The organism is Vibrio sp. HA2012 (assembly GCF_002812955.1).
Taxonomy (GTDB): Bacteria; Pseudomonadota; Gammaproteobacteria; order Enterobacterales; family Vibrionaceae; genus Vibrio.
Genome location: NZ_PFXK01000005.1, coordinates 57672 through 288357, shown reverse-complemented (window position 1 = coordinate 288357; position 230686 = coordinate 57672). Strand labels below are relative to the sequence as shown.

Genomic DNA, 230686 nt, shown 5'->3' with positions numbered 1-230686 from the left:
AGTTGGCTAAGGCTCAAGTCGATGCTGGTGATCCGGATGCCGCTTTATCTCAACTGCAGTGGGCAAAAGAAAATAGTGGTGACGATACACTGAGCCCTCTTATTTCATTACGTATCGCACGCTTACTGGCAGAGAAAGGCGAGCCAGAGGAGGCTCTCTCCGAACTGGCTGCTGTTAAATCAGCAAGCTGGGCTGGTCGTGTTGCTGAACTTAAAGGAGACCTGCTGTTGCGTCAGGGGGATAAAGATGGGGCTTATTCCGCTTATACACAAGCACAGCAGGCGAATGATGCCAGTCAGGCATTACAGATGAAATTGGATGATCTTGCCAGATAAGGGCGTGGTATGAAGAAGTTACTAAGCCGGACACTGCTGGGCTCTATGCTGATTACCGGTTTGTTGGGTTGTTCCAGCGAAGAAGACACCATTGTTATGGCTTCGTTACCTGAGGTAAAAAGCCAGTTTTCTGTTGATAGAGACTGGTCTGCTTCTGTGGGTGACGGTGTCGGACATTATTTTTCCAGACTGGCTCCTGTAGCGGCTTATGGGAAGATATTTGTTGCCAGCAGAGATGGCAATATCAAGGCTCTGGAACCTGATAGTGGTAAGACGATTTGGTTGGCTGATTTGGAACAGGATGAGCCTGTCCGCTTATCTGGTGGTATGACTGCAGCGTATAAAAAGTTGTTTATCGGTTCGGAAAATGGTGAAGTAATAGCTCTGGACATTGAAACTGGAGCCGTTTTGTGGCGTTCTAAACTTGACGGTGAGGTACTGGCTCGTCCGGTTGCTGATAATAACTTTGCTATAGTTCACACGGCTCGGGGAATGCTTGTTGCTCTGAATGCCGATACCGGCGAACAGGTCTGGACTATTAGTACCGAAGTGCCTAATCTGACTTTGCGTGGAGACAGCACACCGCTGGCAGTTTCTGGTGGAATCTTCTGGGGGACGGCGAACGGGCGTCTCGCAGCGGCTGTAGTTGAGCACGGACAACTGATCTGGCAGCAGGTGGTCGGAAGTCCTAAAGGGGCGACAGAGATTGATCGTCTGGTGGATTCTGATGCCTCACCGATAGTGATTGGTAGAACGCTCTACACGGTAGGTATCAATGGGCAACTGGTCGCTATTGATCTGCGATCCGGTTCTCCATCCTGGAAACGCAGTTATTCGTCGGCTTCTGATATGGCAACGGATGGAAGTCGTTTATTTGTGCTGACAGATAAAGATCATCTGGCCGCAGTTGATGCCCGTTCCGGTACTGAGCTATGGACAAATAAGCAACTGGAACATCGTTTACTGACTTCTCCGGTGATTGTTGATGATTATCTGGTTGTCGGAGACAGTCTTGGTTATCTACACTGGCTGGATCGTGATACGGGTGCATTTGTTGCACAGCAATTTGTGAATGACAGTGGTTTTGCTGTTGGTCCGTTGAAACTGGATGATGGGTATATGATTACGACCCGTAATGGTCAGGTCATAAAGCTGCACATCGAATAATCCTTGTATAGCCAGTTAGAAATTGTGATAGAATTCACGGTCGGCTCCTGACTTAGCGGTCAGGAGCCGTTTTATTACAGCTGCAAAGTTGCGGCAGTATCTGCGTAGTTATAGGTAAATACGGAAAATTTACCTATAACTACATAATGTAACAAATAACTATTGTAGAGATTATAGAGGTTATTATGGTTCCTGTTGTTGCTCTGGTCGGGCGTCCAAATGTTGGTAAATCAACCTTGTTTAACCGCCTGACACGTACCCGGGACGCACTGGTTGCGGATTTTCCGGGTCTGACCCGGGATCGTAAATATGGACAGGCCAAAGTCGGTGAACGTGAGTTTATCGTCATTGACACCGGTGGTATTGACGGTTCTGAAGAAGGTGTGGAAACTAAAATGGCGGCACAATCGCTGGCTGCTATTGATGAATCTGACGTCGTTCTGTTTATGGTGGATGGCCGAGCCGGATTGACAGTGGCGGATGAAGCTATTGCCCAACATCTGAGAAAAATTGAAAAACCAGCTATGCTGGTGGTCAACAAAGTAGATGGCATTGATGCTGATGCCGCGAGTGCGGAATTCTGGCAATTGGGTATGGAAAACATGTACCAGATTGCTGCCGCTCACGGGCGTGGTGTAACCGCACTTCTTGAATGGGCTCTGAATCCGTTTATGGATGAATTGCTGGAGCAGGAAAAAGGCGAGCTTGTCGATTTGACTGAATATGAAGATTCAGAAGAAGAAAAGCTCGATTATACCGAGGAAGAAGCGGAAGAAGAATTCAAACGCCTGCAGGATCAGCCGATTAAGTTGGCCATTATTGGCCGGCCTAATGTGGGTAAATCAACTCTGACCAACCGTATTCTGGGTGAAGAAAGGGTTGTTGTGTATGATATGCCAGGTACAACCCGAGATTCTATTTACATCCCAATGGAGCGCGACGGAAGAGAATATGTGCTGATTGATACGGCTGGCGTACGTCGTCGTAAACGCATTAATGAAACCGTAGAGAAGTTTTCTGTGGTGAAGACCCTGAAAGCAATTGAAGATGCTAATGTTATCCTGTTAGTTGTTGATGCCCGCGAGAATATTTCTGATCAGGATCTGAGCCTGCTTGGTTTTGCATTGAATGCAGGACGCTCTATCGTTATTGCTGTAAATAAGTGGGATGGTCTGGATACGGATGTCAAAGAACGAGTGAAGAAAGAGCTGGATCGTCGTCTTGGTTTTGTTGATTTTGCTCGTATCCACTTTATTTCAGCACTGCATGGAACTGGGGTTGGTCATCTATTTGAATCAGTACAGGAAGCGTATAAATCGGCAACTACCCGCGTAGGAACCTCTGTACTGACCCGGATAATGAAAATGGCGACAGATGACCACCAGCCCCCACTGGTACGTGGTCGCAGGGTCAAACTTAAATATGCGCACGCTGGTGGCTATAATCCGCCGATTATTGTTATCCACGGCAATCAGGTCAATGAACTGCCGGATTCCTACAAGCGTTATCTGATGAATTACTACAGACGTTCTCTGGAGATTATGGGAACCCCAATTCGTATCCAGTTCCAGAACAGTGAAAATCCATATGAAAATAAAGCGACTAAGCTGACGCTTTCTCAGGATCGCAAGCGTAAGCGTTTGATGGGAATGATGAAAGGGCGGAAGAAGTAATGATGCTTTTTCCTGTATGCTAGACTTTAGTGTGCTTGTAAATAACAGAGGTCGGAATGATATATACCGGCCTCTTTCTTTTTGTGCGTAATGCTCTTTCTTCGTTCGGATGAATGGAGACAGAGCGAACTAGATCATGATCTTTTCTTATGCTGATAATTCTGTTGAAAGGTTTATATTTATGATTATTTAGTTTTTTGTATCGTTTAAAATTGAAATACAGAATATGTAACTTATGCTTTCGGGTTGTGGTGATATAAATATTCTTATTGAGGCTGATCGCTGATCAAAATTGATAAAGCAGATGATCCGATAAGGATCTTGGCTGGGATTTTAGGTGAAGAGGATCTGGTTTGTCGACGGTATGATAAAGATCAAAGTCTGAATTGCGGCAGAAGGTAACAATTATGCCATACTGACAGAGAAAAACAGAGACAGGTAAACATAATGACAACACAGAACGCATGTCCGGAATGTGGCGCAGAGATGGCGTGGGAACAAGGAGAGTATCATTGTGATGCATGCCAGCTTCACTATAAAAAAGTCATGTTCTGCCCTAAATGTAATGCTGAATTAGAAAAGCTGGTTGCCTGCGGGGCGGCTAACTATTTTTGTAATACCTGTAATGAGCTGGTGTCCAGAAGTCAGGCTACAATTGAGTTTCAGCGTCAGTAAATATTATTCAGTATCAGAGGATAATTGTGCAAAGTAGTGGCATATCTCTTCAACAGCATTGAGTGAACGGGGAGTCGGGCGATTTACCCAATCTGGATTAACCATTTTCACATGCCCTTTCTGAACGGCTGGAAGCAGAGTTTCCCACTGTTGCCACATAGTATCTATGCTGTCAGAACGGGCAGAAACAAAGATGGTTTCCGGCTGTCTGACAATCACCTGTTCCGTACTGACCTGAGGATAGGCAATTATACCGTCCGGAAAGATGTTTTTTCCACCGCAGACGCTGAAGACCTCAGATGGCCAGTGACCTTCTGTCACTGTATAAATCGGATGGCCGCCAAGTTGGTAGAAGTAAGATATTGTCTTATTATTCTTATATTGTTTCTGTAATTGTGCAAGACGCTGGCGGAATGCTGCAGCATTGCTTTTTCCGGTAGCCGGGTTTGCAGCAAAACGGCTGAGATCCTCAATACGTGATGCGATGTCATTCAGTGTGTTGGCATCGGCATAGTAGATATGAAAGCCAAGATCCTGAAGTTTCTGTATGGCCTTACCCTGTCCTCCGGATCGCCAGGCTACAAGTAAGTCCGGATCCAGAGCAATTATCCGCTCAATATTAATATTGCTGTAGCTACTGACCCGCTCCAGAGCTTTTGCTTCCGGAGGATAGTCGCTGTAGTCACTGGCAGCGATCAGTTTGTCGCCCAGTCCGGCAGCATAAAGCAGTTCGGTTGCACCTGGTGAAAGAGAAATAATTCGTTCTGCTGCCGGGACGGCGGCAGAAAGCAGGCAGAAAAGCAATACGCCCGGATAATGCATGTTACACTCCCTGATAGCTAAGCAGCATAATCAGGCTTTGCAGGCTGACCCAGATAAAAATACGCCAGACCAACAGTTTTTGCAGCTGAGCAAGGTGGAAAGCTGAAGGAACGATGCGTCCCCCCAATTTGGCCCGGATAGATTTCTGGCTACTGCTATGATGCTTATCCGGATAAATCGCAGGCCCTCCTACCGACAGATCCAGTTTTCCGGCCGCAGTTGCCAGCAACCAGCCAGGTCCCGGTGTTGGCCAGCTTTTGCTCTGGGCCAGCATTCGTGTACTGCATTTACCGGCTTGCTTCCCTGCCAGCAACAGTAAGCTGAACAGCCGCAGAGGAATATATTCGAGTACAGCCAGAAGCCGGACTGCTGGTATGCCAAATGGCAAGAAGTCAGCCCTGCTTGGTGACCAGGCTCTTGCCAGTTCTTGTGTCAGACGGTACATCAATGCACCGGTTCCGCCGCTTAAGCCGTACCAGAACAGTACACAGACAACATTGCGCCCATATCCCAAAATGATGGTTTCTGCTCCGGCCTTACCTAAACCGACAATAGAAAGTGTTTCTGTCTGGCGATTCAGTACTGGCTGCAACAATTTGCGGGCTTTGTGCTTATCTTCTTCAGACAGTGCCCGGGTAAAATGAGCCGTAAATTTTTCTGTATTGCGCCAGTCGATAGCCAGCAACAACAGTGCCAGTTCAAACAGTTCACTTTTCCAGACCAGTGGTTTGAGTGCCAGAAACAGAATAAGAGCTGGAATCGTCATTAGCAGCCAGGCAAGTGTGCCGGACAGAAGGCTTTGAGTATAGCTGGCGGGGGTATTTACTTTGTCTGCCAAAATTCGGGCAAAAGCACGCCAGAGCATTGCAGGGTGGGCTGCCTGTGGGATAGGCAGCAGCAAATGGAACAGCAGGGCACCCCACATAATCAGCAGGGCACCATTACTATAGATGTGTTCAAACAGGGCTGCCATAGTCTGGATTTATTTAAGGATATCCACCATTTTTATTACCATCTCAGAGGAGCTTTGTGCTGCCAGAGGCAGAAATTCGTCAAAACTCATCGGAGAGGCTTTATCGGCGACATCAGAGATAGCCCGGACAACCACGAAAGGTACTCCAAACTGGTGGCAGGTCTGTGCAATGGCGACAGCTTCCATATCTACTGCAATAACGGAAGGGAAGTTCTGCAGAATAAAAGACTTTCGTTCATCTGAGTTGATAAACTGATCACCTGTGCAGATAAGTCCGTGTACTGCATGTTTGTTGTTCATCTGTTGCAGGGCTTTTTCGGCCACAGTGATTAAATGTCGATCCGAAATAAAAGCGGCTGGCTGGCCTGCCATCTGACCGATTTCATAGCCAAATGCCGTTACATCGGCATCATGGTGGCGGACTTCAGTTGAAATAACCACATCACCCAGATTCAGGCTTTGATCGAATCCACCAGCAGAACCGGTATTGATAACCACATCTGGCTGATATATTTCCAGAAGCAGGGTGGTTCCAACCGCTGAGGAAACTTTGCCTATACCTGATTTCAGCAATACTACATCAACACCGTTGAGTTGTCCGGTGTAGAAGGTACAGCCACCTTTAAGTTCTTCTGAACAGTCGGTCATGGTTTTACGTAGCGTTGCCACTTCCAGTTCCATTGCGCCGATAATGCCGATCTTCATAACAATAGTTTCTCGCTTTACCTACAAAAATTAACGGCTCGCATTGTAGCATATCGCCCTGAAGCCGTTGACCTTTTTGTTAACAGACAAAAAAGGCCGGCATGGTATGCCGGCCAAGATTAGGAAGGAAAGGTGATCTTAATTAGAAAGCATCAGTGAATCGGCTTTCGCTTCCAGATTGGTATTTCCCATCAGGTAATTGTCGATGGCCCGGGCACATTCACGGCCTTCGTTAATGCAACGAACAACCAGTGACTGACCAGTACGCATATCACCGGCAGCAAATACACCATCTTGATTTGTCGCAAAATTTTCTGTTGCGACATTACCGCGTTCATCCAGTTTAATATCTAACTGAGCCAGTACACCAGTTGGTTCCGGGTGCAGGAAGCCCATAGCCAGAAAAGCCATGTCACAAGGGATCACTCGCTCACTGCCTTCAATTTCTTTGAAATTAGGACGCTCACCCGGTTTGGCTTCTTCCCAGACGATGTCGGCAATTCTCAGACCAGTCACTTCGCCGTCGTCGTTGCCGATAAATTCCTTGGTCAGGATATTCCAGTGGCGGTCGCAACCCTCTTCGTGTGAGGTCGAGGTACGCAGAATCATTGGATATTGAGGCCAGGGCATATTTGCCGGACGGTCTTTCGGTGGTATAGGCATGATTTCAACCTGAGTAATACTGGCCGCGCCGTGGCGGTTAGATGTACCCACACAGTCAGAACCGGTATCACCACCACCGATAACCACGACGTGCTTACCTTTGGCGTGAATTTCTTCACCTTTCAGATCCATATCATTAGCACGGCGGTTATTCTGTGCAAGGAACTGCATAGCGAAATACACACCTTTCAGCTCGCGTCCCGGAACAGGTAGATCCCGTGGTACGGTTGAACCGCCGGTCAGTAGAATGACATCGAAGTCCTGACGTAATTGCTGAGCATTGATATCGACACCCACATGTGAGTTAACCTCAAATTTGATGCCAGCTTCAGCCATCAGGTTTATCTTACGGTCAATAACATCCATGCTAAGTTTAAAGTCCGGGATACCAAAACGCAGCAGTCCACCGACTTTCTCATCACGTTCGAACACGGTTACACAATGACCTGCACTGTTCAGTTGTTCTGCTGCAGCCAGACCCGCAGGGCCAGAACCGATAATGGCAATCGTTCTGCCGGTACGGGAACGTGGTTTTTTCGGCTTAGCGTACCCTTCACGGTACGCTGTTTCTACAATCGTTTTCTCAATGTTACAGATGGTAATTGGATCCTGATTGATGCCCAGTACACAAGCTGTTTCACATGGAGCCGGGCAGACTCGTCCTGTAAATTCAGGGAAGTTGTTAGTACTGCTCAGGATGTTCCATGCTTCTTCCCAACTGTCACGATACACGGCATCGTTAAACTCAGGGATGATATTACCAATCGGGCAGCCGCTATGACAGAACGGCACACCACAGTCCATACAACGAGAAGCCTGAGTATTGATTTTGTCACCAAACTCATCGTTCAGTACGAACTCTTTGTTGTTTTGAATACGAATACTCGGGTCGATCTTCTTTGGTAGTTCACGACCATGCTCTAAAAATCCAGTAGGCTTACCCATTTACTGCCTCCAACTCTTCCGTGTTTTGTGCTTCCGCTTTCTGCTTCTGCATAACGGCTTTGTAATCGCGAGGCATGACTTTAACTATCTGTTTAAGGTTTGCCTCAAAGTCGTCCAGGAAGCCTTTTGCAACGGTACTTCCGGTATACTCTACGTGCTTGATCACCATATCGTGCAGAAGATCTTTATCTTCCTGATCTAATGGGTCCAGATCAACCAGCTCAGGATTCAGTTTCTTGGTTGCAAAGTCCCCCTCTTTGTCCCAGACATAAGCGACACCGCCACTCATACCTGCAGCAAAGTTACGACCTGTAGAGCCAAGGACGATAGCAACACCACCGGTCATATATTCACAACCATGATCACCAACGCCTTCAACGATAACTTTTGCACCAGAGTTCCGTACACAGAAACGTTCACCAGCCATACCTCGGATATAAGATTCACCAGACGTTGCACCATAGAAACATACGTTTCCTACAACGATGTTGCTTTCAGCCACTATGGTTGATTTTGCATCCGGGTACAGGATAAGCGTACCGCCTGACAAGCCTTTACCCCAGTAGTCGTTTGCATCACCTTCCACTTCGAATTTGACGCCTTTCGCAAGGAAAGCACCGAATGACTGACCGGCAGAACCGGTAAATTTCACGTACATTTCCTGAGGAAGTCCCTGATCTTTGTACACTTTTGAAATTTCATTCGACAACATGGTACCGGCACTGCGATCGGTATTGATGATTGGCAGTTCAGCAGTAACAGCTTCGCCTTTTTCCAGTGCCGGCTGTGCAATTTTGATCAGTTTGCGGTCAAGCACATCTTCCAGACCATGGTTCTGAGTTGTCTGGTTGTATATACCGTCAGCTTCACGTGGCTGTTCAATATGCAGAACCGGGGACAGATCCAGATTGCGGTATTTCCAGTGCTGGATATTATCGCGGACTTTTAGTTTATGTGACTGACCAACCATCTCTTCGATAGTACGGAAACCCAGCTCAGCCATGATTTCACGCAAACCTTCAGCCATATAGCGGAAGAAGGTAACGACATCTTCTACCCGGCCGTCAAAGCGTTCACGCAGAGTCATGTTCTGAGTAGCGATGCCCACCGGGCATGTATTGTTATGACACTTACGCATCATTACACAACCTTCAACAACCAATGCTGCTGTGGCAATTCCCCATTCCTCAGCACCCAGCAGAGTTGCAACAGCAAGGTCTCGAGGTGTCTTCATCTGGCCGTCAGCCTGAACGACGATACGGTTACGCAGGCCGTTAAGCAGCAGTGTCTGGTGTGTTTCAGCCAGACCCAGTTCCCAAGGCAGACCTGTGTGGCGGATTGATGAAATCGGAGAGGCACCTGTACCGCCGTCGAACCCGGCAATCAGTACAACGTCAGCTTTCGCTTTTGCCACACCTGAGGCGATAGTACCGACACCTGCTTCGGATACCAGTTTTACGTTGACACGACCATCGCGGTTAGCGTTTTTCAGGTCATAGATTAGCTGAGCCAAATCCTCGATAGAATAGATATCATGGTGTGGCGGAGGCGAAATCAGACCGACACCCGGAGTGGAATGACGAGTAGCACCAATGGTTTCATCCACTTTGTGACCCGGTAGCTGGCCGCCTTCACCAGGCTTAGCACCTTGTGCCATTTTGATCTGCAGTTCATCGGCATTAGTCAGATAATAAGAGGTTACGCCGAAACGACCTGAAGCCACCTGTTTGATCGCTGAACGTTCCCAGTCGCCGTTCTCTTTTCTTTCGAAACGAGCCGGGTTTTCACCGCCTTCACCTGAGTTGGATTTTGCACCGATACGGTTCATGGCAACGGCCAGCGTTGTGTGTGCCTCATGTGAGATAGAACCGTAACTCATTGCTCCGGTAGCAAAACGTTTCAGGATACTTTCAATCGGCTCTACTTCTGACAGAGGAACTGAACCGGCTGGATTTTTAATAAAATCAAGCTGGCTACGCAGTGTCGCAGCATGGTCACCTTGTGTATCCACAGCCTTGGTATAGGCTTTAAATTGCTCGTAGTCTTTGTTACGGGTAGATTTTTGCAGCAGAGAGATCGTTTCCGGGTTGAACAGGTGTTTTTCACCACGCTGTTTCCACTGATAAACACCCCCGACATCCAGCATTTGCAGCGGAATTTCACGCGTCGGGAAGCCGACTCTGTGGCGGATCAACGCTTCTTTTGCAATATCGTTGATGGTCAGACCCTGAATACGGGAAACTGTACCGGTAAAGTACTTGTCTACAACAGACTTACTGATACCCAGAGCTTCGAAGATCTGAGCTCCGTGATAGGATTGCAGTGTCGAAATACCCATCTTAGAGAAGATCTTTAACAGGCCGCCATTTACTGCCTTACGGTAATTGTTAAACAGGGTTTCAGAAGACGCTTCCGGATCCAGTTTTTTCTTCTTCTGCAGGTCAACGATAGTTTCCATAACAATATATGGGTTAACTGCGTTGGCACCATAGCCGATCAGGGTTGCAAAATGGTGGGTTTCACGTGCATCACCGGTTTCTACCACGATATCACACTTCGCCCGCAGACCTTTACGGATCAGATGGTGATGAACTGCACCTACGGCCAGCATTGCCGGGATAGCGGCATGATTAGAGTTTACGGCACGGTCTGTCAGAAGAATGATGGAGTAGCCATCGATCACTGCATCTTCCGCATACTGACAGATACGTTTAAGAGCGCGTTCCAGTTTGCCTTCTTCTTCGGTTGCCCGGAATACGATATCCAGTGTCTTTGCCTGCAGGTGCACATTATCGATGGCACGCAGTTTTTCCAGCTCAGAGTTAGACAGTACCGGGGATTCCAGTTCCACTTTCTGGCAGTGCTCTGGTGATTCGGACAGCAGATTCTGATCCTTACCCAGATAAGTATTCAGAGACATAACCATACGTTCGCGAATTGGATCGATCGGCGGGTTAGTGACCTGAGCAAACAACTGTTTGAAATAGTGAGACAGGTGTTGTGACTGGTGAGACAGTACTGCCAGCGGCCAGTCTGCTCCCATGGAACCGAGCGGTTCTTTACCGTCATTCGCCATAGGAACGATAATTTCATTCACTTCTTCTGCTGAGATACCGAAGGCTTGCTGGCTGTGCAGCAGACGCTCCGGAGTCGGTTGATAGTGTACGTTACCGGCTTCCGGTAGTTTATTCAGACACAGCAGGTTATCCTGAACCCATTGCTCGTATGGTTGTGCTGAAGCAATACCATCTTTCACTTCCTCGTCAGAAATGATACGTCCTTCTTCCAGATCGGCAACAAAGATACGTCCTGGCTGCAGGCGACCACGGAATTCAATATTCTCCGGTTCGATTTCAACGACACCCGATTCTGATGCCATTACCAGGAAGTTGTCTTTTGTCACGGTATAACGGGAAGGGCGCAGACCGTTACGGTCCAGTGTCGCCCCCACCTGAACACCATCAGTAAAGCAGACTGAGGCTGGGCCGTCCCATGGTTCCATTACGTTTGCGTGGTACTGATAGAACGCACGGCGTGTCGGATCCATGTTTTTGTTTTCCTGCCATGCTTCAGGGATCATCATCATCAGCGCATGTGGCAGGCTGCGACCGGAAAGAACCAGCAGTTCCAGTGCCATATCAAAGTTTGCTGAGTCAGACATGCCTTCCTGACAGATCGGCAGAAGCATATCAATTTCTGCCTGAGTAAACAGGTCAGATTCAAGAATGGCTTCACGGGCTTTCATCCAATTCAGGTTACCGCGCACAGTATTGATTTCACCGTTGTGTGCAATGTAACGGAAAGGTTGAGCCAGACGCCACCTAGGGAATGTGTTGGTAGAGAAACGCGAGTGGACCAGTGCCAACGCGGTTACCATAGTTGGATTTTGCAGATCCAGGAAGTATTGAGGTACCTGCTCAGTGGTTAGCTGACCTTTATACACCAGAGTCTTGTACGACATTGAGTTAATATAAAACTCATCGTTGATATTGGAAATACTTTCCAGACAGACACGTACAGTATAGTTACGCAGAACGTATAGTTTACGTTCCAATTCTGCCGGGGTTACGCCTGGACCACCAGAGATAAATACGTGCTCAAACTGAGGTTCCGTACTTAACGGATCGGCTCCCAGCATGGAGTTATCGACCGGGAGAACACGATAGCCAAGAATTTCCAGATCAAGACGTCTTGCGTTGCGTTCCAGAATATCGCGACACTGCTGGCGTTTATATTCATCTTTCGGGAACAATACGACACCAACGCCATACTTTTCAAAAGAAGGTAGCTTAATGCCAAGCTTTACCGTTTCTTCAAGTAAGAATTCATGGGGTTTTTGCAGCAGGATACCTGCGCCATCGCCACTACACGGATCACAACCCTGACCACCTCGGTGTTCCATGCGAGCCAGCATGTCGAGTGCCTGAGTTACGACTTCGTGAGATTTACGGTTTTTTAAGTGAGCAACAAAACCGATGCCACAAGCGTCATGCTCCAGCTCCGGAGTATACAGACCTTGTGTTTTCTGCTCTCTGTCTACCATAGATACATCCTTCCAATTAAACATTTGGCGTGATTTACCAAGGCGTAAGCTGCCAAAGCATTCACTGCCCTGTCCATTTGTAATTAGTGAATTCTAAGCGCATCTGATGTGATGAGCTTGAGTCCATTCCGCGCCTCACAGGAACTGTTTGTGAAGCAAGCTAATCCTTGGTGATATCCAGCATTTTTTTATCACTCTGTAGTGATTTATATAGGTGGGAGTGGATTATCACAGATTATTCCGCGTTTAATGCTACTAATTTTTTCCCTTAATTAGCAGAGCTGCGTTTTGGTATCCTACATTTTTGTGTCAGCTAATGCTATTGAAACTTGAGCATGATCTGAGTTTTTTAATAGAAAACTGAATAGATAGTTACTCAGATCCCGATTTAAGTACTTGAGAGTGAATATTTATTAGGTTTTTGTACACAGAATCATTTGATTTTCTTTTTACCGGCAAATTTGCCTGCGGAGATTGTTTTTTCTCTCTGAGCAAGAAAATCAGCCATGGTAACGGTCAATTTTATCGGCTTTAAGTGGTAGAATGGTGCGTTTTTCTTTGGCAATACACGGTGCAGTTTAACAATGCAGTTACATGAGTTAGTCAATACGCTGGGACAGGATTTACAAAGACGTTATGGAGAGAAAGTCCATAAACTGACATTACACGGTGGTTTTAGCTGCCCTAACCGGGATGGCACGCTGGGGCGGGGAGGATGTACTTTTTGTAATGTTGCTTCTTTTTCTGATGAGCAGACGCAGATCAAAAGTATTCAGGAGCAGTTGACTGATCGGGCTGGAGAAGTCAACCGAGCCAAAAAATATCTAGCTTATTTTCAGGCATACACCAGTACTTACGGTGAGGTTCAGGTGCTGAAATCCATGTATGAAGAGGCATTGAAAGCGGCAGATATTGTTGGCTTGTGTGTCGGAACCCGGCCAGATTGTGTCCCACAGGCTGTGTTGGATTTGTTATCCGGTTATGTGCAGCAGGGGTATGAGATTTGGCTGGAACTGGGTTTGCAAACGGCTAATGAAGAAACGTTGAAACGAATCAATCGCGGACACGGTTTTGCTATTTATGCAGAGATCACCCGTAAGGCCAGGGCTCTGGGTATCAAAGTATGTACCCATTTGATCCTCGGGCTACCGAAAGAAGGACGGACAGACTATATTGACACCGTTCAGCAGGTACTGAATGTCGGTACTGACGGTATTAAATTACATCCATTACATATTGTTGAAGGAAGTACCATGGCAAAAGCCTGGAAAGCGGGGCGTTTACAGGCCCCGGAACTGAATGAATATGTTGCTGCGGCCAGTGAACTTATCCGGATGACTCCCCCTGAAGTGGTTTTCCACCGGGTTTCTGCCGCAGCCAGGAAGCCAACGCTTTTGGCTCCTGACTGGTGTGAGAATCGCTGGCTGGCTATGACGGAGATCGGGCGGGCTCTGGATAGGGATGGCGCTCAGGGATCTCTTTGCGGGAAACCGTTTGAATATGTCTTACCGGTGAAAAAGGTATTTGATCTGCGCTAAATGTGAAACAGCGCCGGACACCGGGAGTTCAGTGATATAAGTTTCTGGACGGCTGGAGAACGCATAATTTATGATACCTGCTGGTATTGATTATTTCGATATAGAAACAAAATAAAATCAAGGAAGCAGAAGGTAATGGCGCAGATAACCGATGGGCTGATCTTTTTCGGAGAGGGGCTTTTAGTTATTTTTCTGGCAATAATTATTATTGCTTTCTGCTACCTGCGGATGCAGCGCCAGTTTCGGCGATATATCAGTGATTCACCTCTTCCCGCCTTAGTTGTTCATGCCTCCGGCTCTATACTTATCGCTAGTTCTTCTGCCCGGGCATTACTGGGTATTCAGCAGTTCGGAAATAAGTTGTTTTATCCGCATGAAAGCTGTGAAAAAAGTCTGCGGGACTGTATGCAGGAACTCTCCGTGCAGCCTATTAAAAATCAGATATTACGCTGGAAGAGTGATGAAGCAGATTGGCTTGAATTCGAAGTGTCCGGAAGAAAATGCCATCGGTTCTGTTCGGACGAATGGCTGATTTATGTTTCTCCCGGTTTCGGATCTCCTAGTGCATTTTCCCACGAGAGTGTCCGGCTAAAGATCTCCGATACTGTTTTTGATTCTATTTCTGAGCTTATCTATATTAAAGATCCTCAGGGAAAAGTAACCGGAACAAACCGGGCTTTCAGGCGTTTCTGGGAGGGTCGATCCGAAGAGGGAACCGTTGATATTGCCGGACCGATGAAAAGTAAGGGAACACAACGTCGCTGGACAACAGCACCGGATGGACGTAGTTGTCTGCTTGAAACAGAACAGACGTTGTTACTTTCTGATACCGGAGAAAAACTCGGGGTGCTGGGTATCAGTCATGATGTGACGGATTGGTATAAAATGCAGCAGGATCTGCGGGAAGAGATGGAAAAGAGGCGTGGAACAGAGGTAGCGTTGTCACAGCGGGATAGTATGTTGCAGTCGATTATGGCTTCTAGTCCAGATCCTATCGGGCTGTTTAATGAAAACTATATCTATGAAGCCTGTAACCAGCCATTTGTTGACTCTCTGGGCATTACAACGGTGAAAGAACTGATAGGAAAGAGGCTGGATGAGTTATTACCTCGTAATCTGACAGAAAAATTTGATGTCAGTGATAAGCAGGTACTGGAAGAAGGTAAGACACAGCGCTATATCAATAAGCACCAACTGACGAATGGAGAGTTTGCCTGGTTTGATGTTGTGAAATCCCGTTACCGTGACCCAGTATCTGGCTCTTACGGTGTTCTCATTATGGCCCGGGATGTTACAGAGCGTATCCGGGTTGAGAAGAAACTAGAGGAAGTCAATAAGGAACTGGAACGCCTTAGTTTTCAGGATAGTCTGACTCAGTTGGCCAATCGTCGTCGGTTTGATGAGCAACTGGAGACTTATTGGAAGTTGCATCTTCGGCAGAAGCAGTGTATCTCTATCATGTTGTGTGATATCGACTTTTTTAAAGATTTCAATGATAACTACGGTCATCAGCAGGGGGATGAAGCTCTGGTTCACGTCGCTCAGGCATTTATGCAGGTTCTGAACCGTTCGTCAGACTGTGTTGCCCGTTATGGTGGTGAAGAGTTTGCTTTTATCCTTCCGGATACTGACCTCTATGGAGCTAAGGTTCTGGCAGAAAAAGTTCATGCTGTTATTAAAGAATTGAATATTCCTCATCAGTATTCAAGTATCAGCGAATCTATCACCGTAAGTATTGGTTGTGTGTCCTTCATCCCGCAGCAGGGAGATCAGTATGGCTATGCTTTAAGCCTGGCTGATAAGGCTCTGTATGCAGCCAAAAAACAGGGAAGAAACCGAACCTGTTTCCATGAGAACTGATCCCCTGTATGGAGTCACCGATGAAACCCATTAAAAGTCTGGCACAATATTACGTTGTATTACTGGTCAAACTGGGGATAGTCCGGTTTTCGATTTTAATTGCTATGGCTCTGGTGGCTCTGGCGGTATTTGTACAGGTCGGCATTACTCTGGGGATTCGTGGAACGGTAGATAATATCGATATTGTCCGGTCGGTTTTCTTTGGTCTTATTATCAGTCCCTGGGCTGTTTATTTTCTTTCTGTCGTTGTTGATCAACTGGAAGAGTCCCGCCAGCGTCTGTCTAAACTGGTTTCTAAACTAAAAGACATGCGGGCTCGCGATCATGAGCTGAATAATCAGCTACAGAAAAACATCATTAAACTCAATCAGGAAATTGCTGAGCGTCAGCGGGCGGAAGAGGCTCGCCTGGCGATGATGCAGGATCTGGAAAATGAGGTTTACCAGCGGGAAATGGCACAGGTAGAGCTGGCAGAAAGAACGGCATTGTTACGTTCGTTTATCGATACTTCTCCGGATCTGATTTATTACCGGAATGCTCAGGGGCAATTTTCTGGCTGTAATACTGCGGTAGAGAAGCTGACAGGGAAAAAAGAGAGTGAGCTGGTTGGATTGACTCCTTGGGAGGTTTACAGCGAAGAGGTTGCCAGAACCGTAGTCGAAACCGATGATCGGGTGTTCAAGAATAATGATGCTGTGACTTACGAACAGTGGATGGAATACCCAGATGGTAAAAGAGTGTACTTTGAACTGCGTAAGGTACCATTTTATAGTAAAGAAGGACGACATCTTGGACTGGTCGGTTTTGGACGAGATATTACCGAGCGTAAGCGTTATCAGGATGCACTGGAAAAAGCCAGCCGGGATAAGACGACCTTTATCTCTACGGTAAGCCATGAGTTGAGAACGCCACTAAATGGTATTGTCGGGTTAAGCCGGATGCTGCTGGACACACAGTTAAATACCGAACAGCGTCAGCAACTGCAGACGATTAATGTCAGTGCCGTTACTCTGGGTAATATATTTAACGATATTATTGATATGGATAAATCGGATCGGAGCAAGCTGGAACTTTATCCGGAAGTCATTAATTTCGAAGATTTTATTTCTGAGATAGCGACTATTTCCGGGCTGATGATTGAGCAGAAAGAGCTGGATTTTACCTTAGAAAGGCTGACGGATTTTCCTGCTTACATCGAAGTTGATGCAACCCGTCTACGTCAGGTACTTTGGAACCTGATTGGTAATGCGCGTAAATTTACTAAAGAGGGTAGTGTTGTTCTGTGTGTCGGTGCCGAAGTCGAAAACGGGATGGCAGATATTACATTTGAGGTTGAAGATACGGGGATCGGTATTCCGGAACGGGAACTGAATAATATCTTCTCTATGTATTATCAGGTTAAGTCAGAGAAAGATAACCTGCATGCGGTTGGAACCGGAATCGGACTTTCTGTTTCTCAGCAGATCGTTCACCTGATGGGCGGAGAGATCACCGTGTCCAGTGAAGAAGGATTTGGCAGTATATTTACCGTAACAATTCAGGTACCGGTTGCCGAGCAGAAAGAAGAAGAAAGTAAAAATAGTGAGAATCAGCGTTCGCTGCGTATCTTTATGGTGGAAGATATCGAGCTGAATATTACTGTAGCTCAGTCTCTTCTGGAAAGTCTCGGTCATACTGTATCAGTTGCAATGACGGGTGAAGAAGCATTGCAAGAATTTGATCCGCAGCAGTATGATCTAGTGTTACTGGATATTCAGTTGCCGGATATGACCGGATTTGATATTGCCCGGCATTTCAGAAAAACTTATACATCGTTACCTCCTCTGGTTGCCCTGACTGCAAATGTAGTGAAAGATAAAAGGGACTATATAGAGAAAGGAATGGATGACGCATTAAGTAAGCCGTTGTCTGTGAAAGCCATAAAAGGGGTACTGGAAAAATGTAGCCTGATTTTCGAAGAGGTTCCCAATGGCTGTGAGGGAAAAGAGATGACACGACAGGGTGAGCTGAAAAATAATCTGAAGGTATTGGATCTGGATATGCTCAGTTCTTATATCGATATTGTCGGTACACAACCTGTGCAGGATAGTGTGGCTATGTTTGAACAAATGATGCCCGGTTATGTTGATATTCTGGAATCTTACCGGGTAGCTCGGGATCAGAAAGGGATTGTTTCTGAAGCTCATAAAATTAAGGGAGCAGCTGGTTCTGTCGGATTGAAGCATATTCAGATGGTTGCGCAACAAGCGCAGTCTCCCGAGTTACCGGCATGGTGGGAGCATATTGATGCTTGGGTTGAGGAAATTAAAACTGAATATCCTAATGATATTCGGGTACTCAGAGATTGGCTGAGGCAGCAATGAGTTTTTCTTCCTGACTGTAGAACAAAAACTCCCCCGAGAAACGGAGGAGTTTTTCAAAAGGTCATTCTGACGTTCTATTCTTCGATATCGCCGCAGAAGCGGTAGCCTTCACCATGGATTGTAGCGATAATTTCCGGTGTATCACCGACCGATTCAAAGTGCTTACGGATACGACGAATAGTGACATCAACAGTACGATCATGAGGTTTCAGTTCGCGACCTGTCATTTTCTTCAGCAGTTCTGCTCGGGTCTGAATCTTTCCCGGATTCTCACAGAAGTGCAGCAGTGCACGGAATTCAGAACGAGGCAGCTTATAGCTATCACCCATAGGGTTAATCAGAGAACGGCTGTTAATGTCCAGAGTCCAGTTATTGAAACTGTACTTTTCTACATTACGCTTTTCTTCTGGTTCCGCTGCTGTATTCATAGAACGGCTCAGCAGGTTGCGGGCCCGGATAGTCAGTTCCCGTGGGTTGAATGGTTTTGTGATGTAATCATCAGCACCGATTTCCAGCCCTAGAATTTTATCGACTTCGTTATCACGTCCAGTGAGGAACATCAGTGCAATATTGGCTTGTTCGCGAAGCTCCCGAGCCAGAAGCAACCCGTTTTTTCCGGGCAGATTGATGTCCATAATCACCAGATTAATAGTGTTTTCTGTTAAAGCAGTATGCATTTCTTCACCATCACTGGCTTCAAAAACGCGATAACCCTCTGCTTCAAAAATGCTTTTTAAAGTATTACGAGTAACTTGTTCATCTTCTACTATAAGAATCTGCGGCGTTTGCATTGGTAGCACCTAAGTTGTAACGATAATGTATTAATATAATAAATTTTCAGACAAAAATAACATACGAGTAAAACGTTTACGATATTTCACGTAACAAAAATGAAGTGGAATCGAGAAAAATAGACACGATTTCCTTTGCATTTGTCTGTTAACCCTATGAATGCTGTTCCAGCAACGGAAAATCCCTGTCCGCTACGTTACAATAATCGCGGAAGATTCTATTATTTCAGCAATACATGAACAACATACGAAGGCTAATTCTTTTTTGTTTATTGATTTATGTCAATAGAGAAAATTCATGATAACAGGGACAGGATAACGCTTACTTATGGTAATAGAACAGACGTTATGGGATGCCTACAAGGCAATCTTTTTTTTCGTCGATAAAAAGCTTTCATTTAGTCAATTTTGCGTTATCACTGCCTGGAACCCGAATAGTATCCGGTGCTCAGTTCATAAAAATAAAAGTGCTAATAAGGCATTGGAAAATGACTTATTGCAATATAGATATGAGAGCATTCTGGCTGGCAGTCGTGATAAAATGTGGACAGAAGAGAGTTATGCTGTCGTGTTGTCACGGCTTGACTCGACAAAATTAGCAAAAAAGTATCGACAAAATGCTATCTATTATGTTCAAAATGATCGGATATATCTGATTCCCTGTGTCGATTGTGGGCGGGCTGAGATTCAAATAGGACGCTTTTCTCAGCGAGTAATTGACCTGCGCTACGGGAAAAAATAAGCAAAAGGATAAAAGAATTATTCCGCAGATGAAGCTTAACCACTTGATTTTATGTGGTAGGGATTTGGCTGCTGTAAAAAAACTCAAGGAGGAAAAATGAACGATATACTTCCGGCAATTTGTGATAAATATGAAGATCAGGTGACATTACTGGATCTCCCTCTGCAAAGCTTTGGGCAAAGATTCTCATTCTTTGGAGAAGTCGTCACAGTACGCTGCTTTCATGATAACTCTAAGGTTTGGGAAGTACTGAAGCAGGATGGTAAAGGCAAAGTGTTGTTTGTGGATGGCAACGGATCCTGTAAAAAAGCGTTACTCGGCACTAAACTGGCGATCTTAGCGATAGAAAATGGTTGGGAAGGTGTGATTGTCTACGGTGCTGTCCGGGATGTTGCGAGCTTATCTGAGATGGATTTGGGAATAAAAGCACTGGCCGCTTGTCCGTTTAAAACGGAAAAGCATGATGCCGGTGACATTAACGTCAGCCTGACAATGAACCGTCAGACGGTTTTACCTGGTGATTATGTGTACGCTGACTGGAATGGTACGTTGATCAGCCATGAAGAATTACTGATGTGATCTTTTACCGGATTAGAATCTGAATCCTAATCCCAGTTCAATACCCTGCTGCCACTCTTCATAATCCAGAGTGGCATGCAGATGCAGATGATCGGAAAGCTCCACCCTGCTGGTTACTTCTGCTGAGATGATACTTTCTTTCTCCCCGTTTGCCTGTTTTTCCTGCATTGAGCGCAGCATGCTGTCTACTGAAATTTTGTCGTTAAAACGGTAACTGACACCGCTTAAAAAACCATTCTGACTGGCTGTTTCTGAATTATCCAGCCGGGCACCGATATATAGATCGACTGAATCAAACAGAGTGTAGGCGTAACCGCCATCCACCGTCCACAGATCAAACTCATTTCCGTATGATAAGGGTTGAGAAGAGATAAAAAGTTTATGTGGGGAGGACTTCATCGGCGTGAGTGACGGAAGTTCAGCAGCTGATAGCGATGAACAGAAAGTCAGACATGCAACTATGATAGTTTTCATCATCTGCCTCCCTGTCGTTCCACTGAAAAATACAAACTGTAGTCGTTATATAATTTGTTAGGTTGTGTTAACAAATCTTGTTATTTCATTTAAACACATTTTTCAGGATGAGGAGTGCGGGATCCGCAGGTTTACTTAGACTAATTTGTTATTGAATAGTGATGTTTAGGAAATGTTTTGTATAACTATTTGATTATTAGTTGTAAAACAATTGATTGCATTGTTTTTGATTCTTTTCATGTTCAATGATAGATCGGGCGAAGGAGACGGTTTTTTAAAAAAAAGTAAATTTTAATTGATTATGTGGATAAAATCCGGTAATTGTAAAAGGACGCAAATACACACGTTTAGAATGCTTTTATTACTATGACAACAGCTAGCCGCTTAATGATGATTACAACCATTATTATTACCGACATTACCATTGTTGGGGCAGGCTGGTAGACGAAAGATTTTCAGAAAAAGGCCTGTATCCGAAAAGATACAGGCCTTTTTTTATACAGGTTATATGACACATGGAGGAAGGGATGCGAGTTCTCAAGTTTGGTGGTTCATCATTGGCTGATGCCGACCGCTTTTTAAGGGCAGCGGATATCATTGCCAATAATGCTCAGCAGGAGGAAGTAGCAGTAGTGCTATCTGCACCAGGTAAAACAACTAATAAACTGGTGGCTGTAATTGAAGGTGCGCTGAGAAACGGGGAAGCTGAGTTACAGATCAGCGAACTGGAAAATGCGTTCAATGATCTTTTTGCGGCAATTCAGGCTGTACTGCCTAACCTGGAAAAAGCAGAATTTGATCAGCAGGTCTCCAGTTCGATGCATCAGTTACGGGAATATGTGCAGGGAATATCCTTGCTGGAAATGTGCCCGGACAATGTGAATGCGCGCATTATCAGTAAAGGTGAGCGAATCTCTATTCGTCTGATGAAAGCTGTGCTGGAAGCAAAAGGTCACCCTGCTAGTCTGATTGACCCAGTTCAGTATCTGCGGGCATCAGGTAACCATCTGGAAGCTATGGTCGATGTTGAAGCTTCAACTGATAATTTCCGGACTAACCCGCTGCCGGAAGGGCATGTGAATATTATGCCGGGCTTTACTGCCGGTAATGACCGCGGAGAACTGGTCACATTAGGACGTAATGGTTCTGATTATTCGGCAGCCGTACTGGCAGCATGTCTCCGGGCGGATTGTTGTGAGATTTGGACGGATGTCGATGGTGTCTATAACTGTGACCCGCGTCTGGTAAAAGATGCTCGTCTGCTGAAGTCGTTAAGCTATCAGGAAGCCATGGAGTTGTCCTATTTTGGTGCTTCGGTATTGCATCCTAAGACGATCGCCCCTATCGCTCAGTTCCATATTCCTTGCTTAATCAAAAACAGTTTTAATCCTCAGGGTGCTGGTACGTTGATCGGTCAGGATACGGGGGAAGATAAGCTGGCGATTAAAGGTATTACGACCTTAGATGATCTGACTATGGTGAACGTTTCCGGCCCGGGGATGAAAGGTATGGTTGGGATGGCAAGCCGTATCTTTGGTGCTATGTCTTTTGCCGGTGTTTCTATTGTATTGATCACTCAGTCTTCTTCTGAATACAGCATCAGTTTCTGTATCGAACGGGCTGATCGCCTTAAAGCAGAACGAGTTTTGGGGGATGCGTTCGAGCTGGAAATGAAGGACGGACTACTCGAGCCGATTGAATTTGTTGAAGATGTGTCGATTATTACTCTTGTTGGAGACGGCATGCGGACATCCAAAGGGGTAGCTTCCAAATTCTTTGCTTCTCTTGCAGAGGTTAATGTTAATGTTGTTGCTATAGCTCAAGGCTCTTCTGAACGGGCGATTTCTGCGGTTATTCCGGAAGACAAGGTTTCTGAAGCGATTAAAGCCTGCCATGAAACTTTGTTCAACTCTATTCATTATTTGGATCTGTTTGTTGTTGGCACCGGTGGCGTTGGTGGGGCTTTGGTTGATCAGGTTAAACGTCAACAGGAAAAACTCGCAGAAAAAGGCATTATTCTGCGGATTTGTGGTTTGGCGAACAGCAAAGGGGTACTGCTGGATGCGGATGGTCTGCCATTGGATAATTGGCGTGAACGGATGGAAAATGCATCTGAGGTATTTAACCTGCCAACTTTTCTGGCTCTGATCCAGCGTAATCATATTATCAATCCTGTATTGGTGGATTGTACTTCCAGTCAGGCAATTGCAGATCAGTATGCTGACTTCCTTGGTGCCGGTTTTCATGTGATCACACCGAATAAGAAAGCCAATACCGCCAGCATGGCGTACTACCACCAGTTACGTGAAGTGGCGCAAAGCTCGCGTCGTCGTCTGATGTACGAGACCACAGTTGGTGCCGGTTTGCCAGTAATTGAAAATCTGCAGAATCTGATCGCTGCCGGGGATGAGTTGGAGCGATTTAACGGTATTCTTTCCGGATCGTTGTCGTATATCTTTGGTAAATTGGATGAAGGGATGACTCTGAGTCAGGCGACCAACCTTGCTAAGGATAATGGCTTTACCGAACCGGATCCGCGTGATGACTTGTCTGGTATGGATGTTGCCCGTAAATTGTTGATCCTGGCTCGTGAATCCGGGATGGAACTGGAACTGGATGACGTTCAGGTTGAAAAAGCATTGCCACCGGGTTTTGATGATTCAGGTTCTGTCGATGACTTTATGGCACGTCTGCCTGAAGCTGATACCTATTTTTCAGAGCTTGCGGTTAAGGCTGCTAAAGAAGGTAAAGTGCTACGTTATGTCGGTGAAATCAATGATGGTAAATGTAAGGTTCGTATCATTACTGCCGATGAAAATGATCCTATGTTTAAGATTAAAGATGGTGAAAATGCACTGGCATTCTACAGTCGTTACTATCAGCCGATCCCTCTGGTTCTGCGTGGTTATGGTGCTGGTACCGAGGTGACGGCCGCTGGTGTTTTTGCCGATGTGATGCGTGTGTTAGGCTGGAAATTAGGGGTATAAAAGAGAATGGATTCTGTAACTGTATACGCTCCGGCTTCTATCGGTAACGTCAGTGTTGGATTTGATGTACTTGGCGCAGCCGTTTCTCCGGTAGACGGAACACGGCTTGGGGACCTGGTGACGGTTAAACCGGGAAGTGAGCCGTTTACATTGAAGACAGCTGGCAGCTTTGTCTCTAAGCTCCCGACCGACCCTAAAGAAAACATCGTTTACGATTGCTGGGTGGTGTTTGGGCGTGAACTGAAAAAGAAAGGTGTCGAGCTAAAGCCGGTTGACATGACACTGGAAAAGAACATGCCGATCGGTTCCGGTCTGGGTTCCAGTGCCTGCTCTATCGTTGCGGCTCTGGATGCGCTGAATCAGTTTCATGCTAACCCACTTGATGAAATGGAGCTTCTGGCTTTGATGGGCGAGATGGAAGGTAAAATTTCCGGTGGTGTGCATTATGATAATGTTGCGCCGTGCTATTTGGGTGGACTGCAACTGATGCTGGAAGAGCTGGGTATTATCAGCCAGGAAGTGCCTTGCTTTGATGACTGGTACTGGGTGATGGCTTATCCGGGTATAAAGGTCTCTACCGCTGAAGCCCGTGAAATATTGCCGTCTCAGTATCGCCGTCAGGACATCATTGCTCATGGTCGTCATCTTGGTGGTTTTATCCACGCCTGCCATTCCGGACAGCCGGAACTTGCAGCAAAAATGATCAAAGACGTGATCGCAGAACCATATCGTGAGAAACTACTGCCCGGGTTTGCTAATGCACGTCACTATGCTGCGTCAGCTGGGGCTCTGGCAACCGGTATTTCCGGCAGTGGCCCAACCTTGTTTAGCATTTGCAAAGAGAAAGATGTCGCTGAGCGTGTTGCTCGCTGGCTTGAACAAAATTACGTACAGAACGAAGAAGGATTCGTCCATGTTTGTCGCCTGAACAAACAGGGTTCGAAGGTAACAGGAAGTGAGCTATGAAGCTTTACAATATAAAAGAAAACGATGAACAAGTCTCCTTTGGCCAAGCCGTCCGCCAAGGGTTAGGCCGTAATCAGGGCCTGTTTTTCCCATCAGAACTGCCTAAGTTTGATGATGTGGATGCACTGCTGGAAGAGGATTTTGTTTCCCGCAGCAGTAAGATTTTATCTGCGCTGATTGGTGATGAACTGAGTGCTGAAAAAGTACGAGAGCTGGTGGGGAATGCATTCCAGTTCCCTGCACCAATCAAACAAGTAAAAGATGGCGTTTACGCTCTGGAGCTGTTCCACGGTCCGACACTGGCGTTTAAAGACTTCGGTGGCCGCTTTATGGCTCAGTCACTGGCTGCAGTGTCTGACGGTGGCAAGATCACCATTCTGACAGCAACGTCTGGTGATACCGGTGCCGCTGTTGCTCATGCTTTCTACGGTATGGAAAACATTAACGTTGTGATCCTGTACCCGAAAGGCAAGATCAGTCCGCTACAGGAAAAACTGTTCTGTACGCTGGGTAAAAACATCCACACAGTGGCTATCAACAGTGACTTCGACGCCTGTCAGACGTTGGTTAAGCAGTCATTCGATGATCAGGTGCTGCGTGATGAGGTTGGCCTGAACTCGGCTAACTCTATCAATATCGCTCGTCTGATGGCTCAGATTTGCTACTACTTTGAAGCCGCTGCTCAGATGAGTAAAAACGAGCGTGAAAACCTGGTGGTATCCGTACCAAGTGGTAACTTCGGTAATCTTACTGCCGGTCTGCTGGCAAAAGCCCTTGGTCTGCCAATCAAACGCTTTATTGCGGCAACGAATGTGAATGACACGGTGCCTCGTTATCTGGAGACCGGTAAGTGGGAACCCAAACCAACGATCGCAACGACGTCTAACGCAATGGATGTGAGTCAGCCAAACAACTGGCCGCGTATTGAAGAGCTGTGCACAATCAAGGGCTGGGGTCTGGATACGTTGGGTAAAGGCGCTGTCACTGATGAGCAGAGCGCTGAGTCTGTGCGTGAATTAAAAGCAGAGGGATACCTGTGCGAGCCACATGGTGCGATTGCTTACCGCGTACTGAATGATCAGCTTCAGGAAGGCGAAACCGGTTTGTTCCTGTGTACGGCTCATCCGGCTAAGTTTAAGGAAGTTGTGGATGATATCCTGAATGAGAATATCGACGTTCCTGCACCTCTGGCGAAACATGCAGCCATGGCGCTGTTATCTGAAGAGATGGATGCAGACTTTGATGCTTTGAAAGCGGTTCTGCGTAAAGTTCAGAAGTAAGCGGACATATTTCGGTCTTTGAAGAGCGTCTGCGGGCGCTCTTTTCTTTTCAATCCATGGATCCTACCGACAATAGGTTGGTGTCCGAAAATGCCCTCTTCCCTGAACTTGACGATTAGGGACAGGGGTACGTGTACGACTATGGGTGGAACCGGCAGGCTGTGGTTTCATAGGGGCATCCTTCTGGAACAAAAAACGGGTCTTGTTCTGCTTATGAAAGAAAGATGCCAACTTCGAAAGAAAGATGCCAACGCCGAAAGAAAAATATTACTCTGTATAAGTAGCTTCAGAGTGCCTGTTTAGTTAACTCTTTGTTGCTCAAAATGACGCAGAGCCTGAATTTCATCAGTCCAGATTGCAGGTTCTATCGTCTCTAAAATCAATGGAATAGCATTAAATCTCGTATCCTGAGCAATGTATCTGAAACAGTCCCAGCCAATTTCCCCTTGTCCCAGAGAATGATGGCGGTCAACCCGGCTGGAAAAGCGAACTTTTGAATCATTAAGATGCATTGCTCTCAGATAGTGCATACCGACAACATTGTTGAATTCCGTAAAGGTTTTGTCACATTCCTCACTACTACGCAAATCATACCCGGCAGTAAAAGTGTGGCAGGTATCGAGACAGACTCCAACCCGCTCTTTATTATCCACTTGTGCGATGATTTCGGCCAGATGTTCAAAGCGCCAGCCAAGGTTACTGCCTTGGCCGGATGTATTTTCAATTACGGCAATAACATCGGGAACGGCTTTGTGTGCCAGATTAATGGATTCTGCGATCAGAGACAGGCACTCCTGTTCGGAGATTTTTTTCAGGTGGCTCCCCGGATGAAAATTCAGTAGTCTGAGTCCTAGTTGCTGACAACGTTCCATCTCATCGATAAAGGCTGTACGGGATTTATTCAGTTTTTCTTGTTCCGGGGCACCCAGATTGATCAGATAAGAATCATGCGGAAGGATATGTTCTGCACTAAAACCCAGAGTAGCGCAGTTGGTTTTAAAAGCACGGATACTTTCTGTGGAAAGTGGCTTTGCTGTCCACTGGCGCTGATTTTTCGTAAACAGAGCAAAAGCATTTGCTCCGATTTCAGCGGCTCTGATGGGGGCGTATTCTACACCTCCGGCAGCAGATACGTGGGCACCGATAAATTTATTACTCATGAATGCTTGGGTCTCCTGTGGCATGTGAATGTGTTCTTCAAGGTTGTTGGATTAGCGTTTTTTTTGAAAAAATAAAAAAAAATTACAGAGGTAAAATACACCGAAGTCTATGAAATTTAAAGATTCTTGATTCTGGTCAATAAAATTACCTCAAAAAAGACAAGGTTTTTGGTTGTCTTTTGACTTACATCAATATTATTATACACACAACAAGTTAGCCAACAGCTCAACAATAGAATAAATAATTAACTCACAAAGTGAGAACAAGGAGAAAGTCATGATCCAAGGTATTCAAATTACTAAAGCAGCAAACGATGATCTACTGAACTCTATCTGGTTGCTGGATACTGAAAAAAATGAAGCACGTTGTGTAGCTGCTTCAGCTGGTTTTGATGCTGATCAGGTCGTTGCAGTATCTGAACTGGGTGCATATGAAAGTCGTGAAGTGGCGATTGAAACACCACCACGCATTGAAGGTGGTCAGCACCTGAACGTAAATGTTCTGCGTCGTGAAACATTGGAAGATGCGGTTAATCATCCGGAAAACTATCCGCAGTTGACCATCCGTGTTTCTGGTTATGCGGTGCGTTTCAACTCACTGACTCCAGAACAGCAGCGTGATGTTATAGCGCGTACTTTTACAGAAACATTGTAAGAATTTTAATCGGTTAATTTTTAAAGCCCGCAGAATGACTCTGCGGGCTTTGTTGTGTTTTATTCTCTTAAGTCTGTTTACTTTGCTCCTTTTTCTAACTCAGCTAGAATGTTGGCTGTTTTTACAAAGGAATAGCAGATATGAGAGAAGCACTTACCTGGCATGATGTGATCGGAACGGAAAAACAACAGGAATATTTTCAGCAAACGATGGCCTATGTTCAGTCCGAACGGGATGCTGGAAAAGTTATCTACCCGCCGGCAAAAGATGTGTTTAACGCTTTTCGCTATACGGAACTGAAAGATGTTAAAGTCGTGATTATCGGTCAGGATCCCTATCATGGTCCGAATCAGGCTCACGGTTTGTGCTTTTCTGTTCTTCCCGGTGTCAAAACACCACCCTCTCTGGTCAACATGTATAAAGAACTGGCACAGGATATTCCCGGTTTTGAAATCCCTGCTCATGGCTATCTTAAAAGTTGGGCGGAGCAGGGGGTACTACTGCTTAATACGGTACTGACTGTCGAACAGGGAAAGGCTCATTCTCATGCTAAAACCACAGGATGGGAAAGATTTACGGATCATGTGATTCAGGCGGTAAATGATCACTGTGATGGTGTCGTTTTCTTACTGTGGGGGTCGCATGCTCAGAAAAAAGGTCGGGTGATTGACCGGAACCGGCATCATGTATTAATGGCTCCGCATCCGTCTCCTCTGTCTGCTCATCGTGGTTTTTTGGGGTGTAAACATTTTTCTCAGACAAACCGGATACTAGAGCAAAAAGGTCTTACCCCGATTAACTGGCAGCCTGTTTTGGACTAAACTGCTGTTGATGAATGCCGGTTTCTGGTCTCAGGTTGCATCAAAGGTTTTTTAGAAGGGTATCAAGGTAATTTACCGGGTTCTTATCTATCCTTAACCTACCATCAAAAAGGAGAATGGATGCATGATCATTGAGCAGATCAGACGTGAGCACGGCTATATGTTGCGGTTGCTGGCTATTCTGAAGCAGAAACTGACGGCTTTACAGGATGAGAAATCAATTAATTACGGTTTAGTCAGAGAAATCGTTGATTATTTGTGTGTGCATTCAGAAAAAACACACCATCCAAAAGAGGATATCCTGTACAACTACTTTATCAGACATTATGGTGCTGAAAATCAGCGTCAGGGCAAAGGTATGCGAGATCTGGCCGCTGACCATACTGCGCTGGCACAGAAAAGCCATGAGTTTATGGATATTCTGGATATGATTCTGCAGGATGCTATCGTGCCTCAGGATGTATTTGTGGCTCAGTTGGAGAGTTTTATTAGGGTGCAGAAACAGCATCTGGATATCGAAGAAAAAGAAATTTTACCTGCCATCAGCGAACGATTTTCAGCCCGGGACTGGCAGATCGTTGAAGCAATGTGGGAACTACCGGATGATGATCCCGTATTTGGTGATACAATTGCTGACAAATACAGACAACTGGCCCAACGGGTCAGACGAACCGATTAATACATCAGAATAAAACAGAACAGACACCTGTGGGAGGTGTCTGTTATAAGATTGGTTATAAACTGATATCGTCTAAACTGTAATCACAGCAAATATCCATTTCCATTAATTCTCTTTGTAAACGCTGCCGATCTTTAATGGCTTCAATTTCGCGCCATTTGCGTTTTACTGGTTTAGCTCGGCTGGAGCGGGTTGGCTGAGTCTCCATTGCCAAAACGTCATCAAGCAGAAATCCGTCCATAGTTGACCTCTCATTTTGTAGTTATAGGCTCCGTACCAGAGTCTTTTTATTACCATACAAAAAGTGAGAATAGCTAGCCTTTATTTCTCATTTATTTCTCTTTAATGAAGCTTTTGTTAGGAAATTTACCTCGTTTCACATATTTCGATTTATTATTGATTAATAAATAATCAGTTTGGTGGTGGTTGATTTTTACCGGTCAGGACTGCATTATTTTCATTGATACAATTTTTGTTACATTTATATTCAGACTCCTTTGTGCTGTATGGTATCTGAGGTTGTCTGTGGTTCTGTCCAGAGAAGAGGTTGCAGTGACTGATATTATTAATCTGATGAATGATCTTCTCTGGGGATCGATTCTTGTTTATCTGTTGGTTGGCGTGGGGATTTATTTCACGATCAGTCTTGGCTTTATTCAGTTTCGGCATTTCAGACATATTTTCACTGTACTGAAAAATAGTCGTCAGGCAGACCGTTCTGGCGTTTCATCTTTTCAGGCACTCTGTACCAGTCTTGCTGCCCGGGTTGGAACCGGTAATATGGCGGGTGTTGCAGTAGCATTAACGGCCGGAGGGCCGGGAGCTATTTTCTGGATGTGGTTTATTGCCATGCTGGGAATGGCCACTTCTTTTGCAGAAAGTACTCTGGCTCAGTTGTATAAAACCCGTGATGATAGCGGTAATTATCGCGGTGGTCCGGCTTACTACATAGAGAAAGGGTTGGGTATGCGCTGGATGGGAGTATTATTTTCTGTCTCTCTGATCTGGTCATTTGGTCTGGTATTTAATGCAGTGCAGGCTAATGCGATTGCCAGTGCAGTGAATACGGCTTTTCATATTCAGCCAGTCTACACCGGAGTAGTTATTGTATTACTTTCCGGTGCGGTTATCTTTGGTGGGATGCGTTCTATTGCTCGTACTGCAGAGGTCGTAGTTCCCTTCATGGCGACGGCCTATCTTTTGCTGGCTTTCATTGTTGTGGCTCTTAATGTTGAAAAAGTACCGGATGTTATATCACTTATTTTTCGCAGTGCCTTTGGGGTACAGGAAATAACGGCCGGGGGTCTGGGTTATGCTATTGCACAGGCTGTTCTGAACGGGGTTAAGCGGGGTTTATTTTCAAATGAAGCAGGGATGGGGTCTGCTCCGAATGCTGCAGCTTCTGCCACACCTTATCCTCCTCATCCTGTCTCTCAGGGATATGTGCAGATGCTGGGTGTTTTTACCGATACCATCGTTATTTGCAGTGCGACGGTTGCTATTATTCTGATGTCTGGAGAATATGTACCTTACAGTGACGTCACAGGTATTGAACTGACCCAGAGAGCGTTGAGCACTCAAATCGGCTCATGGGGAGAGGTATTTGTCGCTGTGGCTATTTTCTTTTTTGCCTTTACCTCTATTATTGCCAATTATTTCTATTCCGAAACCAATATGATTTTTCTGGAGCATAACCATAAAACGGGAATCAATTTGTTCCGGCTGGCATTTTTGGCAATGGTCATGTTCGGCTCTATAGCGGCTTTACCTGTTGTCTGGTCACTGGCTGATGTGTCTATGGGGATTATGGTGATTTTGAATCTGATAGCAATTATTTTGCTCTCCGGGGTGGTGCTCAAACTGGCAAAAGATTATAACCGCCAGTTGGATGCCGGGAAGGTGCCAACATTTAATATCGATGATTTTCCAGAATTGAGTTCTCAGCTTGAAAATGGGATCTGGTTTAATAATAAACGTTCCTGATGAATGGAGAAGGCTGCTGCTATCAGATTAATAGGTAAAGCGAGGCTGACGTCTCATCATTTTTTTTATATGCTTAAAAAACTGAATCAGCCACGGAAGAAATTATGCTTATTGCCGTATCACCAGCTAAAACTCTTGATTATGAATCTCCTCTGGTTACAGAGCGTTTCTCTCAGCCGGAACTGATTGCTCATTCTGCTGAATTGATTAAAGAATGCCGTCAGCTATCTCCGGCAAATATTGCAGCTCTGATGAAAGTTAGCGATAAAATTGCGGGTTTGAATGTTGCCCGTTTTGAGCAGTGGAGCGAAACATTTACCCGGGAAAATTCCCGTCAGGCACTTCTGGCGTTTAAAGGTGATGTTTATACAGGGATGGCTGCTGAAACCATGACTGAAGATGACTTTACATTTGCTCAGGAACATATGCGTATTCTGTCGGGTTTGTATGGCGTGTTGAAGCCGTTGGATTTGATGCAGCCTTACCGGCTGGAAATGGGGACAAAACTGGCAAACGGACGCGGACACAATTTGTATCAGTTTTGGGGGAACATCATCACTGAAACCTTAAATCAGGCGTTGTCTTCTCAGGGGGATAATGTGCTGGTGAATCTGGCTTCGAATGAATATTTCAAAGCGGTGAACATAAGAGAACTGGATGCGAGAGTCGTCACTCCGGTCTTTAAGGATTGTAAAAACGGCCAGTATAAAGTGATCAGCTTTTATGCCAAAAAAGCTCGCGGTATGATGGCACGTTATATTATTGAGAATCGTATCAGCCGTATCGAGGAACTGACAGCATTTGATGCTGCCGGATACCGCTTTGCCGCAGAAGAATCAACGTCTTCTGAGCTGGTTTTTAAACGGGAGGAGCAGTAACGGTCTGAATGCAATCAGACAAAGTACCGTTCAAGCAGTTTGGCCGTAAAACCAGTACGCAGATAGAATCCTCTGGGCAGCGTTTTGATGGGTTTACCAGTTGAGCTGTAAGCTTCCGTTAATGCCCGGCTGTTGGCTGCTTTGGGGCGGAGTTGCAGGGCTTCACCATGCCGGGCCGAGATCTGTTCTACCTTTCCCAGTACAATAAACTCCATCAGTTCTTCCCAGTCGGCTTTAAGTATGGCTTCTTCCTCCACGGATGGTGTCCAGAGAAGCGGTGAGCCGACCCGGCGTTCAGCCAGAGGGATTTCCCTTTCTCCCTGAACCGGTATCCAGAGCACTTTAGACAGCTTTTGCCGGACATGACTCTGCTCCCAGTTCAGACCGTATACTCCGGTCAGAGGAGCAACACAAACAAACGTTGTCTCCAGAGGTTTACCCGCATAGCTGACCGGAATACTTTTTAGCTCGATACCCAGATCGATAAAATCCTGCTGCGGTTTACTGCCGGCTGAGGCACCCAGATGCCATTCCAATAGCTGTCCGACCCAGCCTTTATCCCGCTTCAGATCCGGGGGAACGGTCATATCAGCTTCGTCTGCCAGTTCCTGAAAATTAAGCCCGGCAATCTGCCAGGCTCGTTGCAACAGTTCTGTTTCTGTCTTTGGTGTTGGTTTCATGTGCGGGTTATTTGGGTTCTTCTGCAAGTACGGCAAAACAGCGATCTGCAGCCGCTAGAGTGGCCTCAATTTCTTTACTGCCATGAGCCAGAGAGGTAAAGCCAGCTTCAAAAGCTGATGGTGCCAGGTAGACACCCTGTTCCAGCATCAGATGGAAGAAGCGTTTAAAGCGTTCAGTATCACAGCGGGCGACTTCTTCATAACAGGTAACCTGTGGCTGATCTGTAAAGAAGAAGCCAAACATCCCCCCAGCCTGATTGACGACCAGAGGAATAGCATGCTTCTCTGCCAGAGATTTTAGCCCCTCAGTCAGTCTGCGGGTTTTTGAAGCCAGCCGTTCTTCATTACCCTGTTCAGACAATACCTTCAGACAAGCATATCCGGCAGCCATTGCAATAGGGTTACCGGAGAGAGTACCTGCCTGATAAACAGGGCCGGTTGGAGCGATATACTGCATAATGTCTCTGCGTCCACCAAATGCCCCCACAGGCATACCACCGCCGATCACTTTCCCCAGAGTGGTTAGATCGGGTTTTACATTATAGTAAGCTTGCGCTCCACCCAGAGCGACCCGGAAACCGGTCATGACTTCATCCAGAATCAGAAGGGAGCCTTCGTTATCACAGATGCTGCGCAATCCCTGCAAAAAACCGTCAACGGGAGGAATACAGTTCATATTTCCGGCTACCGGCTCAACAATGATACAGGCAATCTCGTCTTTGTTGGCTGCAAACAGCTCACGGACAGAGTCGAGATCATTATACGTGGCTGTCAGTGTATATTTGGCAAAATCTGCAGGAACTCCGGGAGAACTTGGTTGCCCGAGCGTCAAGGCTCCTGAACCGGCTTTTACCAGTAGGCTGTCAGCATGGCCGTGATAGCATCCTTCAAACTTGATGATTTTATCTCGGCCTGTATAACCTCGAGCCAGGCGAATCGCACTCATGGTCGCTTCGGTACCTGAATTCACCATACGCAGTTGTTCCATCGATGGAACCAGTTCAGAAACCAGTTCGGCCATTGTTATCTCCATTTCGGTTGGTGCACCGAAACTCAGCCCCCGACGTGCCGCTTCAATAACCGCATCGCGAATAACAGCATGGTTATGGCCGAGGATCATTGGCCCCCATGAACCAACGTAATCAATATAGGCTTTACCGTCTGCATCAAAAATCAGTGCGCCGTCAGCCCGCTCTACAAAAACAGGTGAGCCTCCAACACCATTAAAGGCCCGTACAGGAGAGTTGACTCCGCCAGGAATGGTTTGCTGTGCTTTTTGGTACAGTTCAGACGATTTACTCATCATATTGTCCTCGTTGGTTAAAATCCGGATACAGGAAAGTTGCTGGCATTGTAGCGGCAGAAAAAGGAAAAGCACAGCTGTAACCAGCTGTTTTCATTTATTCCTCACTGTACAATAAACATGTCACAAGCAGGGAATACTTGAATGAATTACTCAGGTATTAGATAATCAGCCTGTTATTACAATCATTACAGTCCGACGTTGCTCAGCCTCAATAATGACAGAAAATAGAGAGGAATTAACAAGCGACACAACAGACTGAAATTCGGAGATGAGTCATCGTGAGTGAAGTAAATGTACCTATTACCTTTTCAGACGCAGCAGCCAATAGGGTCAAGATCCTGATTGCTGAAGAGGAAAATCCAGATCTTAAGCTGCGTGTTTATATAACCGGCGGCGGTTGCAGCGGGTTTCAGTATGGATTTACCTTTGATGAGAAAGTAAACGACGGAGATATGGTCGTCGAGAATCAGGGGGTTACGCTTGTCGTTGATCCCATGAGTTTGCAGTATCTGATCGGTGGTGTTGTGGATTATACCGAGGGACTGGAAGGCTCGCGCTTTTTTGTTGATAACCCGAATGCCACAACCACATGTGGTTGTGGTGCTTCTTTCAGTGTTTGAACCTCGTCTCATTTTTTTTGTAACAAAAATATGAACCACCTCGTATTTGTGAGTCATATCAGTGAATAATTGATTCGAGCCTGTTTATAATTGCCGCAAATTGATTGCTGACAGAAGCTTTACTCTGACCGGAGTAAAGCTTTGTAGTTTCCGCTATCAGCAGCTAACAATAATAGACAGGGACTTTGCACATGATGATTCTCAAAGGCTACCTTTCCCGACGCCCTTGGTTAATCTCTCTTTTACTTTTCATCGCTATTGCTTTATGGCTGGGGCTGGACTGGGGTAAGGCTGATATTTCAGCATCTGCATCTGTGGATAACTCATCATCTCAGGCACCGCTGGCTAAAGTGGTTTATCAGACGTTTCATTCCCTGAATACAGCCAAAACCATTGAGCTGTATGGCAGAACGGCTCCTGATCGTCAGGCTCGTCTGGCGGCTGAAGTAGCCGGAAAAGTGATGGCTCTGGATGTAATCAAAGGCTCACGGGTCCAGAAAGGGCAGGCTATTGCACATATTGATCCGGCCGATCTTGAACTGCAACTGCAAAGAGCCAGAGCGGCTCTGGAAGTCAGAGAAAAAGAGTTCAAAGCGGCAAAATCTCTGAAAAGTAAAGGGCTGCAGGGAGAAGTGGCTTTCAGTAGTGCTCAGTCTAACCTGGTTGAAGCTCGGGCGGTGGTAAAAAAAGCCCGGCTGAATCTGGACAATACGACAATCCGGGCTCCTTTTGACGGTATTCTGGATGATCTCATTATCGAAGTGGGTGACTTTGTCGGAATTGGTGATCCGGTTGCAACCATACTGGATCTGGATAATGTGGTTGTTGAAGCGGATGTTAGTGAACGACATATTCAGGCGTTAAAAGTCGGGGAGACGGCCAGTATCCGTTTTATTGACGGGCCACGGGTTAAAGGCATTGTTCGCTATATTTCCCGCATTTCCTCTGCGACGACTAATACGTTTCCAATAGAAATTGAAATCTCAAATCCGGATTTGTCGATTCCCGCCGGTATCAGTGCAGAAGTGGCATTGGAACTGGATCTTCAACTGGCGACCAAAATATCGCCGGCTATGCTGGCACTGGATAAAGACGGTAATCTGGGTGTAAAAGCTCTGTACCCAACGGAACATTCTGCTGAGAGTGATGCTTCCCGTAAGGTCTATTTCGTGCCGGTACAATTGGTTAAAGCTGAGCAGGATGGCGTCTGGCTGGCTGGTCTGGGAGAAAGTGCCGATATCATTACCATAGGGCAGGGATTTGTCCGTAACGGTGACCGGGTACATGCGGTAAAATCAAGCTCGGTTATGGGGAGATCCGTATCGGAAACCCTGTCTGCTACCGAACAATAAGGGAAGTCGATTATGTTCACCATTATTGATGCGGCTCTGTCGCGCTCCCGCACCATGCTTACTTTGCTGTTGCTTATTCTTATCGCCGGAACCGGAACGTATCTGACCATTCCTAAAGAGTCCAGCCCGGATATCACGATTCCTATTATCTATGTTTCGGTCACACATCAGGGGATTTCACCTGAAGATGCCGAAAGACTGCTGGTTCGTCCGATAGAACAGGAACTGCGTTCCATTGAAGGCGTGAAAGAAATGACAGGGACGGCAGCGGAAGGTTATGGGTCCGTAATGCTGGAGTTTAATGTTGGCGTCAATCTGGATAAAGCGATGGCTGATGTCCGGGATGCCGTGGATCTGGCTAAGCCAACATTACCGGAAGATAGTGATGAGCCAACTGTGAATGAAGTGACGCTGGCTTCCGCACAGCCGGTATTATCTGCTGTGCTATATGGTACGGTTCCTGAGAGAACTATTGTGCAGATCAGCCGGGAATTAAGAGATAAGCTGGAAAGCTATAAGCAAATCCTTGAAGTGGATATTGCCGGTGACCGGGAAGATGTTGTCGAGATCATAGTTGATCCTTTACTAATGGAGAGCTACGGACTGGATCAAGGGGACATCTATAACCTGATCGCACTGAATAACCGGGTTGTAGCCGCCGGATTTGTCGACAACGGGAACGGGCGTTTTTCAGTCAAAGTGCCATCGGTATTTGATTCTCTGAAAGATGTACTGGAATTACCGGTGAAGGTGAATGGCAAAGAGGTTGTTACCTTTGGTGATATTGCTACCGTACGACGAGCCTTCCGTGATCCGGAAAGCTATGCCCGGCTGGATGGTGAATCTGCTGTGGTACTGGATGTGAAAAAACGTGCCGGAGAGAATATCATCGAAACAGTCGATCTGGTTAAGTCCGTATTTGATGCTGCCCGACAGAGGGAAGACTGGCCAGCGAATCTGATGGTTAAATACACCTGGGATGAATCTGACAGCGTAAAAATGATGCTGAATGATCTGCAGAATAATATTCTGTCAGCAATTATTCTGGTGGTGATTGTCATCATTGCCATACTTGGTGTGAGAACAGCACTGCTGGTTGGTATTTCTATTCCCGGTTCATTTCTGACAGGTTTGCTGGTGCTTTCTGTCTTTGGACTGACCATCAATATCATTGTACTTTTTTCTCTGATTATGGCTGTGGGAATGTTGGTTGATGGTGCCATTGTCGTGACAGAGTTTGCTGATCGGCGTATGCATGAAGGAATGCCCAGACGACAAGCGTATCAGGATGCGGCCAAACGTATGGCATGGCCGATCATCGCTTCGACTGCAACGACGCTGGCAGCGTTTGCTCCATTGTTGTTCTGGCCGGATATTACCGGTGAGTTTATGCGTTTTCTGCCTATTACGCTGATTGCGACCCTATCAGCATCGCTGGTAATGGCACTGCTGTTTGTACCTGTACTGGGCAGTATTATCGGCAGGCCACAGTATGTACGTCCGGAAATACGGCGAGAAATGGTTGCGCTACATGACGGGGACTTTGCAAAAGCAACCGGTATGACGGGGTTGTACTATCACACACTGGCAGTGGCTATTCGTCATCCATGGAAGATACTGCTCAGCGCGATTCTTTTGTCTGCCGGTGTCGGGGTCGGATATGGTAAAGCGGGACTGGGAACCGAGTTTTTCCCAGATGTGGATCCGGAGTTTTTTACGATTAAAGTCCGTTCTTATGGAGACCTCTCTATCCAGGAAAAAGATACTATTATGCATGACATAGAGAGTGTTGTTCTCGGTCATGATGAGTTTGAAAGTGTTTATACCCGTACCGGTGGAGATGATGTGATCGGCCAGATTCAGATTACTCCGGTTGACTGGCAGTACCGGCGTAAAGTGAAGGTAATTATTGATGAGCTGAAACAGAAAACATCACAGTTTTCCGGTGTTGAAATAGAGTATAAATTTGCAGAAGCCGGGCCACCAAGTGAGCATGATCTGGTGATTGAGCTTTCTGCCCGTGAAGCCGATAAGCTGGAGAAGGCTACGCTCATGGTGCGCCAGTGGGCGGATCAGTACCGTGCTTTTACAAACCTGAGTGATTCAGCCAGTAAACCGGGTATTGACTGGCAGATTGATATCCAGCGGGACGATGCCGGTCGTTTCGGTGCCGATGCTACTCTGGTCGGTAATACAGTACAATTTGTTACCAATGGCCTGAAAATTGGTGATTATTTGCCTGATGATGCGACAGAAGAAGTAGATATTCTGGTGCGCTATCCGGAAGAGAAACGGGATATTGGGCGATTTGATGAACTGAGAATTAAAACTCCGGCTGGTCTGATCCCGATGACCAATTTTGCTCAGATCCGACCTAACCATAAGCAACATACCATCAACCGTATTGACGGTCATCGGGTCCTGAGTGTTATGGCAGATTTAAAAGAGGGATATAACCTTGCTCTGGAGCTGCCGAAAGTAACACAGGCTATAGACGCTCTGGGGCTACCATCGGGTGTGGAGTTCAAGCTGAGAGGACAGAATGAAGATCAAGAACAGTCATCTGCGTTCCTTGAAGTCGCTTTTGTTGTGGCTCTGGCGGTTATGGCTTTGATTCTAATCACTCAGTTCAACAGTTTTTATCAGGCATTCCTTATCCTCAGTGCCGTTCTGTTTTCTACGGTTGGTGTGTTTGCCGGGCTGCTTATTTTCCAGCGGCCATTCGGGATAGTGATGTCCGGTATTGGTGTGATTGCATTGGCAGGAATTGTTGTGAATAACAATATTGTGCTTATCGATACCTATAATCAGCTTCGTCAGCGTGGTCTGGCAAAGGATCAGGCGATTTTGCGTACCGGGGTTCAGCGTCTGAGACCGGTTATGCTGACAACGGTAACCACTATACTGGGTCTGTTGCCCATGGTAATGGAAATGAATATTGATTTGATGAACAGAAAGATTGAATTTGGAGCGCCGAGTACCCAATGGTGGTCTCAACTGGCTACCGCTGTAGCTGGCGGGCTTGCTTTTGCAACCTTGCTGACTCTGGTGCTTACTCCTTGTCTGTTGATGTTAGGACGGGAACCTAAAGGAGCAACTCCGCCGGATCCAGACTATAAAGTTTAGTTTTTATGTGTAAAATAGCTCCAAAACGAAGTAACTGTATGAGCCAAGCATGAAAATATTACTCGCTAACCCTCGTGGATTCTGTGCCGGAGTTGACCGGGCTATCAGTATTGTAGAGCGGGCACTGGAAATGTATCAGCCGCCCATCTATGTCAGGCATGAAGTGGTGCATAACCGTTTTGTGGTCGAAGGGCTGAAACGTCGCGGGGCTGTATTTGTTGAGGAGTTGTCCGAAGTGCCGGATAACAATATTGTTATTTTTTCGGCGCATGGGGTTTCTCAGGCAGTCAGGAAGGAAGCTGAAGATAGAGCGTTGACGGTATTTGATGCAACTTGCCCGCTGGTGACAAAAGTACATATGGAAGTAGCCAGAGCCAGCCGTAAGAATATGGAAGTCGTACTGATAGGTCATGCTGGCCATCCTGAAGTTGAAGGAACTATGGGGCAATATGACAGTGAAACAGGAGGGATGTATCTGGTGGAAAAGCCGGATGATGTAAATCGTCTTCCGGTTCAGGATCCGTCCAACTTGCATTATGTTAGCCAGACAACACTTTCGGTTGATGAAACTGCCGGTGTGATAGATAAATTGCGTGATGTTTTTCCTGCAGTTCAGGGACCCCGTAAGGATGATATCTGTTATGCCACACAAAACCGTCAGGATGCGGTTCGTCAGATGGCTCAGGATGTGGATGTCATGATCGTTGTCGGCTCGCGGAATTCATCAAATTCTACCCGGCTGAAAGAGCTGGCGGAAAAACTGGGGACACCGTCTTATCTGATCGATTCGGCTGAGGATATCATTTCTGAATGGTTTGACGGCGTTGATCAGGTTGGTGTTACCGCCGGGGCTTCAGCACCTGAAGAACTGGTGAATCAGATTATTGACCGAATCAAACGGTTCGGTGCTACTGAGGTTGAAGAACTACAGGGCAGGGAAGAAAATATGTTTTTTGAGGTTCCCAAAGAATTGCAAATCACTTAGGCCATACCCAGTGTATAAACATATTAAAATCCCCGCCAATGTCTGCGGGGATTTTTGTTTTGTTGGTTTTATAGCGTATCAGGCTGTTTCTGTTGCTGTATCAGGATTGGTTTCATCAGCCAGTTCACTTTCTCCTTTGCCTTTGGATACCCTGATAACATAAAGCATTATTGCCAGAGCGGAGACGACGCCGATGACAGTGGAAAGCATCATAGGCAGACCAAAGCCCAGTGTCGTGTTACTCATGATAAAGGAGAGACATACCGTAGTCATAAATACAGCCGGTACAGTGGCGATCCAGTGTAGCTTGTTATGCCGTAGCAGATAAGCGGATGCTGTCCACAGCATGATAGTGGCTGTCGCCTGATTAGCAAAGCCGAAATAGCGCCAGATAATACCGAAGTCGACCTGAGTCAGAATTGCGCCGATAACAAACAGAGGTACAGCCATCAGCAGACGTTTGTTCAGTGATTTCTGTTCCATATTGAAATACTCGGCCAGGATCAGGCGGCTGGAGCGGAATGCGGTGTCACCGGATGTGATTGGCAAAATGACGACACCAAGGAATGCCAGAATACCACCAAAAGTGCCCAGAAGACCGAAGGATGCACTGTACACAACGTTGCCCGGCCCACCATTCTGTACAGCATCAGACAGTGCATCGACGGAGCCGAAGAAAGACAGTGCCAGCGAACACCAGATAATGGCAATAATTCCTTCGCCGATCATCGCACCGTAAAATATAAAGCGTCCATTCTTCTCATTATTCATGCAGCGAGCCATCAGCGGTGACTGGGTAGCATGGAAACCGGAGATTGCACCACAGGCTATGGTGATAAACAGAGCCGGCCACAGTGGCAGATTGTTCGGATTCATATTGCTGAACATGTCGCTGATAACAAATCCACCCATAATAGTATGTTCATCTGACAGACCGATAGCTGTTATCAGACCAACTGACATAAAAATCAGCAGCGCACCAAACAGAGGATAGAAGCGACCGATAATTTTATCTACCGGTACAATCGTGGCGATAATGTAGTAGGCAAAAATCAGAACGACCATAGTTGTTTTGGATATTTCCAGTCCGCCCTGTTCGTTAGCGAGGTTTGTCAGCATACCGGCAGGAGCGGATACAAATACGACTCCAACCAGTAACAGCAGAATAATGGCAAAAATGTTCATAAAGTGTTTTGCACCATTTCCCAGATAACGACCGGTAATTGCAGGGACAGAAGCCCCTCCGTTTCGAACAGATAGCATTCCGGAGAAATAATCGTGTACGGCACCGGCAAAAATACAACCGATTACTATCCACAGTAGTGCTGCCGGACCATACAGTGCTCCCATGATCGGACCAAATATCGGACCTACACCAGCAATATTAAGTAACTGAACCAGATAAACTTTGGGTGTCGACATAGGAACATAGTCCACACCATCATTTTTAGTGTGTGCCGGAGTGGCACGTTTTTCGTTAATACCAAATACTTTTTCAACAAAAGTACCATAGATGAAATATCCGCCGATAAGGGCGGCAATACTGATTAAAAACCAGGCCATAATAAAAGTCTCACGTTAATAAAAGGGATTTGTTGCAGGTTCAGAATAAATGAGCGGGTGAATGGCTTCATCTGCTTCTATAGTCAGTGGCAATATATGGATTTAAATGGTCTGATAGAAATATAAATGGTTTGTTTTTTTCTTGGTTATCCGGCGGCAGAAACGAGAGTTTGGTGTTAGACTCAATCTATAACTTAATGTAACTAAAGGCATTAATATGAAAAGGACAGAAGTGGCTCTGTTTACGGTCTTGTTACTCGGTGGGTGTAGTGTCACTGATATACAGACCGAAGATTCGGACTGGTTCGACATCGGTTACCGGGATGGCATTAAAGGCAGACATGCACGCTCTTACAGCCAGCTAAGAGAGTTTGGTCAGGCAAATCATGCAGAATATGATCAGGGCTATATACGGGGAATTCAGGAATACTGTAACCCGGATGTTGCCTATCAGATAGGTTTATCCGGGCAGTATTATGAAGGGGTTTGTGAAGGTACTGAATTTGCTCAGAAGTTTCGTATGGAATGGAAACGGGGCTGGAATGAATCCAGATAGCTCTGTGCAGTTATTTTTCTTCCACTGCTTTTCTAAGAAAGCCCTGCTGTTTTTCCAGCTGTAGCCGGGCTGTTGACAGATCCAATCCGCTGAGAAGCATTAAAATAGAAAGCTTAACGTCATTGCCGGTTTCTTTGAGTATCTGAGCTGCTTCTGATGCATCGCAGTCTGTAGCCTGCATCACGATACGTACCGCTCTGGCCAGCAGTTTTTTATTGGTGGCTTTTACATCAACCATCAGATTCTGATAACTTTTTCCCAGACGGATCATACTGGCTGTTGAAAGCATATTCAGCACCAGCTTCTGAGCGGTTCCTGATTTGAGACGGGTAGAGCCAGTCAGAGCCTCCGGGCCGACTACCGGACTGATGGCAATCGAAGCAATTTCTGCAATCGGTGACTCAGGATTGCAGGACAGGGCGATGGTAGTGGTTCCGATATCATTAGCGTATTCAAGTCCACCTATGACATAAGGCGTCCTGCCGCTGGCTGCAATACCGACCAGTACGTCATCTGGTGTCAGATGAATCTGTTGCAGATCGGCCTTACCCAGTTCGGGTGAATCTTCTGCTCCTTCCTGAGCCCGGAACATGGCCTCTTTGCCTCCGGCAATCAGTCCTATGACCATCTGTTCAGAGACTCCGAATGTTGGCGGGCATTCCGATGCATCCAGAACGCCTAACCGGCCACTGGTTCCGGCTCCCATATAGATCAGGCGGGCATTGTTACGCAAAGCATTCGTAATATGATCAACCGCTTCTGCTATCTGGGGTAATACATTTTCCACGGCAGCCGGAACCTGTCTGTCCTGCTGATTCAGCCTTCTGACGATCTCCAGAGAAGAGAGCAGATCAATATCCATCGTATCCGGGTTGCGTCCTTCTGAAATCAGACGGGAAAGTGCAGATAGCAATGCATCATTGGTCATATGTGGTTATTCCTTGTCATGCCGGGTAGATCACGCCCAATGAAACAGGTTTTACTGCGCCGGTTACTTCGGGCAGATTGCTGGGGAGTTGATGTACACGTCGCTGGGCAAGCCAGGCAAAGGCAATCGCTTCCATATAATCCCCATCAACTCCTTTTTCAGTGGTTTTTGCTACTGTCCATTGTGGAAGTTTTTCTATTAACTTATTCATTAATAATGGGTTATTTGCTCCACCTCCACAGACAAGCAATTCAGGGTGCAATCCAGAACAGAATTTGTCAATGTCAGAAACGATAGTTTGAGTGGTTAATTCAGCCAGTGTTGCCTGAATATCTTCTGCGGGTAAATGTTGAGGAAAATGCCTCAGATGAGTCTGTAACCAGTTAAGATTAAAGTGTTCCCGGCCGGAACTTTTAGGGGCTGGCTGAGAAAAAAACGGATCCTGGGTCAGTCTTGTTAACAGTTCAGGAATAACTTTACCTGACAGGGCGAAGCGGGCATCAGCATCATATTTTTTGCCCTGTATTTGTTGGATCCATGCATCGAGCAGTATATTTCCTGGCCCGGTATCATAGCCAATTACCGGCATATCCGGCTGCATCACTGAAATATTAGCAATCCCCCCGATATTCAGTACCACAACCGTCGAATCCTGAGCAGGGAAAATAGTCTGGTGAAAGGCAGGAACCAGCGGGGCTCCTTGTCCACCCAGTGCCATATCTTTTCTGCGAAAATCAGCGATTGTGGTGATCCCTGTTTTTACTGCCATGATATTGGCATCTCCTAGTTGCATCGTAAAAGGATACTGGCCTTGTGGCAGGTGGTAGACGGTTTGTCCGTGGCAACCTATCGCTTTTATGTCATTTGCCCGGTAGCCTGATTTTTCCAGTAGTTGTAGTACGGCATCAGCAAATAGGTGACCCAGCTGATGATCAATCTCTCCAACTTGTTGCAAGCTGGTTTGCTGGCTGAGGCAAAGATCCAGTACTGACTGACGGAGAGGATCCTGCATTGGGAAGAAATCATGCTGTATTAGCTTTGTGCTGTGCTCATCTATACTAACCAGTGCGGTATCCACACCGTCCATACTGGTGCCGGACATTACACCGATATAAAGTTCTGCTGCGCTCATACAGGTTCTCCTGAAAATTAGTCTCGCCATTGTAAAGCAAAAATAATCAGAATATCCTGCACTTATTCATAAGATACACCCGGAGAATGTAATGGGACCACTTTGGATTGATTTGGAAGGGTATGAGCTGACTGCCGAAGAGAAAGAAATATTGCAGCATCCTACGGTAGGAGGTGTGATTCATTTCTCGCGTAATTACTATGACAGTGAACAATTGATTGCTCTGAATCAGTCGATCCGCAAAGCAGCCAGAGGCCCGATGCTTATTGGTGTTGATCAGGAAGGTGGACGGGTACAGCGTTTCCGGGATGGATTTTCCCGTTTACCGGCTATGGATGTATTTGTTCGTAATAATCTGAGTGATGAGGTGGCAGAACAAATGGGCTGGCTGATGGCTGCGGAACTGATTGCGCATGATGTCGACCTCAGCTTTGCTCCTGTACTGGATAAAGGTTTTTCCTGTAAGGCGATAGGTAACCGGGCATTCGGTGAAAGTGTCTCTGATATTGTTCGTTACAGCTCTGCTTTTATGAGTGGTATGAAACATATGGGTATGGCAACGACGGGGAAACATTTTCCCGGGCATGGCGGAGTGATAGCCGATTCTCATCTTGAAACACCGTACGACGAACGCAGCGATATTCTGGCGACAGACATGGCGGTGTTTAAGGCTCAGATAGAGTCTGGCATGTTGGATGCCCTGATGCCTGCTCATGTAATTTATCCGTATTATGATGACCGTCCAGCAAGTGGCTCTCCATATTGGTTACAGAAAGTATTACGTCAGACGTTAGGTTTTAAAGGTATTGTTTTTTCCGATGATCTGAATATGGAAGGTGCAAGCATTATGGGGACACCTTCTGAGCGGGCACAACAGTCGCTGGATGCCGGATGTGATATGTTGCTGTTGTGTAATAACCGAACATCCAGCATCGAAGTTCTGGATAACCTGCCGGCTACCGAAGTGCCGCAGGCAGCCTGTCTGATAAAGCAGAAGAATGTTACTTTATCTGAACTAACAATATCTTTGCCGTGGAAGGATGCCAGAGAGGTTGCAGCTAGACTGGCAGAACTGTGAGTACGAATATTTTGTTGATATTTTTTAGAAAAATTACGGAATGATTAGCTATACTTATGTACTTTTCTGACTTTACTTGATCTTTAAATTTTTTCTTCAGTTCTTTTAAACGAAAGCTAATATAGTAAAGTAGCAGAATAATAAGTATTCAGTATTTGTATGACCGGTATCAATACAGAAGTTAATATTGATTGACACAATAATATTAATTGTACTTAAGGGTAACAAGAAAAAGGAAATTCATGCATTGTCTAAAATTACTATTACTTATTAGTGTCTTACGTTCCTTTTTGATGTTCAGGCATGATAACGCACATTCAAAGGTACTGATGTGATGAAAAAGGGTCTTATATTCTCCATTCTTATACTTATCTGTGGGGTGGGTGCAACTAATTCATTGCGTGCTGATATTCTTGAAGGAGAGGGTTACGGAGACACTGTAGAACAAGCCAGAGTGGCAGCAGTAGCCGCTTTAGCGAATAACATATATGTAAATGTAGAAAGTAAATCGTCTTCTTATCAGGACAGCAAGGGGACTGATGACTTTATTTTTCAGGCAAATACCACAACGAACATCCCGGTTCTTGGCGTAAAATACTTATGTAATAAAACTTCACAGAGTCATCTTTGCTCTGCATTGTTAGATACGGAAAAAGTACTTCCACTGTATGAAACTGAAATTAAGAATAAAGTAAAAAATATAGATGATAAGTATTTATCATTATCATTAATTGATCAAAATGCACAAATTGATATTTTATATTCTATACTTACTGAACTGGATCAATATGAAAAACTCAGTTTTGTTACTCGTTTTATTTCAGAGAAAAACACCAGTTCTATTAAACCATCTGTAACTATTCAACAAATAAACTCTCAAATAATTGAACTTGAAGACTCTGTTACCAGTTTATATGTGGCAGCAAAAGTTATTTCTCGAAAATTTAAACAAAATGGAATATATATAGAACCTGTTTCTCTTGCTAATTCTCGGGAAATTACACCATTTGCATCTGCATTGGCAGATGAACTTCGAACTCAGATTAAATCGATTAATAATAGAGACGTTGCCAGCTATATTCTTGAAGGTGGTTATATAGAAAACAAATCAGGGATAAGAGTTAACTACAATCTCTCTGATAAAAAAGGCAATACAATTCAGTCGGTGGTCATAAGTTTGTTACCAGAAAGCTACTCAAATTATAGAACTACACCTCTTGCTCCAGATTTTGATAAATTGCTTCACAATGGATACGCGGTCTCCAGTGAATTTAAAACAAGTATTGCCACTAATAAAGGGTTTCGTAATCTTGTATTTAAGAGTGGTGAGGAAGTCGAACTATTAATGAAAATGAATCGTCCAGGATATTTTTATATTGTAGGACATACTAAAAATTCAGAAATAGAGCAATCTTATCTTATCGAGTTAAACGATGCATTGGGCGATCGTCATTTTATAGGATTTATAAATGCAGATGATATCAATAAATGGGTTTCACTAGGTGAATTTGTTGTTGAGGAACCTTTTGGATTGGAAAGTATTCAGCTAATGGCATCAACTAATGATTTTGTGGGTTTTTTACCATCTTATAGTTATATGTCAAATAGTGGTTATTATGTGATTTCTGATAAAATAGAGCAAGGTGTAAAAATGACTCGTGGACTTAAAAAGGTCAAACAGGTTGAATCAGATAATTCAGAATCAGTGTTATTGTTTACAACAGAAAATAATTAATAAGTTTTTAACTAAGAAATAAATAAGGTGGATAAAATGAAAGTAAGCAAGTCTCTTTTCGCTCTTATTTGTGCTGGAGCCATAAGTGCATGTAGCAGTACTTCAGATGAGGTACAGGGAAAAGCAACAACGAACCAATCTGTAGATAAGAGTTGGTGTACATTTGACGATGGTAAAACAGAAGCTCCGGAATTCTTTTGTACTGGTGCTATTGATAATTTTGTTGTTACAGGCCGCGGGTCTGCGCCTAAATCAGATGCTGGTATGAATTACATGATGCAACAGGCGACACTTGCTGCCCGCGTAGAGCTTGCACAAAATATCAGAACCCAGATTAGTAACATGGTCAAGAATTACCTTGGTACAAGCGGTGTGGCAAGCAGGGAAACAATTGATGCTGCTGCATCCAGTACTTCTCAATCCATAACAGATGAATCTTTAATGGGTTCACGTGTTGTTCGCCGAATTATTGGCCCTGAAGGTGAAGTTTATGTATGGGTCGCTATTGATGAAGAACATCTTGTTGCGACAACACAAAATGCTATTCGTACCAGCATGGCTAATGATGAAGCCGCGTGGCAGAAATTCCAGGCAGAAAAATCGCATGAAGAGATGGCACAAAAGATCATAGAGCTAAGAGAACGCAATAAAAACTAGCTCGCTCTAACAGCACGACTGCTGGGTTATGCCATCGGTTGTGCTCTTTTATTTTAAAATCGTAAGCCGGATATACAGTATTACGAAGGAAGGGGGAGAGGTTAAGGGGAAAAATGAAGGTCATATTTTCAATGTTGGACAATCCCCAGTTTTTCCTTTAATTCTTTCAAATGTCGGCGGCTGACCGGAATGGTATTGTTATTTTGGCTGATAATTTCAGCCAGACCATTTTCCAATAGCTTTATCTCTTTGATGGCCTTCAGGTTTACCAGATACTGGCGGTGGCAGCGAATCAAGGCTGTTTTTTCTTCCAGAGTTTTCAGGGTTAACTGGCTGGTGGCTGTTTGTGTTGCAGTCCGAATGTGTACGCCGCTGATGTCACTGAATGCACATTCTACTTCCGGAGCCGGGATCAGCATAATGCGGTTATGTCCGGCACAGGGGATTTGTTCCAGATTATTTTGGGTCAGCACAGAGATATCCGGTATCGTAGAGATTTTATGCTGTTTTACCAGCCTGCAAATGGTTTTTGACAGGCGTTGTGGTTCGATAGGTTTCAGCAGATAATCAAAGGCGTTGTCTTCAAAAGCCTGAATGGCATACTGGTCGAAAGCCGTGATAAACACAACTTGTGGCATAGTATCCGGATCTAGCATAGCGAGCATATCAATGCCCGTTAGCTGGGGCATTTGGATATCAAGAAAGACCACATCAGGCTTTAAGGTGTGTATTTTTTTCAACCCATCAACGGCATTTCCTGCTTCACCGACGATGTTGAACTCTTTGGTTTCCTGTAATAATTCAATGAGTTCCTCCCGGGCGAGGCGTTCATCATCAATAATTAATGCTGTCAGCATAATAAGCCTTTAATGTTCTGTTTGTGTTGTATTCGGAGTGGGAATAATAAAACTCATTCGGGTAAACTGATCCTTTTTAAATTCTGTTTTCAGGATTGCATTTGTGCCGAAATAGTTAGCCAGACGTTTGCTCACAATTTGCATTCCCAGACCTGTGTGGTTTTCATCAGCTTCTTCGTATGTTCCTGCATTGTCTTCGACCACAATTTCAGTCCCCTGCGCTACAGCCCGGCTGTAAATTTTAATCACACCATCACTTAATAGCTGTGATATACCGTGTTTAATTGCATTTTCAACCAGAGGCTGAAGTGTGAAGCTGGGCAGGTTTCTGTCCATACTTTCTTCAGCAATATCTACTTCGACTTCCAGTCGATCGGCAAAACGGGCTTTTTCTATTGTGAGATAGGCGTTAACGTGTGCGAGTTCTTCTTTCAGTGTGACAGTATCGATATTTTGTTTCAGGTTGCTGCGGAAAAAATGCGACAAATGTTGGATGAGTTCTCTGGCCTTATCCGGATCTTTACGGATAACAGCACTGATGGTATTCAGGGCATTAAACAGAAAATGCGGGTTGATCTGGGCATGCAGCAGTTTGATTTCAGCCTGAGACAATAACATTTGTTGTTGCTGGTAATTACCGTACAGGATCTGACTGGACAACAACTGGGCAATACCTTCCGCCATAGACATATTAATGGTTGATAGCAGTTTTCTTTTGGGCTCATACAATTTTATGCTGCCGACTACCTGATCACCGGCTTTCAGTGGGATGATCAGAACTGATGCCAGACGGCAATGTGGAGAAATAGAGCACTGATAGGGATTTTCTTTTCCGTCCAGATAGATGATGCGGTTTTCATTAATAGAGTTCAGAGTACATTGTGATGAGATTGGTGTATCCGGTTTATGGTGATCATCACCGATACCGATAAAGGCAAGGATCTTTTCTCTGTCAGTAATAGCAACCGCTCCCACATTGGTTTCTTCATACACAATACGGGCTATTTTTTTTGCATTTGTAGAGTTAAAACCATCACTCAAAATGCCGACAGAACGTTCAGCAATGGTCAGTGCTCTACGGGAAAAGGTTGCTGAATATTTTTCAAAAATGGTTTTTCTGTCCTGCAAAATACTCATAAACAGTGTTGCGCCGACAGAGTTGGCGATAATCATGGGGGCGGCAATAACAGAAACCAGAGAATAAGCCTGAGTAAAGGGCTTAGCAACGGTCAGTATGATCAACATCTGAATGACTTCGGCAAACAGAGTGACAGAAAAGACAACGGCCGGATTAAACAGCTTTTCGGTTTTATTTTGTTTGAGCAGATAACTGTGCAGCAGTCCGCCGATGATACCTTCAGCCGTTGTTGATAAGGCACAGGCTACATCAGTGAATCCTCCCAGTGTGTAGCGGTGAATACCTCCGGTAAATCCGACGGCAAAACCGACAACCGGACCACCGAACAATCCACCCATTACGGCTCCTATCGCCCGGGTATTCGCAATGGCATCATTAATCCCCAGACCGAAATAGGTTCCCATGACACAGAAAAGAGAAAAAAGGATATAGCAGGCCAGTTTATGACTTAACCGGGAAGAAATACTGAGCAGAGGCAGAAATACTGGTGTTTTACTTAGCATATAAGCCAGTACCAGATAAACACTCATCTGTTGCAGAAGAGAAAGGATCAATTCCATGCTATGCCGTCCTGTCGGTTTATATGGTTTTATCTTATACGAACTTACCTGAAATACATAAAGAAAGCCCGGATGCGAACATCCGGGCTTTGACTTGGCTAACTAAATTACTTTACTAACTGATTGGCGTGCGTTTATCGCTTTATAATTTGTCCAACCACCGCCTGTTGAGCGCAGGCGAATTACTACTTGTGTCTTTATTTATTTGAGCTAGGTCATCCACATGTCTGCTTGTTTCTGGAGGTTTTAGTGCAGTTAAACCCAGAGAATTTGTAACCAGCATGTTTCCGTAAGCAAACTATAGTACAGATATCTGCAGGCAAAAAAGCGAATTAAATAGATTGATATAATCGAAAAAATCGATAAGGTTATGACGTTCTGTTAACTAACTTACCGGCAGATAAATTTGCTATGAATAAATGGCCCAGCCTGAAGCAATTGCATTACCTGATCACCCTGCATGAAACCCGCCATTTCAACGATGCAGCTGAACGTTGTTTTGTCAGTCAGTCTACTCTGAGTAAAGGTATCCAGAATCTGGAAGAACTTATCGGCTGTAGCCTGTATGAGAAGAAAGATAAAAGAAGTCCGCTGGTATTTACTCCTGTGGGTGAAAAAATTGTGTCTCATGGCCGTGAATTACTGACAAAAGGACAGGATCTGATTGAACTGGCCAGAGTCTGTCAGGGAGAGGTTATGGAAGGCGAGGTCAGGCTTGGCTGCATTCCGACGATAGCCCCCTTTTTGTTGTGTGATCTGGTTCAGGAAGTGAACAAGCGATTTCCTCGTTTGAATTTGCTGCTGAGAGAAGATACAACGGCTAATTTACTGCAAGCCCTGCGTCAGGGGGAGATGGATGTGTTGATTCTCGCATTGCCGATGGATATCGGGAACATGCACAGTCGGATTGTCGGACAGGATCCGTTCCGGATGATCATTAGCCGTGATCAGGCGGAACGTATTCAGGTGCCGATAAAGTATGATGATCTGCCTGACGAGTCCGTTTTTTTGCTGGAAAATGAGCATTGTCTTACCGAGCATGCGGTTTCTGCCTGTCAGTTGACCAGAAAAGAGAAAATTAATCCTTTTACAGCGACGAGCCTGCATACACTGGTACAGATGGTAGCAAACGGTTTGGGAACCACCTTTATTCCACAGATGGCGGTTGATCACGGCCTTTTGGATAATCAGAACCTGATGATTACCGATCCTCCGGGGCAAAAAGCCTATCGGGATATCGGTTTGGTATGGAGGCCAAGCTCATCCCGGACGGAAACCTTTGAACAGCTCTCTTCTGTTGTTGAAGAATTGTTATAACTGTATATACAAGGAGCAGAGCATCATAAGGCTATACTGAAGCTCTGCTGTATATGGAGGTCACTTTCGTTATGATGCATTAATAGTCGTTAAACTCCTGATCCAGATTGTCCGGGTCATTCTCCATTTCGTCCGGTTCCACATCTTCCTGTAGCTCCAGAAGATGGATCGCTATGGTGACAAAATCACTGTCGGTGATAATACCAACCAGCTTTTGGTGAGCCACAACAGGCAGGCAGCCGACTTTATGCTTCTGCATATAATAGGCACTTTCTTTTAATCCGGCCTGAGGAGCAACCGTCATTACGTTCTTGCGCATCGCATCGTTCAGAGAGGTACCCAGCGTATGGGAGTTTTCTTCGGAAATACCCAGCAAACTGGACTCCTGTGCAGATAATACGTCTCTTTGGGTAACGACCCCAAGTAGCGCACCATCAACATCCACGACGGGAATATGCCGGATATCGTGTTCCTCCATAAGATGTTTCGCATCTGCCAGAGAGTTTGACCTTAGCAGGGTGTGAGGGTTGCGGGTCATCATATCTTCAACCTTGATCATCCTGACCTCCTTCTTATTGGAATAACAGATGGTATGTTTAAACTATAGAGTCATTTAGGGTAAATAAGTGAGAGCTGAGCCATTATTTTCGGTTTGAAAATTCTGTGGCTTGCGCTCGCATCTTAAGGTGGCTTAGGTGTATACTCGCGCACTGCAAAATTTTTAGTCACAGAATAGAAAGAGCACCCGCATGCAAGTTTCCGATTTCCACTTTGAACTCCCGGATGAGTTGATCGCCCGTTATCCAAAAGCAGAGCGTTCAGCCAGCCGTATGCTTCAGCTTGATGGTCAGACAGGTGAAGTAACTGACCGTGTTTTTAAAGATGTTCTGGATCTGGTTCAGGAAGGTGACCTGCTGGTATTCAATAATACCCGTGTTATTCCTGCACGGATGTTCGGCCGAAAAGCAACCGGCGGAAAAATTGAAGTGCTGGTTGAGCGTGTTCTGGATGAAAAGTCAGTTCTTGCTCATGTCAGGGCATCAAAAGCGCCTAAACCTGGAGCGGCTTTGCTTTTGGGCGAAAATGATGAATATTCTGCTGAGATGGTGGCTCGTCAGGATGCATTGTTTGAAATTCGTTTTCAGGCAGACAAAACCGTACTGGAAATTCTGGAAGAAATCGGCCATATGCCGCTGCCTCCTTATATCGATCGTCCGGATGAAGATGCGGATAAAGAACGCTATCAAACGGTTTATAACGAAAAACCGGGGGCGGTTGCAGCTCCGACAGCTGGACTGCATTTTGATGATGAATTGCTGGAAAAAATCCAGGCTCAAGGGGTTGAATTTGCTTATGTCACACTGCATGTCGGTGCCGGTACATTTCAGCCGGTACGGGTAGACAATATTCACGATCATCACATGCATGCGGAGTATGTGGAAGTATCGCAGGATGTGGTGAACGCTGTTAAGGCGACAAAAGCTCGTGGTGGCCGGGTAATTGCAGTTGGAACAACATCGGTACGTTCTCTGGAAAGTGCAGCACAGAGTGCGCTGAAAAATGGTACAGAACTTGTGCCTTTCTTTGACGATACCGAGATTTTTATCTATCCGGGCTATGAATATCAGTTGGTGGATTGTCTGATCACGAATTTTCATCTGCCGGAATCAACTCTGATCATGCTGGTCAGTGCATTTGCCGGATATGACAATGTCATGGCTGCTTACGAGCACGCTGTAAACTATGAATATCGTTTCTTTAGTTATGGCGATTCGATGTTTGTTACAAAAAAAGACTGAGAGCAGCATCTTTTTTCCGCTGATTACTGCGTCAGAAATGCTCATTTACATGCGTAAACTGAGAGTTTCTTCTTTGTACTAAGTGGAAAGCTATTGATCTAAGCTTTTTAAGCATTATCTGATAGACAAAGCGGACGCAAGTGTCATAAAGAGTACAGGAATTCCGATTATTTTCTGTATTCTCAAGCGAAGCGCTCTGTAGTCTAAATTGTCATCTAAACATAAACGGTGGTGAGGTAAACTCGCTCGCCGGGAGATAAACCGCCAGACTGTTTCTCTGGCACACTGGAGGCTTCGTGAAATACGAATTATTTAAAAAACAAGGTAATGCCCGTCGTGGTCAACTGACTTTCGAACGTGGTACGGTTCAGACTCCTGCATTTATGCCGGTAGGTACTTACGGAACGGTTAAAGGCATGACTCCGGAAGAAGTAAAAGAAACCGGAGCCCAGATCTTGCTGGGCAATACCTTCCACCTGTGGCTGCGTCCTGGTCAGGAAATTATGAAACTGCATGGTGACCTGCACGATTTTATGAACTGGCAGGGACCGATTCTGACTGACTCCGGTGGTTTTCAGGTATTCAGTCTGGGTGATATCCGTAAGATCACTGAAGAAGGGGTACACTTTCGTAATCCTGTCAATGGTGACAAAATCTTTATGGATGCAGAAAAATCCATGGAGATCCAGTATGACCTCGGTTCCGACATTGTAATGATTTTTGACGAATGTACGCCTTATCCGGCAACGCATGACGAAGCAAAGAAATCGATGGAAATGTCACTACGCTGGGCACAACGCAGCCGTGATCATTTCAATAAGCTGGAAAATCCTAATGCGCTGTTTGGTATTGTTCAGGGGGGCGTATATGAAGACCTGCGTGATGTATCAGTAGAAGGCCTGACCAGTATTGGTTTTGATGGCTATGCTGTTGGCGGCCTGGCTGTGGGGGAACCCAAAGAAGATATGCACCGTATCTTGGAACATACTTGTCCACAGCTTCCGGAAGATAAGCCTCGCTACCTGATGGGGGTGGGTAAACCGGAAGATCTTGTTGAAGGTGTTCGTCGTGGTATCGATATGTTTGACTGTGTGATGCCGACCCGAAATGCCCGAAACGGACATCTGTTTGTAACCGGTGGTGTGATCAAGATCCGTAATGCGAAACATAAAACGGATACAGGCCCTCTGGATCCGCACTGTGACTGTTACACTTGCAGAAATTATTCGAAGTCGTATCTGCATCATCTGGATCGCTGTAATGAAATCTTAGGTGCCAGACTGAATACTATTCATAACCTGCGTTATTATCAGCGTTTAATGGAAAGCATTCGCCTGGCAATTGATGAAGATCGTTTTGACCTGTTTGTCGAAGAGTTTTATGCTCGTCGGGATCGCGAAGTACCGCCATTAGGAAAAAGCGAATAATAATTTGATTTATGTGATGGGTTGCGGGGACTTTCCCTTGAAAAGGGAAAAACGCAACCCAATTAGTAAGTAATAAATAACACCTAATCTAATATAGAGGACTTTTTGATGAGTTTTTTCATTTCTCAGGCTCACGCCGCTGATGGCGCACCACAGGGTGGTGGTTTCGAAATGCTAATTATGCTGGGCATGTTTGCGGTTATTTTCTATTTTATGATTTACCGTCCGCAAAACAAACGTGTAAAAGAGCATAAAGCGCTGATGGCTGCTATGGCGAAAGGAGATGAAGTTCTGACCGGTGGTGGTCTGATTGGCCGAATCACTAAAATTTCTGATGACAACGATTATGTTGCGATTGCTCTGAATGACAACAACGAAGTTGTTATCAAGAAAGATTATGTTACTGCTGTGCTGCCAAAAGGCACTCTGAAATCTCTGTAATACAGCTTAAGGATTCTTGCTGTGCTAAACCGTTATCCATTATGGAAGTATCTGATGGTCGTGCTTGTCATTGCTGTCAGTGCGCTGTATGCACTTCCTAATCTTTACGGTGAAGATCCTGCTATTCAAATTACTGGGGCACGCGGTGCCTCAGTTGATCTGTCAACAGTGGATACTGTCACCGAAGCTCTCGATAAGCAGAGCCTTTCCCGAAAATCCGTTATCTTAGAAAACGGTTCTATTCTGGTTCGATTTAACGATACCGACACCCAAATCAGTGCCCGCGACATTATCAGCGAAGCTCTGGGACAGGATGTTATCGTTGCACTGAACCTTGCGCCTTCTACCCCTGACTGGCTTGAATCTATCGGTGCGGCTCCGATGAAGCTGGGTCTTGACTTGCGTGGCGGTGTGCACTTTTTGATGGAAGTGGACATGGACGCAGCGATGGAAAAGCTTATCGGGCAGCAGGAAGAAGCGTTCCGCATTGAACTGCGGGAAGCAAAGATCCGTTACCGTGCGATTCGTCAGTATGAAAATCAGGGTGTGGAAGTGTTGTTGCGTAATGCAGAACAGCTTGCTGAGGCCAGAAAAGCCTTAGTGGTAAAACATCCGGATATGACGTTTGTCGAATCTGAAGCAGAAGGGCGTTTTGCTCTGTCAGCGACTTTTCTGGAAACGCGTCTGACTGAAATCCGCAACTATGCGGTAGAACAGAATATTACTATCCTGCGTAATCGGGTCAATGAGCTGGGGGTTGCTGAACCTTTAGTACAGCGTCAGGGAGCCAGCCGTATCGTGGTTGAGTTGCCGGGGGTGCAGGACACTGCCCGAGCAAAAGAAATTCTAGGTGCGACTGCAACGCTAGAATTCCGTGAGGTGGATGATAAAGCTGATCTGGCGGCTGCGGCAACTGGGCGTGTACCGGCAGGAAGTGAGCTGAAGCAGGATCGTGATGGTCGTCCGGTTGTACTGAAGAAGCGAGTTATTCTGGGTGGGCAAAGTATTACTGATGCCAGTTCTAGCACCGATGAATATGGTCGTCCTCAGGTGAACATTTCTCTGGACAGCGAAGGCGGCAGCAAGATGTCTGCGTTCTCGAAAAATAACGTCGGTAAGCTGATGGCGACGGTATTTGCTGAGTATAAAGATAGTGGCCGTAAGACTCCGGAAGGAAAAGTTATTCTATCTAAGCATGAGGAAGTCATTAATCAGGCAACGATTCAGACTGCTTTGGGACGTAACTTCCGTATTACCGGCATCGATTCGACAGCGGAAGCACATAACCTGGCTTTACTTCTGCGTGCTGGTGCGCTGATTGCTCCTATCTCTATCGTGGAAGAGCGCACTATCGGTCCGTCAATGGGACAGCAGAATATCGATATGGGGATTCAGGCTTGTGTCTGGGGTATGGTGGCGGTAATGCTGTTTACGTTGGTTTATTATCGTAAATTTGGTTTTATCGCCAATATGGCACTGTTTGCTAACCTGATCTTAATTATCGGTGTCATGTCGATGATTCCGGGAGCAACCATGACTTTGCCGGGTATTGCCGGTATTGTACTGACAGTCGGTATGGCAGTGGATGCCAACGTGCTGATTTTTGAACGTATTCGTGAAGAATTGCGCGATGGGCGTAACCCGCAGCAGGCTATTCATCAGGGGTATGCTAATGCGTTCAGTACTATTGCTGATGCAAACATTACTACCCTTATCACGGCGATTATCTTGTTTGCTGTCGGTACCGGTGCGATCAAAGGTTTTGCCGTGACTTTGTCAATCGGTATTCTGACCTCCATGTTTACTGCTATTGTAGGTACCCGTTGTGTGGTTAACTTGCTATACGGTGGTAAGCGCATTAACAAGTTGTCGATCTAAGGAAAAGTTATGTTTCAGATAATGAAAGCAGACAAAATGATCGACTTTATGCGTTGGTCTAAACTGGCATTTGTTTTTTCGCTGGTAATGATTGCTACCTCTATCTATACCCTTTCAACCCAATGGCTGAACTGGGGGCTGGATTTTACCGGGGGAACCCTGATCGAAGTCGGTTTTGAACAACCGGCAGATCTGAACGAAATTCGTACCTCGCTGGAAGCGAAAGGCTTTGGTGATGCTACGGTTCAGAACTTTGGTTCTGCGCGTGAAGTTATGGTTCGCCTGCGCCCGCGCGAAGAGGCATCCGGTGAGAAATTGGGTAACCAAATCCTGTCTGCTTTGCAGGAAGGTACCGGTAAAAATGTTGAGATGCGCCGTATCGAGTTTGTCGGTCCGAACGTGGGAGATGAGCTGACAGAAGCCGGGGGGCTGGCCATTCTGGCATCTCTGCTTTGTATCCTGCTGTATGTTTCTGTCCGGTTCCAGTGGCGTCTCGCGGCAGGTGCGGTACTGGCTCTGGCTCACGATGTGATCATTACTCTGGGGGTATTTTCAATCATGCAGATCGAAGTGGATCTGACGATTGTTGCTGCTCTGTTGACGGTGGTAGGTTACTCGCTGAACGATACCATTGTGGTCTTTGACCGCATCCGGGAAAATTTCCGTAAGATGCGTAAGGGTGAACCTCCAGAGGTTATGAACAGTTCAATCACTCAAACATTGAGCCGTACGCTGATCACCTCGGCAACAACCCTGTTTGTGGTTATTGCGTTGTTTGCTCAGGGCGGAGCCATGATCCACGGTTTTGCGACGGCCTTACTGCTGGGTATCACTGTCGGTACTTACTCTTCAATCTATGTAGCTTCGGCTCTGGCATTAAAACTGGGGATCACTCGTGAACACCTAATGCCGACACAGGTAGAGAAAGAAGGTGCTGAGTTTGAGGATTATCCATAGCTCGCATTTGACGAATGATTCACTTTTAAAAGGGAGAGATACCTATGTGTGTTTCTCCCTTTTTTGTGGTTTTAAAAGAAAGAGCAGACAGGAACCGATAAGCACTGCCTCCAGCCCTGATCAACCAAATTTGGGGGCTATGGCTATCTTGGGTCGGGTAACGCGCTATATCCACTGGTATGACGCTTAATTTTCTGTAGAGAGTGAACAAAAAATACCCACTTCCATTTTTATAAAACTCTGATATACTTCGCACCGCTTTCTGTTCTTTAACATCCGTTGGGAAAAATTGTATGCATCCTATGCTAAATATTGCTATTCGCGCAGCGCGAAAGGCAGGCAATCATATTGCTAAATCACTGGAAAACGCTGAGAAAATCGAAACTTCTCAGAAAGGCTTAAACGACTTTGTTACAAACGTAGACAAAGAAGCTGAGACATTGATTATTGATACCATCAAAAGCTCATACCCTGAGCACTGTATCATTGCTGAAGAAAACGGCGTTATCGAAGGTAAAGATAAAGCAGTTCAATGGATCATCGACCCTCTGGATGGCACTACTAACTTTGTAAAAGGTTTCCCCCATTTCTCTGTATCTATTGCAGTTCGGATGAACGGTAAGACAGAGGTTGCCTGTGTTTATGACCCAATGCTGAACGAACTGTTTACCGCTCAGCGTGGCAGCGGTGCACAGCTAAATAATGCCCGTATCCGTGTTAATCAGGTCAAAGATCTGAACGGTACCGTTCTGGCGACTGGTTTCCCGTTCAAGCAAAAGCAGCATTCAGAATCTTATTTGAAGATTGTTTCTGCACTGTTTGTTGACTGTGCAGACTTTCGTCGCACCGGTTCTGCTGCTCTGGATCTGTGTTATCTGGCAGCCGGTCGTGTTGACGGTTACTTTGAGCTAGGTCTGAAGCCATGGGACATGGCGGCTGGCGAGCTGATTGCCCGTGAAGCCGGTGCGATCCTGACTGATTTTGCCGGTGGAACCAGCTATATGGATTCTGGTAATATCGTTGGCTCTAGTGCTCGTGGTGTAAAAGCGATTCTTAAACACATTCGCGAACACGGAAATGCTGCAATTCTAAAATAATTTCCTGTATTGGGGGAAAAATCATTTCCCCCTTTTAAACTATTTGTTTCCCTTCTTTTGTTTCTCCCGTCTCTTCTGATTTAATGCTATTATTCCCTGATTTTTATCAAGGGATCCTTTCGTTATGCTTCACAATGTCAACGTCGTTTTAGTCGGAACTTCTCACTCCGGAAATATCGGTTCTGCAGCACGGGCAATGAAAGTTATGGGGCTGAGCCGTCTGGTCCTGGTTGATCCTCAGTGTGAGATTGACGAACAGACGATGGCACTGGCGGCTGGTGCAACGGATATTGTACAAAATGCACGGACTACCTCGTCTCTGGAAGAGGCTGTGGCAGATTGCGGGCTGGTTGTCGGATCCAGTGCCCGTTCCCGGACACTTGACTGGCCGATGCTGGAATCACGTGAATGTGGTGTCAGACTGGCAGAAGAAGGGGAAGAGTATCCGGTTGCATTAGTGTTCGGGCGTGAGCGAACCGGTCTGACTAATGATGAGCTGCAAAAGTGCCACTATCATGTCGCTATCCCTGCTAATCCTGAATACAGTTCCCTGAATCTGGCCATGGCAGTACAGACATTATCTTATGAAGTCAGAATGGCCTTTCTGGACAAACAGAAACAACACCATGTAATAAAAGAAGAAATCTATCCGTGTCACAAAGAACTGGAATTATTTTTTTCACACCTTGAAAAGGTGATACTCGATACCCAGTTTATTTCCAGAGATAAGCCGAATTCAGTGATGAATAAACTGCGGCGTCTGTTTAACAGGGCGAGACCGGAAGCGCAGGAGTTGAATATCTTGAGGGGTATTCTGACTTCTGTTGAAAAGCACCTTGTATCCCGGAAAATACCTGACTAATTTAGTCAAATAAATACTTGACTAAATTGATGGGGTATAGATACACTTCTTATAGGTTATTACTATAGAGAAGGGTGTGATATGAGACTGACATCGAAAGGAAGATACGCAGTAACAGCAATGCTGGATGTGGCTCTTCACTCGCAGGAAAATCCGGTACCGCTGGCTGATATTTCTGAACGTCAGGGAATTTCCCTTTCTTATCTGGAACAGCTTTTTTCCAAGCTGCGTAAATCAGGTCTGGTTGCCAGTGTGCGCGGCCCGGGAGGGGGGTACCTTCTTGGTGCTGAGGCAGATGCAATTTCAGTCGGTATGGTCATTGCTGCTGTTAATGAAACTGTTGACGCCACCCGGTGTGCCGGAAAAAGTGACTGCTGTAGTGGAACCCGTTGTCTGACACATACGTTATGGCGAGATCTCAGTAGCCGTATTCGCGATTTTCTGGAAGGGATTACCCTGGGACAATTAATGCGGGATAACGAAGTACTGGAAATATCTGAACGCAGAGAAATCGATCTGGCAATGAAGCAAGGGCTTTCCCAAAATAATAAAATAAGCACTGCAACTATCAGTACTAATGCGCGAATCTAATCGCGGTAAAGTCATACACTGGAGTAGAAGATGAAACTGCCAATTTATTTTGATTATTCAGCAACGTGCCCGGTTGACGAACGTGTTGCCGAGAAAATGGTTAAGTATCTGACCATAGATGGAATATTCGGTAACCCGGCATCACGTTCACATCGCTATGGCTGGCAGGCCGAAGAAGCGGTAGACATTGCCCGTGAACAGGTTGCTGAACTGCTGAATGCAGATCCGAGAGAAATTATTTTTACTTCAGGTGCAACAGAATCCGATAATCTGGCTATTAAAGGTGCTGCGCATTTCTACGGTAAACAAGGTAAACATGTGATTACCTGTAAAACAGAACATAAAGCTGTTCTGGATACCTGTCGCCAACTGGAGCGCGAAGGCTTTGATGTTACCTACATGGAGCCACAAAGCAATGGTCTTCTTGATCTGGAAAAACTGAAAGCGACCATGCGTGATGACACGGTTCTGGTTTCAATCATGCATGTGAATAATGAGATTGGTGTAATACAGGATATTAAAGCAATCGGTGAATTATGTCGTGAACGTAAGATCATCTTCCATGTGGATGCCGCTCAGTCTGCGGGTAAATTGCCTATCAATGTTCAGGAGACGAAGGTCGATCTGATTTCACTGTCAGCGCACAAAATCTACGGTCCCAAAGGTATTGGTGCACTTTATGTACGCCGTAAGCCGCGCATTCGTCTGGAAGCTCAGATGCATGGTGGCGGTCATGAACGTGGATTCCGTTCCGGTACGTTGCCGACACATCAGATTGTCGGCATGGGTGAAGCCTGTCGTATTGCCAAAGAAGAAATGCAAAAAGATTATGATCATGCGCTGATGCTGCGTGACCGTATGCTGGATGGGCTAAAAAATCTTGAAGCCGTAACAATTAACGGTGATCTGGAACAGCGTCTGCCACAGAATCTGAATGTTAGTTTTGCATTTGTTGAAGGTGAATCTCTTCTGATGTCACTGAAAGATCTGGCCGTTTCTTCCGGTTCTGCCTGTACTTCCGCAAGTCTTGAGCCGTCTTATGTACTGCGTGCTCTGGGGATGGATGACGAACTGGCACACAGCTCTATTCGTTTTTCTTTCGGTCGCTCAACAACGGAAGAAGAAGTGGATTATGCCGTAGAGCAAATTCATATCGCAGTAAAAAAACTGCGAGAAATGTCCCCGCTCTGGGATATGTATAAAGAAGGGATTGATTTGAACACTGTTGAGTGGGCTCATCATTAATCTTCACGGAAGTTTCAAGAGGTAAAGTTATGGCTTACAGTGATAAAGTAATCGATCATTATGAGAACCCGCGTAACGTAGGCTCATTTGATAAAGAAGATCCGAATGTCGGTAGCGGAATGGTTGGTGCACCTGCATGTGGTGACGTAATGAAACTGCAAATCAAGGTAACACCGGAAGGTATTATTGAAGATGCAAAGTTTAAAACCTATGGGTGTGGTTCGGCAATTGCGTCCAGCTCACTGGTAACCGAATGGGTTAAAGGTAAATCTATCGATGAGGCGGCTGCAATAAAAAATGCAGATATCGCAGAAGAGCTGGAATTGCCGCCGGTGAAAATTCACTGCTCGATTCTGGCAGAAGATGCAATTAAAGCTGCTGTTTCTGACTATAAGAGAAAACATCAGCAATAATTTCCGGCAAAGGGTATCAGGCAGAAAACAGGAACAGGTAAAGGTTGAAGTATGGCTATCACCATGACACAGGCGGCAGCAAGCCGGGTAAAAGCATTTCTGGATAACAGAGGTAAAGGTATTGGTTTACGCCTTGGTGTAAAAACCAACGGTTGTTCTGGGATGGCCTATGTTCTTGAGTTTGTCGATCAACTGAATCAGGAAGATCAGGTATTTGAAACTAATGATGTTAAGATCATTATTGATGCGAAGAGTCTGGTCTACCTCGATGGAACAGAGCTGGACTATACCCGTGAAGGCCTGAACGAAGGTTTTAAGTTTAACAACCCGAATGTCAAAGACGAATGTGGTTGTGGCGAAAGTTTTAATGTTTAACCCATGAATTATTTTGATATTTTTGGGCTGCCGGTTCAGTTTGAACTGGATGGTAGCCTGCTCGCCTCTCAGTACAGAGAATTACAACGCCGTTTCCATCCTGATAATTTTGCAACAGCATCAGAGCGTGACCGTTTGATGGCTGTGCATAAAGCGGCGCAGATTAATGACGCCTACCAGAATTTGAAATCACCACTTTCCAGAGCAGAATATATTCTTAGCCTGAATGGGCTTGAGATGCAGGGAGAGAAAAAGACCCTGCAGGATCCTGAGTTTTTGATGGAACAGATGGAATTGAGGGAAGAACTGGAAGAGATCACCAGTGAAGAAGCTCTGTTTGACTTTGATATTAAGGTCAGTCACTTACTTAAACAACAGATGAATGCGCTTGAATTGGAGCTAAAAGAATCTGAGTGGGAAATTGCGGCTGAGCGGGTGCGGAAACTGAAATTTATTGAAAAGCTGAAAACAGAAATAGAACAAGCAGAAGAGCGGCTACTGTAACTTATTGAGATAAGCCGCTTAAAAAGGAAGCCAATGTTACTTCAAATTGCAGAACCGGGACAAACTCCTGCACCACATCAGCAAAAACTGGCAGCAGGTATTGATTTAGGTACAACCAACTCACTGGTTGCAACTGTCCGCAGCGGGGACGCTGCTCCGTTGCCTGATCTGAATGGAAAATCAATTCTTCCCTCTGTCGTTCATTATCAGGGAGCCCTGAAAAAAACAGTCGGTGATGCAGCGCGTCAGCAGGCACGGTTTGATCCGGTGAATACCATTATATCAGTGAAAAGACTGATAGGACGGTCCTTAGCTGATATACAGCAACGCTATCCTTCACTCCCCTACCAGTTTTCTGCCAGTGATAACGGTCTTCCCCTGTTGAATACCAAATCAGGAGTGAAAAATCCGGTTCAAGTATCGGCTGACATTCTGGGGGCATTAAAAGAGAGAGCAGAAGAAACCCTGGGCGGAGAACTGGAGGGCGTGGTCATTACCGTTCCTGCCTATTTTGATGATGCTCAGCGAGCAGGAACCAAAGATGCGGCAACACTGGCCGGTCTGAAAGTGTTACGCCTTCTCAATGAGCCGACCGCGGCGGCTATTGCTTATGGGCTGGATTCCGGACAGGAAGGCATCATTGCTGTGTATGATTTGGGGGGAGGTACATTTGATATCTCTATCCTGCGCTTGTCCAAAGGTGTTTTCGAAGTGTTGTCTACCGGAGGAGACTCGGCTTTGGGCGGGGATGATTTTGATCACCTGATAGCTGATTACTTTATTACAGAAGCCGGACTGAGTAAGCCTCTGAGCGCTGAGCAGAATCGCGTTATGCTGGATGCGGCAACTGCAGCTAAAATAGCCTTAACCAATACTAGCTGCACGAATGTGTCTGTTTCCGGCTGGAATACGGTGTTTACCCGGGAACAGCTTAATGCACTTATCCGTCCTTTGATAAAGAAGACTCTGATGTCCTGTCGCCGGACTCTGAAAGATGCCGGAACTGATACGGAGTCAGTCATTGACGTTGTGATGGTCGGTGGTTCAACCCGTACTCCGCTGGTACGAGAGATGGTAGGTGAATTTTTCAACCGTACTCCATTAACCAGTATCAATCCAGATGAAGTTGTCGCGGTTGGTGCTGCGATACAGGCTGACATTCTGGTGGGTAATAAACCGGATGCGGATATGCTGCTTCTGGATGTTATTCCACTTTCGCTCGGTATTGAAACCATGGGTGGACTGGTTGAAAAAATCATCCCGCGCAATACAACCATTCCGGTTGCCAGAGCTCAGGAGTTTACGACCTTTAAAGACGGGCAGACCGGTATGCTGGTGCATGTATTGCAGGGAGAGAGAGAAATGGTTGATGATTGTCGCTCTCTGGCCCGCTTTTCTTTAAAAGGTATCCCACCGATGGCCGCAGGTTCCGCACATATTCGGGTGACCTATCAGGTAGATGCCGATGGTTTATTGTCGGTGACTGCAATGGAAAAAAGTACCGGCGTACAGGCGGATATTCAGGTGAAGCCGTCGTATGGACTGAGTGATGATGAAATAGCCTCCATGCTGAAAGATTCGATGACCTATGCCCGTGAGGATATGGAAGCACGGACTTTGGCTGAACAGAAAGTTGAGGCTGACCGGGTAATTGAAGGCTTGGTGGCTGCACTGCAGGCAGATGGAGATGTTTTGCTGACAGAGCAGGAACAGCAGGAATTGCTTGGGGTTGTTGAAAGTCTGATCGAACTACGTAATGGTAATGATGCCGATGCTATTGAACAAGGGATAAAAAAGACGGACAAAGCCAGTCAGGAATTTGCTTCCCGACGTATGGATGCTTCGATCCGGGCTGCTTTATCCGGGCATTCTGTCGATGAATTATAGATTCTCCCGGCCAGTCAGAACTGTCGGGAACGGAAGAGAGTAACACTTATGCCAAAAATTATCATATTACCTAATGAAGATCTGTGTCCGGATGGTGCAGTTCTGGAAGCCAAAGAAGGCGAAACCATTCTTGATGTCGCTTTGGAAAATGGCATCGCAATTGAACATGCCTGTGAAAAGTCCTGTGCATGCACCACCTGCCATGTCATTATTCGTGAGGGTTTTGATTCGCTGGAAGAAAGTGATGAGCTGGAAGACGATATGCTGGATAAAGCATGGGGGCTGGAGCCGGAATCACGATTAAGCTGTCAGGCGAAGGTTGCCGATGAAGACTTGGTGGTAGAGATCCCGAAATATACCGTAAACCATGCCGCTGAAGAGCATTAATACAAGCTGCATGTCTGCAGGGGAAGAATGATGGGACTGAAATGGACTGACTCACAGGATATTGCTATTGAATTATGTGAGCAATATCCTGATACGGATCCAAAAAACGTTCGCTTTACCGATCTGCATCAGTGGATTACTGAGCTGGACGCATTTGATGATGATCCGCAGCGGTCAAATGAGAAAATACTGGAAGCGATTATTCTGTGCTGGATGGATGAGGCTGATTAACCAGAGTTATTTGTTTTCCACTATCAGGTACAGTGAGTAAATTCGGTGTAGTTAACACTTTCTGTGAAAACATAAGGGGCTTTGGCCCCTTATGTTTTGTTTGTAACACTTTAGTTTTAATATCTTAGGTCTACAGAATTGTAAGATAAGAACAAAAAATTAAAATAAGGAGATATCATGTCTGAACAGATGTCCGTTACCATTTCCAATCAGCCAGCAGCGTCCGTGTGGGGCGAGAAGGCGATTATTTCATATGGCGAGAGCGGGGCTACAATCCATACTGAAGCGGGGCGTGAGCCCGGTACTATCCAGTGTGCCGCGCGTAAATTAGATGGTCAGGGTATTAAGCATGTCAACCTGTCTGGTGAAGGCTGGGGACTGGAGGAAATCTGGTCTTTCTATCAGGGATATCGCGCGCCCAAGAACCAGAATAGCGTTGAATGGGCGGATCTTGCTGAGGCTGAGCAGGCTGAATTGAAAGCCCGGATTAAAGTCTCTGACTGGGTACGGGATATTATCAACAAACCGGCAGAAGAAGTTGCTCCCCGTCAGCTTGCTACAATGGCTGGTGAATTTATTAAATCTCTGGCTCCGGAGCAGGTTAATTACCGTATTGTTAAGGACAAAGATCTGCTGACAGAAGGCTGGGAAGGCATTTATGCGGTGGGGCGTGGTTCTGAACGGACTTCTGCTATGTTGCAGCTGGACTATAACCCGACCGGTAATCCTGATGCACCTGTTTTCGCCTGCTTGGTGGGGAAAGGGATCACATTTGATTCCGGAGGTTATAGTTTGAAGCCGTCTAACTTTATGTCGGCAATGAAAGCGGATATGGGCGGTTCCGGCACTATTACCGGTGGTTTGGCACTGGCTATCATGCGTGGTCTGAACAAGCGCGTAAAACTGATCCTGTGCTGTGCTGAGAATATGGTATCTGGCCGGGCTCTTAAGCTGGGGGATATTATCAGCTACAAAAATGGTACAACGGTTGAAATCATGAATACCGATGCGGAAGGCCGTCTGGTTCTGGCGGATGGTCTGCTGTACGCCAGTGAGCAGGAGCCTCAGATGATCATTGATTGTGCGACTTTAACCGGGGCTGCAAAGAATGCTCTGGGTAATGATTATCACGCATTACTCAGCTTTGACGAAGCCTTATCTCAATCGGCATTAACCGCTGCGAATGAAGAGAATGAAGGATTATGGCCGCTTCCGTTGGCTGATTTTCACCGTAGTATGCTCTCTTCCAGTTTCGCTGATTTATCTAATATCAGCAGCGGTGATTATTCTCCGGGAGCAAGTACAGCGGCTGCTTTCCTGTCTTATTTTGTTAAAGATCACAAAAAAGGCTGGTTACACTTTGATTGTTCAGGGACTTATCGTAAGACTGCTAGTGATAAGTGGTCTGCCGGTGCGACAGGTATGGGGATCCGTACTCTGGCCCGTCTTCTGACCGAACAGGCCAAATAACTCATTCAGTCAGGCGGGGAGCCGTCTGACTGATCGTTTAAAAGGATACCTTATGGCAGTGGAAAGAACGTTTTCTATCGTTAAACCTGATGCAGTAAAACGTAATCTGATCGGTGAGATTTACCACCGGATTGAGAAGGCTGGTTTGAGGATTGTGGCTGCAAAAATGCTGCACCTGACTGATGCTCAGGCTGCCGGTTTTTATGCAGAGCATGCTGAGAAACCTTTTTTTCCTGAACTGAAAGCTTTTATGACTTCCGGTCCTGTGATGGTTCAGGTTCTGGAAGGCGAAAATGCAGTTGAACGTTATCGTGAATTGATGGGGAAGACCAACCCGGATGAAGCCGCTTGCGGTACTCTGCGAGCCGATTATGCACTGAGTATGCGTTATAACTCTGTTCATGGTGCGGATAGCCCTGCTTCGGCTGCACGGGAAATCGCTTATTTTTTCCCGGATTCAGAGATCTGTCCGAGACAGGAAGCGTAAGTCGTTACTCGTTTATTGACATTACTTTTCAGCGTTCCCGTTTTTGTTCGGGAACGCAATAAGCCTCAAATCAGGGTCTGTTATATCGGTATTCAGTGAATCAACTGTTTGTCGTTCAGAATGTCAGACGCCAGTCAGCACGTTGCCAGTATTCCTGCTCAGTCGCCAGATCCGCTGCCAGCAGTTTATTTTCTTCCAGCCAGTTATTCTGAACACATTCCAGCTTCCAGCAATCATCATCATCGACAACCAGAGATATATCCGGGAGTGGTTCTTCATTGCGCTGTCCGTTCAGTACAATCGCAAGTCTCAGGATCCGGATTAACGGGATGATCTGCTTTTTCTTAAATAGGCTAAATTCCGGCATTTCGGCCAGTTTTAGGGCCTTGCGCTGAAAGCGGGCCAGAGTAGAAATAACCAGTTGCTGCTCCTGATTAAAGCCCGGCATATTTGTGTGGCGCAAAATATAGGCAGAATGACGGTGAAACGCCTGATAGGTAATGCTTAACCCAACCTCATGTAACAGAGCACTCCAGCCCAGCAAATCGGTCAGCTCTCTGTTTTTTTCCAGATCGGATTTTGTCAGCAGTTGTTTCAGCAGACTGTTGGCCTGCTTGCGTACATTATCAGCGTGGTTCAGATCCACACTGTGTTTTTTAGCCAGTGTTTCTGTGGTGCGCATCCGGATATCTGAGCGCTCAAAGCGCTCTTCCATTTCATACAGCAGCCCTTCACGCAGAGCACCATCAGAAAAGTATAACTCTTCTATTTTCAGTGTGTTAACTATTGCATCCAGTATGGCTACACCGGCGGCAAAGACGGGTTTCCTGTCATCTGTCAGGCCAGGCAGATTAATCGCCTCAATTGAATCGAATTCACATAAGGTATCAATTAATTTTTCCAGACGTTTTGGGGTAATGACGCCATCTTCATCTCCCATTCCAATCAGGACTTCACGGATGGCTTTGATGGTACCGGATGAACCCAGAGCTGCATCCCAGCCCCGTTTTTTGTAAGCAGTTGCCAGAGATTCCAGCCGTTGCCCGGCGGCCAGTTCCGCTTTGACAAAATTCTTTTTTGACAGTTTTCCGTTGGCAAAAAAGCGTTCGGTGTAGCTGACGCATCCCATCTGCTTGCTGTTGACCAGTTCCGGCTCAAATTTCTGACCGATAATCATCTCTGTACTGCCGCCACCGATATCAATAACCAGTTTGGTTTTTGATTCCGGTTGGGTATGGGCAACACCAAGATAAATTAAACGGGCTTCTTCCACGCCGGAGATAATTTCTATCGGAAAAGGTAGTACATCATGGGCTCGGCGTATAAACTCCCAGGAGTTAACGGCTTGTCGGAGGGTATGTGTCGCAGCTATACGGACATCTTCTAAATCAAAGCCGTTCAGGCGTTCTGCAAACATACTCAGGCATTCCAGTCCACGCAGCATTGCATCTTCACCCAGCCTTTTTTTCTCATCAAGGCCAGAAGCCAGCCGGACGCGTTGCTTATGCCGGCTGACTATCTGCAGGTCTTCCCCGACAACTTTAGCGATCACCATGTGAAAACTGTTGGAGCCGAGGTCAATGGCTGCAATTTGTCGTTTTTGAAGACCTATCCGTTCGTTCATTGCTGTTTATTTTCCTTAGTCTGCTCATGGTGTTTTCTGGTCTGTCTCTCTACCTGTTTCAGGTAGTCGTAAATAGCCAGTTGAGAGCGTATTTTCTTTCGGTTGCCACGGGGGACATATTTATTCGACATTTCTTTGTCGATCATGCGGGCTTTTACGGTATCCGTAAAGTGGATATTAATAATATCCCTGATCCGGGTCTTAAGTCTTTGATCCCGAATCGGAGCGGCAACCTCAATTCTATGGTCAATATTGCGCGTCATCCAGTCTGCTGAAGAGATATAGACCTTTTCGTCCCCACCGTTCTCGGCAATGATTACCCGTGGGTGTTCAAGGAAGCGGTCGACAATACTGATGATTTCAATATTGTCACTGACCCCTTCAACTCCTGGTACCAGAGAGCACATACCCCGGATGATCATGCGAATTTTCACTCCGGCTGTACTGGCTCCGTATAGTTTACTGATCAGCCCTTTATCCACCAGATTGTTGATTTTGATGGTTAAGCCGGATTTATTGCCAGCTTTGGCGTGGGCAATTTCGTTGTCGATCAGCTTGTATAGCTGGATACGAGAGTTACGTGGAGAAACGATCAGGTGGTTGAATTTTACCGGACGATACGGATTTTCTATATAACCGAAAACGCCACGAACTTCTGTAGTCAGTTCCGGGTCTGCGGTAAGCAGGGAGAAATCGGTATAGATCCGTGCAGTTTTCTCGTGGAAATTACCTGTGCCTATATGGGCATAGCGTACGATTTCGTCGCCTTCCCAGCGGGAGATCAGCAGTAATTTGGAGTGAATCTTCAGACCGGGTGCTCCGAACATAACGTGCACACCGGCTTCTGTCAGAACTTTTGACCACTCGATATTGGCTTCTTCATCAAACCGGGCCTGCAGCTCGACGACAACAGTCACTTCTTTACCGGCATGAACGGCATCTATTAGTGAGTTCATTAGTCTGGAGTTTTTTGCCACCCGGTAGATATTGATCTTGATACTACGGACTTTCGGGTCAAAGGAAGCTTGACGAACCAGTTCGGTAATATGGTCGAAAGTATGGTACGGATAGTACAGCAGGATATCTTTTGCTCTGATGGCATCAAATGCGTTGTCGTAGTTATCAAAATCTGCACAGGTCATCGGCTGTAAGGATTTATTTTCTAGATAGTTACGTCCGACATTCGGAAAACCGATAAAGTCTTTGAAATTCTGATAACGTCCGCCCGGAAGCAGACTGTCGTAGTTAGAGATCTTCAGGGTGTTGCACATAAAATGCAGCATCTCTATCGGCATCTCTTGTTCATACACAAAGCGTACAGGCATAGCAGTCAGCCGCTGGCTTACACCTTCAGACATCTGTTCCAGAAGGCTGTGTTCGACTTCGAAACGCAGGTCATATTCTGCATCCCGGGTCATTTTCATGGAGTAGCAGGCCAGCTCATCGTATTCGAAGAAGCCGCGGAAGATATCATCCAGACAGTAGCGGATGATGTTATCCAGCAGGATTATTGTTTTGCGTTGTTTGCCTTTTTCTTCCGGTACCATAATAAAGCGTGGCAGAACGTCGGTAGGGATTTCCAGCAGAGCGTATTTCGGCTTTTCTTTATTCTTCATCTCTACGGTCAGGTAGGCATATTCATCTTTCAGAAACTGAAGTACGTCTACTTTTTCTGTCATCAGCAGTGGTGTGATGTGCGGAAGAACCTCTTTGCGGAAATATTTCCGTACCCAATTCTGTTGATGTTCGCTTAACTGGGTTTCATTAACCAGAAAGATCCGGCGTCGGGCCATTTCCAGAAGTATTTCGTTGTACAGATCATTAAAGCGCTGATCCAGACGAGCGGCTTCAGACTGCATTGCAGCTAAGAGTTTTTTCGCTTCTTCTCCTGCTCCCTGATCTTCTCTAATAAGAATGCGGCGTTTTACATCGGAAAACCGGACCTTATAGAATTCGTCCAGATTGTTTGAAAATATACCCAAAAAGCGCACTCGTTCTATCAGAGGAACATTTTTGTCTGCGGCTTCCTGCAGAACTCTTTCGTTGAAAGAAAGCCAGCTTAGTTCTTTATCAATATACAGTTTGTCTGTACTCATGTTACCTTCCGAAAATGTTAAGCGATGAAATAACAAGGGGGGAAACTACTCAAGCCACGGTCAGGTGTTAAAGGGCAAAACAGTCTTTATTGGTAGTTTAAGTATAAGCTATGAAAGGTAGGCTTTTTTTGTTACAAAAATATTTCACTTTAACCCCTGTCTGTTTATCTTAGTGTTATTTTCAGCAGGTTAGCAAGTTGGTGTAATATAAATGTCACTCAAAAGACATATTATCTGTCAGTTTAATCCGGAGAAGATCGAATTCCATGTCCCAGGCTGAGTTCTCACTAAAAGAACGCGATAAATTACGGTATATCAAAGACCGTATGGCTAGGTTTACCGTGACTGCCGGAGGTGTGGGGGTGCTGTTTGCACTTTTACTGATTTTTTTCTATCTGTTTTCTATTGCTTTGCCGGTTTTTTCTTCAGCTGAGATTCGCTCAGTCACACAACTGGTTTATCCGTCATCAGATACAGCTGTTGCTCTGGGGATTGATGATTATGGCGAAAATGGATATGTTCTGACTCGCTCCGGAGAACTCTTTTATCTTAGTTTTTCTGCAAATAATGTTGAACTGTTAACCCAAACTCGGATAACAGATACGCCGGATATTTTTGCCAAAGGAAATTCTGCACAGGGATGGTTTGCTTACGGTAACAGCCATGGAAGCGTGATTGCGGTTCATCCACACTATACGGTCTCTTTCTCTGATGTTGGTAGGGTGTCATCACCGGATATTGCTTTTTTCAATCAGGGTGAACCTGTATTGCTGGATAAGCAGCTTCAGCCTCTGAGTATGCTGACATTTGCGATTACTAAGGAAGATGAAGGGACATTTGCAGGGGTTACCCGTTCCTCAAAACTTGCTGCAGTGTCTGTGAAAGCCGGGCTGGTGACAGTATTATCCCTGCCGGATATCAGGGATCCCGTTCAGACGCTGCAATTGTCACCTGATGGCCGGCAGCTATTTATACTGACCGGTAGTACTCTAATCGTTTCTGTCAGGGAAGATAACGGCTTTGTTGTCCGGGAACTGATAGATGTCAGCAGAGGTAACGAGCAGAAAGTGCCTTTGTCTCTCACCTTACTGGCCGGAGCTCGTTCTGTGCTGATCACCCATAAAGATCATACGGTCTCTCAGTGGTTTGATGTGCTGGCGGAAGGTGAACGGCGGCTAACTTATATCCGGGAATTTGAACTGGACGATGGCCTGGCCTTCATTCAGCCGGACATGTACCGCAAAGGGTTTTACGCTTTTTATGCTGACGGAACACTGGAAAGCATTTATACCACGAATAAAAATCGGGTTCTTTCTGAATCGGTTTACTCCCGTCAGCCTGATATGGTGGCGATCTCAGCAAACGAATCTTTCCTGCTGACCAGTCACGGAGAGCGGCTGAGTATCCATAAAGTGACTAATCCTTATCCGGATATTTCATTTACTTCTCTCTGGAGTAAGGTGTGGTATGAAAATTATCCTGAGCCGGATTACATCTGGCAGTCTACTTCGGCGGATGACAGCTTTGAAACTAAATTCAGTCTGATCCCTCTGGCTTTCGGGACTCTGAAGGCGGCGGCCTTTGCTATGTTGATCTCCGTGCCATTGGCGATTTGCGGTGCGGTGTATACGGCCTATTTTATGTCGGCACCTATGCGTAGGGTCGTTAAGCCTGTTATTGAAATCATGGAGGCTTTGCCAACCGTGATTATCGGTTTTCTGGCCGGATTGTGGCTGGCACCGATAGTTGAAAGAACATTGCCCGGTATTATGGCGTTAGCCATAGTGATGCCGCTGGCTTTTCTGCTGGTGGCAGGAATGTGGTCAGCTTTGCCTCGCTCAGTTTTGAATCGTCTGCCTAATGGCTGGCACAGTATTATACTGATCCCTGTGGTTGTGGGGACAGGATTCGCTGCAGTGCAGATGAGCAGTGATATAGAACGCTGGCTGTTTGGCGGGGATATCCGGCTGTTTATGGCTGGTTACGGTATTCATTTTGATCAGCGTAATGCTCTGGTTGTCGGTATTGCTATGGGTTTTGCGGTGATTCCGACTATTTTTACCATAGCCGAAGATGCGATCTTTTCGGTTCCCAAACATCTGACAGACGGTTCTCTTGCGTTGGGTGCAACCCAGTGGCAGACCTTATTGCATGTTGTTCTGTTGACGGCAAGTCCCGGAATTTTTTCTGCCGTTATGATAGGACTGGGAAGGGCTGTTGGTGAAACCATGATTGTGCTGATGGCAACCGGGAATACCCCTATACTGGACTGGAATATCTTTGAAGGCATGCGCAGCCTTTCGGCGACCATTGCGGTGGAACTGCCAGAATCGGAAGTAGGGAACTCCCATTACCGGTTGTTGTTTTTATCAGCACTGATCCTGTTTGTATTCACTTTTGCGGTGAACTCTTTGGCAGAAGTTGTACGTCAGCGTCTTCGGGATAAATATCGCTCATTATAGTGCCGGATAATAGCTGAGAGTAATTAATGATGATGAGACGCGAATAAATGATGTTGTTTGCTCGGTGGATAAAATCAGGCCGGCCGTGGATTTGGCTGACAGGAGGTGCCGTCAGTATCTGTCTGGTCGCAGTTCTGGGTCTGCTTTTACTGATTGGCTGGAAAGGGTTGGCATATTTCTGGCCGACTCCTCTGTATCAATGGCAGACATTTGATGGCAAGCGTATTGTCGGTGTGATTTATCAAAAAGATTCTATTCCGGTAGAGCATATCTCGGATGCCTTTGCCTCTCTGCCCCAGCCGGTTTTGGAACGGGGCGAAGTTGAGCGTCTGAATATTAAAATTGCCAACCGGGAACTGTATCCGCTGGATTTTATTTCAGTCCTGGAGCCGCAACTCAGTGTTCCTGTTCTGCCCAAAGAATGGGCTGTCATTGAGCGTACCAGTGGAGGAGACTTCTTCGGTAAGCCTGTTGCCTATGAAACAGTAAGTGGTCACTATCGTTCGGATATCGCTTTGCACTTGCAGCATGGTATCGAGTTTGCGGATACGATCCGTGAGGAAATTGAACGAATATCAGAGGATGAGATCGGCCGGACAGGGTGGGAGCTGAGCGCACTACTGCAGGCAAAGAAAAAAGCTGAATATAACAATCGCCTGAATGAGGGATACCTGGAACAGTTTGAGCGTAAGAAAATGGCGCTGAATGAACTGATTGCTGAATCAGAAGCCAAGTTGGAGCAACTGCATTCCCGGTTAGAAGAAGATACAGTTATTGTGGAAGATATGACCGGTCGTTATATCCGTATTTCGATGGCATCAGTCGTGGATGCCTGGTATCCCAATAATATGACTGCAATGCAGAAGTTGGTTCACTGGGGGGGGAAAGTAAAACAGTTCCTTATGGATGACCCGCGGGAGGCTAACTCTGAAGGGGGAGTCTTTCCTGCTATTTTTGGCACGGTTTTCCTGGTGATGGTGATGTCAGTTATCGTGATGCCACTGGGTGTTATGGCGGCTATTTATCTGCACGAGTACGCAAAGAATAATCTGATTACACGTTTGATCCGCATTGCTGTTATTAATCTGGCTGGGGTGCCTTCTATCGTATATGGGGTCTTCGGACTGGGATTTTTTGTGTATACGCTGGGTGGAACAATTGATGAGTTGTTTTATTCCGACCGCCTGCCTGCACCGACATTCGGTACACCGGGATTGCTCTGGTCAGCACTGACACTGGCGCTGCTGACGCTTCCTGTTGTGATTGTTGCTGCTGAGGAAGGGCTGGGGCGTATTCCGAACTCAGTTCGGCATGGTTCGATGGCTCTGGGCGCTACCCAGTTTGAAACACTGTGGCGCATCGTACTGCCGATGGCCAGCCCGGCGATTATTACCGGAATGATTCTGGCTGTCGCCAGAGCTGCCGGGGAGGTTGCTCCTTTGATGCTAGTCGGCGTTGCTAAGTTGGCTCCGAATCTGCCTGTCGATGCTAATTACCCCTACATCCATCTGGAGCGTAAATTTATGCATCTGGGCTATCATATTTATGATATCGGTTTTCAGTCGCCGAATATTGAGGCGGCCAGACCTCTGGTGTATGCCACATCATTTTTGCTGGTGGCAGTCATCATCGGATTGAATTTAACCGCTATTCATATTCGTAATAATCTGCGGGAAAAATACCGTGTATTGGAACAGGAGTAGAGCCTGAATTATGTTTTCTGCCAGTTCGGCTCTGGGTTATGAGCCGCCACTTGATGTGAATAACCTTTCGGATAGTAAGACAGCTATTTCGATTGAAGGGTTGAATCTTTATTATCAGCACAGCCGTGCCCTGACGGATATTTCAATGCGTCTTCCTAAAGGACAGGTAACCGCATTTATCGGTCCCTCAGGGTGTGGTAAATCGACCCTGCTGCGTTGTATAAATCGTATGAATGATTTGGTTGATGGATGCCGGGTTGAGGGGGCGGTGCGTCTGCATGGTAAAGATATTTATCATCCATCGGTCGATGTTGCTACGCTTCGCCGCCGTGTTGGTATGGTATTCCAGAGGCCGAACCCGTTCCCTAAATCCATCTATGAAAATGTGGTGTATGGTTTACGTTTACAGGGGGTTAAATCGGTACGCACTCTGGACGATGCGGTTGAACGTTCGTTACGGGCAGCTGCACTATGGGATGAAGTTAAAGACCGTTTGCATCAGAATGCTTTCGGGCTTTCCGGAGGACAGCAGCAGAGGCTGGTCATTGCCCGGGCGATTGCCATCGAACCAGAAGTTCTGCTGCTGGATGAACCGACTTCGGCACTGGATCCGATCTCAACCCTGACCATTGAAGAATTAATTAATGAACTGAAAACCAAATATACGGTTGTGATTGTCACTCACAATATGCAGCAGGCTGCACGTGTCAGTGACCATACCGCCTTTATCCATCTGGGGCGGTTGATCGAATATAGTGATACAGATTCAATTTTTACTTCACCAATGAAAAAACAGACGGAAGATTACATAACAGGAAGGTATGGTTAATTGTCCGTTCACTAATTTTTGAGGAATAAAATGCATCTAGGCCGCCATATATCCGGGCAATTTAACGCTGAGCTCGAGGCTATCCGTACCCATGTTCTGACAATGGGAGGACTGGTTGAGCAGCAACTTTCGTTTGCGATGCAGGCTTTGCATAAGCAGGATGTGGCGCTGGCGAGAAAGGTTGTGCGTGATGACCACAAGGTCAATGGCATGGAAGTTTCTATTGATGAAGCCTGTACAAAGATTATTGCCAAGCGTCAGCCCACAGCAAAAGACCTGCGCCTGATTATGGCTATCATCAAAACCATTACTGATCTGGAGCGTATTGGTGATGTTGCAACGAAGATCGCCTATATTGCGATTGAGAATCCGGGATCGGCTGAGCAGAATTTTCAGGTATCTCTGGAGCCGTTATGCCGGAAAGCCATTGCGATGCTGCATCAGGTTTTGGATGCGTTTGCCCGCATGGATACCGATTCTGCTGCTGAAGTCTACAAGCTGGACAGTAAACTGGATGCTGAGTATAAGGCGGTTGTAAGCCAGTTAATCAAACACATGCAGGAAGCACCACAAAATATTCCTGGTATCCTGCAGGTCATGTGGTCTGCTCAGGCTATAGAGAGGGTTGGCGACCGCTGTCAGAATATCTGTGAATATATTATTTATTTTGTAAAAGGTAAGGATGTCCGGCATCTGGATGATGAAGGGGACATCGATAAATATATCTGATCAATATATCTCCGGTATATGTGACTGCTCATCGATAGGAGAACGGACGTAGCCCTCTTTATTCAGCTCCGGCAGCTCCACCGGGGGATATTCAATGTCTTTGTACTCAATCTGTGTAAGCAGGTGACTGATGCAGTTCAGGCGTGCTTTTTTCTTATCGTCGGAGCGAACCACCCACCACGGAGACTGTTTGGTATCTGTATAGGCGAACATACGATCTTTTGCTTCCGAGTATTCTGCCCAGCGGTTGCGGGATTCGAGATCGATAGGGCTGAATTTCCAGCGTTTGACCGGAGTATTAATACGTTCCAGAAAGCGTTTTTCCTGTTCCTCATCCGATACTGAAAACCAATATTTAATCAAAATAATGCCGGAGCGGATCAGCATCCGTTCAAATTCGGGACAGGAGCGCAGAAATTCTTCGTACTCTTCATCACTGCAGAAGCCCATCACTTTTTCGATTCCGGCGCGGTTATACCAACTGCGGTCAAACAGTACCATTTCACCAGCGGAAGGAAGGTGGCAGACATAACGCTGAAAATACCACTGGGTCTTTTCCTTTTCTGTCGGTGCCGGGAGAGCGACGACTCGACATACTCTGGGGTTCAGAGGCTCAGTAATTCGTTTGATCGTACCGCCTTTTCCGGCTGCATCTCTTCCTTCAAACAGGATTGCCACTTTCAGACCTTCCTGTTTTACCCATTCCTGAAGCTTCACCAATTCAGTCTGCAACCTTTCCAGTTCCTTTTCATAGACTTCTTTTTTTAGTTTGCCCATTATCTGCTCCTGTTTCGCTATTTTTTAAGTATAGGAAAGATGTTGGGATTCTGAGTGTAAAAATAAATTTACGCGAATGTTTTTAAAAATGTACACTTGCATCTTATTTATATGCTGGTATCTTGAGGTTATTCTGTTTTAGAGTGTTATTTTTAGTATTGATTGTAAATAATAGTGTACGGTGAGTAAGATGCATAAAAGTGAATTAAGTAATATCAACATTATTGATGAACAGGTTCTGATCACGCCTCAGGAATTAAAGAAAAAGCTGCCTCTGAGTGAAAAAGCCCGGGCGTTTATCCAGAAATCCCGTCAGGACATTGCCGATATTATTCAAAAGAAAGACCACCGTATGCTGATTGTTTGCGGCCCTTGTTCTATTCATGATATTGACGCTGCGAAAGAGTACGCGAAGCGATTAAAAGCACTCTCACAAGAGCTGAGTGATCAGCTATATATTGTTATGCGGGTTTACTTTGAAAAACCGCGTACCACTGTCGGATGGAAAGGATTGATCAATGATCCGCATCTGGACGGTACATTTGATATCGAACATGGCCTGCATGTTGGCCGCCAGCTATTGATTGAACTGGCAGAGATGGAGATCCCGCTGGCGACAGAAGCACTGGATCCTATCAGCCCTCAGTATCTTGCGGATACATTCAGTTGGGCTGCTATCGGTGCCCGTACGACTGAGTCTCAGACTCACCGTGAAATGGCCAGTGGCCTTTCTATGCCTATCGGGTTTAAAAACGGGACGGACGGTAGCCTGTCTACAGCGATCAATGCGATGCAGGCTGCTTCTGCCGGCCACCGTTTCATGGGGATCAGCCATGATGGTCAGGTCGCACTGCTGACCACAAAAGGCAATCAGAACGGCCATGTGATCCTGCGAGGCGGTAAGCAGACCAATTATGATTCAGTATCAGTTGCCGAATGTGAGCAGGAGATGGCAAAATCAGGTCTCGACGCAGCCCTGATGGTCGATTGCAGTCATGCAAACTCTTGTAAAGATTACAGTCGCCAGCCGCTGGTTGCTGAGGACGTACTGCATCAGATCCGCGAAGGAAACAAGTCAATAATCGGTCTGATGATTGAAAGTCACCTGAATGAAGGCAATCAGCCATCCGATATTCCGCTGAATGAAATGAAATACGGAGTGTCGATCACCGATGCCTGTATCAGTTGGGATACGACCGAGACCCTGCTGCGTCACGCACATAATGAGCTAATTCCGTTTTTGCAGGATCGAATTAAGTAAGGAACCTTAATGGCCGTTGAATTAAACGAGTTACGTGATCAGATAGACGAAGTCGATAAGCAGATGGTGGCCTTGCTGGCACGCCGTCTGGCTCTGGTAGAAAAAGTCGGAGAGGTCAAGAGTAAATACGGTCTGCCGATTTATGCCCCGGATCGTGAAGCAGCAATGCTGGCGTCACGTCGTGAAGAAGCTGAGAGGCAGGGGGTTCCGGCTCAGCTTATTGAAGATATTCTGCGTCGGACTATGCGTGAATCTTATGCCAGTGAAAAAGATTCCGGCTTTAAGTGTCTGAATCCGGAATTGCGTTCTGTGGTCATTGTCGGCGGTAAGGGACAACTGGGTGGTCTGTTTAAACGCATGTTTACCTTGTCCGGTTATCAGGTCAAGGTACTTGGCAGTAAAGACTGGGGACAGGCAGATGAGATCCTTAACGATGCCGGATTAGTGGTTGTCAGTGTTCCGATTCACCTGACTGAGGGAGTGATCAGAAAACTGTCTGATCTTCCTGAAGACTGTATTCTGTGTGACCTGACTTCGATCAAGTCTAAGCCGCTCCAGACGATGATGGAAACCCATTCGGGTCCGGTGGTTGGTTTGCACCCTATGTTTGGTCCGGATGTGCCGAGTCTGGCGAAACAGGTGATAGTGCATTGTGACGGACGTGGTAGTGAACATTATCAGTGGCTGTTGCAGCAGTTTGTTATCTGGGGTGCCAGTATCTGTACTATGGACGCCAAAGAGCATGACCGTGGTATGACGTTGATTCAGGCTCTGCGCCATTTTACTTCGTTTGCTTACGGTATGCATTTGAGTAAAGAAAACCCGGATCTGGATAAGTTACTGCAATTGAGTTCGCCGATCTATCGTTTGGAGCTGGCGATGGTCGGGCGTCTGTTTGCTCAGGATCCGAATTTGTATGGCGATATTATTCTCTCTTCAGAGGAAAATATCGAAATGATTAAGCGTTTTCATACCCGCTTTGGTGAAGCGATTCAGATTCTGGAGCAGCATGATAAAGCGGCTTTCGTTGAGAGTTTTAATAAAGTCAGCAACTGGTTTGGGGATTACTCTGCTCAGTTTATGCTGGAAAGCCAGAAATTGCTGAAACAGGCGAATGATTCTATTCATCGAGGTTAGAAGCAGAGTTTCTTTCCTTTCAAGCCTTTTACTGATTTCAAATCTCTTTCCCTTTTAGTAGACTGTCCGACTATTAAAGTTTTATGCCGAATTCGTGGGAGTAAACAGAATGGCGAGTATTGAAGCGGCACTGGCTGAAATTAAGCGCGGTGTAGAAGAGCTTATCCCTGAAGAAGAACTGATTGCAAAGCTGAAAGAGGGACGTCCTCTGCGTATTAAGCTGGGTGCGGATCCAACGGCTCCGGATATTCACCTGGGTCACACTGTTATTCTGAACAAGCTGCGTCAGTTTCAGGAACTGGGCCATGAGGTTACCTTCCTGATTGGTGACTTTACCGGTATGGTTGGTGATCCGACTGGTAAGAATACGACTCGTCCTCCTCTGACTCGTGAAGATGTACTGGCGAATGCGGAAACCTATAAACAGCAGGTTTTCAAGATCCTTGATCCGGAAAAGACCAAGATACAGTTTAACTCCGAGTGGCTGTCTGAACTGGGTGCTGAAGGGATGATCCGTCTGGCGGCAAATCAGACGGTTGCCCGTATGCTTGAACGTGATGATTTTAAAAAACGCTATGCCGGTGGTCAGCCGATTGCTATCCATGAATTTATGTACCCTCTTCTTCAGGGGTATGATTCAGTGGCAATGCATACAGACGTTGAACTGGGTGGTACGGATCAGAAGTTTAACCTGCTGATGGGACGTGAGCTGCAAAAATCCAACGGCCAGAAACCGCAGTGTGTGCTGATGATGCCTCTTTTGGTTGGTCTTGACGGCGAGAAGAAAATGTCTAAGTCAGCCAATAACTATATCGGTATCAATGAAGCTCCGGGTGAAATGTTTGGTAAGATCATGTCTATTTCTGATGATCTGATGTGGAGCTACTACGAGCTGCTGTCTTTCCGTCCTTTGGAAGAGGTTGCTCAGTTTAAAGCTGATGTTCAGTCAGGCACAAATCCTCGTGACATTAAGATCCTGCTGGCGAAAGAGATTATTGCTCGTTTCCATTCTGAAGCGGATGCCGATGCAGCAGAGCAGGAATTTATCAACCGTTTCCAGAAAGGTGCGATGCCTGACGTCATGCCGGAATTTGAATTTGGTGCAGGTATTGCTGTCACTAACCTGCTTAAAGATGCCGGACTGGTTAATTCAACTTCTGATGCCATGCGTATGATCCGTCAGGGTGCGGTGAAGATGGATGGCGAAAAGATCGAAGATACTAAACTGGTGCCGGAAACCGGAACATCGGTTTATCAGGTGGGTAAGCGTAAGTTTGCCCGGGTGACGATTGCGTAATAGAGCAGTATCACGTGTCGGCAGGATGTTATCCGTCAGTAGCGGATAACATCACTGTAGAAGGCCTGCTCAAACTGAAAAATAGGAGGGATGGTGTCGTTAGCATCATCCCTTTTTTGTTCCGGATAGTAATCGGTAACAAATTGAACAAATAATGCCCTGGGCTTTCCTGATGCATCAATACTGTAGCCGGCCATATTGTAGCTGCCGTAAAGTGATCCGCTTTTTGCCAGCAGGTGGCCTCTAACCGGTTCAGTGCGCATACTGCGGCGATACTTTAGTGTGCCGCTTTCGCCAGCGGTTGGCAGCATAGCCAGTAGGTTTAGCTGCTTATCGTGTTTCCAGATATAGTCCAGCACCTGAACCATATTCGTTGCCGTGATACGGTTATTGCGTGATAGTCCGGAACCATCGGCTAACTGGGCATGGGTAAGGTCAATACCGGCTTTAGCAAACAGGATCTGTTTGATTGCTTCTGTGCCGTTATTAAAGCTGCCGGGTTGCAGGTAAAATTTCGCACCCAGTGTCTTGGTCAGGTTATCAGCAATCAAATTGTCTGAATGTTTCAGCATTTCACCCAGCAGTTCGGGTAACGGAGCTGAGAGATGCCGGGCGATCACTTTTCCTTCCGGCTGCCGGGCCAGTTCTATCTCCCCACTAAAGCGGATACCATGATTGTTTAACAGAGAGCGGATAACTGCTGCGGCATAAGCATGGGTTTCCTGAACAGCAAATTTCAGTGGCAGAGGGCGTTCTCTCTGCACCAGACATCCTGAGAGCAGATATTCGTTGCTGTCAAACGTAATCAGCTCCAGATCGCACTGCCTTGATTCCTGCCCCTGCTCGGTTACGCTGATGGCTTCTGTTTCCACATGGATAGGCTGATGCTCAGGAACATATACCCGGGTTGTGCCGTTGTTCTGGGTATAAATGGAAGCTTGTACACAGTTTTTATCCAGAGTAATTGCACTGGCCGGGGCACTGTAGCAGACCCCGAGGATATCCCAGGGCCAGCCGACCCCCCGTTCATATCCGCTAAAGGCACTGTTGTCCAGCCAGATATCCCCTCTAATCTGGTTGATACCAGCGGTTTTTATCTGCCGGATTAACTCTGTCAGATGTTCTGATGTGAGAGTCGGGTCGCCGGAAAAGCGCAGTATCAAGTCATCTCCGGAGAGTTCTGCCTGAGTTTCAAAGCGGAAACGATCACCCAGTTCCAGTTTAGCAGCCAGTGCCGTCAGTAATTTTAGGGTACTGGCCGGGGGAAACATCTGATCGGCATTCAGGGAAAGTGGTGTTGCTCCATCCGGGGTGCGTACAGAAAGGCTTGCCCGGCTGCCTCTGGGGAGATAGTCCAGAGGAGAATAGTGAGTAGCGGTGGCTGCGTAGCCCGGCAGCGCACTGATACAGAAAAACAGAAGAGAGAAGATGATACGCATAACTGGCCCAATACCCTATTTTTGTCTGCACAAAGTATACCTGACTCTGACTGTCTGGCGAGTATCGGGATGGATAATCATAATCTTCTCTTTTTGTGAGTGACACAGATCACATTTGCATTCCAAAAAAAGCCAAACAGACATAAATAAAAAAGTGAATTTTTATCTTTTGGGAGTTTTATATTTTTAATATATCGTTTATTTATCAATGCATTGATGTTTTTTTTGTAGGTAAAAAATATTAGTTCCCGGTATTTATTTCTTTTTACTAGTCTGGGCTCCGGTGGAGGGGTTAAATCGTTCGGGTGCATATCCATAAAGGTTATGGCATTGAAATGTCTGACAAACCACGACGGTGGCTATACGGCGTTCATTGCAGTCTTTGTTTTGATATCACTCAGATAAGAAAAAACGACTACATAGGATTAGTAATAAGGATTAATCAGATGAACAAGAAATTTATCGCGCTGGCAGTGGCAGCTCTGGTTTCAGGTGCAGCTAATGCGGCTTCTATCTACGAAAACGACACAACAACCTTTAACCTAAAAGGTGAAATGGACACATACCTGAGCCAATATGATGTGGATCATGCTGCAGGTACTGCTGATGAATCATACGACGCAGATGTGGATGTATGGGTGAAAGTACAGATTGATGCTGAGCATCAGCTAAGCGAAACGGTTAAAGTTTTCGGTTCATTTGAAATTGAAAACGGCGTTGGTTTTGCGCCTGGCGACAACGATGATAAAGATGTTGTTACAGATGATGAGTACTTTGGTGCTATGTTCGGTGACAGCTTTGGTATTGCTGTGGGTGAAGTGGGTGACTTTGGTGACTCTCTGGATGCTATCACTATTGATAACACCAATGAAGGCTACGGCTACATGGATGATGAGGCCACTTCATTTGAAGGAAATGGTCATGCCATCAGCCTGAAGTATGACGCCAATGGTCTGAAGCTGATTGCTGATACGTATCTGCATCAGGATGAAGATCTGGATAACGCATACGGTATTTCTGCATCTTATACTGTAGCGGGCTTTAACATCGGTGCTTCTTATCAGGATCACGGCAACCGTAACGGTTATAGCACTGAAAGTGCAACATCTGATGATGATAACGATATCTACGGTTTTAAAGCAGGTTATACCGGTGACAACTTCTCTGTTGCCGCTCACTATGTAAATGAACAGATTGACAGCACTGACATTGAAGCTATTGGTGTAGCTGCAGATTATACCATTGATGCAACACGTGTTTATGTATCTGCTTATACTGCCGACGCAGATGTTGACGGTTCAGAAGATCTGAATGCCTATACACTGGGTGTGGATTACACATTCTCTGATAACCTGAAAGGCTTTGTTGAATACTCAGCGAAAGAAAACGTAGGTTATACAGAAGACGAAGATACAGCTCTTGCTCTGGCAGGTATGTACTTCTACTTCTAATCTGTTTAATACAGATTTAAGCGCCTGCAATAAATAATGCAGGCGTTTTTCTGAATATCTTCGTTCTGCCACTGTTCTTATGCTGTACAGCGGCGGGATGAAACCACCGGCTATGCTAACGGATAGCCAGCCTTTTCTTAAGCTTTGCGGGGCAAAAGTCAGTTTTGTGACAGTTAAACAGCTTTAGGGGTGACCTGAGCGGAATCTTTGTTTACACTAGTCTGAATGCACTTATTTTCCACCTCCCACTCAGCGTTGGTTGAGTGGGAGTTTTTTGTCCAAAGCAAACTTTGGAATACAGAGGTTTTTACACATGGAAAAGATTCCAATGACTGTACGCGGCGAGCTAAAACTGCGTACCGAGCTTGATGCACTGATTAAACGTCGTCCGCTGATTTCTCAGGCCATTGCTGAAGCGCGCGAACTGGGTGATCTGAAAGAGAATGCCGAGTATCATGCCGCCCGTGAGGAACAGGGGATCTGTGAAGCTCAGATCCGTGATATCGAATATAAACTGTCCGTTGCTCAGGTGATTGATGTGACCAAAATGGACAACAGCGGCAAGGTTATTTTTGGTGCTACGGTTACCCTGATTGATCTGGATACAGAGGCTGAATTCACCTATCAGATTGTGGGTGATCATGAAGCGGATATCAAAGCCGGACGTATTTCCGTCAGTTCACCGATTGCCCGTGGCCTTATTGGTAAGATGGAAGGTGATGAAGTGGCGATCAGTACACCGGGCGGGGATAAAGATTACGAAATCGATAAGGTTGAGTATATCTGATACCTGTCTGATACGGCACTGCATTGAAAAAGGAGAGGCATGACCTCTCCTTCTTTAATATGCCGGATACCTGTTTTTCGATCCCGACGCAGTATTATTTGCGAGGCAATTCGATTTTGCGTTCTTCGGACTGGCGGTACAATACCAGAACTTTACCGATGGTCTGTACTTTTTCTGCTTCCGTTTCACGAACAATCGCATCAACGATCAGTTGCCGGGTTTCTCTGTCTTCAGAAGCTACTTTGACTTTAATCAGCTCATGATGATTCAGGGCTATTTCGATTTCCGCTAATACAGCCTCAGTCAATCCGTTTGCGCCCATCAGAACAACAGGTTTCAGGTTGTGTGCCAGGCCTTTGAGGAACTGCTTTTGTTTTGTGCTTAGGTTCATTATGCGGTCAATTTTCTTAAGTAGTGGGGTTGAAAAGCGCTATTTTAACGCCATCTAATCACGAAGACTATACTTACTTTACATGATAAAGCAGCTTTCCAGATAGGAAGAGAATGAGCAAACAGAAACATTCAGCCAGTTCCGGGCGATGGCTAAAGGAACATTTTGACGATAAATATGTGAACGAAGCAAAGAAGAAAGGCTACCGTTCTCGTGCTATCTTCAAGATTGAGGAAATTCAGGGCAAAGATAAACTGCTGAAATCCGGGATGACAGTGGTTGACCTTGGCGCCGCTCCCGGAGGCTGGTCCCAATATGCGGCACAAATCGTAGGTGATGATGGTCAGGTTATTGCTTGTGACATCTTACCGATGGATTCCATTGCCGGCGTGAGTTTCCTGCAGGGGGACTTTCGTGAAGATGCGGTTCTGGAAGCATTACTTGAGCGAATTCAACCGGATATGGTCAATGTTGTTATGTCTGACATGGCGCCGAATATGGCAGGTAATCAGGCGGTGGACCAGCCAAGAGCGATGTATCTGGTTGAACTGGCGTTAGATATGTGTCGACAGGTTCTGGCTCCTGATGGTAGTTTTGTGGTTAAGGTCTTTCAGGGAGAAGGCTTTGATCAGTATGTCAAAGATGTTCGCGACCTGTTTAAGGTCGTGAAAATCAGAAAACCGGACTCATCGAGAGCTCGCTCCCGGGAGGTCTACATCGTAGCCACAGGCTACAAAGGCTAACGCTTATCGGGCCGGATATCTCATTCTGCGCGGAATAAGTTAGCAAAGAGAAATTTACACAGTGGCTACAGCTATGAAACTGTAGTACCCTACCTTTAATTACAATTAGTTATCGAGAGGCTGACACCTTGAGTGACATGGCAAAAAATTTAATTCTGTGGCTGGTAATCGCCGTAGTACTGATGTCGGTATTCCAGAGCTTCGGCCCTGGGGAAAATAACGGCAGAACCGTCGATTACACGAGATTTGTTCAAGACGTAGGCCAGGGCCAGATTGAGGATGCCCGGTTTAATGACCGAGAAATAGCCTTTACCCGTCGTGATGGTTCCCGTTATGTAACCTACATGCCGATTTATGATGAAAAACTGCTGGATGATCTGATCAACCAGAATGTTCGTGTTCAGGGCACACCACCGGAAGAGCAGAGCCTGCTGGGCACTATTTTTATCTCCTGGTTCCCAATGATCCTGTTGATTGGTGTCTGGATTTTCTTTATGCGCCAGATGCAGGGCGGCGGCGGCAAAGGCGCGATGTCTTTCGGTAAAAGTAAAGCCCGCATGATGAGCGAAGAGCAGATAAAAACCACGTTTGCTGATGTCGCCGGTTGTGATGAAGCAAAAGAAGATGTAAAAGAGCTGGTGGATTATCTGCGAGATCCGAGCCGTTTCCAGAAGCTGGGTGGTAAGATCCCGACGGGTGTGCTGATGGTCGGTCCTCCGGGTACGGGTAAGACACTGCTGGCAAAAGCGATTGCCGGTGAAGCAAAGGTTCCGTTTTTTACTATTTCCGGTTCTGATTTTGTTGAAATGTTTGTCGGTGTGGGTGCATCCCGTGTCCGTGATATGTTTGAGCAAGCCAAAAAAGCTGCGCCTTGTATTATCTTTATCGATGAGATTGATGCCGTAGGCCGTCAGCGTGGCGCTGGTGTGGGTGGTGGTCACGATGAACGTGAACAGACATTGAACCAGATGCTGGTTGAAATGGACGGTTTTGAAGGCAACGAAGGTATTATTGTTATCGCTGCAACCAACCGTCCGGATGTTCTGGATCCGGCCTTGTTACGTCCTGGTCGTTTTGACCGTCAGGTTGTGGTTGGTTTGCCGGATGTGCGTGGCCGTGAACAGATCCTGAAAGTACATATGCGTAAGGTGCCTTTGGCGGGAGACGTTGATCCGTCACTGATCGCACGGGGTACACCGGGCTTCTCTGGTGCGGATCTGGCTAACCTGGTAAACGAGGCAGCCCTGTTTGCTGCCCGCGGTAACAAACGCAATGTGTCTATGGTTGAGTTTGAGCTGGCTAAAGACAAAATTATGATGGGTGCGGAACGCCGTTCTATGGTTATGACGGACGATATAAAAGAATCGACCGCTTATCATGAAGCCGGACACGCTATTGTCGGCCGTCTGGTTCCGGAACATGACCCTGTCTATAAGGTTTCCATTATTCCTCGCGGACGGGCTCTGGGTGTCACAATGTACCTTCCTGAACAGGATCGCATCAGTATGTCCCGTCAGCATCTGGAATCGATGATCTCCAGCTTGTACGGTGGTCGTTTGGCAGAAGAGCTGATTTATGGCAGTCAGAAAGTGTCTACAGGTGCATCGAATGATATCGAACGTGCTACAGATATTGCGCGTAAGATGGTGACTCAGTGGGGCTTTTCTGAAAAGTTGGGGCCTCTGCTGTACGCTGAAGAAGAAGGTGAAGTTTTCCTCGGACGCAGTGTTACTCAAACCAAACACATGTCAGATGATACGGCGAAGCTGATTGATGATGAAGTTCGTTCGATTATTGACCGTAACTATGAACGGGCCAAGCAAATTCTGCAGGACAATATGGATATCATGCATTCGATGAAAGATGCATTGATGAAATATGAAACGATCGATGCCGGTCAGATTGATGACTTGATGGAGCGCAAGGAAGAGATTCGCGAGCCTCATGGCTGGACTGCAGATGATGCAGCCAGAGTAAAAGAAAAGGCAGAAGTAGCAAAATCTGCGTATGCAGAGAGCAAACCGGCAGATAAACCAGCTGCAGAAGAGTCTTCTGATAAAGCGGATACACAGGAGTCCGCCAAATCTGAAGATGATGCAGAGTAATCTGCAGGGAAAGGAATAAATAAAACCCCGGCTCTGCTCGGGGTTTTTTGTCATTGTATCCAGTGAAAAGGAGATGATCAGGTAAGATGAAACTACGGGCCAATAATAAAGAATTAATACTGGATCAAACTCATGTAATGGGCATTCTGAACGTAACGCCGGACTCTTTTTCCGACGGAGGCAGTTATACTACGGTAGAACAGGCTGTCGCACAGGCTAACAGGATGATTGAGGCCGGAGTCAGCATTATCGATATCGGGGGGGAGTCGACTCGTCCGGGAGCTGCAGAAGTCACTCTGGAGGAAGAACTGCAACGAGTTATTCCCGTTATTTCCGCAATCCGGGAATGTTCGGATATATGGATCTCTGTGGACACTAGTAAAGCGGAAGTGATGCGACAGGCCGTTAAAGCCGGAGCCGATATTATTAATGACATACGTTCATTGACTGAGCCCGGTGCACTGGAGGCGGCTGCAGAAGCAAAGGTTCCTGTTTGTCTGATGCATATGCAGGGACAGCCGAAGACGATGCAGGATAACCCGACGTACCGGGATTTTTTGCCGGAAGTAGTGAAATACCTGCGTGATCGGGTTGAAGAATGCGTTGCAGCCGGTATCTCCCGCGATAACATTATCATTGATCCCGGCTTTGGTTTTGGTAAAACGGTGGCTCATAATTACCACCTGCTGGCACATATGGACTGGTTTCAGAGCCTGGGATATCCGCTTCTGGCGGGTATGTCCCGCAAATCGATGATCTTTAAAGTGCTGGATAAAGAACCAGCAGACTGTGTTGCGGGAAGTGTGGCATGTGCTGTGGTTGCCGCATTAAAGGGTGCGCAGATTATTCGTGTACACGATTTTGCTGAAACGCTGGATGCGATGAAAATCAGCGCTATGCTGCAAAGATATAAATGAGTCGGTGCCACCGGCGCATAAGCACAACAGAAATTAAGATAAGTTTAGGAAATGACTATGTCGGAAAGACGTTATTTTGGTACCGATGGTGTACGTGGAAAAGTCGGGCAGTTCCCGATTACCCCTGATTTTGTATTGAAGCTTGGCTGGGCGGCAGGACGTGTTCTGGCTCAGCAGGGAACTAAGCAGGTGATTATAGGTAAGGATCCGCGGATATCCGGTTATATGCTGGAATCAGCGTTGGAAGCGGGGCTGGCTGCTGCTGGTCTGAAAGCGACACTGACAGGACCGATGCCGACACCGGCAATTGCTTATCTGACGCAAACCTTCAGAGCTGAAGCCGGTATCGTTATTTCTGCATCGCATAATCCGTTTTATGACAACGGTATTAAGTTTTTTTCTTCTGAGGGAACCAAACTGCCAGATGAGGTAGAGCTGGCGATTGAAGCGGAACTGGATAAAGAGCTGCAGTGTGTCGATTCAGCTGAATTAGGCAAAGCGATGCGCTTAAATGATGCTGCCGGCCGCTATATTGAATTTTGCAAAGGGACGTTTCCTAAGCAGCTGAACCTTTCCAAACTTAAGATAGTCGTTGACTGTGCTAATGGAGCAACCTATCACATTGCACCTGCGGTATTTGGTGAACTGGGTGCTGATATTATTGCAATGGGTGTTGAGCCGAACGGTATTAATATCAATGAAGAGGTCGGTGCTACGGATGTCCGTGCTCTGCAAAAGCGGGTTGTGGACGAAGGTGCTGATTTAGGTCTGGCTTTTGATGGTGACGGTGACCGGCTGATCATGGTTGACCACAAAGGACACAAAATTGATGGTGACCAGATTGCTTACATGATTGCCCGTGATGCTTTGCGTCGTGGTGAGCTGAAAGGTGGTGTTATCGGTACGCTTATGACCAATCTGGGTATGGAAAATGGCCTGAAGCAGTTGGGTATTCCGTTTGAACGTGCAGCGGTCGGTGACCGGTATGTGATGGAAAAGCTGCTGGAAAAGGGCTGGAGTATTGGTGCGGAAAACTCCGGACATGTGATTCTGCTAGATAAAGTAACCACCGGAGATGCCATTGTTGCAGCGCTACAGGTACTGGCGTCAGTCGTCGATTCCGGCTTGTCTCTGTATGAACTGTCACAGGGGATGACCCTTTATCCTCAGGTACTGGAAAATGTCCGTTTTTCCGGAGATTCGAACCCAATGGAATCCGAATCAGTCTTGACTGCGGTTGCAGATGCGGAAGAGCAACTGGCCGAAAAAGGTCGGGTGCTGTTGCGTAAATCCGGGACGGAACCGCTGATCCGGGTGATGGTTGAAGGTGAGGATGCTGTTCTGGTTAAACGTCTTGCTCTGAATATTGCTGAAGTTGTAAAGGGTTGTTGCTGAGCACTACCGTTTTAATCTCCCTGTCAAAGAGTGGGATGAGGGAGATTAAAGCATACTTTTGCCGTTTATTTGAGCGTTTAGAGCCGACGTGTCATTTTTTTGTATTTTTTACTTGTCAGCACAAGATGCTTTCGCTAGTATTTGCTCCGCCTCTGAAATCGGAGGCCGCTGGCTTTATCGTTGAATATTAAATGTGAATATCAACAGGTGGCGCTAGCTCGACACATTGAACATAGGTGGAAATATGACAACAGTTCTACTTGTGATTTACCTGTTGGCAGCTGCTGGTTTAATTGGCCTGGTGTTGATTCAGCAAGGTAAAGGCGCAGATATGGGAGCATCGTTTGGTGCTGGTGCTTCAAATACAGTATTTGGCGCAACAGGATCCGGAAACTTCCTGACTAAGATGACGACTTTTTTTGCCGTTATATTTTTTGTTGTTGCTTTGGTTTTTGGTAACTTAGCAACCCATCAGACTGAGTCTCAGTGGGTTGATCCGACGAAAGGAATGGTTACTCAGGAAGCAACAGACGTACAGAGTGAAGCTCCGGTCGTTGAAGAAAAAACCAGTGACGAAATTCCTCAGTAAACTAAGAGATTCGTTTTAAAGTTGAAAATGGCTTTAAAACAATACGATGCCGAGATGGTGAAATTGGTAGACACGCTAGCATGAGGTGCTAGTACCGTAAGGTGTGAGGGTTCAAGTCCCTCTCTCGGCACCATTACTTGTATTCACTTGTAAAACAATCTGTGGTGCGTATAATGCATTTTCAGTCGGACGCGGGGTGGAGCAGCTTGGTAGCTCGTCGGGCTCATAACCCGAAGGTCGTCGGTTCAAATCCGGCCCCCGCAACCAATGTTTTCGAGAGTGTGTTTTCGAGAGTCTGATTACAAGTAATCATAATTGACTTTATCAGTAAGAAATATTCTGCCTGGATTATGAGTTGATTGTGAGCTGAACTATTATCAGTAATAGCTGGTTTCAGTTCAGTGCTATCAGGGTCCGGCAAGACAAAACCCCGACTTACGGGGTTTTTTGTTATCTGTACCTTAGAAAGGCATATGTAAAGCATTGTTTTTCTTGGATTTCAGATTTCTTGCTTGGTGTTTGAATTGGGCTTTTAGCCCTTTTTTTGTTTCTGGAGTGGTTTAAATGACTGGTTTAGAAAGACAACTGACAGAATTGTTAACATCTCCGGTTGAAGCGGCTGGTTATGAATTTGTCGGATTGGAATTTGTCCGTGCCGGCGAGCACTCAACACTGCGCATTTATATCGATAGTGAAAATGGTATTAATGTCGATGATTGTGCAGAAGTTAGCCATCAGGTGAGTGCTGTGCTCGATGTGGAAGATCCGATTTCGGTTGCCTATAACCTGGAGGTTTCTTCACCAGGTCTTGAGCGGCCACTTTTTAAAACTGAACACTATCAACAATTTATCGGTCACGAGGTCAGCGTTGTTCTGAAAATGGCTGTGGGTAACCGCCGTAAATGGAAGGGAGTGATTCATTCCGTTGATGGCGAAACCATTATTGTCACAGTAGACGGACAAGAAGAAGAGTTTGCCCTGAGCAACATTTCCAAAGCTAACCTGATCCCTAAATTTTAGTTCTCCCAGAGAATAAGAGCTTAAGAGGCTATATAAATGAACAGAGAAATTTTAGCTGTTGTTGAAGCGGTTTCTAACGAGAAGGCTGTTCCTCGTGAGCGTATTTTTGAAGCGCTGGAAATTGCACTTGCGACTGCAACCAAGAAAAAACACGAAATGGAAATTGACGTTCGTGTGCAGATTGATCGTAAAACAGGTGATTTTGAAACGTTTCGTCGTTGGTTGGTGGTAGAAGAAGTTGAGCATCCGACCAAAGAAATTTCACTGGAAGCGGCACAGTTTGAAGATGAAAATCTTGGGCTGGGCGACTTCGTTGAGGACGACATCGAATCTGTGACTTTTGACCGTATTACTACTCAGACGGCAAAGCAGGTCATTGTTCAGAAAGTTCGTGAAGCGGAACGCGCTCAGATTGTTGAACAGTTTATCGATAATGAAGGTGAGCTGATCACTGGTGTTGTGAAGAAAGTTAACCGTGACACTGTAGTACTTGATCTTGGTAACAATGCTGAAGGTGTTATCCTACGGGAAGATCAGCTACCGCGTGAAAATTTCCGTCCGGGAGATCGCGTTCGTGGCTTGCTGTATGCCGTTCGTCCTGAAGCCCGTGGCTTTCAGCTGTTTATTACCCGTTCCAAGTCAGAGATGCTGAGTGAACTGTTCCGCATCGAAGTGCCGGAAATTGGTGAAGACCTGATAGAGCTGCGTGGCGCGGCTCGTGATCCAGGCTCACGTGCCAAGATCGCAGTAAAAACCAATGATAAGCGTATCGACCCTGTTGGTGCCTGCGTTGGTATGCGTGGTGCTCGTGTACAGGCTGTATCTGGTGAGCTTGGTGGTGAGCGTATCGATATCGTGCTATGGGACGATAATCCGGCTCAGTTCGTCATTAATGCAATGGCTCCGGCCGATGTGGCATCCATCATTGTTGATGAAGATGCACACGCAATGGATATTGCTGTAGAAGCCGATAATCTGGCTCAGGCAATTGGCCGTAATGGTCAGAATGTTCGTCTGGCTTCTCAGCTGACCGGCTGGGAACTGAACGTGATGACGGTGGAAGATCTGGAGAAAAAACACCAGGAAGAAAGTTCTGCTTCCATCGAGAACTTTATGAAGCACTTGGATATCGAACAGGATTTTGCTGAACTGTTGGTAGAAGAAGGCTTCTCTACACTTGAAGAAGTTGCTTATGTTCCGGTTAACGAACTACTGGACATCGATGGTCTGAATGAAGAGATCATTGAAGAGCTTCGCAGCAGAGCCAAAGAAGCACTGACTACTCTGGCTCTGGCTCAGGAAGAGTCGTTTGAAGGACTGGAACCGGCAGACGATCTGCTGGCACTTGAAGGCCTTGAAAGAGAAATGGCGTACAAATTCGCTGCTAAAGGTGTAGTGACATTAGAAGATTTGGCAGACCAGGGTATTGATGACTTAGAAGGTATTGATGGCCTTACAGAAGAGCGTGCGGGTGAGCTGATTATGGCTGCACGTAATATCTGTTGGTTTGGCGATGAAGAATAATTATTTCAGCAAGGAGGTAGCGGAATGACGCAACTTACGGTTAAAACATTAAGTGAAGAAATTGGTACTCCGGTTGATCGCTTATTAGAACAACTTGCTGATGCGGGTATGAAAAAATCAATGAGTGACAGTGTTTCGGAAGATGAGAAGCAGCAGCTTTTGACCCATCTGAAAAAAGAACATGGGGATATTTCCGGCGATGCATCACCAACGCGTTTAACTCTGCAACGTAAAACTCGCAGCACATTAAGTGTTGCAGCGAGCGGCGGGAAGAGTAAGAATGTGCAAGTTGAAGTGCGCAAAAAACGTACATACGTTAAACGTAGCGCAGTAGACGAAGAAGCAAAACGTCAGGAAGAAGAAGCCCGACGTGAGGCTGAAGAAGCAGCAATGCGTGAAGCGGAAGCAAAGGCCAAACGTGAAGCTGAAGAACAGGCTAAACGCGAAGCGGAAGAAACAGCGAAGCGTGAAGCGGAAGAGAAAGCAAAACGTGATGCCGAAGCAAAGGCGAAGCGTGAAGCAGGAGACAAAGCAAAACGCGAAAATACTGAGCGTTCTGCGGAAGATAAAGCTATGCAAGAAGCAGCTCAAAAAGAGGCGGAAGAACTGAAACGCCGTCAGGAAGAAGCAGCGAAGCGTAAAGCAGAAGAAGATGCTGCTAAGCTGGCGGAACAAGCCCGTAAACTGGCGGAAGAAAATGAAGCCCGCTGGTCAGCTGAAGAAAAGAAAGGTGGTGATGACGAAGCTGATTACCACACAACAACTAACAAATATGCACGTGAAGCGGAAGAAGAAGCAGATCGTCGTGCTGACAGTGCTCGCCGCAAGAAGAAGAAAAAACCTTCTTCAAAAGCTGAAGATGCCGAAAGCAACAGAAGCAGTCGTCCACCTCGCGTCAAAGGACAAGGCCGTAAAGGTAAACTGTCTAAACCGACATCGATGCAACACGGTTTTGATAAAACAGCAACCGTGGCCAAGCAGGATGTTGTGATTGGTGAAACGATCGTTGTTTCTGAGCTGGCGAACAAAATGTCAGTGAAAGCGACCGAAGTTATCAAAGTGATGATGAAAATGGGCGCAATGGCGACCATCAACCAGGTTATCGATCAGGAAACGGCTCAGCTTGTAGCTGAGGAAATGGGTCACAAAGTGGTTCTGCGTAAAGAAAATGAGCTGGAAGAAGCCGTTCTTTCTGACCGTGACAGCACTTCTGAAGCTGTACCGCGTGCACCGGTTGTCACCATCATGGGTCACGTTGACCATGGTAAAACATCGACACTGGACTATATCCGTAAAGCACACGTTGCTTCCGGTGAAGCCGGTGGTATTACTCAGCATATCGGTGCTTACCATGTAGAAACTGAGAATGGAATGATCACGTTTCTGGATACTCCGGGACACGCAGCATTTACTGCAATGCGTGCTCGTGGTGCTCAGGCAACGGATATCGTTGTTCTTGTCGTTGCTGCGGATGATGGTGTTATGCCTCAGACAATTGAAGCTATTCAGCATGCAAAAGCAGCTGGCGTGCCTCTGATTGTTGCCGTAAACAAGATCGATAAAGAAGAAGCTAATCCGGATAATGTGAAGAATGAGCTTGCTCAGTATGATGTTATCCCAGAGGAATGGGGCGGTGAAAATATGTTTGTACATATCTCTGCGAAGCAGGGTACAAACATTGACAGTCTGCTGGAAACCATTCTTCTCCAGGCGGAAGTTCTGGAACTGACAGCAGTTAAAGATGGTATGGCTTCTGGTGTGGTTGTTGAATCACGTCTGGATAAAGGCCGTGGTCCTGTCGCTACTGTTCTGGTTCAGTCTGGTACTCTGCGCAAAGGTGATATTGTTTTGTGTGGTCAGGAATACGGTCGTGTTCGTGCCATGCGCGATGAAACCGGTGAAGAAATCACTGAAGCTGGCCCGTCTATTCCGGTTGAGATTCTGGGCTTGTCTGGTGTACCAGCATCCGGTGATGAAGCAACCGTTGTTCGTGATGAGCGTAAAGCACGTGAAGTAGCCAACTATCGTCAGGGTAAATTCCGTGAGGTGAAACTGGCTCGTCAGCAAAAAGCGAAACTGGAAAACATGTTCTCTAACATGACTGCCGGCGAAGTGGCTGAACTGAATGTGGTTCTGAAAGCTGACGTTCAGGGTTCTGTTGAAGCGATTGCGGACTCTCTGCTGAAACTGTCTACCGATGAAGTAAAAGTCAGTGTTGTAGGCTCCGGTGTTGGTGGTATTACTGAGACTGACGCTGTGCTGGCTGCGGCTTCTAACGCTATCATCCTTGGTTTTAACGTTCGTGCAGATGCTTCTGCCCGTCGTACTATTGAAGCTGAGAATCTGGATCTGCGTTACTACTCAATCATCTATCAGCTGATTGATGAAGTTAAACAGGCTATGAGCGGTATGCTGGCACCTGAATTCAGACAAGAAATTATTGGTCTGGCTGAAGTGCGTGATGTGTTCAAATCGCCAAAACTGGGTGCGATTGCCGGCTGTATGGTGACTGAAGGTCTGATTAAGCGTAATAATCCAATCCGCGTACTGCGTGATAACGTGGTTATTTACGAAGGCGAGCTGGAATCACTGCGTCGCTTTAAAGATGACGTTCAGGAAGTTAAGAACGGCTACGAATGTGGTATCGGTGTTAAGAACTATAATGATGTTCGCGTCGGTGACCAGATTGAAGTATTCGAAACGGTTGAAATTCAGCGTACGTTGGATTAATACCCGGCTTCCCCGGTTAGGGGAGGAAACAAATCTTGACTAAGATTACGTTTAAGTAATCGGTCGTTAAATACGCCATGGGGGGCTGGTTTTGACCATCCCCCCATCTTTTCTAATAGAGAGAAAATAATGTCAAAAGAATTTAGCCGCACTCAACGTGTGTCTCAGCAGCTACAAAAAGAGCTTGCCGTTATCCTTCAGCGTGAAATACGTGACTCCCGAATCGGCATGGTCACTATTTCCGATGTCGAAGTTTCCCGTGATCTGGCTTACGCAAAAGTCTTTGTTACTTTCCTGTGCGTCGGTGATCAAACGCCTGAATCCAGTCTGCAGGCACTGAAAGAGCATGAAGTTCATGTCCGTATGATGCTGGGTAAGCGTATCCGTCTGCGTCTGACTCCGGAAGTCCGCTTCACTTACGATAATACCCTGGTCGAAGGTATGCGTATGTCCAACCTTGTTACTGAGGTGATCAATAGTGATAAAGTTCGTGCTCAGGAAGCCGGACGCAGTGATGAAGAGGATAACGCATAATGGCCCGCCGTCGTAAAGGCCGTCCGGTAAATGGTATTGTCTTACTGGATAAACCGACCGGTATTTCTTCGAATGATGCGTTACAGAAAGTAAAGCGTATCTATTTTGCTGAAAAAGCAGGACATACGGGGGCTCTGGATCCTTTGGCCACAGGTATGCTGCCGATTTGTCTGGGAGAGGCAACTAAGTTTTCACAGTTTTTGCTGGATTCCGATAAACGCTATCGTGTGGTGGCTAAACTGGGAGAGCGTACTAATACTTCTGACTCCGATGGTGAAGTGGTACAGGTTCGTGATGTGAAAGTTGATCGCGGGCAACTGGAACGCTGTATTGCCAAATTTCGTGGTGAGACGGATCAAATTCCATCGATGTTTTCTGCGCTTAAATATCAGGGAAAACCTCTGTATGAGTATGCGCGGGAAGGCATTGATGTTCCGCGTGAATCGCGCAAAATAACGGTGTACAGCATTGAATTGCTTCGTTTTGAAGGTGGTGAAGTTGAGATGGAGGTTCACTGTTCAAAAGGAACCTATATCCGTACCATCGTCGATGATCTGGGTGAAATGCTTGGCTGCGGTGCACATGTTATTTATCTGCGCCGGACCGGTGTGTCAAACTATCCATATGAAAAAATGGTGACATTAGAGCAACTGGACGCTTTACTGGAGCAGGCTCGTGAACAGGATATTCAACCCAAAGAGTTGCTGGATCCTCTGCTTTTGCCTATGGACAGTGCGGTTCAGGAGTTACCGGAAGTCAATTTGATCCCTGAACTGACCGATATGGTTCAGCACGGTCAGCCGGTACAGGTATTCGGAGCACCTCAGGAAGGTACAGTCCGTATGACTAGCGGTGCAGAAAAACTCTTTATCGGCGTCGGTGAAATCGATGATGACGGAAAGATTGCACCGAAGCGGTTGGTCGTATTCAGAGACTGAAAATAACAGTTGCTCCATATCTGCCGTTTACGTATAATTCGCGCTTCTCGTGTCGGCTGAATCAGAGATTGGCTGGCACAGTGTTTAACCTTAATGTATTAGGAAATGATTATGTCTCTGAATGCAGAAACTAAAGCAGCTATCGTTGCAGATTATGCACGTGGCGAAGGCGATACCGGTTCACCAGAAGTACAAGTAGCTCTGTTGACTGCTTCTATCAACCACCTTCAGGGTCACTTTGCTGACCACAAGCAAGACCACCACAGCCGTCGCGGTCTTCTACGTATGGTTTCACGCCGTCGTAAGCTTCTGGACTACCTGAAAGGTAAAGATCTGAATCGTTACCAGGATCTAATCAAACGTCTTGGCCTGCGTCGCTAAGATCAGTTTGTTCAGAAAAGGGGCTTTATGCCCCTTTTTTGTTATCTGAAACCGGTACTTGTTAGCAAAACTGCTACTAACTGGTTTATACTACTCCCTGACTGTGTATTCACAGTCTTTTTTGTGCGCCCTAACGTTTTACAGTCACCGCAGTCGACCATAAAGGTCGCGGCTAATGAAAGATATTCGTATGGATGTTTTCCATTAGTCGCGATTGGTAAAACTAGGAACGTACATCCCTTTAAACACAATAAATTGAGGATATTACGTGAATCCAATCACTAAAACCTTTCAGTACGGTAACCATACCGTCACTTTAGAAACCGGTGTTATGGCTCGTCAGGCAACGGCGGCTGTAATGGCTACAATGGATGATACTGCTGTATTTGTTTCTGTTGTCGGTAAAAAAGAAGCGGTTGAAGGTCAGGACTTTTTCCCTCTTACCGTAAACTATCAGGAACGTACTTACGCTGCTGGTAAAATTCCTGGTGGTTTCTTCAAACGTGAAGGCCGCCCTTCCGAAGGCGAAACACTGATTGCCCGTCTTATCGACCGGCCGATTCGTCCACTATTCCCTGATGCATTCACCAATGAAGTACAGGTTATTGCGACTGTTGTATCGGTTAACCCTGATGTTCAGCCAGATATCATTACAATGATTGGTACTTCTGCAGCACTGGCTATTTCCGGTATTCCGTTCAATGGTCCTATCGGTTCTGCCCGTGTAGGTCATATCAATGGTGAACTGGTGCTGAACCCAAGTCAAAAAGAGTTGGAATCTTCCCGTCTGGATCTGGTTGTTGCGGGTACTGAAAGTGCGGTTCTTATGGTGGAATCAGAAGCAGATAACCTGACAGAAGAAGAGATGCTTGCTGCTGTTGTATTTGGTCATGATCAGCAACAAACGGTCATTACTGCTATCAATGAATTCGCTGCTGAAGTAGCAACTCCAGCATGGAACTGGGAAGCGCCAGCGGAAAATACGGTACTTAAAGCTCTGGTTGCTGAGCAGGCAGAAGCCCGTCTGACTGAAGCGTATCAGATCACTGAAAAGATGGCTCGCTACGAAGAAGTTGGCACCATTAAAAGTGAAGTAGTAGAAGCAATTCTGGCTCAGGATGAAGAACAGGACGAAATGGAAATCCGTAAGGTTCTGGGTTCTCTTGAAAAGAAAGTGGTTCGCAGCCGTATCATTGCAGGTAATCCGCGTATTGATGGCCGTGAAAAAGATATGGTTCGTGCTCTGGATGTACGTACCGGTGTTCTGCCTCGTACCCATGGTAGTGCTCTGTTCACTCGTGGTGAAACTCAGGCGATGGTTACTGCAACACTTGGCACTCAACGTGATGCACAGATTATCGATGAGCTGACAGGTGAGCGTAAAGATCACTTCCTGCTGCACTACAACTTCCCTCCTTACTGTGTGGGTGAAACTGGCTTTGTTGGTTCTCCTAAGCGTCGTGAAATCGGCCACGGTAAACTGGCGAAGCGTGGTATTGCTGCGGTAATGCCTTCTGTGGATGAATTTCCGTACACAGTTCGTGTTGTATCTGAAATCACAGAATCTAACGGTTCTTCTTCTATGGCATCGGTATGTGGTACTTCGCTGGCACTGATGGATGCAGGTGTGCCAATCAAATCATCTGTTGCAGGTATTGCAATGGGGCTGGTTAAAGAAGGCGATGACTTTGTGGTTCTTTCTGACATTCTGGGCGATGAAGACCATCTGGGTGATATGGACTTTAAAGTCGCGGGTACCGGTACAGGTGTGACTGCCCTGCAAATGGATATCAAGATTGAAGGTATTACTAAAGAGATCATGCAGATCGCTCTGAATCAGGCAAAAGGTGCGCGTATGCACATCCTTTCTGTGATGGACGAAGCTATCTCTGGTGCCCGTGAAGATATTTCTGAATTTGCTCCACGTATCCACACTATGAAGATCAGTGCAGACAAGATCAAAGACGTTATTGGTAAAGGTGGTGCGGTTATCCGTCAATTGACTGAAGAAACCGGTACTACTATCGAAATTGAAGATGACGGTACTATCAAGATCGCGGCAACTGATGGTGAGCAGGCGAAGGATGCCATCCGTCGTATTGAACAGATTACGGCTGAGGTGGAAGTTGGTAAGATTTACACTGGTAAGGTTGCTCGTCTGGCTGATTTTGGTGCGTTTGTTACCGTACTTCCGGGTAAAGACGGACTGGTGCATATTTCTCAAATCGCAGAGAAGCGAGTAGAGAAAGTGTCGGATTATCTGACAGAAGGTCAGGAAGTTCAGGTTAAAGTTCTGGAAATCGACCGTCAGGGTCGTGTTCGCCTGAGTATGAAAGAAGCGGTTGAAAAGCCAGCGGAAGAAGAAGGTGAGACTTCAGCACCAGAAGCTGAATAACTTATTGCTTAACTGACAGGTTTTCTGGCTTGTCAGATAATAAGCATGTTATAAAGGGAAGCTACGGCTTCCCTTTTTTATTAGAGATAGTATTTGTGAATTGGTTTCGATTAGTAGGTTTAGGTGTACTGCTTATTCTTTCCGGCTGTGCTTCTGTTTCTCTGAATCAGCAAAGTGGTTGGGTATATCCGCCGATGGCAGTTCCTCTGCAGCCAGGCATTCAGCATGAGGTTCAGATTGCCCGTTTAAACCAGTTGCTGCACAGAGACGATCTGGCCGATGATATCCGGGCTAAAATGTATTATGAGCGTGGCAGTTATTATGACAGCCTTGGGCTGAGAGATCTCGCTCGTCTGGATTTTAATCAGTCCCTGAATCTGAACCCTGTCCAGCCGGATATTTTTAACCTATTGGGAGTGTACTTTACTCAGGTTGGTGAATTTGATGCTGCTTATGAAGCTTTCGATTCTACACTGGAATTAGATCCGGAAAATGAGTATGCAGAGAGAAACCGGGCGATTGCGCTTTACTATGGTGGCCGGGGCGATATTGCTCTGGAAGAGATGACAAAGCACTATATGGATGAACCAGCCGATCCATTCCGGGCTTTGTGGCTATATATTATTGAACGGGAAGTCAGTCCTGAGTCTGCTCTGCTGCACCTGCAGGAGCGTTATCAGCATAAGACCGAAAAGTGGGGCTGGGTACTGGTTGCTATCATGCTAAATGATGTGTCTGATGAGCTTGCATTTAAAGCTGTGCTGAATGGTACCCGGGACAATACGGTTCTGGCACAACGGCTGACAGAAACTTATTTCTATCTTGGAAAGCGTTATCAGTTTGCCGGTGATTACGCTAATGCTATTGCCTTATATAAACTGGCATTGTCTTTCAATGTGTATGATTACGTTGAGCATCGCTATTCATTTCTTGAGTTAGGGCGGATATTCAATGAAGTGAAAACCAGTCGTCAACATGAGAGCAAGGATTAGATAACAAACAACGCCACTTCTAAAGTGGCGTATTTTCTATCCGTAGTAAGACAGGGTCAGGTAGCGGACATATTCTGGCTATCCAGCGTAAAGTGCTTTCCCAGCAGGGCGTGATAAAAATCATTATGTGACAACAAGCCGATAAGTTGCCGGTCTTTAGCCAGTAAGATTGGTTGACCTGTCCGGTAACAGATTTCTAGCCCGTCCCGCATGGATATATCTGGATCGGTAACTACAAGGTTTCCTTCTTTTAGAGGATTAAAGCATTCGCCTTTTTTCCATTGCCGAAGGGGAATGGTACGATCCATTCTTTCGGCTAGCTCAATGTTTCCTTTTGAGTCCAGATTGAGATAGGTCCGATTGTGCGGGTTAATCACAATCTTATTTTCTTTTTTGTCCAGTTCGGTAACTTCCCTCATCAGAGAGCGGCCACGTAAGACGTTGAGCGGGTTGGTATGAGCAACGAAATCTTCTACATATTTTGAATTAGGGTTCAGAACAATTTCTTCTGGTTTACCTTGTTGGATCAGGCGTCCTGATTCCATTATGGCAATGGTACTGCCAAGCTTTAAGGCTTCATCCAGATCATGACTGACAAATACAATCGTTTTGTTTAATTGGCGTTGCAGCTCCAGAAGCTCATCCTGTAATTGGCAGCGGATCAGAGGGTCGAGTGCAGAAAATGGTTCATCCATCAACAGAATATCGCTGTCCATAGCAAATGCACGAGCCAGACCGACCCTTTGCTGCATTCCTCCAGAGAGCTCATGAGGGAAATTATCTTTCCATTCGGCAAGGCCTACCATTGTCAGTTTTTCTTCAGCCTGACGTCGTCGCTTTTCTCTCGGCACTCCCTGCATTTCCAGACCAAAGGCTGCATTATCCAGTACACTTAGCCATGGCATTAAGGCAAATTTCTGAAAAACCATGGAGATACGATTTGTCCTAAGATGCCTTAGAGTACTACTGCTGCAGTCTGCCAGATTGATGGATCCGCTTTCCGAGCTGATGTTCAGCTCCCCCCTAGAAATAGTGTTGAGTCCGTTGATCGTTCTGAGCAGGCTGGATTTTCCCGAACCGGATAACCCCATTAGTACGCAGATTTCACCATGTTTTATATCCAGACTGACATTATCGACGCCAACGACATCACCAGTAATGTCAATAATATCCTGACGGCTTTTATCTTTATCCAGCAGAGCTAACGATTTATCGACGTTATCTCCAAAAATAACATCCAGGTTTTTAATACTTATCGCATTCATGTTTACTTATTCCTTGCGTGTCTGGCAGGAGCCTTACATAGCCTGTCCAGAATAATGGCGACCAGTACGATCGCCAGTCCGGCTTCAAATCCCTGAGCGATATTAACGGTGTTCAGTGCCCGGACGACAGGTTTACCCAAACCATCAGCCCCTACCAGTGCGGCAATAACAACCATAGATAGTGATAACATGATGCATTGAGTGATCCCTGCCATAATATTTGGCATTGCAGAAGGCAATTCTACTTTAAACAGTAGTTTCATACGGGTTGCACCAAAAGCCTTACCGGCTTCGAGCAGTTCTTCCGGTACTTCGCTGACCCCCAGATAAGTAAGGCGGATAGGAGCGGCAATGGCAAAAATGACGGTGGATATTAATCCAGGAACAACACCCAGACCGAACAGAACCAGTGTCGGGATCAGATACACGAAGGTTGGAATGGTCTGCATCAGATCCAGTATCGGGCGCAGTATGGTATATAGCCAGCGATGATGCGCTGCCATAATACCAACAGGCACACCGACAAGAATCGAGATCACGGTCGCTGTCAGTACCAGAACAAATGTTTCCAGCATTTCTGGCCAGTATCCCAGATTTAAGATGAGCAGTAAGGCTGCGGCTATGAAAAGGGTTAAAGGTATACTACGGTGCAGCAGCCATGCACAACAGGCTGCAATTGCAATAAAACCGGTAGCAGGAAACCATTTCACCAGCTCCACTAACAGCATGATAGCGGACTCAAGTGCATAGGAAACAGAGTCAAAAAAGTTAGCCCCGTGGTAGGTCAGCCAGTCGACAAAATCAGCCATCCAGCTACCGAGAGGAATTTTATGCTCAGTAATAAAACTCACCATTACTCCTTGGGTGTTTTGTTTGAATTGTTTATAAAATTAAAGGCCTATATATTCTTTCACGGCTTTAATTCCATCTTTATCATGAATGGTTACGACGTCCTTCAGCCAGATATCCAGAATCTGAGGGTTTGTTTTCAGCCATGCTTTTGCTGCGGTTGACGGCTCTTCGTTTTTATTCAGAATCCTGTCCATCAGTTCATTTTCCATTTTCAGACTAAATTTAAGATTTTTCAGTAGGTTGCCAACATTTGGGCAGGCAGTTATGTAATCTTTACGGACATTGGTGTAGACGTTGGCACCACCATAGTTGGGACCAAAGTAATCGTCTCCGCCTGATAGATAAGTTATGTTGAAGTTGCTGTTCATCGGATGAGGTGCCCAGCCCAGAAATACGATCCATTGCTTACGTTTAATGGCGCGGGTTATCTGGGATATCATTCCGGCTTCACTGGACTCAACCAGTGAAAAGTCTTTTAGAGCAAATGCATTGGAATCTATCATCGACTGAATGAGACGATTACCATCGTTACCGGCTTCAATTCCGTAGATACGGCCACGAAATTTATCTTTAAATTCGGCAATATCAGCAAAGCTGTGTACTCCGGCTTCATAAACATACTGGGGTACGGCAAGCGTATATTTTGCACCTTCCAGATTCGCACCGATGACTTCCACTGCTCCTGATTGAACATACTGCTCAATATCTGCTTTCATTGTTGGCATCCAGTTGCCCAGAAAAACATCGATGTCATTATTAGCCATAGAAGAGTAGGTAACCGGAACGGAAAGCATATCAACAGAGGTTTTGTACCCCAGCCCTTTCAGAACTTCACTTGTTATAGCTGTTGTGGCTGTAATATCGCTCCAGCCGACATCAGAAAAACGAACGGTTTCACATGGATCGGTAGCAAAAGATGGGGATGTGAACAGGCCAAATATTATGCCGGTACAGGCCATTAAAGACAGTTTTTTAGCGGAGAATGTCTTCATGATTTTTCCTTACTTTTCCTTAAGTCATTTTATTTACGCATAGGGTGATTCGAGATCACCTAATGCAATCAGAACACTTTTATTTTGTGTGTAGCTGTTCAGGGTTTCCGGACCATTTTCTCTGCCGATACCTGAGTGTTTATAACCGCCGACCGGCATCTCTGCGGGTGAGTCCCCCCAGGTATTTATCCAGCATATTCCAGCCTGAAGTTGTGCAATAACCCGGTGAGCTCTGGACAGGTTTTGAGTAAAGATGCCTGCCGCCAGTCCGTAATCAGTACTGTTGGCCCGGCGGATCACTTCTTCTTCTTCAGAAAAGCGCAATACTGACATAACCGGACCGAATATTTCATTTTTCACCTGCGGCATATCATCATCGCAGTCTGTAAAGATGGTGGGTTGAACGAAACAGCCTTTATCCAGAGGTGGCTGAGTAGCGCGTTTACCACCTACAACCAGACGAGCACCGGATGCTTTTCCCTGTTTGATAAAGTCTAGCACCTTCCCCATGTGCTCACCGGAAATCAGCGCACCAACCTGAGTCTGCATATCCATAGGATCACCGATAATCAGTTTTCTGGTACGTGCTGTCAGCCGGGTGATAAATTCATCGTAGATAGTGTCGTGAACAAACACACGGGTACCATTGGTACAAACTTCACCCTGAGTATAGAAGTTGGCGAGCATGGCTCCAGTGACGGCATTATCCAGATTTGCATCATCAAATATAATCAGAGGTGACTTACCACCCAATTCCATAGTGACTGATTTGAGGGTTGCAGCGGCATCGGCCATCACTTTCTTACCTGTACCACATTCACCTGTAAAAGATATTTTAGCGATGGATGGGTGACGTGAGAGCATCTGTCCGACACGATAATCCCCCTGGACGACATTAAAAACCCCGTCAGGAACCCCGGCTTCAGTATATATTTCTGCTAGTTTTATAGCAGTAAGAGGTGTTTCTTCTGAAGGTTTGAATATCATAGCGTTACCTGCGGCCAGAGCCGGGGCAGACTTCCACATGGCAATCTGCATTGGATAGTTCCAGGCTCCGATACCTGCACATATGCCCAAAGGCTCTCTGCGGGTATAGAAAAACTGTTCGCTGCCAAGTTCTTGTTGCTGTCCCTGTAAACCAGCAGCCAAACCGGCGTAATATTCAATAACATCCGCTCCGGTTGTTATATCGACGGTAATTGCTTCCTGAAGTGGTTTACCTGTGTCTTTGACTTCCAGCATTGCCAGTTCATCATTACGTTCCCGCAGGATAGTAACGGCTCGCATCAGAATCCTGCCTCGTTCAGCACCGGAAAGGGCTGACCATTGCTGGAATCCTTTTTGTGCCGAGGCAACAGCGGTTTCAATATCCTGTTCTGAAGCCTGGCCAATTTCAGCAAGAGTCTCACCTGTCGCTGGATTACAGGTGGTGAATTTTTCGCCTGATGATGCTTCAGATGCGCTTCCGTGAATATAAAGTGATGCCATATTTTACGTGTGCTCATGTTGCGACAAAAAACTAACTTTACATATTCTCAGGTTTATATCAAATTCAATTAATTTGAGCTCCAATAAATTAAAAAGCGTAAATTGTTTGTCATCTATATGATAAATATGGTTTTTTTTATTAAAAGTAGATCTTAATGATTAGTGGTCTAATGGTTGGTGTTTTTCTGAATGTTTGATGAATATATTCTATATATATCAATTGGTTAGGTATTATTTGTTTTTATAGGTAGTACCAAAAAATATTTTTTTGCCTGTTTTTTCATCTGTTGCAAGATTAACTCAATGATTGTTAGTATATTGGTAGTACCAATGGTGTTTTTCAGAAAGAGGGTGCCAGTTTGATGGCAGATAAATCCATAAAAGACAGCCTATTCTCACCGGCACAGGTAGGGCGAGCTAGTGAAGATATCGCTTTACAGATTGAGTCGGCGATTTTAAATGAAACGCTACTTCCTGGTGACAGTCTTCCTAGTGAAAGGGAGTTGCAACTTCAATTCGGTACCGGCCGAGGGGTGATACGGGAAGCGATCCGGGCACTGAAACAGAAAGGATTAATTGAAATACGCAAAGGCCCTAAAGGCGGGGCGTTTATTAAGCAGGTGGATGTATCAAACATCAGTGAGTCTCTGGCTTTGTTTCTCAAACAAAAGCATATCGGGGCTTACGAGATAGCCGAGTTCAGGGAAAGTGTTGACCAGAGTATAGCTTTGCTGGCGATGTCTCGGGCCACGGATGAGCAGAAGTCTCAGTTGATGGCGGGGATTGAGTATATGGAGAATATTGTCGCGCAGGATCCTATGGATTTCTCTGAGCTGGCTGAAGCTGACCGGAAACTGAATCTGTTGCTGGCTGAGATGGCGAATAACTCTATTTTTGAGTGGGTAATGCATGCTATGCAGCAGGGGTTCGGTTCTTACGATAATAATCTTTATAACAACCCTGATTTTTTACGGCAAACGGTTGAGAACTGGCGTCATACAGCGATGCAGATAATTAACCGGGAGCCGATTAAGCTACAGGCGTCGATCAGCCGCCACTATTTATTGTTGCAGGAATGCCTTGAACAACGTTCAGGCTAAATATTTATATCATTTCGGGTGATCTGAAAGGTTATTCGGACAGACAGAACAAGTGCGGAGGAAATTTAATGGCAGAACAGACTTACGATTATATCATCGTGGGCGGTGGTTCAGCGGGTTGTGTATTGGCAAACAGACTGAGTGCAAATCCCAAGCATAAGGTATTGGTATTAGAAGCAGGTCGTCCGGATTACCGGTTAGATTTCCGTATTCACATGCCGGCAGCTCTGACCTATTTGCTGACTGATGGTACGTATAACTGGCTATATGAGTCAGAACCAGAGCCACATATGCATAACCGTAAGATTGCTCAGCCAAGGGGTAAAGTTCTCGGTGGAAGCAGTTGCATTAACGGAATGATTTATATCCGTGGTAACGCAATGGATTATGAAAAATGGGCTAAGGTTGAAGGTCTGGAAGAGTGGAGCTATAAGCATTGTCTGCCGTATTTCCGTAAGTGTGAAACTCGTCTTGAAGGGGCGGATAAATATCATGGATCTAATGGTCCTCTACAAGTGACTACGGCTGACTGTGATAACCCACTGTTCAAAGCCTTTTTTGCAGCTGGTGAGCAGGCCGGATATCCTCTGACTGATGATGTAAATGGTTATCAACAGGAAGGTTTCGGTATTTTTGACCAGAATATTTATCGTGGTCGTCGCAATAGTGCTTCCCGAGCTTATCTGCATCCGGTTATGAACCGGAAAAATCTGACGGTTATCACCGGAGCAATGGCTAACCGCATTCTGTTTGACGGTAAAACAGCGATTGGTGTTGAATACAGCAAACGCGGCGGTGAAAAGACCGTCTATGGTGGTGAGATCATCTCTTGCGGTGGCGCAATTAACTCACCTCAGCTTCTGCAACTGTCCGGTATCGGGAACGCAGAAGAGCTGAAAGCTTTGGGTATTACTCCGGTGCATAATCTACCGGGCGTTGGTGAAAACCTGCAGGATCATCTGGAATTGTATGTTCAATATGCTTGTAAGCGACCGGTAAGCATGTATCCGGCTCTGAAATGGTATAACCAGCCGAAAATCGGCTTTGATTGGCTGTTTCGCCGCAAAGGTGCGGCTGCAACGAACCACTTTGAAGCTGGTGGTTTCGTACGTGGTAATGATGAGGTGGAATACCCAAACTTGCAATTTCATTTCTTGCCATTAGCTATTCGTTATGATGGCAGCGCTCCACGTGCCGGACATGGTTTTCAGCTGCACGTTGGCCCGATGAATACTGACGTACGAGGCCACGTGAAGATCAAATCTAAGGATCCGAAGCAGAAGCCGGAAATCTTCTTTAACTACCTGTCTACCGAGCAGGAAAGAAGAGAGTGGGTTGAGGCAATTCGTGTTTCCCGTAATATCATTGCTCAGCCGGCATTTGATGATCTGCGAGGTGAAGAACTGGCTCCGGGTATTGATGCTCAGACGGATGAAGAGATTCTGGACTTTGTTGCCCGCGAAGGTGAAAGTGCTTACCACCCAAGCTGTACCTGTAAGATGGGCTACGACGATATGGCAGTCGTGGATGCTGAATTGCGTGTACACGGAGTGAAGAATCTGCGAGTTGTGGATACTTCTGTCTTTCCTGCCATCACTAACGGTAACCTGTACGCACCCACTATTATGGTGGCAGAAAAAGCGGCTGATATTATTCTGGGTAATTATATGGAACCGGTAATGGATGCTGATTTTTATATTAAGGGACAGGACAGCAAGCGGTCTGAAGCATAATCGAGTAGCAGTATATAAATAAAAACAGTATGTGAACAAAGATGAAAAACGGCATGTCTCTGAGACGTGCCGCTTTTAACTTCAGGCCTGAACCAGTCCCGGAAGCTGATGCCAGTAACCGTTACACTGGTGATTCTCCAGATGAATGGGGTGCTTGCCATGCTCATTGGCCTTAAATTGTGTCAGAACTGAAAAAGTATCGGCCCCCAGTGGACTGAGTCTGACCACATCGACCAACTCTTGCATACTGACCAGATCATTAATCAGGTTATAGCAGTAGCCTGATTGGGTCTGAATGCCATTCAGATTAAAGATGGATTGTCCTTCCTGACTATTTACCTGTAGGCCGGTAGGGTAATGAATACAACAGGTCCCACACTCATCTTTCGGCCTGTTTTCTGCCCGGGCAGTAAAACAGCGGGCTGAATAGGCAAGAGGAAGATAGCCGTGGGCAAATACCTCGGTTTCAAATTGTCCCCGGATACCCAGTTCTTCACATTGTACCAGAACGTTTTTAAGCCATTCACGGGAAAGTTCTACCGGCATACACCAGCGTGTCATTCCCTGTTGCAGGAATAACTTCAGGGTGTGGGCATTGTAAGCATTGATAGCAGGGCCAACGATAAAGGGCAGTTTTTTTTCAGAGGCTAACTGGATAGCAGACACATCGTTGGCTTCTATAGCAAACTCTCCGTTATCAATGTATTTCTTCATTACATTGATTTCACTCGGTGCTTCGAGCAGAGCCATGGTCGAAAGAACGACCTGTTTTCCGCATTTCGTTAACTCTCGACCCAGTTCAAGCCAGTCTCCCGGCTTCATCTCCCTGCGTTTGGAACAGACAGATTCACCGAGATAAATAATTTCTGCCGGACACTCTCTGGCCTGCTGATAAAATGTTTCAACAGCATCTTTAGTCCAGAAATAGAGCAGGGGGCCGAGAGCGTATTTCATATCAGTGGTCATTATATTTTTATTGCCATTTTCGGTGATAAGCACCGAGGGTTGTCTGTGTGCCTTCTGAAACATTGGCCAGATCCCGGTTCCATACTTCTTCAACCCGGTAAGTCTCCGGATTAGCTTTATAGTGGTCGATTGCCGCCCGCCAGGTCCGGGTTACCTGTTCAACATAAGCAGGGCTTCTCTGTCTTCCTTCAATTTTGACTGAAGCGACATTGGCAGCAAATAGTTCAGGCAGCAGAGAAAGCGTATTTAAGCTGGTGGGCTCTTCCAATGCATGGTAGCACTTTTTTTCACCGTTAATTTCTGCTTCAAAGCGCCCTTTACATAAGGTTGGATAGCCTGCATTTTCTCCTGCAGCATAACGGTCGATCAAAATATTATTCAGCCGGGACTCCAGTCCCTGTTCAGTCTCTTGCCAGCGGACGTATTTGGCCGGGGAACAGGCACCCACGGTATTGGGGGATTCTCCGGTCATATAAGATGAGAGGTAACAGCGCCCTTCCGACATAATACACAGGCTACCGAAAGCAAAGACTTCCAGCTCGACTCCTGCTGGTATATTCCGTGATAGTTGTTTGACCTGATGAATTGATAGTACCCGGGGAAGAACAACACGCCGGACATTAAAATTACGGCAGTAGTATTCGATAGCGGCGGTATTGGTCGCTGATGCCTGAACGGATAAGTGCAGTTCCATATCCGGATATTTTTCTGCGGTATACTGGAGCAAAGCAATGTCTGCAATAATCAGCGCATCCACATCGAGTGCTGCTGCGGTATCGACAGCACTGGTCCAGCGCTCAAATCCTTTCGGATGAGCAAAGGTATTGAGTGCAATATGCAGTTTTCGGTTGTGGTCTTTTATATAATCAACAGCCCGATCCAGCTTTTTCCCCGAGAAATTCAGACCGGCAAAATGACGCGCATTGGTATCATCCTTAAATCCGATATAGACAGCATCAGCACCACACTCAACGGCGGTTTTTAGTGCGGGGAAATTCCCGGCCGGACATAACAGCTCCATGGATATAACCTTTTAGTTCTTATGACGGCGATTCTGTGCCAGTAACTCTTCGATTTCCTGCCTTGGCTGAGGGCGATAAAAATGGAAACCCTGAATCGAGTTACAGTTAAGGTTAGAGAGAAGGGTTGCCTGTTGGCGGGTTTCAACCCCTTCTGCTACAACAGACAGATCCAGAGATTTACCTAAATTGATGATGTTTTCAATAACGGTAATCTGCTTTGGCAGAGTATCGATATCCCGGATAAATGCCCGGTCAATTTTCAGTTCATCCAGAGGGAAACGAGCCAGATAGGAAAGTGAAGAATATCCGGTACCAAAATCGTCGATAGACAGAGCAAAACCTAATTTCTTGATGGCTTTCAGCATCTGCAGGGTGTGCTCACTGTCACTCATTACTGCACTTTCTGTGAGCTCAAAGGTAATACAGCCGGGATCAAGCTCAGTCGTGCGCAGCAGTTTCTCCATATAATCAATCAGCATAGGGTTACCGAACTGCTGGGGAGAAAGGTTAATCGCAACTCGTCCGGGTAATATTCCCTGTTGTTTCCAGCGTTTCACTGTGGAAAATACATCGCGCATGACTACCCGGCCAAGGTGCTCAATCAGTCCGGCTTTTTCGGCAACAGGGATAAATGCAGCAGGGCTGATATAGCCTTCAATAGGGTGTTTCCAGCGCACCAGAGCTTCGGCACCGTTAATGCTGAAATCCCGGGCATTTACTTTAGGTTGATACCAGACTTCAAGACCGTTTTGCTGTAATGCTTTTTGCAGTTCTATTTCCAGCCACAGGCGCATACGGGCTTCTTTGTTCATCTGATCATGATACTTAATCAGACGATTACGGCCACGCTCTTTGGCTTCATACATGGCTGTATCGGCATTTTGCAGTAACAGGCGTGCATCATTACCGTCTCCCGGATAGGAAACACTACCGATAGAACAGGCCAGACGTTTACTGAAATGATGTAAATCAAAAGGCTGATTAATCAGTGAGATAATGCGTTCCGACAGTACGTCAATGGTTCTGTGATGCTCCGGTTCAGGGAGAATAATACCAAATTCATCTCCCCCCAGATGTCCGAGTATAGCTTGCGTAGGAAGGAGCCGCTGCAAGCGGGCGGATACTTCTTTGATCACTTTATCGCCGATATGATGTCCCAGCGAGTCATTGATATTTTTAAAGTTATCAATATCCAGATACAGCATAATCAGCGGAGTTTCATTACGGATAAAGTGCTCCAGTCTGCGGGTGAAACCATAGCGGTTATACAGATTGGTCAGCGAATCATAATGGGAGTCGTTACGAGTCTCTGCTGAATCTCCTTTGGTTTGTTCTGCATCCTGAACAATGACGATTTGAGACTCTGTACCATAGATCGTCGCTTTGTCTGCTGACAGGCGAACTTTTCGTTCGACACCGCAACGGGCACCGGTCAGACAGGTTACCGGAGATTCTGCCAGTAGCGTCGATAACCGGGTCTTAAAAACGGTTTTATTCTTTTCGTCGATAAACAGGCGACTGAGCTCTTCTCCCAGCAGCTCATCACTGCTGTTAAACCCCAGCAGACGGACAGCAACCGGGTTTGCTGAGATGACAGAATCATTTTCAACCAGAAGCAGACCATCGGGAAGCAGATCTGACAGCGTAGAAAATTTGCTTTCAGACTCTTCCAGTGAACGGGCAAGAACTTGCTTTTCAGAGGTATCTATTGCATGGAAGGATATACATTCGACGTTGTCTCCATCCATCGAAAGTGGTGTTACACTGAAATGCAGACTGGTATCGTGGTCAGGTTCATTCAGCGTTATTTCTGCTTCCAGACTTTCTCCGCCAAATGCTCTTTCATAGTAAGGCTTCAGGCTGAGGTAAAAACTTTCCCCCAGTACCAGAGTGTCATTCATTCCTTCCAGCTCATCTTTCGACAGACCGGCAATATCACAGTAGCGCTCGTTTACACTACAGTAGTTATGATTTTTGTCTAAGATGGCGAAAAAAAACGGACTGTCATCAGTCAGTTTTGAAAACCATTGTTGTAACTGTTTGGTTGGCATTAATAATCTACCGAATTCCTTTAGAGGATGCACATCAGCCCAGAATACCTCTTTATTATATATGTACTATAACCTTGATGCTTACTCTGTAAAAGCATCTTTATTCTTTAGCGACTTAGCGATGCTTTTTTAATACATAGCGGGAATTCTGCTGCGATATCCATTATCATGTCAGAATGAACAGACAACATAACGGATAATCAGAGTGCTAAACAAGATTCGAACCCGCCTGGTACAGAATGCGCCTTTAATTTTGAGACCTACAGCCCAATTTTTACCTAAAACAATACAGAATAAAATGCTGCTGGAAGGGTTAAGACGTGTATTTCATGAAGCTTTACAGGATGGAGACTTTGAATTTCTTGAACATAAATGGCTTAAAGTATCGGTTCTGGATTTGGGGGTTAGCTGGTTTATCAGTCATCAGGATGGTGCCTTAATTACGGCTGATTTTATTGAGCAGGAAGATGTCAGTTTCTCTGGTAACCTGAATGATCTGGTACTTATCGCCGGACGTAAGGAAGATCCGGATACTTTATTCTTTCAACGACGGCTGAGTATTGAAGGTGATACCGAGCTGGGACTGGAAGTTAAGAATCTGATGGACAGTATAGATCCGGACGAATTGCCGAAACCGATGCGTATTCTGTTAGAGCAGCTGGCCGATTTCGTGCAGAAAGGGCTGGATAACAAAGGGTTATCAGATGCAGGACAAAAAGGGATGAATAATGCTTATCAGAACTGAAGCCCCGGCAGATATACTGCCGATTGATCGTTTACTGAAGGCGGCTTTTACGACACAGGCTGAAGCCGAATTAGCCATGACGTTACGGGAAAACGGCCGGCTGACGTTGTCTCTGGTTGCCTGTAATGATGACGGTGAAGTGATAGGTTATGTACTGTTCACACCTGTGCTGATTGAAGGGCAAGACCTTGGCTGGCAGGGCCTTGCGCCGGTGGCTGTGAAAAAAGAATATCGGAACCAGGGGATTGCAGCCGCATTGATCCGGGAAGGTTTTGAATCACTGCGTGATTTTGGTTATCCGGTTTGTGTTGTTCTTGGTGATCCCGATTACTATGCCCGTCTGGGTTTTGAAGCGGCAGAGAAGCATGATTTCCACTGTATCTGGGATGTTCCTGAAGGGGTATTTCAGGTGATTGAGCTGGAATCCGGAGCCTTTTCCGGCAGAAAAGGGATGATAGAGTACAGTCCAGAGTTTTCTTTATAACAGTAAATGGAATGGTATGAATAAGGTATCAGCCGCTGACTATCTGAATGAAATGCAGATTGATAGCTGGGAACTGCTTCATCCGGAGCGTTTGTCCGGTTATGTTCGCTCTGACTTGCCGGTAACACTTCCTGGTGAATGCGAGTTGTTACTGGTCAGCCCGGTATTGCCTGTTCAGGAAGAAGCTGCATACCTGGACAAGGTGCTAGCCAGTATGCAACTTAATCTTGGACAAGTGAGACATATCTATCCACAGCAGTTTGCTATGGTTGATCTGACTGTTCACCGTCCTAAGTGGGTCTGGTTTGCCGGATGTGAGTCTTGTGACGTTTCGTCTGTTCAGATATTATCATCTCCGATGTTAACTGATATTCGCGGCAGTAACCCACATCGTCGTGCACTTTGGCAACAAATTTGTTCTTATGATAGACATTAATCTGTTACGTCCGGAACATGTTCCGGCAATCTGGTGTATCGAACAGGCTGCTCACAGTCACCCCTGGTCTCAGTCTATGATCGGTGATCTTTCCGGGCGAGGAGCTATGCATTATGGGCTATTTCGTGGTGAACAATTACTCGGCTATTTTTATGCACAAAATATTGTCGGTGAAGTCAGTTTACTGAATATTGCTGTTGATCCGCAGGAACAGGGAAAAGGACTGGGGCGGGAGCTGATGTGTCACCTGTTGCGAATTTGCAGGGAAGCTGACGCAGAAAGTATCTGGCTGGAAGTTCGTGAAAGTAACCTGCGAGCCTTTAACTTGTATGAAGATCTCGGATTCAATGAAGTGGATCGGCGGATGAATTATTATCCGGCTAAACACGGGCAGGAAGATGCCATTATTATGAGTTACTTGTTTTTCTGAGTTACCAAATTATAATCCTTTTATCATTCGATTATAATTAGTGGGCATGCACTTTACATGTGCTCACTGCAATGCAGATAAAAACTGACAGGCAGTAAAATGGAAACCAAAAGCGCACGCTTAACCGTATTGATTGATCCGAAAAAAAAACAGGCTCTTGAACAGCTTTGTGCATCTCAGGATATTACTCCGTCACAAGTTGTACGCCAGTTGATTCGTGATTACCTGAATAAACATGGGGTAGAGTACAGTCAGGGAACGCCGGTTAATAATCCTCAGGTAAAAAGCTGAATTAATCTATTCGCTTATACACGACTCTGCCTCGCCATTGCGGTGAGGCAGAGTGATTCAGTGTTTTCAGCATGCATTGACGGCTGAAGCAATATTGGTGAAATGGCCTTCTATGCCGACCATGTCAATAATGCCTGCTTTATACAGCTTTCTCGTTACTTTTCCGTTTGCTCCGGAGAGCAGAACCCGGACCTGATTCTGTTGCAACTCAGTGATGACTTCTTCTAAAGTTTGCAGAGCGGTGATGTCGATAAAAGGTACCCATTTCAGATCAATAATCAGAGATTTAGGGTAGGTGTGTGTTCCGGCCAAAACCCGTTCAAAATTCTCGACGGCAGCGAAGAAAAACGGTCCTTCAACAGTATATATCAGTACATCTGATGGTATTTCGTTTACTCCCTGATGTCTGAGTTCCTGATACAGCTCTTCACGGGAAGAACGTTTGACTTCAACACTGCTTGCCATCCTCCTCAGGAAGTGAAGTGTTGCCAGAATAACACCGATATTAACAGCAACCACCAGATCGGCGAATACGGTCAGGAAGAAAGTAATCAACAGGATAACAACGTCGGCTCGAGGCGCTTTCTTAACCATTTTTATAAAATGTTTCGCTTCACTCATATTCCAGGCAACCACAAACAGGATGGCAGACAGGGTTGCCAGAGGAATATGTACGGCCAGCGGAGCCAGTACCATAAGAATAAGAACCAGTGTGAGGGAGTGAATAATACCGGACAGAGGACTGGTGCCACCGTTACGGATATTGGTTGCTGTACGGGCAATGGCTCCGGTCGCAGCAAAGCCACCAAATAGCGGCGCAATAATATTGGCCAGCCCTTGACCAACCAGTTCCTGGTTAGAATTATGTTTTGTACCGGACATGCCGTCGGCAACCACGGCAGAAAGCAGGGATTCAATGGAACCCAGCATGGCAATGGTAAAAGCCGGTCCAATTAGCGTGATAATTTGGGTCCAGGTAAAGTCGGGGATCCGGAATTCGGGCAATCCCTGAGGAATGCCGCCAAATGCTGTACCAATGGTTTTGATACTTTCAAACTGAAACAGATACTGAACCAGAGTGACCAGAACCAGTGCGACCAATGGTCCCGGAATTTTTTTCAGCCCCGGGATCCGGCAACTGTAGATCACCAGTCCCAGAGAGATTAGGGCAAGCAGGGTGGTTACCCAGTTAAGCTGAGGAAACGCCTGTAACAGATGCCAGACTTTCTGATGGAAATGTTCCCCGCTGACTGCGGGTAAGCCGAAAAAGTCTTTCCATTGTCCGACCCAAATGGTGACGCCGATACCGGACGTAAAACCGATGATGACAGGATCGGGGATAAATTTAATCACTGCACCCATTTTAGCCAGCCCGAGACCAAGCAAGATAAGTCCGGCCATAATAGTGGCAACCTGTAATCCGGCAAATCCATACTGGGCAGTGATCCCGGACAAAACAACAATAAATGCTCCTGTTGGTCCGGCTATCTGAACCCGGCTACCACCGAACAGAGACACAAATACAGCGGCAATAATCGAGGTATAGATCCCCTGTTCCGGTTTCGCTCCGGATGCAATAGCAAACGCCATCGCCAGTGGTAGTGCGACAACGCCGACAATAATTCCTGAAATTAAATTACGAACCCAGTGCTGTGGATGCAATAGCCCTGCTTTTTTTGCTTCAATGACCGCAAACATGATGATCTCTGTGGTGGGGAGTAGATGGTAATCACATTCTAATCCTATGGTAATTCAAGATCTAGAAGAAATTAGCGGATAAACGTATATTGCTTTCCCATAGAAATCTGAGCAAAAATTGATATAATCTCGCCTCTCAAAATTCTTCCTGGCTGTAGTACGTTTACGGTCGTGTTCAAAAAAGTAGAAGATTTACGTTCATGTCAAATGCTCCTTTTTTAAGCGAAGTTTCTAAACGAAGAACTTTCGCCATCATCTCGCACCCCGATGCGGGTAAAACCACCATTACCGAAAAAGTATTATTGTTCGGGCGCGCGATTCAGACAGCCGGTACAGTGAAAGGTCGTGGTTCATCCCAGCACGCTAAATCAGACTGGATGGAGATGGAAAAAGAGCGTGGGATCTCGGTAACGACGTCTGTTATGCAGTTTCCGTATAACGACTGTCTGGTGAATCTGCTGGATACTCCGGGGCACGAAGACTTTTCGGAAGATACCTACCGTACGCTAACGGCCGTGGACTCCTGTCTGATGGTGATTGATGCTGCGAAAGGGGTTGAGGATCGAACCCGTAAACTGATGGAAGTCACCCGTCTGCGTGATACGCCTATTATCACCTTTATGAACAAACTGGACCGTGATATTCGAGACCCGATGGAACTTCTGGATGAAGTCGAAAGCGAACTGAATATTGCCTGTGCGCCGGTATCATGGCCAATTGGCTGTGGTAAAGAGTTTAAAGGGGTATACCATATTCACCGTGACGAGACGATTCTGTACGCAACCGGTCAGGGACATACCATTCAGGAAGTGCGCATCATTAAGGGGCTGGATAACTCAGAGCTGGATGCTGCGATAGGTGACGATCTTGCGGGACAGTTACGCGAAGAGCTGGAGTTGGTATTGGGAGCTTCGCATGAGTTTGACCGGGAGCTATTCCTCAGTGGTGAACTTACTCCGGTATTCTTTGGTACGGCTCTGGGTAACTTTGGTGTGGATCATATGCTGGATGGTCTGACTCAGTGGGCACCAGCACCATTGGCTCGTCAGGCCAATGAGCGTGATGTGGAAGCGACAGAAGACAAATTCAGTGGGTTTGTGTTTAAGATTCAGGCAAATATGGATCCGAAACACCGTGACCGTATTGCCTTTATGCGTATTGTTTCCGGTACCTATAAACAGGGTATGAAGATGAATCATGTGCGTATCGGTAAACAAGTGAATATCTCCGATGCAGTTACCTTTATGGCAGGAGACCGTTCCCGTGCCGAAGATGCTTACGCCGGAGATATTATCGGTTTACATAATCACGGTACGATCCAGATCGGCGATACGTTTACTCAGGGTGAAAGCCTGAAGTTTGCCGGTATCCCTAACTTTGCTCCTGAACTGTTCCGTCGTATACGCCTGAAAGATCCCCTGAAACAGAAACAGTTGCTGAAAGGTCTGGTTCAGTTGTCTGAAGAAGGAGCGGTACAGGTATTTCGTCCGCTGCAGAACAATGATCTGATCGTTGGTGCTGTGGGTGTGCTACAGTTCGATGTGGTCGTTGCCCGTCTGAAAGCTGAATATAATGTAGAAGCGATCTACGAGGGGGTGAATGTTGCTACCGCTCGCTGGGTTGAGTGTGGTGACGATAAGAAACTGGAAGAATTCAAGCGTAAGAATCAGATCAATCTGGCTCTGGATGGTGGTGATAATCTGGCTTATGTTGCACCGACAATGGTGAATCTGAATCTGGCTCAGGAACGTTTCCCGGATATTACTTTCCGCGCAACCCGCGAGCATTGATACAGATTTTATGACAGAAATAAAAAACGGAGCAATTTGCTCCGTTTTTTTGTTTTCAATAAAGGGTAACTTATTCCCGTTCTTTGGTATACGGAACGCCAACCGCTTTTGGACCAACCGCCTTTCCGATAAAACCGGCGAGCAGGAATACCGTCAGAATATATGGAATCGCTTCGATAGCCTGAACAGGAATAGTGAAGTCACCGATGGAAACCCCTTGCAGGCGAATGGCCAGCGCATCCAGAAAACCGAACAACAGACAGGCTCCCATAGCTGTAAACGGACGCCATTTACCAAAGATCAGGGCAGCCAAAGCCATGTATCCTTTACCTGCACTCATATTCGGAATGAATTGAGCTGTCTGGCCGACGGACAGATAAACACCGCCTATACCAACCAGAATACCGCAGACAATCACGCCACTGTAACGCATACCGGTAACAGAAATCCCGGCAGTATCGACAGCAGCCGGTGATTCACCTACAGCCCGTAGACGCAGTCCGAAACGGGTACGGAACATAATAAACCAGGCCAGAGGAACCAGAATAAAGGTAATATATTCCAGAATGGAGTGACCGCTTAGTAGCTCAGAGTACAGCAGACCAATAACCGGTGTGTCTGCCAGCGCATCCGCTCCCGGCAGGTGTATCGGTGCAAAACGGGCATCGCCGGACAGGGCCGGAGTCTGGCCACCCTGATGGAACCAGTAACGGCCAAGAGTTATTGTCAGGCCGGTAGCCAGAATATTAATCGCCATACCGCTGACGACCTGATCCCCTCTGTGCGTGATCGAAGCAAAACCGTGCAGCAGTGACAGCAGCACCGATACTGCAATACCAGCCAGAAGACCGCTCCAGGCTGAGCCGGTTACATGTGCAACGGCTGCTCCGGCAAATGCGGCTGCCAGTAGTTTACCTTCCAGAGCGATGTTAACCACACCGGAGCGTTCACTGTACATGCCTGCCATCGCCGCCAGGATCAAAGGTGTTGCCACCCGGATTGTGGCATCCAGCATCAGAATAATAGTTTCGAACATGATTAAGCGGCTCCGTTATCAGGTTTTGCAAATAGTTTTAGATAAGTGCGTTCCAGTGACGGACGGAACATATGCTCCAGAGCGCCGGAGAACAGGATAACCAGCCCTTGTAGAACCACAACGATATTTCTGTCTACACCATATTCGAAGCTCAGTTCAGCACCACCCTGATACAGGAAGCCGAACAGAAGACTGGCCAGCAGAACACCAACAGGATGATTACGCCCCATCAGAGCAACAGCGATACCGGTAAATCCGAAGCCTTCAACAAAATTAAGTTTAATTTGATGCAGCTCTCCCTGAAGTACGTTCAGACCAAAGAAACCACACAGCATGCCGGAAACCACCATAGTCAGAACGACGATTTTCAGGTAGTTGATACCGGCATAACCTGCTGCGGAAGCATTCGCACCGATAGAACGAATTTCGTACCCCCAACGGGAATGCCAGATAAACAGCCAGACAAATACGCAACAGAGCAGAGCAAAGAAAAAGCTCAGATTCAGCGGGCTTGCCGCCATCTCAATACCAACGACTTCCAGCATTTCATGCATCTTGGGTAGCCAGCTTTGAGCTGCAAAAACTCGGCTTTCTGTTGCCATGGTTCCATCGGGTTTGAGGATATCTACTAACAGATAGGCCATCAGAGAAGCGGCGATAAAATTGAACATAATCGTGGTAATAACGATATGTGATCCCCGTTTAGCCTGCAGATAAGCGGGAATGAATGCCCATGCAGCCCCAAACAGACCACCGGCAATAATCGCAACCGGGAATACTAGATACCAGGGAGCAATTTCACCCAGTGTCAGACAGACAAGTCCGACACCAAGGCCACCAATGTAGGCCTGACCTTCACCACCGATATTAAAGAGCCCTGCGTGGAAAGCAACAGCAACAGCAAGCCCGGTAAAGACAAAACCGGTCGCGTAATACAAAGTGTAACCAAAACCTTCAGCATAGCCGAACGCACCGGTCCACATGGTTTTTGCTGCATCAACAGGATTCACGTCAATATAGATAAACAGCAAAGCTGAAACCAGAAAAGCAACCAGCACATTGATGGCCGGAAGCAGGGCAACGGTTACCCAGGCAGGTACTTTTTGCTGACTCATGATACTTCTCCCTGAGTAGATTGCAGATGTTCCGGAACGATATTTGCCATCATCAGGCCGAGCGTTTTTTCATCTGCCTGTTCTGCATGAACTTCACCCACAATGGCTCCGTCAAAGACAACGATAATGCGGTCAGCAAGGCTGAGGATCTCATCCAGTTCAACAGAAATCAGCAGTACGGCTTTACCTTCGTCACGTGCATTAATAATCTGTTTATGGATATACTCGATGGCTCCGATATCGACTCCCCGGGTTGGCTGGCCGACCAGCAATACATCCGGGTTCTCTTCCATTTCCCGGGCAATAACCAGTTTCTGCTGGTTACCACCGGAGAAGTTGGCCGTTTTCAGGTTGACATCATTCGGACGGACATCCCACTTATCCATGCTGATCTGACACTGATTCTGAATAGCCAGTTTATCCTGTAGCAAACCTTTGTTGTATTTAGGTAGATTATGGTAACCGAGAATATAAGCTTCTTTGGCTTCAAACTTATTGATGAGTCCCTGCTTATGTCTGTCTTCCGGAATATGGCCGACCCCGATAGCCCGAATCTGCTGTGGGTCGAGAGGTTTGTCTGCCGACAAAGAATGCCCGTTCAGTTCGATGCTGCCGGAATAGGGTTTGAGGATTCCGGACAGCAGGCCGAGAATTTCGGACTGACCGTTACCGGAAACCCCAGCAATCCCAACGATTTCACCACCACGGACAGAAAAATTGATGCTTTTTACCCGCTGCACGCCGGCATCATCGTAGTAGCACAGATCTTTAACGTTGATCTGTTTTTTCCGGGGGGCTGCCTGCTGTTTTTCAACTTTAAGGCGAACCTTACGACCGACCATCAGTTCAGCCAGTTCTTCCTGATTAGTTTGTGCAGTAACCACATGGCCGACCATCGCACCCTGACGCATCACGGAAACATTATCGGTAATAGCCAGTACTTCGCGTAGCTTGTGGGTAATGATCATCACGGTTGTACCCTGAGCCCGCAGTTTATCCAGGATCTTAAACAGGTGGTCTGCTTCCTGAGGTGTCAGTACCCCAGTCGGTTCATCAAGGATAAGAATTTTTGCGTCGCGGTAGAGTGCTTTCAGAATTTCAACGCGTTGCTGCAAGCCGACAGGAAGGTCGCCGACAATAGCATCCAGCGGAACTTCCAGTCCGTAATCTTTTTCAATCTGTTGCAGTTTTTTCCGGGCAGTACTCAGGCTTTCGCTCAGTTTCCAGCCACCTTCGGCACCCAGTACAATATTTTCCAGAACAGTAAAGGTTTCGACCAGCATAAAGTGCTGATGCACCATGCCGATACCAGCAGCAATAGCTTCCTGAGAATTGGATGGCTGGTAAGGTTGGCTGTTGACCAGCATGGAACCTGAATCAGCATGGTAGAAGCCGTAAATGATACTCATCAGTGTGGATTTTCCGGCACCGTTTTCACCGATAATGCCATGAATTGTGCCGGCAGGAACTTGCAGGTCGATTGCACGGTTCGCATGCACTGCACCGAAACGTTTATCTATCTGTTTGAGTTCAATGGCAAAGTTGTCTTGAGCCACGTGCATTTTTCCTGATTTTTATGGATGGATTTATTGCTTTAAATAATAGCATTACGCCGCTGTATGGACAGCGGCGTGTGTTTAATAAGCGAATACAGGGACGCTTAGTAAGTACAGGTTTGATCTGACATATAATCATGAACCTGGATTTTACCAGAGATGATGTCTGCTTTCAGAGCTTCAGCATAAGATTTCATTTCAGGAGTGATCAGATCGGCGTTGTGCTCATCCAGCGCCCAATCTACACCACCTTCTTTAACTCCAAGAACTTTGATACCGGCTTTCCATGTACCTTGCATTTCTTCTTCCCAGCTTTTGTAAGCAGCAACACCTACACGTTTAACCATTGAGGTCAGCATAGTGCCCGGATGCAGGTGGTTCTGATTTGAGTCAACGCCGATAGCAAATTTACCAGCATCTTTTGCTGCCTGGTACACACCAAGGCCGGTACCGCCAGCAGCGGCATAGATAACATCGGCGTCTTTAGAGAACTGAGATTTTGCCAGTTCAGAGCCTTTCGCAGGGTCAGCAAATGCTGCAGGAGTAGAACCTGTCATATTTTGCAGAACAGTAGCCTGAGGATTTGCGTATTTGACACCCTGTTCGTAACCACATTCGAATTTACGGATCAGAGGGATATCCATACCGCCAACGAAACCCACTGTACCGGTTTTAGACGCTTTAGCTGCCAGAGCGCCAACAAGGAAAGAACCTTCGTGATCTTTGAATACGATAGATTGTACGTTTGGAAGATCGATACTTGCATCATCAATAATGCTGAAATGGATATCAGGGAATTCAGCGGCTACTTTTTTCACTGCTGATGCCATGTTAAAACCAACCGCAACGATAGGGCTGAAGCCACGGCTTGCCAGACGGCGCAGACCCTGTTCACGCTGGGCTTCGTTCTGCGGCTCAAATTCACGAACCTTAACGCCTTTTTCAGCTTCAAATACTTTTACACCATTCTGGAAAACGGCTTCGTTGAAAGATTTGTCAAATTTACCTGCGGTATCATAGATAACCGCTGGCTTTGGTGCTGCAAGTGCGGCAAATGAAGAAACAGCCATTGCCAGTGCAGTCAGTTTTAAAGTGGTTTTTTTCACGAGAGTGTCCCTATATTTATTAATATATATATACAGTTAGTTGAAACCTAACCCTGTGCCTTTGTGTAGTGATGCAAATATTATTCTATATGTAAATCATGTAATCTGATGATTTTATCGTTTGCTATTAAAAATGAAAAGCAGCAGCCTCACAAGCATTACGACATTATTTTGCTATTTTAATGTTTATTTCCTTTAAAATAACTGAAGTTCTTAACAAAATTTAACATATTCATATCTTATATATGCGGCTTAGCCGGAAATATTTAGCGGTAAGAGAGCAAGAAAAAGAATACAAAAAGAGGATAGCGAATAGTGTCAGATTCCCGTTTTCCCTTATTTGATACCCACTGTCATCTGGATTTTGAACCGTTTCAGCGGGATCTGGACGGAGAAATAAGCAGAGCCCGTCAGGCGGGTGTGGAACGGTTATTTATTCCTTCCATCGGAGCCGCAAACTGGGAGCGTGTTGCATGGATTGCGCAACAGTATACGTCAGCCTGTTACGGATTGGGTATGCATCCGTATTTTATGCATCAGCATCAGCCTGAGCATCTGCTGTTACTGGAACGGCAGCTGAAATATGCGCCTTCTTCCTGTGTGGCTATTGGTGAGTGCGGGCTGGATTTTGCACTGAAAGAGACCGATGAGCACAGGCAGATGGAGCTGTTTGAACAGCATATAGCTCTGGCCGGTAAATATCATTTGCCGCTGATCCTGCATTGCAGACAAGCGCATCAGACGATGCTCAGGATGCTGAAAATGGCTCAGATACCATCTGGCGGGGTACTGCATGGGTTTTCCGGCAGTTATCAGCAGGCTAAGTCTTTTGTGGATCTTGGTTTTTATATTGGCGTCGGAGGAACAATAACCTATCCAAGAGCGAACAAAACCCGCCAGACGATCTCTTCTCTTCCGCTTGATTGTCTGCTTCTTGAAACGGATGCTCCTGATATGCCTCTGTTTGGGTATCAGGGAATGGATAATCATCCCCGAATGCTTAAAAATGTCTTAAATGAGTTGATCGTGCTGCGAAAAGAAAAGGAGCAAACGGTTGCCTCTCAAATTTGGCTAAATAGCCTTGATTTGTTTTAATTTGGTTAATTATTTGCTTTATTTTTGGTTTGTGTTGCTCATTAATGTGATTGGTATCACGTATCAAAATGTATCTACAGTGTTGTTACTGTAAAATTGTGATGTTGGTGTTATTCAAAATTTAGGCTCATGTATATAATCCCCCCGCTTTTTAGCTTCAACTTCTAATACACCAATTTTAACTTATAAGGATCCATAAACTATGAGCCTGTTTATGAGCCTGATCGGTATGCTGGTGCTGCTGGGTATCGCAGTGCTACTTTCCGATAACCGCAAAGCTATCAATTATCGTACTGTGGGTGGTGCGTTTGCCATCCAGTTTATTCTCGGTGCATTTGTGCTGTATGTGCCGTGGGGAAAAGATCTGTTAGGTGGTTTCTCGAATGGTGTCGCCAGCGTTATTAACTTTGGTAACGATGGTGCCGCATTTGTGTTCGGAGGACTGGTTTCTGACAAAATGTTTGAAGTCTTCGGCGGCGGTGGTTTTATTTTCGCTTTCCGTGTACTTCCGACGCTGATCTTCTTTTCTGCTTTGATTTCTGTACTGTATTACCTCGGTGTTATGCAGTGGGTAATCAAAATTATCGGTGGTGCTCTGGAAAAAACACTGGGAACTTCCCGTGCAGAATCTATGTCTGCAGCGGCTAATATTTTTGTCGGTCAGACGGAAGCACCGCTGGTGGTTCGTCCGTTTATCTCGCGTATGACGCAATCAGAATTGTTTGCGGTTATGTGTGGAGGTCTGGCTTCTGTTGCTGGTGGTGTTCTGGCTGGTTACGCTTCAATGGGGGTTCCTCTGGAATATCTGGTCGCTGCTTCCTTTATGGCGGCTCCGGGGGGACTGCTGTTTGCCAAAATCATTATCCCGGAGAGTGATCGTTTCAAGGATATGATTTCTGATGACGAAATTGATCAGGCTGACGATAAACCTGCCAACGTGATTGATGCGGCAGCTGGCGGGGCTTCTTCCGGTTTACAACTGGCGCTGAACGTCGGTGCTATGCTGATTGCGTTTATTGGTCTGATCGCTTTACTGAACGGAATCCTTGGTGGTATCGGTGGCTGGTTCGGTATGGAAAATCTAAGTCTTGAGTTGATTCTGGGCTGGGTTTTTGCACCATTGGCATACCTTATTGGTGTGCCGTGGGAGGAAGCGACTCTGGCCGGATCTTTTATCGGTCAAAAGACGATAGTGAATGAATTTGTGGCATACCTGAACTTTGTACCGTATGTCGGTGATAGTGCACAGGTTGTCGCTGAGACCGGTCGGGTACTGTCCGAAAAAACAACGGCTATCATTTCATTTGCTCTGTGTGGCTTTGCCAATCTGTCTTCCATCGCCATTTTGCTAGGTGGTCTGGGTGGTATTGCACCAAAGCGTCGTCACGATATTGCCCGTATGGGGATTAAAGCAGTAGCAGCAGGTACATTATCGAATCTGATGGCGGCCACAATCGCTGGTTTCTGTATTTCGTTGGCAGCAATGTAAGCGGCAAACAGGCGTTTGGGCATCAGTAAAACAACACCGTAGCAATTGATTGTTACGGTGTTTCTTTTTCTGACACTTTTTTTGAGATACAAAACGTTTGCGCCTGTGTAGGCCATTGTTGCGTGGACGGGGAATACTTATAATGCTTTGGGTCTCAGGAATACGAGACACTCACCATAGGCCATAACTGGTACTGTGCGGTGACAGGGATAGCAATTGATACGTTTGCTTTGCAGAGAATCGGTATCAAGTCTTCAGGGAACCAAGTCCGTTCATTTCGCAACCGGAAAGCGGATTGCTTATCTATACTGCATAAGCACTGTTCGTATTTTCGGTGGGCAAATTGACTATATTGATCGGAGACAGAAATGAGCGATTTAAAAGTTGCAGCTCTACGTGCACTTAAACTTATGGATTTAACTACGCTGAATGATGACGACACTGATGAAAAAGTGGTCGCACTTTGTCATGACGCCAAAACGGTTGTGGGTAATACCGCAGCTATCTGCATATACCCACGTTTTATTCCTGTAGCCAGAAAAGCCTTGCGTCAGCAGGGGACACCGGAAGTGCGTATCGCAACGGTAACGAACTTCCCTCATGGTAATGATGATATTGAAATCGCAGTGGCAGAAACCCGCGCCGCTGTTGCTTATGGCGCTGATGAAGTTGATGTGGTGTTTCCTTACCGCACCCTGATTGCCGGTGATGAGAGCACGGGGTTCGAGCTGGTAAAACAGTGTAAGGCAGCATGTGGTGATATTCTGCTGAAAGTGATTATTGAAACCGGTGAACTGAAAGAAGATGTGCTGATCAAACGTGCGTCTGAGATTGCGATTGAAGCTGGTGCTGATTTTATCAAAACCTCAACCGGTAAAGTGCCTGTTAACGCTACCCCGGAAGCGGCAAAAATTATGCTGACAGTGATCCGGGATATGGGTGTTGCCGATAGAGTCGGTTTTAAACCAGCCGGTGGTGTTCGTACGGCAGAAGATGCCGCTGATTATCTGTCTATGGCTGACGATATTCTGGGGGCAGACTGGGCTGATAATATGCACTATCGTTTCGGGGCATCCAGTTTGCTGACAAACCTGCTGAATACATTAGAGGTAACCGACGAAACGGCCGATCCTGCCGCATATTGATTTTGCTTAAGGCAGGAGGGTTACATGTATTTACCTCAGGAAATTATTCGTAAAAAACGTGACGGAGAAATCCTCACAGCGGATGAGATTAATACCTTTATCCGGGGAGTGGCTGACGACAGTATCTCCGAAGGGCAAATCGCTGCGTTTGCTATGGCGATCTTTTTCAATGAGATGACGATGCCTGAGCGTATTGCTTTGACCTGCGCTATGCGCGATTCCGGTATGGTTCTCGACTGGAGCCATATGGCGTTTGATGGCCCTGTACTGGATAAGCATTCTACCGGTGGTGTCGGTGATGTGACGTCTCTGATGCTGGGACCTATGGTTGCAGCCTGCGGTGGCTATGTGCCTATGATCTCCGGACGTGGTCTCGGCCATACCGGCGGTACTCTGGATAAGCTGGAGTCTATTCCCGGTTATAACATTTCACCGGATAATCAAACATTCGGAAGTGTAGTGAAAGATGCGGGGGTTGCGATTATCGGACAGACCGGAAATCTGGCACCGGCAGATAAGCGTGTCTATGCGATCCGGGATATTACAGCGACCGTAGATAATATCTCATTGATCACGGCATCAATTCTCTCCAAGAAGCTGGCTGCCGGGCTGGATGCTCTGGTCATGGATGTCAAAGTCGGTTCCGGAGCATTTATGCCGACCTATACCGCATCCGAAGCACTGGCAAGATCCATTGTTGCTGTGGCAAATGGGGCCGGAACGAGAACAACGGCAATTCTGACGGATATGAATCAGGTTCTGGCATCTTCAGCCGGTAATGCGGTTGAGGTGCGGGAAGCCGTACGTTTTCTTACTGGCGAGTATCGTAATCCGCGTCTTCTGGAGGTGACCATGGCCTCTTGTGCTGAGATGCTGGTTCTGGGCAAGTTGGCCAAAAACAGCGCTGAAGCCAGAACTCGTCTGCAATCTGTTCTGGACAGTGGGGCGGCGGCTGAGCGGTTTGGACGGATGGTTGCCGGACTGGGAGGTCCGGTGGACTTTATCGAGAATTATAATCATTATTTATGTACGGCTGAAATCGTTAAACCTGTGTATGCACAAAAAGCGGGTATGGTTTCAGCGATGGATACAAGAGCAATCGGTATGGCGGTAGTTGCAATGGGCGGGGGGCGTCGTGTTGCGGCCGATGGTATTGATTATGCGGTTGGTATCGACCGGTTTATCCGGCTGGGAGACACGGTGGATGGAGAAACTCCTCTGGCTGTGATCCACGCACGTAATGAACAGCAATGGCAGCAGACAGCGATAGCACTGCAACAGGCTATTCAGATTGGCGAGCAGCCGTATACAGCAACTCCGGATGTGTATTGCAGCATTCGTAAAGATGATGTGTAACGTCCGCAGGAGAATAAAATGAAAAGAGCGATTATTTTAGTATTGGATTCATTTGGTATCGGTGCGGCGACTGATGCAGATAAGTTTGGTGATACAGGTTCCGATACATTGGGACATATTGCAGAACAATGTGCTCAGGGGCTGGCGGATAATGAAATGCGCAAGGGAAAGCTTACGCTTCCGAATCTGTCTACATTGGGGCTGGGTTTAGCAGCTGAAGAATCAACCGGGACTTTCCCGATTGGTCTGGATAAAGACGCAGAGATCATCGGGGCTTATGGACATGCGGCAGAGTTGTCATCAGGGAAAGATACCCCATCCGGACACTGGGAAATTGCTGGTGTCCCCGTGCTGTTCGACTGGGGATATTTCACGGATACCCAAAATAGTTTTCCGCAGGAACTGCTGGATCGTATTGTTGCCCGTTCAGGGATTCCTGGCTATCTGGGTAACTGTCATTCATCGGGGACGGTTGTGCTGGATGAGCTGGGTGAAGAGCATATGGCCACCGGCAAACCTATCTTCTATACCTCAGCAGATTCTGTGTTTCAGGTTGCCTGTCATGAAGAAACGTATGGTCTGGATCAACTGATGGAGTTGTGTCAGATCGTGCGCGAAGAGCTGGAAGGTTACAATATCGGCCGGGTGATTGCGCGTCCGTTTGTTGGCCCAAAGGCTGGAGAGTTTACCCGCACCGGTAATCGCCGTGATCTGTCGGTTGAACCACCAGCCCCTACTGTTCTGCAAAAGCTGGTGGATGAAAAAGCGGGGCAGGTGGTGTCTATCGGTAAAATTGCGGATATCTATGCACACTGCGGTATTACTAAAAAGGTGAAAAAAACCGGTATTCCGGATCTGTTTGATGCCACTCTGGAGCAGATAAGGGAAGAAGATGGTGATAACACCATTATCTTTACCAACTTTGTTGATTTTGACTCAGCCTATGGCCATCGCCGGGATGTGGCGGGTTATGCTTCTGCACTTGAGTATTTTGACCGTCGTTTACCGGAAATTCTGCAGCAGCTGAAAGAAGATGATCTGCTGATCATTACTGCCGACCATGGGTGTGATCCAACCTGGCATGGTTCAGACCATACCCGAGAACATATCCCGGTTCTGGTTTACGGCAGCAAGATAAAAGCGGGTTCTCTGGGACACCGTGATACATTTGCTGATATTGGCCAGAGTCTGGCTGAGTACTTCGGTACATCCGATATGCAATATGGCAACAGCTTTTTATAAAAGAAAAACTAACGAAAATGTTAAGGATTTAATCAATGGCGACTCCACATATTAATGCTGAAATGGGCGATTTTGCCGATGTTGTACTGATGCCGGGCGATCCGCTGCGTGCAAAATATATTGCAGAGACCTTCCTTGAGAATGTGGTTCAGGTTTGTGATGTGCGCAATATGTTTGGCTTTACCGGTACATATAAAGGCCGCAAAGTTTCTGTTATGGGACACGGTATGGGTATTCCGTCCTGCTCTATTTATGCAACAGAACTGATCAAAGACTACGGTGTGAAGAAGATTATTCGTGTTGGCAGCTGTGGCGCAGTAAATGAAGATATTAAGGTGCGTGATGTTGTGATTGGTATGGGAGCCTGTACTGATTCCAAGGTAAACCGTATTCGATTTAAAGATCATGATTTTGCGGCTATCGCTGACTATAAAATGGTAAAAGCGGCAGAAGAAGCCGCGAAGGCTCGCGGAATTGATGTCAAAGTCGGTAACCTGTTCTCCGCTGAGCTGTTCTATACACCGGATCCGGACATGTTCACTGTTATGGATAAATACGGCATTGTGGGTGTGGAAATGGAAGCGGCCGGTATCTATGGCGTAGCCGCAGAGTACGGTGCAAAGGCTCTGGCTATCTGTACCGTTTCTGATCACATTAAAACGGGTGAGCAGACCACATCGGAAGAGCGTCAGAATACCTTCAATGACATGATTGAGATCGCTCTGGATTCCGTGCTGTTGGGTGATAAAGAGTAAGGACTGAATTTTTACTCAGAATCTTCGTTCCCACGGAAAATTCAGACCGTGGGAACGAGAAGATAAGCCGATTAAGGCTTTGCCCGCCAACTGACTTTTTGTTGTTTCGCCAGTGCGCCGGAAAGAATACACAGAATACCGCCCAGTCCACTGTAGCGAATCGCTGTTTGTGCCTGTTGCTCGACCTTGGGTTTGGCGTGATAGGCGATCCCCAGACCCGCATGATTCATCATGACTAAGTCATTAGCACCATCACCGACAGCAATGGTATTTGCTGGATCAAGACCGAATTTTTGTGTCAGTTCCTGCAGGATCTGTGCTTTTTTCTCTGCCCCTACGATCTCTCCTAATACCTTTCCAGTCAGCTTACCGTCGATTATTTCCAGTGTGTTAGACTGAGCATGATCCAGTTCCAGTTCCTGCTTTAGTTTGTCGGAAAAATAAGTAAATCCGCCGGAAGCTATCGCAGTTTTCCAGCCAAATTGTTTCAGGGTATAAATCATAGCCTGCAGATCCGGCATCATCGGCAGATGTTCTCTTACCTGAGCGATGATGCTTTCATCGGCATTTTTCAGCGTGCCGACACGTTCACGCAGGCTTTCTTCAAAATTCAGTTCACCCTGCATTGCACGTTCAGTCACAGCAGAGACCTGTTCGCCTACTCCGGCGAGCTTTGCAATTTCATCGATACATTCAATCTGAATGGCGGTGGAGTCCATATCCATAACGATCAGACCCGGTCTGGACAGATCCGGGACATGCTCCAGCGAGGCATAATCCAGTTGCAGAGCCTGAAGAATGTTCTCATGCTCGGAGGTTAAGGTTTCGGACATCAGAGCCACTTCATAAGGTCCCACTTTCCAGATATCAATAACAGGGTTATAGCTGCCGGTAAAAAAGTCGATATCGTCAAAATGTTGGGGTGATAGATAAGGCGCAAAAATGATCCAGCTTGCCTTGTTTTTGTCCATTTGAGTGGAGAAGCGGGTCTCCGGCAATCGTTTTGTCAGAGTTGTACGTTTCTGAATATGGAATGTTTGAGTAGTCACTGCTTCCTTGCCTGTTACGTTAGTTAAATGTGCAATGCAGCAAAGTTACCCTATTGCAATTTAAAAAGGCAAGCATCAATATTATCACTCACTTTAAAAGATATACGGTTTTCATGAAAAAATCCCTGTTCTCACTGCGTCTTTTCCTGAAAGGAATGGCGATTATTCTTCTGGTACTGATGTTTATCTACATGGCTCAGAACAGTTATGTGATCAGCAAAGGTAACGAGAAAATTCAGTCTCATCAGCTTGAAACTTTAACAAAATTGCTGGCTTCTCAGGCAGCGCATTCTGCCAGTGACATGATTATCAGCGGGGATCAGGAGCGATTACTGAATCTGGCGGATCAACTGGCAGCGGAACGATTGGTATTCGATGCCACTATTTATGATTCGGAAGGGGTAAAACTGGCCTCCAGTCAGGATGCCAGTTCAGCCCGGGAAATTCTGGGGCTGGATACGCCGCTGGCAACAGCCAGTATTGGCCGGTTACAACTGGTAGAGCCGATTCTGAACGATACCTCATTGATCGGTTATGTACGCATCACCTTTGAAAAAGGCATGGTGACCGCTATTTCTGATCATCATTACCGTAAAAGCGACCGCTATATGTATATTATGATCTTCCTGAGTTTCGCCAGTGGGGTTCTGCTGACTTTGATTCTGAGAAAAAAACCGGGTGTGATCAGGTAAGTTCCAGACGGATCAGTACTTCATCGGTAATATCGATCAGTTCACCATAACCGTTAATAGAACTGAACTCTTTTTCCAGTGCTCTGGCTCTGTGAATCGTTGCAGCAGCCAGATTTTCCAGTTGTTCCCCCAGAATCTGAGTAATTCCGGTAGTGACAGGAACACCGGATACCCTCAATACATAAAGTTCGCCGAGCTGACGGGCTTTTTTGATAAACAGAATTCGCTCTTTCAGTGATTTAAAATCACCCAGAAGGCGGGTGTGTACCGCTTCGATATTATTGCCGTTTTTTATCACCGCCATGTACATTTCATGGTAGGTGGTTTTGACCTGAGTAACCGGGCGCATAGGAACCGAAAGCAGCGTATTGGTTCTGCCCTTAAAAATAGGTTCCAGAGAGAAGAGCTTTTCATGTCCCAGTGTATCCAGTACCTTCAGATAAGAACTCAGCGGAAAATTAACGCCGATAGCGATAGGGCGGATAAGTCGTGAGACTTTAGCGACGTAAAAAGGCGTACAGACCAGACGGGTCAGTATCGCATTATACATTGTGGTCAGTAATTCTACCGGTGGCAGTGTGTCCTGAGTGGTGGTCAGTTTGCCTTTATTATGAGTAATCAGTTTCTTCATAAAGGCGACGGTGCGTTTGGTTTTACTGCTGTCGGCTATTTCCAGCTGTATATCCAGTCCGTTGGGACTGATGCGGATAACGGTATAGGTCACATCGGTCAGAGGGGCTTCGGTATCATAGAGCTGAAGCTCTTTAAAGCTGACATGAACTGGCGCATAGGCTTTATAGGCCAGTGGCGTTTCCAGATGAACAAACAGTCCTCTGGAAGAGAAGTTGACGGTATGTCCCTGCAGTTTTTTCTCTCCGGCTTTTAGTTCTATTGGTGATTTGAACATATAGCGCGGTTCACTGCGGCGGGTTTTCGCATCATAGTAAATACTTCTTGGGGAGCCGATGATTTTCCGGGACTGGCGAAAACGGTTAAGAACACTGCTGTCCAGCCCTGGTTTTTCTGTCAGCAGGTAATCCCTGCGAGACTCGGTATCTGACACTTCCTGTAAAATACAGACATGGGTCAGAAGGTTCTGGTTCGGATCTCCGTCTGTCAGATCTTCCTGACTGGAAAAAGCCCGTAAAAAGTAAGAGATTTCCTCCGGAGAAAGTTCAAAGACAGAAACCCGGAACACCTTCCAGCTTTCTCTTCTTGCTCCAGCATGCCAGAACAACTGGCGTTCCTCCCGGCTGGCTTCGGGCATCATCATTGAATAATGCAGGCGATAACCATTATGTTCATGGGTAAAGGCATACAGAATATTACTGGCGTTTTTTACACCGGGCTGAGCCAGTTCCGTGATTCTTTCTTCCGTGAGGAGAGAGCCCAGCACTTGTTGATTGCGCTCATCATGCCAGTATTCCCAGGTAGGTAGGTTGTTTTCATTCAGCAGAGCAAATTTTAGTTCTGTACCGCTAAGAAACAGCGGTAAATTGGCAGAATGCTTTATCGATGTGTATTCAAACCCGTGGTTACGTGCCTGAAGGATCTGATCCTGATGATCGTGATAGGCTTTTTTTACATTAGAATCCAGCAGGATATCAATAGCCTGATCGATAATATCAGTCTGAGTAAGTCGTAAGATCCTCAGCCAGCGGATACTGCTGTTTTCATGGCAGTCATCCACACCGATAATCCGGTATTCAATCGGACGGGACAACTCTTGCAGCTCGGTCGTTTCGGCAAGCTGCACAAACTGAACCTGTATGGTTTCGCCAAGGTTATAGTTAAATGCTGTTGGTACTTTAAGTTTGGCACCGGAATTTGACAGATCGACACTGGTTGCATGAATGTCTTGTAGTGTCTTCAGCGTTTTCAGGGTGATTTTTACCTGAGTCGCCATTTTCAGGCGTTTTTCCTGCCGTTTGAGTGTATAACCGAGTTTTATAGCTTCTATTGAAAATGGGCTGTCAGGATCGGTCAGGGAAGTATTCTGCTTGGGTTTTTCCCGCTGTTGCATTACCCGGAAATTATTACGGGTATTCGAAAGTGCTTCCCAAACTCCTTCTGTATAACCACCGAACTGCTTGATTTTTTTGTGGTAGGTGTTGATAGCAACATCATCCAGCCAGTGGGTCCGCCCCTCCAGCTTATATTCCCGGCATTCTCCCTGAACTCGTCCTCTCAGATCAATGGATTTACTGCATGGTGCCATAATCCGGTTCAGTTCCATCTTAGCCAGTACTTTAGCGGAAGATGGGGCGTCAGCCGTCAACTGAGACAGAACAAGTTCAAAATCTTCAGATTCATAGACAGGAATAAGTCTTTCGACCAGCGAGAGAAGTTCAGATTGCTGCATAAATTTCTGTTACAGTGTGCCCTTGTTATACGTATCGACAGTAAGACGCAAAAGTTGAGCTTTTATTCTTACCCTTAATGATAAAAGATACAATAGACCAGAATGACGACATTGTGCATATTGTGCACATGCTGACGTAACGGCGGAAACTTAACCGGTAAAAAGTGATTGAGAGCACATGGCTAAAGTAAAACGAGCATACGTATGTAATGATTGCGGGGCAGACTTCCCTCGCTGGCAGGGACAGTGTAATGCATGCGGCGCATGGAATACGATTACAGAGGTACGATTGGCCGCTTCGCCTCAGGCAGCACGTAATGAACGTCTGAGCGGTTATGCCGGTGCTGCCGGTGAGTCCGTCGTGCAGACACTGGCAGAGATCAATCTGCAGGAAGTTCCCCGTTTTACCAGTGGCTTTAAAGAGTTGGATCGTGTATTGGGGGGGGGCGTGGTTCCCGGTGCTGCTATCCTGATAGGGGGGAACCCGGGGGCGGGTAAGTCTACCCTTTTATTACAAACCATGTGCTGGCTATCTTCTCAGATGCCGACCCTGTATGTGACGGGAGAAGAATCCTTACAACAGGTTGCGTTACGGGCTTCGCGTCTGGGGTTACCGAAAGAACATCTGAAAATGCTGTCAGAAACCAATGTCGATAAGATCTGTCAGGTGGCAGAGAAAGAACAGCCAAGGATCATGGTCATTGACTCCATTCAGGTGATGCACGTGGCGGATGTTCAGTCTTCTCCGGGTAGCGTGGCACAGGTGAGGGAATCGGCTACGGCGCTGACGCGTTACGCTAAACAAAATAACGTTGCCGTCTTTATTGTTGGGCATGTAACCAAAGACGGTACGCTGGCCGGGCCTAAGGTTCTGGAACATATTATCGACTGTTCCGTGCTGCTGGACGGCGGAAACGACAGCCGTTTCCGTACCTTGCGCAGTAATAAAAACCGTTTTGGTGCGGTGAATGAACTGGGGGTTTTTGCCATGACCGGGCAGGGATTACGGGAGGTCAGTAATCCCTCGGCGATTTTCCTTTCCCGTGGTGAAGAGGAAACTTCCGGCAGCTCGGTGATGGTTGTCTGGGAAGGCACCCGGCCATTGCTGGTAGAAATACAGGCGCTGGTGGACTACTCCCAATTGGCGAATCCCCGCAGGGTGACCGTGGGTCTGGAGCAGAACCGGCTTTCTCTGCTGCTGGCGGTATTGCATAAACACGGTGGTTTACAGATGTCTGATCAGGATGTGTTTGTTAATGTTGTCGGTGGGGTGAAAGTCACTGAAACCAGCGCTGATCTGGCTTTAATTATGGCGCTGTTATCCAGTTTTCGTGACAGGGCGTTACCGAAAGATGTGGTGATCTTTGGTGAAGTGGGGCTGGCTGGAGAAATTCGTCCGGTTCCTAGTGGTCAGGAACGTCTGATGGAGGCGTTTAAGCACGGTTTTAAAAAGGCGATTGTTCCGGCTGCGAATATGCCCAAAGGTGGTATTGACGGCATGCAGATCCATGGAGTGAAGAAGCTGTCCGAAGCGATAGAAGCTTTTGATGAACTGTAATTATGTTCTTTATTTCAGGATTTTTGTGCCCACGCATCACACTCGTCAGTGCCTTCGCAGGGATGACGATGTACTATATTTTTAAGGCTGGATGATAGACAGATCGCGGCGTAAATTTTTTTTTATTCATCTGCACGCAAGGGTATCAGTCTCAGTAGATTATGATATACTCTGCGCGCAATTTATACCTTATTAACAGAGTAAGACAATGACTGACTTATCAAAATACAGAAACATTGGTATTTTTGCTCACGTAGACGCGGGTAAAACTACTTCTACAGAGCGTATCCTTAAGCTAACTGGTAAGATCCACCGTACTGGTGAGGTACACGACGGCGCTGCAACTACTGACTTCATGGAGCAGGAAGCTGAACGTGGTATCACAATCCAGTCTGCGGCAACTACCTGTTTCTGGAAAGACCACCGCCTGAACATCATCGATACTCCGGGACACGTGGACTTCACTGTTGAAGTTTACCGTTCTCTGAAAGTTCTTGATGGTGGTGTTGGTGTATTCTGTGGTTCTGGTGGTGTTGAACCTCAGTCAGAAACTAACTGGCGTTATGCAAACGATTCAGAAGTTGCTCGTTTGATCTTCGTAAACAAACTGGACCGTATGGGTGCAGATTTCTACCGTGTAGTAGACCAGGTGAAGAACGTTCTGGGTGCAAACCCACTGGTTATGACTCTTCCTATCGGTATTGAAGACGATTTCAAAGGCGTTATCGACGTACTGAATCAAAAAGCACTGATCTGGGATGAATCAGGTCTGCCAGAAAATTACACCATCGAAGAAATCCCTGCTGAATACGCAGAGAAAGCGGCTGAATACCGTGAAATGATGATCGAAACTGCGGTTGAGCAGGACGATGAACTGATGATGGCTTACATGGATGGTGAAGAACCATCAATTGAAGACATCAAGCGTTGTATCCGTAAAGGTACTCGTGATCTGGCCTTCTTCCCGACTTTCTGTGGTTCTGCGTTCAAAAACAAAGGTATGCAGCCAATGCTTGACGGCGTGGTAGATTACCTGCCATCACCAACAGAAGTTGATCCTCAGGATCTGACTGACCCTGAAACAGGTGAAGCAACTGGCGAAGTAGCTACTGTATCTGCTGATGAGCCGCTACGTGCGCTTGCGTTCAAGATCATGGACGACCGTTTCGGTGCTCTGACTTTCATCCGTATCTACTCTGGTGTGATGAAGAAAGGCGACACAATCCTTAACTCTGCAACAGGCAAAACTGAACGTATCGGCCGTATGGTTGAAATGCACGCTAACGAGCGTAACGAAATCAACTCTGCACAAGCTGGTGATATCATCGCTGTTGTTGGTATGAAGAACGTTCAGACTGGTCATACTCTGTGTGATCCTAAGCATGAATGTACTCTTGAACCAATGATCTTCCCTACTCCGGTAATCGAAATCGCTGTTAAGCCTAAAGATAAAGGTTCAACAGAGAAAATGGGTATCGCGATTGGTAAGATGGTTGCAGAAGACCCATCATTCCAGGTTGAGACTGATGAAGATTCAGGCGAAACCATCCTGAAAGGTATGGGTGAACTTCACCTGGATATCAAAGTCGATATCCTGAAGCGTACTTATGGCGTTGAACTGGAAGTGGGTAAACCACAGGTTGCTTACCGTGAAACTATCACTCAGGCAATCGAAGACAGCTATACGCACAAGAAGCAGTCTGGTGGTTCTGGTCAGTTCGGTAAGATCGATTACCGTATCAAACCAGGCGAAGTAGGCAGCGGCTTTAAGTTCACTTCATCCGTTGTTGGTGGTAACGTACCGAAAGAATTCTGGCCTGCAGTTGAAAAAGGCTTTGCTGGAATGATGGATCAGGGCGTGCTGGCTGGCTTCCCTGTACTGGACGTTGAAGTAGAACTGTTTGACGGTGGCTTCCACGCAGTGGACTCCTCTGCAATTGCGTTTGAAATTGCAGCAAAAGGTGCATTCCGTCAGTCTATGCCTAAAGCAGGTGCACAACTTCTTGAGCCTATCATGAAGGTTGATGTATTTACTCCTGATGATCACGTTGGTGACGTAATCGGTGACCTTAACCGTCGCCGTGGTATGATCAAAGATCAGGAAGCTGGTGTTACTGGTGTTCGCATTAAAGCAGACGTTCCTCTGTCTGAAATGTTCGGTTATATCGGTCACCTGCGTACTATGACTTCTGGTCGTGGTCAGTTCTCTATGGAATTCAGCCACTACTCACCATGTCCACAAAACGTGGCAGAAACGGTTATCGCAGAAGTAAAAGCGGCAAGAGAAGCGAAATAATCTGTCATTACTGACGTTATTGTCGTCTTCGCTGCTGCGAAACGTATCCAAGCCCCGCCAGTCTGTTGCGGGGCTTTTTATATCACCAATCCCTTCTTTTTCTGCCTGAGGTTTGTATTAAAACACACCATTTTATCGCTTTATGGTCTTCTGAGCAGGATAACCCGACCTTTTCCCTGTTTGAACCGCAGCTGATGTAATCGATTTTACTTTAATATATTGATATAACAATAACTTATAATGTATCTTATCACTAAGAAAAAATGAGCTGAAAACGATATTTTTATCTATTATATCTTGATCTGTAACAGTGCACATATGTCTTATAAGTGAGAATTTTAATTCTATCTTATTGATAAATAAAAGCCTGTATTTATTTTTTTGAACATGGTTCTAATCATAAAAAGCTCTTATTGATAATAATATAAAAAAGAACTTTAATTAAATGGCTGTTTAGAAACAGTATATTCATACCTCTTAAATTTTATATTTGTATTTAATAATCATTATCATAACCAATTATTGATTAAATTATTAATACAAACATTAACTTATGTAAAAAGGTAGGAATAAAGTTTGATATCGAGCCAAAAAACGTTGCTGTTAATAATTTTATAAACTAGCCTTTTGGTAAGGGCGGGTTTATTTGAATTCATTCACTGCAAATAGGCTCATTTCCTTAATCAGATACACCGGAGCGTATTATGTTTACTTCTATCTATGTAAAAATGCAGCTTGCACTTCAGACATTCACCCAGGACCAACGGGGCGTTACCTCTATTGAATATGCAGTTATTGGCGTGGCTATTGCTGCCTTGGTTGCCGCTGTATTTGGTGGTGAAACAAATGTACTGAAAACAGCGCTAACTTCTGCAATAACAGCTATTTCAACTACAATTAGTGGGCTTAATTAAAGTCTGATGATAAATTAGAATTATTATTCTATGAGTAAAATATAATCTTTTTTATATGTTCATGGGATTTTATCTGGGTCGATGAATATGTTTTATTTCCATGTTCATCGACATGTTATCGTCAAAATATTTAAACTGCATAGTGATATTGTTTATATATGTAGTTGTCTGATTATTTAATCTTTCTGATAGTGAGGTGACACTATGAACCTCAGAATATTAGTGCCTGTTGCTCTTATTGCGGTCGGTGCCGGCCTGTATGGCCTGTCAGGACGCATATTAACATCGAACATCCCTTCAACTGACGAGCCTCAGAGTGAAGTGTCTTCCGGGGTGGAAATAAAAACCGTGCGGATCTGGACGGTTAATCAGGATCTTCTTCCCGGACAGCTTGTTACTGCTGAACTGCTTGACGCACAAATGGTGCCTTATGATGAAGCCCGCTTGCACGGCATGACTGAAAATGAAGAAGGGACTATTCCTGATATCACTCTTCCTGTCGTTGAGGGCATGGTTTCCGGTGAGACACTTACCGCCGGGCAATGGGTAACCAAGACCCATTTTGTAACGCCTAAGCAGGAGCGCTATATCGAGCTGACCATCTCAGAAGATATGGTGCCGTATGCTATTAAGGTGGATCCCGACACCATTGTCGGCGGGGTAATCACCCATGGTAGTTATGTCGATATTATCGCACTTTCTTCCCTTACTCAGAATCTGGCTACAGATACCAAGGTAAAAGATTTTCAGAATATTTCCATTTCTCCGGTATTGATGGCTGTTCGGGTACTTAAGGTGCAGAAAGAAGAGAAACCGGCGACCAAGGTCTCTCCTGCTACCGTGGAAGTCAGTCTGATCCTGGAGCTATCGCGCAGGCAGATCGCCAGACTGGTGATTGCGAAAAAAATAGCGCTGCTGGAAGTACATAAATCCATCGGCCAGAAGCAGGCTGAGCAGTTGCAGGCGAATTCCGGGGATGTTCTGCCTACCTATCGGGCGATAAAAGAATTCAGGGCGGGCAGTGCTTCAGTTAAATAGATTACCGCAGCTTTGGTAACCCCATTACAGTAATCAAATAAAGGTAAAGTGGTATGGATACTCATGTTTATATTCGTTCACTTGTTTCGCTACTCCGCGGGGGCATCCTTGCTCTGCTATTGTGTATTTTCCCCGTCTCCGCAGCGCGTATTGTGAATCTGTCAGAAGGTGATGCTCAGACGATTCAGGCTTCGGCAGAAATTGGCTCTGTATTTATTTCCAACCCGGAAGTGGCTGATTATCAGGTCATCGAAAAAGATAAGGTAGTATTTTTCGGTAAGAAAATCGGTAATGCTTCTCTGCTGATTTTTGATGAAGAAGGCAACACGCTGGTTTCCCGGAAACTGATCGTCAATAAAAGCTTTGTGCCGGTTCAGCAGCAGATCCAACTGCGTTTTCCTGATGCGGATATCGATATCTATAACCTGGGCGATCAGGCTGTTCTGACCGGTTCGGTTGCGACAGAGCAGGAGAAAGAGGATATCTATAATCTGGTTGGTGAATTACTGGGCAAAGAAGCAGAAGTCACAACGATTGAATGGGATCTGGGTGATGAAGACTATGAGATGGATTTCATGCGCCGCTATAAGTTTAAAGGGTTGGTAAACAATATCGAGGTCAGTACCACCAAACAGGTTAATGTGAAGCTTTCTATTGCTGAAGTGACCCACTCTTTTCTGGAAGAGTTTGGTATCCAGCTGGGATCCGCCAGTGCGTCCAGCGGTGTATTTGTCGACTATATCAATAATTTTAGTGCAGACGATATTATCTCTGTTATCACCGCTATTGGTGATGACAATGTGGGCCAGGTGCTTGCTGAACCCAATCTGTCGGTAATATCCGGTGAGACCGCGAGTTTCCTTGCCGGTGGGGAAATTCCGGTCGTCACCGTTATCGATGGTGGTACTAACATTTATTACCGCGAATACGGTGTGCGTCTGGAACTAATGGCTAAGGTGCTGCGTGATGACAAAATCAAGCTGTCACTGATGCCCGAGGTCAGTGCGCTGGATAACACCTACAGCAGCGAAAGTTATGATTTACCGGCGCTGAAAACCCGGCGGGCCAGAACAACGGTAGAGCTGGGTGACGGCCAGAGCTTTATTCTGGGCGGTTTGCTGAGTACCGAAGACAGAGAGTCGCTGCAACGCATTCCCTTTATCGGTGATATCCCTATCTTAGGCGCACTGTTCCGGCATACGGCAACAGAAAGAACCAAAACCGAGCTGATTATTGTAGCCACTGTGAATCTGGTTCAGCCTCTGCGTCCGTCTCAGGTACAACTGCCGACGATGGAAAAAACACCAACCCTGCGTCGTTTCTTCGCTCTGGATGGTACATACGACAAAGCCGAAGGTATGTGGGCTCATCAGATTCTGGCCAGCGGAGGGTTTAAACAATGAGACATTTATTCACAGTATCCGTGCTACTCGGAATATCTGCGTCCCTGACCGGGTGTGTTGATCATATTGCGGAAAGGCAAGGGGCTGAAATTCAACTGGTGCCGGTGACTTACTCTATCGGTATCAGTATTAAACAGGGTCAGGAAGAGAAGGCACGTCAGGAGCTGGATACCTATGTACAGAGCCACTGGAATAAGGTGACGACCCAGAATGTACGTATGCTCTGGTATACCGGTAAGGGCAAAACTCTGGCGGATAACTATTACCGGTATTTGCTGGGGCTGGGGATAGATAAAACGAAACTTCACCTGCAGGAAGCTCCGCAGGGGATGGAGCTGGTACCATTTGATATGCAGCTTCAGACAGTGGTACATCGTGCGGTTGTTGAAGTATGTGACTATGAAAAGATCGGGAATTACGGGATGTCTGCACAGGGCTGCTATACCGATAGTGCCCGCTGGCAGTCCATGGTTGCTCCTGAAAAGATGCTGAGTCCGGCAGAGAGAATAGCGGATCCGGTTTCTGTACCTCAGGAACAGCCGTAGCAGGGGAGGGTAAGGTATGTTTGATCTGGTAGATATCCTGAAAAAAAGTGACAGCCAGCATAGCGAAGCACAAAAAGAGATTACTTCTGTACTCTTTTATCAGACAGAAAAGTGTCAGTCTCTGGTGAAAGAAGCCTATCGTTTCGAAGGATTGGTTCCTCCGGCTTTGCTGATTAATTCCGATGAACAGATAAAAGAACATGTGCGTAATGAGCACATTGAGATTGTGATTATTGAGCTGAATGAAAGCAGAGATATCAGCCGGGATGCTGAACGTATCAGCCATTTATTACCGAACGATGCTTCTGTGATTGTCATCGGCTGCGAAGATGCAATTTCTACTATTCGTAACCTGAAACAGATGGGCTTTTACTATCTGTTTTGGCCCATTACCAAGCATGAGCTGATTGAGTTTGTGATCAGCGTGCATGATAACCGCCACAGCCATAAGGGATTAGGCAAAAAGCGTAAGGCGAAGCAGATCAGCGTGCTGGGCTGTAAAGGTGGGGTTGGCACAACCTTCCTGTGTAGTGAGATCGGTTATCTGCTGGCGGAGAAGAAAAATTCGTCATGCGTTGTTGTCGATAACGATTATCACGGCGGTAATCTGGATATCATGCTGGGGATGGAAAAGTTCGAAAAACGTCTGATAAGAGCCGGGTCGTTTTCCACAACTCTGGATCCTACCTCCGCGCAAAGTATGCTGAATAAACATACCAAGCTGCTTTCTGTTTTGTCTCTGACGCCGACAGCCGGAATGGGGAATGCGGATGTTAAAGAGTACACCAAAACAGTGGCTTCTCAGGTGGCGGAGAATGTGAACTTTATCGTCGAGGACTTATCAGCTATCGCTCAGCAGGGATTTGATCACAAAGAGCTGGTGGAACTGTCCGATTGCCTGATCCTGGTTTTTTCTCCAACGGTTTCGGCACTCAGGGAAGCGGCACGGATCAAACAGCGCATGATGGAAGATAAGGAAAATGTGCCCTGCCGTATGTACATGGTGATGAACTGTGTAGTTCCTGACTCTGCTGCAACGGTCAGTCTGGAAGAAGCTGAGAAGTACCTGCATCAGCCGGTTGACATTGTCATCCCGTATATCAAAAAACTTGATGCAATGATTCTGGATAATAAGCGGATCAGCCAGTCCGGAGGCAAGCCGGAAAAAGCGCTTTATCGACTTGTATCATTAATTGTGGGAGAGGAAACGAAGAAAGGTCTCCGTCTTCCGTTTATGCACAGGTAGGTCGTTATGAGTGAAACCAAGGAACTCTATAAGACGCTCAGAAGGCAAATTTTTGATGCGCTCGATCCTGAAGCGATCCAGAGACTGGATGATGAACAACTGGGGTTACAACTGTCCAAAGCGGTAGAGATGCTGGTGGACAGAGAATCACTGCCGGTTCCTCTTGTATTGCGCAATGAATTTGTTAAAAGTCTGGTGGATGAACTGCATGGTCTGGGGCCAATCCAGCCTTTGATGGAAGATGAGTCGGTTACCGATATTATGGTGAATGGCTGCAATAATGTGTATATCGAACGTAACGGGCTGGTGGAAAAATCCGAAGTTACTTTTGTTGATGAAGCTCAGGTGATGGATATTGCTAAGCGGATTGCTGGCCGGATCGGTCGCCGGGTAGATGATTCTCAGCCTCTGTGTGATGCCCGTCTGGCTGACGGTAGTCGGGTGAATATCGTGATCCCGCCTATCGCTATTGATGGTACTTCTATTTCTATCCGTAAGTTTAAAAAACAGGCGATTGATGTCCCTAAGCTGATCAGTTACGGCACCATGAGTGATGAAATGGCGCAACTGCTGATGATTGCTTCCCGCTGTCGGTTAAACATCCTGATTTCCGGAGGAACCGGTTCAGGGAAAACCACCATGCTGAATGCGCTTTCTCAGTATATTTCCGATAAGGAACGGATTGTCACTATTGAAGATGCAGCGGAACTCAGGTTGCTGCAACCACATGTGGTGCGTCTTGAAACCCGTACGGCCGGTATCGAGAATACGGGAGCTATTAAGCAGCGCGATCTGGTGATCAACGCTCTGCGGATGCGCCCGGACAGAATTATCGTCGGGGAGTGTCGTGGTCCGGAAGCATTCGAGATGTTGCAGGCAATGAATACAGGTCATGATGGATCTATGTCGACTTTGCACGCCAATACGCCGCGTGATGCGCTGGCTCGGGTTGAGTCTATGGTTATGATGGCCACCAATAACCTGCCGCTGGATGCGATCAGAAGAACGATTGTCAGTGCGATTGATCTGGTCATTCAGATCAGTCGTCTGCATGATGGCAGCCGTAAAATCATGAGCATTACTGAAGTGGTTGGTCTGGAAGGCTCCAGCGTGGTAATGGAAGAAATTTTCCGCTTTAAACCGGGTCAAGTGACACCGGATTCAGACCGGATAGAAGGCAACTTCATTACTGCCGGACTGATGAAACGGTCAGTGCTGGTGGAAAAAGCCCGGTTCTTCGGCCTGTCGGAGCAGCTTGATTCGCTGTTTCAGGCTAGGGGGTACATATGATTTATCTCGTATTGGTCGGTGCTGGTATTCTTCTGCTTCTGATTGGTCTCTTCAGCGGCAGGAAAAAACACAATTATCTGGAAGCCTACAACAAAACGGTTCGGGTCTATTCGCTGGCGAATGATGATCAGGCTGTTGACTTCAGTACTCTGACCGAGCGGACGTTCCGGCAGAGGATGGCGGATAAGCGGCATAATCTGAGCAAACAGCTGGGTAAATATGCCTTTCTTAAACTGGTTAGCTTTATTGCGCTACTGATCTTTGTCGGAGGTGAAATCAATTATCGTTTTATCCGGGGTAATGAATATCTGGTGGTGGCGATTATTGTCGCTATTGGTATTTATCTGGGGCATAACTGGCTGCAAAAACGGGAACAGCAACGGTTTGAGGAAGCCTTTCCCGATGCACTGAATATTCTGACCAGTGCGGTTTCTGCCGGTGAAAGTATTATGCATGCCATTATGTATGTGGGAAAAACTCTGGACGGAGATGTTGGTGCTGAATTTAAAGTAATGGGTGATAGGCTGCAAATGGGGGATACCCCGGATGAAGTGTTTAAAAAATCCTGTCAGCGTTTTCCTTATCCCTCATTTCACTTCTTTGTGATCACGCTGAGGGCCAATATGCATCGCGGCGGACAACTGAAAGAGGTCATGACCCGGCTTAACCGGCTGATGTTTAATGCCCGGGCGATAGACAAGAAAAAATATGCCCTGACCTCCGAAGCTCGGATGTCGGCCAAGATCGTAGCTTCCATTCCTTTTATTTTTCTGATCATGATGCAGTACATCAGTCCGGAGAACTATGAGTTTGTTATGACCAACGATGCAGGCAAGCCCATTCTGTATTATCTGTTAATCAGTGAGTTTATTGGTATCAGCATTGTCTGGGGACTGATGAAGGGGGTGAGGTAATGGATAAGCTCCTATTCTGGCTGGGTCAAAGCCATATCCAGTTGATACTGGCGATCTGGTTTGTGGTGGTTGGACTCTCCAGCTTTGTGTATGTCGGTTATGAGCAGTTCAGGCGGAGCCGTCGGCTGAGACGTTTCGGACTGAGTGAAAAGGCGACCAGTAAGGCGTCGGATGTGCAGACTGCCGAAGAGGTCACTAAGTATGTCACCAACCTGTTTGCTGCTTCGCATAAGGATGTGGCGGAGAAATTTATTGCTGCCGGATTTTATAATACCCGCTTTGCTCATCTCTACTTGTCAGGTAAGTACTTACTTCTTCTTATTGGTGGAGCCTTGATCGCGACAGCAGGAATCTACCTTGGTATGACGACAGTACAACTTGCCGTTGCTGTTGTCGGCTGGGCTATTGTGACCATTATCGTTCCGGATGCCTATCTGGATATGCGCACCAAATCGTTGCAGAAGAAACTGTCTAATCAGCTTCCTTATCTACTGGATCTGATGGGGGTCTGTGTTCAGACGGGGATGACGATTGAAGCAGCGATGAGCTATCTGTCGCAGGAAATGGCCGGGTTTGACCGGGATCTGGCGTATATGCTGAAACGCACCAATGATCGTGCCCATATTGTCGGGCTGGAACAGGCACTGGAAGAACTGTACAAACGGGTACCGACAACGGAGATCCGCAGCTTTGTGATGACACTGAATCAGAGCCTGCAGTACGGCTCCTCTATTTATACTGTTCTGACAACGCTGGCAGTGGATATCCGTGAAGTGCAGATGCTTAATCTGGAAGAGAAGATCGGTAAGCTGTCGGCAAAAATGTCGGTGCCACTGATCCTGTTTATTATGATCCCGATTGTTATTCTAATCACAGCACCGGGTGTCATGCGAATGATGGGGGGCTAGGCGTTATGGGCAGAATATTTGTTGTATTGCTGGTTCTTCTGTGGCTGTCCGGATGTGCTTCTGATGGTTCATCTGTACAGACGCAGGCGGAGCAGATGAGTGCTGAATCGAGAGAGCAGGTTCTGCGGAGTACCGACAGCAGGGAACAACTGATCACGTTTTATAAACAGCAGTTAAAAGAGCGGCCTTCAACACAGCTGCGCATTAAGCTGATTAAAGCCTATCTTGAATCCGGGGATACCGAATCAGCCGCTTTTCATCTTGCCGAAGTGGATATGGATGAGCAATACGCGGCAGAGATTGTCTTCCTGAAAGCTCAGGTGGCTTACTTGTCTGCAGACTATACTCTGGCTTATCAGTATGCGCAGACGGCACTATCACTCAGCTCGTCTTATCCGGAGGCTGAAAACCTGATGGGGCTGATTCAGGCGGAACGGGGGAAACTGAGTTCCGCAAGGGCACATTTCCTGGCCGCCCGCAGGGACTATTACGATGATGCGATTATTAAGAACAACTTAGCAGTACTGGATCTGATAGAAGAGAACTATGCTGCTGCAGTACAGAAGCTGCAACCTTTGTATGTTAAGTCGGAAGGTGACAGACAGGTGACGTCAAACCTGCTGATAGCATATTCCAAACTCGGGAAATATCAGGCTGTCAGAGAGATACTGAAAGAGCAGCATTATCCGGAAGAGCAGATCCAGAGCATTTTTCTGAAACTGAGAGGGATGAGCAGCACTGGCAGTCATGGTGCTTCTGAAGAGATAAGTGCAGATAGTGAAGAGACTTCAGCAGCACTCTTACAGGTGAAGGTAGAAAGAGGTCCTGAGTATGAAAGCCATTAAGCGGACATTCGGACGGGCATGGCAAAAAGGGGTCGCTTCCATCGAATTTGCACTGGGTTTCTTTGCTTTCTGGTTGCTTATCGCGGCGTGGGCGGAGATGAGCTACATCTCTTATGTGACGGCTATCGGCGATCTTGCCATTTCAGAAGCGTCCCGTTCCGCGAAGAAAGGGACGGATAAGTACCAGGAAGCGTTTGAGAATGTGTTGGTGGACAGTAATCATTTTTGGAGCAAGTTTGTGGATACGGACGGTTTTGTTGCCACGGTTCGCTATGTTAAAGACCTGTCAGCTCTGCAGTCGGTAACCGGGGTTTGTCAGAGTCCGTCGGGTGTCTGTGATGGTCCGGAAACTGATAAGGCTCTGGCTATCTACTACATCAGCTACGATTACAACAGTATTTTTGGTTATTTTGTACAGAATAGCTCTGTTTTTGCCCGTGAAATTATAGTGGTGCAGGAATATGAAAGAGACAAATTTGAGATCTAGGCAAAAGGGTGCATTTGCGATTGAATTTGCAGTTGTGGGCTTACTGCTGGGGGTACTGCTTGCCTTTGCTCAGGATGCGATTATTAAAATCTCGATGAAGGGCAAGCTGGATCGGCTCTCATACTCTGCGGTCAGTATTGTTAAAGAGCGAACCCAGTTATATAGCAATGAAGATCAGATGACGGATGGAGATGTAGATCTGGTCTATACCGCTGTGAGTGACTCTTTAAGCCGGACGACAGGGACATTTGAAGCTTCTCGTTTTGGTATGCATCTGGAAGAGCAGACTTATGATGATTCGATTGACGATACAACGGTTAATGCGAATACGCTGCAGATTTTTGACCGGGGACAAACATGCACGGTTAGCCCGACGCTTAGCCAAAAAGAGAATGCATTAAGAATTACCACTACGCTCGGGTATAACAGCCCTCTGTACCGGGTTACTCTCTGTTATGAGACAGATAATCTGGTGATGGGATTGCTGGATAACGGGTTTACCACAGTCAGTTCCACCTCGGTGGCACTGGGGAGGTAATGATGAACAGAATCTGCAGGGGGCAATTTTCTGGCTACCGGCACAGACAAACAGGCCATGCGGCAATTATTTTTGTCATTATGGCTCCGGTACTGTTCAGCCTGTTTAGTATGGCTATTGATGGAGCCAGAATTATGCAGAATGAAGCCCGTCTGGACGATGCGCTGGAGATAGCCAGTCTGGCGGTGGCGGCAGAAAACAATTCTAATGAGGCTGGTTCAGAAGGCTGGCAACGGAACCGGGATATAGCAACGGCTTATATTACTGATTATATGCAGGATATGACCCAAATAGCAGCATTAAGTATCTCCAAATCTGAGTGTGAAGACATTCAGGAATGTCTTGATGGGATAGATGCGGGGGATCCGCGTTTTTTCCAGTTTAAGGTGGATGCGACAACAGAACATAAAACCATTTTTAAAGATGATGATACCTTTGGTGACAGCTATAACGTCCAGTCGGATGGTCGTTCCAGAAAATATCAGAATCACCCGATTGATATTGTGTTTATCTCTGATTTCTCCGATACCATGAACGATTCCTGGTCGGGAGGAACGCAGGCTAAGTACTTGGATTTGGTTGATATTATTGAAGATGTTACGGATTATGTCGCTCAGTATAACGGTCTGAAAAATCTGGATGACAGTACGGTGGCTTATGTTGGTTTTAACTCGGTTACCCAGTCTTTGGAGAGCCTTGAAAATGTGAGCGGGTATGAAGCCGGCTGGTATACCCCATACTGGGTTGATGAAGTGGGAACGATTGCCCATATGTGTCAGTACAACCAGTATATCAATGACAGCGCTACAGATACGGTGAGTAATATCTTTGTGGAAAAAACGGACTGTGATGACAAAGATATCTGGCTGAATGAAGCGGATAAGCTGTTTTTTGATCCTAATGGCGCTTATTTCTATGATTTGGAACCGACCACTGATTTTGCTGTTTTTAATAGTGAAGTTGCATCATTTTACCCTGACTGGGGAACGTCGTCATATGAAGGACTGATCCGTGGGGCTCAGATGGCGGATAAAGGGGATAATCCGAGAAGGTTGCTGATAATTTTGTCTGACGGGCTGGATAATTATCCGGATATTACCACTTCACTGGTTAATGCCGGCATGTGCAGCACGATCACCGATACGCTGGATAGCCGAATAACCACTAAAGATTATGAAGTTACCTCAAAAATTGTATTGATAGGTTTTGATTATGATATTTCGACCAATCAGGCTCTGCTGAATTGTGTCGGAACCGATAATGCCTACCAGGCACAAAACAGCGATGAAATATTATCGATCATTCTGCAGTTAATTACAGAAGAAATCGGGCATTTAACAGAGGCGGGAATCTAATGAAAGCAAGAAACTTACTATACGGAATTATGGTATTAGTGGCATCGACAGCCGGGTTATCTGTTTCTGCCGCTGAGAGCAATGACGATATAAACCGGGCACTGCACTATTATTGCGCCAAGAAGGATGTCGCATTTGAAGAAAGCATCGTTATTGGCGGGGCTACTCAGGTCAATTTGAACAGCGGCCCATTTTATTTAATCTCTTCTCCGAGTGCTTATCAGGCCACGATTGAACTGGTGGTTCAGGAAATGATCCGTGCCGGTATCAGTAGTGAGTGTGCGGAATATCTGCTGTCTAAAGGGCAGATGCAGGGATATAAACAGGGTGATATTCTGGCCAGAGTTTTTTTTGATTTTGATCGCGCTCATTTGACGGCAGATGCCCGTTATATACTGCAATCGCTGACGGAAAAATTACAGCGGCAGGCAGTCAATCTTATTTTAGAAGGCCATACCGACAGTATTGGCACAGAAAACTATAATATGGCACTGGGATTAAGGCGTTCTGAATCGGTAAAAACATATTTAATTAATAAGGGTATTGACCCGCAGACATTAACTACAATGTCTAAAGGAGAAAGTCAGCCGGTTGCTGATAACAAAACAAAAGAAGGTCGCAGACAAAACCGGCGGGTAGAAATGATATCGTCAAAATAGTGCCAGCGATCACAAATAAGGGGGTAACACCCCTTATTTTTTTCGGTGTATTAAAAATATAAGTACCGTCTTAACAATAAGACATATTGTGGTATTAACGATGGGTTTGTGATCTGACTCGTAATTGATGATTCGATAACTGTCTGTTTTATTTGGATAATTGCAATCGGTTTCAAAAAAGTAGAGGGATTTTTATGTTAGCATTAACAACAAGATATATTGATTTGTTTGTTATTTGAATATGCGAAATTGTGCTGATTAGAGTAAAATATCCAATGTTTTTAAATTGTTAAATTATGTTTATAAATTGTTTTTTGTCATGGGATTTAAATAAAACCGACATCAAAGTTGTAATACCAATTCTTGGCAACAAAAAAATCTATGTTATGCTCCGCTCCGATTCTGACACAGCATATTTACTGCTTTGTCAGAAAAGGGAAAATTAAATATAACTTTTTATAGATGGAGTAAAAAATGCTTCTTTCAACTTACGTTAAGGCTAAAATTGCGCTGGAAAATTTCAAAAAGGATCAGCGTGGTGTCACTGCAATTGAATACGCTATTATCGGTGTAGCGATTGCCGGTATTGTGGGTGTTGCTTTCTCAAGTGATGGTGATTTGTATAAGAACCTTTCTCAAGCTTTCACTACAATTGCTGGCAAGCTACCAAGTGCATCTTAATAGTTAGCATTGTTATTGTTTGATTATCGAGGTTAGTTTGCTGTTATTTATTCTGATATCAATATTGCTTCTGGTGATTTCTTATCAGGACGTCAGATACCGGTTAATAGCCAATAAGCTGGTTATCGGTGTTCTGGGATGTGTTGCCACATTTTGTTATATAAACGATTCCCTCGGTAATTTTACTTATTGGATATGGTTATGCCCGTTAGCATTTGCTCTCTGGTATATCCATATGTGGGGAGCCGGGGATGCGAAGTTGTTAATTGCCCTGCTTCCTGCAGTGAGTTCTGATTATCTGGCAGAGATTTTTATACTAATTGGGTTATCCGGAGGCGTCACTGCATTAATGACGTATCTGATAGCAAAATATAAAAAAACAGAATTTATTACTGTGCCTTATGGGGTTCCAATTAGTGTCAGTTGTTGGTTAGGAATTTTAGCCTCTCTCTAATGAGGTGACTATGAATTTAAAAATTTTGCTCCCTATTGCGGTGATTGCAATGGGGGCTGGCTTATATGGATTATCCGGCAGTTTAGATACTCAGGAGAATTCGCCGGCAGTCACAGAAGCTGCGCCGAAACAGTTACGGATTTGGTTAACCAATACCGCTCTTCAGCCGGGTCAGGTTGTAACGTCCCGGGAACTGGAAACCAGGCTGGTACCTGAAGCCGAAGCGAATAAACATGGTCTGGTGAGTGATACCAGTATTCAGTTTGTTAAAGGTATGGTTGCCGGTCTGGCGCTGGAGTCCGGACAGTGGGTCACTAACAGTGATTTTGTGACGCCTGATAAACCGGAATATATTGAACTGACAACGGCAAAAGGCATGGTGCCTTATGCGATAAAAGTAGAACCAGAAACCATGATCGGAGGTGTTATTGGTCAGGGGAGTCTGGTTGATATCGTGGCGCTGTCTTCGACGGATCAGAATCTGGCCAATGAAAATACGGTAAGAGGCTATCAGTCGGTATCTGTCTCTCCGGTTTTAATGGCCGTAAAAGTGCTTCAGGTTCAGAAACATACCCCGACAGAGATTGAAAAAGCGACATCAAAAACAGTCAGTAACGATGTCACTATGGTTCTGGAACTGAGCCGGAAACAGTTGGCTAAGCTGGTCGTGGCAAGAAAAATTGCCCAGTTGGAAGTACATAAATCCGTTGGCTCCGCAGAAGCTGAACAGCTGCATGCAAATGCCGGGGATGTGCTGCCAAGCTATCAGGCAATTAAAGAATTTCGCGCTGGCGAAACCAGTATAAGATAACAATAAAAAGGAAAATGGTATGGATGCGCAACCTAAACTGGGTCGGATACCTTTATCTTTAAAAACAGTGGCTTTACACATTATCCTCTCTTTTTCTCTGCTTCTGGCTGCTCCTCTGGCTCTGGCAGCGAAAATTGTTAATTTGTCTGAAGGCGATGCACAGACGATCAGTGTTGAACCAGAGATTGGCTCTGTGTTTATCTCTAATCCGGATATCGCTGACTATCAGGTCGTAGAAAAACATAAGGTTGTATTTTTCGGTAAGAAAATCGGCAGTACATCTCTGCTGATCTTTGATGAAGACGGAAAAACACTGGTGTCCCGGAAGCTGGTCGTCAATAAAAGTCTGGTGCACATTCAGCAACAGATACAGATGCGTTTCCCGAATGTGGATGTAGAAATCTACAATCTGGGCGATCAGGCGGTACTGAGCGGTACGGTAGCGACCGATCAGGAGCGGGAAGATATCTATAATCTGGCCGGTGAACTACTGGGTAAAGAGGCGGAAATCAGCACCATAGAATGGGATCTGGGTGAAGAAAACTATGAGATGGACTTTATGCGCCGCTATAAGTTCAAAGGTCTGGTTAATAATATTGAAGTCGTTGCCACCAAGCAGGTGAACGTCAAGCTTTCTATTGCAGAAGTTACGCATTCGTTTCTGGAAGAATTCGGTATCAATCTGGGCAGCTCAGGCTATTCCAACGGCATCTTTGTCGATCAACTAACTAGCTTCAGTGCGGAAGATATTGTGTCTGTGATTACGGCGATCGGTAACGATAATGTCGGGCAGGTGCTGGCAGAACCCAACCTTTCTGTGATCTCCGGCGAAACAGCCAGTTTTCTGGCGGGTGGTGAAATTCCGGTTGTGACCATTATTGATGGCGGCACCAATGTGCTGTACCGCGAGTACGGGGTTCGTCTGGAACTGATGGCAAAGGTATTGCGGGATGACAAAATCAAGTTGTCTCTGATGCCGGAAGTCAGTGCACTGGATAATACCTACAGCAGTGACAGCTATGATCTGCCGGCGCTGAAAACCCGCCGGGCGCGGACTACTGTGGAGCTGGGTGATGGACAGAGTTTTATTCTCGGTGGTTTGCTCAGTACAGAAGATCGGGAGTCTTTGCAGCGTATCCCGTATATCGGTGATATTCCTATCCTCGGAGCGCTGTTCCGCCATACAGAAACGACCCGGACAAAAACTGAGCTGATTATTGTGGCAACCGTCAATCTGGTTCAGCCGGTTCATCCGTCTCAGGTGCAGTTACCTACGATGGAAAAAACACCCAACCTGCGTCGTTTCTTTGCACTTAAAGGTTCTTATCAGAAGGCAGAAGGAATATGGGCGAATAAGGTTCTGGCAACCGGAGGGTTTAAACAATGAGACAGATCATTACTGCTATCATCTTCGTGGCTCTGCTAAGTGGTTGTGCTGAACACATTGCAGAGCGTAAGGGGGCAGAAATTCAGATCGTCCCTGTCGCTTACACTCTGGGTATCAGTATCAAAAATGGTAAGCAGGATAAGGCTCGTGAGCAACTGGACAAGTATACGAAAAGCCATTGGGACAAAGTGACTACCCAAATGGTTAATCTGACCTGGTATACACCGGCAGGCAAAAAACTGGCGGATTCTTATTACCGCTACTTACTTGGACAAGGGCTGGACGAGAATAAACTGGCGGTGAAAGAAGCCGTTGCCGGAGCGGATGAGAAGCCGTTCGATATGAAATTCGAAACCATTGTTAATCGTGCTGTGGTCGAAGTGTGTGCTTATGAAAAAGTCGGTAATTTCGGCCGTAATCAGGAAGGCTGTTATTCCGATGGTGCCCGCTGGCAGTCTATGGTGAATCCGGAAAAAATGCTCAGGGATGGTAAGTAAGTGTTTGACTTAGTCGATATCCTTAAAAAAGGTTCCGGTGAAGCGGAACCTGAACAGCAGCAGGAAATCACATCGGTTCTTTTTTTCCAGACGGAAACGTGCCGTTCTCTGGTCAAAGAAGCCTATCGTTTTGAAGGACTGGTAACACCGGTTCTGCTGCAGAACAGCGATGAACAGATCAAAGACCATGTCCGGCATGAAAATATTGAGATCGTGATCATTGAGCTGAATGAAAGTCAGGACGTTACAACGGATGCCGAAAGAATCGGCCATCTGCTGCCGAATGATGCTTCGGTTATTGTTATTGGCAGTGAAGATGCGATCTCTACGATTCGTAACCTTAAACAGATGGGATTTTATTATCTGTTCTGGCCGATCACCAAACATGAACTGATTGAATTCGTTATCAGCGTACATGAAAACCGTCACCGTAACCGGGGACTGGGGCAGCGTCGTAAAGCCAAAAATATTAGCGTGTTAGGGTGTAAAGGTGGTGTGGGAACAACTATGCTCAGTACCGAAATTGCCCATCTGCTTTCTGAAAATAAACGTTCATCCTGTCTGCTGGTTGACCATGATTATCTGGGCGGCAATATCGACATTATGCTGGGTATGACTCAGTTTGAAAAACGGGATGTCCGGCCGGGATCATTTTCATCCGCTCTTGATAACAGTTCTGCCCAGAGTCTGATTACCAAACATACCAAAATGTTGTCTGTGCTGTCTCTTACCTCTCAGGGAATGGGATGCAGTGATATTAAAGAATATACCCGAGCTGTCGTTGAACAGGTGGCCGGGGATGTAAACTTTATTATTGATGATATGTCCTCCGTTGTCCGGCAGACCGTTAACCAGGAAGAAATTACCCTGGCCTCCGACTGCATTATTCTGATTTTTCCGCCGACAGTTTCCGGTTTGAGGGAAGCCGCCCGGATCCGGCAGCAGCTTGCAGGTATAAAAAACCCGGAGACACCGTTGCGTCTGTTTACTGTGATGAACTACACCATCCCTCAGAATGCGGCTACGGTAACCCTTCAGGAAGCAGAAAAATATTTGCATCAAAAAATTGATGTTGTGATTCCTTATGTGAAAAAACTAGATGCTATGATTCTGAACAACAACAGGATCAGTCAGCAAAAGGGTAAAGCCTCTAAGGCGTTACAGCGTCTGGCTTCTCTGATTGTTGGTGAAGATGAGGAAAAAGAAGCGAGTTTTCGCCTTTTTTCACGTAAGTAGTGACAATGACAGGTAGCCGTTATCATGAGTGATGCAAAACAGACATATATCAGTTTAAGACGTCAGATTTTTGATGCCCTTGATCCCGAGGTGATCAATCGCCTGACTTCAGACCAACTGGCTCAGCAGCTTTCCAAAGCCGTTGATATGCTGGTGGAGAAGGATTCTCTTCCGGTGCCAGCTCTGTTGCGTAATGAATATGTAAAAAGTCTGGTGGATGAACTGCAGGGCTTGGGGCCTTTACAGCCGCTGATGGAAGATGAATCGATTACGGACATCATGATTAACGGGCATGAAAATGTATTTGTTGAGCGTGGCGGTCTGGTTGAAAAAGTAAAGGTCAACTTTGTTGATGAGGCCCAAGTGCTGGAGATTGCCAAGCGTATTGCCAGCCGGGTGGGGCGTCGGGTGGACGATTCTCAGCCTCTTTGCGATGCGCGTCTTGCCGACGGCAGCCGGGTGAATATTGTTATTCCGCCGATTGCTATTGACGGAACCTCTATCTCGATCCGTAAGTTTAAGAAACAGTCGATTGATTTTACCAAGCTGGTTGAATTCGGCGCGATGAGCCCGGAGATGGCTCAGTTATTGATGATTGCTTCCCGCTGCCGCCTTAATATCCTGATTTCCGGTGGTACGGGTTCGGGCAAAACCACGATGCTGAATGCTTTGTCACAGTTTATCTCGGACAAAGAACGGATTGTAACGATTGAGGATGCAGCAGAACTGAAACTGCTTCAGCCTCACGTTGTGCGTCTGGAAACCCGGAATGCCGGGATCGAGAATACCGGAGCCATTCACCAGCGGGATCTGGTTATCAACTCCCTGCGTATGCGTCCGGATCGGATTATTGTCGGGGAGTGCCGTGGTGGTGAAGCTTTCGAAATGCTACAGGCGATGAACACGGGGCACGATGGTTCTATGTCTACCCTGCACGCCAATACGCCACGCGATGCACTGGCTCGTGTGGAAGCGATGGTAATGATGGCAACCAGTAATCTGCCTTTGGAAGCGATTCGCCGCACCATTGTCAGTGCCGTTGATCTGATTATTCAGATCAGCCGCTTGCATGACGGCAGCCGTAAAGTGATGAGTATTACAGAAGTGGTGGGTCTGGAAGGCTCTAGTGTGGTAATGGAAGAGATATTCCGCTTTAAGCCGGAGATGGTGCATCCGGGCGCAGAAAAAGTTGAAGGTAATTTTATTACGGCAGGTCTGATGAAACGTTCTGTGCTGGTGGAAAAAGCCCGCTTTTTTGGCCTCAGTGATCAACTGAATTCCCTGTTTCAGGCGAGGGGGAATATATGATTATGTATCTGGCTTTATTTGCCGGTGGAGTGTTGTTGTGTTTTACGGCATTGTCCGGCAAAAAGAAAAAGCATAATTATCTGGAAGAGTACAACAGAACAGTTCTTGTCTATTCACTGAGTAACGATGAACAGGCGGTGAATTTCAGTACACTGACAGAGCGTAGCCGATGGCAGAAGCTGCTGGACAGAAAAGACAACCTGGGAAAACAGTTAGGACGTTTTGCCGCTGTAAAAATGGTGGTCTTTATGGGGCTCCTTGTGTTTGCAGGGCTGGAGATTAATCAGCGATTTATCCGCGGTAATGTTTTTCTGGTGGTGGTTATCGTGTTCCTGATGGGGCTGTTTTTGGGCTATAACTGGCTGCAGAAAAGGGAAAGGAACCGGTTTGAAGATGCTTTTCCGGATGCACTGAATATTCTGGCCAGTGCGGTTTCTTCCGGTGAAAGTATCATGCATGCCATCATTTATGTTGGAAATACGCTGGATGGTGAAGTGGGAGCCGAATTTAAAAAGATGGGGCAGAAACTGCAAATGGGGGATACCCCGGATGAAGTATTTAAACGTTCCTGTAAGCGTTTTCCTTATCCGTCATTTTATTTCTTTGTGATCACTTTACGAGCCAATATGAACCGGGGTGGACAGCTTAAAGATGTCATGACCCGGCTTAACCGTCTGATGTTTGATGCCCGGGCCATAGATAAAAAGAAATATGCATTAACGGCAGAAGCCCGTATGTCGGCAAAGATCGTAGCGGCAATTCCCTGTATTTTTTTGGTTCTGATGCAGTACATTTCCCCGGAAAATTACGAGTTTGTTATGTTTGATCCGGCCGGACGCCCGATTCTTTACTATGTACTGGTCAGTGAATTTATCGGCATCAGTATTGTCTGGGGTCTGATGAAGGGAGTCGGATAATGGAAGCGATTCTGCGGCTTATTCAGCAAGGGAATATTCAGGCCATTGTTGCACTATGGCTATTGCTGATTGGCTTTAGCGTGGTGGTTTATATTGCTGTAGAACAGTATCGGCGGCAGAGTGTTCTGCGTCGCTTTGGGATTCGGGAGAGTGAAGACAGCCAGCAGGAGAAGGCGTGGATGCTCGCTCTCGGCAAATACGTCACCGGACTGTTCTCTACGTCTGAATCGGATATTGGCGATAAATTTATTGCTGCAGGCTTTTACGATACCCGTTATGCCCATCTTCTGATGCCGGTTAAGTACGGCGTTATGATTTTAGGGCTGGCTGCCATTGCCATGGCAGGTGTAAGCATGGGGTATCCATTACTAAAACTGCTCCCCATTATGGGTGGCTGGCTGGTCGTCAGTATTCTTCTTCCGGATATGTATCTGGCACAGAGAACCCGGCATCTCCGGCGGAAACTATCCGGGCAATTACCCTATCTGCTGGATTTGATGGGAGTCTGTGTGCAGACAGGGATGACTATTGAAGCGGCGATGAGTTATCTGACTCAGGAGATGATCAGTTTTGACCGGGATCTGGCTTATATGCTCAAACGAACCACGGAACGGGCGCAGATTGTCGGTATGGAGAAAGCTTTGGATGAACTGTATAAGCGGGTTCCTACAACGGAAATTCGTAGTTTTGTTATGACACTGAACCAGAGTCTGCAATACGGATCTTCCATATACAGCGTTCTGACCACCTTGGCGGTGGATATTCGTCAAGTACAGATGCTGGGGATGGAAGAAAAGATCGGTAAGTTATCGGCCAAGATGTCGGTACCGCTAATCCTGTTTATTATGATCCCGATAGTGATACTGATCGCGGCTCCCGGTGTGATGAGGTTGATGAACTGATGCAGAAAACCGTCTCTATTTTCTTGATACTGCTGGCACTGACCGGTTGTGCCACAACAACATCTTCAAGCCAGAAAGAGCGGGCAGAGAAGTCTTCGTTCGAATCGAAAGAAACCCTGCTGATCCAGGCTAAAAACCGCGAACAGCTTATTCAGTTGTATAAAAACCGGTTAAAAGAAAAAGATGATCAGGACGTCAGGGTCAGCCTGATAGAGGCGTATCTTGCTCAGAAAGATTATGACTCAGCGGATTTTCATCTGAGTCAATTTCCGTCAGCGGACCAGCAGACTGATCATAAGCAGAAGCCCGAATCGATTAAGAATACTGTGGATATGCAGGCAAAAATCCATTTTCTGCGGGCTAAGGTATTACTGGCTCAGGGAAAGCTGGGTGAAGCAGCGGAACAGGCGAATCAGGCACTAGCGACAAAAAGCAATTATCCGGAAGCAGAGAACCTGATGGGGCTGATCCAGGCGGAAGGTGGTCATTTTGTTGAGGCCAGAGCTTTCTTTAATCAGGCCCGTAGCCATTATTACGATGATGTTATCGTGAAAAATAATCTGGCGGTACTGGATCTGATTGAGGGAGATTATCAGGCGGTGGTTGAGAAGCTGCAACCATTGTATATGAAAGGTCAGGCAGATGAGAAGGTCGCTTCTAATCTGGTCGTTGCTTATACCAAACTGGGCAATTATCAGGCAGTGGAAGATATTTTGAAAAAACAGGACTATACAGCAGGTGACATTCAGAGGGTGTTTATTGGCCTGAAAGCCTCCGACAATATCGCGAAGAAGGTGGTACCACAGCCTGAAGTGATGACTCCTGAAGTGAAAACAGAAACTGCTGAACTTAAGGAAATATCTGAAACAGAACAACCCGGGGCGGAGAGTGTGTCACTTATTGGGGAAGAAAACCAACAACCGGTTTCTGAGGAAAAAAGAGGCTTGTCTGACAGTGAAGAAATGCTGGCACTGATGCTGGAAAATTATATTCAGCAGGCGGAAGAAGTCACTGAAAATAACGAACAAGTGACAGATGAAGCATCAGAATTGCAAGAGCTGACTGAACCGGAACCAGAGGAAATAATGGAGCAGCCAGAAGAGATGCAGGGAGCAGGCAGTGGCACGAAAAACTAGAACCTGCCAGAAAGGTGTCGTAGCCATTGAATTTGCACTGGGTTTCTTTGTCTTCTGGCTAATGATGGCCACCTGGGTTGAAATGAGTTATATGTCTTATATCTCTTCTGTGGGGGATTATGCTATTGCGAAAGCATCGCGGGAAGCAAAAAAGGACACGGAAAATTATATCAGCACATTTAAATCAATAATCGAGAGCAATGATTCATTGCTCAGTGATTTAGTCGATCCTGAAAGTTTTAAAGTCGGTGTCAGATATTTAGATACATTAAGTGAGTTAGAAAGAATTACGGATGTTTGTTCTACGGATTCTGATGGTGAATTTTCCTGTGGTAGTGAGTCTGAAACGAATAAAGCTATTGCTATTTATCATATTGAATACGATTACAATAGTATGTTTTCTTATTTTCTGGATGATACAACAGTGTTTTCCCGGGAAGTAATTGTGGTGCAGGAATATGAAAGGAACCAGTTCGATTTCAATGGGTAAACAAAGAGGAACTTTTTCAATAGAGTTTGCTATTGTCGGAGCATTTTTTGCTGTTCTTCTGATGTTTAGTGCCGATATCATTATCAAACTTTCTGTAAAGGGAAAATTAGACCGCCTTTCTTATTCTCTTGTCAGTTTGGCAAAAGAAAGAACCCAGTTGTACAACAAGGAAGATTATACGCTGGAATCGAGTGATATTACTCTTTTGTATACCGTTGGTAAAAATTCACTGAACAGAACAATCGGCGATTTTAATAGTAATAATTTTTCTATGCAGGTTGAAGAAATAACGAATGACAGCGGTTATAAGACGTATACCAAGAATAATGGCTGCACAGTATCCAGTACGTTGCAGCAACTGGAAAATAACTCAGACACAAAGTTAAGCGTTGTGACTTCATGGGGACGGAATAGTGCTATATACCGGGTTACCCTCTGTTATGAAACCGATAATCTGGTTGCTGGTCTGCTGGATAACGGATTTACCACAGTTCAGTCCAGTGCTATGGTCATAGGGCGTTAGTTATGTTGAGACAACAAGGGCATGCGGCTATTCTGTTTGTGCTTATGGTGCCGGTACTGTTTGGTATGTTTGTACTGGGGACGGATGGTGCTCGGGCCATGCAGGATCGTGCCCGGCTGGATGATGCGCTGGAAGCCGCCAGTCTGGCGATTGCTGCGCATAATGACAGCAATGAGGAATCAACTTCTGGTAACGGTTCATCCGGTGGTAGCAGTGATACTGAAGAAAGTATTGCCGGTTCCGGTAGTGATGTTAATAAGCAGATAGCCAAGGCCTATATTAGTCAGTATATGACGGATATGGACAGTATTACGGCCATTAATATTGAAAGGAAAGAGTGTAATTCATCGTCTGGCAGTACTTGTACATATAGCACTAGCAGTACGAATCCGCTGTTTTTCCAGTATACGGTTAATGCCCAGACTAAACATGATACCTGGTTTGGCGGTGATCTCTCTTTTGGTGATAATTTTAATGTGGCTTCTAAATCGGTAGCCAGAAAATATCAGAATGAAACTGTTGATGTGGTATTTGTTGCGGATTTTTCTGGATCGATGTCTGAAAACTGGAATAATACAGAAAAATACAAAGGATTATTAAAAGTTATCAAGGATATTTTAGATGTCCTTGATGAATACAATAGTCAACTATCAGAACTAAATCAGAATATAAATACAGCAGCATTAGTTCCTTTTAGTCTTGGTGTCAGTACCTATGAGCAAGCAATAGCTGAATGTGATAATGATGGCCATAGCTGCGATATGAATAATTACTTAATTTTCAATGAAGATAAAACAGCTGTAAATTATCAGGCAACTGTTAATGGATTGTTTACTAACTCAGGTTCAATAATAAAAACATGGAGGCCAGAGTATTATTATGTGGTAGTTCCAGATGCCATTACTTCTGTTAGTTCTTTATACAATACAGTTGAGTATTTTGACCCGGACGGTAATACGGCGTCTTTCCAAGGGGTGATCAGAGCGGCTCAGGTTCTTAAAAATAACAGAAATAATAATAAAAAATTAATGATAGTATTATCTGATGGTGGTGAATATGGTAACTACACTGGAAATAAAAATTGGAAGGGGAAAATAGATACCAGCGAGTCTAATTCTATTGCAGAAAATTTATATGGCACATATAAAATGTGTGAAAAAATAAGAGACACATTAGATGCGGATGATACGGATGATGATGGCATTAGTGACGTTGATTCTAAAATAGCTGTAATTGGATTTAATTATAACGTTTATTCTAATAAGGGTCTGAAATACTGTGCTGGTGAGGATAATGTTTATAAAGCAGAAAACTTCGATGAAATCCGGGATCAAATCCTCCAGTTAATCGTAGAAGAAATCGGCCACTTAAAATAAGTGTACGTATTAATAATTAAATAAATAGAAAACAGGAATTAAGCTTATGATTATTAACAAAAAGGCTGTTCCGCTACTTGCGTTAGTTGTTGTATCGTCACTGGCCGGTTCAGTTTATGCCGGTGAACAGGAAGACAGTCAGGTAGACAGGGCTTTACATTATTACTGTGCTCAGAAAGATGTCTCCACGGAAGAGAATGTGGTCATCGGCCAGAGTAAACAGGTCAACCTGCTTAGCGGGCCTTTTTATCTGCTGGAATCCAGCAGTGCTTATCGTGCCACTATAGAACTGGTTTCTCAGGAAGCTGTCAGTGCCGGTGTAGGCAGTGAATGTGCCGAGTACTTGCTGACAAAAGCCAAGGTTCAGGGCTATGCACAGGGTAAACTGCTTGCCCGAGTTTTCTTCGATTTCGACCGACATAATCTGAGTAAGGATTCCCGGTATATCCTGCAGTCGGTTGCCGACAGACTGAAACAGAATGCTTCGGAATTGATCCTTGAAGGGCATACCGACAGTATCGGCTCTGTCGGATATAACTTTTCTCTGGGTCTGAAGCGGTCTGCCGCTGTAAAGTTGTATCTGGAAGAGAAAGGGGTGAGTCCGGATGATTTGGTGGCTGTCAGCCGTGGTGAAGAGCAGCCGATAGCCAGCAATAAAACAGCAGAAGGACGAAGCCAGAACCGTCGTGTGGATATGATCAGCGAATAATAGAAAGCTCACTAACGGAGTTACATTAGTGAGCTCCCGGTTCTCTGAACGATTTTGCTGCTCAGTTTTCCTCAATGCCTAAGTTCGGATGATTAATGTATGTTGCTGCTCGGATCGTGTTCAGGGTACTGCCGAATGACTTCAAACAGATATTCCTGATGATTCCTTAGTGCTGAGACACAATTTTCATCCAGTTTTCCGCTGTAGACCATTTTCTCCAGTTCCAGCAGTGCGGCAGCAACCGAACAAGCCTGTTTATACGGTCTGTGGCTGGTTAATGCATCAAATACATTTGCCACCGTAATAATTCGTGCTGGAACAGGAATTTCTGAGTGAGAGAGGCCGTTGGGGTAACCGGATCCGTCAAGAAATTCCTGATGACAGGAAATAATGCTTTTAAGCAGATCGATACTTGGGTGCTTAGGCGCTCCCAGATTCTCAATAATTCTGTCTACAATCGCTAGTCCTTCCTGTACGTGACATTTCATTTTTTCTCTCTCATCCTGTCGCAGTGCTTCCGGTTTCAGCAGCAGCTCATTGGGCATCGATGCTTTACCGATGTCGTGCAGACGGGAGAATAGGTGAATGTTTTCGATAATTTCATCATCCAGGTCATAAAGATCTGCCACATCTTTTGCAATTAATTTCGCATAGCGGCTGATCCGCTCCACATGCTCCCTGGACTCTTTTCTGTAACCGGGGGACAGCTCTTTAGTGAGATCGGCAGATGCAACAATCGCATGCAGAAGAGAATACTCGGCATTAACCAGAAAACTGATCAAGTCACAGAATGGGATTAGCTCTTTCTGTACCAGCTCGGTAAAAAGATTTTTCTTATAGGAATTGAAGAATACAAATCCTATAAATTGTTGAAAGTTATAGATAGGCACAGTAAAAGATGAACGGAATCCGTTTTCGAGCAGCCATCTGGAGTGCTTATTGTCCGGAGTCAGTGTCGAAGGAATATTATCAATAACCCGGGTTGTACCAGTGTTAGCAATTTCAAGCAGGGTCGGGCTGGCTTTCAGCGGATATTCATGATGGCAGAACGAATCAGTACCGATATTACTTTCGGCATAGGTTTTTAAAAGTTCATCGCTGGTGTCATACTGAACAAAAGCAATTCTGTCCACATGAGGAATTTTGGTTCTTACACGGCGGTGCAGATCCACCAGCTCGTGATGCAGGGAATCCAGCTGGTTTGGGTGGGAGTGCATCGGTGTCGGATGACGGTTAAATGTACGCATGCTGACCTTCCGTATCAAACTGGCACATAAGTTTATAAGCATATTGCCAGTGCAGACGAATGCAAATATCGCAGGATATACAATCCTACATTTAAGTGTAGTACTGAAACTGGATTTTTTCCCAGTTTTTTAGATGAAAAATAAAGAGATTCAATAAGATACTAAGCATAAGAAATCATTCATAAAGTATGAGTTCCTGCCGTTTTTTATAATAAAACCAGTCTTTAAACACTTGGGTTATGCATAATCAGTATTAGTGGTGATTATTTTTTTGCCCTTGCTGTGTATTTATTTGTAAACGTTATCACAATCAGGGGGTATTTTATCTGATGGCTACTGGTGTGCATGTTGAGGTGATTATGTAGTTAATCAATATAAAATATTGTCTAATTGGCTGATTTATCTTGGTCGTCAATGTGTTTGCTCTGCATCTTTGGATGGTGTTTTCTATGAACATAAGAATTTGTGTAAACGTTACCACTATGTGGGATTGATCACAGTTCATCAGCCCATTACACTGATAAACTTCAGTCAACTTCTGCGGAGCCGGTAAGGCGGCACTGTGGACTTATTCTTATCTGCGCAGGAGAGCGCAAAGAGAGGCAAATCGTGAAAGTGTTAGTAACCGGTGGTATGGGCTATATAGGCAGCCATACCTGTGTACAGATGATTAAGGCCGATATCGTACCTGTTATTGTCGATAACCTGTGCAACAGTAAATTAACCGTGCTGGATCGTATTGAATCCCTTACCGGTGTTCGTCCTGATTTTTATCAGGGAGATGTCCGCGATGAAGCATTTTTGGATCAGGTTTTTCGTGAGAACGATATACAGGCCGTGATCCATTTCGCGGGTCTGAAAGCCGTCGGTGAATCGGTCAGCAAGCCTCTGGAATATTACGATAACAATGTCAATGGTTCGCTGGTTCTGGTGCGGGCAATGCGCAAAGCCGGGGTGAAGAGCATTGTGTTCAGTTCATCTGCCACAGTATATGGTGATCCTGAAGTTGTTCCGATTACTGAAGATTCCCCGGTGGGAGCAACGACCAATCCGTATGGTCGCAGCAAATATATGGTCGAAGAGTGTTTGGCGGATTTTTATAAATCTCAGCCGGAGTGGAGCATTACTCTGCTGCGGTATTTTAATCCGGTTGGTGCTCATCCGTCCGGCACTATGGGTGAAGATCCACAAGGGATCCCCAATAATCTGATGCCATTTATTGCCCAGGTTGCGGTAGGGCGTCGTGAAAAACTATCGGTGTTCGGCAATGATTACCCGACACCGGACGGAACTGGTGTGCGTGATTATATCCATGTAATGGATCTGGCTGACGGACATATTGCAGCACTGAATGCTCTGGGGGATAAAGAGGGATTGCATATTTATAATCTGGGCACCGGCAATGGTTCCAGTGTTCTGGAAATGGTTGAGGCTTTCGCTAAGGCCTGCGGTAAACCTGTGCCATATGAAATTTGTCCGCGTCGGCCGGGGGATATTGCTGAGTGCTGGGCCAGTACAGCTAAAGCTGAAAAAGATCTGGGCTGGAAAGCGACCCGAACCGTTGCTGAAATGACGGCCGATACCTGGCACTGGCAGTCCAAAAATCCGCAAGGGTATCAGTAGCAGCCCTCGTCCCGGCATCCATTACTAACTCTGTGTTTTTAACCGGTCAGATAGCGTATTGAAGCGCTATCTGAGGGTTTTTTGCACCTGTTTTTTGGCCGGAATTGTTTTTAGGTTGATACGTATCTGTGTGGGCAGATGTGTATCCGGGAGTTGAGAGAAGAGTATATGTCACACATTGAATTTAATCCGGTGGATCATCCACATCGTCGTTATAACCCGCTGACAGGTCAGTGGATTCTGGTTTCTCCGCACCGAGCTAAGCGCCCCTGGAGCGGACAGGATGAAAAACCATCGGTTGCTGAATTACCGACCTATGATGAGAAATGTTTTTTGTGTGCAGGTAATACCCGGATCTCTGGAGATAAAAACCCGGATTATCAGGGTACGTATGTATTTAACAATGATTTTGCTGCATTGATGACTGACTCTCCTGATGCCCCTGAATCAGAGAATCCTCTGTTCCGGACTCAGGGAGTAAGAGGTCTGAGCAGGGTCATCTGTTTCTCTCCTGATCACAGTAAGACTCTGCCTGAATTGCCGCTGGATAAGATTCGGAGTGTGATTGATACCTGGAACGAACAGATTGAAGAGTTGGGTAAAGAATATATCTGGGTTCAGGCTTTTGAGAATAAAGGTGAAACCATGGGGTGTTCGCAGCCTCATCCGCATGGTCAGATTTGGGCAAACAGTTTTTTGCCTAATGAGATCGAGCGTAAAGAAAAACACCTGAAAGATTACTATGAGCAATATGGTTCAAGTTTACTGGTGGACTATGTTGCAGCCGAGCTGAAAGCGGGTGAGCGTATTGTGGTAGAGACGGCACACTGGGTAGCGGTGGTTCCGTACTGGGCAGCATGGCCGTTTGAAACCATGCTGTTACCGAAAGCACATATCCGGCGTATGAACGAGCTGACAGATGAACAGCGGGATGATTTGGCATTGGCTATCAAGAAGCTGACCAGTCGTTATGATAACTTGTTCCAGTGTTCTTTCCCTTATTCTATGGGCTGGCATTATGCGCCGTTCTTTGAAGCAGGAACAGATACCAATCACTGGCAATTACACGCACTTTTCTATCCGCCATTGCTGCGCAGTGCCACGGTACGTAAGTTTATGGTGGGATATGAAATGCTGGCTGAATCTCAGCGGGATCTGACGGCAGAGCAGGCGGCTCAGAGGCTGCGTGATCTGAGCGATATTCACTATAAAGAGCTGAAATAATACAACCCGGCTTCCCGTTTCTGCTGGTATGAAGAGAGATGGGGATCGATGACAACTCACGATGACAATAACAGAGACAAGACTTATGACTCCATTAATTCAGAGCGTGAAAGACGCCTTTGCTGCTACCTTTGATTATGTTCCTACTCATATAATTCAGGCACCTGGTCGGGTTAATCTGATTGGTGAACACACGGATTATAATGATGGTTTTGTTCTGCCTTGTGCTATCAACTACCAGGCGGTAGTAGCAGCGGCAAAACGCCATGATGATATCGTACGGATCGTATCAATTGATTACGCTAATGAAATCAATCAGTTTGATCTGACAAAAGAGATTGAGTTTCAACCGGACTGTATGTGGGCTAACTATATTCGTGGTGTGGTTAAATGTCTTCAGGAACGAGGGTATTCGTTCCGCGGGATGGATATTGCCGTGTCGGGGAATGTTCCGCAGGGAGCCGGTCTGAGTTCTTCTGCTGCTTTGGAAGTGGTGATCGGCCAGACGTTTAAGGAATTATACAAACTGGATATCTCTCAGGCGGAGATTGCTTTGAACGGGCAGCAGGCTGAGAATGAGTTTGTTGGCTGTAATTGCGGCATCATGGATCAGCTGATTTCTGCTGAAGGTAAGGAGAACCATGCCTTACTGATCGATTGCCGTTCTCTGGAGACCAAAGCGGTGTCCATGCCGGAAGATGTTGTTGTGATGATCATTAACTCGAATAAACAGCGTGGGCTGGTGGATAGTGAATACAACACCCGCCGTCAGCAGTGTGAAGAAGCTGCCCGGATATTTGGGGTAAAAGCATTACGGGATGTGTCTGCCGGGCAGTTTAATGAACGGATGGCAGAGCTGGATGACGTTGTCGCTATGCGTGCCCGGCATGTGATCACCGAAAATGAGCGGACGGAAGCTGCTGCACTGGCGCTGGAGGCCGGAGATATTAAACGCATGGGTGAGCTGATGGCTGAGTCCCATCGTTCAATGCGTGATGATTTCGAGATCACAGTCAAAGAAATTGATGCCTTAGTTGATATGGTTAAAGAGGTGCTTGGTGATGAGGGCGGTGTTCGTATGACCGGCGGTGGCTTTGGCGGCTGTATTGTGGCTCTGGTTCCACCATCATTGGCCGATAAAGTGAAGCAAACCGTGGAAGCCCGTTATGAAGCAGAAACGGGTCTGAAAGCAACTATCTACGTCTGTCAGGCAACATCAGGAGCCGGATTAGTAGAAGCACGTTAAGGATATCATATGTCTGAGACTCTCAGGGAAACAATGACGGCTGAAGCCGCGTTTGACGGCAGTCCGGCAACGCTGGTGACATTACGTAATGTATCGGGAATGTCGGTAACCTTTATGGATATCGGAGCCACCTGGCTCAGTTGTATCCTGCCGCTGAAAGAAGAAAATCGAGAGGTGATGCTGGGCGTCTCGACAATGTCTGATTTCCGGGGATTAAGCAGTTATATCGGAACAACGGTTGGCCGTTATGCTAACCGTATAGGATCCGGACAATTTTCTATTAGTGGCCAGAGCTATCAGCTAAGTACCAACCAATCAGGCAATACTCTGCATGGCGGGATGAGCGGTTTCGACAAGCGGCGCTGGGATATTGAAGAGCAGGGGGAGGATTTTGTCCGTTTCGGGTTATTGTCAGCCGATGGTGACCAGGGATTTCCGGGACAAGTAAAGGCTTCGGTGACTTATCAGTTGACGGCGGATAACCGGGTGGTTATTCGTTACCATGCAACGACGGATAAACCGACGCCGGTGAATCTGACCAATCACGCCTATTTCAATCTGATCGCTCCCGAGTCGGGTATCTGCTGTAAAGGACATACATTACGGATCGATGCGGATCAGTATTTGCCGATCACTGAAGCCGGGATCCCTCTGGGTGAGTTGGAGTCTGTTTCCGGAACCGGTTTTGATTTCCGTCAGGCGAAGACCATTGGTCAGGATCTGCTGAAAGATGTACAGCAGCAGAAGGTTAAAGGTTATGATCACGCTTACCTGCTGAATCCGGAATGCAGACAGGGAGCATGTGCTGCAGAAGTGTGTTCTCCCGATAACGCAATTACTCTGAAAGTCTTTACAGATAAACCAGCATTGCAGTTGTATACTGGTAACTGGCTGGCCGGTGAACCGAACCGTAGCGGAGGTGAGTATATTGATTATGCGGGCTTCGCTCTGGAGACTCAGTTCCTACCTGACTCGCCAAACCATCCGGAGTGGGATCAGGTAAGCTGTATTTTGCAGCCTGATGATGAGTACAGCTTTGAAACAACGTATCTGTTTGAGTTTTAGCCATTTATGTATATGAGTTTCCTCGGTGCTCCGGGGAAGCTCTAAATTTTCTCGACTGACATCCGTCTGACGATGGTTGGTGCAAACCGGTTTGAACCTGAATCCGGCCTCTCCCCTTTTGCCAACTGTAGGGACAGATTTGCTGCTCTTTCCGCCATCAGTTGAATCGGGTAGCGAATGGTTGTCAATTTGGGATGAACATATTTTGCCAGTAATCCGTCATCGAAGCCGACGATGGATACCTGCTGTGGGACATGGATAGCATTTTCTTCGAATACCGATAGAGCTCCGACCGCCATATAATCGTTGTAGGCAACGACAGCCGTAAAATCAACCGCTTTCATCAGCAGGTTCTGGGTAGCCAGTTCTCCGCCTTCACTGTCCGGCTCTCCATATTCGATATAGCTTCTGGATGGCTCCAGATGGTTATCACGCATTGCGTCGAGATAGCCATCAATACGTGCATCCGTATCTTCAATAGCATGAGAAGACGCAATATGTGCAATCTTCGTATGTCCGTTGCGGATCAGAAATTCAGTAGCAAGGTAAGCGCCCCTGTGGTTATCTAGAGAGATACAACGGTCGGCCAGCTCAGAAATGTAGCGGTTAATTAATACCATACCTTTAACTTCAGCGGCATAGCGTATTAGTTCATCATCGGAAAGGGCTTTAGAATGAATGATCAAAGAGTCACAGCGGCTGTTAATCAGGAGTTCTATAGCTGCTTTTTCCTGATCAGCATGATGATAACCATTACAGACCAGAAGATGCTTGCCATGGGCATGAGCAATGTTATCCGCCGCTTTGACCAGAGTACCGAAAAATGGATCTGAGACATCTGCCACCAGAACGCCGACGGTCTGGGTACTCTGGCTGACCAGAGCCCGGGCATTGGCGTTTGGGCGATAACCGAGTTTTGTCATGGCCTGCTTTACTGAATTTATGGAGGCTGCGCTTGCTTTAGGAGAATTGTTGATAACCCGGGATACTGTTGCGACAGATACGCCGGCTTCCTTTGCTACATCTTTTATCGTCGCCATGCTGGAACTCTCTGAATAGGAAGTCTTTATTATCGCTGATGTAGTGTAAACGATGCAACTATATTGCATGGGTGTATACGTGAATATATTATCAATTCATTGTTTTTTATGGAAAGTTTTTTATGTAAACGTTGGTCAGTTAGATGGAGCGGGAGAAAAGCGTTTTCTCCCGTATGAATAATAAGAGGTTGCTGTTAATCAGTTGTTGCTGTGCAGTTCACTATTCAGCTCTACAGCAGATTTATTGGTCAGACATTCAATTTGACCAGTCATCGAGTTACGGCGGAACAGCAGGTCTGGTTTACCAGCCAGATCACGGGCTTTTGCATATTCGACTTCTTTACCTTCAGAGTCCAGCATCCGTACCTTGGAGCCTGCAGTGACATATAAGCCTGATTCGATAGTGCAACGATCACCCAGCGGGAAGCCCAAGCCGGCATTAGCACCCAGCAGGCTGTTTTCACCAATAGATACAACGACTTTACCGCCACCGGACAGAGTGCCCATAATGGATGCACCGCCGCCGATATCGGAGCCGTTACCCACCATAACACCTGCAGAAATACGACCTTCGACCATACTGACGCCGGTAGTACCCGCATTGAAGTTAATAAAACCTTCGTGCATTACGGTTGTGCCTTCACCCACATGGGCACCCAGACGAACACGTGATGTATCTGCGATACGAACACCGGTCGGAACCACGTAATCGACCATTTTAGGGAACTTGTCTACACAGTCGACGCTCAGAGCACGGCCTGCCAGACGGGCTTCAATCTGACGTTGTGCCAGTTCCGGTAGATCGATGGGACCTTCATTCGTCCATGCAATGTTGTGCAGCAGGCCAAAAATACCGTCAAGTACGATACCGTGTGGCTGAACCAGACGGTGAGAAATCAGTTGCAGTTTTAGGAAACCTTCAGCAACAGACTGAGGTTGCTCATCGGTTTCCAGAATCACCAGTACTAATGGTTGTCCGGCATTGGCTGCTTGCTCCGCAAAAGAGGCATTGGCACTCTCGGCATGAGCGGCAAAAGCGGTTGCTAGCTCCGCACTCTGAGCTGGAGTGATTTCAATAGACTGGTTACCACCGGTATAACCACTGATCTGACTCAGGGCATTGACCAGAGCGTCAGCCGGATTCAGTAGCGGATTCGGAAAGAATGCTTCGATGATTTTTCCATCACGGTTTTTGGTTGCACTGCCGAATGCAAGAGAGAAATATGCCATTGTCTTTGTATCTCCATAGTAGTGGGCCGTTAGAACGTCTGGTGTAACGCCGGTTGAGCAGACGGACACGCTTCTGACGGATCGTTGTTCTTAAAAACTGTTAACTGAATCATAAAGAGCCTGTGGACAAGATGAAAGGGTTGAATCTGATAAAGTCTGCAAAATGATATGTCTTGTCTTTTGGGCGATATATTTCTTTAATAAGAAATTCTGATGAGCAGAAAATAACCATAATAATCATAGAATTCAGACTTGCCATCATGTTGGTCTGTGATATAGGATGTTTTGATGTGATATTAGTCACATAGTTAAAGGAATTAACGAAACAATAATCAGGACATTTTAAATGTGCAGTCTTTGTTCTGCGTTCAGTCTTTTTGTGTTGCCTATAATACCCGGCGGCGGCAGAATCTGAATGCATCTATATCGCTGCATGGTTTTTTCGGTGCATTCATGGAGGAATATCCGTAATGAAAAGAATAACTGGCGTAGTTTCAATATTAGCGGCTGTATTATCGGCAGGAGTTAGTGCTGAAGACGTCACGGTTGCCGTGGCAAATAATTTTTATGGACCGATGCAGGTTATTGCTAAGGATTTTAAACAGGTGACCGGTGACGATGTCACCCTGAGTACCGGTTCTACCGGACAGCTTTATGCACAAATTGTTAATGGTGCTCCGTTTGATGTTTTTCTGGCAGCAGATACCAAGCGTCCGGAAAAACTGGAAGCTGATAATCTGGCAACGGATCGGTTTACTTATGCTCAGGGGAAACTGGTTCTCTGGTCACCGGATAAGGCTCTGGTTAATGGCAGCGAACGGGTACTTCTTGAAGAAAAAGTGAAGCATATTGCTCTTGCAAACCCTAAGCTGGCACCGTATGGTCTGGCTGCTCAGCAGGCGATGGAAAAGTTAGGAATTTATTCTGTGCTGGAGCCTAAATTTGTTATGGGAAAAGGCTTAAACCCCACCTATCAGTTTGTTGTTACCGGTAATGCTGATGTCGGTTTCCTGGCCATGTCCCAGGTGTATAAAGATGGCCAGTTTGCTGACGGTTCTCACTGGGAGATTCCGGCTGATCTGTATGCTCCTATTAAGCAGGATGCAGTTTTACTATCGAAAGGACAGAATAATTCTGCGGCAAAACATCTGATGGATTATCTGCAAAGTACCAGAGCAAAAGCTCTGATCGCTTCATTCGGTTACAAGTAACCCACTGAAGATTGTCCATATGGAATTGGATCTTAACGTTATAGTCACCACCTTGAAGTTAGCCACGGTGGTGACCGTCTGGTTATTACTGATTGCAGTACCGCTTGCATGGTGGTTGTCCAGTACTAAAAGTCGTTATAAAGGGGTAGTGGTTGCCATTTTTACTTTACCTATGGTGCTCCCCCCTACAGTATTAGGTTTTTACTTGTTGTTGCTCATGGGGCCACATGGTGCAGTTGGGCAATGGGTTCACTGGTTGGGACTGGAACAGTTACCTTTCTCTTTTGCTGGTATAGCCATTGCCTGCATTGTTCATTCTCTCCCTTTTGTTATTCAGCCATTACAGAACGCATTTGATGCCATAGGTAAAAGACCCCTAGAAGTGGCTGCTACACTCAGAGCATCTCCTTGGGATACCTTTTTTTCTGTTACTTTGCCTTTAGCCTGGCCGGGGGTATTTTCTGCTGGTGTGATGGGCTTTTGTCATACACTGGGTGAGTTTGGTGTTGTGCTGATGATTGGCGGTAATGTTCCCGGAAAAACCCGGGTCATCTCAGTAGAGATTTATAACTATGCTGAAGCATTGGAATATGATAAGGCGCATATCCTTGCCGGAGGAATGGTTCTGTTTTCCTTTATTGCCCTGTTAGGCATGTACTGGCTTAACAATAAACACCGTTCCCGGTTCAGTTAAGTTGGGGTGACCGCAGAGGAAAGATGTTATGAATAAAAACTGCATTGTCGCCAAATTTGAGATCCGTTATGAGGGTTTTTCCCTCAGTCTGGATCTGACCTTGCCTGCTAAAGGTGTTACTGTGTTGTTCGGTCATTCTGGTTCAGGTAAAACGACCTGCCTCCGGGCGATGGCCGGGCTGGAAAAACTGAGTGAAGGCTATTTCTCTGCTGCGGGTGAAGTGTGGCAGGATTCCGGGAATGGTCTTTTTATTCCTACCTATAAACGCAATATTGGTTATGTCTTTCAGGAAGCTGGTTTGTTTCCCCACCTCACTGTGCAGCAGAATCTGGAATATGGGTTAAAACGAATTGCTTCGTCAAAACGCAGAGTTGAGAAAGAGAGTGTATGTTCTTTGCTGGGTATTGAGCATCTTCTGGATCGTTCTACAGCTCGTTTGTCCGGAGGAGAGAGACAGAGGGTGTCTATAGCCAGAGCATTGCTGACATCTCCGGATCTATTATTAATGGATGAGCCTCTTTCTGCTCTGGATAACGGACGTAAGGCAGAGATCCTGCCATACCTTGAGAGATTACATAAAGAGTTGTCTATCCCTGTAATATATGTCACGCATGCTATGGAAGAGTTAGCAAGACTTGCCGATCATATCGTGTTATTCGATCAGGGCAGAATAGTGGCTTCAGACTCTGCGCTTAATATTATGTCAGATCCACAACATCAGGCATTGTTCGGTACGGGACTCGGCAGTATTGTCGAGACGAAAATTGTGGAGCATTGTGCCGACCATATGACCCGGCTGGATATTGGTGAACAGACGAATCTCTGGATCCTGGGGCATTACGGGACTATCGGTGAACAGTATCGGTGCCGTATTCTTGCATCTGATGTCGGTATTTGCCTGAGTATGCCGGAAGATTCATCCATTTCTAATGAAATCCCGGTAACGATAAAGCAAATAGAGTCGACAGCGAAACCCGGAGAAGTAGCATTATTGCTTGAAACCCGGCATGGAACCCGGTTATTGTCTCTGATCACTCAGCATTCACTGAAAAAATTATCGCTTACAACAGGTATGGATGTCTGGGCTCAGGTTAAGTCTGTTGCAGTTTGTTGACGGATACAGCGGGAAAAGGGATGGTTTATAGCATTCCCACGGGAGCCGTGGGAATGAGGACTGCATAACGAATTAAGCGGCATCTTCCTGTTTTTCGGTATCAACAACTTTTGGCTGTTTAGGTTTTTTCGCTGCAGGCTTACGTTTGGCTCCCAGTGCTTCAAGCACATCTTCTTTATGCTGAGCAAGATACAGAGACAGTTCTTCCTGCTTTTCTTCATCTTCAATCAGTTTGCTTTCGCTCAGCAGAGTAAATAGTTCATCTGCCATATCCAGCATTTTGTCATAAGCGTCAGCTTCAGCTTTAGAGGTAAAAGTCATCTTTTCTTCTCCGTTGCGCTCCACCACGTACTTGACGATTACAGCCATGGTTATCCCTCAAACGTTATTAAGTGTACTGTGTGTTTATACAGTTTATCCGGCTTAAAGTCCAGTCGGGTCAGATGAATTGAGAAACTCGGTGCAGTGTTTTTGTCTGATGATGCTTTATTCAGTGCGTATATGTTTTATTAGCAGGGTCTCAACCTCATCCTCAAGAAGTGGCATATAGAAATAGTATCCCTGAAAATACTGACATCCGTTTTTCAGCAGGAATGACAACTGTTCGGATGTTTCGACCCCTTCAGCAATGGTCGTCAGTTCCAGATTCTGAGCCAGACTGATAATCGTAGAACAGATCTTGCCATCTTCTCTGAGAATATGACACTCATCGACAAAGGATTTGTCAATTTTCAGCACATCAATCGGCAGACGTTTCAGATAGTTCAGTGAAGAATAGCCGGTACCGAAATCATCAATCGAGATAGCAATACCCAACTCTTTTACTTGTGACATTACCTCGGCACAGCGTTCTATATCTGAAACAAGAACACTTTCGGTAATTTCTATTTCCAGCCACTGGCCACTGATACCCGTGTGTTCCAACTGAGCACGAAGTGACGGAAGAAATTCTTCGCACAACAAATGCTTACCGGATATATTCACGGAAATAGGTACCAGTTCTGCTCCTTGCTGCTGTAGCTTTTGCAGAAATTGGAGGGTGAGCTGGATGACCCGTTTGCCCAGAGACACAATCAACTGAGATTCTTCCGCTATGGCAATAAAGGTATCCGGAGGAATAAAGCCGTCACGTTCATGTGACCAGCGACTGAGTGCTTCAAAACCGATAATTTTACCTTTTTCCGTCACCTTTGGCTGATAGACAAGAAAAAACCGTTCAGTATGCAAATCTTCCCGCAGTGCCTGTTCATAATGAAAATTCTGGCTGGCCTGCTGTGCCATCTGATCAGCAAAAAACTGATAGTTATCTCTGCCTTGAAGTTTCGCCTGATACATGGCTATATCTGCCTGCTGAATGAGTTTGTCGGGATCAATGTCCGGGGTACGCGTCATGGTTACCCCGATACTGGTAGGGATATTCAGTCCTTGTCCTTCCAGAACAACCGGCTGGCGCATTACAGTCAGGATTTCTTCTGCTTTTTGCTGTGCCAGAATCTGTGTTATCTGTCCCCGCATCAGGATAATAAATTCATCGCCGCCCCAGCGGGTAATGACATCCGATTCACGGGTAACACTGCTGAGTCTACGGGCAACTTCACATAACAGTTCATCGCCTGCCTTATGCCCCATGGTGTCATTAATTCGTTTAAATTTATCCAGATCCAGAAAAAAAACGACCAGAGTATCATCGGTTGATTTTAAGGCTGTAAGGTATTTATTCAGGCTCTCAACCAGATAGGTTCGGTTGTACAGGCCAGTGAGTGGATCACTGTAAGCGAGCTGACGCAACTTAGCCTGCAATTTTCTTTGCCGGGTAACGTCCCTGATATTCAGGACATACTCACCTCTGGCATGGTTGGTTTGTCTGGAGTAAGTCACTGATATTTCTGCAGGAAATTCATTCCCTCCGTTACGCTGAAGTATGAGGCTGTTACGTCGGTTGAGCAGTAATCCGTCAGGAAGAACGAATCCGTGTTCCAGACTATTATGGACATAGCTGCGTGAGGATGCAGGGACAAAAATGTTGATGAAATTATTACCCTTGGCCCGGATCCTTGGTGTGTCAAAGGTTCGTTCTGCAGAAGAGTTAAATTCCAGAATATTCCCCAGCAAATCAAGCGTAACAATACTGTCCATTGAGGAATCCAGAATAGCACTTTTGCGTTGTTCGCTGGTCTGGAAGTTATCGATGGCTTCATCTCTGGCCGATATTTCTGTCTGAACCCGTTTGATCACTTTGTTGTACTGTGTGGCCACCAGCCCGACTTCCGTAAAAGGATGCTCTGGAACCGGGCTGGAAAAATCACCCAGATCCTGTTGATGTTTCATCGAGGTCAGCAGATCAGACAGCTCAGTTGCGGCATGGTGTTCTGCTACGTTCATGCCCTGTTCTTCGGCTTCCTGTGAAACCCGGAGAGGGCTGTACCGGTTAATCAGTTTAGCCAGAGTATAGCTGACCAGAATACTCCAGGTGCTGATACAGATAATTCCAAACAGTTGTACTGTTATCTGTTCAGTCCGGCTTAGTCCGGTGCCTATCTTATCTAGGTCCCCCAGAAGACCGACAGACAGTACCCCCCAGATTCCGGTAAATAAATGAGCAGGGACAACACCCAGAGCATCATCAATCTTCAGGTGGTTAATCCATTTTTCACCCCAGAAAACAATACAGCCGGAGAGAATGCCGACCAGCATGGCTGATGGCGTATTCATAACATGGCAACCTGCGGTAATGCCGACCAGCCCACCGATAACCCCATTCAGGATCTGTGCAACATCGAAATGACGATGATAGAAATAATGTACAGCAGAAGCGGTTAGTCCGCCCCAGGCTGCGGCAAGACAGGTATTAAGAATAACCATGGGAACCTGTGCGTTAAAAAATAGCGTACTGCCACCGTTAAAACCGAACCAGCCGAACCAGAGCAGCAGGGTGCCGAGTGCTGATAATGGCAGATTACTGCCCTGAGGAAGGGTTACACCTTTATCGAAGCGTCCGATACGAGGGCCGATGATACAGATGATAACCAGAGAGACACAACCACCAACGCCATGTACGACCATAGAACCGGCGAAATCAACAAAGCCTAATGTTTGCAGCCAGCCGGGATTCTCCGGATTAAAAGCACCGGCCCATGCCCAGTGCCCGGTAACCGGATAAATGAATGCACTGAGGATCATGGCGATAAGCAGGTAACCTTTGAAAGACATCCGCTCCGCAACGGCTCCGGACATGATGGTTGTCGCTGTGCCGCAGAACATGAGCTGAAACAGAAAAAAGCTGACATTCCACGGGTGGTTGACATCGTCGAACAATGTTGGCAGTGGATTGAGCAGGCCGTGGAAACTATCGCCAAACATGATGGAAAAGCCAAACAGCCAAAAGATAATGATAGAGATAACAAAGTCAGCAATATTTTTTGCAGCCACGTTAATGCTATTTTTACTGCGGATCCTGCCGCTTTCGAGGCAGAGAAATCCGGCCTGCATAACGAATACGAGCAGAGCTGCCGTCAGTAGCCAAAAATAATTATCCATAATCACTGCTTCCATCTTGTTGTTCTGTTCGTTCCGTGAACAGGTACAGTGTGTGCTGAAACTTTTGGGGAGTAGGTCACATTTTATTCAATAACATATAAAACAATGTACAAATTAGCAATGAAAATATTATCAAAGTGACATTGCATGATAATGACCGACAGTATGAGTCAATATCTTTCACTTATGCTAATCTGGGCATTGTTACTGAACGTATTGGCAGGTGCATTTTGTTTACGGTTTACCATTCTAATCAGATAGATATCCTGAAAACATTGCTGGTGGAACTTATCCGGGTTAATCCACTGGATAATCCGTTCCGGAAAGAGCAGATTTTAGTACAGAGTCCGGGTATGTCCCAGTGGCTAAAGATGGAACTGGCGCAAGAGCTGGGAATTGCTGCCAACATTGAATTTCCTCTTCCTGCGACATTTATCTGGAACATGTTTGTACAGGTTTTGGATGATGTTCCTGAACACAGTGCTTTTAATAAAGAAGCGATGACATGGAAACTGATGCAGATTCTCCCGATGCAACTGGATCGGGAAGAATTTGCTCCCCTGAAGCAGTATTTAACGGATGATGCTGACAGCAGTAAACGCTATCAGTTGGCAGAGAAGATCGCTGATATTTTTGACGGTTATCTGGTGTACCGCCCTGAATGGATTGCTGACTGGGAAGCCGGAAATCAGGTTCAGGAACTGGGTGATGAACAGCCATGGCAACCGCTGCTGTGGCAGGCACTCTATGAACATACTCTGGCACTGGGTCAGTCGCCTTACCATCGTGCCAATCTGTATGAGCATTTTATCGATTCTCTTGAACATTATACAGGGCATTTCCCCGGTCTCCCTGAACGTCTGTTTGTCTTTGGTATCTCTTCTCTGCCTCCGCGTTATATGGCTGCTTTGAAAGCTCTGGGGCAGCATACGGATGTGCATCTGATGTTTACCAACCCCTGTCGTTACTACTGGGGTGAGGTTCGGGATCGCAAGTATCTTGCCGGGCTAGCTTCCCGCTATCGTCAACATATGCAATGGCAGAGGGATCATTATGCTGTACATGGTGAAACAGAACAGCTGAAAGGCAGTGTTGAGGACAATCTTGCCGATGTGCTGCATACCGGTGTTATTGGTAATAGCCTTCTAGCCTCGATGGGTAAACTAGGGCGAGATAATATGTATCTGCTTTCTCAGTTGGAAGCCAACGAGATTGAAGCATTTGCAGACGTTGAACGCGATACCCTGCTGCATCATATTCAGGCTGATATTCTGAATCTGGAAGAACGGCAGGACGATAAACAGCTGGAGAGCAGTTGCCATAAAAAAAGAGTACCGGAAAACGATGCATCACTCAGTTTCCATGCCTGTCATAGCCCTATGCGAGAGGTTGAAGTACTGTATGACCAGCTACTACGCATGTTTGATGCCGATCCCCAACTGCAGCCTCGGGATATTATCGTTATGGTGGCTGATATTAACGCTTATAGTCCCGCTATTCAGGCGGTATTCGGTAACGCTCCGGGAGACAGGTTTGTTCCTTATTCGATTTCAGACCGGACTGCAGCTCAGGAGAGTCCTGTTCTGAATGCGTTTATCCGTTTGGTTAACCTGCCGGAAAGTCGCTGTACGGCATCAGAACTGCTGGAGTTGCTGGAGACACCAGAGATCATGGCCCGGTTTGGTCTGGATGAGGAAGCGTTTGAACGAGCCCGGTTCTGGATTGAAGAAACAGGGATCCGCTGGGGCATTGATGCTGATACGGCGGATGAGTTTGCATTGCCTGCCGGAGAGCAGAATACCTGGTTATCCGGTATTCAGCGGATGCTGCTGGGTTATGCTATGGCAGAGCAGGTTTATGACGGTAGTCTCAGCCTGTTCAGTGGTCTCAGCCGCGACATAGTACCTTATGCTGAAGTGCAGGGTATGGATGCTGAACTGGCGGGTAAGCTGGCACATTTTATCGGGCAGATTGATTATTATCGACGGACGCTTTCTCATTCACGGACGATGGGTGAATGGAGACACCATTTGTTTGCTTTGCTGGAGGCGTGTTTTTGTGTCGGTCTGGAAGGGGAAATTGTACTGAAATCTATTCGTGATGTATTGACTCAGTTACAGGAACAACTGGAAAGTGCCTTATTTACTGAACTGATTTCACCGGCGGTGATGCTGCAATATCTGCAGAATCGTTTGTCCGGATCCCGGGTCAGTCAGCGTTTTCTGGCCGGGCAGGTTAATTTCTGTACCCTGATGCCGATGCGATCCATTCCGTTTAAAACCGTGTGCCTTCTGGGGATGAACGACGGAGCTTATCCGCGAGCTATGCCACCGGAAGGTTTTGATTTGATGAACGGCAGAAGCCGGCCGGGAGACCGTTCCCGGCGTGATGATGATCGTTACCTGTTTCTGGAGGCACTGCTTTCTGCTCAGCAGACACTTTATATAAGTTATATTGGTCGTTCGATTCAGGATAACAGTGAACGGGTTCCGTCTATTCTGGCTACGGAGCTGCTGGATTACTGCGGCCAGAATTTCTGCCTACCGGGGGATGAAGCATTGCCGAATGACACCTCTGCGGGGCACTTGATCCGGGCTCTGACTCATTATCATCCTATGGTGCCTTTTAGTCCGGCTGCCTTTACCGGAGAACAGCCAAGTTATGCTCAGGAATGGCTTCCTGTCGTCAACCGGCAGGGAGAAAAACGGGCTGCGTTTATTCAGCCTCTTGACGACAGTCTGCTGGATGCTGTCTATCCGCTGGAATTACCACTGGCAGAACTGCAACGATTCTGGCGTCTGCCGGTGCAATATTTCTTCAACCGGCGCTTAAAGGTTTTCTTTGGTGATGTGCACGCTGCTGTCAATGATGATGAGCCGTTTGCTCTGGATGGTTTGCAGGGGTATCAGTTACGGGAGCGAATTTTGTCGGTGATGCTTCAGGCGCATTTGGCAGGGAAGGATGACGAGCAGGCTGCACAAGCGTTTATCCGCTATCAGAGAGCAAAAGGTCTGCTGCCTGTCGGGGCTTTTGGGGAGTTGATCTTTGAAGAGAGCCGAGTTCAGGCGAAAGCCATGCTGGAAGTGCTGGTTTTCCTCTGTCAGTCGCCGCTGGATGATGCGGAGCTGAATATCCGGCTGACTCCCTGTGGTGAGGATAAACCGATACAATTGACGGGCTGGTTGACGTACCGCTATCAGTCCGGACTGGTTCGTTACCGCTGTGGTTCCGTCAGAGCTCAGGATCGGCTGGCGGGCTGGATCGACCACCTTTGTCTGGCAGTATGTGCCGATAGTCAGAATACCCACCTGATCGGACTGGATAAGAGGGAGGGGGTACAGCATCTGGTCTTTTCTCCGCTGGACAGAGAATATGCAGAACAGCAACTGATGCTGTTGCTGGAAATCTACTATGCAGGTCTGAATCAGCCGTTTGCTTATTTCCCAGGCACAGTGATGGCCGGGGTAGAGGCCGGTATTAAAGGTAAAGAGCTGGAGGCCATTTATGCGGCAATGCAGAAACGCTTTGAAGACGGTTATCAGTTTACCGGCGAAGGCTCAGACTGCTATATCTCACGGGTATGGTCGCAATGGTCGGATACACTGGCACAGCAGTTATGGCGTAACGCAGATGTACTGATGAACGTTATGGCATACTGCCGGGATATCAATGATGCAGAAGCAGACTGAATAAGAAGTGTAAAACAAACAGCGGTTGAAGCGAAATAGAAAGTAAAAAGAGTAGGGTGGCCGTCCGCAAATCATTGTTATTTGTAGGGTGTTCGCTGGTACGGCCTTTAGGGTCAGAGGGACCATAAATTCTGTGGCTGCGATACTAGCCAGACATCCCTGGATGATCCGTGACTGGGATCCCGAAAAGGTTTCTTTCATCGGCAATGATTCTATTGGCTTGCTAAATATTTGGTTTGGATCACATAGGTGTGGTTTTTCTACTCAGTAGTGAAAATAAGCAAGTTGATGCTTTATTATTCAATGGATTATAAACAGGCAAAAAAAGACTTATGGTAAACAGACTAGATACAATGACATTCCCTTTGCATGGGGCCAGATTGATTGAAGCCTCTGCGGGTACGGGAAAAACTTTTACCATTGCCGGTCTTTATCTGCGTCTTTTGCTGGGACACGGCGATGAACAGAGCCGCCCTTACCAGCCTCTGACGGTTGACCAGATCCTGGTGGTGACCTTTACTGAAGCAGCAACGGCAGAGCTGCGGGACAGAATACGAGCCAGAATTCATGCCGCACGGGTTGCTTTTATGCGCGGCAGTAGCCGGGATCCTGTGATTGAGTCCTTACTGGAACAGATTGCGGATCATGAATGGGCGGCTCAGACCCTGTTATATGCTGAACGGCAGATGGATGAAGCCGCCGTTTATACCATTCATGGTTTTTGTCAGCGAATGTTGACACAGAATGCGTTTGAATCCGGCAGTCGTTTTACCCATGAGTTTGTTACCGATGAGAGTAAACTGAAAGCACAGGTGGTCGTGGATTACTGGCGGCAGAATTTTTATTCACTTTCTGTTGAACTAGCCAGTATGGTGCGTAGTCTGTGGTCCTCTCCACAGGCATTGCTGCATAAAATTTCCGGTTATCTGAGTGGTGAACCGGTTGAGCTGACAACCGAAGCCATGTGCGGAACGTTGGAGGATCAGCATCAGCAGAATCTGGATGCTATCAATGCATTTAAACAGCTCTGGATACGGCATAAGGATGACATCAGTGCTGCGATTAGTTCGTCGGATGTCAGTAAACGAACATTTACGAAAAAGAACCTGCCTAATTGGCTGGAAGAGATAAGCCGGTGGGCTGACAGTGATACCCGGGACTATCTTCTTCCGGCCAATCTGTATCGCTTTTCCAGTGAATTTCTGGCAGAGAAGACCAAGCTGGGTGACTCTGTTCCTGAACATGAGATCTTCCCGGTCATCAGTCAGTTCCTTTCCGTCCCCCCCGATCTGGAACATCCGCTTCTGGCTCATGCGATTCATGTATGCCGGGATATGTTGGCCGAGGCCAAACAGAAAAAACACTGGCTCTCTTTTGATGACTTGCTGATCCAGCTTGCTGCCGCACTGGAGAGTGATCCGCAGCAGACGCTCAGCCATAGGATCCGGTCACTGTATCCGGTTGCAATGATCGATGAATTTCAGGATACGGATCCGCTGCAATACAGTATTTTCAGTCGTATTTATCTCGGACAGCCGGAAAGCGGACTGTTTATGATAGGCGACCCTAAGCAGGCTATTTACGCCTTTCGTGGTGCAGATATCTTCACTTATATTCGAGCCCGGAATGAAGTTACAGATCATTACACTCTGGGAACCAACTGGCGCTCCAGTGCTGATATGGTCAGTGGGGTGAATAATCTGTTTTCTTCCGCTAAGTGTCCGTTTATGTATGACGAGGATATTCCTTTTTTACCGGTTTCCCCGAGTCCGGGGGCAGAGAAACGTTACTGGATACTTAATGGGCAGAAACAGAATGCGATGACGTTCTGGCTGCAGGAGGCGGATAAACCTATACCCAAAGGAGAATATCAGCATGCTATGGCACTGGCGACAGCTAGTCAGATAGAGCATATTCTGCATCTTGCCGGAACGGGTAAGGCCATGTTGGTAAACGCAGAATGCAGTCGTCCTGTTGAGGCTGGCGATATTGCCGTATTAGTCAGAACTGGTGCGGAAGGAAAACTGATCCGTGAAGCATTGGCAGATAAGGGGATTTCCAGTGTGTATCTGTCCAATCGTGACAGCGTCTTTGTCAGTACGGTGGCGATGGATATTCAGCGGTTGTTACAGGCCGTATTGACTCCTGAAAATGAACGGGTAATGAGGGCAGCTCTGGCTACTGAACTGCTGGCATTAACCAGTCAGCAGCTTGATGAACTTGGACGGGATGAAAACCGATGGGAAACGGTTGTCAATGAGTTCCGTGATTATCGTCGTTTGTGGCAATTACGGGGTGTGATGCCAATGCTGAGAGCCATTATAAGCAAACGTCATATCGCTGAACGCTTACTGGAAGAAGTTTCCGGAGAACGGCAACTGACGGATCTGCTGCATTTGAGTGAGTTGTTGCAGCAGATGAGTCTGGAAACAGACAGTGATCATGGCCTGTTACGCTGGTTCACTGAAACCCTTCTGGAGGTTCAAAGTGGTGGGGGAGGAACGGATGAGCAGATCCAGCGTCTGGAGTCGGAGCTGAATCTGGTACAGATTGTTACGATCCATAAATCCAAAGGACTGGAATATGATCTGGTTTTTTTGCCTTTTGCCTGTAACTATCGGGAGGCACAGGATGGTCGTTATTACGATGAGCAAAAAGCTAAAACCGTATGGGATATTACCAGGCAGGAGGCTTCTCTGGTTCAGGCGGACAAAGAACGTCTGGCAGAAGATTTACGCCTGTTATACGTTGCACTGACACGGGCTGTGTATGCTTGTTTCATCGGGCTGGCTCCGCTTCGAAAAGGGCGCTCGGTGAATGATCCTACAGGGTTGCACCTGAGTGCTGTCGGCTATCTGCTCAATGCAGGTGAACCGCTGAATACCGGTATGCTTGCAGCCCGTATCAGGGCGGTTATTTCTGCTCAGGATGCAGGATGCGGTCTCACGGTTCCACCGGATTCTTTGCTCGCCGGTATGCAGATGGGGCTTTTCGGTGAGAGTCTTTTAGATCATGATGAGAAAAAAGATCACCATGATCTAAAAGCAGGTCAATTACATACTGTCATAGACCGAAGCTGGCGTATCAGCAGCTATTCAGGTCTGGTCAGGCAAGGGCATGGCAGCAGTGCTGTGATGGAAGCTCAGGGGTTCGATGTTGATTCGGCAGAAGACAGTGTTGCCGAAGCACTGACGGAGATGACACTGGATGAACCTGAGCGTTCTGTGTTTACTTTTCCACGCGGTGCGCGTCCGGGAACGTTTCTGCATACGTTGTTTGAGAAACTTGATTTTACCCGGCCAGTCACGGAAGGTGAAAATAAGAACGCTATCATTAAGCTGATGGAGCAAGAACAGTTCGACCCGGAATGGCTGCCTGTACTTCAGCAACTGGCCGATAGCGTGTTGTCAACGCCTCTGGATGGAAAGGATCTGCGGCTGAAGCAGAAGGGGGATGATCAACGGCTGGTGGAGATGGAGTTTCTTCTTCCTGTACAGGTGCTTGCGGCTCCGTTGCTGAACGATATTGTGCAGCGTCATGATCCTTTATCGGCCAGAGCGGGTGAGCTGGGTTTCCAGACCGTCAGAGGTATGCTGAAAGGGTTTATTGATCTGGTTTTTGAGCATAACGGAAAGTATTACGTACTGGACTGGAAATCGAATTATCTGGGGGACAGTACCGCGGATTACAATAATGATGCGCTGGAGAAGGCAATGCTTGAGCACCGCTATGACCTCCAGTACCAAATTTATGCTCTGGCACTGCATCGCTTTTTACGCAGTCGAATTTCAGGGTACGACTATCATATCCATTTTGGTGGTGTGTATTATCTCTTTTTAAGAGGCATGGATAAAAGCACGAATGGTAGCGGAGTGTTCTATGCGAAGCCTGATCTTGCCATGCTGGATGCACTGGACAGGATTATCGACGGAGAACAGGCAGAAGACGATTATGCTTAAAACACTGGAACATCTGTGCCAGAGAGGCACCATACGCCAGCTTGACTATCAGTTTGCCTGTTTTATTGCGTCACAGGAGTCTGAACAGTCTGAAGCGGTTGGTTTCGTTGCTGGTATTCTTAGTTGTGAACTGGCAAAAGGCCATATCTGCATCGAACCGGATCCGGCTTATATGCTTTCGGTGCTGGGTCTGACCGGAGAGTCAGCCCAGCATCTGTACAAACAGTTAAGTGGAATAGACTGGAAGCTGTTGCTTTACCGTGCCCGTTGCGTCGGGGATGCCCGGAGCATTACGCCGCTGATCTATGATGGAGAAAAACTCTATCTGCACAGACACTGGCATTATGAAAGTGGGCTGGCCACAAAATTACTTGCTCTGGCGGAGCCCGTCCCTTTGTCTGCAGAAGAGATCCGGGGGCTGACCACTCTGCTTGATCATTTGTTTGCCCGCGATTATCAAGACTTGTTCCGGGCACTACAACAGAGGCCGGACAGTCATAAGGTGCTGCGACAGCAGATGGTGTGTGACTATCTGGATATTGTGGATCCGAATGGACTGGATTGGGATGTGATCGATACGGTAGTTGCTCAGGCTGCTCAGTCTGGAGCTCTGTCGGCTTTGGATGAATTCGTTCCAAAAGAGGTCTGCCTGAACTGGCAGAAAGTTGCAGCGGCTGTCGCTCTGACCCGTAAGTTTGCTGTGGTGTCCGGGGGCCCGGGAACGGGTAAAACCACGACGGTTACGCGGCTGTTGGCGGCATTGATCGAACAGGGAAAACAGAAACAGAAGGAACTGACGATTAAGCTGGTTGCTCCTACTGGTAAGGCTGCTGCACGGTTGACCGAGTCTATCGGCAGTGCTATCGATAAGCTCCCCGTTGCACCGGAAGTCCGGCGGGTGATACCAACGGAAGCTGGCACTATCCACCGTTTACTGGGGGCAGTTCCAAAGCGTTCAGCATTTCGTCACCATGCTGAAAATCCACTGCATCTGGATATTCTGGTAGTGGATGAAGCGTCCATGGTGGATCTGGCCCTGATGTATAAGCTGATTTCAGCTCTGCCTCCTCATGCAAGATTGATTCTGCTGGGGGACAAGGATCAGCTTGCATCGGTAGAAGCGGGCGCTGTTCTTGGTGATATCTGTTCATTTTCCGGTGAGGGGTACAGCCAGCAACAGCGGCAGCTTTTGCAGCAACTGACCGGGTTTTGTGATTTTCCTGCATCAGGCCATCAGCATCTGCTGGCCGATTGTTTGTGCACCCTGCAGAAAAGTTACCGTTTTCATGCCGGTTCCGGTATCGGGCAATTGGCAAAAGCAATTAATACCGGGGATACGCATCGTTTTCAGGGGATATTCGAGCAGGGGTTTCATGATATAGAACACCATCCGCTGACACCGGATAGCTACAGCCTTATGATTAACCGGCTGGTGAATGAATACAGTGCCTATATTCAAGTGGTTCATCAACCGGATACTGCTCTGATTTGTGAAAAAAGTGAAAAGACCCGGGTTGATGAACAGGCCCGGAATGCTTTGCAGAAGTTCAGCCGCTGCAGACTGTTGTGTGCTGTCAGGGAAGGGGATTTTGGTGTTCGGGGAGTCAACGAAAAAGTTGAAAGGGCATTATCCGCGAAGCGCTTGATCCGGCCGGGAACGGAGCAATGGTATGCAGGGCGTCCGGTAATGATTACTCATAATGATCATGCGCTTGGTCTGTATAACGGAGATATTGGCATATGCATGCCGGATAAGAGCGAAGAGATACCCAGATTAAAAGTGTTCTTTGAACTACCTGACGGTTCTGTAAAAGCGGTATTGCCGGGACGGGTTCCTGAGCACGAAACTGCTTATGCTATGACGGTGCACAAATCTCAGGGAAGTGAATTTGATCTGACGCTGATGCTGCTACCGAATAAATATAATCCGGTACTGAGCCGGGAGTTGATTTATACCGGCGTTACCCGGGCAAAGAAGCAACTGGTACTATTTGCAGATAAGCCGGTTTTGCTGCAAAGCATAAGGCAGAGAACATTGAGGGCTAGCGGGCTGAGAAAAAAGCTGGTGCGATAAATATGTGCGTAGTTATTAATCTGTAGATAGTTATTAATTTCAGACCCGGAACTGGTACAGCGGGTTCAGGCCGGGTCTGAGATTATTATAGCGATGGCACCACATCCATAGTGGTTTCGGCAAACGAGACATGACCGATATGGTGTCGTTTCTGACAATGCATAATCATTCTCTTTACCGTTTCAGTTGCATGAAATACACAGTGCACATTCATGCCTTTCAGAAAGTCATTTTCCGCCATATCCAGAAAGCTCTGGGCTGAGTTACATATGATGGTTTTCATTATAAATAATCACTTATCAAAATAATGATGGATTTTTCTGTTTAACTCTATGGTGAATAATCGTGTTTCTGCCTGACCGTATTGGCTACTAATCAAGCGGCCGCTATCCTACCAAAGAGAACCACAATAGGAAAGAAAAATGTGATGCCGATCACTTATTTTTTTAGGGCTTCCTTAATTATCAAGCTCAATCCATATTCAGAGCCAGGATCTTGGATTTTCTCTGGTAGTTGTACAGCCCTTGTTTTTCCATTGGTAGTTGTGCAACTGAAATTTCCTCAAATCCCTGTTCCCGAAACCAGTGCAGGCTGTGTGTCGTCAGAACGAAGATCTGTTCTATCCCCAATTTTTTTGAACGTATTTTGATATGGTTAAGCAGATCCAGACCCCGATTATCGTCCCGGTAATCAGGATGAATGGCGACACAGGCCATTTCGGCCATTTTATCCTCAATATAGGGGTACAGAGCCGCACAACCTATGATCAGACCGTCTTTCTCAATGATGGTAAAGTGAGAAATTTCCTGCTCCAGCTGTTCTCTGGAGCGGCGCACAAGGATGCCTTGTTCCTCCAGTGGGCGGATTAGATCCAAAATACCGCCGATATCATTAATCTGTGCGGTACGGATCTGTTCGGCACTCGCCATTACAACCTGAGTTCCGATACCATCAAAGGAGAACAGTTCCTGAATCAGGGCTCCGTCGATGTTGTAGCTGATCAGATGGCTTCTTGGTACTCCGGCACGGCAGGCCGAGACAGAACCTCGCAGAAAACGTAATGTGCCCGTACTTTCATTTTTGTCCGGGTTGAAGTCTTGTTCCAGCTTATGCAGCAGGGCTTCAGCATCTGAAGGCAGCAGTTCTGCAACCACATTGCCTTTATTGTCCAGAATGCCCTGCTCTGAGCAAAAACCGATGAGTTTTTCCGCTTTGAGACGAATAGCGACCTGAGTAGCGACTTCCTCAGAGAGCAGGTTAAAACATTCCCCGGTAACGGAGCTGGCAACCGGTCCCAGCAGAACAATTGAGCCCTGCTCCAGTGTACGGTTGATGCCGTCAACATCGATCCTGCGTACTCGACCGCTATGACAGTAGTCAATGCCGTCATCCACTCCCAGTGGCTGGGCAATAATAAAATTACCACTGACAACGTTAAGCTGGTTTCCCGCCATAGGGGTATTATTCAGGCTCATTGATAGCCGTGCGGTAATGCTTAGCTGAAGTTGTCCTGCTGCCTGCATAACCAGACCAAGTGCTTTTGAATCCGTTACCCGGATACCTTTATGATAAGGGGTAGTATAATTATTCGAATCCAGTATTCGATTGATCTGTGGTCTGGCACCATGTACCAGAACAATTTTTACCCCAAGACTGTGCAGCAGGGCAATATCGCTGATGATATTGGTAAAGTTCGGAGCATCAAAGGCTTCTCCTCCCAGAGTGATTACCATTATCTTTCCGCGGTGGGCATTGACGTAGGGTGTTGATTGTCTGAACCCTTTAACAAGTGCGGTACTTCTGATCTTCATTTACATGGCTCTCAATGAATGGTTATACATGTATATTGAATTAAAATTCATGCATATTCAAATGATTTTTGGCCTGTGGCGCAAGTTCTGTAATTACAGGTTTACCCTATACTTATTCTATGTAATTAGTATGACTCTTATTTCATTGGTGACCGTTTATTTATGGCAATAAGTTCAAAGAGTAAGCAGCGAAAAGAAACGGAAAAAACATTACGTGTACGCAGGGCTGTACTGGCTGTTTCCGTTATGATTACCGCAATGATTTTTACTGCGGTCAGTGTCTGGTATGCCCGTTATGAAGAGGATAAGACCAATCCTGCGCATATCTACGGGAAGTGGGTTGAACAGAATGTGCCTGAGTATGTCAGGGACAGCTTTGTTGTGAGTGAAGAAGGGGTCTATATCGAAGAACGGCTCATCGACACGGATTATATTTTTGACGGTAAAAGCCTGACATACACCTATCAGGGAAAAGAGTATAAATATTTGATAAAAGATTCAAAAGCAACTGTTATGCAGCGAGTCTCTCCTTTACACTATCAGTCGGTTTTTCATTTGGCAGGAAAATACCAGCCGAAAAAAACAACGCCTTAACCCTCAGCAAACGGATAGCCTTCAGTGTTAAAACGAATTTCTCCTTTTCTCCTGGTTCTTATCATTGCCGGTTGTGCCCGGCCTACAGATCGTGCTCAACAGTATTTGGATCCAGAATTTACGACCCCTCTGACTTCTGTCAGTGATATTCATTCCAACGCACCCCGTAATTTTTCTGCATTTAACCGGCAGGCGGAGATGGTGACAGAAAATTCACCTTCTATGGCCGAGAAGTATCAGCCATTGTATACGGCATTGTCTGAATGGATTATGCAGAGCGGAGAGCTGTCTGAATTACCGGGGTACGGGATACAGTTTGCTCAGCTAGGTGGAGGTGATGATCGGGGGAATGTACTGTTTACCGGGTATTTTTCGCCGGTCATGGAACTAAGGCATCAGCCGGATGACCGGTTTAAATATCCGGTTTATTCAGTGCCAGAAACGTGTGCAGAGCAGTGTCCGACCCGGGCTGAGATATACAGTGGTGCTCTGGATGGTCAAGAGCTGGAGCTGGGTTATGCCGAGAATATGATTGATCCTTTTATTATGGAAGTTCAGGGCAGTGGCTTTGTGCATTATGGAGATGATGACACGCTGGAATATTTTGCTTATGCCGGAAAAAATAACCATCCGTACGTCAGTATCGGCAGGGTTCTTATTGACAGAGATGAAGTGCCGCGCGAGAAGATGTCACTAAAAGCGATCAAAGAGTGGGTACTTGCTAACGATGAAGCGACGGTCAGAGAGGTTTTGGAACAGAATACTTCTTATGTGTTTTTTAAACCTATGGCAGCCGCTCCGGTAAAAGGAACGGCGGGTATTCCGCTGATGGCCATGGCTTCCGTTGCCGGAGACAGAAGTCTTTTCCCGATGGGAACGCCAATCCTAGCAGAAGTACCATTGCTGAATGCCGACGGCAGCTGGAGTGGAACTCATGTGCTGAAGCTGTTACTGGTGCTGGATACAGGGGGGGCGGTAACCGAAAGTCATCTGGATCTGTACCATGGTGTGGGGCCGAGAGCGGGTACGGAAGCCGGGCACTATAAGCATTTTGGCCGGGTGTGGAAGCTGGGACTGGCAAATTCTGCGACCCAGGATCCATGGCTGACTGAGCAGGATAAAGCGTCTTTATTGCCGGAACCAGAACTTGAGGCAGGTACTGCTGTAGAGCCCAGAGACTAGAATGAATACAAAATTACCGTCATTCTTGTGAGGGCAGGAATGACGAAGGGCTTATAGCTAAAACTTCTTACATAGAACCCGCATTCCTTGATTTCATTTTGGGAAGTTATTAAGCTCTGCGCTTCTTAATTCAGGTACATATTGTATAGGTTAAAAACATGCGTGAGATAACCGAGCCAGCTTCTGAAGAACATCAGCAGCGTTTTCATAAAACCCGGCTTTTATTTGGTAACAGTGATGTTGAAATCCTGAGACGAGCGCATGTTTGTGTCGCTGGTATTGGTGGTGTAGGATCATGGGCTGTTGAAGCCCTTGCCCGTACCGGTGTGGGTGAACTTACCCTGATAGATATGGACTCGATCTGTATTACGAACTCCAACCGTCAGATCCATGCTAATGCAGAAACACTGGGGCGGCGTAAAGCGGAAGTGATGGCCGAGCGGATTAAAATGATCAATCCCGAAATTAAAGTAAATGTTATCGATGATTTTCTGACTCCGGAAAATATCAGGGATTACATCAGCAAAGATTTTGATTTTGTACTGGATGCCATAGATCGAATTCAATCGAAAGCGGCGCTAATTGCCTTCTGTAAGAGCAATAAGATTAAGATTATTACTTCTGGCGGTGCAGGCGGTCAGTTGGATCCTACACAGGTAACTGTAGCAGATCTGTCACGTACTATTCATGATCCACTGGCGAAAAAGGTGCGAGATATCCTGCGTCGTCAGTATAACTTCAGTAAAAACCCGGAGCGTAAATTTGGTGTGGATTGCGTGTTTTCTACCGAGCAGGTGAAATATGCCCCATTTGATAAAGAAACCGGAGAACCGGTGGGTTTTGGTACTGCTCTGGCCACGACGGGAACCTTTGGCTTTATTGCTGCATCTAAGATCATCCAGAAGATACTGAATAAGCACAGAAAGTAACCGTATTGTCATTGTCACTCCCGCGCATCTGCGCAGGAGTGTTGCTTAGCGTTAATCTTTATTCATCCTCAATATCCTGATAATGCAGTGTGGGCAGGGTTATCATCGGTTCTGCTACTTTCCACGCATGCTGCTTTCCGGACAGACGTGTAATGACTTCCATCGCAAATTCCAGTGCGGATCCCGGCCCCTGACTGGTTATTAGCTTGTGGTTAATATCTGTGGTTACCCGTTTTACCCGCCACTTATCTTCCGGAATATGTGACTGGAAACTTGGATAACAGGTCATCAGGGCGTCCGGATACAGGTTATGGGTCTGGAGAACCAGAGCCGGGGCGGCACAAATAGCGGCGACCCAGCGACCATCATATTTCTGCTGTCGGATCATCTCGACCAGTAAGGTGCTGTCTCTGAATGTTTCACTGCCGCCCAGTCCCCCGGGCAGGACAATAGCATCAAATTCATTGTCCGCAATATCGATCAGTTTACAGTCTGCAGTCAGTATGGTTCCGTGTGCTCCGGTGATAGTCAGGTTACCATCGAAGTCAGCACTGGCAACGGTTACCTGATAGCCGGCTCTGCGCAGAATATCAATGCAGGTGACGGCTTCCATTTCTTCTGTTCCGGGGGCTACAGGGACTAAAATTTGTAGTGTCATGGTGTTCTCCAGCCTTGTTCAATCCGTTTTATCTTAGCGTAAAGTGCCTGATTAGCAGGAATTGATATATGGTGCAATTCGGCTTTAGCACACAGATAGCCGGTAATATAATCAATTTCACTCTGCCTGTGGTGGCAAATATCCTGCTGCATTGATGAATAGTTTTCTGCAGTCGCGGTAATAACAGTCCGGACGTCGTTTTTCAGTTCAGAAGTACTGATTGTAATGCCTTCTTTCTGCATCACCTCTGAAACTTCCTGGATAATGGTATCCAGCTGTTCAGCATAGCGGTTTTCTGCCAGTCTGCCATTCTGGCACTGCTCCAGAGCCGTCAGCGGATTGATGGCGCAATTAATCGCAAGCTTCTGCCAGAGGGCCCGGTAAATATCCGCAGTCCAGATAACCTCCGGCAGTGCGTGATGCAGTACCGCAGCCAGAAATGAGCATGAGTTTCCTCTCTCATTGAAAGGGCCAAGTCGGGTGAGACCTGAACCGGTATGTTTTACTGTGTCTGATGTTGGTTTTATCGCTGCCTGAGTTGTCGTTGCCAGTACGACAGGAAACGGACAGAGCTCATGACTTATCTGTTCTACAGCACCCATGCCATTGTGCATAAACATCAATATCGTATCCGGATGCAGTTTGGACAGTAGTGGCAGAATGGCATTTTTAACCTGCCATGCTTTAACGGTTATCAGAATCAGGTCACTCCGTTCAAGATCTTCGTCGTTATTGGCCGGGAATGTGACGGCAGGATTATCATCCATCTGTATGGTGTGTGTCGTGGCTTCTGCAGCTCTTAGCCACAGAGTGACAGTATGACCTGCACTGGCCAGATTGCAGGCCCAGAGAGAGCCGACAGCTCCGGCTCCCAGAATCGTAATATTCACTTAATCTTCCCTTTGATGGGCTTTTTCCAGTAGTGTAGTGAAATAGCTCCGTAAAGAGTACAGCATCAGCAGGCTTGGGATAACCATGCAGGCGGTAAGTACAAAAAACAGTGACCAGTCGTTAAGATAATCTGCCAGTTCACCACTGAAGGAGGCCAGAGTTGTTCTGCCGAAATTACCTAGTGAAGCCAGCAGGGCATACTGAGTTGCGGAAAATGCCTGGCCGGTCAGTATCGTCAGAAACGATACAAAGGCTACGGTGGAGAAGGCGGTGGTAAAGTTGTCAACGATAATGGTTGCCAGAAACAGTTGTTCATTAGGCCCGGCATGAGCTATCCAGGAGAACATCAGGTTGCTGGATGCCATGGCAATTCCCCCAATCATAAGACCACGGACGATACCAAATTTTACGTTAACCATACTGCCGACAAAAGTGAAGAACATGGTTACACCCCAGCCGATTAACTTGGAGTAGTGGCCTATTTGCTCATTGCTGAACCCCACTTCTTTATAGAAAGCGATCGACATCCGTCCCAGAAAAGCTTCACCTATCTTGAACAGGAAGACAAACAGCAGAATAGTCAGTGCAACCTGAACGCCATTTCTGCGAAAGAAATCCAGAAACGGCTCAATAACGGTAACGGTGACCCATGCTGCCACCTTTGAGCCCAGCAGGTGAGAATGGCGGTCTTCAGCCTGATGTTGCAGGATTTCCCGCTGAGTCTGTGGTTCTCCGACCAGCAGGGTGAACAGCATCAGCAGACCGACAATCACAGCCATACCATAAAAAACACCATTCCAGCCGATACTGTCGGCATTAACAAAAGCCAGATAGCCGGGAAGCGAATAGCCTGTCCACCAGCCGATAACCGCCATTGCCGATGCCTGCGGTAATTTTTCCGACTGGGATTTGGGAAAAGTATCGATCCGGAAAGCATCGACGGCAATATCCTGTGTGGCTGATGCGGTAGCAATCGTGAGAGCCAGTATCGAGGTAAGCATCAGATTATCAGCCGGATTGACTCCGGCAATCAGCAGAGTACCGAGAAGAATGACTGTCTGACAGAGAAATATCCAGCTTCTGCGCTGGCCAAGCAGCTGATGCAATAATGGAAGTTTTACCCTGTCAACCAGAGGTGCCCAGAGGAAGTTGACTGCATAAACGGCAAAGACGGAACCAAAATAGCCAATCGCAGCCCGGGTCAGGCCGGCATCTTTCAGCCAGCCGGACATATTAGAGCCGATAAGCACCCAGGGAAAACCGCTTGAGCAGCCAAGCATAAACACCCAGAGCAGACGTCTGTCCAGATAACTGCGGAAGGTTTCCAGCCATGACATCTTATGCTCCGTCATTGATTACTCCGTATATTAGGCAATGGTCAGCCTGTTATTTCTGCAGATACACTTTTTGGATCACAATTGGAACAACGGGGACGTCACGATAATGCCCCTGAGAATGTGTCGGTTTAGTTGCCATTTCCTGTACAACATTAAATCCCCGGATGACCTTACCAAAGACAGCATAGCCAGCATTACTGCGGGTATAGTTCAGAAAATCATTATCTGCGTAGTTGATAAAAAATTGCCGGGTGGCGGAATCCGGAACATTGGTTCTGGCCATGGCAATAGTGGCCGTATTATTCGGCAGACCATTAGCGGCTTCATTGACGATCGGTGCATAAGAGGGGCGCTGCTCCATGTCAGTATTAAATCCACCCCCTTGAGCCATAAATTTGGGAATTACCCGATGGAAAATCGTACCTTCATAGCTACCGTCATTGACATATTTTAAAAAGTTAGCGGTTGTTACCGGTGCTTTTTCTGAATCCAAATCAACGGCAAACTGACCCAGAGTTGTATCAAAGATAACGACCGGGGCTGCTGATACATAGGTACTCAGACAGGCAAGAGTGAGCAGAAATGTCTTTATTCCTGACATCAGAAACGCTCCTTCATATAACCCAGCAGTTCCTGATCGTAAGCAATTTCTTTCAGGATCAGATCGGTGACGTCATTCAGTACTTCTTCAATTGATTCATCCGATGCACTGAATGTTCCAGTCCGGTGAGCTTTACCTCGGTACGTTTTAACCATTTTTCCGGCCGGAGTTTCTGCCGTAACCTGAATAACCGCTCGGGCAGTCATTTCATTGGCCATAATGCTGTGTTCAACATTAATCAGCAGTTCCTGTACCTCTACAGAAAGAGAGTTTTCGCTGTTGACTGAAATCTGAAATCCCTGAGACGTCAGTTGGTCAAACAGAGCGGACTCCAATGAAATCCGGACATTCTGTCGGGTATGAACCGGCTGGATATTATTATGACCACTATCGATAAGGGCAACGTACTGAGCGGAGCGGACATCTTTACTTTCCAGAGCCAGATAGAGACCGTCAACCAGTTTTTGTCGGCTGAGTGTCGGGTGCGGAATAAAATTGATCTGAGGTTCTTCCTGTTGTGGAGATGAACATGCTGCAAGTAATACAAGTGAGGCAGCAATAAACAGTTTTCTCATGGTGTTATTTCCTTTTCTGGGAGTAATCCGGCTTATCCTTACACTGATCGGTGCGGATTACTATAACTTAATCTGTCAGAACGATAATAGTGAACTATTTAGTCGCTTGTAAAATAATAAATTTATTGTTCTGTGCCACAGTTTTTACCTGTCCTTTACCGAACAGGCGGGATAGTTTTACATCGTAGCCGAGATGACGGTTACCAATAACCAATAAATGCCCCCCGCGGCTTAAAACATGTCTGGCATCACAGAACATCTGCCAAGCAATATGATCCGTAATAGCTTGTTGCTGGTGGAACGGAGGATTACAGAGTACCAGAAAGCTGCTCTCTTGTTTAAATCCATCCAGACAGTTATTGGCGATGCACTGGATATTTCGTTCACTACCCAGATTCTTTTCCAGATTCTGTCGTGCAGAATCAATAGCCATAAAACTTTCATCCACACAGGTTATTCTTGCCTGAGGGTTGAGCTGTCCGGCTTTTATTGCCAATACACCATTACCACACCCAAGGTCAATAATATGTTTCAGCTCCGGATCCTGAGGAATATGGCTGAGCATGAAGCGTGCGCCGAGATCCAGACTTTCTCCTGAATAGACATTGGGATAGTTGTCCAGAGTAATATCGTCATCGTCAAGAACCCAACGGGTGATCGGATCAATTTCCGGTATTGGGCTGATATCCGGACGGGAGAATATCAGGCGGTGTTTTTTCCATGCCAGTGAAGTGGTCGTGGTTCCAAGATATTTTTCAAACAGGTTTAACGTTGAAGTATGAATCTCCTTAGCCTTATTCACGCCAATCACCGGGCAGTTTTCCGGTAACTGAGTTCTGAGCTGATGTAGTTGCCAGGTAAGCATCCGGTTATTTTTAGGCAGCTGCATCAGAACAAGATCAATATGTTCCGGTAGTGGCTCCATCGCATTTAAACACTGAATTTTATTGCATCGGTTACGTTGCAGGTTTTTTAGCGTAGCACGATGGGCAATAAAAGAGTCGCTCATCATAGTTACTTTGTGCTTCTGTGAGAACCAGCAGGAGAGTGCGCCGAAATGGTCGTTCAGAATCAGGATATGTTGCTGCTCAGGCAAATTCAGTGCTTCTGTATGCTGGATAAGGTACTCATCTCCAGCATCCCATGCCTGAAATAACTCATTTGAGCGCTTGGGAAAGCGAAGAAGAGTAAATGTGTGCTCATTGATGGTTAACTGTGTTTTCACGTCACTCATGATTTGCGCCCTGTTATTTTTGCTGCTCAGCCTGGATTCTGATCGCAGAATAGATGTTGCGCGCATTGTCGCAAAACAGAACCAAACAGGAAACAGAAATTAATCCACTTCAAGCGACCCCCAAGATGTAGTTCTATGAGGTCGGATGACATAGATTATGTTGTGTCTGAAACGGGAAATCAGGATCCGGAACACGCAATAGGATATATACTCATTATTGGGTATTAACAGAATGGGAAAGGTTCGGGTAGTTTAGGCTCCGAATAACAAACGGGGTATCTGTTTGTTATTCGGGCATGTCGGGAACCGGTTCCCAAAGCGACAGAGGGATGAAAAATGCTGCAGGAAGTTATAGAGACAAAGCTACATGAGGCATTCAACCCAGCGTATTTATGGGTTGAGAATGAAAGCTATATGCACAATGTTCCGGCGGGCTCGGAAAGTCATTTCAAAGTTATTGTCGTGAGTGATGTGTTTGAGGGTTTGCGTCTTATTCAAAGACACAGAAAAGTGAATCAGATACTAAGTGAAGAGCTGGCCGGAAAAATCCACGCGCTTTCTATACATACATTAACAGAAGAGGAATGGGCTCTGGAGCAGGGAGTGTTCCGCAAAACACCGAGTTGTTTGGGAGGAGATAAAAGCCGGGCCTGACGGACAGACTCTCAGTTGTTAACAAATGTGCGACGGTTCAAAGTTATTGCTGTTTTTGTACAGCCCGACTATTTTTCCGAGAAATAAACGATGAATCAAGGCATTGGTCGTGGTCATGGGCTTGAAAATAGTGCTAAACTCATTAACTAAAATTGCTGGTCACCATCTGGTGATGTGAAAGGCAAATTAATGGAATGTTGCGGCTTTGGCAGATGCTCATTGTCAGAGTCGGACACTGATGTCGTGTTTATATGCAAGGGCGTGTTTATCATTCACCGCCGTCCCTGCCGGAGGCGATGCAAGGATAAACACGCCTTGTGCAAAACAGAATCTTTTTCCCGATAAATAAGTGCAAGTGCGTATGATTACAATAAAGAAGGGCTTAGATCTTCCTATCTCGGGAGCTCCTGCCCAGGTGATAAATGATGGCTGTGCCATCAAAAAAGTCGCCTTGCTTGGCGAAGAGTACGTTGGTATGCGTCCTACGATGTATGCCCGCGTTGGTGATGAAGTGAAAAAAGGTCAGGTTCTTTTTGAAGATAAAAAGAATCCTGGTGTGGTATTCACTTCTCCCGCGTCCGGTAAAGTCGTCGAAGTGAATCGTGGTGCAAAACGGGTATTTCAGTCTATGGTGATTGAAGTTTCCGGTAGTGAACAAGTCACCTTTGATCGCTTTGAAAAAAGTCAGCTGATTTCTCTTGAACCTCAGGTGATCAGGAAACAACTGATTGATTCCGGTATGTGGACAGCACTACGTACTCGTCCGTTCAGCAAGGTTCCCGCCATTGATGCTACTACACAGGCGATTTTTGTGACGGCAATGGACACCAATCCTTTGGCTGCCGATCCCGCCGTAGTTATCAACCAACAACCTGAGGCATTTATTGCCGGTCTGGATGTACTTTCCCGTCTGACGGATGGAAAAGTTTTTGTCTGTAAAAGAGGACAGAGCCTGCCGCGCAGTGAACAACCAAATATTGAAGAACATGTATTTTGCGGTCCTCATCCTGCCGGTCTGGCTGGGACGCATATGCATTACCTTTATCCGGTCAATATGGAACATGTGGCCTGGAGCATAAACTATCAGGATGTGATTGCATTCGGTCAGTTGTTCCTGACAGGGGAGCTTTATACGGATCGGGTTATTGCCCTGGGGGGGCCGGCTGTCAATAACCCTCGTCTGATTCGCACCCGGCTTGGTGCCAGTATTGATGAACTGACTGACGGTGAAATTATTCCGGGTGAAATTCGTGCTATTTCCGGCTCGGTTCTTTCCGGAAGCAAAGCTTCTGGCCCGCATGCTTACCTTGGTCGTTATCACCAGCAGGTGTCTGTGCTGAGAGAAGGACGGGAAAAAGAGCTGTTTGGTTGGGTAATGCCGGGTAAAAATAAATTCTCGGTGACAAAGTCCTTCCTTAGTCATCTGTTTAAAGGTCAGCTATTTAACATGACCACTGCCGTGAATGGTGGTGAACGTGCCATGGTGCCTATTGGTAGCTACGAGAAAGTCGTGCCGCTGGATATGGAACCGACGCTTCTGCTGCGCGATTTGTGTGCCGGTGATACCGATAGTGCACAGCGTCTGGGCGTGCTGGAACTGGATGAAGAAGATCTGGCTCTTTGTACTTACGTATGTCCGGGTAAGTATGAGTTCGGTGCATTGCTTCGCCGCTGTCTGGATACGATTGAGAAGGAAGGGTAATCCATGCTTAAAAAGTTACTTGAGGATGCCGAGCATCATTTTGAGCCAGGTGGTAAGTATGAAAAGTGGTACCCGCTCTATGAAGCAACGGCTACGATTTTCTATACTCCGGGCACAGTAACCAAACAGAGTTCACATGTGCGTGATAGTGTTGATTTAAAACGCATCATGATCCTTGTCTGGTTTGCCATTTTTCCGGCGATGTTCTGGGGCATGTATAATGCCGGGCATCAGGCTATTATCGCACTTAATCACCTGTATAGTGGTGATCAGCTCACCAGTGTTATTTCCGGTAATTGGCATTACTGGATGACCGAAATGCTGGGGGGTGGTTTAACGCCTGATGCCGGGTGGGGCAGTATGATGCTCCTCGGAGCCAGTTACTTCTTGCCGATCTATGCTGTGGTGTTTGCTGTTGGTGGTTTCTGGGAGGTATTGTTCTGCATTGTGCGCAGGCACGAAGTGAATGAAGGCTTCTTTGTTACTTCCATTTTGTTCGCCCTTATTGTACCGCCGACGTTGCCACTCTGGCAGGCAGCGATGGGCATCACTTTTGGTGTGGTTGTCGCGAAAGAACTGTTTGGTGGTACAGGACGGAACTTCCTGAACCCGGCACTGGCTGGACGGGCATTTTTGTTTTTTGCTTATCCGGCGCAGATTTCCGGTGATGTAGTCTGGACTGCGGCTGACGGCTTCTCCGGAGCAACGGCTCTCAGTCAGTGGGCTCATGGTGGTGCGGGAGCTCTTATCCATAATGTTACTGGTGAGTCAATCAGCTGGTGGGATGCTTTCTTCGGTAATATTCCTGGCTCTATCGGTGAAGTTTCAACGTTTGCTCTGATGATAGGTGCTCTGGTGATTGTATATGCCGGTGTTGCTTCATGGCGCATTATTGCCGGCGTGATGATCGGTATGATTGCGACTTCTTTCCTGTTCAACATTATTGGCTCTGATACCAATCCTATGTTTAATATGCCGTGGCACTGGCACCTTGTTCTGGGGGGCTTCGCTTTTGGTATGTTCTTTATGGCGACAGATCCTGTATCGGCTTCTTTTACTAACCAGGGTAAGTGGGCTTATGGCATTTTGATCGGCCTGATGTGTGTTCTGGTTCGGGTGGTGAATCCGGCGTATCCGGAAGGAATGATGCTGGCAATTCTGTTCTCGAATCTGTTTGCACCGCTGTTTGATCATGTGGTCATTGAGAAAAACATTAAACGGAGGCTGGCACGCTATGGCAAGCAATAACGATAGCATTTCAAAAACGCTGTTTGTTGTTATCGCATTGAGCTTAGTGTGCTCAATTATCGTATCAACAGCGGCTATCGGTCTGCGTGATAAGCAGATTGAAAACGCAAAATTGGATAAGCAGAGTAAAATTCTGGAAGTGTCCGGTGTACAGGCTGAAGGTGATGTTAAAACGCTTTTTGCTCAATATATTGAACCACGTCTAGTTGATTTTAATTCGGGTAATTTTGTTGATGGTAATGCTGACCTGTATGATCAGCGTATTGCCGCAAAAGATCCGGTACTGTCTGTGAAGCTGAATGCTGACCAGGATGTTGCAAAGATCATCCGCCGGGCAAATAAAGGAACTGTCTATCTGGTTAAAGACGGAGATAACGTGAAACGGGTTATTTTACCCATTCATGGTAATGGTCTCTGGTCTATGATGTATGCCTTTATTGCAGTAGAAATGGATGGCAACACGGTTTCTGGTATTACTTACTATGAGCAGGGGGAAACTCCGGGGCTGGGTGGTGAAGTGGAGAACCCTCGCTGGCGGGCTCAGTTTACGGGTAAGAAACTGTTTGATGACGAGCATCATCCTGCGATTAAGATCGTAAAAGGTGGAGCACCACAGGGAAGCGAGCACGGTGTTGATGGTTTATCCGGTGCAACGCTGACCAGTAACGGTGTCCAGAATACTTTCGACTTCTGGCTGGGTGAGATGGGATTCGGTCCTTTCCTGGCTAAAGTCCGCGATGGAGGATTGAACTGATGGCATCTGTAAAAGAGATGAAAAAACATCTGCTTGAGCCGGTGATGGACAATAACCCTATCGCACTTCAGGTTCTGGGGGTCTGTTCAGCTCTGGCGGTAACGACCAAGCTGGAAACTGCTTTTGTTATGACACTGGCGGTGATGTTTGTAACAGCATTTTCCAACTTTTTCGTTTCCGTTATTCGTCACCATATCCCAAACAGTGTACGTATTATTGTGCAGATGGCGATTATCGCATCACTGGTTATCGTGGTAGACCAAATTCTAAAAGCTTATCTGTATGAAATTTCTAAGCAGCTTTCAGTTTTTGTCGGCCTGATTATTACTAACTGTATCGTTATGGGACGGGCAGAAGCATATGCTATGAAGTCGGATCCGCTACCATCACTTATTGATGGTATTGGTAACGGTCTGGGTTATGGTTTCGTTCTGATCACTGTTGGTTTTTTCCGTGAATTGCTGGGATCCGGCAAGCTATTCGGTATGGAAATCCTGCCGCTGGTTTCTGATGGTGGATGGTATCAGCCTAACGGTATGATGCTGCTGGCTCCATCGGCGTTTTTCCTGATCGGTTTTATGATATGGGGTATCCGTATATTGAAACCGGAACAAGTCGAAGCGAAGGAGTAAGAGAACATGGAACATTATATTAGCTTGCTTGTTCGTTCGATCTTTATCGAGAACTTAGCTTTGTCGTTCTTTTTGGGTATGTGTACATTTCTGGCGGTATCCAAGAAGGTAAAGACGTCGTTTGGTCTGGGAGTTGCGGTTACAGTGGTACTGACTATTTCGGTACCGGTCAATAACCTGCTGTATAATCTGGTGCTGAGAGATAACGCGTTGGTTGAAGGGGTTGATTTAAGCTTCCTTAATTTTATTACCTTTATCGGTGTTATTGCTGCATTGGTGCAGATCCTGGAAATGGTGCTGGATCGCTTCTTTCCGCCCCTATATAACGCTCTGGGGATTTTCCTGCCGCTTATTACCGTAAACTGTGCGATTTTTGGTGGTGTATCTTTTATGGTACAGCGCGATTATAACTTCACAGAATCAGTTGTATACGGATTTGGTTCGGGTCTGGGTTGGTTGCTGGCTATTGTTGCATTGGCAGGGATTCGGGAGAAGATGAAGTATTCGGATGTGCCCCCGGGGCTGCGTGGTCTGGGGATTACCTTTATCACGGTAGGATTAATGGCGTTAGGCTTTATGTCTTTCTCTGGTGTTCAGTTGTAAGTCGTCGGTAAACGACACAAGAGATAAGGAATAGTTATGCAAAGTATTATTCTTGGTGTAGTGATGTTTACCGTGATTGTACTGGCATTGGTTTTGATCATTCTATTGGCCAAATCCAAACTGGTACCATCAGGTGATGTGACTATTACTGTGAACGGTGACCCGGAGAAGAGTTTTACGACTTCTCCGGGAAGTAAACTTCTAGGAGCGATGGCCGGAAACGGCATCTTTGTTTCATCTGCCTGTGGTGGTGGTGGTTCCTGTGGTCAGTGTCGGGTTAAAGTGAAATCTGGCGGTGGTGATATTTTACCGACTGAGTTGGATCATATCACTAAGGGGGAAGCTCGGGAGGGTGAGCGTCTTTCCTGTCAGGTTGCGGTAAAAGCGGATATGGAAATCGAGCTACCGGAAGAGATCTTCGGTGTCAAAAAATGGGAGTGTGAAGTTGTTTCAAATGACAACCAGGCGACCTTTATTAAAGAATTAGTACTTAAAATCCCTGAAGGGGAAGAAGTACCATTTCGTGCCGGAGGGTATATCCAGATTGAAGCTGAGCCTCACCACATTAAATATGCCGATTATGATATTCCTGAGGAGTATCGTGAAGACTGGGATAAGTTCAATCTGTTTCGTTACGAGTCGGTAGTGAAAGAACATGCTATCCGGGCGTATTCTATGGCCTCTTACCCAGAAGAAAAAGGTCTGATTAAGCTGAATGTTCGTATTGCAACACCACCACCAAGTATGCCTGATGTGCCTCCTGGAGTGATGTCTTCTTATATATGGTCGCTGAAACCAGGTGATAAGTGCACGATCTCCGGGCCATTTGGTGAATTTTTTGCCAAGGACACAGATAATGAGATGGTGTTTATCGGTGGTGGTGCCGGTATGGCTCCTATGCGCTCACATATTTTTGACCAGTTACTGCGTTTGAATTCAAAACGTAAGATGTCATTCTGGTATGGTGCACGTTCAAAGCGTGAAATGTTTTATGTAGAAGATTTCGACAAGCTGGCTGAAGATAATGATAATTTTGAGTGGCATGTTGCTCTGTCTGACCCGTTACCGGAAGATAACTGGGATGGTTACACAGGTTTTATTCATAATGTTATTTATGAAAACTATCTGAAGGATCATGAAGCTCCGGAAGATTGTGAATATTACATGTGTGGTCCACCGATGATGAACGCTGCAGTTATCGGTATGCTGAAAGACCTTGGTGTAGAAGATGAAAATATTCTGCTGGACGATTTCGGCGGTTAACAAACTCTGATCTATAACCGGTAATATTAGTACATGGCTGATTTCCTCTGTTTTTACAAAACAGACGGAGTCAGCCATTTGTTTTTTCGGGGGAAAAAGGACTAAAATATTTCTCTGTATCTGACGATTCCCTTATTCAGGAGAACCCTGTGAAATTTATAAAATTCTGGCTGATCAGCATGATTGCTGTTTTCTTTATCAGCGCTTGTAGTAAAGCTCCGGAGCAAATTCATTTTACCGGATCAACAATGGGTACTACCTACAATATAAAATACATCTCAACAGAAGGTATCCCTGATGCCAATGCGTTACATAAAGAGATTGATGTACGACTGGAGCAGGTGAATGATCTGATGTCTACTTACCGGAAAACTTCAGAGTTAAGCCGTTTTAACCAGTATCGTGGTTCAGAACCATATCCTGTATCACCTGAAATGATAACAGTAGTCAGGGAAGCGGTTCGTTTGAGTCAGCTGACTTCCGGAGCTCTGGATGTCACTGTCGGACCTTTGGTTAATCTGTGGGGATTTGGTCCGGAGGCGCGCCCTGAAGTTGTTCCGACGGATGAAGAACTGGCCCGGCGCAGAGCTATTGTCGGGATTGGTTATTTAAGTGTGACGGATACCAGTCTGAGTAAAGCGATTCCTGAACTGTATGTTGACTTGTCTACAATTGCAAAGGGCTGGGGGGTTGATGTTATTGCAGAATACATGCAATCGCAGGGGATCCATAATTTTATGGTTGAGATCGGCGGTGAAATTCGTATGAAAGGCAAGAATCGTGAAAATACCGGCTGGCGCATTGCCATTGAAAAACCAGATGTGAATGAGCGGGCTATACAGGAAATCATTGAGCCGGGTGATATGTCTATCGCAACGTCCGGCGACTACCGCAATTATTTTGAACGGGATGGTATCCGTTATTCACATATTATTAACCCTCAAACCGGAAAACCGATCAGCCATAAGGTTGTTTCGGTAACAGCGTTGCATCCGTCCTGTATGACGGCTGACGGGCTGGCAACCGGGCTGATGGTTTTGGGGGCTGAAAAAGGTATTGATTTGGCAAATCAGCAGGGACTGGCGGTCTTTATGGTCGTCAAAACTGATGATGGGTTTAAAGAAATCTCTTCTGAGGCATTTAAGCCATATATGAAGTAGCTTCCTCCTGCTGGAACTTCGGTGAGGATATGTCATCCTCACCAATCCCCAGGACAGAGATACCGGAGAGGTATCCGGTATTATTTTACCTCTACCCCTTGAGCCTGAAGATCTGCATGATAAGAAGAGCGCACAAACGGGCCACAGGCAGCATGGGTAAAGCCCAGCTCAAGGGCAATCTCTTTCAGTTCTTCAAATTCTGCAGGCGGAATATAACGCTCTACCGGCAGGTGGTGGCGGCTTGGTGCCAGGTACTGGCCCAGAGTCAGCATAGTAACACCATGGTCACGCAGGTCTTTCAGGACGTCAACAATCTCTTCTTTGGTTTCTCCGAGACCCATCATCAGACCAGATTTAGTCGGAATATCCGGATGAGCTTCCTTAAAGCGTTTTAATAGCTCCAGAGAGCGCTTATAGCTGGCACCCGGACGGACTTTACGGTAAAGACGGGGTGCCGTTTCCAGATTATGGTTGAACACATCCGGCGGGTTGTCTTTAAGAATATCCAGGGCACTGTCGACCCGGCCGCGAAAGTCCGGAACCAGAGTTTCGATTCTAATATCCGGGCTCTGTCTTCTGATCTCACGATTACAGTCAGCAAAATGCTGAGCACCCCCATCGCGTAAGTCATCACGGTCAACGGACGTAATAACAACATATTTTAATTTCATGTCTTTGATGGTCTGAGCCAAATGAGCCGGTTCTTCAGCATCCGGTGTAAGAGGTCGTCCGTGAGCGACATCGCAGAATGGACAGCGACGGGTACAGATGGCTCCCAGGATCATAAAAGTGGCCGTACCGTGGTTAAAACATTCGGCCAGATTAGGGCAGGAAGCTTCTTCACAAACCGAATGAAGATTATTCTTACGCATCGCAGATTTGATATCCTGAATACGCTGGCTATCTGCCGGGAGTTTAATCTTCATCCACTCTGGTTTGCGGAGGATTTCTTTTGGCTCATCCTGCATAAATTTCACCGGAATTGAGCCCATTTTATCGGCATCGCGGTATTTGACACCGACTTCCATTTGACTTGGTTTGCTCATATACAATTACTTTCTTCTGTGATTTTAATTAACTTCGGTACATCCGGAGCTGAGTGACTTTAGAGTAAAGTCATCTGAGAGTACTGAAGCTGCGCGACAAGCTTAGTTATAAGAATTCTTTTTACATCATGTAGTGTGACATCGGGTTTAAGATCCCGTATCTGTGTCATTTCCAGTCCCTGATACCCGCAAGGATTAATTCTCAGAAAAGGGGACAGGTCCATATCGATATTCAGAGCCAGCCCGTGGAACGTACACCCTTTACGTACTCTTAGCCCAAGAGAGCATATTTTCTTGTTATCAACGTATACCCCCGGCGCTTCGGGACGGGATTTTGACTCTATATTCAACTCATTGAGTGTTTCAATAACCAGCGTTTCGATATGAGTTACCAGTTCTCTTACACCGAACTCTTTTCTGCGCAAGTTTAACAGAAAATAGGCAACAAGCTGTCCCTGACCATGGTAGGTGACTTGCCCTCCGCGGTCACTCTGAATAACAGGAATATCACCAGGGTCTATAAGGTGTTCAGCGCTACCGGCCTGGCCCTGAGTAAAAACGGGAGGATGCTCGACCAGCCAGATTTCATCAGGAGTTGTATCAGTGCGGGTATCGGTAAAATCCTGCATATTTTGCCAGACAGGAAGGTATTCTCTGTATCCCAGATCTCTGACAATAAGCTGATTTTGGATTTCGCTCAAACCTTACCCCAGTCTACATTAGTTTATAAAGTAAAAAGATTATAAACTTCTTTGGAGTATGTCACTACTGATAATTACAGAAGTATAAAAAATGTTAATGATTTTTTTGTTTTTATAGACAAAGACAGCGACCTGGGCCGCTGTCTTTGTAAAGAAATGGGTAAGTTATAGCACCATACGGACAATATCAATTTCGCCCAGTTCTTTATACAGTGTCTCTACCTGTTCGATAGAGGTGGCTGTAATAGTGACGGAAACGGAGTGATAGGTTCCTTTTCCGCTTGGCTTAACTGCCGGGCTATAGTCACCAGGGGCATGTTTCTGGATTACCTCCAGAACAAGCTCCGGCAGCTCAGGTTTGGCGTAGCCCATGACTTTATAGGTGAACTGGCAGGGAAATTCCAGCAGATCTTTTAGCTTTGGTTGCTCTTGCATTATTCGCTCCGAACCGGCTTTTACGGATGCAGAATGGTACTGGGATTATGACCTGAACTCAAGTGATTTGACTTTGCTCAGTAGGAGTTTAGCTCTTCAACTACAAGTAAAGAAAAAGGGTAGTCGAATGACTACCCTGATGTCTTAGTTGTAATTCGGTTCAGAACCAGCTTTTAAACATTAGAATGACATAGTCGATTAACCGGCTGAACAGGCTGCCTTTTTCTACGTCTTCCAGAGCCAGTAGCGGATATTCCGCAATATCTTCACCGTTAAGTTGATAGTAAAGCTTACCGACAACATCACCCTGAGCAATCGGAGCTTTCAGTTCCTTGTCCAGAATAAAGCTGGCTTTCAGATCTTTTGCCTGACCGCGGGGCAAAGTAACATAAGTATCCTTACTTACGCCCAGAGGAACCGTATCTTTGTTGCCCATCCAGATACGCTCACTGACAAAAGTTTCACCGGCTTTGTGTGGTGCAACAGTTTCAAAGAAACGGAAACCGTAGTTGAGCAGTTTTTTACTCTCTGCTTTTCGGGCATTCTCGTTTTTCGTTCCCATAACAGCAGCAACCAGCCGCATTTTCCCTTCGGTTGCAGAGCTGACAAGGCTATACCCGGCGTTGCTGGTGTGGCCAGTTTTAATACCGTCAACATTCATGCTTTTGTCCCAGAGCAGGCCGTTACGGTTGTACTGGGTAATACCGTTATAGGTAAATTTCTTTTCTGAGTAGATTTGATATTCATTAGGCACGTCGCGGATCAGTGCCCGACCCAGCAGAGCCATATCATATGGGGTGGAATACAGGTTTGGATTATCCAGCCCGTGAACATTGGCAAAATGAGTATTCGTCATGCCGATAGACTGTGCCCATGCGTTCATCAGATCCACAAATGCGTCTTCTGAACCGGCAACATGCTCTGCCATAGCAACACAGGCATCGTTACCGGATTGAATAATGATTCCCCGGTTAAGATCTTCCACTTTTACCGTCGTACCGACTTCGATAAACATTTTTGATGAATCTGGGTAGTTCTTTGCCCAGGCATTTTTACTGACAACTACATCATCCTGAAGGGAGATATTTCCACGAGCCAGTTCCTGCCCGATAACATAGCTGGTCATCATTTTGGTCAGGCTGGCCGGAGACAGTTTGGTGTTCATTTCTTTTTCAGCCAGTACCTTGCCTGAATTGAAATCAATAAGAACGTAGCCTTTGGCTGCAATTTGAGGCGCATCCGGAACAACAATCGGGGCGGAGTACGAAATAGTGGCCGTAAATGACGCAGCGGTCAGCAGAGCGGTATGCAGAATTAATGTTGATTTGTTCATTTTGTGTACAATCATTTTAAATATTTAGAACTGAAATTAGTCGTATCTTAGCAGAATCATTTTATGAAGTCAGAGTCTTAGCGGGTCTTTCTTATAAATGCGCCAGGGTATCCCTGTGTTTTCACCCGCTGTAGTGTCTGCTGTGTACCTTCATAGTCATTAAAAGGACCGAGTATTACCCGAAACTTCCCATCCAGAGCTTCAACGAATGTTTTGACAGAGAACGTTTGACTCAATTTTTCAGCTAAAGTTCGGGTGCGTTGCTCATTATTTGAAGAAGCAACCTGAATCATATAGTCAGAACCGGGGGCTGTCACAGGGGAAACCGTCTCCTCGGCAGGTACTGCCGACTGTGACGGAACCCGGATATATTCAATTTCAACCTGCGCAGTACCGGTCTGGAGTACCCCGAGTTTATATGCAGCTGCATAGCTGAGATCAATGATACGGCCATCATGAAATGGACCTCGGTCATTAATTCGGACAATGGCAGATTTGCCGTTATCCTGATTAATAATTTTTACATAACTGGGTATCGGCAAAGTTTTATGCGCTGCCGACATGGAATACATATCGTATATTTCACCATTGGCTGTCTGGTGACCATGGAATTTTTTACCATACCAAGAAGCAATCCCCTGTTGTTTAAATCCATCCGGAGACCGTACGATCTGGTAGGATTGCCCCCATAGTCGGTAGTCTTTATTTCCACCAAGACTGAACGGCTCATATTTCGGTTGGATCTCTTCGATATGATCCAGCCGGACAGGTTCATCCGGTCCGGTATCTTTGGCGATAGTGTAGCGTCCGCCACTGTTGGAGCAGCCTGCCAGTATGATCAGAATCAGGGGGATCAGTATTTTTTTCATGTTATCCGCTTCCGGGTCAAGTTGATCGGGACAGAATAGTTCTGTGTGTATGGATTGACATCAGAATACCGAATCCGGCCATCAGGGTTACCATAGATGTTCCTCCGTAGCTGATCAGGGGAAGGGGAACACCTACAACCGGAAGAATACCACTCACCATACCAATGTTGACGAAAATATAAACAAAGAAGCTGAGAACAATACTCCCGGCCATCATACGGCCGAAGGCAGTTTGTGCACGGCTGGCTAGGTAGAGACCTCGACCGATAACAAACAGATACAGGGACAATAGAAATAAAAAACCCAGTATCCCCCACTCTTCAGCAATTACAGCAAAGATAAAGTCGGTGTGACGCTCGGGAAGAAATTCCAGCTGTGACTGAGTACCATGTAACCAGCCTTTGCCAGTCAATCCTCCTGAGCCGATAGCAATTTTACTCTGGATAATATGGTAGCCGGCTCCCAGTGGATCTGATTCCGGGTTAAACAGCGTTCTTACCCTGACCTTTTGGTATTCCCGCATTAAAAAAAACCAGAGTACCGGAATAAAGCCTCCCAGAGCTATACAGGCAGCAAAGATAATCCGCCAACTGATCCCGGCCAGAAAAATAACGAAAATTCCTGATGCAGCGATAAGGATAGAAGTACCTAAATCTGGCTGTTTAGCAATCAGTATGGTTGGTACAACAACCATAACCAGCGAAATAATTAGAGTCTTAAATGTTGGTGGCAATGCTTGTTTACCGATATAGCGTGCTACCATCAGGGGAACGGCCAGTTTAAGCAATTCTGATGGCTGGAAACGAATAAAGCCAAGATTAAGCCAGCGCTGAGCACCTTTTGACGCTTCACCAAACAGCAGAACGCCCAACAGTAAGCTGACACCGGCTAAAAACAGGAAGGGAGCAAGGGCTTCATAAGTACGGGGTGATACCTGAGCCAGTACAATCATGACGGTAATCGCAAGCAGCATGCGCAAAGCCTGACGCTCCATCATCGCCATATTCTGGCCACTGGCACTGAACATGATAATCAGGCCAAAGCCCATTAATGCCAATAAGCCAATCAGCATCGGCAGGTCGATATGCAGTCTTTCAAAAAAGATCCGGCTTTTGCCTGTAGAAGGGTCAACGATCATTTTTGCTCCGGTGCCTCTTTTTCGCCCAAAATAATTCTATCCAGTATCTTCCGCACCACAGGGGCACCTTGTGTTGAGCCGCCTCCTGCATTTTCCAATACGATAGTCACAATCGCCTGTGGATTTTCCAGAGGTGCAAATGATGTAAACAGAGCATGGTCGTGCAGGTGTTCTGCCAGCTCATCTGCATTATATTCTTCATCTTCTCCCAGACCGAAGACCTGGGCGGAGCCTGATTTTCCGGCACTTTTATACTTCAGATCCTGAAAAGCCCGCCTTGCTGTGCCTTTTTTACCGTGATTGACCAGATACATACCCTGTTTGGAGATATCCCAGTAGCGATCCGATACGCCGGTAATGGGCGGATATTGTTCAGGTGGCACCAATATGGGAGCGGGTTCTTCCCCGCTGTTGTCGTTTTTGTCGATGGTTGCCCGAAGCAGGTGAGGAGCAAGAACTTCACCACGATGCACCAGCACGGAGGTTGCCTTTGCTATCTGCATCGGTGTTGCTGTCCAGTAACCTTGTCCGATCCCGACCGGAATTGTGTCTCCCTGATACCAGGGAACTCTGTGCCGAGCCATTTTCCATTCCCGGCTGGGCATATTGGCTTTACTTTCTTCGTAGATATCAATTCCGGTATAATCACCAAAACCGAACATTCCCATCCATTTTGAGATTCTGTCTATGCCCATGTCATAGGCAACCTGATAGAAGAAGGTATCGACGGATTCTTCCAGTGATTTAAGGACATCCACTTTGCCGTGTCCCCAGCGCAGCCAGTCCCGGAACGGGCGGGTTTTTGAGTTGGGAATTTTCCAGTATCCGGGATCTGTTCGTACGGTATAAGGGGTAATGATTTCTTCTTGTAAAGCCGCAACAGCCATAAATGGTTTTACTGTTGATGCTGGCGGGTAAATGCCAAGAGTTGTGCGGTTAACCAGCGGACGGTCTTTATCGGTCAGCAAGGCACTATATGCTTTGCTTGAAATACCGTGGACAAACTTATTCGGATCGTAACTGGGGCTGGAAACCATAGCTAGTACACCATTATCATTTGGATCCAGAACAATCACTGCACCACGGCGTTGATTGAGTAGTTTGTAAACATACATCTGAATATTGATATCAATATTCAGAACGATATCTTTTCCCGGTACCGGCGGCACATACTTCAGTGTCCGGATAATCCTGCCGCGACTGTTAACTTCTACTTCCTGATAACCGGGCAAGCCGTGCAGGATATCTTCATAATAACGTTCTATTCCCAGCTTACCGATATCATGAGTTGCCTGATAATTGGCTTCTTTGTTTTCCCGGGTAAGGCGCTGAATATCTTTATCATTAATACGGGAAACATACCCCAGAACATGGGTCAATGCCGAGCCGTACGGATAGTAGCGTTTCAGCTTTGCAGAGACTTCAACGCCAGGGAATTTATATTGGTTAACCGAAAATCGGGCCACCTGCTCTTCGGTTAACTGGGTCAGCAGCGGAACCGATTTAAAGCGGCGTGAACGACGACGTTCCTTATGGAAAGAGGTGATATCTTCTTCTGATATTTCCAGTATGGTCTGCAGGCCGGTAATAGTTGCATCGATATTTTTGATTTTTTCCGGAGTCAGTTCAAGACTGTATACTGGCTGGTTTTCTGCCAGCAGTTCACCGTTTCTGTCATAGATAAGCCCCCGATTTGGTGCAATCGGGATGATCTTGATTCGGTTGTCGTTAGAGCGGGTCTTATAATCCTGATACTGATTGATTTGGATATTGTACAGATTGGCAATCAAAACCCCGACCAGCAGAAGAATACTAAGAAAAGCCACAATAGCCCGTCTTTTAAACAGTTGAGATTCTGCTTTATGATCCCTTATCTGCGTACGGTTCCGTCTCATACTGCCTTATTCTCTGTGATATGGGTGGTTGGCGGTAATGCTCCATGCACGGTACAAACTTTCAGCCATCACGACTCTGACCAGTGGGTGAGGGAGTGTGAGGGGAGAAAGTGACCAGCTTTGGTCCGCTGAAGCTTTACACGCCGGAGACAGCCCTTCGGGGCCGCCAATCAGGATAGAGACATCCCGTCCGTCCAGTTTCCAGCTTTCCAGTTGCTCTGCTAACTGTTCAGTATCCCAGCGCTTACCGGGAATATCCAGAGTAACAATTCGGTTGCCTTTTGGCACGGCAGCGAGCATGGCTTCCCCTTCTTTTTGCAGAATTCTTGCAATATCTGCATTTTTTCCTCGTTTACCTGCCGGAATTTCAACCAGCTCCAGAGGCATATCGTGCGGGAAACGGCGGCGATACTCCTGAAAACCCTCTTCTACCCATTTAGGCATTTTGGTACCAACGGCAATAAGCTGAATTCTCAACACTTAGCTCCAGAGTTTTTCCAGTTGATAAAGGTTGCGCTGTTCTTCCTGCATCACATGCAGCATCACACTGCCCATATCCACAACAACCCATTCTCCTTCCTGTTCGCCATCCATACCATAAGGGGTCAGACCAATGTTTTTAGCTTCGGTAGCAACTTTGTCTGCAATGGATGTTACATGTCGTTTTGATGTTCCTGTACAGATAATCATATAATCAGTAATGCTGGATTTATCAATAACGTTAAGGGTTATGATATTTTCGGCTTTCATATCATCGGCTTTATCGGCAAGAAAATCTTTTAGCTCATCACGTTGCAAAGTGATACCTCTGTTTACTTAGTTGATGACAAGGGCCGAAGCCCGAATATTCAGCGGCAAAGTATATCACTGTTTAACTTTCTATAGGGAGTGGTATTACCTTCGCTGCTTCCGGTGAACAGAGTTCAAGCGAGATCTGGCTAATCAATGGCCAGGGGGACTGTTCATATTGAGTTTTTGCTATGATTTCAGCCTGAGTCAACAGCTTCAGAATCCGATTCAGGTGGCCGGGGGTGAGGCGTTGTAACGCTGCATTGTACAGTGGACGTTTATTCTGCCAGACGCGATGCTTATCAAATAACTGTCCCGGAAGCATAGATTGCAGTTCACGCTTATAGCTGATGAGCAGAAGCAGCTCTTTTTGCAGTGTCCTGAGTAAAATGATGGCTTCAGTACCTTCGGCCTGTAGCTGACGCAAAATGCGTTGAGCACGGTTCAGTTGCCCGGCAAGCAGGGCATCAACCCAGTGAAAAGGGGTAAAGTGGTTATGCCGATTAAGTGCTTCTTCCAGGCGAACCAGAGTCAGCTTCCCATCCGGGTAGAGTAGCGCCAGTTTTTCCAGACTTTGTACCAGAGCAAGCAGATTGCCTTCATGCCATTGTGCTAGCATCTGCAGTGCTTCATCATCTGGATACAGACCGAGTTTTTGACAGCGGAAGCGTACAAATTGCGGAAGACGCTGGATATCGGGAGACAGGCAACTGACCCATGCCCCCTGTTGATGTAGTGTCTTAAACCATTTGGTACTTTCCTGCTGCCGGGTCAGTTTGTTGCCGAACAGTATCAGTATGACATCCGGATTCAGGTACGCAGACAGCTCAAGCAGAGCCTTACCTGTGGCAGCGTTAACCCCGGATTCCGGGATTTCAAGTTCGATAATTTTCCGGCTGGAAAACAGGCTCAGTGCCTGACAGCAGTCGAAAACCTGATCCCATTCTAACTGGGCATCGGCAGAAAAGTAGAATTTTTCCAGATATCCGGCAGCTTTTGCTGCTGTGTAAATAGCATCGCGACTTTCTGACAGCAGCAGAGGTTCATTACCAAATATCAGATATACGTTCTGCAACTGGCGCTGTAACTGAGCGGGCAGCTTGTCGGCAAAAATACGCATGCAGACTTCAATGCACCTAATTCAACCGGGTACGGCCAGTAGCCGGAGCAGGTTGTTTTGTATCTACAGCGGTCATTTCTGCTCTTAAACGTGCCATCTGGCGAATGATCTGACTGGCTGCCTGAGCCCGCATTTCATCGGTTAACAGATCTTTTTCGGTTGATTTCGCCAGTGCTGTTTGCGGGTTTTCCAGATAATTACGGTTAACCACTGTGGTGAAGGTTTTTTCACCAACTCCAGGGATGACCACTTGCGCCTTGGCGGTATAGAGCATTTCTATTTCTGCTGCGCTGCTGTTCTGATACAGGGAGAGCGTTTTTGTACTGAGGCTTTCACTGATCAGATGCAGATTGACGATATCTTCTGCCGGTTCCACGATACGAACTTCGTTCATTCTTATCTGGGCTTCGATATCACGAGTCAGTTTGGAATAGAGATCGAAACTGGTGATGGAAATTTCAGAAATTTCTTCCGGGATCAGGTAAGCACTCCGGAGGTGAAAACCACAAGCGGAAAGGGTGCTGGTGATAAGCAGAGCGACAATGAGCTTATATGACAAAGCAGGGAAAGCAGATTTCACAAAATTTCTCTCTATATAGGATACGAATATGCATAGAATACAAATAAAAAGGGTGCAAACACACCCTTTTATTGACCTTTGTATAAACGATTAGTTCGCAACAATGTTCAGCAGTTTGCCCGGAACATAAATCACCTTACGGATGGTTTTATCTTCGGTGAATTTGGCAACATTTTCGTCAGAAAGGCCAAGAGCTTCAACTTGCTCTTTACTGGCATCTGCTGCAACGGTTAGTTTGGCTCGCAACTTACCGTTCACCTGTACGACAATCAGTTTTTCATCTTCAACCAGTGCGGTTTCATCGTGAGTCGGCCAGGTTGTTGTGTCGATGGCTGCTTCACCTAAAGCTTCCCACAACTCGAAACAGATATGCGGGGTGATCGGATACAGCATACGAACGACTGCTTTCAGTGCTTCATCCATAATAGCACGATCCTGCCCGGATTCCTGAGGGGCTTTACCCAGCTTATTCATCAGTTCCATAATGGCGGCAATAGCGGTGTTGAATGTCTGACGACGGTCAATATCATCACTGACTTTTGCGATAGTTTTATGTACGTCCCGGCGCAGTGCTTTCTGATCGGAAGACAGCTCAGCGACATTAACCTCTTCGGCAGAACCTTGTTCAGTGTGCTCTTTTACCAGTTTCCATACGCGTTTCAGGAAGCGGTTGGCACCTTCAACACCAGATTCCTGCCATTCAAGAGTCATATCAGCAGGAGAAGCAAACATCATAAACAGACGTACTGTATCTGCACCGTACTTATCAACCATTTCCTGTGGATCGATACCGTTGTTTTTCGACTTAGACATTTTTGTCATGCCGGAGTGAACCACTTCATTGCCATCGGTATCGATAGCTTTAATGATCCGGCCTTTTTCATCACGTTCAACCGTGACATCCGTCGGAGATACCCAAATTTTGGCACCTTTGTCATTGGTGTAGTAGTAGGCATCTGCCAGCACCATACCCTGACAAAGCAGCTTTTTAAACGGCTCATCGCTGTTGACCATACCTGCATCACGCAGCAGTTTATGGAAAAAGCGGGAATACAGCAGGTGCATACAGGCGTGTTCAATACCACCGATATACTGGTCAACCGGCAGCCAGTAGTTTGCTGCTTCTGAATCCAGCATTGCATCTGCTTTGGGTGAACAGTAACGTGCGTAGTACCAGGATGACTCCATAAATGTGTCAAAGGTATCGGTTTCACGCAGAGCATGCTCTCCGTTGAAGGTGGTTTCTGCCCAGCTTTTATCTGCTTTGATTGGACTGGTTACACCGTCCATAGTCACGTCTTCCGGTAGGATGACCGGCAGTTGATCGGTTGCTACCGGATGCACTTCGCCGTCGTCCGTGGTTACCATAGGGATAGGTGCTCCCCAGTAACGCTGACGGGAGACCCCCCAGTCTCGCAGACGGAAGTTGACGGTTTTATGGCCGTGGCCTTCTGTTTCCAGTTTCGCTGCAATAGCATCAAAGGCTGTCTGGAAGTCCATTCCGTCGAATTCGCCGGAATTAAACAGGATCCCTTTTTCTGTATAAGCAGCTTCGGAAACGTTCAGCTTACTGCCGTCAGCAGGATTAATTACAGGGAGGATATCCAGACCATATTTAGTGGCGAACTCGTAGTCGCGCTGGTCATGAGCAGGTACTGCCATAACTGCACCTGTACCATAGTCCATCAGTACAAAGTTAGCGACGTAAACCGGTACTTCACGGCCGTTTAGCGGATGAATTGCGGTAAGGCCGGTAGCCATACCCTTTTTCTCCATAGTGGCCAGCTCGGCTTCAGCAACTTTATGGTTTCGACACTCTTCGATAAATGCTGCCAGTTCCGGATTACTTTCTGCTGCTTTTTCGGCCAGCGGATGGCCGGCAGCGATACCGACATAGGTAACTCCCATCAGGGTATCCGGTCGGGTAGTGTAGACTTCAAGAGCACCGTAGCCTGTTACGTCAAACTTAAGCTCAACACCTTCAGAACGGCCGATCCAGTTACGCTGCATGGTTTTAACCATCTCAGGCCAGCCATCCAGATTATCCAGATCATCCAGCAGTTCCTGAGCATAAGCAGTAATCTTGATAAACCATTGCGGGATTTCTTTTTGCTCTACCAGAGTATCGCAGCGCCAGCAACGACCATCTTCAACCTGTTCGTTAGCCAGGACTGTCAGGTCATTCGGACACCAGTTAACAGAAGAGGTCTTCTTATAAACCAAACCTTTTTTGTACAGTTTGGTAAAAAATTCCTGTTCCCAGCGGTAGTATTCAGGGGTGCAGGTTGCAAATTCACGGTTCCAGTCGTAGCCAAAGCCCAGAAGCTTAAGCTGGTTTTTCATGTACTCTATATTTTCATAGGTCCATGGTGCAGGTGCGGTTTTATTCTTAACCGCCGCATTTTCTGCCGGTAAACCAAACGCATCCCAGCCGATTGGCTGCATAACGTTTTTACCTTTAAGGCGCTGGAAACGGGAAACAACATCACCGATAGTGTAGTTACGCACGTGACCCATGTGCAGGCGGCCACTCGGATATGGGAACATTGAGAGACAGTAGAATTTCTCTTTATCAGCGTTTTCAGTTACGACGAAAGTTTGGTTGTCGTCCCAGTGTTTCTGAACTTTTTGTTCAATATCTTGTGGATTGTATTGGTCTTGCATCGATGATTTCCGGTTATCGTGGAATATGTGAGATCGGTTAGATCAGATAATGTCAGATCCGCATAGAATACCTAAAGGAAGCACTGGCAACAACTGAAAATGTCGATGCACGGAGGTGGAAAATGCCAAAGCGTACATCCGGTTATGAAGAAAAGTTTGCAGAAGTAGTTGAAACCCTGAAGCAGAGCCCCGAAGAGCTGAACCATGTGTTGGAAACATCCGGTGAAGTGGCACACGCTGCCAGCACAATGACGAAAGATGAACTGGCATTAATTTCTGCCTACCTTAAGTCGGATCTGAAAGAGTTTGCCGAGGAGTTTGAAGAAAGTAAATCCGGGCCATTTTATCTGATGATCGCCAATTCTATCTGGCAGGGATTATTAGATATTACCGACCGTACCCGGGTAGAATGGATGGAGCTATTTCAGGATCTGGAACATCAGGGCATATACAGGGCCGGAGATGTAATTGGTCTGGGGAATCTGGTATGTGAAAAATGCGGCCATAAAATACAGTATAACCATCCGACAATTATTGGACCGTGTAGTCAGTGTGGTTGTGAGGAGTTTACCCGGGTTCCGCTGAAGCCGTAGTTTTTAGTCTCCGGCTTTTTTCTGCAGCCCCATGATTCCCAAACCCATTGCAATAAGCCCTATTAACGGCCAGTTACCAAACCGGGTATAAGGCGTTAGCCCTGTAGTAGAACTGATTGTCGCTCTTAGCACCTGTGTCTCAAACTGAGGTGCCTGAGCGATAATTTTACCATGATAGTCAGTGATGGCGGTAACCCCGTTATTTGTCGATCTGATCAGTGGTTTACCATTTTCCAGTGCTCGCATTCGGGCGATTTCCATATGTTGTAGCGGGCCGATAGAGTGGCCGAACCAGGCATCGTTGGACAGGGTAAGAATAAAATCGGTATCTTGCGTAATATTCTGTCGGACCTGATCACCGAAAATAATTTCGTAGCAAAGAGCCGGAGCCAGATGGCGTCCTTTGGCTACCACATTTTTCTGGATCATGTCTCCCCGGCTAAATGATGACATAGGTAAGTTAAACAGTGGTGCAATTGGGCGGAGAATCTCTTCAAACGGAACAAATTCCCCAAACGGTAACAAATGGTATTTGTTATATCTGCTTTGGGACAGATAATTGTATTCGCCGTCAGGTACCTCTCCCAGAGGAAGAATGCTGTTAAGATAATGTCCGTCTATAAAATTGATTATTCCTGTCAGCAGGGCGCTATGGTTCATTCGGGCGGCCGAGTCGAGATTACCCAGAAAACTGGTTATATCCCGTTCAATCGCAGGAATGGCAGCTTCAGGCCAGATGATAATATCTGCATCCCAGTTAGCCCGGCTCAGGTCGGTATATTTCATAATGCTTGGCCAGCGTTCTTCTGGTAACCATTTTTTCTCTTGTGCAATATTTCCCTGTATCAACGCAAAAGAAGTACTACTGTCGGGGTCAGGCACAACCCATTCTACGGTACTTAGTCCTGTTGCCAGCATAAACACGGCGACTGGCAGGGCTATCCATTGCCAGCATCTGGACTGGATAAATATTGCCAGTGCAGATGCCGTCAAAATGGTGACAAAGGTAATCAGGGTCACGCCGCCGACCGGTGCGAAAGAGGCCAGCGGGCTATCGATCTGACTGTAGCCGAGCCAGAGCCAGGGAAGACCGGTAAATACCCAGCCTCTTGCCAGTTCAGAAGCGAGCCAGAGAGACGGAATAGCAAACAGGTAACGTACTTTGCCTGAAGGGAAAAAACGGTTCAGAAGGGCAGCAAACAGAGCCGGATAAAGAGCCAGGTAGCTGATCAGCAAAGCCATGAGAGCCAGACTGGCTGTCTTTGGTAGTCCGCCGAAATTATCGATGCTGACATGTACCCAACTGATACCAGTAGCAAACTGGCCAATTCCCCAGGCAAATCCGCACAAAAACGCTGTTTTGACAGGAATGTTATGCAACAGGAGGAACAGGATAAGCGGGCTGAATATTGCCAGCGGCCAGTATTGATAAGGGGTAAATGCGAGAGTTGTCAGGGCACCGGCAAATGCGGCCAGTATAGGCCGCATTACAGGATGATTTAATGTAAGCATCTATTTTTCTTTGTTATTCCGGCTGATACCGAGAGTTATCCTTGCTGATCAGTATACCGGTTACTCTTCCATTGAAGGAAGTGTTTCTTCATTTGGCACAGTCACCTGCAGCTGAATGATACGACGGCTGTCGGCAGAAGTGACTTTAAAACTGTATCTTTCGATATCAACGACTTCTCCCCGTGAAGGAAGGTGACCAAAGCTGGTCATGACAATACCGCCAATAGTATCTACTTCATCATCACTAAAGTGAGTGCCAAAAGTTGCATTGAAACCTTCAATGGTTGTCAGAGCTTTTACTGAATAGGTGTGCTTGCTGAGTTTTCGGATATCAATTTCATCTTCATCGTCGAATTCGTCTTCAATTTCACCGACGATTTCTTCCAGAATATCCTCGATGGTAACCAGACCGGAAACTCCACCGAATTCATCAACTACGATAGCCATGTGATAGCGTTCTTCCCGGAACTCTTTCAGAAGGCGGTCAACCCGCTTACTCTCCGGTACAACTACTGCAGGACGAATCACCTGTTCGATATCGAAAGGTTCACTGTCGGAACCTAGATATTTAAGTAAATCTTTCGCCAGCAGAATACCTTCAACGTGATCTTTATCTTCACTGATCACCGGATAGCGGGAGTGCTGAGCATCGGTTATTAAGGCGACCAGTGCATCAAGATCATGGGTCTTATCAGCAGTCACTATCTGGGCTCTTGGGATCATAATATCCCGAACCCGCATTTCTGAAATTTCCATCACCCCTTCGAGCATATCCCGGGTATCATGGTCGATCAGATCGTTAATTTCAGAGTCCCGGATAACATCAACCAGTTCCTGACGATCTTTGGGTTCTCCCTGAAACATGTGTGCCAGACGTTCCAGAAAGGACTTTCTACTCGGACCTTCCTGCGAGGGCGAATTCTCTTCGTTCATATCATCTCATTCATTAATGCTATCAGATGTGTGATAGCTCACATCGAGCCGTAGTACCTATGTCTAACTGAACCTGGGTCTAACTGAACCTGGGTCTAACTGAATCTGGTTTTTGACCGGATCTGACCTAATACAGGTCCTTTTCTGCGGCATACGGGTCGTCGAACCCCATTGACTGCATGATTTCCGTTTCCAGAGATTCCATCTCTTCTGCTTCTTCATCGTCAATATGGTCATAACCTAACAGATGAAGCGCACCATGTACAACCATATGCGCCCAATGTGCAGGTAAGGGTTTATTTTGCTCTTGTGCTTCTTTTTCAACAACTTGTTTACAGATCACCAGATCACCAAGCAGATCCAGTTCTATACCCGGAGGGGCTTCAAACGGAAATGACAGCACATTAGTGGGTTTATCTTTTCCACGATACTCAAGGTTCAAAGCGTGGCTTTCCTGTTCATCAACCAGACGAATGGTGACTTCGGCATCCTGTTGAAAGCGGCTGACAGCAAAAGCGAGCCAGTGCTGAAAGTCCGGCTCTGCCGGCAGATTATCGGTCTGTTCTGTTGCCAGTTGTAGATCCAGTAGAATGGCCATTAATTGTTACCTGTATGTCTTTCGGTTTGTTGAGCTTCCAGAAGTTTGGTTTCCCGTTCTTCCCGGCGACGCTGTTCTGCTTCTTTACGATCTTTTTGATCTTTCGCTTCCCACTTTTCATAGGCATTGACTATTTGCGCGACGACAGGGTGTCTGACGACATCATCGGCCTGAAAGAAGTTGAAGCTGATCTCTTCTACATCGGAGAGCACTTCAATCGCATGACGCAGACCAGATCGAGCTCCGCGCGGCAGATCTATCTGAGTCACGTCACCAGTGATCACTGCCCGGGAGTTGAAGCCGATACGGGTCAAAAACATCTTCATCTGCTCAACGGTGGTGTTCTGGCTTTCATCCAGAATAATAAAGGCATCGTTCAGAGTCCGGCCTCGCATATAGGCCAGAGGTGCCACTTCAATTACGTTGCGCTCGATCAGCTTTTCTACCCGTTCAAAGCCCAGCATCTCGAATAGAGCATCATAGAGCGGACGTAAATACGGGTCGACTTTCTGGCTCAGATCGCCGGGCAGAAAACCGAGTTTTTCACCGGCTTCAACTGCTGGACGGGTCAGCAGGATACGACGAATTTCCTGACGTTCCAGCGCATCGACAGCCGCCGCAACAGCAAGATACGTTTTTCCTGTACCAGCAGGGCCGATACCATAACTGATATCATGGGTGACCATGTTCATCAGGTACTGAGCCTGATTAGGAGTCCGGGGCTTGATAACCCCTTTTTTAGTTTTAATAAAAACTTCTTTACCGTGCTGGATACTCGATTCGATATTTTGTTCTAAGACACCGGATTCTTTTATCGCCAGATGGATCTGTTCCGGTTCAATATCCGGAATCGCTCCGCGTACCGGTGCCGTATCCACATAGATGGTTTTCAGAATATCCAGAGCTGCTGCGGCTGTATGTGGTTTACCCACGATAGAGAATGTATTACCACGGTAATTAATTTCTACACCAAGACGGCGTTCAAGATGTTTGATGTTATCGTCAAAGGGACCACACAGGCTGGCCAGACGACGGTTATCGGATGGTTCCAGATCAATATCCAGAGTGATGATTTTATTACTCAAATTTGCCTCTCAATATGCCATATTGAGCCCGATTGTGACCGGGCTCAGGCCATCATATGCTGATGGGCTATGGTGTAAAAGTACTGACACCTAGCTCATCTTCACGACGGGTCTTCTCTATCATTTCTGACGGAGACATAATGCTACGCAGACCCATTTCTTCTTCTGTACGAATAAGTTCACCGCGCAGTGAATTAGGGAACACATCCGTGATCCTGACATCAACAAACTGACCAATCAGATCGGCTGCGCCGACAAAGTTAACGACACGATTGTTTTCGGTTCGTCCGCGCAGTTCCATCAAATCTTTTTTCGACGGACCTTCTACAAGTATACGCTGTTCTGTACCCAGCATCTGGCGGGAATAGCGCATTGCCTGAGAATTGATCTGTTGTTGCAGTTCATACAGGCGTTGTTTTTTGGTCTCTTCTGACAGGTCACACGGATAGTCAGCCGCAGGTGTTCCCGGGCGGGGAGAAAAGATAAAACTGAAACTCATGTCAAAGTCAACATCACGGATCAGCTTCATGGTCGCCTGAAAATCTGCATCTGTTTCACCCGGGAAACCGACGATAAAATCTGAACTGATATGAATATCCGGGCGAGCCTTACGCAGCTTACGGATAATCGACTTATATTCGATGGCTGTTTGCGGACGTTTCATCATAGTCAGAACCCGATCTGAACCGCTCTGCACTGGCAGATGCAGGAAGCTGACCAGTTCTGGTGTATCTTCATAGACAGCAATGATGTCGTCGGTGAATTCAAGCGGATGGCTGGTTGTAAAGCGAATACGGTCAATACCGTCAATGGAAGCAACCATACGCAGCAGTTCTGCAAAGGAGCAGATATCGCCGTCATAAGTCGGGCCGCGGTAAGCATTTACGTTCTGACCCAACAGGTTCACTTCACGAACACCCTGTTCAGCTAGCTGGGCGATTTCAAACAGCACATCGTCCATCGGACGGCTGATTTCCTCACCGCGGGTGTACGGAACAACGCAGTAAGTACAGTATTTCGAGCAGCCTTCCATAATCGCGACATAAGCAGTTGCGCCTTCTGCCCGAGGCTCCGGAAGGCGATCAAATTTTTCGATTTCAGGAAACGATATATCAATAACCGGTGCATGTTCACTTTGTGATTCTTTAATCATCTGCGGTAGCCGGTGTAAAGTCTGAGGACCGAAAATAACATCCACAAACGGAGCTCGTTCGCGGATATGTTCGCCTTCCTGACTGGCAACACAGCCACCAACACCAATAACGATATTGTCTTTTTTATCTTTCAGGGTTTTCCAGCGTCCCAGTTGATGGAACACTTTTTCCTGAGCTTTTTCACGAATCGAACAAGTGTTAAGTAATAAAACGTCTGCTTCTTCCGCTATTTCTGTCAGCTCATAGCCACCTGTTTCACTGAGAAGGTCAGCCATTCGGGATGAATCGTATTCATTCATCTGACAGCCCCAGGTTTTAATTAGAAGTTTCTTACTCATCTTACATTCGCTCGTAACTATTTGTATTAAAAATTATGTATAACAACATTGCTTGTGTGATGAATGGTATTCGTCACAAATAACCGATTATCCCGGCAAGCCGCGTATTGTACTGCTTTAAAAACCACCTGACCAGAGGTGCTGTAAAACTAACGGAAATTCGTTTAAAGACCCTGTTCTGTAAGGGGTTATGTGAATATTATTCCCAGATTCGGGTACAATAGAAAGCAGGTAAATTCGGCAGGTAATAATGGTTTATGACAGAGACTTTTGATGTCACCGTTATCGGTGGTGGCATGGTTGGAGCGGCAGTAGCTTTGGGACTGGCTAAACAGGGAAAACGTGTTGCATTGGTTGAAGGGGATGAACCGGTCCCGTTTTCTGCAGATCAGGCTATGGATTCTCGTGTATCAGCTATTTCCTATGCGTCGGTATCGCTGCTGAAAACCTTGGGTGCATGGGCATCAGTTCAGTCGATGCGGTGTTGTCCTTACCGCAGACTGGAAACCTGGGAGGAAGCCGGATGCAGAGTACATTTTGACGCAGCTTCACTGGGGCTCGATGAACTTGGTTTTATTGTAGAGAATCGTCTTATTCAATTAGGCTTGTGGCAACAGTTCTCGACGTGCCCAACGTTGGAGGTATTTTGTCCTGATCGCCTGAATAAAGTTATTTTGGGAGAAAAAACGGACATTGTGGTGCTGGAGTCCGGACTGCAACTGCATTCCCGGCTGGTTGTCGGTGCTGATGGTGCAAATTCAAAGGTTCGTCAACAGTGTGGAATCGGTATTACAGCATGGGATTACCGGCAGCATTGTATGCTGATAAATGTAGAAACTGAGTTACCTCAGCAGGACATAACATGGCAGTGGTTTACGCCATCCGGACCCAGAGCCTTCCTTCCCTTACCGGGGCAACAGGGATCGTTGGTCTGGTACGACTCCCCGCAACGTATCCGGCAGCTATTGCAATTGACACTACCTAAGTTGGGAGAACAGATAAAAGCGCAGTTTCCCGGCGAGCTGGGAGACATAACCGTACTGAAATGTGCCAGTTTTCCTCTTACCCGGAGGCATGCCCAGTCTTATTATAAATCCCGCTGTGTCTTGATTGGAGATGCAGCACACACCATTAATCCTATGGCGGGGCAGGGAGTCAATCTGGGTTTTAAGGATGTGAACGTTTTGCTGGATGTGTTGGATAATGAACAGTGGGACAACGATGATATGCTAATGCGTTATGAGAGAAAGCGTCGCGCAGATAATTTGCTGATGCAGAGCGGCATGGATCTGTTCTATGTCGGTTTCAGTAATACCCTTTTGCCTCTGAAGCTATTAAGGAATGTGCTATTAAAAGTCACGGATAATGCAGGAGTACTGAAAAAGCAGCTTCTGAAATATGCAGTGGGGTTGTAATAGAAGAAACCCCGATGATAATCATCGGGGTTTCTGAATAATGGTGCGGAAGGAGAGACTTGAACTCTCACACCTTACGGCGCCAGAACCTAAATCTGGTGCGTCTACCAATTCCGCCACTTCCGCATTGATCTTATATCCTCACCGGCTGAATTGGATACCGATAAGAAATTGTAATGGCAGGGCTACCTGGATTCGAACCAGGGGATGACGGGATCAAAACCCGTTGCCTTACCGCTTGGCGATAGCCCTGCAGATAGTTCAAAGAACTAACTTTGAATATGGTGCGGAAAGAGAGACTTGAACTCTCACACCTTGCGGCGCCAGAACCTAAATCTGGTGCGTCTACCAATTCCGCCATTTCCGCATATTATATTCTGTGTTTGTTAGCCAGAAGGTACAAGCTGAAGAACAAACTAATGGTGGCTACGACGGGATTCGAACCTGTGACCCCATCATTATGAGTGATGTGCTCTAACCAACTGAGCTACGTAGCCACTTTGATGTTTCCGGAGAAACAGAATAATGGCAGGGCTACCTGGATTCGAACCAGGGGATGACGGGATCAAAACCCGTTGCCTTACCGCTTGGCGATAGCCCTATTAAACAACCTTTCAAGTATTAAACTTGGTGCGGAGGGAGGGACTTGAACCCTCACGTCCTTGCGGACACTAGCACCTGAAGCTAGCGCGTCTACCAATTCCGCCACCACCGCATTATGGTTGTGTATTTTATTAAATTCCAACAACTGAAGAGTACATGCTCGTTCTCTTTTCAGCCATTGTATAAAATGGCAGGGCTACCTGGATTCGAACCAGGGGATGACGGGATCAAAACCCGTTGCCTTACCGCTTGGCGATAGCCCTGCAGATAGTTCAAAGAACTAACTCTGAATATGGTGCGGAAAGAGAGACTTGAACTCTCACACCTTGCGGCGCCAGAACCTAAATCTGGTGCGTCTACCAATTCCGCCATTTCCGCATATTCGGTTTTATTGTGTAGAACTTCGAGATGGTGCGGAAGGAGAGACTTGAACTCTCACACCTTACGGCGCCAGAACCTAAATCTGGTGCGTCTACCAATTCCGCCACTTCCGCGTCTCAAATTTCTACAGGTTTATCAGTTAATTGGTAAAAACTAATAAACAAATTAATGGTGGCTACGACGGGATTCGAACCTGTGACCCCATCATTATGAGTGATGTGCTCTAACCAACTGAGCTACGTAGCCATCTAAATTGAGCGAGACAATATAATACAATCTCAGCTCTAATGACAGTGCTAATTTCACTGTCAGGATGATTTTCTTTAATCACCCATCATATAAAATGGCAGGGCTACCTGGATTCGAACCAGGGGATGACGGGATCAAAACCCGTTGCCTTACCGCTTGGCGATAGCCCTACAGAAATATCCAATAAATATTTCTTAATATGGTGCGGAAAGAGAGACTTGAACTCTCACACCTTACGGCGCCAGAACCTAAATCTGGTGCGTCTACCAATTCCGCCATTTCCGCATAATTTCCTGAAAACTCTTATCTTCTGTATGAAAGTAAAAGTACTCAGGAAATGGTGGCTACGACGGGATTCGAACCTGTGACCCCATCATTATGAGTGATGTGCTCTAACCAACTGAGCTACGTAGCCATTTTTTATTTTCCTGACAACTGAATAACTCAGTGCCGAGGACGGAGCGCATTATGCGGATCTGCAGGAAAAGCGTCAACTGTTTTTTCGAATAAATTAGGTTTTTAGGGCTGTTCGCTTTAATTTTAAACAAAGAGGGGTTTTTGTGATCAAAAAGCGGCAGAAATATGCTTGTGGGCATACGGTTGTATAGGCTTCTTTGAGTTCCCGACGAGAGAAATTTTATTTTTTGTGTAAAAAAAGCCCGTCAGTCTGATAGCAGAATGACGGGCTGAAACAACTTAGTAACGTTATACGTTAAAGCGGAAATGTACTACGTCGCCATCTTTTACGATGTAGTCTTTACCTTCCAGACGCCATTTCCCGGCTTCTTTTGCACCGCTTTCACCTCTGAATTGGATAAAATCGTCATAACCGACAACTTCAGCTCGGATAAAGCCTTTTTCAAAATCAGTGTGGATCTTACCTGCTGCCTGAGGAGCGGTCGCGCCGACAGGGATTGTCCATGCCCGTACTTCTTTTACACCAGCAGTAAAGTATGTTTGCAGAGCTAATAGATCATAACCGGAGCGAATAACTCTGTTCAGCCCTGGTTCTTCAATGCCCATGTCTGCCAGAAATTCTTCACGATCTTCATCTTCCAGTTCGGAAAGTTCAGACTCAATAGCAGCACAAACCGGTACAACTACGGCATTTTCTTTTTCTGCGTGTTCGCGAACCATATCCAGATACGGATTGTTTTCGAAACCATCTTCATTGACGTTAGCAATATACATGGTTGGTTTCAGTGTCAGGAAGTTCAGGTAAGCGATAGCCGCCAGCTCTTCTTTTGCTAATTCAACACTGCGAGCCATGCCGCCTTCAGTCAGAACCGGAAGCAGTTTTTCCAGTACTGTAATTTCAAATTTTGCGTCTTTATCACCGCCTTTGGCACGTTTTGCCTGACGCTGAATAGCACGTTCACAGGTATCCAGATCGGCCAGAGCCAGTTCCAGGTTAATGATTTCAATATCATCCAGTGGGGAGATCTTTCCGGCAACATGAACAATATTTTCATTTTCAAAGCAGCGTACAACGTGACCGATAGCATCTGTTTCACGGATGTTTGCCAGAAATTTATTTCCCAGCCCTTCTCCCTTCGATGCACCGGCAACCAGACCTGCAATATCTACAAATTCCATGGTTGTTGGTAGTACACGTTCCGGTTTTACGATTTCTGCCAGTGCATCCATACGGAGATCCGGCACCGGAACCACACCTGTGTTTGGCTCGATAGTACAGAAAGGAAAGTTGGCTGCTTCGATACCAGCTTTTGTTAGTGCATTGAACAGAGTTGATTTACCAACGTTTGGTAGACCAACGATGCCACATTTAAAACCCATGATATAAACCTTATTCTGCTTTGAACGTATGTAAGCGATTTTGTGCTTTTGTCAGACCATCTTTGATCAGGATATCGAGGCTGCGAACTGATTCGTCAACCACTGCATCCAGACATTCCTGCTCTTTGGCAGGGGCTTTGCCTAACACATAGCCGGATACTCTGTCTTTGTGCCCCGGATGGCCAATACCGATCCGCAGGCGGTAAAAATCTTTATTGTTTCCAAGTTTGCTGATGGTGTCTTTCAGGCCGTTATGTCCGCCATGACCACCGCCTTTTTTGAATTTACCCACACCGGGAGGGAGATCCAGTTCATCGTGTGCGACCATAATTTCTTCTGGCTGGATCTGGTAAAACTTAGCCATTGCTGCAATCGCTTTCCCTGACAGGTTCATAAAAGTCATTGGGATCAAAAGGCGAAGGTCACTCCCATCGATCGTGATTCGACCAGTCAGACCAAAAAATTTTGCTTCATTTTTCAGTATGATGTTATGAACGCGAGCTAACTCCTGTACAACCCATGCCCCTGCATTATGGCGGGTATTGGCATATTCAGGCCCGGGGTTCGCCAGACCAACAAGTAATTTAATTTGTTGACTCAAGGTTGGGATCTCTCTTGGAATATCAAAAAAGCGCCGTATGGTAGCACAAAAGTGTGATATGAAGCGAGAGGCGATATTGCCTCTGTGCGGACCCTTAAAACAGAAAAGCTTACCCGCCAGATGAAGGCCGGTAAGCTTTATCACTTAACAATTCAACGGGTATTAGTG

At 46.3% G+C, this 230686-nt stretch carries 201 protein-coding genes, 15 tRNA genes and 1 other annotated feature (2 of these 217 only partly in view); of the genes, 134 read left to right on the top strand and 82 right to left on the bottom strand.

The annotated features are described in order from the left end of the window. The 4 genes from CSW98_RS11680 to CSW98_RS11665 all read left to right on the top strand — a co-directional run. Positions 1 to 335 carry the 3' portion of a YfgM family protein gene (locus CSW98_RS11680; RefSeq protein WP_100800651.1) on the top strand. Its footprint begins 280 nt before the window's first position, so 335 of the gene's 615 nt are visible here — the last part of the coding sequence; its start codon lies off the left edge, out of view; its stop codon occupies positions 333 to 335. A gap of 9 nt (positions 336 to 344) precedes the next feature. After that, positions 345 to 1502, top strand: coding sequence for an outer membrane protein assembly factor BamB (bamB, locus tag CSW98_RS11675; RefSeq protein ID WP_100800650.1), 1158 nt, complete (start codon positions 345 to 347; stop codon positions 1500 to 1502). Positions 1503 to 1687: 185 nt separating this feature from the next. Beyond that, positions 1688 to 3175 carry a ribosome biogenesis GTPase Der gene (gene der / locus CSW98_RS11670; RefSeq protein WP_100800649.1) on the top strand — a complete coding sequence of 496 codons (1488 nt, stop codon included), beginning with the start codon at positions 1688 to 1690 and terminating at the stop codon, positions 3173 to 3175. Between the two features lie 447 nt (positions 3176 to 3622). Next, a complete protein-coding gene (locus CSW98_RS11665; protein ID WP_100800648.1) occupies positions 3623 to 3850 on the top strand; it encodes a zinc ribbon domain-containing protein in 228 nt (75 codons plus the stop codon). Between the two features lie 3 nt (positions 3851 to 3853). Here the strand turns inward: CSW98_RS11665 and btuF are convergent, their stop codons facing one another. The 5 genes from btuF to gltB all read right to left on the bottom strand — a co-directional run bounded on the left by btuF (position 3854) and on the right by gltB (position 12501). Then, positions 3854 to 4672, bottom strand: coding sequence for a vitamin B12 ABC transporter substrate-binding protein BtuF (gene btuF / locus CSW98_RS11660; protein WP_100800647.1), 819 nt, complete (start codon positions 4670 to 4672; stop codon positions 3854 to 3856). Position 4673: 1 nt separating this feature from the next. After that, positions 4674 to 5645 carry a cobalamin biosynthesis family protein gene (locus tag CSW98_RS11655; protein WP_100800646.1) on the bottom strand — a complete coding sequence of 324 codons (972 nt, stop codon included), beginning with the start codon at positions 5643 to 5645 and terminating at the stop codon, positions 4674 to 4676. 9 nt (positions 5646 to 5654) lie between these two features. Then, positions 5655 to 6350 carry a 5'-methylthioadenosine/S-adenosylhomocysteine nucleosidase gene (gene mtnN, locus CSW98_RS11650; protein ID WP_100800645.1) on the bottom strand — a complete coding sequence of 232 codons (696 nt, stop codon included), beginning with the start codon at positions 6348 to 6350 and terminating at the stop codon, positions 5655 to 5657. Between the two features lie 138 nt (positions 6351 to 6488). After that, complete coding sequence (locus CSW98_RS11645; RefSeq protein ID WP_100800644.1) at positions 6489 to 7958, bottom strand: glutamate synthase subunit beta; 1470 nt, start codon at positions 7956 to 7958, stop codon at positions 6489 to 6491. Beyond that, positions 7951 to 12501, bottom strand: a complete 4551-nt coding sequence (gltB, locus tag CSW98_RS11640; protein WP_100800643.1) for a glutamate synthase large subunit — start codon at positions 12499 to 12501, stop codon at positions 7951 to 7953. Before gltB ends, CSW98_RS11645 begins: the two co-directional genes overlap by 8 nt. Before the next feature lie 584 nt (positions 12502 to 13085). Between gltB and mnmL the strand changes: the two genes are divergently transcribed. The 3 genes from mnmL (at position 13086) to arcB (ending at position 18262) form a co-directional block, all read left to right on the top strand. After that, complete coding sequence (mnmL, locus tag CSW98_RS11635; protein ID WP_100800642.1) at positions 13086 to 14039, top strand: tRNA modification radical SAM protein MnmL/YtqA; 954 nt, start codon at positions 13086 to 13088, stop codon at positions 14037 to 14039. A 135-nt stretch (positions 14040 to 14174) separates the two neighbouring features. Then, entirely contained in the window at positions 14175 to 15899 is a 1725-nt protein-coding gene (locus CSW98_RS11630; protein WP_100800641.1) for a diguanylate cyclase domain-containing protein, read from the top strand. A gap of 20 nt (positions 15900 to 15919) precedes the next feature. Further along, a complete protein-coding gene (arcB, locus tag CSW98_RS11625; RefSeq protein ID WP_100800640.1) occupies positions 15920 to 18262 on the top strand; it encodes an aerobic respiration two-component sensor histidine kinase ArcB in 2343 nt (780 codons plus the stop codon). A 74-nt stretch (positions 18263 to 18336) separates the two neighbouring features. Here the strand turns inward: arcB and arcA are convergent, their stop codons facing one another. Further along, positions 18337 to 19053, bottom strand: coding sequence for a two-component system response regulator ArcA (gene arcA, locus CSW98_RS11620; protein WP_100800639.1), 717 nt, complete (start codon positions 19051 to 19053; stop codon positions 18337 to 18339). 328 nt (positions 19054 to 19381) lie between these two features. Between arcA and CSW98_RS11615 the strand changes: the two genes are divergently transcribed. Both CSW98_RS11615 and CSW98_RS11610 read left to right on the top strand, forming a co-directional pair. Further along, entirely contained in the window at positions 19382 to 19795 is a 414-nt protein-coding gene (locus CSW98_RS11615) for a DUF3293 domain-containing protein (protein WP_100800638.1), read from the top strand. Between the two features lie 96 nt (positions 19796 to 19891). Next, a complete protein-coding gene (locus tag CSW98_RS11610; RefSeq protein WP_100800637.1) occupies positions 19892 to 20374 on the top strand; it encodes a putative 4-hydroxy-4-methyl-2-oxoglutarate aldolase in 483 nt (160 codons plus the stop codon). Positions 20375 to 20386: 12 nt separating this feature from the next. On the opposite strand, the gene CSW98_RS11605 is transcribed toward CSW98_RS11610, so the two are convergent. Continuing rightward, positions 20387 to 20848 (bottom strand): ribonuclease regulator, encoded by a 462-nt coding sequence (locus CSW98_RS11605; protein ID WP_100800683.1) that lies wholly within the window; start codon positions 20846 to 20848, stop codon positions 20387 to 20389. Positions 20849 to 21230: 382 nt separating this feature from the next. Beyond that, positions 21231 to 21346, top strand: a sequence feature (Thr leader region). 29 nt (positions 21347 to 21375) lie between these two features. Here CSW98_RS11605 and thrA point away from each other — a divergent pair. From thrA to thrC, 3 genes are read left to right on the top strand one after another with little or no spacing between them, the layout of a single operon-like run. After that, on the top strand, positions 21376 to 23835 hold the full coding sequence (thrA, locus tag CSW98_RS11600) for a bifunctional aspartate kinase/homoserine dehydrogenase I (protein ID WP_100800682.1): 2460 nt from the start codon (positions 21376 to 21378) through the stop codon (positions 23833 to 23835). A 6-nt stretch (positions 23836 to 23841) separates the two neighbouring features. Next, positions 23842 to 24801, top strand: coding sequence for a homoserine kinase (gene thrB, locus CSW98_RS11595; protein WP_100800636.1), 960 nt, complete (start codon positions 23842 to 23844; stop codon positions 24799 to 24801). Then, the gene (gene thrC / locus CSW98_RS11590) at positions 24798 to 26081 is read left to right on the top strand and encodes a threonine synthase (RefSeq protein WP_100800635.1); all 1284 of its coding nucleotides are present in this window, start codon (positions 24798 to 24800) and stop codon (positions 26079 to 26081) included. The genes thrB and thrC overlap by 4 nt, the downstream gene beginning before the upstream one ends. A gap of 299 nt (positions 26082 to 26380) precedes the next feature. Here thrC and nfo read toward each other — a convergent pair whose 3' ends face one another. Then, the gene (nfo, locus tag CSW98_RS11585; protein ID WP_100800634.1) at positions 26381 to 27241 is read right to left on the bottom strand and encodes a deoxyribonuclease IV; all 861 of its coding nucleotides are present in this window, start codon (positions 27239 to 27241) and stop codon (positions 26381 to 26383) included. Positions 27242 to 27518: 277 nt separating this feature from the next. Here nfo and grcA point away from each other — a divergent pair, with 277 nt between their 5' ends. The 3 genes from grcA to CSW98_RS11570 all read left to right on the top strand — a co-directional run bounded on the left by grcA (position 27519) and on the right by CSW98_RS11570 (position 29396). After that, positions 27519 to 27896: an autonomous glycyl radical cofactor GrcA gene (grcA, locus tag CSW98_RS11580; protein ID WP_100800633.1), complete on the top strand. Its 378-nt coding sequence runs from the start codon at positions 27519 to 27521 to the stop codon at positions 27894 to 27896. Between the two features lie 140 nt (positions 27897 to 28036). Beyond that, on the top strand, positions 28037 to 28717 hold the full coding sequence (ung, locus tag CSW98_RS11575) for a uracil-DNA glycosylase (RefSeq protein ID WP_100800632.1): 681 nt from the start codon (positions 28037 to 28039) through the stop codon (positions 28715 to 28717). Positions 28718 to 28841: 124 nt separating this feature from the next. Next, positions 28842 to 29396, top strand: a complete 555-nt coding sequence (locus tag CSW98_RS11570; RefSeq protein WP_100800631.1) for a hemerythrin domain-containing protein — start codon at positions 28842 to 28844, stop codon at positions 29394 to 29396. A 55-nt stretch (positions 29397 to 29451) separates the two neighbouring features. On the opposite strand, the gene CSW98_RS11565 is transcribed toward CSW98_RS11570, so the two are convergent. Then, positions 29452 to 29637, bottom strand: coding sequence for a DUF3545 family protein (locus CSW98_RS11565; protein WP_100800630.1), 186 nt, complete (start codon positions 29635 to 29637; stop codon positions 29452 to 29454). A 311-nt stretch (positions 29638 to 29948) separates the two neighbouring features. Between CSW98_RS11565 and CSW98_RS11560 the strand changes: the two genes are divergently transcribed. Both CSW98_RS11560 and yaaA read left to right on the top strand, forming a co-directional pair. Next, on the top strand, positions 29949 to 31379 hold the full coding sequence (locus CSW98_RS11560) for an alanine/glycine:cation symporter family protein (RefSeq protein WP_100800681.1): 1431 nt from the start codon (positions 29949 to 29951) through the stop codon (positions 31377 to 31379). A 104-nt stretch (positions 31380 to 31483) separates the two neighbouring features. After that, positions 31484 to 32257: a peroxide stress protein YaaA gene (gene yaaA, locus CSW98_RS11555; RefSeq protein WP_100800629.1), complete on the top strand. Its 774-nt coding sequence runs from the start codon at positions 31484 to 31486 to the stop codon at positions 32255 to 32257. 14 nt (positions 32258 to 32271) lie between these two features. Here the strand turns inward: yaaA and mutH are convergent, their stop codons facing one another. Beyond that, positions 32272 to 32937, bottom strand: a complete 666-nt coding sequence (mutH, locus tag CSW98_RS11550; protein WP_100800628.1) for a DNA mismatch repair endonuclease MutH — start codon at positions 32935 to 32937, stop codon at positions 32272 to 32274. Positions 32938 to 32944: 7 nt separating this feature from the next. Then, positions 32945 to 34240, bottom strand: coding sequence for a glutamate-1-semialdehyde 2,1-aminomutase (hemL, locus tag CSW98_RS11545; protein WP_100800627.1), 1296 nt, complete (start codon positions 34238 to 34240; stop codon positions 32945 to 32947). Between the two features lie 281 nt (positions 34241 to 34521). Between hemL and erpA the strand changes: the two genes are divergently transcribed. The 4 genes from erpA (at position 34522) to ispH (ending at position 40326) form a co-directional block, all read left to right on the top strand. Continuing rightward, a complete protein-coding gene (gene erpA, locus CSW98_RS11540) occupies positions 34522 to 34863 on the top strand; it encodes an iron-sulfur cluster insertion protein ErpA (protein ID WP_100800626.1) in 342 nt (113 codons plus the stop codon). Positions 34864 to 35054: 191 nt separating this feature from the next. After that, positions 35055 to 36215, top strand: coding sequence for an efflux RND transporter periplasmic adaptor subunit (locus CSW98_RS11535; RefSeq protein ID WP_100800625.1), 1161 nt, complete (start codon positions 35055 to 35057; stop codon positions 36213 to 36215). 12 nt (positions 36216 to 36227) lie between these two features. After that, positions 36228 to 39341, top strand: coding sequence for an efflux RND transporter permease subunit (locus tag CSW98_RS11530; RefSeq protein ID WP_100800624.1), 3114 nt, complete (start codon positions 36228 to 36230; stop codon positions 39339 to 39341). Positions 39342 to 39390: 49 nt separating this feature from the next. Further along, positions 39391 to 40326, top strand: coding sequence for a 4-hydroxy-3-methylbut-2-enyl diphosphate reductase (gene ispH / locus CSW98_RS11525; RefSeq protein WP_100800623.1), 936 nt, complete (start codon positions 39391 to 39393; stop codon positions 40324 to 40326). A 78-nt stretch (positions 40327 to 40404) separates the two neighbouring features. On the opposite strand, the gene CSW98_RS11520 is transcribed toward ispH, so the two are convergent. Beyond that, positions 40405 to 41889, bottom strand: a complete 1485-nt coding sequence (locus tag CSW98_RS11520; protein WP_100800622.1) for a carbon starvation CstA family protein — start codon at positions 41887 to 41889, stop codon at positions 40405 to 40407. A gap of 217 nt (positions 41890 to 42106) precedes the next feature. On the opposite strand from CSW98_RS11520, the gene CSW98_RS11515 reads away from it, so the two are divergent. After that, entirely contained in the window at positions 42107 to 42445 is a 339-nt protein-coding gene (locus CSW98_RS11515) for a DUF2799 domain-containing protein (protein ID WP_100800621.1), read from the top strand. A 10-nt stretch (positions 42446 to 42455) separates the two neighbouring features. Here the strand turns inward: CSW98_RS11515 and murQ are convergent, their stop codons facing one another. Both murQ and CSW98_RS11505 read right to left on the bottom strand, forming a co-directional pair. Beyond that, positions 42456 to 43373, bottom strand: coding sequence for an N-acetylmuramic acid 6-phosphate etherase (murQ, locus tag CSW98_RS11510; RefSeq protein WP_100800620.1), 918 nt, complete (start codon positions 43371 to 43373; stop codon positions 42456 to 42458). Between the two features lie 16 nt (positions 43374 to 43389). Then, complete coding sequence (locus CSW98_RS11505) at positions 43390 to 44505, bottom strand: anhydro-N-acetylmuramic acid kinase (protein ID WP_100800619.1); 1116 nt, start codon at positions 44503 to 44505, stop codon at positions 43390 to 43392. A gap of 91 nt (positions 44506 to 44596) precedes the next feature. Here CSW98_RS11505 and nagZ point away from each other — a divergent pair, with 91 nt between their 5' ends. The 3 genes from nagZ (at position 44597) to CSW98_RS11490 (ending at position 47975) form a co-directional block, all read left to right on the top strand. Then, entirely contained in the window at positions 44597 to 45583 is a 987-nt protein-coding gene (gene nagZ / locus CSW98_RS11500) for a beta-N-acetylhexosaminidase (protein WP_100800618.1), read from the top strand. A 334-nt stretch (positions 45584 to 45917) separates the two neighbouring features. After that, the gene (locus CSW98_RS11495; RefSeq protein ID WP_100800617.1) at positions 45918 to 47318 is read left to right on the top strand and encodes a hypothetical protein; all 1401 of its coding nucleotides are present in this window, start codon (positions 45918 to 45920) and stop codon (positions 47316 to 47318) included. A 36-nt stretch (positions 47319 to 47354) separates the two neighbouring features. After that, positions 47355 to 47975, top strand: a complete 621-nt coding sequence (locus CSW98_RS11490; RefSeq protein ID WP_100800616.1) for an LPP20 family lipoprotein — start codon at positions 47355 to 47357, stop codon at positions 47973 to 47975. Between the two features lie 128 nt (positions 47976 to 48103). On the opposite strand, the gene btsR is transcribed toward CSW98_RS11490, so the two are convergent. Continuing rightward, on the bottom strand, positions 48104 to 48832 hold the full coding sequence (gene btsR, locus CSW98_RS11485) for a two-component system response regulator BtsR (protein ID WP_100800615.1): 729 nt from the start codon (positions 48830 to 48832) through the stop codon (positions 48104 to 48106). Between the two features lie 9 nt (positions 48833 to 48841). Then, a complete protein-coding gene (locus tag CSW98_RS11480; protein WP_100800614.1) occupies positions 48842 to 50530 on the bottom strand; it encodes a sensor histidine kinase in 1689 nt (562 codons plus the stop codon). A gap of 411 nt (positions 50531 to 50941) precedes the next feature. Between CSW98_RS11480 and CSW98_RS11475 the strand changes: the two genes are divergently transcribed. Beyond that, positions 50942 to 51847 carry a hydrogen peroxide-inducible genes activator gene (locus CSW98_RS11475; RefSeq protein WP_100800613.1) on the top strand — a complete coding sequence of 302 codons (906 nt, stop codon included), beginning with the start codon at positions 50942 to 50944 and terminating at the stop codon, positions 51845 to 51847. A 79-nt stretch (positions 51848 to 51926) separates the two neighbouring features. Here CSW98_RS11475 and CSW98_RS11470 read toward each other — a convergent pair whose 3' ends face one another. Beyond that, positions 51927 to 52406: a CBS domain-containing protein gene (locus tag CSW98_RS11470; protein ID WP_100800612.1), complete on the bottom strand. Its 480-nt coding sequence runs from the start codon at positions 52404 to 52406 to the stop codon at positions 51927 to 51929. A 190-nt stretch (positions 52407 to 52596) separates the two neighbouring features. Between CSW98_RS11470 and queA the strand changes: the two genes are divergently transcribed. The 17 genes from queA (at position 52597) to ndk (ending at position 67898) form a co-directional block, all read left to right on the top strand. Continuing rightward, positions 52597 to 53646, top strand: a complete 1050-nt coding sequence (gene queA / locus CSW98_RS11465) for a tRNA preQ1(34) S-adenosylmethionine ribosyltransferase-isomerase QueA (RefSeq protein WP_100800611.1) — start codon at positions 52597 to 52599, stop codon at positions 53644 to 53646. A 296-nt stretch (positions 53647 to 53942) separates the two neighbouring features. Next, entirely contained in the window at positions 53943 to 55073 is a 1131-nt protein-coding gene (gene tgt / locus CSW98_RS11460) for a tRNA guanosine(34) transglycosylase Tgt (protein WP_100800610.1), read from the top strand. A gap of 108 nt (positions 55074 to 55181) precedes the next feature. Further along, the gene (gene yajC, locus CSW98_RS11455; RefSeq protein WP_100800609.1) at positions 55182 to 55514 is read left to right on the top strand and encodes a preprotein translocase subunit YajC; all 333 of its coding nucleotides are present in this window, start codon (positions 55182 to 55184) and stop codon (positions 55512 to 55514) included. Between the two features lie 21 nt (positions 55515 to 55535). Continuing rightward, positions 55536 to 57392: a protein translocase subunit SecD gene (secD, locus tag CSW98_RS11450; RefSeq protein WP_100800608.1), complete on the top strand. Its 1857-nt coding sequence runs from the start codon at positions 55536 to 55538 to the stop codon at positions 57390 to 57392. Positions 57393 to 57401: 9 nt separating this feature from the next. Continuing rightward, on the top strand, positions 57402 to 58349 hold the full coding sequence (gene secF, locus CSW98_RS11445) for a protein translocase subunit SecF (protein WP_100800607.1): 948 nt from the start codon (positions 57402 to 57404) through the stop codon (positions 58347 to 58349). A gap of 293 nt (positions 58350 to 58642) precedes the next feature. After that, positions 58643 to 59446, top strand: a complete 804-nt coding sequence (gene suhB / locus CSW98_RS11440) for an inositol-1-monophosphatase (protein WP_100800606.1) — start codon at positions 58643 to 58645, stop codon at positions 59444 to 59446. Between the two features lie 124 nt (positions 59447 to 59570). Further along, positions 59571 to 60308 (top strand): tRNA (cytosine(32)/uridine(32)-2'-O)-methyltransferase TrmJ, encoded by a 738-nt coding sequence (trmJ, locus tag CSW98_RS11435; RefSeq protein ID WP_100800605.1) that lies wholly within the window; start codon positions 59571 to 59573, stop codon positions 60306 to 60308. Positions 60309 to 60389: 81 nt separating this feature from the next. Beyond that, positions 60390 to 60899 carry a Fe-S cluster assembly transcriptional regulator IscR gene (iscR, locus tag CSW98_RS11430; protein WP_100800604.1) on the top strand — a complete coding sequence of 170 codons (510 nt, stop codon included), beginning with the start codon at positions 60390 to 60392 and terminating at the stop codon, positions 60897 to 60899. A gap of 30 nt (positions 60900 to 60929) precedes the next feature. Then, entirely contained in the window at positions 60930 to 62144 is a 1215-nt protein-coding gene (locus CSW98_RS11425) for an IscS subfamily cysteine desulfurase (protein ID WP_100800603.1), read from the top strand. Positions 62145 to 62173: 29 nt separating this feature from the next. Continuing rightward, complete coding sequence (gene iscU / locus CSW98_RS11420; protein WP_100800602.1) at positions 62174 to 62557, top strand: Fe-S cluster assembly scaffold IscU; 384 nt, start codon at positions 62174 to 62176, stop codon at positions 62555 to 62557. 51 nt (positions 62558 to 62608) lie between these two features. Continuing rightward, positions 62609 to 62932: an iron-sulfur cluster assembly protein IscA gene (gene iscA, locus CSW98_RS11415; RefSeq protein WP_100800601.1), complete on the top strand. Its 324-nt coding sequence runs from the start codon at positions 62609 to 62611 to the stop codon at positions 62930 to 62932. A gap of 3 nt (positions 62933 to 62935) precedes the next feature. Next, complete coding sequence (hscB, locus tag CSW98_RS11410; RefSeq protein WP_100800600.1) at positions 62936 to 63436, top strand: co-chaperone HscB; 501 nt, start codon at positions 62936 to 62938, stop codon at positions 63434 to 63436. Between the two features lie 33 nt (positions 63437 to 63469). Further along, positions 63470 to 65323, top strand: a complete 1854-nt coding sequence (gene hscA, locus CSW98_RS11405) for a Fe-S protein assembly chaperone HscA (protein WP_100800599.1) — start codon at positions 63470 to 63472, stop codon at positions 65321 to 65323. A gap of 48 nt (positions 65324 to 65371) precedes the next feature. Continuing rightward, positions 65372 to 65710 (top strand): ISC system 2Fe-2S type ferredoxin, encoded by a 339-nt coding sequence (fdx, locus tag CSW98_RS11400; protein WP_100800598.1) that lies wholly within the window; start codon positions 65372 to 65374, stop codon positions 65708 to 65710. A gap of 30 nt (positions 65711 to 65740) precedes the next feature. After that, complete coding sequence (gene iscX / locus CSW98_RS11395; protein ID WP_100800597.1) at positions 65741 to 65941, top strand: Fe-S cluster assembly protein IscX; 201 nt, start codon at positions 65741 to 65743, stop codon at positions 65939 to 65941. A 177-nt stretch (positions 65942 to 66118) separates the two neighbouring features. Further along, positions 66119 to 67411, top strand: a complete 1293-nt coding sequence (pepB, locus tag CSW98_RS11390) for an aminopeptidase PepB (RefSeq protein ID WP_100800596.1) — start codon at positions 66119 to 66121, stop codon at positions 67409 to 67411. 52 nt (positions 67412 to 67463) lie between these two features. Beyond that, positions 67464 to 67898, top strand: a complete 435-nt coding sequence (gene ndk, locus CSW98_RS11385) for a nucleoside-diphosphate kinase (RefSeq protein ID WP_100800595.1) — start codon at positions 67464 to 67466, stop codon at positions 67896 to 67898. A 115-nt stretch (positions 67899 to 68013) separates the two neighbouring features. Here the strand turns inward: ndk and ppx are convergent, their stop codons facing one another. Beyond that, the gene (gene ppx, locus CSW98_RS11380; protein WP_100800594.1) at positions 68014 to 69522 is read right to left on the bottom strand and encodes an exopolyphosphatase; all 1509 of its coding nucleotides are present in this window, start codon (positions 69520 to 69522) and stop codon (positions 68014 to 68016) included. Beyond that, the gene (gene ppk1, locus CSW98_RS11375) at positions 69519 to 71618 is read right to left on the bottom strand and encodes a polyphosphate kinase 1 (protein WP_100800593.1); all 2100 of its coding nucleotides are present in this window, start codon (positions 71616 to 71618) and stop codon (positions 69519 to 69521) included. Before ppk1 ends, ppx begins: the two co-directional genes overlap by 4 nt. 266 nt (positions 71619 to 71884) lie before the next feature. Here ppk1 and CSW98_RS11370 point away from each other — a divergent pair, with 266 nt between their 5' ends. From CSW98_RS11370 to phoU, 4 genes are read left to right on the top strand one after another with little or no spacing between them, the layout of a single operon-like run. Continuing rightward, positions 71885 to 74080 (top strand): ABC transporter permease subunit, encoded by a 2196-nt coding sequence (locus tag CSW98_RS11370; RefSeq protein WP_100800592.1) that lies wholly within the window; start codon positions 71885 to 71887, stop codon positions 74078 to 74080. A gap of 50 nt (positions 74081 to 74130) precedes the next feature. Further along, positions 74131 to 75783, top strand: a complete 1653-nt coding sequence (gene pstA, locus CSW98_RS11365) for a phosphate ABC transporter permease PstA (protein ID WP_100800680.1) — start codon at positions 74131 to 74133, stop codon at positions 75781 to 75783. A 10-nt stretch (positions 75784 to 75793) separates the two neighbouring features. Next, a complete protein-coding gene (pstB, locus tag CSW98_RS11360; RefSeq protein ID WP_100800591.1) occupies positions 75794 to 76612 on the top strand; it encodes a phosphate ABC transporter ATP-binding protein PstB in 819 nt (272 codons plus the stop codon). A 30-nt stretch (positions 76613 to 76642) separates the two neighbouring features. Next, positions 76643 to 77341 (top strand): phosphate signaling complex protein PhoU, encoded by a 699-nt coding sequence (gene phoU, locus CSW98_RS11355; RefSeq protein ID WP_100800590.1) that lies wholly within the window; start codon positions 76643 to 76645, stop codon positions 77339 to 77341. Here phoU and ppk2 read toward each other — a convergent pair whose 3' ends face one another. Continuing rightward, positions 77342 to 78118 (bottom strand): polyphosphate kinase 2, encoded by a 777-nt coding sequence (ppk2, locus tag CSW98_RS11350; protein ID WP_100800589.1) that lies wholly within the window; start codon positions 78116 to 78118, stop codon positions 77342 to 77344. 190 nt (positions 78119 to 78308) lie between these two features. Here ppk2 and CSW98_RS11345 point away from each other — a divergent pair, with 190 nt between their 5' ends. The 3 genes from CSW98_RS11345 (at position 78309) to tyrS (ending at position 81813) form a co-directional block, all read left to right on the top strand. After that, the gene (locus CSW98_RS11345; RefSeq protein ID WP_100800588.1) at positions 78309 to 79379 is read left to right on the top strand and encodes a 3-deoxy-7-phosphoheptulonate synthase; all 1071 of its coding nucleotides are present in this window, start codon (positions 78309 to 78311) and stop codon (positions 79377 to 79379) included. Positions 79380 to 79388: 9 nt separating this feature from the next. Next, positions 79389 to 80516 carry a bifunctional chorismate mutase/prephenate dehydrogenase gene (gene tyrA, locus CSW98_RS11340; protein WP_100800587.1) on the top strand — a complete coding sequence of 376 codons (1128 nt, stop codon included), beginning with the start codon at positions 79389 to 79391 and terminating at the stop codon, positions 80514 to 80516. Between the two features lie 109 nt (positions 80517 to 80625). Next, positions 80626 to 81813 (top strand): tyrosine--tRNA ligase, encoded by a 1188-nt coding sequence (tyrS, locus tag CSW98_RS11335; RefSeq protein ID WP_100800586.1) that lies wholly within the window; start codon positions 80626 to 80628, stop codon positions 81811 to 81813. Positions 81814 to 81848: 35 nt separating this feature from the next. Here tyrS and dacB read toward each other — a convergent pair whose 3' ends face one another. Next, entirely contained in the window at positions 81849 to 83252 is a 1404-nt protein-coding gene (gene dacB / locus CSW98_RS11330) for a serine-type D-Ala-D-Ala carboxypeptidase (RefSeq protein WP_100800585.1), read from the bottom strand. Positions 83253 to 83698: 446 nt separating this feature from the next. Here dacB and CSW98_RS11325 point away from each other — a divergent pair, with 446 nt between their 5' ends. Next, on the top strand, positions 83699 to 84703 hold the full coding sequence (locus tag CSW98_RS11325; RefSeq protein ID WP_100800584.1) for a porin: 1005 nt from the start codon (positions 83699 to 83701) through the stop codon (positions 84701 to 84703). Positions 84704 to 85016: 313 nt separating this feature from the next. Further along, positions 85017 to 85490, top strand: coding sequence for a transcription elongation factor GreA (gene greA / locus CSW98_RS11320; RefSeq protein WP_100800583.1), 474 nt, complete (start codon positions 85017 to 85019; stop codon positions 85488 to 85490). Positions 85491 to 85584: 94 nt separating this feature from the next. Here greA and yhbY read toward each other — a convergent pair whose 3' ends face one another. After that, positions 85585 to 85881, bottom strand: coding sequence for a ribosome assembly RNA-binding protein YhbY (gene yhbY / locus CSW98_RS11315; protein WP_100800582.1), 297 nt, complete (start codon positions 85879 to 85881; stop codon positions 85585 to 85587). A 113-nt stretch (positions 85882 to 85994) separates the two neighbouring features. On the opposite strand from yhbY, the gene rlmE reads away from it, so the two are divergent. The 15 genes from rlmE (at position 85995) to nlpI (ending at position 102144) form a co-directional block, all read left to right on the top strand. Then, positions 85995 to 86624: a 23S rRNA (uridine(2552)-2'-O)-methyltransferase RlmE gene (gene rlmE, locus CSW98_RS11310; RefSeq protein WP_100800581.1), complete on the top strand. Its 630-nt coding sequence runs from the start codon at positions 85995 to 85997 to the stop codon at positions 86622 to 86624. 137 nt (positions 86625 to 86761) lie between these two features. Further along, on the top strand, positions 86762 to 88729 hold the full coding sequence (gene ftsH / locus CSW98_RS11305) for an ATP-dependent zinc metalloprotease FtsH (protein WP_100800580.1): 1968 nt from the start codon (positions 86762 to 86764) through the stop codon (positions 88727 to 88729). An 86-nt stretch (positions 88730 to 88815) separates the two neighbouring features. Continuing rightward, complete coding sequence (gene folP, locus CSW98_RS11300; RefSeq protein ID WP_100800579.1) at positions 88816 to 89646, top strand: dihydropteroate synthase; 831 nt, start codon at positions 88816 to 88818, stop codon at positions 89644 to 89646. Between the two features lie 57 nt (positions 89647 to 89703). Then, complete coding sequence (gene glmM, locus CSW98_RS11295; RefSeq protein WP_100800578.1) at positions 89704 to 91041, top strand: phosphoglucosamine mutase; 1338 nt, start codon at positions 89704 to 89706, stop codon at positions 91039 to 91041. Positions 91042 to 91285: 244 nt separating this feature from the next. Beyond that, positions 91286 to 91630 (top strand): preprotein translocase subunit SecG, encoded by a 345-nt coding sequence (gene secG / locus CSW98_RS11290; RefSeq protein WP_100800577.1) that lies wholly within the window; start codon positions 91286 to 91288, stop codon positions 91628 to 91630. Between the two features lie 48 nt (positions 91631 to 91678). After that, positions 91679 to 91763 (top strand) — tRNA-Leu (locus CSW98_RS11285). Positions 91764 to 91820: 57 nt separating this feature from the next. Then, positions 91821 to 91897 (top strand) — tRNA-Met (locus CSW98_RS11280). 297 nt (positions 91898 to 92194) lie between these two features. After that, complete coding sequence (rimP, locus tag CSW98_RS11275) at positions 92195 to 92650, top strand: ribosome maturation factor RimP (RefSeq protein ID WP_100800576.1); 456 nt, start codon at positions 92195 to 92197, stop codon at positions 92648 to 92650. Between the two features lie 36 nt (positions 92651 to 92686). Further along, complete coding sequence (gene nusA / locus CSW98_RS11270; protein WP_100800575.1) at positions 92687 to 94174, top strand: transcription termination factor NusA; 1488 nt, start codon at positions 92687 to 92689, stop codon at positions 94172 to 94174. A gap of 24 nt (positions 94175 to 94198) precedes the next feature. After that, positions 94199 to 96904 carry a translation initiation factor IF-2 gene (gene infB, locus CSW98_RS11265; protein WP_100800574.1) on the top strand — a complete coding sequence of 902 codons (2706 nt, stop codon included), beginning with the start codon at positions 94199 to 94201 and terminating at the stop codon, positions 96902 to 96904. A 129-nt stretch (positions 96905 to 97033) separates the two neighbouring features. Next, a complete protein-coding gene (gene rbfA, locus CSW98_RS11260; RefSeq protein ID WP_100800573.1) occupies positions 97034 to 97438 on the top strand; it encodes a 30S ribosome-binding factor RbfA in 405 nt (134 codons plus the stop codon). Beyond that, positions 97438 to 98376, top strand: a complete 939-nt coding sequence (gene truB, locus CSW98_RS11255; protein WP_100800572.1) for a tRNA pseudouridine(55) synthase TruB — start codon at positions 97438 to 97440, stop codon at positions 98374 to 98376. The genes rbfA and truB overlap by 1 nt, the downstream gene beginning before the upstream one ends. A 111-nt stretch (positions 98377 to 98487) precedes the next feature. Beyond that, positions 98488 to 98757 carry a 30S ribosomal protein S15 gene (rpsO, locus tag CSW98_RS11250; protein WP_100800571.1) on the top strand — a complete coding sequence of 90 codons (270 nt, stop codon included), beginning with the start codon at positions 98488 to 98490 and terminating at the stop codon, positions 98755 to 98757. Positions 98758 to 99025: 268 nt separating this feature from the next. Beyond that, complete coding sequence (gene pnp, locus CSW98_RS11245) at positions 99026 to 101152, top strand: polyribonucleotide nucleotidyltransferase (protein ID WP_100800570.1); 2127 nt, start codon at positions 99026 to 99028, stop codon at positions 101150 to 101152. A gap of 95 nt (positions 101153 to 101247) precedes the next feature. Next, positions 101248 to 102144, top strand: coding sequence for a lipoprotein NlpI (gene nlpI, locus CSW98_RS11240; protein WP_100800569.1), 897 nt, complete (start codon positions 101248 to 101250; stop codon positions 102142 to 102144). Between the two features lie 56 nt (positions 102145 to 102200). On the opposite strand, the gene choV is transcribed toward nlpI, so the two are convergent. From choV to betB, 4 genes are read right to left on the bottom strand one after another with little or no spacing between them, the layout of a single operon-like run. Beyond that, the gene (choV, locus tag CSW98_RS11235; protein WP_100800568.1) at positions 102201 to 103409 is read right to left on the bottom strand and encodes a choline ABC transporter ATP-binding protein; all 1209 of its coding nucleotides are present in this window, start codon (positions 103407 to 103409) and stop codon (positions 102201 to 102203) included. A 2-nt stretch (positions 103410 to 103411) separates the two neighbouring features. Then, the gene (gene choW, locus CSW98_RS11230; RefSeq protein WP_100800679.1) at positions 103412 to 104260 is read right to left on the bottom strand and encodes a choline ABC transporter permease subunit; all 849 of its coding nucleotides are present in this window, start codon (positions 104258 to 104260) and stop codon (positions 103412 to 103414) included. Between the two features lie 39 nt (positions 104261 to 104299). Next, positions 104300 to 105253: a choline ABC transporter substrate-binding protein gene (locus CSW98_RS11225; protein ID WP_100800567.1), complete on the bottom strand. Its 954-nt coding sequence runs from the start codon at positions 105251 to 105253 to the stop codon at positions 104300 to 104302. Positions 105254 to 105286: 33 nt separating this feature from the next. Further along, positions 105287 to 106741 carry a betaine-aldehyde dehydrogenase gene (gene betB, locus CSW98_RS11220; protein ID WP_100800566.1) on the bottom strand — a complete coding sequence of 485 codons (1455 nt, stop codon included), beginning with the start codon at positions 106739 to 106741 and terminating at the stop codon, positions 105287 to 105289. 362 nt (positions 106742 to 107103) lie between these two features. Here betB and CSW98_RS11215 point away from each other — a divergent pair, with 362 nt between their 5' ends. Together CSW98_RS11215 and betA are read left to right on the top strand one after the other, a co-directional pair. Continuing rightward, complete coding sequence (locus CSW98_RS11215) at positions 107104 to 107841, top strand: FadR/GntR family transcriptional regulator (RefSeq protein ID WP_100800565.1); 738 nt, start codon at positions 107104 to 107106, stop codon at positions 107839 to 107841. Between the two features lie 68 nt (positions 107842 to 107909). Beyond that, positions 107910 to 109574 (top strand): choline dehydrogenase, encoded by a 1665-nt coding sequence (betA, locus tag CSW98_RS11210; protein WP_100800564.1) that lies wholly within the window; start codon positions 107910 to 107912, stop codon positions 109572 to 109574. Positions 109575 to 109655: 81 nt separating this feature from the next. On the opposite strand, the gene CSW98_RS11205 is transcribed toward betA, so the two are convergent. From CSW98_RS11205 to CSW98_RS11195, 3 genes are read right to left on the bottom strand one after another with little or no spacing between them, the layout of a single operon-like run. Further along, positions 109656 to 110528 carry a U32 family peptidase gene (locus CSW98_RS11205; RefSeq protein ID WP_443083665.1) on the bottom strand — a complete coding sequence of 291 codons (873 nt, stop codon included), beginning with the start codon at positions 110526 to 110528 and terminating at the stop codon, positions 109656 to 109658. A 19-nt stretch (positions 110529 to 110547) separates the two neighbouring features. Beyond that, entirely contained in the window at positions 110548 to 111561 is a 1014-nt protein-coding gene (gene ubiU, locus CSW98_RS11200; RefSeq protein ID WP_100800563.1) for a ubiquinone anaerobic biosynthesis protein UbiU, read from the bottom strand. A gap of 12 nt (positions 111562 to 111573) precedes the next feature. After that, positions 111574 to 113613, bottom strand: coding sequence for a sensor domain-containing protein (locus CSW98_RS11195; protein ID WP_100800562.1), 2040 nt, complete (start codon positions 113611 to 113613; stop codon positions 111574 to 111576). Positions 113614 to 113818: 205 nt separating this feature from the next. Here CSW98_RS11195 and ubiT point away from each other — a divergent pair, with 205 nt between their 5' ends. The 5 genes from ubiT (at position 113819) to CSW98_RS11170 (ending at position 115999) form a co-directional block, all read left to right on the top strand. Continuing rightward, complete coding sequence (gene ubiT, locus CSW98_RS11190) at positions 113819 to 114358, top strand: ubiquinone anaerobic biosynthesis accessory factor UbiT (RefSeq protein ID WP_100800561.1); 540 nt, start codon at positions 113819 to 113821, stop codon at positions 114356 to 114358. Further along, positions 114342 to 114842 carry a GNAT family N-acetyltransferase gene (locus tag CSW98_RS11185; RefSeq protein ID WP_100800560.1) on the top strand — a complete coding sequence of 167 codons (501 nt, stop codon included), beginning with the start codon at positions 114342 to 114344 and terminating at the stop codon, positions 114840 to 114842. The genes ubiT and CSW98_RS11185 overlap by 17 nt, the downstream gene beginning before the upstream one ends. A gap of 16 nt (positions 114843 to 114858) precedes the next feature. Then, the gene (locus tag CSW98_RS11180) at positions 114859 to 115278 is read left to right on the top strand and encodes a DNA polymerase III subunit psi (protein WP_100800559.1); all 420 of its coding nucleotides are present in this window, start codon (positions 114859 to 114861) and stop codon (positions 115276 to 115278) included. Continuing rightward, positions 115265 to 115708, top strand: a complete 444-nt coding sequence (rimI, locus tag CSW98_RS11175; protein ID WP_100800558.1) for a ribosomal protein S18-alanine N-acetyltransferase — start codon at positions 115265 to 115267, stop codon at positions 115706 to 115708. The genes CSW98_RS11180 and rimI overlap by 14 nt, the downstream gene beginning before the upstream one ends. Positions 115709 to 115807: 99 nt before the next feature. Next, entirely contained in the window at positions 115808 to 115999 is a 192-nt protein-coding gene (locus CSW98_RS11170) for a ribbon-helix-helix protein (protein ID WP_100800557.1), read from the top strand. Between the two features lie 66 nt (positions 116000 to 116065). On the opposite strand, the gene CSW98_RS11165 is transcribed toward CSW98_RS11170, so the two are convergent. Continuing rightward, positions 116066 to 117697, bottom strand: a complete 1632-nt coding sequence (locus CSW98_RS11165; RefSeq protein WP_100800556.1) for a SulP family inorganic anion transporter — start codon at positions 117695 to 117697, stop codon at positions 116066 to 116068. 200 nt (positions 117698 to 117897) lie between these two features. On the opposite strand from CSW98_RS11165, the gene prfC reads away from it, so the two are divergent. Beyond that, positions 117898 to 119487, top strand: coding sequence for a peptide chain release factor 3 (gene prfC, locus CSW98_RS11160; RefSeq protein ID WP_100800555.1), 1590 nt, complete (start codon positions 117898 to 117900; stop codon positions 119485 to 119487). Positions 119488 to 119557: 70 nt separating this feature from the next. On the opposite strand, the gene CSW98_RS11155 is transcribed toward prfC, so the two are convergent. The 4 genes from CSW98_RS11155 to CSW98_RS11140 form a co-directional block, all read right to left on the bottom strand. After that, positions 119558 to 120523, bottom strand: coding sequence for an ABC transporter permease (locus tag CSW98_RS11155; protein ID WP_100800554.1), 966 nt, complete (start codon positions 120521 to 120523; stop codon positions 119558 to 119560). A 2-nt stretch (positions 120524 to 120525) separates the two neighbouring features. Beyond that, complete coding sequence (locus CSW98_RS11150) at positions 120526 to 121638, bottom strand: ABC transporter permease (protein WP_100800553.1); 1113 nt, start codon at positions 121636 to 121638, stop codon at positions 120526 to 120528. Next, positions 121635 to 123194 carry an ABC transporter ATP-binding protein gene (locus CSW98_RS11145; protein ID WP_232733517.1) on the bottom strand — a complete coding sequence of 520 codons (1560 nt, stop codon included), beginning with the start codon at positions 123192 to 123194 and terminating at the stop codon, positions 121635 to 121637. Before CSW98_RS11145 ends, CSW98_RS11150 begins: the two co-directional genes overlap by 4 nt. Positions 123195 to 123298: 104 nt before the next feature. Next, positions 123299 to 124300, bottom strand: coding sequence for a BMP family lipoprotein (locus CSW98_RS11140; RefSeq protein ID WP_232733516.1), 1002 nt, complete (start codon positions 124298 to 124300; stop codon positions 123299 to 123301). Between the two features lie 315 nt (positions 124301 to 124615). Here CSW98_RS11140 and CSW98_RS11135 point away from each other — a divergent pair, with 315 nt between their 5' ends. From CSW98_RS11135 to deoD, 6 genes are all read left to right on the top strand, one after another. Next, positions 124616 to 125395 (top strand): TatD family hydrolase, encoded by a 780-nt coding sequence (locus tag CSW98_RS11135; RefSeq protein WP_100800551.1) that lies wholly within the window; start codon positions 124616 to 124618, stop codon positions 125393 to 125395. A 202-nt stretch (positions 125396 to 125597) separates the two neighbouring features. Then, positions 125598 to 126884, top strand: coding sequence for a NupC/NupG family nucleoside CNT transporter (locus CSW98_RS11130; protein ID WP_100800550.1), 1287 nt, complete (start codon positions 125598 to 125600; stop codon positions 126882 to 126884). 368 nt (positions 126885 to 127252) lie between these two features. Then, a complete protein-coding gene (deoC, locus tag CSW98_RS11125; protein ID WP_100800549.1) occupies positions 127253 to 128029 on the top strand; it encodes a deoxyribose-phosphate aldolase in 777 nt (258 codons plus the stop codon). Between the two features lie 24 nt (positions 128030 to 128053). Continuing rightward, complete coding sequence (deoA, locus tag CSW98_RS11120; RefSeq protein ID WP_100800548.1) at positions 128054 to 129385, top strand: thymidine phosphorylase; 1332 nt, start codon at positions 128054 to 128056, stop codon at positions 129383 to 129385. A gap of 18 nt (positions 129386 to 129403) precedes the next feature. Continuing rightward, entirely contained in the window at positions 129404 to 130627 is a 1224-nt protein-coding gene (gene deoB, locus CSW98_RS11115) for a phosphopentomutase (RefSeq protein WP_100800547.1), read from the top strand. A 35-nt stretch (positions 130628 to 130662) separates the two neighbouring features. Beyond that, positions 130663 to 131382 (top strand): purine-nucleoside phosphorylase, encoded by a 720-nt coding sequence (deoD, locus tag CSW98_RS11110; RefSeq protein ID WP_100800546.1) that lies wholly within the window; start codon positions 130663 to 130665, stop codon positions 131380 to 131382. Between the two features lie 71 nt (positions 131383 to 131453). Here deoD and serB read toward each other — a convergent pair whose 3' ends face one another. Beyond that, positions 131454 to 132431 carry a phosphoserine phosphatase gene (serB, locus tag CSW98_RS11105; RefSeq protein ID WP_100800545.1) on the bottom strand — a complete coding sequence of 326 codons (978 nt, stop codon included), beginning with the start codon at positions 132429 to 132431 and terminating at the stop codon, positions 131454 to 131456. Positions 132432 to 132544: 113 nt separating this feature from the next. On the opposite strand from serB, the gene CSW98_RS11100 reads away from it, so the two are divergent. Then, entirely contained in the window at positions 132545 to 133123 is a 579-nt protein-coding gene (locus CSW98_RS11100) for a YtjB family periplasmic protein (RefSeq protein WP_100800544.1), read from the top strand. Here the strand turns inward: CSW98_RS11100 and CSW98_RS11095 are convergent. Next, on the bottom strand, positions 133116 to 135485 hold the full coding sequence (locus CSW98_RS11095; RefSeq protein ID WP_100800543.1) for a PilZ domain-containing protein: 2370 nt from the start codon (positions 135483 to 135485) through the stop codon (positions 133116 to 133118). The two genes, CSW98_RS11100 and CSW98_RS11095, sit on opposite strands and share 8 nt — an antisense overlap. A 178-nt stretch (positions 135486 to 135663) precedes the next feature. Here CSW98_RS11095 and radA point away from each other — a divergent pair, with 178 nt between their 5' ends. The 29 genes from radA (at position 135664) to CSW98_RS10950 (ending at position 163908) form a co-directional block, all read left to right on the top strand. Next, positions 135664 to 137043 carry a DNA repair protein RadA gene (gene radA, locus CSW98_RS11090; protein ID WP_100800542.1) on the top strand — a complete coding sequence of 460 codons (1380 nt, stop codon included), beginning with the start codon at positions 135664 to 135666 and terminating at the stop codon, positions 137041 to 137043. 208 nt (positions 137044 to 137251) lie between these two features. Continuing rightward, complete coding sequence (fusA, locus tag CSW98_RS11085) at positions 137252 to 139339, top strand: elongation factor G (protein WP_100800541.1); 2088 nt, start codon at positions 137252 to 137254, stop codon at positions 139337 to 139339. 704 nt (positions 139340 to 140043) lie between these two features. Then, positions 140044 to 140253 carry a Flp family type IVb pilin gene (locus CSW98_RS11080; protein ID WP_100800540.1) on the top strand — a complete coding sequence of 70 codons (210 nt, stop codon included), beginning with the start codon at positions 140044 to 140046 and terminating at the stop codon, positions 140251 to 140253. A gap of 204 nt (positions 140254 to 140457) precedes the next feature. Continuing rightward, positions 140458 to 141291 carry a Flp pilus assembly protein CpaB gene (cpaB, locus tag CSW98_RS11075; RefSeq protein ID WP_100800539.1) on the top strand — a complete coding sequence of 278 codons (834 nt, stop codon included), beginning with the start codon at positions 140458 to 140460 and terminating at the stop codon, positions 141289 to 141291. 53 nt (positions 141292 to 141344) lie between these two features. Next, positions 141345 to 142694 (top strand): type II and III secretion system protein family protein, encoded by a 1350-nt coding sequence (locus tag CSW98_RS11070; protein ID WP_100800538.1) that lies wholly within the window; start codon positions 141345 to 141347, stop codon positions 142692 to 142694. Then, positions 142691 to 143239, top strand: a complete 549-nt coding sequence (locus CSW98_RS11065; RefSeq protein WP_100800537.1) for a hypothetical protein — start codon at positions 142691 to 142693, stop codon at positions 143237 to 143239. The genes CSW98_RS11070 and CSW98_RS11065 overlap by 4 nt, the downstream gene beginning before the upstream one ends. Positions 143240 to 143255: 16 nt before the next feature. Then, positions 143256 to 144485, top strand: coding sequence for a CpaE/TadZ family protein (locus tag CSW98_RS11060; RefSeq protein ID WP_100800536.1), 1230 nt, complete (start codon positions 143256 to 143258; stop codon positions 144483 to 144485). Positions 144486 to 144491: 6 nt separating this feature from the next. Then, the gene (locus CSW98_RS11055) at positions 144492 to 145775 is read left to right on the top strand and encodes a TadA family conjugal transfer-associated ATPase (RefSeq protein ID WP_100800535.1); all 1284 of its coding nucleotides are present in this window, start codon (positions 144492 to 144494) and stop codon (positions 145773 to 145775) included. Beyond that, positions 145772 to 146689 (top strand): type II secretion system F family protein, encoded by a 918-nt coding sequence (locus CSW98_RS11050; RefSeq protein ID WP_100800534.1) that lies wholly within the window; start codon positions 145772 to 145774, stop codon positions 146687 to 146689. The genes CSW98_RS11055 and CSW98_RS11050 overlap by 4 nt, the downstream gene beginning before the upstream one ends. Next, on the top strand, positions 146689 to 147597 hold the full coding sequence (locus CSW98_RS11045) for a type II secretion system F family protein (protein WP_100800533.1): 909 nt from the start codon (positions 146689 to 146691) through the stop codon (positions 147595 to 147597). Before CSW98_RS11050 ends, CSW98_RS11045 begins: the two co-directional genes overlap by 1 nt. Before the next feature lie 5 nt (positions 147598 to 147602). Next, on the top strand, positions 147603 to 148442 hold the full coding sequence (locus CSW98_RS11040) for a tetratricopeptide repeat protein (RefSeq protein ID WP_100800532.1): 840 nt from the start codon (positions 147603 to 147605) through the stop codon (positions 148440 to 148442). Continuing rightward, on the top strand, positions 148429 to 148929 hold the full coding sequence (locus tag CSW98_RS11035; RefSeq protein ID WP_100800531.1) for a TadE/TadG family type IV pilus assembly protein: 501 nt from the start codon (positions 148429 to 148431) through the stop codon (positions 148927 to 148929). The genes CSW98_RS11040 and CSW98_RS11035 overlap by 14 nt, the downstream gene beginning before the upstream one ends. After that, positions 148919 to 149467: a tight adherence pilus pseudopilin TadF gene (tadF, locus tag CSW98_RS11030; RefSeq protein WP_232733515.1), complete on the top strand. Its 549-nt coding sequence runs from the start codon at positions 148919 to 148921 to the stop codon at positions 149465 to 149467. Before CSW98_RS11035 ends, tadF (CSW98_RS11030) begins: the two co-directional genes overlap by 11 nt. A gap of 2 nt (positions 149468 to 149469) precedes the next feature. Continuing rightward, on the top strand, positions 149470 to 150822 hold the full coding sequence (locus CSW98_RS11025) for a TadE/TadG family type IV pilus assembly protein (RefSeq protein WP_232733514.1): 1353 nt from the start codon (positions 149470 to 149472) through the stop codon (positions 150820 to 150822). Beyond that, on the top strand, positions 150822 to 151481 hold the full coding sequence (locus tag CSW98_RS11020; protein ID WP_100800528.1) for an OmpA family protein: 660 nt from the start codon (positions 150822 to 150824) through the stop codon (positions 151479 to 151481). The genes CSW98_RS11025 and CSW98_RS11020 overlap by 1 nt, the downstream gene beginning before the upstream one ends. Positions 151482 to 151955: 474 nt before the next feature. Continuing rightward, positions 151956 to 152162, top strand: coding sequence for a Flp family type IVb pilin (locus tag CSW98_RS11015; RefSeq protein WP_100800527.1), 207 nt, complete (start codon positions 151956 to 151958; stop codon positions 152160 to 152162). 37 nt (positions 152163 to 152199) lie between these two features. After that, positions 152200 to 152616, top strand: coding sequence for a prepilin peptidase (locus tag CSW98_RS11010; protein ID WP_157810384.1), 417 nt, complete (start codon positions 152200 to 152202; stop codon positions 152614 to 152616). A gap of 10 nt (positions 152617 to 152626) precedes the next feature. After that, positions 152627 to 153427, top strand: coding sequence for a Flp pilus assembly protein CpaB (gene cpaB, locus CSW98_RS11005; protein WP_100800525.1), 801 nt, complete (start codon positions 152627 to 152629; stop codon positions 153425 to 153427). Positions 153428 to 153446: 19 nt separating this feature from the next. Further along, positions 153447 to 154814 carry a type II and III secretion system protein family protein gene (locus tag CSW98_RS11000; RefSeq protein WP_100800524.1) on the top strand — a complete coding sequence of 456 codons (1368 nt, stop codon included), beginning with the start codon at positions 153447 to 153449 and terminating at the stop codon, positions 154812 to 154814. Beyond that, on the top strand, positions 154811 to 155311 hold the full coding sequence (locus CSW98_RS10995) for a hypothetical protein (protein WP_100800523.1): 501 nt from the start codon (positions 154811 to 154813) through the stop codon (positions 155309 to 155311). Before CSW98_RS11000 ends, CSW98_RS10995 begins: the two co-directional genes overlap by 4 nt. Next, entirely contained in the window at positions 155312 to 156547 is a 1236-nt protein-coding gene (locus tag CSW98_RS10990; RefSeq protein ID WP_100800522.1) for a CpaE/TadZ family protein, read from the top strand. Positions 156548 to 156571: 24 nt separating this feature from the next. Beyond that, positions 156572 to 157855 (top strand): TadA family conjugal transfer-associated ATPase, encoded by a 1284-nt coding sequence (locus CSW98_RS10985; RefSeq protein WP_100800521.1) that lies wholly within the window; start codon positions 156572 to 156574, stop codon positions 157853 to 157855. Then, a complete protein-coding gene (locus tag CSW98_RS10980; RefSeq protein ID WP_100800520.1) occupies positions 157852 to 158772 on the top strand; it encodes a type II secretion system F family protein in 921 nt (306 codons plus the stop codon). The genes CSW98_RS10985 and CSW98_RS10980 overlap by 4 nt, the downstream gene beginning before the upstream one ends. Further along, complete coding sequence (locus CSW98_RS10975; protein ID WP_100800519.1) at positions 158772 to 159674, top strand: type II secretion system F family protein; 903 nt, start codon at positions 158772 to 158774, stop codon at positions 159672 to 159674. The genes CSW98_RS10980 and CSW98_RS10975 overlap by 1 nt, the downstream gene beginning before the upstream one ends. Then, positions 159674 to 160810 (top strand): tetratricopeptide repeat protein, encoded by a 1137-nt coding sequence (locus CSW98_RS10970; protein ID WP_100800518.1) that lies wholly within the window; start codon positions 159674 to 159676, stop codon positions 160808 to 160810. Before CSW98_RS10975 ends, CSW98_RS10970 begins: the two co-directional genes overlap by 1 nt. Beyond that, complete coding sequence (locus tag CSW98_RS10965) at positions 160794 to 161300, top strand: TadE/TadG family type IV pilus assembly protein (RefSeq protein WP_100800517.1); 507 nt, start codon at positions 160794 to 160796, stop codon at positions 161298 to 161300. Before CSW98_RS10970 ends, CSW98_RS10965 begins: the two co-directional genes overlap by 17 nt. Then, on the top strand, positions 161269 to 161823 hold the full coding sequence (gene tadF / locus CSW98_RS10960) for a tight adherence pilus pseudopilin TadF (RefSeq protein WP_100800516.1): 555 nt from the start codon (positions 161269 to 161271) through the stop codon (positions 161821 to 161823). Before CSW98_RS10965 ends, tadF (CSW98_RS10960) begins: the two co-directional genes overlap by 32 nt. Before the next feature lie 2 nt (positions 161824 to 161825). Then, positions 161826 to 163199, top strand: coding sequence for a TadE/TadG family type IV pilus assembly protein (locus tag CSW98_RS10955; protein WP_100800515.1), 1374 nt, complete (start codon positions 161826 to 161828; stop codon positions 163197 to 163199). A gap of 46 nt (positions 163200 to 163245) precedes the next feature. Then, positions 163246 to 163908, top strand: a complete 663-nt coding sequence (locus CSW98_RS10950; protein ID WP_100800514.1) for an OmpA family protein — start codon at positions 163246 to 163248, stop codon at positions 163906 to 163908. Positions 163909 to 164000: 92 nt separating this feature from the next. On the opposite strand, the gene CSW98_RS10945 is transcribed toward CSW98_RS10950, so the two are convergent. Beyond that, complete coding sequence (locus tag CSW98_RS10945; protein ID WP_232733513.1) at positions 164001 to 165155, bottom strand: HD-GYP domain-containing protein; 1155 nt, start codon at positions 165153 to 165155, stop codon at positions 164001 to 164003. Between the two features lie 609 nt (positions 165156 to 165764). Between CSW98_RS10945 and galE the strand changes: the two genes are divergently transcribed. The 4 genes from galE (at position 165765) to galM (ending at position 170313) form a co-directional block, all read left to right on the top strand. Continuing rightward, a complete protein-coding gene (gene galE / locus CSW98_RS10940; protein ID WP_100800513.1) occupies positions 165765 to 166778 on the top strand; it encodes a UDP-glucose 4-epimerase GalE in 1014 nt (337 codons plus the stop codon). A gap of 168 nt (positions 166779 to 166946) precedes the next feature. After that, positions 166947 to 168002: a UDP-glucose--hexose-1-phosphate uridylyltransferase gene (locus CSW98_RS10935; protein WP_100800675.1), complete on the top strand. Its 1056-nt coding sequence runs from the start codon at positions 166947 to 166949 to the stop codon at positions 168000 to 168002. 85 nt (positions 168003 to 168087) lie between these two features. Beyond that, positions 168088 to 169248, top strand: a complete 1161-nt coding sequence (gene galK / locus CSW98_RS10930) for a galactokinase (protein ID WP_100800512.1) — start codon at positions 168088 to 168090, stop codon at positions 169246 to 169248. Between the two features lie 9 nt (positions 169249 to 169257). Beyond that, complete coding sequence (gene galM / locus CSW98_RS10925) at positions 169258 to 170313, top strand: galactose-1-epimerase (RefSeq protein ID WP_100800511.1); 1056 nt, start codon at positions 169258 to 169260, stop codon at positions 170311 to 170313. A 41-nt stretch (positions 170314 to 170354) separates the two neighbouring features. Here galM and CSW98_RS10920 read toward each other — a convergent pair whose 3' ends face one another. Further along, on the bottom strand, positions 170355 to 171353 hold the full coding sequence (locus tag CSW98_RS10920; protein WP_100800510.1) for a substrate-binding domain-containing protein: 999 nt from the start codon (positions 171351 to 171353) through the stop codon (positions 170355 to 170357). Between the two features lie 198 nt (positions 171354 to 171551). Next, positions 171552 to 172583 carry a 2,3,4,5-tetrahydropyridine-2,6-dicarboxylate N-succinyltransferase gene (gene dapD, locus CSW98_RS10915; protein WP_100800509.1) on the bottom strand — a complete coding sequence of 344 codons (1032 nt, stop codon included), beginning with the start codon at positions 172581 to 172583 and terminating at the stop codon, positions 171552 to 171554. Between the two features lie 470 nt (positions 172584 to 173053). On the opposite strand from dapD, the gene modA reads away from it, so the two are divergent. From modA to modC, 3 genes are read left to right on the top strand one after another with little or no spacing between them, the layout of a single operon-like run. After that, positions 173054 to 173794 (top strand): molybdate ABC transporter substrate-binding protein, encoded by a 741-nt coding sequence (gene modA / locus CSW98_RS10910; protein WP_100800508.1) that lies wholly within the window; start codon positions 173054 to 173056, stop codon positions 173792 to 173794. 19 nt (positions 173795 to 173813) lie between these two features. Continuing rightward, positions 173814 to 174488 carry a molybdate ABC transporter permease subunit gene (gene modB, locus CSW98_RS10905; RefSeq protein ID WP_100800507.1) on the top strand — a complete coding sequence of 225 codons (675 nt, stop codon included), beginning with the start codon at positions 173814 to 173816 and terminating at the stop codon, positions 174486 to 174488. Between the two features lie 28 nt (positions 174489 to 174516). Next, positions 174517 to 175602 (top strand): molybdenum ABC transporter ATP-binding protein, encoded by a 1086-nt coding sequence (modC, locus tag CSW98_RS10900; protein WP_100800506.1) that lies wholly within the window; start codon positions 174517 to 174519, stop codon positions 175600 to 175602. A 72-nt stretch (positions 175603 to 175674) separates the two neighbouring features. On the opposite strand, the gene CSW98_RS10895 is transcribed toward modC, so the two are convergent. Together CSW98_RS10895 and amt are read right to left on the bottom strand one after the other, a co-directional pair. After that, positions 175675 to 175971: a YebG family protein gene (locus tag CSW98_RS10895; protein WP_100800505.1), complete on the bottom strand. Its 297-nt coding sequence runs from the start codon at positions 175969 to 175971 to the stop codon at positions 175675 to 175677. 117 nt (positions 175972 to 176088) lie between these two features. Further along, entirely contained in the window at positions 176089 to 179139 is a 3051-nt protein-coding gene (amt, locus tag CSW98_RS10890) for an ammonium transporter (protein ID WP_100800674.1), read from the bottom strand. A gap of 230 nt (positions 179140 to 179369) precedes the next feature. On the opposite strand from amt, the gene recC reads away from it, so the two are divergent. From recC to recD, 3 genes are all read left to right on the top strand, one after another. Further along, positions 179370 to 182828: an exodeoxyribonuclease V subunit gamma gene (recC, locus tag CSW98_RS10885; protein ID WP_100800673.1), complete on the top strand. Its 3459-nt coding sequence runs from the start codon at positions 179370 to 179372 to the stop codon at positions 182826 to 182828. 332 nt (positions 182829 to 183160) lie between these two features. Continuing rightward, positions 183161 to 186787 carry an exodeoxyribonuclease V subunit beta gene (gene recB / locus CSW98_RS10880; RefSeq protein ID WP_232733512.1) on the top strand — a complete coding sequence of 1209 codons (3627 nt, stop codon included), beginning with the start codon at positions 183161 to 183163 and terminating at the stop codon, positions 186785 to 186787. Then, entirely contained in the window at positions 186735 to 188861 is a 2127-nt protein-coding gene (gene recD / locus CSW98_RS10875) for an exodeoxyribonuclease V subunit alpha (protein ID WP_100800503.1), read from the top strand. The genes recB and recD overlap by 53 nt, the downstream gene beginning before the upstream one ends. An 85-nt stretch (positions 188862 to 188946) precedes the next feature. Here the strand turns inward: recD and CSW98_RS10870 are convergent, their stop codons facing one another. Together CSW98_RS10870 and argA are read right to left on the bottom strand one after the other, a co-directional pair. Next, positions 188947 to 189144 (bottom strand): hypothetical protein, encoded by a 198-nt coding sequence (locus CSW98_RS10870; protein ID WP_100800502.1) that lies wholly within the window; start codon positions 189142 to 189144, stop codon positions 188947 to 188949. A 187-nt stretch (positions 189145 to 189331) separates the two neighbouring features. Then, positions 189332 to 190672 (bottom strand): amino-acid N-acetyltransferase, encoded by a 1341-nt coding sequence (gene argA, locus CSW98_RS10865; protein ID WP_100800501.1) that lies wholly within the window; start codon positions 190670 to 190672, stop codon positions 189332 to 189334. Positions 190673 to 190834: 162 nt separating this feature from the next. Here argA and CSW98_RS10860 point away from each other — a divergent pair, with 162 nt between their 5' ends. From CSW98_RS10860 to tcdA, 3 genes are all read left to right on the top strand, one after another. Continuing rightward, positions 190835 to 191266: a DUF2850 domain-containing protein gene (locus tag CSW98_RS10860; RefSeq protein WP_100800500.1), complete on the top strand. Its 432-nt coding sequence runs from the start codon at positions 190835 to 190837 to the stop codon at positions 191264 to 191266. A gap of 24 nt (positions 191267 to 191290) precedes the next feature. Then, a complete protein-coding gene (gene mltA / locus CSW98_RS10855; protein ID WP_100800499.1) occupies positions 191291 to 192448 on the top strand; it encodes a murein transglycosylase A in 1158 nt (385 codons plus the stop codon). A gap of 158 nt (positions 192449 to 192606) precedes the next feature. Further along, positions 192607 to 193377, top strand: a complete 771-nt coding sequence (gene tcdA / locus CSW98_RS10850; protein WP_100800498.1) for a tRNA cyclic N6-threonylcarbamoyladenosine(37) synthase TcdA — start codon at positions 192607 to 192609, stop codon at positions 193375 to 193377. Positions 193378 to 193435: 58 nt separating this feature from the next. Here the strand turns inward: tcdA and CSW98_RS10845 are convergent, their stop codons facing one another. From CSW98_RS10845 to CSW98_RS10820, 6 genes are all read right to left on the bottom strand, one after another. Beyond that, positions 193436 to 194035 carry a DJ-1 family glyoxalase III gene (locus CSW98_RS10845; RefSeq protein WP_100800497.1) on the bottom strand — a complete coding sequence of 200 codons (600 nt, stop codon included), beginning with the start codon at positions 194033 to 194035 and terminating at the stop codon, positions 193436 to 193438. After that, positions 194032 to 194925, bottom strand: a complete 894-nt coding sequence (panE, locus tag CSW98_RS10840; protein ID WP_100800496.1) for a 2-dehydropantoate 2-reductase — start codon at positions 194923 to 194925, stop codon at positions 194032 to 194034. Before panE ends, CSW98_RS10845 begins: the two co-directional genes overlap by 4 nt. Beyond that, positions 194926 to 196278 carry an AmpG family muropeptide MFS transporter gene (locus CSW98_RS10835; protein WP_100800495.1) on the bottom strand — a complete coding sequence of 451 codons (1353 nt, stop codon included), beginning with the start codon at positions 196276 to 196278 and terminating at the stop codon, positions 194926 to 194928. Positions 196279 to 196312: 34 nt separating this feature from the next. After that, positions 196313 to 196864 (bottom strand): peptidylprolyl isomerase, encoded by a 552-nt coding sequence (locus tag CSW98_RS10830; RefSeq protein ID WP_100800494.1) that lies wholly within the window; start codon positions 196862 to 196864, stop codon positions 196313 to 196315. Continuing rightward, positions 196864 to 197439 carry a YajG family lipoprotein gene (locus CSW98_RS10825; protein WP_100800493.1) on the bottom strand — a complete coding sequence of 192 codons (576 nt, stop codon included), beginning with the start codon at positions 197437 to 197439 and terminating at the stop codon, positions 196864 to 196866. Before CSW98_RS10825 ends, CSW98_RS10830 begins: the two co-directional genes overlap by 1 nt. A gap of 94 nt (positions 197440 to 197533) precedes the next feature. Further along, positions 197534 to 198664 carry a methyltransferase gene (locus CSW98_RS10820; RefSeq protein WP_100800672.1) on the bottom strand — a complete coding sequence of 377 codons (1131 nt, stop codon included), beginning with the start codon at positions 198662 to 198664 and terminating at the stop codon, positions 197534 to 197536. Positions 198665 to 199009: 345 nt separating this feature from the next. On the opposite strand from CSW98_RS10820, the gene CSW98_RS10815 reads away from it, so the two are divergent. The 8 genes from CSW98_RS10815 to CSW98_RS10780 all read left to right on the top strand — a co-directional run bounded on the left by CSW98_RS10815 (position 199010) and on the right by CSW98_RS10780 (position 206689). After that, positions 199010 to 199327, top strand: coding sequence for a BolA family protein (locus tag CSW98_RS10815; protein ID WP_100800492.1), 318 nt, complete (start codon positions 199010 to 199012; stop codon positions 199325 to 199327). Positions 199328 to 199688: 361 nt separating this feature from the next. Then, complete coding sequence (locus CSW98_RS10810) at positions 199689 to 201029, top strand: Na(+)-translocating NADH-quinone reductase subunit A (protein WP_100800491.1); 1341 nt, start codon at positions 199689 to 199691, stop codon at positions 201027 to 201029. A gap of 3 nt (positions 201030 to 201032) precedes the next feature. Further along, entirely contained in the window at positions 201033 to 202277 is a 1245-nt protein-coding gene (locus CSW98_RS10805; protein ID WP_100800490.1) for an NADH:ubiquinone reductase (Na(+)-transporting) subunit B, read from the top strand. Further along, positions 202264 to 203031 carry a Na(+)-translocating NADH-quinone reductase subunit C gene (locus tag CSW98_RS10800; RefSeq protein ID WP_100800489.1) on the top strand — a complete coding sequence of 256 codons (768 nt, stop codon included), beginning with the start codon at positions 202264 to 202266 and terminating at the stop codon, positions 203029 to 203031. The genes CSW98_RS10805 and CSW98_RS10800 overlap by 14 nt, the downstream gene beginning before the upstream one ends. Beyond that, positions 203031 to 203663 carry an NADH:ubiquinone reductase (Na(+)-transporting) subunit D gene (locus tag CSW98_RS10795; RefSeq protein WP_100800488.1) on the top strand — a complete coding sequence of 211 codons (633 nt, stop codon included), beginning with the start codon at positions 203031 to 203033 and terminating at the stop codon, positions 203661 to 203663. The genes CSW98_RS10800 and CSW98_RS10795 overlap by 1 nt, the downstream gene beginning before the upstream one ends. A 6-nt stretch (positions 203664 to 203669) precedes the next feature. After that, the gene (nqrE, locus tag CSW98_RS10790) at positions 203670 to 204266 is read left to right on the top strand and encodes an NADH:ubiquinone reductase (Na(+)-transporting) subunit E (protein ID WP_100800487.1); all 597 of its coding nucleotides are present in this window, start codon (positions 203670 to 203672) and stop codon (positions 204264 to 204266) included. Positions 204267 to 204302: 36 nt separating this feature from the next. Further along, entirely contained in the window at positions 204303 to 205529 is a 1227-nt protein-coding gene (gene nqrF / locus CSW98_RS10785; protein ID WP_100800486.1) for an NADH:ubiquinone reductase (Na(+)-transporting) subunit F, read from the top strand. A gap of 158 nt (positions 205530 to 205687) precedes the next feature. After that, positions 205688 to 206689: an FAD:protein FMN transferase gene (locus CSW98_RS10780; RefSeq protein ID WP_100800671.1), complete on the top strand. Its 1002-nt coding sequence runs from the start codon at positions 205688 to 205690 to the stop codon at positions 206687 to 206689. Between the two features lie 80 nt (positions 206690 to 206769). Here CSW98_RS10780 and lipA read toward each other — a convergent pair whose 3' ends face one another. From lipA to leuS, 12 genes are all read right to left on the bottom strand, one after another. Next, a complete protein-coding gene (lipA, locus tag CSW98_RS10775) occupies positions 206770 to 207735 on the bottom strand; it encodes a lipoyl synthase (RefSeq protein WP_100800485.1) in 966 nt (321 codons plus the stop codon). Between the two features lie 59 nt (positions 207736 to 207794). Continuing rightward, positions 207795 to 208427, bottom strand: a complete 633-nt coding sequence (gene lipB, locus CSW98_RS10770; RefSeq protein ID WP_100800670.1) for a lipoyl(octanoyl) transferase LipB — start codon at positions 208425 to 208427, stop codon at positions 207795 to 207797. A 174-nt stretch (positions 208428 to 208601) separates the two neighbouring features. After that, positions 208602 to 208871 (bottom strand): DUF493 family protein YbeD, encoded by a 270-nt coding sequence (gene ybeD, locus CSW98_RS10765; RefSeq protein WP_100800484.1) that lies wholly within the window; start codon positions 208869 to 208871, stop codon positions 208602 to 208604. A gap of 160 nt (positions 208872 to 209031) precedes the next feature. Beyond that, a complete protein-coding gene (locus tag CSW98_RS10760; protein ID WP_100800669.1) occupies positions 209032 to 210204 on the bottom strand; it encodes a serine hydrolase in 1173 nt (390 codons plus the stop codon). 77 nt (positions 210205 to 210281) lie between these two features. After that, positions 210282 to 211073 (bottom strand): septal ring lytic transglycosylase RlpA family protein, encoded by a 792-nt coding sequence (locus tag CSW98_RS10755; RefSeq protein WP_100800483.1) that lies wholly within the window; start codon positions 211071 to 211073, stop codon positions 210282 to 210284. 16 nt (positions 211074 to 211089) lie between these two features. Beyond that, entirely contained in the window at positions 211090 to 212211 is a 1122-nt protein-coding gene (gene rodA / locus CSW98_RS10750; protein ID WP_100800482.1) for a rod shape-determining protein RodA, read from the bottom strand. Beyond that, on the bottom strand, positions 212208 to 214106 hold the full coding sequence (gene mrdA, locus CSW98_RS10745) for a penicillin-binding protein 2 (RefSeq protein ID WP_100800481.1): 1899 nt from the start codon (positions 214104 to 214106) through the stop codon (positions 212208 to 212210). Before mrdA ends, rodA begins: the two co-directional genes overlap by 4 nt. A gap of 6 nt (positions 214107 to 214112) precedes the next feature. Next, the gene (gene rlmH, locus CSW98_RS10740) at positions 214113 to 214583 is read right to left on the bottom strand and encodes a 23S rRNA (pseudouridine(1915)-N(3))-methyltransferase RlmH (RefSeq protein WP_100800668.1); all 471 of its coding nucleotides are present in this window, start codon (positions 214581 to 214583) and stop codon (positions 214113 to 214115) included. 3 nt (positions 214584 to 214586) lie between these two features. Further along, on the bottom strand, positions 214587 to 214904 hold the full coding sequence (gene rsfS / locus CSW98_RS10735; protein ID WP_100800480.1) for a ribosome silencing factor: 318 nt from the start codon (positions 214902 to 214904) through the stop codon (positions 214587 to 214589). 73 nt (positions 214905 to 214977) lie between these two features. Then, a complete protein-coding gene (gene holA, locus CSW98_RS10730; RefSeq protein WP_100800479.1) occupies positions 214978 to 216015 on the bottom strand; it encodes a DNA polymerase III subunit delta in 1038 nt (345 codons plus the stop codon). A 16-nt stretch (positions 216016 to 216031) separates the two neighbouring features. Continuing rightward, on the bottom strand, positions 216032 to 216595 hold the full coding sequence (locus CSW98_RS10725) for an LPS-assembly lipoprotein LptE (protein WP_157810383.1): 564 nt from the start codon (positions 216593 to 216595) through the stop codon (positions 216032 to 216034). Between the two features lie 90 nt (positions 216596 to 216685). Further along, positions 216686 to 219259 (bottom strand): leucine--tRNA ligase, encoded by a 2574-nt coding sequence (leuS, locus tag CSW98_RS10720; protein ID WP_100800477.1) that lies wholly within the window; start codon positions 219257 to 219259, stop codon positions 216686 to 216688. 122 nt (positions 219260 to 219381) lie between these two features. Here leuS and CSW98_RS10715 point away from each other — a divergent pair, with 122 nt between their 5' ends. After that, complete coding sequence (locus tag CSW98_RS10715; protein WP_100800476.1) at positions 219382 to 219852, top strand: zinc ribbon-containing protein; 471 nt, start codon at positions 219382 to 219384, stop codon at positions 219850 to 219852. 3 nt (positions 219853 to 219855) lie between these two features. On the opposite strand, the gene lnt is transcribed toward CSW98_RS10715, so the two are convergent. The 5 genes from lnt to miaB all read right to left on the bottom strand — a co-directional run bounded on the left by lnt (position 219856) and on the right by miaB (position 225472). After that, positions 219856 to 221364, bottom strand: coding sequence for an apolipoprotein N-acyltransferase (gene lnt, locus CSW98_RS10710; RefSeq protein WP_100800475.1), 1509 nt, complete (start codon positions 221362 to 221364; stop codon positions 219856 to 219858). 60 nt (positions 221365 to 221424) lie between these two features. Then, on the bottom strand, positions 221425 to 222297 hold the full coding sequence (gene corC, locus CSW98_RS10705; protein WP_100800474.1) for a CNNM family magnesium/cobalt transport protein CorC: 873 nt from the start codon (positions 222295 to 222297) through the stop codon (positions 221425 to 221427). Between the two features lie 127 nt (positions 222298 to 222424). After that, positions 222425 to 222895, bottom strand: coding sequence for an rRNA maturation RNase YbeY (gene ybeY / locus CSW98_RS10700; protein WP_100800473.1), 471 nt, complete (start codon positions 222893 to 222895; stop codon positions 222425 to 222427). Continuing rightward, positions 222895 to 223980 (bottom strand): PhoH family protein, encoded by a 1086-nt coding sequence (locus CSW98_RS10695; RefSeq protein ID WP_100800472.1) that lies wholly within the window; start codon positions 223978 to 223980, stop codon positions 222895 to 222897. The genes ybeY and CSW98_RS10695 overlap by 1 nt, the downstream gene beginning before the upstream one ends. A gap of 67 nt (positions 223981 to 224047) precedes the next feature. Next, positions 224048 to 225472 carry a tRNA (N6-isopentenyl adenosine(37)-C2)-methylthiotransferase MiaB gene (gene miaB, locus CSW98_RS10690; protein ID WP_100800471.1) on the bottom strand — a complete coding sequence of 475 codons (1425 nt, stop codon included), beginning with the start codon at positions 225470 to 225472 and terminating at the stop codon, positions 224048 to 224050. Between the two features lie 257 nt (positions 225473 to 225729). On the opposite strand from miaB, the gene CSW98_RS10685 reads away from it, so the two are divergent. Continuing rightward, positions 225730 to 226887, top strand: coding sequence for a 2-octaprenyl-3-methyl-6-methoxy-1,4-benzoquinol hydroxylase (locus CSW98_RS10685; protein ID WP_100800470.1), 1158 nt, complete (start codon positions 225730 to 225732; stop codon positions 226885 to 226887). 41 nt (positions 226888 to 226928) lie between these two features. On the opposite strand, the gene CSW98_RS10680 is transcribed toward CSW98_RS10685, so the two are convergent. From CSW98_RS10680 to CSW98_RS10600, 16 genes are all read right to left on the bottom strand, one after another. Further along, positions 226929 to 227013 (bottom strand) — tRNA-Leu (locus CSW98_RS10680). A 51-nt stretch (positions 227014 to 227064) separates the two neighbouring features. Continuing rightward, positions 227065 to 227139: transfer RNA gene (locus CSW98_RS10675), tRNA-Gln, on the bottom strand. A 30-nt stretch (positions 227140 to 227169) separates the two neighbouring features. After that, positions 227170 to 227254: transfer RNA gene (locus CSW98_RS10670), tRNA-Leu, on the bottom strand. A gap of 53 nt (positions 227255 to 227307) precedes the next feature. Further along, positions 227308 to 227384: transfer RNA gene (locus CSW98_RS10665), tRNA-Met, on the bottom strand. Between the two features lie 29 nt (positions 227385 to 227413). Beyond that, positions 227414 to 227488: transfer RNA gene (locus CSW98_RS10660), tRNA-Gln, on the bottom strand. A gap of 27 nt (positions 227489 to 227515) precedes the next feature. Then, positions 227516 to 227602, bottom strand: a tRNA-Leu gene (locus tag CSW98_RS10655). Positions 227603 to 227678: 76 nt separating this feature from the next. Then, a tRNA-Gln gene (locus tag CSW98_RS10650) sits at positions 227679 to 227753 on the bottom strand. Between the two features lie 30 nt (positions 227754 to 227783). Further along, a tRNA-Leu gene (locus tag CSW98_RS10645) sits at positions 227784 to 227868 on the bottom strand. A gap of 31 nt (positions 227869 to 227899) precedes the next feature. After that, positions 227900 to 227984: transfer RNA gene (locus tag CSW98_RS10640), tRNA-Leu, on the bottom strand. A gap of 56 nt (positions 227985 to 228040) precedes the next feature. Next, positions 228041 to 228117 (bottom strand) — tRNA-Met (locus CSW98_RS10635). Positions 228118 to 228215: 98 nt separating this feature from the next. Further along, positions 228216 to 228290, bottom strand: a tRNA-Gln gene (locus CSW98_RS10630). 30 nt (positions 228291 to 228320) lie between these two features. Continuing rightward, positions 228321 to 228405, bottom strand: a tRNA-Leu gene (locus CSW98_RS10625). Positions 228406 to 228458: 53 nt separating this feature from the next. After that, positions 228459 to 228535 (bottom strand) — tRNA-Met (locus tag CSW98_RS10620). Between the two features lie 290 nt (positions 228536 to 228825). Then, positions 228826 to 229917 (bottom strand): redox-regulated ATPase YchF, encoded by a 1092-nt coding sequence (ychF, locus tag CSW98_RS10610; RefSeq protein WP_100800468.1) that lies wholly within the window; start codon positions 229915 to 229917, stop codon positions 228826 to 228828. Positions 229918 to 229927: 10 nt separating this feature from the next. Then, positions 229928 to 230518 (bottom strand): aminoacyl-tRNA hydrolase, encoded by a 591-nt coding sequence (gene pth, locus CSW98_RS10605; RefSeq protein ID WP_100800467.1) that lies wholly within the window; start codon positions 230516 to 230518, stop codon positions 229928 to 229930. Positions 230519 to 230680: 162 nt separating this feature from the next. Continuing rightward, on the bottom strand, positions 230681 to 230686 hold the end of the coding sequence (locus CSW98_RS10600; RefSeq protein WP_100800667.1) for a ribose-phosphate pyrophosphokinase. It continues 942 nt past the right edge of the window; the window shows 6 of its 948 coding nt (coding positions 943-948); its start codon lies off the right edge, out of view; its stop codon occupies positions 230681 to 230683.

Bases quoted from the DNA above. Each gene is read 5' to 3' on its own strand.
- truB (WP_100800572.1), top strand. From the start codon at position 97,438: ATGGCCCGCCGTCGTAAAGGCCGTCCGGTAAATGGTATTGTCTTACTG.
- CSW98_RS11570 (WP_100800631.1), top strand. From the start codon at position 28,842: ATGATCATTGAGCAGATCAGACGTGAGCACGGCTATATGTTGCGGTTG.
- CSW98_RS11070 (WP_100800538.1), top strand. From the start codon at position 141,345: ATGGATACTCATGTTTATATTCGTTCACTTGTTTCGCTACTCCGCGGG.
- murQ (WP_100800620.1), bottom strand. From the start codon at position 43,373: ATGACCAATGATGCATTGCTATCTGCACTTTCCCGTCTGATTTCAGAA.
- CSW98_RS11015 (WP_100800527.1), top strand. From the start codon at position 151,956: ATGCTTCTTTCAACTTACGTTAAGGCTAAAATTGCGCTGGAAAATTTC.
- CSW98_RS11665 (WP_100800648.1), top strand. From the start codon at position 3,623: ATGACAACACAGAACGCATGTCCGGAATGTGGCGCAGAGATGGCGTGG.
- rpsO (WP_100800571.1), top strand. From the start codon at position 98,488: ATGTCTCTGAATGCAGAAACTAAAGCAGCTATCGTTGCAGATTATGCA.
- tyrA (WP_100800587.1), top strand. From the start codon at position 79,389: ATGGCCGTTGAATTAAACGAGTTACGTGATCAGATAGACGAAGTCGAT.
- recD (WP_100800503.1), top strand. From the start codon at position 186,735: ATGCACTGGACAGGATTATCGACGGAGAACAGGCAGAAGACGATTATG.
- dapD (WP_100800509.1), bottom strand. From the start codon at position 172,583: ATGGCATATTTCTCTCTTGCATTCGGCAGTGCAACCAAAAACCGTGAT.
- yhbY (WP_100800582.1), bottom strand. From the start codon at position 85,881: ATGAACCTAAGCACAAAACAAAAGCAGTTCCTCAAAGGCCTGGCACAC.
- hscA (WP_100800599.1), top strand. From the start codon at position 63,470: ATGTTACTTCAAATTGCAGAACCGGGACAAACTCCTGCACCACATCAG.
- CSW98_RS10980 (WP_100800520.1), top strand. From the start codon at position 157,852: ATGATTATGTATCTGGCTTTATTTGCCGGTGGAGTGTTGTTGTGTTTT.
- CSW98_RS11185 (WP_100800560.1), top strand. From the start codon at position 114,342: ATGCTTATCAGAACTGAAGCCCCGGCAGATATACTGCCGATTGATCGT.
- CSW98_RS11170 (WP_100800557.1), top strand. From the start codon at position 115,808: ATGGAAACCAAAAGCGCACGCTTAACCGTATTGATTGATCCGAAAAAA.
- rlmE (WP_100800581.1), top strand. From the start codon at position 85,995: ATGAGCAAACAGAAACATTCAGCCAGTTCCGGGCGATGGCTAAAGGAA.
- CSW98_RS11025 (WP_232733514.1), top strand. From the start codon at position 149,470: ATGAACAGAATCTGCAGGGGGCAATTTTCTGGCTACCGGCACAGACAA.
- tcdA (WP_100800498.1), top strand. From the start codon at position 192,607: ATGCGTGAGATAACCGAGCCAGCTTCTGAAGAACATCAGCAGCGTTTT.
- CSW98_RS11655 (WP_100800646.1), bottom strand. From the start codon at position 5,645: ATGGCAGCCCTGTTTGAACACATCTATAGTAATGGTGCCCTGCTGATT.
- CSW98_RS11195 (WP_100800562.1), bottom strand. From the start codon at position 113,613: ATGCCAACCAAACAGTTACAACAATGGTTTTCAAAACTGACTGATGAC.
- CSW98_RS11130 (WP_100800550.1), top strand. From the start codon at position 125,598: ATGAGCCTGTTTATGAGCCTGATCGGTATGCTGGTGCTGCTGGGTATC.
- hemL (WP_100800627.1), bottom strand. From the start codon at position 34,240: ATGAGTAAATCGTCTGAACTGTACCAAAAAGCACAGCAAACCATTCCT.
- corC (WP_100800474.1), bottom strand. From the start codon at position 222,297: ATGAACGAAGAGAATTCGCCCTCGCAGGAAGGTCCGAGTAGAAAGTCC.
- CSW98_RS10800 (WP_100800489.1), top strand. From the start codon at position 202,264: ATGGCAAGCAATAACGATAGCATTTCAAAAACGCTGTTTGTTGTTATC.
- CSW98_RS10685 (WP_100800470.1), top strand. From the start codon at position 225,730: ATGACAGAGACTTTTGATGTCACCGTTATCGGTGGTGGCATGGTTGGA.
- btuF (WP_100800647.1), bottom strand. From the start codon at position 4,672: ATGCATTATCCGGGCGTATTGCTTTTCTGCCTGCTTTCTGCCGCCGTC.
- rbfA (WP_100800573.1), top strand. From the start codon at position 97,034: ATGTCAAAAGAATTTAGCCGCACTCAACGTGTGTCTCAGCAGCTACAA.
- modB (WP_100800507.1), top strand. From the start codon at position 173,814: ATGGAATTGGATCTTAACGTTATAGTCACCACCTTGAAGTTAGCCACG.
- radA (WP_100800542.1), top strand. From the start codon at position 135,664: ATGGCTAAAGTAAAACGAGCATACGTATGTAATGATTGCGGGGCAGAC.
- CSW98_RS11370 (WP_100800592.1), top strand. From the start codon at position 71,885: ATGTCCCAGGCTGAGTTCTCACTAAAAGAACGCGATAAATTACGGTAT.
- CSW98_RS11065 (WP_100800537.1), top strand. From the start codon at position 142,691: ATGAGACATTTATTCACAGTATCCGTGCTACTCGGAATATCTGCGTCC.
- CSW98_RS11530 (WP_100800624.1), top strand. From the start codon at position 36,228: ATGTTCACCATTATTGATGCGGCTCTGTCGCGCTCCCGCACCATGCTT.
- CSW98_RS11035 (WP_100800531.1), top strand. From the start codon at position 148,429: ATGAAAGCCATTAAGCGGACATTCGGACGGGCATGGCAAAAAGGGGTC.
- CSW98_RS11080 (WP_100800540.1), top strand. From the start codon at position 140,044: ATGTTTACTTCTATCTATGTAAAAATGCAGCTTGCACTTCAGACATTC.
- arcB (WP_100800640.1), top strand. From the start codon at position 15,920: ATGAAACCCATTAAAAGTCTGGCACAATATTACGTTGTATTACTGGTC.
- CSW98_RS11040 (WP_100800532.1), top strand. From the start codon at position 147,603: ATGGGCAGAATATTTGTTGTATTGCTGGTTCTTCTGTGGCTGTCCGGA.
- CSW98_RS10845 (WP_100800497.1), bottom strand. From the start codon at position 194,035: ATGACACTACAAATTTTAGTCCCTGTAGCCCCCGGAACAGAAGAAATG.
- CSW98_RS10755 (WP_100800483.1), bottom strand. From the start codon at position 211,073: ATGAAAAAAATACTGATCCCCCTGATTCTGATCATACTGGCAGGCTGC.
- modA (WP_100800508.1), top strand. From the start codon at position 173,054: ATGAAAAGAATAACTGGCGTAGTTTCAATATTAGCGGCTGTATTATCG.
- thrA (WP_100800682.1), top strand. From the start codon at position 21,376: ATGCGAGTTCTCAAGTTTGGTGGTTCATCATTGGCTGATGCCGACCGC.
- leuS (WP_100800477.1), bottom strand. From the start codon at position 219,259: ATGCAAGACCAATACAATCCACAAGATATTGAACAAAAAGTTCAGAAA.
- fusA (WP_100800541.1), top strand. From the start codon at position 137,252: ATGACTGACTTATCAAAATACAGAAACATTGGTATTTTTGCTCACGTA.
- CSW98_RS10895 (WP_100800505.1), bottom strand. From the start codon at position 175,971: ATGGCTGTAATCGTCAAGTACGTGGTGGAGCGCAACGGAGAAGAAAAG.
- CSW98_RS11345 (WP_100800588.1), top strand. From the start codon at position 78,309: ATGCATAAAAGTGAATTAAGTAATATCAACATTATTGATGAACAGGTT.
- CSW98_RS10920 (WP_100800510.1), bottom strand. From the start codon at position 171,353: ATGGCGACGATAAAAGATGTAGCAAAGGAAGCCGGCGTATCTGTCGCA.
- secG (WP_100800577.1), top strand. From the start codon at position 91,286: ATGACAACAGTTCTACTTGTGATTTACCTGTTGGCAGCTGCTGGTTTA.
- tadF (WP_100800516.1), top strand. From the start codon at position 161,269: ATGAAAGGAACCAGTTCGATTTCAATGGGTAAACAAAGAGGAACTTTT.
- ppx (WP_100800594.1), bottom strand. From the start codon at position 69,522: ATGAACGAACGGATAGGTCTTCAAAAACGACAAATTGCAGCCATTGAC.
- CSW98_RS11095 (WP_100800543.1), bottom strand. From the start codon at position 135,485: ATGCAGCAATCTGAACTTCTCTCGCTGGTCGAAAGACTTATTCCTGTC.
- ychF (WP_100800468.1), bottom strand. From the start codon at position 229,917: ATGGGTTTTAAATGTGGCATCGTTGGTCTACCAAACGTTGGTAAATCA.
- CSW98_RS10945 (WP_232733513.1), bottom strand. From the start codon at position 165,155: ATGCGTACATTTAACCGTCATCCGACACCGATGCACTCCCACCCAAAC.
- hscB (WP_100800600.1), top strand. From the start codon at position 62,936: ATGAATTATTTTGATATTTTTGGGCTGCCGGTTCAGTTTGAACTGGAT.
- argA (WP_100800501.1), bottom strand. From the start codon at position 190,672: ATGAAGATCAGAAGTACCGCACTTGTTAAAGGGTTCAGACAATCAACA.
- prfC (WP_100800555.1), top strand. From the start codon at position 117,898: ATGTCAAATGCTCCTTTTTTAAGCGAAGTTTCTAAACGAAGAACTTTC.
- recB (WP_232733512.1), top strand. From the start codon at position 183,161: ATGGTAAACAGACTAGATACAATGACATTCCCTTTGCATGGGGCCAGA.
- galM (WP_100800511.1), top strand. From the start codon at position 169,258: ATGTCTGAGACTCTCAGGGAAACAATGACGGCTGAAGCCGCGTTTGAC.
- cpaB (WP_100800539.1), top strand. From the start codon at position 140,458: ATGAACCTCAGAATATTAGTGCCTGTTGCTCTTATTGCGGTCGGTGCC.
- pepB (WP_100800596.1), top strand. From the start codon at position 66,119: ATGTCTGAACAGATGTCCGTTACCATTTCCAATCAGCCAGCAGCGTCC.
- btsR (WP_100800615.1), bottom strand. From the start codon at position 48,832: ATGCTGACAGCATTAATTATTGATGATGAACGCCTCGCCCGGGAGGAA.
- ppk2 (WP_100800589.1), bottom strand. From the start codon at position 78,118: ATGGGCAAACTAAAAAAAGAAGTCTATGAAAAGGAACTGGAAAGGTTG.
- ung (WP_100800632.1), top strand. From the start codon at position 28,037: ATGAGAGAAGCACTTACCTGGCATGATGTGATCGGAACGGAAAAACAA.
- mutH (WP_100800628.1), bottom strand. From the start codon at position 32,937: ATGAAACCAACACCAAAGACAGAAACAGAACTGTTGCAACGAGCCTGG.
- ybeY (WP_100800473.1), bottom strand. From the start codon at position 222,895: ATGGCCATTCTACTGGATCTACAACTGGCAACAGAACAGACCGATAAT.
- yajC (WP_100800609.1), top strand. From the start codon at position 55,182: ATGAGTTTTTTCATTTCTCAGGCTCACGCCGCTGATGGCGCACCACAG.
- CSW98_RS10715 (WP_100800476.1), top strand. From the start codon at position 219,382: ATGCCAAAGCGTACATCCGGTTATGAAGAAAAGTTTGCAGAAGTAGTT.
- ispH (WP_100800623.1), top strand. From the start codon at position 39,391: ATGAAAATATTACTCGCTAACCCTCGTGGATTCTGTGCCGGAGTTGAC.
- CSW98_RS11155 (WP_100800554.1), bottom strand. From the start codon at position 120,523: ATGTTCGAAACTATTATTCTGATGCTGGATGCCACAATCCGGGTGGCA.
- greA (WP_100800583.1), top strand. From the start codon at position 85,017: ATGGAAAAGATTCCAATGACTGTACGCGGCGAGCTAAAACTGCGTACC.
- CSW98_RS11165 (WP_100800556.1), bottom strand. From the start codon at position 117,697: ATGTTTGCGGTCATTGAAGCAAAAAAAGCAGGGCTATTGCATCCACAG.
- rimI (WP_100800558.1), top strand. From the start codon at position 115,265: ATGATAGACATTAATCTGTTACGTCCGGAACATGTTCCGGCAATCTGG.
- CSW98_RS10995 (WP_100800523.1), top strand. From the start codon at position 154,811: ATGAGACAGATCATTACTGCTATCATCTTCGTGGCTCTGCTAAGTGGT.
- phoU (WP_100800590.1), top strand. From the start codon at position 76,643: ATGCATCTAGGCCGCCATATATCCGGGCAATTTAACGCTGAGCTCGAG.
- CSW98_RS10975 (WP_100800519.1), top strand. From the start codon at position 158,772: ATGGAAGCGATTCTGCGGCTTATTCAGCAAGGGAATATTCAGGCCATT.
- miaB (WP_100800471.1), bottom strand. From the start codon at position 225,472: ATGAGTAAGAAACTTCTAATTAAAACCTGGGGCTGTCAGATGAATGAA.
- glmM (WP_100800578.1), top strand. From the start codon at position 89,704: ATGTCGGAAAGACGTTATTTTGGTACCGATGGTGTACGTGGAAAAGTC.
- CSW98_RS10955 (WP_100800515.1), top strand. From the start codon at position 161,826: ATGTTGAGACAACAAGGGCATGCGGCTATTCTGTTTGTGCTTATGGTG.
- CSW98_RS10860 (WP_100800500.1), top strand. From the start codon at position 190,835: ATGGCAATAAGTTCAAAGAGTAAGCAGCGAAAAGAAACGGAAAAAACA.
- iscR (WP_100800604.1), top strand. From the start codon at position 60,390: ATGAGACTGACATCGAAAGGAAGATACGCAGTAACAGCAATGCTGGAT.
- CSW98_RS11615 (WP_100800638.1), top strand. From the start codon at position 19,382: ATGGTAATAGAACAGACGTTATGGGATGCCTACAAGGCAATCTTTTTT.
- CSW98_RS10830 (WP_100800494.1), bottom strand. From the start codon at position 196,864: ATGTCAGGAATAAAGACATTTCTGCTCACTCTTGCCTGTCTGAGTACC.
- CSW98_RS11535 (WP_100800625.1), top strand. From the start codon at position 35,055: ATGATGATTCTCAAAGGCTACCTTTCCCGACGCCCTTGGTTAATCTCT.
- ndk (WP_100800595.1), top strand. From the start codon at position 67,464: ATGGCAGTGGAAAGAACGTTTTCTATCGTTAAACCTGATGCAGTAAAA.
- CSW98_RS11225 (WP_100800567.1), bottom strand. From the start codon at position 105,253: ATGAAGACATTCTCCGCTAAAAAACTGTCTTTAATGGCCTGTACCGGC.
- CSW98_RS11425 (WP_100800603.1), top strand. From the start codon at position 60,930: ATGAAACTGCCAATTTATTTTGATTATTCAGCAACGTGCCCGGTTGAC.
- CSW98_RS10815 (WP_100800492.1), top strand. From the start codon at position 199,010: ATGCTGCAGGAAGTTATAGAGACAAAGCTACATGAGGCATTCAACCCA.
- grcA (WP_100800633.1), top strand. From the start codon at position 27,519: ATGATCCAAGGTATTCAAATTACTAAAGCAGCAAACGATGATCTACTG.
- bamB (WP_100800650.1), top strand. From the start codon at position 345: ATGAAGAAGTTACTAAGCCGGACACTGCTGGGCTCTATGCTGATTACC.
- CSW98_RS11470 (WP_100800612.1), bottom strand. From the start codon at position 52,406: ATGATCAAGGTTGAAGATATGATGACCCGCAACCCTCACACCCTGCTA.
- deoD (WP_100800546.1), top strand. From the start codon at position 130,663: ATGGCGACTCCACATATTAATGCTGAAATGGGCGATTTTGCCGATGTT.
- nqrF (WP_100800486.1), top strand. From the start codon at position 204,303: ATGCAAAGTATTATTCTTGGTGTAGTGATGTTTACCGTGATTGTACTG.
- iscA (WP_100800601.1), top strand. From the start codon at position 62,609: ATGGCTATCACCATGACACAGGCGGCAGCAAGCCGGGTAAAAGCATTT.
- CSW98_RS11610 (WP_100800637.1), top strand. From the start codon at position 19,892: ATGAACGATATACTTCCGGCAATTTGTGATAAATATGAAGATCAGGTG.
- rodA (WP_100800482.1), bottom strand. From the start codon at position 212,211: ATGATCGTTGACCCTTCTACAGGCAAAAGCCGGATCTTTTTTGAAAGA.
- CSW98_RS11605 (WP_100800683.1), bottom strand. From the start codon at position 20,848: ATGAAAACTATCATAGTTGCATGTCTGACTTTCTGTTCATCGCTATCA.
- mtnN (WP_100800645.1), bottom strand. From the start codon at position 6,350: ATGAAGATCGGCATTATCGGCGCAATGGAACTGGAAGTGGCAACGCTA.
- ppk1 (WP_100800593.1), bottom strand. From the start codon at position 71,618: ATGAGTACAGACAAACTGTATATTGATAAAGAACTAAGCTGGCTTTCT.
- thrC (WP_100800635.1), top strand. From the start codon at position 24,798: ATGAAGCTTTACAATATAAAAGAAAACGATGAACAAGTCTCCTTTGGC.
- lnt (WP_100800475.1), bottom strand. From the start codon at position 221,364: ATGCTTACATTAAATCATCCTGTAATGCGGCCTATACTGGCCGCATTT.
- CSW98_RS11325 (WP_100800584.1), top strand. From the start codon at position 83,699: ATGAACAAGAAATTTATCGCGCTGGCAGTGGCAGCTCTGGTTTCAGGT.
- lipA (WP_100800485.1), bottom strand. From the start codon at position 207,735: ATGAGCAAACCAAGTCAAATGGAAGTCGGTGTCAAATACCGCGATGCC.
- CSW98_RS11630 (WP_100800641.1), top strand. From the start codon at position 14,175: ATGGCGCAGATAACCGATGGGCTGATCTTTTTCGGAGAGGGGCTTTTA.
- pstB (WP_100800591.1), top strand. From the start codon at position 75,794: ATGTTTTCTGCCAGTTCGGCTCTGGGTTATGAGCCGCCACTTGATGTG.
- mnmL (WP_100800642.1), top strand. From the start codon at position 13,086: ATGCAGTTACATGAGTTAGTCAATACGCTGGGACAGGATTTACAAAGA.
- CSW98_RS11645 (WP_100800644.1), bottom strand. From the start codon at position 7,958: ATGGGTAAGCCTACTGGATTTTTAGAGCATGGTCGTGAACTACCAAAG.
- CSW98_RS11150 (WP_100800553.1), bottom strand. From the start codon at position 121,638: ATGAGTCAGCAAAAAGTACCTGCCTGGGTAACCGTTGCCCTGCTTCCG.
- pstA (WP_100800680.1), top strand. From the start codon at position 74,131: ATGTTGTTTGCTCGGTGGATAAAATCAGGCCGGCCGTGGATTTGGCTG.
- nagZ (WP_100800618.1), top strand. From the start codon at position 44,597: ATGGGACCACTTTGGATTGATTTGGAAGGGTATGAGCTGACTGCCGAA.
- rimP (WP_100800576.1), top strand. From the start codon at position 92,195: ATGACTGGTTTAGAAAGACAACTGACAGAATTGTTAACATCTCCGGTT.
- CSW98_RS10870 (WP_100800502.1), bottom strand. From the start codon at position 189,144: ATGAAAACCATCATATGTAACTCAGCCCAGAGCTTTCTGGATATGGCG.
- galK (WP_100800512.1), top strand. From the start codon at position 168,088: ATGACTCCATTAATTCAGAGCGTGAAAGACGCCTTTGCTGCTACCTTT.
- CSW98_RS11505 (WP_100800619.1), bottom strand. From the start codon at position 44,505: ATGAGCGCAGCAGAACTTTATATCGGTGTAATGTCCGGCACCAGTATG.
- CSW98_RS10760 (WP_100800669.1), bottom strand. From the start codon at position 210,204: ATGAACAAATCAACATTAATTCTGCATACCGCTCTGCTGACCGCTGCG.
- CSW98_RS10805 (WP_100800490.1), top strand. From the start codon at position 201,033: ATGCTTAAAAAGTTACTTGAGGATGCCGAGCATCATTTTGAGCCAGGT.
- nusA (WP_100800575.1), top strand. From the start codon at position 92,687: ATGAACAGAGAAATTTTAGCTGTTGTTGAAGCGGTTTCTAACGAGAAG.
- choV (WP_100800568.1), bottom strand. From the start codon at position 103,409: ATGAATGCGATAAGTATTAAAAACCTGGATGTTATTTTTGGAGATAAC.
- suhB (WP_100800606.1), top strand. From the start codon at position 58,643: ATGCATCCTATGCTAAATATTGCTATTCGCGCAGCGCGAAAGGCAGGC.
- CSW98_RS11000 (WP_100800524.1), top strand. From the start codon at position 153,447: ATGGATGCGCAACCTAAACTGGGTCGGATACCTTTATCTTTAAAAACA.
- CSW98_RS10970 (WP_100800518.1), top strand. From the start codon at position 159,674: ATGCAGAAAACCGTCTCTATTTTCTTGATACTGCTGGCACTGACCGGT.
- CSW98_RS11480 (WP_100800614.1), bottom strand. From the start codon at position 50,530: ATGGAATTGATCCTTTCTCTTCTGCAACAGATGAGTGTTTATCTGGTA.
- CSW98_RS10985 (WP_100800521.1), top strand. From the start codon at position 156,572: ATGAGTGATGCAAAACAGACATATATCAGTTTAAGACGTCAGATTTTT.
- iscU (WP_100800602.1), top strand. From the start codon at position 62,174: ATGGCTTACAGTGATAAAGTAATCGATCATTATGAGAACCCGCGTAAC.
- ftsH (WP_100800580.1), top strand. From the start codon at position 86,762: ATGGCAAAAAATTTAATTCTGTGGCTGGTAATCGCCGTAGTACTGATG.
- CSW98_RS11490 (WP_100800616.1), top strand. From the start codon at position 47,355: ATGAAAGTAAGCAAGTCTCTTTTCGCTCTTATTTGTGCTGGAGCCATA.
- CSW98_RS11565 (WP_100800630.1), bottom strand. From the start codon at position 29,637: ATGGACGGATTTCTGCTTGATGACGTTTTGGCAATGGAGACTCAGCCA.
- nqrE (WP_100800487.1), top strand. From the start codon at position 203,670: ATGGAACATTATATTAGCTTGCTTGTTCGTTCGATCTTTATCGAGAAC.
- dacB (WP_100800585.1), bottom strand. From the start codon at position 83,252: ATGCGTATCATCTTCTCTCTTCTGTTTTTCTGTATCAGTGCGCTGCCG.
- iscX (WP_100800597.1), top strand. From the start codon at position 65,741: ATGGGACTGAAATGGACTGACTCACAGGATATTGCTATTGAATTATGT.
- CSW98_RS10950 (WP_100800514.1), top strand. From the start codon at position 163,246: ATGATTATTAACAAAAAGGCTGTTCCGCTACTTGCGTTAGTTGTTGTA.
- CSW98_RS11205 (WP_443083665.1), bottom strand. From the start codon at position 110,528: ATGAAATACGCTCTCGGCCCCCTGCTCTATTTCTGGACTAAAGATGCT.
- betB (WP_100800566.1), bottom strand. From the start codon at position 106,741: ATGGCATCACTTTATATTCACGGAAGCGCATCTGAAGCATCATCAGGC.
- trmJ (WP_100800605.1), top strand. From the start codon at position 59,571: ATGCTTCACAATGTCAACGTCGTTTTAGTCGGAACTTCTCACTCCGGA.
- amt (WP_100800674.1), bottom strand. From the start codon at position 179,139: ATGGATAATTATTTTTGGCTACTGACGGCAGCTCTGCTCGTATTCGTT.
- der (WP_100800649.1), top strand. From the start codon at position 1,688: ATGGTTCCTGTTGTTGCTCTGGTCGGGCGTCCAAATGTTGGTAAATCA.
- betA (WP_100800564.1), top strand. From the start codon at position 107,910: ATGGCAGAACAGACTTACGATTATATCATCGTGGGCGGTGGTTCAGCG.
- folP (WP_100800579.1), top strand. From the start codon at position 88,816: ATGAAACTACGGGCCAATAATAAAGAATTAATACTGGATCAAACTCAT.
- CSW98_RS11045 (WP_100800533.1), top strand. From the start codon at position 146,689: ATGGATAAGCTCCTATTCTGGCTGGGTCAAAGCCATATCCAGTTGATA.
- CSW98_RS11520 (WP_100800622.1), bottom strand. From the start codon at position 41,889: ATGGCCTGGTTTTTAATCAGTATTGCCGCCCTTATCGGCGGATATTTC.
- CSW98_RS11475 (WP_100800613.1), top strand. From the start codon at position 50,942: ATGAATAAATGGCCCAGCCTGAAGCAATTGCATTACCTGATCACCCTG.
- CSW98_RS11515 (WP_100800621.1), top strand. From the start codon at position 42,107: ATGAAAAGGACAGAAGTGGCTCTGTTTACGGTCTTGTTACTCGGTGGG.
- secF (WP_100800607.1), top strand. From the start codon at position 57,402: ATGTTTCAGATAATGAAAGCAGACAAAATGATCGACTTTATGCGTTGG.
- CSW98_RS11020 (WP_100800528.1), top strand. From the start codon at position 150,822: ATGAAAGCAAGAAACTTACTATACGGAATTATGGTATTAGTGGCATCG.
- CSW98_RS11100 (WP_100800544.1), top strand. From the start codon at position 132,545: ATGAAAAAATCCCTGTTCTCACTGCGTCTTTTCCTGAAAGGAATGGCG.
- infB (WP_100800574.1), top strand. From the start codon at position 94,199: ATGACGCAACTTACGGTTAAAACATTAAGTGAAGAAATTGGTACTCCG.
- thrB (WP_100800636.1), top strand. From the start codon at position 23,842: ATGGATTCTGTAACTGTATACGCTCCGGCTTCTATCGGTAACGTCAGT.
- gltB (WP_100800643.1), bottom strand. From the start codon at position 12,501: ATGGTAGACAGAGAGCAGAAAACACAAGGTCTGTATACTCCGGAGCTG.
- holA (WP_100800479.1), bottom strand. From the start codon at position 216,015: ATGCGTATTTTTGCCGACAAGCTGCCCGCTCAGTTACAGCGCCAGTTG.
- arcA (WP_100800639.1), bottom strand. From the start codon at position 19,053: ATGCAAACGCCGCAGATTCTTATAGTAGAAGATGAACAAGTTACTCGT.
- yaaA (WP_100800629.1), top strand. From the start codon at position 31,484: ATGCTTATTGCCGTATCACCAGCTAAAACTCTTGATTATGAATCTCCT.
- fdx (WP_100800598.1), top strand. From the start codon at position 65,372: ATGCCAAAAATTATCATATTACCTAATGAAGATCTGTGTCCGGATGGT.
- CSW98_RS11060 (WP_100800536.1), top strand. From the start codon at position 143,256: ATGTTTGATCTGGTAGATATCCTGAAAAAAAGTGACAGCCAGCATAGC.
- ubiU (WP_100800563.1), bottom strand. From the start codon at position 111,561: ATGGAGCTGTTATGTCCGGCCGGGAATTTCCCCGCACTAAAAACCGCC.
- nfo (WP_100800634.1), bottom strand. From the start codon at position 27,241: ATGAGTAATAAATTTATCGGTGCCCACGTATCTGCTGCCGGAGGTGTA.
- deoB (WP_100800547.1), top strand. From the start codon at position 129,404: ATGAAAAGAGCGATTATTTTAGTATTGGATTCATTTGGTATCGGTGCG.
- CSW98_RS10835 (WP_100800495.1), bottom strand. From the start codon at position 196,278: ATGACGGAGCATAAGATGTCATGGCTGGAAACCTTCCGCAGTTATCTG.
- CSW98_RS11495 (WP_100800617.1), top strand. From the start codon at position 45,918: ATGAAAAAGGGTCTTATATTCTCCATTCTTATACTTATCTGTGGGGTG.
- CSW98_RS10795 (WP_100800488.1), top strand. From the start codon at position 203,031: ATGGCATCTGTAAAAGAGATGAAAAAACATCTGCTTGAGCCGGTGATG.
- queA (WP_100800611.1), top strand. From the start codon at position 52,597: ATGCAAGTTTCCGATTTCCACTTTGAACTCCCGGATGAGTTGATCGCC.
- CSW98_RS11055 (WP_100800535.1), top strand. From the start codon at position 144,492: ATGAGTGAAACCAAGGAACTCTATAAGACGCTCAGAAGGCAAATTTTT.
- deoC (WP_100800549.1), top strand. From the start codon at position 127,253: ATGAGCGATTTAAAAGTTGCAGCTCTACGTGCACTTAAACTTATGGAT.
- CSW98_RS11050 (WP_100800534.1), top strand. From the start codon at position 145,772: ATGATTTATCTCGTATTGGTCGGTGCTGGTATTCTTCTGCTTCTGATT.
- modC (WP_100800506.1), top strand. From the start codon at position 174,517: ATGAATAAAAACTGCATTGTCGCCAAATTTGAGATCCGTTATGAGGGT.
- ybeD (WP_100800484.1), bottom strand. From the start codon at position 208,871: ATGCAAGAGCAACCAAAGCTAAAAGATCTGCTGGAATTTCCCTGCCAG.
- deoA (WP_100800548.1), top strand. From the start codon at position 128,054: ATGTATTTACCTCAGGAAATTATTCGTAAAAAACGTGACGGAGAAATC.
- mrdA (WP_100800481.1), bottom strand. From the start codon at position 214,106: ATGAGACGGAACCGTACGCAGATAAGGGATCATAAAGCAGAATCTCAA.
- CSW98_RS11215 (WP_100800565.1), top strand. From the start codon at position 107,104: ATGGCAGATAAATCCATAAAAGACAGCCTATTCTCACCGGCACAGGTA.
- cpaB (WP_100800525.1), top strand. From the start codon at position 152,627: ATGAATTTAAAAATTTTGCTCCCTATTGCGGTGATTGCAATGGGGGCT.
- CSW98_RS10935 (WP_100800675.1), top strand. From the start codon at position 166,947: ATGTCACACATTGAATTTAATCCGGTGGATCATCCACATCGTCGTTAT.
- CSW98_RS10825 (WP_100800493.1), bottom strand. From the start codon at position 197,439: ATGAGAAAACTGTTTATTGCTGCCTCACTTGTATTACTTGCAGCATGT.
- CSW98_RS10810 (WP_100800491.1), top strand. From the start codon at position 199,689: ATGATTACAATAAAGAAGGGCTTAGATCTTCCTATCTCGGGAGCTCCT.
- CSW98_RS11180 (WP_100800559.1), top strand. From the start codon at position 114,859: ATGAATAAGGTATCAGCCGCTGACTATCTGAATGAAATGCAGATTGAT.
- tyrS (WP_100800586.1), top strand. From the start codon at position 80,626: ATGGCGAGTATTGAAGCGGCACTGGCTGAAATTAAGCGCGGTGTAGAA.